This window comes from Kribbella monticola (assembly GCF_003261635.1).
In the GTDB taxonomy this organism is placed as follows: domain Bacteria; phylum Actinomycetota; class Actinomycetes; order Propionibacteriales; family Kribbellaceae; genus Kribbella; species Kribbella monticola.
The window spans coordinates 1-229870 of sequence record NZ_QFXK01000034.1 but is presented as its reverse complement, the minus strand read 5'-3'; the positions used below and the strand labels follow the sequence as shown (position 1 = coordinate 229870).

General features: G+C 68.1%; 205 protein-coding genes, 1 tRNA gene and 1 pseudogene (1 of these 207 cut by a window edge). 128 read left to right on the top strand and 79 right to left on the bottom strand.

Annotated elements, in window-relative coordinates:
- Window positions 1-908: the 3' portion of an ATP-dependent Clp protease ATP-binding subunit ClpX gene (clpX, locus tag DIZ26_RS25655; RefSeq protein WP_112245890.1), read on the top strand. It extends 388 nt beyond the left edge of the window; the window shows 908 of its 1296 coding nt (coding positions 389-1296); the start codon falls outside the window, past its left edge; it ends in the stop codon at window positions 906-908.
- A gap of 351 nt (window positions 909-1259) precedes the next feature.
- Here the strand turns inward: clpX and DIZ26_RS25650 are convergent, their stop codons facing one another.
- Window positions 1260-1760, bottom strand: coding sequence for a hypothetical protein (locus DIZ26_RS25650; protein WP_112245887.1), 501 nt, complete (start codon window positions 1758-1760; stop codon window positions 1260-1262).
- A gap of 1817 nt (window positions 1761-3577) precedes the next feature.
- Entirely contained in the window at window positions 3578-6118 is a 2541-nt protein-coding gene (gene valS / locus DIZ26_RS25640) for a valine--tRNA ligase (protein ID WP_112245885.1), read from the bottom strand.
- An 82-nt stretch (window positions 6119-6200) separates the two neighbouring features.
- Here valS and DIZ26_RS25635 point away from each other — a divergent pair, with 82 nt between their 5' ends.
- The 3 genes from DIZ26_RS25635 (at window position 6201) to ndk (ending at window position 8393) form a co-directional block, all read left to right on the top strand.
- Complete coding sequence (locus DIZ26_RS25635; protein WP_112245883.1) at window positions 6201-7577, top strand: bifunctional folylpolyglutamate synthase/dihydrofolate synthase; 1377 nt, start codon at window positions 6201-6203, stop codon at window positions 7575-7577.
- Window positions 7574-7909, top strand: a complete 336-nt coding sequence (locus tag DIZ26_RS25630) for a DUF4233 domain-containing protein (RefSeq protein WP_112245880.1) — start codon at window positions 7574-7576, stop codon at window positions 7907-7909. Before DIZ26_RS25635 ends, DIZ26_RS25630 begins: the two co-directional genes overlap by 4 nt.
- 73 nt (window positions 7910-7982) lie before the next feature.
- Complete coding sequence (gene ndk, locus DIZ26_RS25625) at window positions 7983-8393, top strand: nucleoside-diphosphate kinase (RefSeq protein WP_112245878.1); 411 nt, start codon at window positions 7983-7985, stop codon at window positions 8391-8393.
- A 27-nt stretch (window positions 8394-8420) separates the two neighbouring features.
- Here the strand turns inward: ndk and DIZ26_RS25620 are convergent, their stop codons facing one another.
- The gene (locus DIZ26_RS25620) at window positions 8421-11186 is read right to left on the bottom strand and encodes an AfsR/SARP family transcriptional regulator (protein WP_112245875.1); all 2766 of its coding nucleotides are present in this window, start codon (window positions 11184-11186) and stop codon (window positions 8421-8423) included.
- 440 nt (window positions 11187-11626) lie between these two features.
- Here DIZ26_RS25620 and DIZ26_RS25615 point away from each other — a divergent pair, with 440 nt between their 5' ends.
- The 8 genes from DIZ26_RS25615 to sigJ all read left to right on the top strand — a co-directional run bounded on the left by DIZ26_RS25615 (window position 11627) and on the right by sigJ (window position 20032).
- On the top strand, window positions 11627-12652 hold the full coding sequence (locus DIZ26_RS25615; RefSeq protein WP_112245873.1) for a rod shape-determining protein: 1026 nt from the start codon (window positions 11627-11629) through the stop codon (window positions 12650-12652).
- Window positions 12653-12665: 13 nt separating this feature from the next.
- On the top strand, window positions 12666-13589 hold the full coding sequence (gene mreC, locus DIZ26_RS25610) for a rod shape-determining protein MreC (protein ID WP_112245871.1): 924 nt from the start codon (window positions 12666-12668) through the stop codon (window positions 13587-13589).
- Window position 13590: 1 nt separating this feature from the next.
- Window positions 13591-14124: a rod shape-determining protein MreD gene (gene mreD / locus DIZ26_RS25605; RefSeq protein ID WP_112245868.1), complete on the top strand. Its 534-nt coding sequence runs from the start codon at window positions 13591-13593 to the stop codon at window positions 14122-14124.
- On the top strand, window positions 14121-16178 hold the full coding sequence (gene mrdA, locus DIZ26_RS25600; RefSeq protein ID WP_112245866.1) for a penicillin-binding protein 2: 2058 nt from the start codon (window positions 14121-14123) through the stop codon (window positions 16176-16178). The genes mreD and mrdA overlap by 4 nt, the downstream gene beginning before the upstream one ends.
- Complete coding sequence (gene rodA / locus DIZ26_RS25595; RefSeq protein ID WP_112245864.1) at window positions 16175-17344, top strand: rod shape-determining protein RodA; 1170 nt, start codon at window positions 16175-16177, stop codon at window positions 17342-17344. Before mrdA ends, rodA begins: the two co-directional genes overlap by 4 nt.
- 287 nt (window positions 17345-17631) lie before the next feature.
- Window positions 17632-18393: a hypothetical protein gene (locus DIZ26_RS25590; RefSeq protein WP_112245861.1), complete on the top strand. Its 762-nt coding sequence runs from the start codon at window positions 17632-17634 to the stop codon at window positions 18391-18393.
- A 377-nt stretch (window positions 18394-18770) separates the two neighbouring features.
- A complete protein-coding gene (locus DIZ26_RS25585; protein WP_112245859.1) occupies window positions 18771-19202 on the top strand; it encodes a carboxymuconolactone decarboxylase family protein in 432 nt (143 codons plus the stop codon).
- Window positions 19163-20032, top strand: coding sequence for an RNA polymerase sigma factor SigJ (gene sigJ / locus DIZ26_RS25580; RefSeq protein ID WP_198676285.1), 870 nt, complete (start codon window positions 19163-19165; stop codon window positions 20030-20032). Before DIZ26_RS25585 ends, sigJ begins: the two co-directional genes overlap by 40 nt.
- Before the next feature lie 772 nt (window positions 20033-20804).
- Here sigJ and DIZ26_RS25575 read toward each other — a convergent pair.
- A complete protein-coding gene (locus tag DIZ26_RS25575; protein WP_112245855.1) occupies window positions 20805-21263 on the bottom strand; it encodes an Lrp/AsnC family transcriptional regulator in 459 nt (152 codons plus the stop codon).
- Window positions 21264-21368: 105 nt separating this feature from the next.
- On the opposite strand from DIZ26_RS25575, the gene DIZ26_RS25570 reads away from it, so the two are divergent.
- Window positions 21369-21779 carry a DUF2000 domain-containing protein gene (locus tag DIZ26_RS25570; RefSeq protein WP_112245852.1) on the top strand — a complete coding sequence of 137 codons (411 nt, stop codon included), beginning with the start codon at window positions 21369-21371 and terminating at the stop codon, window positions 21777-21779.
- A 432-nt stretch (window positions 21780-22211) separates the two neighbouring features.
- Here DIZ26_RS25570 and DIZ26_RS25565 read toward each other — a convergent pair whose 3' ends face one another.
- The gene (locus tag DIZ26_RS25565) at window positions 22212-23177 is read right to left on the bottom strand and encodes an asparaginase (RefSeq protein WP_112245849.1); all 966 of its coding nucleotides are present in this window, start codon (window positions 23175-23177) and stop codon (window positions 22212-22214) included.
- Window positions 23178-23213: 36 nt separating this feature from the next.
- Between DIZ26_RS25565 and pcaD the strand changes: the two genes are divergently transcribed.
- A complete protein-coding gene (gene pcaD / locus DIZ26_RS25560; protein WP_112245846.1) occupies window positions 23214-23972 on the top strand; it encodes a 3-oxoadipate enol-lactonase in 759 nt (252 codons plus the stop codon).
- 96 nt (window positions 23973-24068) lie between these two features.
- Window positions 24069-26000: a TIGR03960 family B12-binding radical SAM protein gene (locus DIZ26_RS25555; protein WP_112245844.1), complete on the top strand. Its 1932-nt coding sequence runs from the start codon at window positions 24069-24071 to the stop codon at window positions 25998-26000.
- On the opposite strand, the gene DIZ26_RS25550 is transcribed toward DIZ26_RS25555, so the two are convergent.
- Both DIZ26_RS25550 and DIZ26_RS37980 read right to left on the bottom strand, forming a co-directional pair.
- Complete coding sequence (locus DIZ26_RS25550; protein WP_112245841.1) at window positions 25997-28459, bottom strand: glycoside hydrolase family 3 C-terminal domain-containing protein; 2463 nt, start codon at window positions 28457-28459, stop codon at window positions 25997-25999. The two genes, DIZ26_RS25555 and DIZ26_RS25550, sit on opposite strands and share 4 nt — an antisense overlap.
- Before the next feature lie 79 nt (window positions 28460-28538).
- Entirely contained in the window at window positions 28539-29873 is a 1335-nt protein-coding gene (locus DIZ26_RS37980; protein WP_198676284.1) for an HAD-IA family hydrolase, read from the bottom strand.
- Window positions 29874-30003: 130 nt separating this feature from the next.
- Here DIZ26_RS37980 and DIZ26_RS25535 point away from each other — a divergent pair, with 130 nt between their 5' ends.
- A complete protein-coding gene (locus tag DIZ26_RS25535; protein WP_112245833.1) occupies window positions 30004-30555 on the top strand; it encodes a hypothetical protein in 552 nt (183 codons plus the stop codon).
- On the opposite strand, the gene DIZ26_RS25530 is transcribed toward DIZ26_RS25535, so the two are convergent.
- The 5 genes from DIZ26_RS25530 to DIZ26_RS25510 form a co-directional block, all read right to left on the bottom strand.
- Window positions 30552-30836: a GNAT family N-acetyltransferase gene (locus tag DIZ26_RS25530; protein ID WP_232828593.1), complete on the bottom strand. Its 285-nt coding sequence runs from the start codon at window positions 30834-30836 to the stop codon at window positions 30552-30554. The genes DIZ26_RS25535 and DIZ26_RS25530 overlap by 4 nt on opposite strands.
- 78 nt (window positions 30837-30914) lie before the next feature.
- Window positions 30915-31898, bottom strand: coding sequence for a GNAT family N-acetyltransferase (locus tag DIZ26_RS25525; RefSeq protein WP_112245830.1), 984 nt, complete (start codon window positions 31896-31898; stop codon window positions 30915-30917).
- A gap of 37 nt (window positions 31899-31935) precedes the next feature.
- Window positions 31936-32814: a prephenate dehydratase gene (locus tag DIZ26_RS25520; RefSeq protein ID WP_112246091.1), complete on the bottom strand. Its 879-nt coding sequence runs from the start codon at window positions 32812-32814 to the stop codon at window positions 31936-31938.
- A gap of 39 nt (window positions 32815-32853) precedes the next feature.
- Window positions 32854-33657: a lysophospholipid acyltransferase family protein gene (locus tag DIZ26_RS25515; protein WP_112245827.1), complete on the bottom strand. Its 804-nt coding sequence runs from the start codon at window positions 33655-33657 to the stop codon at window positions 32854-32856.
- A gap of 113 nt (window positions 33658-33770) precedes the next feature.
- Complete coding sequence (locus DIZ26_RS25510; RefSeq protein ID WP_112245824.1) at window positions 33771-34751, bottom strand: quinone oxidoreductase family protein; 981 nt, start codon at window positions 34749-34751, stop codon at window positions 33771-33773.
- 43 nt (window positions 34752-34794) lie between these two features.
- Between DIZ26_RS25510 and DIZ26_RS25505 the strand changes: the two genes are divergently transcribed.
- The 7 genes from DIZ26_RS25505 (at window position 34795) to DIZ26_RS25475 (ending at window position 44730) form a co-directional block, all read left to right on the top strand.
- Complete coding sequence (locus DIZ26_RS25505) at window positions 34795-35622, top strand: TIGR03936 family radical SAM-associated protein (RefSeq protein ID WP_112245821.1); 828 nt, start codon at window positions 34795-34797, stop codon at window positions 35620-35622.
- 147 nt (window positions 35623-35769) lie between these two features.
- The gene (locus tag DIZ26_RS25500) at window positions 35770-39450 is read left to right on the top strand and encodes an Rne/Rng family ribonuclease (protein ID WP_198676283.1); all 3681 of its coding nucleotides are present in this window, start codon (window positions 35770-35772) and stop codon (window positions 39448-39450) included.
- Window positions 39451-39578: 128 nt separating this feature from the next.
- The gene (gene rplU / locus DIZ26_RS25495; protein WP_112245818.1) at window positions 39579-39896 is read left to right on the top strand and encodes a 50S ribosomal protein L21; all 318 of its coding nucleotides are present in this window, start codon (window positions 39579-39581) and stop codon (window positions 39894-39896) included.
- A gap of 12 nt (window positions 39897-39908) precedes the next feature.
- The gene (rpmA, locus tag DIZ26_RS25490; protein WP_112245816.1) at window positions 39909-40169 is read left to right on the top strand and encodes a 50S ribosomal protein L27; all 261 of its coding nucleotides are present in this window, start codon (window positions 39909-39911) and stop codon (window positions 40167-40169) included.
- 453 nt (window positions 40170-40622) lie between these two features.
- Window positions 40623-42263 (top strand): GTPase ObgE, encoded by a 1641-nt coding sequence (gene obgE / locus DIZ26_RS25485; RefSeq protein WP_112245814.1) that lies wholly within the window; start codon window positions 40623-40625, stop codon window positions 42261-42263.
- Between the two features lie 57 nt (window positions 42264-42320).
- Window positions 42321-43442 carry a glutamate 5-kinase gene (proB, locus tag DIZ26_RS25480; RefSeq protein WP_112245811.1) on the top strand — a complete coding sequence of 374 codons (1122 nt, stop codon included), beginning with the start codon at window positions 42321-42323 and terminating at the stop codon, window positions 43440-43442.
- Between the two features lie 43 nt (window positions 43443-43485).
- Window positions 43486-44730, top strand: coding sequence for a glutamate-5-semialdehyde dehydrogenase (locus DIZ26_RS25475; protein WP_112246089.1), 1245 nt, complete (start codon window positions 43486-43488; stop codon window positions 44728-44730).
- On the opposite strand, the gene DIZ26_RS25470 is transcribed toward DIZ26_RS25475, so the two are convergent.
- Entirely contained in the window at window positions 44727-45422 is a 696-nt protein-coding gene (locus DIZ26_RS25470; RefSeq protein ID WP_112245808.1) for a 4'-phosphopantetheinyl transferase family protein, read from the bottom strand. The two genes, DIZ26_RS25475 and DIZ26_RS25470, sit on opposite strands and share 4 nt — an antisense overlap.
- Entirely contained in the window at window positions 45419-46303 is an 885-nt protein-coding gene (locus tag DIZ26_RS25465) for a winged helix-turn-helix transcriptional regulator (RefSeq protein WP_112245806.1), read from the bottom strand. Before DIZ26_RS25465 ends, DIZ26_RS25470 begins: the two co-directional genes overlap by 4 nt.
- A gap of 82 nt (window positions 46304-46385) precedes the next feature.
- On the opposite strand from DIZ26_RS25465, the gene DIZ26_RS25460 reads away from it, so the two are divergent.
- The gene (locus tag DIZ26_RS25460; protein WP_232828592.1) at window positions 46386-47570 is read left to right on the top strand and encodes an MFS transporter; all 1185 of its coding nucleotides are present in this window, start codon (window positions 46386-46388) and stop codon (window positions 47568-47570) included.
- Window positions 47571-47579: 9 nt separating this feature from the next.
- On the opposite strand, the gene DIZ26_RS25455 is transcribed toward DIZ26_RS25460, so the two are convergent.
- A complete protein-coding gene (locus DIZ26_RS25455; protein ID WP_112245803.1) occupies window positions 47580-48029 on the bottom strand; it encodes an Lrp/AsnC family transcriptional regulator in 450 nt (149 codons plus the stop codon).
- Between the two features lie 148 nt (window positions 48030-48177).
- Between DIZ26_RS25455 and DIZ26_RS38640 the strand changes: the two genes are divergently transcribed.
- The 8 genes and pseudogenes from DIZ26_RS38640 (at window position 48178) to DIZ26_RS25425 (ending at window position 52055) form a co-directional block, all read left to right on the top strand.
- Window positions 48178-48306, top strand: coding sequence for a hypothetical protein (locus DIZ26_RS38640; RefSeq protein WP_255513651.1), 129 nt, complete (start codon window positions 48178-48180; stop codon window positions 48304-48306).
- Between the two features lie 99 nt (window positions 48307-48405).
- Entirely contained in the window at window positions 48406-48564 is a 159-nt protein-coding gene (locus tag DIZ26_RS37975) for a hypothetical protein (protein WP_166678498.1), read from the top strand.
- A 13-nt stretch (window positions 48565-48577) separates the two neighbouring features.
- Entirely contained in the window at window positions 48578-49198 is a 621-nt protein-coding gene (gene nadD, locus DIZ26_RS25450) for a nicotinate-nucleotide adenylyltransferase (protein ID WP_112245800.1), read from the top strand.
- 7 nt (window positions 49199-49205) lie between these two features.
- Window positions 49206-49565: pseudogene (rsfS, locus tag DIZ26_RS39235) on the top strand (ribosome silencing factor); the annotation flags it as partial.
- A gap of 236 nt (window positions 49566-49801) precedes the next feature.
- On the top strand, window positions 49802-50446 hold the full coding sequence (locus DIZ26_RS25440) for a histidine phosphatase family protein (protein ID WP_112245798.1): 645 nt from the start codon (window positions 49802-49804) through the stop codon (window positions 50444-50446).
- 175 nt (window positions 50447-50621) lie between these two features.
- Window positions 50622-50694: transfer RNA gene (locus DIZ26_RS25435), tRNA-Ala, on the top strand.
- Between the two features lie 440 nt (window positions 50695-51134).
- Entirely contained in the window at window positions 51135-51494 is a 360-nt protein-coding gene (locus DIZ26_RS37550; RefSeq protein ID WP_157979809.1) for a YciI family protein, read from the top strand.
- Between the two features lie 207 nt (window positions 51495-51701).
- The gene (locus DIZ26_RS25425) at window positions 51702-52055 is read left to right on the top strand and encodes a DUF7660 family protein (RefSeq protein WP_112245793.1); all 354 of its coding nucleotides are present in this window, start codon (window positions 51702-51704) and stop codon (window positions 52053-52055) included.
- A gap of 19 nt (window positions 52056-52074) precedes the next feature.
- Here the strand turns inward: DIZ26_RS25425 and DIZ26_RS25420 are convergent, their stop codons facing one another.
- The gene (locus DIZ26_RS25420; protein ID WP_112246085.1) at window positions 52075-52566 is read right to left on the bottom strand and encodes an AAA family ATPase; all 492 of its coding nucleotides are present in this window, start codon (window positions 52564-52566) and stop codon (window positions 52075-52077) included.
- An 18-nt stretch (window positions 52567-52584) separates the two neighbouring features.
- On the opposite strand from DIZ26_RS25420, the gene DIZ26_RS25415 reads away from it, so the two are divergent.
- The 6 genes from DIZ26_RS25415 to DIZ26_RS25390 all read left to right on the top strand — a co-directional run bounded on the left by DIZ26_RS25415 (window position 52585) and on the right by DIZ26_RS25390 (window position 57223).
- The gene (locus tag DIZ26_RS25415) at window positions 52585-53589 is read left to right on the top strand and encodes an alpha/beta hydrolase family protein (RefSeq protein WP_198676281.1); all 1005 of its coding nucleotides are present in this window, start codon (window positions 52585-52587) and stop codon (window positions 53587-53589) included.
- 20 nt (window positions 53590-53609) lie between these two features.
- Entirely contained in the window at window positions 53610-53939 is a 330-nt protein-coding gene (locus DIZ26_RS25410) for a DUF402 domain-containing protein (protein WP_157979808.1), read from the top strand.
- Window positions 53940-53998: 59 nt separating this feature from the next.
- The gene (locus tag DIZ26_RS25405; protein WP_112245787.1) at window positions 53999-54748 is read left to right on the top strand and encodes a class I SAM-dependent methyltransferase; all 750 of its coding nucleotides are present in this window, start codon (window positions 53999-54001) and stop codon (window positions 54746-54748) included.
- Window positions 54749-54841: 93 nt separating this feature from the next.
- The gene (locus tag DIZ26_RS25400) at window positions 54842-55636 is read left to right on the top strand and encodes an ABC transporter ATP-binding protein (RefSeq protein ID WP_112245785.1); all 795 of its coding nucleotides are present in this window, start codon (window positions 54842-54844) and stop codon (window positions 55634-55636) included.
- Window positions 55633-56394 (top strand): ABC transporter permease, encoded by a 762-nt coding sequence (locus DIZ26_RS25395; RefSeq protein ID WP_112245783.1) that lies wholly within the window; start codon window positions 55633-55635, stop codon window positions 56392-56394. Before DIZ26_RS25400 ends, DIZ26_RS25395 begins: the two co-directional genes overlap by 4 nt.
- Before the next feature lies 1 nt (window position 56395).
- Complete coding sequence (locus DIZ26_RS25390) at window positions 56396-57223, top strand: DUF4097 family beta strand repeat-containing protein (protein WP_112245781.1); 828 nt, start codon at window positions 56396-56398, stop codon at window positions 57221-57223.
- 2 nt (window positions 57224-57225) lie between these two features.
- On the opposite strand, the gene DIZ26_RS25385 is transcribed toward DIZ26_RS25390, so the two are convergent.
- From DIZ26_RS25385 to DIZ26_RS25375, 3 genes are all read right to left on the bottom strand, one after another.
- A complete protein-coding gene (locus DIZ26_RS25385; RefSeq protein ID WP_112245779.1) occupies window positions 57226-60375 on the bottom strand; it encodes a BTAD domain-containing putative transcriptional regulator in 3150 nt (1049 codons plus the stop codon).
- Window positions 60376-60486: 111 nt separating this feature from the next.
- Window positions 60487-60924: a VOC family protein gene (locus DIZ26_RS25380; protein WP_112245777.1), complete on the bottom strand. Its 438-nt coding sequence runs from the start codon at window positions 60922-60924 to the stop codon at window positions 60487-60489.
- A 66-nt stretch (window positions 60925-60990) separates the two neighbouring features.
- The gene (locus DIZ26_RS25375) at window positions 60991-61854 is read right to left on the bottom strand and encodes a LysR family transcriptional regulator (RefSeq protein ID WP_112245775.1); all 864 of its coding nucleotides are present in this window, start codon (window positions 61852-61854) and stop codon (window positions 60991-60993) included.
- Between the two features lie 74 nt (window positions 61855-61928).
- On the opposite strand from DIZ26_RS25375, the gene DIZ26_RS25370 reads away from it, so the two are divergent.
- Together DIZ26_RS25370 and DIZ26_RS25365 are read left to right on the top strand one after the other, a co-directional pair.
- On the top strand, window positions 61929-62441 hold the full coding sequence (locus DIZ26_RS25370; protein ID WP_112245773.1) for a cysteine dioxygenase family protein: 513 nt from the start codon (window positions 61929-61931) through the stop codon (window positions 62439-62441).
- A 63-nt stretch (window positions 62442-62504) separates the two neighbouring features.
- Window positions 62505-62849 carry a VOC family protein gene (locus DIZ26_RS25365; protein WP_112245771.1) on the top strand — a complete coding sequence of 115 codons (345 nt, stop codon included), beginning with the start codon at window positions 62505-62507 and terminating at the stop codon, window positions 62847-62849.
- 41 nt (window positions 62850-62890) lie between these two features.
- Here the strand turns inward: DIZ26_RS25365 and DIZ26_RS25360 are convergent, their stop codons facing one another.
- Window positions 62891-63223, bottom strand: a complete 333-nt coding sequence (locus DIZ26_RS25360; RefSeq protein WP_232828591.1) for a GNAT family N-acetyltransferase — start codon at window positions 63221-63223, stop codon at window positions 62891-62893.
- 251 nt (window positions 63224-63474) lie between these two features.
- Between DIZ26_RS25360 and DIZ26_RS25355 the strand changes: the two genes are divergently transcribed.
- The 3 genes from DIZ26_RS25355 to DIZ26_RS25345 all read left to right on the top strand — a co-directional run bounded on the left by DIZ26_RS25355 (window position 63475) and on the right by DIZ26_RS25345 (window position 67484).
- Window positions 63475-65115 carry a phospholipase D-like domain-containing protein gene (locus DIZ26_RS25355; RefSeq protein ID WP_232828590.1) on the top strand — a complete coding sequence of 547 codons (1641 nt, stop codon included), beginning with the start codon at window positions 63475-63477 and terminating at the stop codon, window positions 65113-65115.
- Between the two features lie 92 nt (window positions 65116-65207).
- Complete coding sequence (locus DIZ26_RS25350) at window positions 65208-66644, top strand: GuaB1 family IMP dehydrogenase-related protein (RefSeq protein WP_112245767.1); 1437 nt, start codon at window positions 65208-65210, stop codon at window positions 66642-66644.
- Between the two features lie 87 nt (window positions 66645-66731).
- A complete protein-coding gene (locus DIZ26_RS25345) occupies window positions 66732-67484 on the top strand; it encodes an SDR family oxidoreductase (protein WP_112245765.1) in 753 nt (250 codons plus the stop codon).
- Here the strand turns inward: DIZ26_RS25345 and DIZ26_RS25340 are convergent.
- The 4 genes from DIZ26_RS25340 to DIZ26_RS25325 all read right to left on the bottom strand — a co-directional run bounded on the left by DIZ26_RS25340 (window position 67481) and on the right by DIZ26_RS25325 (window position 71854).
- Window positions 67481-68242: a class I SAM-dependent methyltransferase gene (locus DIZ26_RS25340; RefSeq protein WP_198676279.1), complete on the bottom strand. Its 762-nt coding sequence runs from the start codon at window positions 68240-68242 to the stop codon at window positions 67481-67483. The two genes, DIZ26_RS25345 and DIZ26_RS25340, sit on opposite strands and share 4 nt — an antisense overlap.
- A complete protein-coding gene (locus tag DIZ26_RS25335; protein ID WP_112245763.1) occupies window positions 68239-70389 on the bottom strand; it encodes a PQQ-dependent sugar dehydrogenase in 2151 nt (716 codons plus the stop codon). Before DIZ26_RS25335 ends, DIZ26_RS25340 begins: the two co-directional genes overlap by 4 nt.
- Window positions 70390-70525: 136 nt before the next feature.
- Window positions 70526-71554, bottom strand: a complete 1029-nt coding sequence (locus DIZ26_RS25330; protein ID WP_112245762.1) for an NADPH:quinone reductase — start codon at window positions 71552-71554, stop codon at window positions 70526-70528.
- A gap of 75 nt (window positions 71555-71629) precedes the next feature.
- On the bottom strand, window positions 71630-71854 hold the full coding sequence (locus DIZ26_RS25325) for a DUF6458 family protein (protein ID WP_112245760.1): 225 nt from the start codon (window positions 71852-71854) through the stop codon (window positions 71630-71632).
- 338 nt (window positions 71855-72192) lie between these two features.
- Between DIZ26_RS25325 and DIZ26_RS25320 the strand changes: the two genes are divergently transcribed.
- Window positions 72193-73170: a TerC/Alx family metal homeostasis membrane protein gene (locus tag DIZ26_RS25320; RefSeq protein WP_112245758.1), complete on the top strand. Its 978-nt coding sequence runs from the start codon at window positions 72193-72195 to the stop codon at window positions 73168-73170.
- A gap of 42 nt (window positions 73171-73212) precedes the next feature.
- On the opposite strand, the gene DIZ26_RS25315 is transcribed toward DIZ26_RS25320, so the two are convergent.
- The gene (locus DIZ26_RS25315; protein WP_112245756.1) at window positions 73213-74478 is read right to left on the bottom strand and encodes an MFS transporter; all 1266 of its coding nucleotides are present in this window, start codon (window positions 74476-74478) and stop codon (window positions 73213-73215) included.
- Window positions 74479-74870: 392 nt separating this feature from the next.
- On the opposite strand from DIZ26_RS25315, the gene DIZ26_RS25310 reads away from it, so the two are divergent.
- The 5 genes from DIZ26_RS25310 (at window position 74871) to DIZ26_RS25290 (ending at window position 82555) form a co-directional block, all read left to right on the top strand.
- Window positions 74871-75866, top strand: a complete 996-nt coding sequence (locus DIZ26_RS25310; protein ID WP_112245754.1) for a collagen-like triple helix repeat-containing protein — start codon at window positions 74871-74873, stop codon at window positions 75864-75866.
- Between the two features lie 625 nt (window positions 75867-76491).
- Window positions 76492-77490, top strand: coding sequence for an ABC transporter permease (locus DIZ26_RS25305; RefSeq protein ID WP_112245752.1), 999 nt, complete (start codon window positions 76492-76494; stop codon window positions 77488-77490).
- Window positions 77487-78398: a carbohydrate ABC transporter permease gene (locus DIZ26_RS25300; RefSeq protein ID WP_112245750.1), complete on the top strand. Its 912-nt coding sequence runs from the start codon at window positions 77487-77489 to the stop codon at window positions 78396-78398. Before DIZ26_RS25305 ends, DIZ26_RS25300 begins: the two co-directional genes overlap by 4 nt.
- Window positions 78399-78455: 57 nt before the next feature.
- Window positions 78456-80123 (top strand): type 2 periplasmic-binding domain-containing protein, encoded by a 1668-nt coding sequence (locus tag DIZ26_RS25295; protein WP_112245748.1) that lies wholly within the window; start codon window positions 78456-78458, stop codon window positions 80121-80123.
- 146 nt (window positions 80124-80269) lie between these two features.
- Entirely contained in the window at window positions 80270-82555 is a 2286-nt protein-coding gene (locus DIZ26_RS25290) for a glycoside hydrolase family 95 protein (protein WP_112245746.1), read from the top strand.
- Here the strand turns inward: DIZ26_RS25290 and DIZ26_RS25285 are convergent.
- The gene (locus tag DIZ26_RS25285; protein WP_112245744.1) at window positions 82539-82991 is read right to left on the bottom strand and encodes a carboxymuconolactone decarboxylase family protein; all 453 of its coding nucleotides are present in this window, start codon (window positions 82989-82991) and stop codon (window positions 82539-82541) included. The two genes, DIZ26_RS25290 and DIZ26_RS25285, sit on opposite strands and share 17 nt — an antisense overlap.
- A gap of 31 nt (window positions 82992-83022) precedes the next feature.
- Window positions 83023-83511: a PaaI family thioesterase gene (locus DIZ26_RS25280; RefSeq protein WP_112245742.1), complete on the bottom strand. Its 489-nt coding sequence runs from the start codon at window positions 83509-83511 to the stop codon at window positions 83023-83025.
- 137 nt (window positions 83512-83648) lie between these two features.
- Between DIZ26_RS25280 and DIZ26_RS25275 the strand changes: the two genes are divergently transcribed.
- Window positions 83649-84656 carry an endonuclease/exonuclease/phosphatase family protein gene (locus DIZ26_RS25275; RefSeq protein WP_112246081.1) on the top strand — a complete coding sequence of 336 codons (1008 nt, stop codon included), beginning with the start codon at window positions 83649-83651 and terminating at the stop codon, window positions 84654-84656.
- 3 nt (window positions 84657-84659) lie between these two features.
- On the opposite strand, the gene DIZ26_RS25270 is transcribed toward DIZ26_RS25275, so the two are convergent.
- Genes DIZ26_RS25270 through DIZ26_RS25260 form a run of 3 tightly spaced genes read right to left on the bottom strand, consistent with a single transcriptional unit; the run spans window position 84660 to window position 86885 of the window.
- Window positions 84660-85301 (bottom strand): response regulator, encoded by a 642-nt coding sequence (locus DIZ26_RS25270; RefSeq protein ID WP_112245740.1) that lies wholly within the window; start codon window positions 85299-85301, stop codon window positions 84660-84662.
- A complete protein-coding gene (locus DIZ26_RS25265; protein ID WP_198676277.1) occupies window positions 85294-86403 on the bottom strand; it encodes a sensor histidine kinase in 1110 nt (369 codons plus the stop codon). The genes DIZ26_RS25270 and DIZ26_RS25265 overlap by 8 nt, the downstream gene beginning before the upstream one ends.
- A complete protein-coding gene (locus DIZ26_RS25260) occupies window positions 86400-86885 on the bottom strand; it encodes a hypothetical protein (protein WP_112245738.1) in 486 nt (161 codons plus the stop codon). The genes DIZ26_RS25265 and DIZ26_RS25260 overlap by 4 nt, the downstream gene beginning before the upstream one ends.
- A gap of 233 nt (window positions 86886-87118) precedes the next feature.
- On the opposite strand from DIZ26_RS25260, the gene DIZ26_RS25255 reads away from it, so the two are divergent.
- The 8 genes from DIZ26_RS25255 to DIZ26_RS25220 all read left to right on the top strand — a co-directional run bounded on the left by DIZ26_RS25255 (window position 87119) and on the right by DIZ26_RS25220 (window position 97054).
- The gene (locus tag DIZ26_RS25255) at window positions 87119-88801 is read left to right on the top strand and encodes a sodium:solute symporter family protein (protein ID WP_112245736.1); all 1683 of its coding nucleotides are present in this window, start codon (window positions 87119-87121) and stop codon (window positions 88799-88801) included.
- Window positions 88802-88823: 22 nt separating this feature from the next.
- Entirely contained in the window at window positions 88824-89096 is a 273-nt protein-coding gene (locus DIZ26_RS25250) for a hypothetical protein (RefSeq protein ID WP_112245734.1), read from the top strand.
- A 101-nt stretch (window positions 89097-89197) separates the two neighbouring features.
- Complete coding sequence (locus DIZ26_RS25245; protein WP_112245732.1) at window positions 89198-89965, top strand: phytanoyl-CoA dioxygenase family protein; 768 nt, start codon at window positions 89198-89200, stop codon at window positions 89963-89965.
- Complete coding sequence (locus tag DIZ26_RS25240) at window positions 89962-90858, top strand: helix-turn-helix domain-containing protein (protein ID WP_112245731.1); 897 nt, start codon at window positions 89962-89964, stop codon at window positions 90856-90858. Before DIZ26_RS25245 ends, DIZ26_RS25240 begins: the two co-directional genes overlap by 4 nt.
- A gap of 171 nt (window positions 90859-91029) precedes the next feature.
- The gene (gene leuS, locus DIZ26_RS25235; RefSeq protein ID WP_112245729.1) at window positions 91030-93519 is read left to right on the top strand and encodes a leucine--tRNA ligase; all 2490 of its coding nucleotides are present in this window, start codon (window positions 91030-91032) and stop codon (window positions 93517-93519) included.
- An 11-nt stretch (window positions 93520-93530) separates the two neighbouring features.
- Entirely contained in the window at window positions 93531-93950 is a 420-nt protein-coding gene (locus tag DIZ26_RS25230) for a secondary thiamine-phosphate synthase enzyme YjbQ (RefSeq protein ID WP_112245727.1), read from the top strand.
- Between the two features lie 147 nt (window positions 93951-94097).
- Window positions 94098-94307, top strand: a complete 210-nt coding sequence (locus DIZ26_RS25225) for a hypothetical protein (RefSeq protein WP_198676293.1) — start codon at window positions 94098-94100, stop codon at window positions 94305-94307.
- Between the two features lie 185 nt (window positions 94308-94492).
- Window positions 94493-97054, top strand: a complete 2562-nt coding sequence (locus DIZ26_RS25220; RefSeq protein ID WP_112245723.1) for an ATP-binding protein — start codon at window positions 94493-94495, stop codon at window positions 97052-97054.
- A gap of 588 nt (window positions 97055-97642) precedes the next feature.
- On the opposite strand, the gene DIZ26_RS25215 is transcribed toward DIZ26_RS25220, so the two are convergent.
- Window positions 97643-98164, bottom strand: coding sequence for a pyridoxamine 5'-phosphate oxidase family protein (locus DIZ26_RS25215; protein ID WP_112245721.1), 522 nt, complete (start codon window positions 98162-98164; stop codon window positions 97643-97645).
- Window positions 98165-98217: 53 nt separating this feature from the next.
- Between DIZ26_RS25215 and DIZ26_RS25210 the strand changes: the two genes are divergently transcribed.
- The 4 genes from DIZ26_RS25210 (at window position 98218) to holA (ending at window position 103942) form a co-directional block, all read left to right on the top strand.
- Window positions 98218-99060 carry a DegV family protein gene (locus DIZ26_RS25210; RefSeq protein ID WP_112245719.1) on the top strand — a complete coding sequence of 281 codons (843 nt, stop codon included), beginning with the start codon at window positions 98218-98220 and terminating at the stop codon, window positions 99058-99060.
- A gap of 197 nt (window positions 99061-99257) precedes the next feature.
- A complete protein-coding gene (locus DIZ26_RS25205; RefSeq protein WP_232828589.1) occupies window positions 99258-100103 on the top strand; it encodes a helix-hairpin-helix domain-containing protein in 846 nt (281 codons plus the stop codon).
- 541 nt (window positions 100104-100644) lie between these two features.
- Window positions 100645-102825 (top strand): ComEC/Rec2 family competence protein, encoded by a 2181-nt coding sequence (locus DIZ26_RS25200; protein WP_232828588.1) that lies wholly within the window; start codon window positions 100645-100647, stop codon window positions 102823-102825.
- A gap of 181 nt (window positions 102826-103006) precedes the next feature.
- Complete coding sequence (gene holA / locus DIZ26_RS25195) at window positions 103007-103942, top strand: DNA polymerase III subunit delta (RefSeq protein ID WP_232828587.1); 936 nt, start codon at window positions 103007-103009, stop codon at window positions 103940-103942.
- A 709-nt stretch (window positions 103943-104651) separates the two neighbouring features.
- Here the strand turns inward: holA and rpsT are convergent.
- The 5 genes from rpsT to DIZ26_RS25170 form a co-directional block, all read right to left on the bottom strand.
- Complete coding sequence (rpsT, locus tag DIZ26_RS25190) at window positions 104652-104912, bottom strand: 30S ribosomal protein S20 (protein ID WP_112245713.1); 261 nt, start codon at window positions 104910-104912, stop codon at window positions 104652-104654.
- Window positions 104913-105003: 91 nt separating this feature from the next.
- Complete coding sequence (locus tag DIZ26_RS25185) at window positions 105004-105642, bottom strand: SRPBCC family protein (protein WP_157979807.1); 639 nt, start codon at window positions 105640-105642, stop codon at window positions 105004-105006.
- 246 nt (window positions 105643-105888) lie between these two features.
- A complete protein-coding gene (locus tag DIZ26_RS25180) occupies window positions 105889-107097 on the bottom strand; it encodes a hypothetical protein (RefSeq protein WP_112245709.1) in 1209 nt (402 codons plus the stop codon).
- On the bottom strand, window positions 107094-107615 hold the full coding sequence (locus tag DIZ26_RS25175; protein WP_232828586.1) for an RNA polymerase sigma factor: 522 nt from the start codon (window positions 107613-107615) through the stop codon (window positions 107094-107096). The genes DIZ26_RS25180 and DIZ26_RS25175 overlap by 4 nt, the downstream gene beginning before the upstream one ends.
- 38 nt (window positions 107616-107653) lie before the next feature.
- Window positions 107654-108559: an aminoglycoside phosphotransferase family protein gene (locus DIZ26_RS25170; protein ID WP_112245706.1), complete on the bottom strand. Its 906-nt coding sequence runs from the start codon at window positions 108557-108559 to the stop codon at window positions 107654-107656.
- 161 nt (window positions 108560-108720) lie between these two features.
- Here DIZ26_RS25170 and lepA point away from each other — a divergent pair, with 161 nt between their 5' ends.
- The 4 genes from lepA to DIZ26_RS25150 all read left to right on the top strand — a co-directional run bounded on the left by lepA (window position 108721) and on the right by DIZ26_RS25150 (window position 113542).
- Window positions 108721-110607, top strand: coding sequence for a translation elongation factor 4 (gene lepA / locus DIZ26_RS25165; RefSeq protein ID WP_198676276.1), 1887 nt, complete (start codon window positions 108721-108723; stop codon window positions 110605-110607).
- Entirely contained in the window at window positions 110607-111536 is a 930-nt protein-coding gene (locus tag DIZ26_RS25160) for an aminoglycoside phosphotransferase family protein (protein WP_112245702.1), read from the top strand. The genes lepA and DIZ26_RS25160 overlap by 1 nt, the downstream gene beginning before the upstream one ends.
- 43 nt (window positions 111537-111579) lie before the next feature.
- Window positions 111580-112206, top strand: coding sequence for an MOSC domain-containing protein (locus DIZ26_RS25155; RefSeq protein ID WP_112245700.1), 627 nt, complete (start codon window positions 111580-111582; stop codon window positions 112204-112206).
- 88 nt (window positions 112207-112294) lie between these two features.
- On the top strand, window positions 112295-113542 hold the full coding sequence (locus tag DIZ26_RS25150) for an MFS transporter (protein WP_112245698.1): 1248 nt from the start codon (window positions 112295-112297) through the stop codon (window positions 113540-113542).
- Here the strand turns inward: DIZ26_RS25150 and DIZ26_RS25145 are convergent.
- The 4 genes from DIZ26_RS25145 to kduI all read right to left on the bottom strand — a co-directional run bounded on the left by DIZ26_RS25145 (window position 113529) and on the right by kduI (window position 119064).
- A complete protein-coding gene (locus DIZ26_RS25145; protein WP_112245696.1) occupies window positions 113529-116594 on the bottom strand; it encodes a glycosyl hydrolase 2 galactose-binding domain-containing protein in 3066 nt (1021 codons plus the stop codon). The two genes, DIZ26_RS25150 and DIZ26_RS25145, sit on opposite strands and share 14 nt — an antisense overlap.
- A 102-nt stretch (window positions 116595-116696) precedes the next feature.
- Window positions 116697-117449 carry an IclR family transcriptional regulator gene (locus tag DIZ26_RS25140; RefSeq protein ID WP_112245694.1) on the bottom strand — a complete coding sequence of 251 codons (753 nt, stop codon included), beginning with the start codon at window positions 117447-117449 and terminating at the stop codon, window positions 116697-116699.
- 20 nt (window positions 117450-117469) lie between these two features.
- Entirely contained in the window at window positions 117470-118228 is a 759-nt protein-coding gene (locus DIZ26_RS25135) for an SDR family oxidoreductase (RefSeq protein ID WP_112245692.1), read from the bottom strand.
- Complete coding sequence (gene kduI / locus DIZ26_RS25130) at window positions 118225-119064, bottom strand: 5-dehydro-4-deoxy-D-glucuronate isomerase (protein WP_112245690.1); 840 nt, start codon at window positions 119062-119064, stop codon at window positions 118225-118227. Before kduI ends, DIZ26_RS25135 begins: the two co-directional genes overlap by 4 nt.
- A 157-nt stretch (window positions 119065-119221) precedes the next feature.
- On the opposite strand from kduI, the gene DIZ26_RS25125 reads away from it, so the two are divergent.
- The 3 genes from DIZ26_RS25125 (at window position 119222) to DIZ26_RS25115 (ending at window position 122139) form a co-directional block, all read left to right on the top strand.
- A complete protein-coding gene (locus DIZ26_RS25125) occupies window positions 119222-120730 on the top strand; it encodes a sodium:solute symporter family protein (RefSeq protein WP_112245688.1) in 1509 nt (502 codons plus the stop codon).
- Window positions 120731-120789: 59 nt separating this feature from the next.
- Entirely contained in the window at window positions 120790-120975 is a 186-nt protein-coding gene (locus DIZ26_RS25120) for a tautomerase family protein (RefSeq protein ID WP_112245686.1), read from the top strand.
- Between the two features lie 138 nt (window positions 120976-121113).
- On the top strand, window positions 121114-122139 hold the full coding sequence (locus tag DIZ26_RS25115) for an aspartate-semialdehyde dehydrogenase (RefSeq protein ID WP_112245684.1): 1026 nt from the start codon (window positions 121114-121116) through the stop codon (window positions 122137-122139).
- Window positions 122140-122171: 32 nt separating this feature from the next.
- On the opposite strand, the gene DIZ26_RS25110 is transcribed toward DIZ26_RS25115, so the two are convergent.
- Window positions 122172-123827, bottom strand: a complete 1656-nt coding sequence (locus tag DIZ26_RS25110; protein WP_112245681.1) for a peptide-N4-asparagine amidase — start codon at window positions 123825-123827, stop codon at window positions 122172-122174.
- A gap of 108 nt (window positions 123828-123935) precedes the next feature.
- Between DIZ26_RS25110 and DIZ26_RS25105 the strand changes: the two genes are divergently transcribed.
- The 5 genes from DIZ26_RS25105 (at window position 123936) to DIZ26_RS25085 (ending at window position 130665) form a co-directional block, all read left to right on the top strand.
- Window positions 123936-125771, top strand: a complete 1836-nt coding sequence (locus DIZ26_RS25105; protein ID WP_112245679.1) for an AMP-dependent synthetase/ligase — start codon at window positions 123936-123938, stop codon at window positions 125769-125771.
- Between the two features lie 82 nt (window positions 125772-125853).
- The gene (locus DIZ26_RS25100) at window positions 125854-126774 is read left to right on the top strand and encodes a hypothetical protein (protein WP_112245677.1); all 921 of its coding nucleotides are present in this window, start codon (window positions 125854-125856) and stop codon (window positions 126772-126774) included.
- A gap of 42 nt (window positions 126775-126816) precedes the next feature.
- A complete protein-coding gene (gene hemW / locus DIZ26_RS25095; protein ID WP_112245675.1) occupies window positions 126817-128028 on the top strand; it encodes a radical SAM family heme chaperone HemW in 1212 nt (403 codons plus the stop codon).
- Window positions 128029-128253: 225 nt separating this feature from the next.
- Window positions 128254-129579 (top strand): ABC transporter substrate-binding protein, encoded by a 1326-nt coding sequence (locus DIZ26_RS25090; RefSeq protein WP_112245673.1) that lies wholly within the window; start codon window positions 128254-128256, stop codon window positions 129577-129579.
- A gap of 54 nt (window positions 129580-129633) precedes the next feature.
- Window positions 129634-130665: a LacI family DNA-binding transcriptional regulator gene (locus tag DIZ26_RS25085; protein WP_112245671.1), complete on the top strand. Its 1032-nt coding sequence runs from the start codon at window positions 129634-129636 to the stop codon at window positions 130663-130665.
- A gap of 4 nt (window positions 130666-130669) precedes the next feature.
- Here DIZ26_RS25085 and DIZ26_RS25080 read toward each other — a convergent pair whose 3' ends face one another.
- Window positions 130670-131512 (bottom strand): hypothetical protein, encoded by an 843-nt coding sequence (locus DIZ26_RS25080; protein ID WP_112245669.1) that lies wholly within the window; start codon window positions 131510-131512, stop codon window positions 130670-130672.
- The gene (locus DIZ26_RS25075; RefSeq protein WP_157979806.1) at window positions 131512-132093 is read right to left on the bottom strand and encodes a hypothetical protein; all 582 of its coding nucleotides are present in this window, start codon (window positions 132091-132093) and stop codon (window positions 131512-131514) included. The genes DIZ26_RS25080 and DIZ26_RS25075 overlap by 1 nt, the downstream gene beginning before the upstream one ends.
- A 149-nt stretch (window positions 132094-132242) precedes the next feature.
- Here DIZ26_RS25075 and DIZ26_RS25070 point away from each other — a divergent pair, with 149 nt between their 5' ends.
- On the top strand, window positions 132243-134825 hold the full coding sequence (locus DIZ26_RS25070) for a DUF3376 domain-containing protein (RefSeq protein ID WP_112245665.1): 2583 nt from the start codon (window positions 132243-132245) through the stop codon (window positions 134823-134825).
- Here the strand turns inward: DIZ26_RS25070 and DIZ26_RS25065 are convergent.
- The 3 genes from DIZ26_RS25065 to DIZ26_RS25055 all read right to left on the bottom strand — a co-directional run bounded on the left by DIZ26_RS25065 (window position 134800) and on the right by DIZ26_RS25055 (window position 138137).
- Complete coding sequence (locus tag DIZ26_RS25065; protein ID WP_112245663.1) at window positions 134800-135624, bottom strand: DUF3097 domain-containing protein; 825 nt, start codon at window positions 135622-135624, stop codon at window positions 134800-134802. The two genes, DIZ26_RS25070 and DIZ26_RS25065, sit on opposite strands and share 26 nt — an antisense overlap.
- 72 nt (window positions 135625-135696) lie before the next feature.
- Window positions 135697-137226, bottom strand: coding sequence for an NCS1 family nucleobase:cation symporter-1 (locus DIZ26_RS25060; protein WP_112245660.1), 1530 nt, complete (start codon window positions 137224-137226; stop codon window positions 135697-135699).
- Between the two features lie 107 nt (window positions 137227-137333).
- A complete protein-coding gene (locus DIZ26_RS25055; RefSeq protein WP_112245658.1) occupies window positions 137334-138137 on the bottom strand; it encodes an MBL fold metallo-hydrolase in 804 nt (267 codons plus the stop codon).
- Window positions 138138-138319: 182 nt separating this feature from the next.
- On the opposite strand from DIZ26_RS25055, the gene DIZ26_RS25050 reads away from it, so the two are divergent.
- The 5 genes from DIZ26_RS25050 to DIZ26_RS25030 all read left to right on the top strand — a co-directional run bounded on the left by DIZ26_RS25050 (window position 138320) and on the right by DIZ26_RS25030 (window position 143030).
- A complete protein-coding gene (locus DIZ26_RS25050) occupies window positions 138320-138961 on the top strand; it encodes a ThuA domain-containing protein (protein ID WP_232828585.1) in 642 nt (213 codons plus the stop codon).
- Complete coding sequence (locus DIZ26_RS25045; protein WP_112245654.1) at window positions 138946-140049, top strand: Gfo/Idh/MocA family protein; 1104 nt, start codon at window positions 138946-138948, stop codon at window positions 140047-140049. The genes DIZ26_RS25050 and DIZ26_RS25045 overlap by 16 nt, the downstream gene beginning before the upstream one ends.
- A gap of 63 nt (window positions 140050-140112) precedes the next feature.
- On the top strand, window positions 140113-141132 hold the full coding sequence (hrcA, locus tag DIZ26_RS25040) for a heat-inducible transcriptional repressor HrcA (RefSeq protein ID WP_112245652.1): 1020 nt from the start codon (window positions 140113-140115) through the stop codon (window positions 141130-141132).
- Window positions 141133-141169: 37 nt separating this feature from the next.
- Window positions 141170-142309, top strand: coding sequence for a molecular chaperone DnaJ (dnaJ, locus tag DIZ26_RS25035; protein ID WP_112245650.1), 1140 nt, complete (start codon window positions 141170-141172; stop codon window positions 142307-142309).
- A 4-nt stretch (window positions 142310-142313) separates the two neighbouring features.
- Complete coding sequence (locus DIZ26_RS25030) at window positions 142314-143030, top strand: 16S rRNA (uracil(1498)-N(3))-methyltransferase (protein WP_112245648.1); 717 nt, start codon at window positions 142314-142316, stop codon at window positions 143028-143030.
- Here DIZ26_RS25030 and DIZ26_RS25025 read toward each other — a convergent pair.
- Both DIZ26_RS25025 and DIZ26_RS25020 read right to left on the bottom strand, forming a co-directional pair.
- Window positions 143027-144121, bottom strand: a complete 1095-nt coding sequence (locus tag DIZ26_RS25025; protein ID WP_112245646.1) for a Gmad2 immunoglobulin-like domain-containing protein — start codon at window positions 144119-144121, stop codon at window positions 143027-143029. The genes DIZ26_RS25030 and DIZ26_RS25025 overlap by 4 nt on opposite strands.
- Window positions 144118-144627 carry a SigE family RNA polymerase sigma factor gene (locus DIZ26_RS25020; RefSeq protein ID WP_232828584.1) on the bottom strand — a complete coding sequence of 170 codons (510 nt, stop codon included), beginning with the start codon at window positions 144625-144627 and terminating at the stop codon, window positions 144118-144120. Before DIZ26_RS25020 ends, DIZ26_RS25025 begins: the two co-directional genes overlap by 4 nt.
- Before the next feature lie 114 nt (window positions 144628-144741).
- On the opposite strand from DIZ26_RS25020, the gene DIZ26_RS25015 reads away from it, so the two are divergent.
- Window positions 144742-145728 (top strand): hypothetical protein, encoded by a 987-nt coding sequence (locus tag DIZ26_RS25015; protein WP_112245642.1) that lies wholly within the window; start codon window positions 144742-144744, stop codon window positions 145726-145728.
- Window positions 145729-145799: 71 nt separating this feature from the next.
- On the opposite strand, the gene DIZ26_RS38395 is transcribed toward DIZ26_RS25015, so the two are convergent.
- Window positions 145800-145946 carry a hypothetical protein gene (locus tag DIZ26_RS38395; protein ID WP_232828583.1) on the bottom strand — a complete coding sequence of 49 codons (147 nt, stop codon included), beginning with the start codon at window positions 145944-145946 and terminating at the stop codon, window positions 145800-145802.
- On the opposite strand from DIZ26_RS38395, the gene DIZ26_RS25010 reads away from it, so the two are divergent.
- From DIZ26_RS25010 to DIZ26_RS24985, 6 genes are all read left to right on the top strand, one after another.
- Entirely contained in the window at window positions 145945-146871 is a 927-nt protein-coding gene (locus DIZ26_RS25010) for a PhoH family protein (protein ID WP_232828602.1), read from the top strand. The genes DIZ26_RS38395 and DIZ26_RS25010 overlap by 2 nt on opposite strands.
- On the top strand, window positions 146868-147347 hold the full coding sequence (gene ybeY, locus DIZ26_RS25005) for an rRNA maturation RNase YbeY (RefSeq protein WP_112245640.1): 480 nt from the start codon (window positions 146868-146870) through the stop codon (window positions 147345-147347). Before DIZ26_RS25010 ends, ybeY begins: the two co-directional genes overlap by 4 nt.
- Window positions 147348-147354: 7 nt before the next feature.
- The gene (locus DIZ26_RS25000; protein WP_112245638.1) at window positions 147355-148665 is read left to right on the top strand and encodes a hemolysin family protein; all 1311 of its coding nucleotides are present in this window, start codon (window positions 147355-147357) and stop codon (window positions 148663-148665) included.
- Between the two features lie 258 nt (window positions 148666-148923).
- A complete protein-coding gene (locus DIZ26_RS24995; protein ID WP_112245636.1) occupies window positions 148924-149262 on the top strand; it encodes a cytidine deaminase in 339 nt (112 codons plus the stop codon).
- Window positions 149246-150184, top strand: a complete 939-nt coding sequence (gene era / locus DIZ26_RS24990) for a GTPase Era (protein ID WP_112245634.1) — start codon at window positions 149246-149248, stop codon at window positions 150182-150184. Before DIZ26_RS24995 ends, era begins: the two co-directional genes overlap by 17 nt.
- A 1-nt stretch (window position 150185) precedes the next feature.
- Entirely contained in the window at window positions 150186-150857 is a 672-nt protein-coding gene (locus tag DIZ26_RS24985) for a GNAT family N-acetyltransferase (protein WP_232828582.1), read from the top strand.
- Here the strand turns inward: DIZ26_RS24985 and DIZ26_RS24980 are convergent, their stop codons facing one another.
- On the bottom strand, window positions 150858-151847 hold the full coding sequence (locus tag DIZ26_RS24980; RefSeq protein ID WP_232828581.1) for a GNAT family N-acetyltransferase: 990 nt from the start codon (window positions 151845-151847) through the stop codon (window positions 150858-150860). It lies immediately after the preceding gene.
- A 113-nt stretch (window positions 151848-151960) separates the two neighbouring features.
- Between DIZ26_RS24980 and DIZ26_RS24975 the strand changes: the two genes are divergently transcribed.
- Both DIZ26_RS24975 and katG read left to right on the top strand, forming a co-directional pair.
- Window positions 151961-152416, top strand: coding sequence for a Fur family transcriptional regulator (locus tag DIZ26_RS24975; RefSeq protein ID WP_112245632.1), 456 nt, complete (start codon window positions 151961-151963; stop codon window positions 152414-152416).
- Entirely contained in the window at window positions 152413-154620 is a 2208-nt protein-coding gene (katG, locus tag DIZ26_RS24970; RefSeq protein ID WP_112245630.1) for a catalase/peroxidase HPI, read from the top strand. The genes DIZ26_RS24975 and katG overlap by 4 nt, the downstream gene beginning before the upstream one ends.
- Window positions 154621-155069: 449 nt before the next feature.
- Here katG and DIZ26_RS24965 read toward each other — a convergent pair whose 3' ends face one another.
- Complete coding sequence (locus DIZ26_RS24965) at window positions 155070-155480, bottom strand: PPOX class F420-dependent oxidoreductase (RefSeq protein WP_112245628.1); 411 nt, start codon at window positions 155478-155480, stop codon at window positions 155070-155072.
- Between the two features lie 602 nt (window positions 155481-156082).
- On the opposite strand from DIZ26_RS24965, the gene leuA reads away from it, so the two are divergent.
- Both leuA and DIZ26_RS24955 read left to right on the top strand, forming a co-directional pair.
- Window positions 156083-157801, top strand: a complete 1719-nt coding sequence (leuA, locus tag DIZ26_RS24960; protein ID WP_112245626.1) for a 2-isopropylmalate synthase — start codon at window positions 156083-156085, stop codon at window positions 157799-157801.
- Window positions 157802-157884: 83 nt separating this feature from the next.
- Window positions 157885-158880, top strand: coding sequence for a GNAT family N-acetyltransferase (locus DIZ26_RS24955; RefSeq protein WP_112245624.1), 996 nt, complete (start codon window positions 157885-157887; stop codon window positions 158878-158880).
- Here the strand turns inward: DIZ26_RS24955 and DIZ26_RS24950 are convergent.
- Genes DIZ26_RS24950 through DIZ26_RS24940 form a run of 3 tightly spaced genes read right to left on the bottom strand, consistent with a single transcriptional unit; the run spans window position 158877 to window position 163530 of the window.
- The gene (locus DIZ26_RS24950) at window positions 158877-159578 is read right to left on the bottom strand and encodes an ABC transporter ATP-binding protein (RefSeq protein ID WP_112245622.1); all 702 of its coding nucleotides are present in this window, start codon (window positions 159576-159578) and stop codon (window positions 158877-158879) included. The genes DIZ26_RS24955 and DIZ26_RS24950 overlap by 4 nt on opposite strands.
- On the bottom strand, window positions 159575-160420 hold the full coding sequence (locus tag DIZ26_RS24945; RefSeq protein ID WP_112245620.1) for an ABC transporter ATP-binding protein: 846 nt from the start codon (window positions 160418-160420) through the stop codon (window positions 159575-159577). Before DIZ26_RS24945 ends, DIZ26_RS24950 begins: the two co-directional genes overlap by 4 nt.
- Entirely contained in the window at window positions 160417-163530 is a 3114-nt protein-coding gene (locus DIZ26_RS24940; RefSeq protein WP_112245618.1) for an FtsX-like permease family protein, read from the bottom strand. The genes DIZ26_RS24945 and DIZ26_RS24940 overlap by 4 nt, the downstream gene beginning before the upstream one ends.
- 221 nt (window positions 163531-163751) lie before the next feature.
- Between DIZ26_RS24940 and DIZ26_RS24935 the strand changes: the two genes are divergently transcribed.
- From DIZ26_RS24935 to DIZ26_RS37545, 4 genes are read left to right on the top strand one after another with little or no spacing between them, the layout of a single operon-like run.
- Window positions 163752-164741 carry an aldo/keto reductase gene (locus DIZ26_RS24935; protein ID WP_112245616.1) on the top strand — a complete coding sequence of 330 codons (990 nt, stop codon included), beginning with the start codon at window positions 163752-163754 and terminating at the stop codon, window positions 164739-164741.
- The gene (locus tag DIZ26_RS24930) at window positions 164738-165784 is read left to right on the top strand and encodes an SDR family oxidoreductase (RefSeq protein ID WP_232828580.1); all 1047 of its coding nucleotides are present in this window, start codon (window positions 164738-164740) and stop codon (window positions 165782-165784) included. The genes DIZ26_RS24935 and DIZ26_RS24930 overlap by 4 nt, the downstream gene beginning before the upstream one ends.
- 12 nt (window positions 165785-165796) lie before the next feature.
- Complete coding sequence (recO, locus tag DIZ26_RS24925) at window positions 165797-166537, top strand: DNA repair protein RecO (protein ID WP_112245614.1); 741 nt, start codon at window positions 165797-165799, stop codon at window positions 166535-166537.
- A gap of 49 nt (window positions 166538-166586) precedes the next feature.
- Window positions 166587-167138 carry a hypothetical protein gene (locus DIZ26_RS37545; protein ID WP_157979805.1) on the top strand — a complete coding sequence of 184 codons (552 nt, stop codon included), beginning with the start codon at window positions 166587-166589 and terminating at the stop codon, window positions 167136-167138.
- Window positions 167139-167201: 63 nt separating this feature from the next.
- On the opposite strand, the gene DIZ26_RS24915 is transcribed toward DIZ26_RS37545, so the two are convergent.
- Entirely contained in the window at window positions 167202-167738 is a 537-nt protein-coding gene (locus DIZ26_RS24915) for an ATP/GTP-binding protein (RefSeq protein WP_157979804.1), read from the bottom strand.
- Between the two features lie 449 nt (window positions 167739-168187).
- Entirely contained in the window at window positions 168188-168793 is a 606-nt protein-coding gene (locus DIZ26_RS37540; RefSeq protein WP_157979803.1) for a hypothetical protein, read from the bottom strand.
- A gap of 124 nt (window positions 168794-168917) precedes the next feature.
- Here DIZ26_RS37540 and DIZ26_RS24910 point away from each other — a divergent pair, with 124 nt between their 5' ends.
- Both DIZ26_RS24910 and DIZ26_RS24905 read left to right on the top strand, forming a co-directional pair.
- Window positions 168918-169751, top strand: coding sequence for an isoprenyl transferase (locus DIZ26_RS24910; RefSeq protein ID WP_198676274.1), 834 nt, complete (start codon window positions 168918-168920; stop codon window positions 169749-169751).
- Window positions 169752-170013: 262 nt separating this feature from the next.
- Window positions 170014-170886 (top strand): LLM class flavin-dependent oxidoreductase, encoded by an 873-nt coding sequence (locus tag DIZ26_RS24905; RefSeq protein WP_112245607.1) that lies wholly within the window; start codon window positions 170014-170016, stop codon window positions 170884-170886.
- On the opposite strand, the gene DIZ26_RS24900 is transcribed toward DIZ26_RS24905, so the two are convergent.
- From DIZ26_RS24900 to DIZ26_RS24885, 4 genes are read right to left on the bottom strand one after another with little or no spacing between them, the layout of a single operon-like run.
- A complete protein-coding gene (locus DIZ26_RS24900) occupies window positions 170883-171527 on the bottom strand; it encodes a response regulator (protein WP_112245605.1) in 645 nt (214 codons plus the stop codon). The two genes, DIZ26_RS24905 and DIZ26_RS24900, sit on opposite strands and share 4 nt — an antisense overlap.
- Window positions 171524-172951 (bottom strand): sensor histidine kinase, encoded by a 1428-nt coding sequence (locus DIZ26_RS24895; RefSeq protein ID WP_232828579.1) that lies wholly within the window; start codon window positions 172949-172951, stop codon window positions 171524-171526. Before DIZ26_RS24895 ends, DIZ26_RS24900 begins: the two co-directional genes overlap by 4 nt.
- A gap of 2 nt (window positions 172952-172953) precedes the next feature.
- Window positions 172954-173778, bottom strand: a complete 825-nt coding sequence (locus DIZ26_RS24890) for an ABC transporter permease (RefSeq protein ID WP_112245601.1) — start codon at window positions 173776-173778, stop codon at window positions 172954-172956.
- Entirely contained in the window at window positions 173778-174668 is an 891-nt protein-coding gene (locus tag DIZ26_RS24885) for an ABC transporter ATP-binding protein (RefSeq protein WP_112245599.1), read from the bottom strand. Before DIZ26_RS24885 ends, DIZ26_RS24890 begins: the two co-directional genes overlap by 1 nt.
- A 307-nt stretch (window positions 174669-174975) precedes the next feature.
- On the opposite strand from DIZ26_RS24885, the gene DIZ26_RS24880 reads away from it, so the two are divergent.
- Entirely contained in the window at window positions 174976-176070 is a 1095-nt protein-coding gene (locus DIZ26_RS24880; RefSeq protein ID WP_112245597.1) for an S-(hydroxymethyl)mycothiol dehydrogenase, read from the top strand.
- Window positions 176070-176675 carry an MBL fold metallo-hydrolase gene (locus DIZ26_RS24875; RefSeq protein ID WP_112245595.1) on the top strand — a complete coding sequence of 202 codons (606 nt, stop codon included), beginning with the start codon at window positions 176070-176072 and terminating at the stop codon, window positions 176673-176675. Before DIZ26_RS24880 ends, DIZ26_RS24875 begins: the two co-directional genes overlap by 1 nt.
- A 106-nt stretch (window positions 176676-176781) precedes the next feature.
- Here the strand turns inward: DIZ26_RS24875 and DIZ26_RS24870 are convergent, their stop codons facing one another.
- The 6 genes from DIZ26_RS24870 to DIZ26_RS24845 form a co-directional block, all read right to left on the bottom strand.
- Complete coding sequence (locus DIZ26_RS24870; RefSeq protein WP_112245593.1) at window positions 176782-177762, bottom strand: aldo/keto reductase; 981 nt, start codon at window positions 177760-177762, stop codon at window positions 176782-176784.
- Between the two features lie 77 nt (window positions 177763-177839).
- Complete coding sequence (locus tag DIZ26_RS24865; RefSeq protein WP_112245591.1) at window positions 177840-178328, bottom strand: MerR family transcriptional regulator; 489 nt, start codon at window positions 178326-178328, stop codon at window positions 177840-177842.
- Window positions 178329-178412: 84 nt separating this feature from the next.
- Window positions 178413-178820, bottom strand: coding sequence for a Fur family transcriptional regulator (locus DIZ26_RS24860; protein ID WP_198676273.1), 408 nt, complete (start codon window positions 178818-178820; stop codon window positions 178413-178415).
- A gap of 32 nt (window positions 178821-178852) precedes the next feature.
- A complete protein-coding gene (locus DIZ26_RS24855) occupies window positions 178853-179857 on the bottom strand; it encodes a metal ABC transporter permease (protein ID WP_232828578.1) in 1005 nt (334 codons plus the stop codon).
- On the bottom strand, window positions 179854-180612 hold the full coding sequence (locus DIZ26_RS24850) for a metal ABC transporter ATP-binding protein (protein ID WP_198676272.1): 759 nt from the start codon (window positions 180610-180612) through the stop codon (window positions 179854-179856). Before DIZ26_RS24850 ends, DIZ26_RS24855 begins: the two co-directional genes overlap by 4 nt.
- Entirely contained in the window at window positions 180609-181577 is a 969-nt protein-coding gene (locus tag DIZ26_RS24845) for a metal ABC transporter substrate-binding protein (protein ID WP_112245585.1), read from the bottom strand. The genes DIZ26_RS24850 and DIZ26_RS24845 overlap by 4 nt, the downstream gene beginning before the upstream one ends.
- A 54-nt stretch (window positions 181578-181631) precedes the next feature.
- On the opposite strand from DIZ26_RS24845, the gene DIZ26_RS24840 reads away from it, so the two are divergent.
- Window positions 181632-183089, top strand: a complete 1458-nt coding sequence (locus tag DIZ26_RS24840) for a YibE/F family protein (RefSeq protein WP_112245583.1) — start codon at window positions 181632-181634, stop codon at window positions 183087-183089.
- 141 nt (window positions 183090-183230) lie between these two features.
- On the top strand, window positions 183231-184385 hold the full coding sequence (eboE, locus tag DIZ26_RS24835; protein WP_112245581.1) for a metabolite traffic protein EboE: 1155 nt from the start codon (window positions 183231-183233) through the stop codon (window positions 184383-184385).
- Window positions 184386-184446: 61 nt separating this feature from the next.
- Here the strand turns inward: eboE and DIZ26_RS24830 are convergent, their stop codons facing one another.
- Complete coding sequence (locus DIZ26_RS24830; RefSeq protein ID WP_232828577.1) at window positions 184447-185442, bottom strand: LacI family DNA-binding transcriptional regulator; 996 nt, start codon at window positions 185440-185442, stop codon at window positions 184447-184449.
- Between the two features lie 208 nt (window positions 185443-185650).
- On the opposite strand from DIZ26_RS24830, the gene DIZ26_RS24825 reads away from it, so the two are divergent.
- The 3 genes from DIZ26_RS24825 (at window position 185651) to DIZ26_RS24815 (ending at window position 189274) form a co-directional block, all read left to right on the top strand.
- Window positions 185651-187390, top strand: a complete 1740-nt coding sequence (locus tag DIZ26_RS24825; protein WP_112245577.1) for a discoidin domain-containing protein — start codon at window positions 185651-185653, stop codon at window positions 187388-187390.
- Window positions 187387-188640 (top strand): DUF1996 domain-containing protein, encoded by a 1254-nt coding sequence (locus DIZ26_RS24820; RefSeq protein ID WP_112245575.1) that lies wholly within the window; start codon window positions 187387-187389, stop codon window positions 188638-188640. Before DIZ26_RS24825 ends, DIZ26_RS24820 begins: the two co-directional genes overlap by 4 nt.
- 76 nt (window positions 188641-188716) lie before the next feature.
- Window positions 188717-189274 (top strand): DUF305 domain-containing protein, encoded by a 558-nt coding sequence (locus tag DIZ26_RS24815; RefSeq protein ID WP_112245574.1) that lies wholly within the window; start codon window positions 188717-188719, stop codon window positions 189272-189274.
- Window positions 189275-189334: 60 nt separating this feature from the next.
- Here DIZ26_RS24815 and DIZ26_RS24810 read toward each other — a convergent pair whose 3' ends face one another.
- Window positions 189335-189643 carry a DUF6703 family protein gene (locus tag DIZ26_RS24810; RefSeq protein WP_112245572.1) on the bottom strand — a complete coding sequence of 103 codons (309 nt, stop codon included), beginning with the start codon at window positions 189641-189643 and terminating at the stop codon, window positions 189335-189337.
- A gap of 112 nt (window positions 189644-189755) precedes the next feature.
- On the opposite strand from DIZ26_RS24810, the gene DIZ26_RS24805 reads away from it, so the two are divergent.
- Genes DIZ26_RS24805 through dusB form a run of 4 tightly spaced genes read left to right on the top strand, consistent with a single transcriptional unit; the run spans window position 189756 to window position 193362 of the window.
- The gene (locus DIZ26_RS24805; protein WP_112246062.1) at window positions 189756-190052 is read left to right on the top strand and encodes an antibiotic biosynthesis monooxygenase family protein; all 297 of its coding nucleotides are present in this window, start codon (window positions 189756-189758) and stop codon (window positions 190050-190052) included.
- 46 nt (window positions 190053-190098) lie between these two features.
- Window positions 190099-191484 (top strand): glycine--tRNA ligase, encoded by a 1386-nt coding sequence (locus DIZ26_RS24800; RefSeq protein WP_112245570.1) that lies wholly within the window; start codon window positions 190099-190101, stop codon window positions 191482-191484.
- A 2-nt stretch (window positions 191485-191486) separates the two neighbouring features.
- Window positions 191487-192236 carry a hypothetical protein gene (locus DIZ26_RS24795; protein WP_232828576.1) on the top strand — a complete coding sequence of 250 codons (750 nt, stop codon included), beginning with the start codon at window positions 191487-191489 and terminating at the stop codon, window positions 192234-192236.
- Window position 192237: 1 nt separating this feature from the next.
- Window positions 192238-193362: a tRNA dihydrouridine synthase DusB gene (gene dusB / locus DIZ26_RS24790; RefSeq protein WP_112245568.1), complete on the top strand. Its 1125-nt coding sequence runs from the start codon at window positions 192238-192240 to the stop codon at window positions 193360-193362.
- A gap of 10 nt (window positions 193363-193372) precedes the next feature.
- Here dusB and DIZ26_RS24785 read toward each other — a convergent pair whose 3' ends face one another.
- A complete protein-coding gene (locus DIZ26_RS24785; RefSeq protein ID WP_112245566.1) occupies window positions 193373-196711 on the bottom strand; it encodes a hypothetical protein in 3339 nt (1112 codons plus the stop codon).
- 46 nt (window positions 196712-196757) lie between these two features.
- Between DIZ26_RS24785 and ligD the strand changes: the two genes are divergently transcribed.
- Window positions 196758-197729, top strand: coding sequence for a non-homologous end-joining DNA ligase (gene ligD / locus DIZ26_RS24780; RefSeq protein WP_112245564.1), 972 nt, complete (start codon window positions 196758-196760; stop codon window positions 197727-197729).
- A 57-nt stretch (window positions 197730-197786) separates the two neighbouring features.
- On the opposite strand, the gene DIZ26_RS24775 is transcribed toward ligD, so the two are convergent.
- A complete protein-coding gene (locus DIZ26_RS24775; RefSeq protein WP_112245562.1) occupies window positions 197787-198359 on the bottom strand; it encodes a TetR/AcrR family transcriptional regulator in 573 nt (190 codons plus the stop codon).
- Between the two features lie 114 nt (window positions 198360-198473).
- Between DIZ26_RS24775 and DIZ26_RS24770 the strand changes: the two genes are divergently transcribed.
- Complete coding sequence (locus tag DIZ26_RS24770; protein ID WP_112245560.1) at window positions 198474-199403, top strand: alpha/beta hydrolase; 930 nt, start codon at window positions 198474-198476, stop codon at window positions 199401-199403.
- On the opposite strand, the gene mug is transcribed toward DIZ26_RS24770, so the two are convergent.
- The 4 genes from mug to DIZ26_RS24750 form a co-directional block, all read right to left on the bottom strand.
- Window positions 199397-199900, bottom strand: a complete 504-nt coding sequence (gene mug, locus DIZ26_RS24765) for a G/U mismatch-specific DNA glycosylase (RefSeq protein ID WP_112245559.1) — start codon at window positions 199898-199900, stop codon at window positions 199397-199399. The genes DIZ26_RS24770 and mug overlap by 7 nt on opposite strands.
- Before the next feature lie 357 nt (window positions 199901-200257).
- A complete protein-coding gene (locus DIZ26_RS24760; protein WP_112245557.1) occupies window positions 200258-200953 on the bottom strand; it encodes a hypothetical protein in 696 nt (231 codons plus the stop codon).
- Window position 200954: 1 nt separating this feature from the next.
- On the bottom strand, window positions 200955-201239 hold the full coding sequence (locus DIZ26_RS24755) for a hypothetical protein (protein WP_198676271.1): 285 nt from the start codon (window positions 201237-201239) through the stop codon (window positions 200955-200957).
- 77 nt (window positions 201240-201316) lie between these two features.
- Window positions 201317-201643, bottom strand: a complete 327-nt coding sequence (locus DIZ26_RS24750) for a hypothetical protein (RefSeq protein WP_112245555.1) — start codon at window positions 201641-201643, stop codon at window positions 201317-201319.
- Between the two features lie 89 nt (window positions 201644-201732).
- Here DIZ26_RS24750 and DIZ26_RS24745 point away from each other — a divergent pair, with 89 nt between their 5' ends.
- The 9 genes from DIZ26_RS24745 to DIZ26_RS24705 all read left to right on the top strand — a co-directional run bounded on the left by DIZ26_RS24745 (window position 201733) and on the right by DIZ26_RS24705 (window position 213808).
- Complete coding sequence (locus DIZ26_RS24745) at window positions 201733-202332, top strand: hypothetical protein (protein ID WP_112245553.1); 600 nt, start codon at window positions 201733-201735, stop codon at window positions 202330-202332.
- A 48-nt stretch (window positions 202333-202380) separates the two neighbouring features.
- Complete coding sequence (locus tag DIZ26_RS24740) at window positions 202381-203529, top strand: serine/threonine protein kinase (RefSeq protein WP_269815405.1); 1149 nt, start codon at window positions 202381-202383, stop codon at window positions 203527-203529.
- Window positions 203530-203583: 54 nt separating this feature from the next.
- Window positions 203584-204306 (top strand): Clp protease N-terminal domain-containing protein, encoded by a 723-nt coding sequence (locus tag DIZ26_RS24735; protein WP_112245549.1) that lies wholly within the window; start codon window positions 203584-203586, stop codon window positions 204304-204306.
- 61 nt (window positions 204307-204367) lie between these two features.
- The gene (locus DIZ26_RS24730; RefSeq protein ID WP_112245547.1) at window positions 204368-205642 is read left to right on the top strand and encodes a serine hydrolase domain-containing protein; all 1275 of its coding nucleotides are present in this window, start codon (window positions 204368-204370) and stop codon (window positions 205640-205642) included.
- Between the two features lie 527 nt (window positions 205643-206169).
- Window positions 206170-207567 (top strand): ATP-binding protein, encoded by a 1398-nt coding sequence (locus tag DIZ26_RS24725; RefSeq protein WP_112245545.1) that lies wholly within the window; start codon window positions 206170-206172, stop codon window positions 207565-207567.
- 2 nt (window positions 207568-207569) lie between these two features.
- Window positions 207570-209537: a VWA domain-containing protein gene (locus DIZ26_RS24720; RefSeq protein ID WP_112245543.1), complete on the top strand. Its 1968-nt coding sequence runs from the start codon at window positions 207570-207572 to the stop codon at window positions 209535-209537.
- 325 nt (window positions 209538-209862) lie between these two features.
- Window positions 209863-212529 carry a pyruvate, phosphate dikinase gene (gene ppdK, locus DIZ26_RS24715; protein WP_112245541.1) on the top strand — a complete coding sequence of 889 codons (2667 nt, stop codon included), beginning with the start codon at window positions 209863-209865 and terminating at the stop codon, window positions 212527-212529.
- Window positions 212530-212593: 64 nt separating this feature from the next.
- Window positions 212594-213379 (top strand): class I SAM-dependent methyltransferase, encoded by a 786-nt coding sequence (locus DIZ26_RS24710; RefSeq protein ID WP_112245539.1) that lies wholly within the window; start codon window positions 212594-212596, stop codon window positions 213377-213379.
- Window positions 213380-213532: 153 nt separating this feature from the next.
- On the top strand, window positions 213533-213808 hold the full coding sequence (locus DIZ26_RS24705) for a YciI family protein (protein WP_112245537.1): 276 nt from the start codon (window positions 213533-213535) through the stop codon (window positions 213806-213808).
- Here the strand turns inward: DIZ26_RS24705 and DIZ26_RS24700 are convergent.
- Both DIZ26_RS24700 and DIZ26_RS24695 read right to left on the bottom strand, forming a co-directional pair.
- Window positions 213805-214299, bottom strand: coding sequence for a maleylpyruvate isomerase N-terminal domain-containing protein (locus tag DIZ26_RS24700; RefSeq protein WP_112245535.1), 495 nt, complete (start codon window positions 214297-214299; stop codon window positions 213805-213807). The two genes, DIZ26_RS24705 and DIZ26_RS24700, sit on opposite strands and share 4 nt — an antisense overlap.
- A gap of 17 nt (window positions 214300-214316) precedes the next feature.
- Window positions 214317-215543 carry a hypothetical protein gene (locus DIZ26_RS24695; protein WP_112245533.1) on the bottom strand — a complete coding sequence of 409 codons (1227 nt, stop codon included), beginning with the start codon at window positions 215541-215543 and terminating at the stop codon, window positions 214317-214319.
- Window positions 215544-215698: 155 nt separating this feature from the next.
- On the opposite strand from DIZ26_RS24695, the gene DIZ26_RS24690 reads away from it, so the two are divergent.
- Window positions 215699-217225: a helix-turn-helix domain-containing protein gene (locus DIZ26_RS24690; protein ID WP_112245531.1), complete on the top strand. Its 1527-nt coding sequence runs from the start codon at window positions 215699-215701 to the stop codon at window positions 217223-217225.
- Here DIZ26_RS24690 and DIZ26_RS24685 read toward each other — a convergent pair.
- Window positions 217190-218065 carry an alpha/beta fold hydrolase gene (locus tag DIZ26_RS24685; protein ID WP_112245529.1) on the bottom strand — a complete coding sequence of 292 codons (876 nt, stop codon included), beginning with the start codon at window positions 218063-218065 and terminating at the stop codon, window positions 217190-217192. The two genes, DIZ26_RS24690 and DIZ26_RS24685, sit on opposite strands and share 36 nt — an antisense overlap.
- A gap of 111 nt (window positions 218066-218176) precedes the next feature.
- On the opposite strand from DIZ26_RS24685, the gene DIZ26_RS24680 reads away from it, so the two are divergent.
- The 7 genes from DIZ26_RS24680 to DIZ26_RS24650 all read left to right on the top strand — a co-directional run bounded on the left by DIZ26_RS24680 (window position 218177) and on the right by DIZ26_RS24650 (window position 226447).
- Window positions 218177-218812, top strand: a complete 636-nt coding sequence (locus DIZ26_RS24680; protein ID WP_112246054.1) for a TetR/AcrR family transcriptional regulator — start codon at window positions 218177-218179, stop codon at window positions 218810-218812.
- Between the two features lie 118 nt (window positions 218813-218930).
- On the top strand, window positions 218931-220109 hold the full coding sequence (locus tag DIZ26_RS24675; RefSeq protein ID WP_112245527.1) for a GH12 family glycosyl hydrolase domain-containing protein: 1179 nt from the start codon (window positions 218931-218933) through the stop codon (window positions 220107-220109).
- A gap of 95 nt (window positions 220110-220204) precedes the next feature.
- On the top strand, window positions 220205-220822 hold the full coding sequence (locus tag DIZ26_RS24670; protein WP_332872746.1) for a dihydrofolate reductase family protein: 618 nt from the start codon (window positions 220205-220207) through the stop codon (window positions 220820-220822).
- A 53-nt stretch (window positions 220823-220875) separates the two neighbouring features.
- Window positions 220876-222108 carry a deoxyguanosinetriphosphate triphosphohydrolase gene (locus DIZ26_RS24665; RefSeq protein WP_112245525.1) on the top strand — a complete coding sequence of 411 codons (1233 nt, stop codon included), beginning with the start codon at window positions 220876-220878 and terminating at the stop codon, window positions 222106-222108.
- Between the two features lie 130 nt (window positions 222109-222238).
- The gene (locus DIZ26_RS24660) at window positions 222239-223480 is read left to right on the top strand and encodes an NAD(P)/FAD-dependent oxidoreductase (RefSeq protein ID WP_112245523.1); all 1242 of its coding nucleotides are present in this window, start codon (window positions 222239-222241) and stop codon (window positions 223478-223480) included.
- 58 nt (window positions 223481-223538) lie between these two features.
- On the top strand, window positions 223539-225446 hold the full coding sequence (dnaG, locus tag DIZ26_RS24655; protein ID WP_112245521.1) for a DNA primase: 1908 nt from the start codon (window positions 223539-223541) through the stop codon (window positions 225444-225446).
- Between the two features lie 119 nt (window positions 225447-225565).
- The gene (locus DIZ26_RS24650) at window positions 225566-226447 is read left to right on the top strand and encodes a sigma-70 family RNA polymerase sigma factor (protein ID WP_112245519.1); all 882 of its coding nucleotides are present in this window, start codon (window positions 225566-225568) and stop codon (window positions 226445-226447) included.
- Here the strand turns inward: DIZ26_RS24650 and DIZ26_RS24645 are convergent, their stop codons facing one another.
- Complete coding sequence (locus DIZ26_RS24645; RefSeq protein ID WP_112245517.1) at window positions 226448-227098, bottom strand: LuxR C-terminal-related transcriptional regulator; 651 nt, start codon at window positions 227096-227098, stop codon at window positions 226448-226450. It abuts the gene before it with no gap.
- Window positions 227089-229035 carry a sensor histidine kinase gene (locus tag DIZ26_RS24640; protein WP_112245515.1) on the bottom strand — a complete coding sequence of 649 codons (1947 nt, stop codon included), beginning with the start codon at window positions 229033-229035 and terminating at the stop codon, window positions 227089-227091. The genes DIZ26_RS24645 and DIZ26_RS24640 overlap by 10 nt, the downstream gene beginning before the upstream one ends.
- Window positions 229036-229175: 140 nt before the next feature.
- Here DIZ26_RS24640 and DIZ26_RS24635 point away from each other — a divergent pair, with 140 nt between their 5' ends.
- The gene (locus tag DIZ26_RS24635; protein WP_112245513.1) at window positions 229176-229847 is read left to right on the top strand and encodes a hypothetical protein; all 672 of its coding nucleotides are present in this window, start codon (window positions 229176-229178) and stop codon (window positions 229845-229847) included.
- The last annotated feature ends 23 nt before the right edge of the window (window positions 229848-229870 follow it).

Here is a 229870-nt window from a genome sequence, read left to right as displayed (position 1 = left end):
GCAAGACCTACCTGGCGCAGACCCTGGCCCGGATGCTCAACGTGCCGTTCGCGATCGCCGACGCCACCGCCCTCACCGAGGCGGGTTACGTCGGTGAGGACGTCGAAAACATCCTGCTGAAGCTGATCCAGGCCGCTGACTACGACGTCAAGAAGGCCGAGACCGGCATCATCTACATCGACGAGGTCGACAAGATCGCCCGCAAGAGCGAGAACCCGTCGATCACCCGCGATGTCTCCGGCGAAGGCGTCCAGCAGGCGCTGCTGAAGATCCTGGAAGGTACGACGGCCAGCGTCCCGCCCCAAGGCGGTCGCAAGCACCCGCACCAGGAGTTCATCCAGATCGACACCACCAACGTGCTGTTCATCGTCGGCGGCGCGTTCGCCGGACTGGACCACATGGTGGAGCAGCGGGTCGGCAAGAAGACGCTCGGGTTCAGCATGTCGCGCGAGACCGAGAAGCCGCGCGAAGCCGGAACGTACGCCGACGTGATGCCGGAGGATCTGCTCAAGTTCGGGCTGATCCCCGAGTTCATCGGCCGTCTCCCGGTCATCACCACCGTGTCCCCGCTCGACCGGGACGCGTTGATCAAGATCCTGTCCGAGCCGAAGAACGCGCTGGTCAAGCAGTACCGGCGGCTCTTCGAAATCGACAACGTCGAGCTGGAGTTCAGCGACGACGCGGTCGAGGCGATCGCCGACCAGGCACTCCTTCGCGGCACCGGCGCTCGCGGTTTGCGCGCCATCATGGAGGAGGTGCTCCTCAACGTGATGTACGAGGTGCCCAGCCGTGAGGATGTCGCGAAGGTCGTCGTCACCGGCGAGGTCGTGCTGGAGAACGTCAACCCGACCCTGATTCCCCGCGACCAGATCGAGCGCAAACGCGAACGCCGCGAGAAGACCGCCTGACGCTCTCTCGAGGGAGCTTCACACAATCGCGTGAGGAGGCCGGATCCGCCGCAAGGTGGGCCCGGCCTCCTTTCACAGGCAGATGTTGTTCACGGCGAGCTGGTGCCGGCTGTCCGCGGCCGCGATTTCCTTGCTGACCTAGTTGTCGAGCGTGATGAACCTGCCTAGCTCGCGCAGGAAGGCGTACTCCGGTGTGCTCCGCGACCCGCTCGGAGCCGCTTGAGACATGACCTCGTAGCTTCGCCGGGGTCGGCCGACCGAGAAGGTTGCCTTTGGCATCGTCCTCGGTCGAGCCGCGCAAACCCTGCCTGCTAGTTCCACTCTGCCTGTTAGTCATCCAAACCGTGCCTGCTACTTCATTGCGTCGAAGGCTTCGTTGGAGACTGCTCCAACGTCGTCGACGGTTGCTCCGTCGTTCGCCGCCTGGGCGATGACTGTCAGGCGTTGGGATCCCCGGTAGCACTGCGCAGGCAGGTTGCCGATCGACTCGACGCAGGTGGACTTGCCGACCGTCTTCACCTTGTCCGGTGTCGCCCCCGAGTCCTTGATCGTCTTGTCGATGTCGACCTTGCCGCGCAACGCGATCAGTACGAACAGCCGCTTGCCGTCAAGATTCCCGTACGCCTCGACCGTCACCTGCTTGCCGTCGTTGATCCTGCTCAGCGCCTGCCGCGTCTGGTCCAACTGCAACTGCCCGCGAATGTCCGGATCCGTGATCCGCTCCAACCCCGCCAACTTCGCCGGCGGCGTGATCCCCCGCGCCGTATTCAACCGACTCAACGGCCCGAACCCACCGAAGTACCCGAACCCAGCAAGCAACAGCAAAACCAGCACCACACCCCCCACAGTCACCCACGGATTCCTCCGCAACTGCACCTTCTTCTTGCCCTTCCCCTCACCCTCCCCAGCCTTACTCTTCGCCCCTCCAGCCCCAGCCCCAGCACCGGCTGTCGTCGCCCCGCCAACCCCACCAGCCTTACCCTGCGACCCTCCGGCTTTAGCTCCCGCTGTCGTCGCCCCGCCAACCCCACCAGCCTTGCCCGGCGCCCCTCCGGCTTTAGCAGGCGCTGTCGTCGCACCGCCAACCCCGCCAGCCTTACCCTGCGACGCTCCAGCTGCAGCACCGGCGATAGCGCCACCTCCAACCCCAGCAGGCGAGCCCGGCTTGGTGGTTTCGCCGGTCGAGCCTGGCGTTGTTGTGCTGGTGGTGTTTGGGATGGCGGTTGTGCTGGTCGGTGTGCCGGCGGGTGAGTCGGGCTTGGTGGTTTCGCTGGCCGTGCCAGGTGTTGTTGTGCTGGTGGTGTTTGGGGTGGCGGTTGTGCTGGTCGGTGTGCCGGCGGGTGAGCTGGGCTTGGTGGTTTCGCCGGTCGAGCCAGGTGTTGTTGTGCTGGTGGTGTTTGGGGTGGCGGTTGCGCTGGTCGGAGTACCGGTGGGGGAGCCAGTCGGGGGCGTCGACGGGGGTGAGGTAGGTGCGGTGGTTGCTGGTGGTGCGCTGGGTGTGGTTCCGGAGTTTGTCGAGTTGGCGGGGGCTTTGGCCGAAGGCGCGGTTGGTGAGCCGGGCTTGGACGGGTCGCTGGGGGAATCGGGCGCAGTGGGTGCAGGAGGTGTGCTTGGTGCGGTGGTTGCGGGCGGGGTGGGGGTTGCTGAGGTGGCCGCGGGTGGTCAGCGGGTGAGCTTGGCGTGGGGCTGGGGGTTGCCGGGCTCGGGGTGGTTGTGGTGTTGGCGGGTGTGGGTTGTGGAGTGGGGGCGTTGGCGGACGGAGGAGCGGTGTCGTTGGAGGTGGGGGCGGGGCGGAGGGGGGTTTGTTTGGGGAAAGGGGTTTGGGCGGGGAGAGGCGTTTGCTTCGGGAGGGGCGTTTGAGCGGGCATGGGGGTTTGTTGGGAGGGTGACTTCGCGGCTCGACCTGTGGGTCCGCTTGGTGCGGACGGCTGGGAACGGGTGGAAGGAGTCGTGGACGCGGCGTCGGCTGGCGGAGCTGAGGCGGTGGCGGGTGCGTCGGCTGGCGGAGCTGAGGCGGCGGTGGCGGGTGCGTCGGCTGGCGGAGCTGAGGCGGCGGGGGTTGCCTCGGTGGGTGGAGCTGAGGTGCCGGGGGTTGCGTCGGTGGGCGGCGTTGAGGCGGTGGTGGGTGTGTCCGCGGGTGTTGCCGGTGTGGGGGTGGACGTGCTCGCACTGGATGGGGGAGTGCTGGGGGCGGTTGCCTTTGAGGTGGGGTGTTCCGCAGCGAAGGGGAGTTCTTCGGCAGGCTGGGGCTGGGCGGGCTTTTTGGGGGTGCTTTTGCGGGTGTCCGCAGCAGTGGTGGCCGACTTCGCCGTGGTGGTTTTTCGGGGGGTGCGTTTGCGGGGTGTGGCTGACTTCTTGGCGGGAGTCTTCTTGGCTGGAGCGACCTCGGGCGGGGTGTCGGACGCGGGGGTGCGGTCCGAATCGGCCGGGGTGTTCGGGTCGCTCATCAGGCATGCTCCTCGGGACAAGTCACGGTCTAGCCAGTGCCGTCCTGATGGTTTCACATCGGGACAACCGGCTCCGCAGCGTAGCCGTTCGGTTCACGCAAGTAGCCCCCGCCTCACGCAAGTAGCGCCCGCCTCCGAAGAAGCGGGCGCTACGAGGGTCACAGGTGGTAGAACTCACCGGTCGGTCGCCGGGGTGTCCCACACCGGTAGATCAGCAGGCTGTCAGAGGGCCGCGATGACTGAGATGGTGTCGGACTCGTCGGGGCTCCAGACGATCTCGCCGATGATGCGGCCGGCTGCGCGGAGGTCGACCTCGGCCTGTTCGGCCAGGGCGAGCCGGTCGGCGGGGCCGCTGACCTCGACCTTGGAGACCTCGGTCTTCATCGAGACCTGCGCGGTCGACTTGGCGCCGCGGATCCCGGCGAGAACCTCGGCCACCGCGTCCAGCACCGCCGGGTCGTGCGCAGTGGAAGCGACGTCGACGTCAGCGACAGGCCACGAGGTTAGGTGGATCGACCCGTCCTGCCACCACGACCAGACCTCTTCGGTCGCGAACGGCAAATACGGCGCGAGCAGCCGCAACTGGACCGACAGTGCAACCGCGAGCGCGGCCTTCGCCGAGGCAGCCCCGGCCTCACCGTGACCGCCGTACGCGCGCTCCTTGACGAGCTCGACGTAGTCGTCGCAGAAGGTCCAGAAGAACCGCTCCGTGACCTCCAGCGCACCCGTGTAGTCGTACCGGTCGAAGGCTGCCGTCGCGTCCTCGACGACTGTGCGCAGCTGCGCCAGCATCGCCAGGTCGACGGGCTCGGTGACAGCGGAGGCGTCGGCCGAGGTGGCTCCGAAGCTCAGGACGAACTTCGACGCGTTCAGGACCTTGATCGCCAGCCGCCGGCCGACCTTCATCTGCGACTCGTCGAACGGCGAGTCCAGCCCCGGCCGGGCCATCGCGGCCCGCCAGCGAACCGCGTCCGAGCCGAACTTGTGCAGGATGTCGTCCGGCAGCGCCGCATTGCCCTTGGACTTGCTGAACTTCTTCCGGTCCGGGTCGACGACGAAGCCGGAGATCATCGAGCGCTTCCACGGCAGCGTGCCGTTCTCGAACTGCGCGCGGACGATGCGGGAGAACAGCCAGGTGCGGATGATGTCGTGCGCGTGCGTGTTCAGGTCCATCGGGAAGGTCCGGGCGAACAGATCCGGATCGCGCTCCCAGCCGGTGACGATCTGCGGCGACAGGGACGACGTCGCCCAGGTGTCCATCACATCCGGGTCGGCCTGGAAGCCGCCCGGCTTGCCGCGCTGGGACTCGTCGTACCCGCTCGGGACGTCCGAGGTCGGGTCGATCGGGAGATCCTCCTCGCGGGGCAGCAGCGGGTGATCGTAGTCCGGCTCGCCGTCGGCGTCGATCGGATACCAGACCGGGAAGGGGACGCCGAAGAAGCGCTGGCGGGAGATCAGCCAGTCGCCGTTAAGGCCGTTGACCCAGTTCAGGTACCGGTGCCGCATGTGCTCCGGGACGAACTCCTCCCGCTCACCGAGCTCGATGAACTCGTTGCGGAGGTCCTCGCTGCGGCCGCCGTTGGTGATGTACCACTGCCGGGTGGAGACGATCTCGAGCGGCTTGTCGCCCTTCTCGAAGAAGTTCGCCTTCCGCTCGGTCTTCTTCGGCTCACCGTCCAGGTCGCCACTCTCGCGGAGTTTCTCGACGATCAGCTCACGGGCGCTGAAGATGGTCTTACCGGCCAGCTCCTCGTACAGAGCAGAGCCCGAGAGCCATTCCGGGGTGTCGCGCAGCAGACGGCCGTCGCGGCCGATGACCGTCCGGGTCGGCAGCTGCAGCTCGCGCCACCAGATGACGTCGGTGGGGTCACCGAAGGTGCAGACCATCGCGATGCCGGCGCCCTTGTCCGGCTCGGCCAGCCGGTGCGCGAGGACCGGAACCTCGACGTCGAACAGCGGCGTGCGGACCATCGTGCCGAACAGGGCCTGGTACCGCTCGTCGTCCGGGTGGGCGATCAGCGCGACGCAGGCCGGCAGCAGCTCCGGCCGGGTGGTCTCGATGTAGATCGGGTTGCCGGTGCCGTGGAAGGCGATCCGGTGGAACGCGCCCGGGTAGTCGCGGGGCTCCATCTCGGCCTGGGCGACCGCCGTCTGGAAGGTGACGTCCCACATCGTGGGGGCCTCGGCCAGGTACGCCTCGCCGCGGGCGTAGTTGCGCAGGAAGGCACGCTGCGACGTACGGCGGGAGTCGGCGGAGATGGTCGTGTAGAGGTACGACCAGTCGACGCTCAGGCCGACCTGGCGCCACATCCGCTCGAACGCCTGCTCGTCGATGTGCGTCAGCTCGCCGCACAGCTCGACGAAGTTCTGCCGCGAGACCGGGATCTGCTTCTTCGGGTCCGGCTTCTCCGGCGGCTCGAAGGACGCGTCGTACGGCAGGGTCGGGTCGCAGCGGACGCCGTAGTAGTTCTGGACGCGGCGCTCGGTCGGCAGGCCGTTGTCGTCCCAGCCGATCGGGTAGAAGACCTTCTTGCCCCGCATCCGCTGGAACCGCGCGATCAGGTCGGTGTGCGTGTAGCTGAAGATGTGCCCGACGTGCAGCTTCCCCGAGACCGTCGGCGGCGGGGTGTCGATCGAGTAGACCTCTTCGCGCGAAGCGGTCCGGTCGAAGGCGTAGGTCTGCTGCTCCTTCCATACCGCAGCCCACTTCTCCTCGAGGCCTTCGAGGGTGGGCTTGTCAGGAACACGGGACGCTTCGCTCATACGGCAATCCTAGTGGTTGTCAAGGGGTGCTAACGACCGGTTATCCACAGGCCGGGGCGGCCACCCTAGACTGGGCAGCCTGATGAGTGATCTCTCGTACGCCGAAGTGTCGGCCAAGCTCCAGGCCCGCTGGCCGGAGTCCAAGATCGACCCCACCCTGGACCGGGTCCGGCGGCTGGTCGAGCTGCTCGGCGACCCGCAGAAGACCTATCCGGTGGTGCACCTGACCGGCACCAACGGCAAGACGTCGACCGCGCGGATGGTGGACGCGCTGCTGCGCGAGGCCGGTCTGCGCACGGGCCGGTTCACCAGCCCGCACCTGGAGTCCGTCCGGGAGCGGATCACGCTGAACGGTGAACCGATCGAGGAGCAGCGCTTCGTCGAGGTGTACGCCGAGATCGAGCCGTACGTCGATGTCGTCGACTCCGAGAACGAGCACCCGCTGTCGTTCTTCGAGGTGATGACCGCGATGGCGTTCGCCGCGTTCGCGGACGCACCGGTCGACGTGGCGATCGTCGAGGTCGGCCTCGGCGGCACCTGGGACTCCACGAACGTTGCCGACGGCATCGTTTCGGTGATCACCCCGGTGGCGGTCGACCACGCGCACATCCTCGGCCCCGATCCGGTCACCATCGCCAAGGACAAGGCCGGCATCATCAAGCCCGGCGGTACGGCGGTGATCTCGCAGCAGAGCCTCGAGGTGCTCGAGGTGCTGCAGCGCCGGGCCGCCGAGGTGGGCGCGCAGGTCGCCCGCGAGGGACTCGAGTTCGGCGTCACCAGCAGGACGGTCGCGGTCGGCGGCCAGCTGATCTCGATCCAGGGGCTCGGCGGCACGTACGAGGAGATCTTCCTGCCATTGCACGGCGAGTACCAGGCGCACAACGCGGCCACTGCGCTCGCGGCGGTCGAGGCGCTGCTCGGTGCGACCGCGCAGACCGAGGGCCGGATCGACACCGAGCTGGTCCAGGCCGGCTTCGCCGAGGCGACCAGTCCGGGGCGGCTCGAGGTCGTGCGCACCAGCCCGACCGTCATCGTCGACGCCGCGCACAACCCGCACGGCGCCGAGGCGACCGCGGCCGCGGTGACCGAGGCGTTCGCGTTCAACCCGCTGATCGGCGTACTGGGCTGTATGAAGGACAAGGACGTCTACGCGATCCTCGAGGCGTACGAGCCGATCATGGAGACCGTCGTCTGTACCCGGAACTCGTTCGAGCGGTCGATGCCGGCCGAGGAACTGGGCGAGATCGCGGCCGAGGTGTTCGGCGAGGACCGGGTGCTGGTCCGGCCGAAGCTGATCGACGCGATCGACGACGCGATCCGGCTGGCCGAGGAGAACGCGATCGCGATGGGCACCGGTGGCGTACTGATCACCGGCAGCGTGATCACCGCAGGCGAGGCCCGGACGCTGCTGGTCCGCAAGCAGAAGGGCGCGCCGAACCCGTACGAGGTCGAGCGATGAGGTCGCTCGCCTCGATCGTGCTCGGCTTCGAGGCGCTCGTGCTGGCCCTCGTCACGCCGGTGATGATCTCGGTCGCCGATGTGAAACCCAGTACTGCGCTCCCGGTGTGCCTCGGTCTCGCAGTGCTGGCCGTGGTCGCGGCCGGGCTGTTGCGCAACCAGGTCGGCTACATCCTCGGCTGGGTGATCCAGGTCGCCGCGGTCGGCCTCGGCTTCGTCGTACCGGTGATGTTCCTGCTGGGCCTCGCGTTCGCCGCGTTCTGGGTGATGGCGTACGTGCTCGGCAAGCGCATCGACGAAGCGAAGAAGGCACAGCAGGCCCAGGCCGGTTAGGCTCGGCCGCCGCAATATCGGCAAAGAACTGCCGCCCAAGTCGCAGTACCCCGAAGATGGAAAGAGTGGAGACATGTCGCAGCGCACCCTGGTCCTGCTGAAGCCCGACACGGTACGCCGTGGCCTGGTCGGCGAGATCCTCGGCCGGTTCGAGGCGAAGGGCCTGAGCATCGTCGCGATGGACCTGCGCACGATCGACGGCGAGCTGGCCGACCAGCACTACGCCGAGCACGTCGAGCGCGACTTCTACCCGCCGCTGCGCGAGTTCGTCACCAGTGGCCCGCTGGTGGCGCTGGTACTCGAGGGCGACGAGGCGGTCGAGGTGGTCCGTGGCCTGAACGGCGCGACCGACGGCCGGAAGGCAGCCCCCGGCACGATTCGCGGCGACCTGTCGCTGTCCAACCGCGAGAACCTCGTGCACGGCTCGGACTCGCCCGAGTCGGCCTCCCGCGAGATCAAGATCTGGTTCCCCGACCTGCCGTAGTACAGGGGAGGTACTGCGCTCGGTCGGTCAGGAATCGATCGAGCGCAGTTTGCTGTCCACTACCTCGGCAGTGGGGTGGTTGAGCTCGGTCAGCAGGTCCAGCGCCTGCTCCCACCAGCCGCCGGCCGATTCGAGGTCGCCCAGCTCGTGCTCGATGTCCCCGAGGTTCTGGAGCATCAGAGCTTGGTAGTAGAGGTCATTGAGCTCCTGGTAGAGCTCCAGTGCCTTTCGATAGCACTGTGCGGCCACTGGGAGGTTCCCAAGTCCACGGTGGGCGTAGCCCAGGTGGTCCCAGGTGGCTGCTTCACCGAGCTTGTGGTCGACCTCCTGGTAGAGCCGCTGTGCCTGCGTGCAGTACTCGACCGCCTGGTCGTACTCAGCGAACGTTGAAGCGTGCAGCCACCCGAGTGAGTTCAGCGCGAGTGCCTGTCCGGTCCGATGCCCGCTGGCCTTGAACAGCTCGGACGCGATCACGTCGTGGTCGTACGACTCCTTCAGCCGCTCCTGCTGCGCCAGCACGAACGCCACCACCCGCTGGCACCACGCCTCGGCCACTCGATCGCCAGACCGTACTGCGAGGTCCAACGCGGCCTCCGATTCGGCCAGGGCTTCGTCCAGACGCCCCTGCCTCGCCAGAGCGTGCGCCCGGTAGCGGTGTGCCATCACCTGGCCTGGGAGGTCCCCGGACCGTCGGGACGCCTCGATGGCCGTGCGCATGACGTCGACCCAGGTGTTCCACAGCCCACGCCGTTCCAGGAAGCCTGTGATCGTCCGGGCGAGGTGGGTCGCGTGGCCGTCGAACCCCTGCCGTGCAGCGTGCTCGATCAGCACGACCAGGTTGGGGTGCTCGGCTTCGAACCAGTCGAAAGCCTCCTGATAGCCGCCGAAGCTCAGCACGTACGGCGAACCGGACGCGGCAGGCAGTACGTCGGGGTCGCGGTGCGGGCGTAGCCACTGGTCGCCGGCGTCCGCAGTACGCAGGTAGTGGTCGAGTAGTCGCCACAAGGCCTGCCGGCACTCCTGCTCCTTGTCGACGGAGCCGGCCAGCTCAGCGGCGTACACGCGGAGGAGGTCGTGGGAGGTGTACTGCTCCGGAGCCACCTGGCTCATCAGGTGAGCTCGCTCCAGCTCGTCAAGCGCGACACGGACCCGCTCCGGCGTAGTACCGGCGAGGGCTGCTGCTGCGGCGACGGAGAGGTAGGGGCCGGGGTGCAGGCCGGACAGCCTGAAGACGCGGGCGGCGCTGCCGGTGGCCAACTGGTACGACCACGAGAACACCGCACGCAGGTCTGTCATCTGATCCTCACCGGTGAAGGCGTCCAGGCCTTGTTTGGTACGTCGTAGGTCCAACGCAACAGTTTCGAGCGGCCAGGCCGGGTGAGCCGCAGCGTGCGCCGCGACCAGCGACAGAGCGAGCGGCAGCCGTGCGGAGAGCGCTATGAGCGACTCGGCGGCCGCGGGCTCGGCTGCGACGCGTGCAGCACCGAGCGCACCCACCAGGAGCGAGTGCGCTTGCTCCCAGTCCATCAGGTCCAGGGACACCGGCCGCGCACCTTCGCTGGCCAGCAAGCCGGGCAGGCGGTTCCTGCTGGTCACCAGTACGCGACAGCCTCGCCCGCCAGGCAACAACGGCCGCACCTGCTCTGCCGAACGGGCGTTGTCGAGAACGATCAACAGCCGTCGGTCCGCTAGGAGCGTTCGGTAGAGCGCTGCCTGAGCTGCCGCCCCGAACGGAATGCGACTGGGCGCAGTCTGCAGAGCATCAAGAAACCCCCGTACTGCGTCCTCCGGCGACACCAGGTCGCCTGACGGGTCGAAGCCACGCAGGTTCACATACAGCTGCCCATCGGGGAACTCCGCGGCCACCCGCTCACCCCACGCGACCGCCAACGCGGTCTTGCCGACTCCTGCGGTCCCGGAGATCACAGCGATCGAGGCAGTCGGCCCGATCGAGCCCAGCAGCGCCTGATCCAGCTCTGCAAGCTCCCTGGTCCGTCCCACAAAGCTGCGCCCGACAGAAGGCAGCTGATGGGGCACAACGTCGCGAGAGGTCCGTACTGCGGCCGCTCGCGCATCTGTAGCGAGTACGGCCTGGTGGAGTCGTCGCAGGGCCGGTCCGGGATCCAGACCGAGTTCGTCCGCGAGTCTGCGGGAAGCGTCGCTGTAGGTGGCCAGCGCGTCGGCGGGGCGCTCGGCTCGGATCTGTGCCTCCATCAGGAGCGCCCAGAGCGGCTCGCGCAGAGGGTGACGCTTGGTGAGACCGCTCAGCTCGGACATCACCTGAGCGTGTTCGCCCAGCTCTAGCCGCGCTCCCAGCAGCAGTTCTATGGCGTGCAGGCGTTCCTCTGCCAGCACAGGCACGGCTTCCCGGATCAGGGCGCCGGCAGCGAGCCCAGTGAGGGGCTCTCCGCGCCAGAGGTTCAGCGCGTCCGACAGCAGGCGGGTCCGCTCGTGTGGGTCGCTCGTCGCCGCGGACGCCGAGACCAAGGCGCGGAACCGGGTCAGGTCGATCTGCTCGGGTTCCACGCTGATCAGGTAGCCGGCCGACTCGGTGCTGATGATCGGCGTACCGAGCGTCGTCCGTAGCCGGGAGATGTAGGTCTGGAGGGCTGACCGCGGACGGGCGGGCAGGTCGTCCTCCCACAGGGTGTCGACCAGCGCCTGGGCCCCCACCACGCGGTTTGGCTGCAGCAGGAGAGCGGCCAGCAGCACTCGCAGCCTGTTCGCGGCCAGCTCGATCCGACGGCCGGAGTCGTCGAGGACCTCCACCGGACCCAGCAGCCGAAACTCCATGGGCCATTGTCACCGGGAAAGGGCAACCGCGCCTCGGATCCGCGCGAAAGGCCCGTGGACCGCCCCTGGACCGCCCCTGGACCGGCCCAGGAAGTCCTCGGGGCGCCTCCGGTCGCCGTGAAAGCGGCGCGAAAGCGTGGTGAAGGGACGCCGGGTCAAGCTTGCCGACGCGGGGCGAGTGACCAGGTCGGCGTACCGGACCGGCCTCCGCCACACAGTGGGAGGAACAGTGCTCGCCCGTCAGGGGAGGGGCGAGCTCTGGGGGCGAGTGGTGCCGCTGCACGGGCAGCAGCGGTACCACTCGATACTTCTCACCCGGGCGTCGCCTGCAGTGAGACGCCCGATACGATCAGTGCCGGGCGGACGGGGACGTGTCGGTCCCTCGGTGGCGCCGGCTGCGCGCTTAGCCTGAGATCTACGAGCAGCAGGAGGCGCCTGCGATGGCGAACAGCATGCTCGGCCGCGACATGGCGGTCGACCTCGGCACGGCAAACACCCTCGTCTACGTCCGGGGGCGCGGCGTCGTACTCAACGAGCCCTCGGTGGTCGCCACCCGGACCGACGAACCGCGCGAGGCGGTCGCGTTCGGGCACGAGGCGAAGAAGATGATCGGCCGTACGCCGGGCAACATCACCGCGATCCGGCCGCTCAAGGACGGCGTGATCGCCGACTTCGACGCCGCCGAGCAGATGCTGCGCTACTTCATCCAGCGGGTGCACCGGCGCCGGTACTTCGCCAAGCCGCGGATCGTGGTCTGCGTTCCGTCCGGGATCACGGCCGTCGAGCAGCGCGCGGTCCGCGACGCCGGCTACATGGCCGGGGCCCGCAAGGTCTACATCATCGAGGAGCCGATGGCCGCGGCGCTCGGGTCCAACCTCGAGGTCCGCGACGCCACCGGCAACATGGTGGTCGACATCGGCGGTGGTACGACGGAGGTCGCGGTGATCTCGTTCGGCGGGATCGTCACGTCGCAGTCCATCCGGGTGGCCGGTGACGCGATCGACAAGGCCGTCGTGAACTACTGCAAGAAGGAGTACTCGCTGATGCTCGGCGAGGCCACCTCCGAGCAGATCAAGATGACCATCGGCTCGGCGTACCCGTCGTCGGACGGTCCGGACTCCGAGATCCGCGGCCGCGACATGGTCTCCGGGCTGCCTCGGACCGTGAAGGTGTCGTCGGCAGCGATCCGGCAGGCGATCGAGGAGCCGATCACCGCGATCGTCGACGCGGTCAAGGCGACGCTGGACAAGACTCCGCCGGAGCTGGCCGGCGACATCGTCGACCGGGGCATCGTGCTGACCGGTGGCGGCGCGCTGCTGAAGGGGATGGACGAGCGGCTCCGGCACGAGACCGGTATCCCGATCCACGTCGCCGACAACCCGCTGGACGCCGTCGTACTGGGTGCCGGCAAGTGCGTCGACAACATCGAGACGCTGAACCGCATCCTCGTCACCGACCGCCGCTGAACCGGTACTGCGCATGCTCAAAGACCTCGGTACTCCCGCCAAGGGCCTGGTCAGGTCGGCCGGCCTGCCGCGGGAGATCCGCCGCCGCCGGGCGATCCTGACGCTGGTCATCCTGGCCTCGTTCACGCTGATCGTGCTCGACGCACGCCGCTCGGCCGGTTCGCCGGTCGAGCCGCTGCGGCATGCGGCGGCCGCCGTCTTCGGTCCGCTGGAGTCGGCCGGTACGTCGGCCCGGCAGCCTGTGGACAACCTGCGGGACCGGTTCGCCGAAGTGGATAGATTGAAAGCTGAGAACGAAAAACTCCAAGCGGACAACGAGAAACTGACCACCGAGCTGCGATCCACCGACTACGCCCGGAACCGGGCCGCGGAGCTGGACCGGCTGCTCAAGGTTGCGCCGACCTACACGATCACGCCGGCCCGGGTGATCGGGATCGGGGGAGCGCAGAGCTTCAACCACACAGTGACCATCGACGCCGGAACAGCGGACGGGGTGAGACCGGACATGACAGTACTGAACGGGGACGGCCTCGTCGGCCGCGTGGTCCGTACGACGCAGGGCACGGCGACCGTGCTGCTGATCGGCGATCGCGAGTCGACCGTCGGCGGTCGGCTGAACTCCACGATGGCGCTCGGGTTCGTCTCCGGCCGGGGCGACGTCGCCGGTTCGCTCGACTACAAGCTGGTCGACCTGCGGGCCCGGCCCAAGGTCGGCGACCGGATCGTCACCTGGGGTTCGAGCGGCAACGCGCCGTACGTGCCCGGCGTCCCGATCGGCGAGATCACCACCGTCACGCCGAACCAGGGCACCCTCGGCTCGACCGCAGTAGTGAAGCCCTTCGTCGACCCGACTCGTATCGACCTGGTCGGGGTGGTGACCGGCCCGCCGGCCCGGCCGCCGCGTGGCATTGTGCCGCCCGAGAAGGGCGGCGGCTGACATGACGTCGCTCCGGATTGCGGTCGCGGCGGTCTTCCTGCTGATCGCCGTCACCGTGCAGACCTCGGTGCTGCCGCAGTTGGCAGTCGCCGGCGTCACCTGTGACCTGGTGATGATCGTGGTCGTCGCGCTCGGCCTGGCGCGCGGTTCTGAGTGGGGCGCGATCGCCGGGTTCGCGGGCGGTCTGCTGCTTGATATCGCACCACCTGCTGACCACACCGCCGGTCGCTGGGCGCTTGCGCTGGCTCTGGCGGGCTATATCGCGGGCATGATCCGGCGCGAGGCCTCGGCCGGACCGGTGGGCCCCCTGGGCGTCGCGCTGACCGTCGTCCTGGCTGCAGCTGTGTCTCTCGTCGTGTACTGCGCGACCGGCTCGCTGCTGCACGATCCTTCGGTCGACTGGGGCGAGTTCGGCGTCCGGCTCGGCATCTCCGCCGGGTACGACGTGGTCGGCGCGATCGTGGTGATTCCGCTGGTGCTGTGGGTGATGCGCCGGTTCGTCCCGGTCCGCGAGCGGCGTCGGGTGCTGCCGTGAGTTTCGACAGCTTCAACCCGGCTCCGCTGAAGCCACGACTGCGCCTCTTCGTGATCGGCGTGCTGGTCTTCTCGCTGCTCAGCACGCTGCTGGCCAGGCTCGTGTACATGCAGGTGCTCTCGTCGGACGACTACTCCCAGGCCGCCACTGAGAACCACACCCGTGAGGTGCTCATCCCGGCGCCGCGCGGAACGATCGTCGACGCGGCCGGCCGGACGCTGGTCGGCAACAGGGTGTCCCTGGTGATCACGGTCGACCGCTCGGTGCTGGCCAAGCTGCCCGACGACCAGCAGCAGGCGATGCTGATCCGGCTCGCCAAGGTGCTCGGCCAGAAACCGGCCGATCTCAAGGCCCGCACGATGCTCTGCGGGGAGCCCGGCGCCTCGAAGCCGCCGGCCTGCTGGAACGGTACGCCGTACCAGCCGATCCCGGTCGCGAAGGACGTCAGCGAGCAGGTCGCGATCGAGGTGATGGAGCGCCGCGAGGACTTCCCCGGCGTGGCCGCCGACTCGACCGCACTGCGCGCCTACCCGGCGCCGTACGGCGTGAATGCCGCGCACATGCTCGGGTATCTCTCGCCCATCACCACGACCGAGCTGGACGCGCTCGACAAGGCAGGTCAGGACTCGGTCGGGCACCGATCGGACCTGGTCGGCCGGGCCGGGCTCGAGCGCACGTACGACGCGATGCTGCGCGGATCTCCCGGTGTCAAGAACGTCATCGTCGACGCCGTCGGCTACACCACCGGCGTGCAGAGTCAGACCGCACCGGTGCCGGGATCGACGCTGGTGACGAGCATCGACGCCCGGGTCCAGGCATCGGTCGAGAAGGAGCTCCGTGGCGCGATCATGACCGCGCGGAAGCAGTTCGATCCGGTGACCAAGCGGAAGTACGTGGCCGATTCGGGCGCGGCCGTGGTGATGGACACCAAGACCGGCCAGATCGTCGCGATGGCCAGCTACCCGACGTACGACCCGGGTGTCTGGGTCGGCGGCATCTCCCAACGCGAGCTGGACGCCCTCTACTCACCAGGCTCCGGTACGCCGCTGCTGTCGCGGGCGCTGCAGGGACAGCTCGCGCCCGGTTCGACCTTCAAGCCGATCACCACCGCGGCCGCCATGGCCAACGGCTACAGCACCAAGACCAAACTGGACTGCTCGTCGAACTTCGTCGTCGGCAACCGCAAGTTCAAGAACTACGAATCCGCCTCCTACGGGATGATCGGCTTCGACCAGGCGCTGGCGATCTCCTGCGACACGTTCTTCTACCGGATCGCCTACGACCTGTGGCTCAAGGAGGGCGGCCAGTCCGGCAACATCGACGCCCGCGATCCGATCGTCGAGATGGCGAAGAAGTTCGGCCTCGGCCGGCCGACCGGGATCGACCTGCCCGGCGAGGTCTCCGGCCGGATCGCGGACCGGACGTGGAAGAAGGAGTACTACGACGCGCAGAAGGACTACTACTGCAAGCTGGCCGACAACCCGCCGGCCGGGACGTCGAGCTTCCTGAAGCAGTTCTCCCGGGAGTTCTGTGTGGACGGATACCGCTACCGGGCCGGCGACGCGGTCAACTTCGCGATCGGCCAGGGCGACACCACACTCACACCGTTGCAGTTGGCAACGGCCTATTCGGCCCTGTCGAACGGCGGCATCCTGTGGGAGCCACGGGTGGCGAAGAAGGTCATCGGCCCGAACGGCAAGGCGAAGGTCATCCCGTCCAAGATCGCCGCCCGGCTCCCGGTGCCGGCCGCCACGCTCCACTACATCGACAAGGCGTTGAAGGAGACTGCGCGGACCGGAACGGCGGCCTGGAAGTTCGTCGGCTTCCCACTGGACCAGGTGCCCGTTCGTGCCAAGACCGGAACGGCCGAGGTCTACGGCAAGCAGACGACATCCTGGCTGGCCAGCTACACCGACCGCTATGCCGTCGTCATGATGCTCAGCCAGGCCGGCACCGGCTCAGGCGCCGGCGGAACCGCAGTACGCCACATCTACGAAACTCTCTACAACATCAAGCCCGCCGCGCCACCGGCGAAGAAGGCCGGGCAGCGATGAGTTTGTTGACGATGTCGCGGGGTGTGCGGCCGCGGGTGGATCGGCGGTCGGCGTTGTGGCAGGCCGACTGGGTGCTGGTCATCGGCGTGCTCGCGCTGGCGGCGATCGGCAGCCTGCTGATCTGGTCCGCGACCTACCATCGCAACTCGCTCAACGGCGGCAACCACCACGAGTTCCTGGTCCGGCACGCGCTCAACTTCGCCATCGGCCTGGTGCTCGCCGTCGGCGCCGCGCTGACAGACCACCGCCGGGTCCGCATCCTGGCACCGGTCCTGTACGCCGGGTCCGTGGTCGGCCTGATTCTCGTGCTGGTGCCTGGCGTCGGCGCGGTGATCAACGGATCCCGGTCGTGGATCCAGTTGCCGTGGATGTCGGTGCAGCCGAGCGAGTTCGCGAAGCTTGCCGTGATCGTCGGGATGGCTCTGCTGATCGCCGAGAAGGGCGAGACCAACCATCGCGAGAACGCTCGCACGATCGACATCCTCCAGGCGATCGCGGTGGCGGCGGTGCCGGTCATGCTGGTGATGCTGCAACCCGACCTCGGCACGGTGATGGTGCTCGGCTCGATCGTGTTCGGGATCATCGCCGTCTCCGGTGTTCCGAAGCGATGGATGCTCGGCATCGTCACCGCGGCGACGGTGGTTGCTGTGCTCGCGATCCAGTTCAACGTGCTGAAGAAATACCAGCTGGCGCGGTTCGCCGCGTTCGCCGATCCGTCGCAGGATCCGCAAGGCATCGGCTACAACGTCGCGCAGGCACGGATCGCGATCGGCAACGGCGGTGTCTTCGGTCAGGGCCTGTTCCACGGCTCGCAGACACAGAACGCGTTCGTGCCCGAGCAACACACCGACTTCGTCTTCACCGTCGCCGGAGAAGAGCTCGGACTGATCGGCGCCGGCGCGATCATCATTTTGTTCGCGTTAATCCTCTGGCGCGGCCTGCGGATCGCCGTCAACGCCCGCGACGCCTTCGGCCGGCTGATCGCCACCGGCATCGTCTGCTGGTTCGCCTTCCAGGCCTTCGAGAACATCGGCATGACCCTCGGCATCATGCCCGTCACCGGCCTCCCGCTCCCGTTCGTCTCCTACGGCGGCTCCTCAATGTTCGCCGGCCTCCTGGCCGTCGGCCTCCTCCAAAACATCCACCTCCGGACCCACGAGGTCTAACCCCCAGCCACGCGCGGTGTTTCTACTCAACAGCTAGCTGGGCAGCAAGGACTGGTCGGTGGCGCAGGTCACGCCCCCACTCCGCCTTGTCGCTCGCCCAGGCCCATATCGGAGACGCCCCACGCGGCGATGGCACGCGGGGCTGCGCTGGGTGCCTCCGTGGTCGGGTTCTGTGTGAGGTGACGTTTGGGGATCGATGGATCGACCAGCGGTGCGGCTGACAGGGGGCCGTCGGGGGTGGTTGTAGGCTGCAGCGGTTGTGTTGGGGGATCGGGCCTGGAGGGACCATGTCGAAAATCGTTTCGTTGTCGCTTGCTGCGGTGATGACTCTCTCGCTCGTCTCCTGTGGGGGCGACAAGAAGAGTGGTACGCCGGCGCCTTCGGTAACCCCCTCGGTGTCGACTTCCAGTACGCCGGTTGTCTCGAGTACGCCGACCGTCGCTCCCTCGACCAGCGACCAGCCGGTGCAGCGGACCAAAGCTCAGTTGACGAGGGCGCTGCTGGTGCTCGCGGATCTGCCCAGCGGCTTGTCGGTCGTGCCGGAAGATCCGTCGGATGCTGGGGTCAAGCCGTTCTCGTCCAAGGACGCCAAGTGCAAGACGCTTGTGCAGTACCTGAACGCTGACTCCGCGCCTGGTTCGACGGTGAGTGTCTCCCGCTCGTTCTCGGCCGGGCAGGAAGGGCCGGACATCGACTACGGTCTGGACGCGATGGGTGAGGCGAAGAAGGTGGCCGCGCTGCAGTCGGCGTACAGGGCTGCGGTGAATTCCTGCCGGAAGGTCACGCTCAAGGTTCCCGGTCAGGGCACGTCGTCGATGGGGGTGGAGGAGATCTCCGCGCCTAAGCTCGGCGAGCGCCCGTTCGCGTTCCGGATGACAGGTCTCAGCGGACCGCAGGAGGGGAGTGAGGCCACGGCGGCCCTCGCCGGGGTGAATGACGTGATCCTCTCCGTCTTCATCTATGCGGGTCAGCCCGGTGAGCTCGACGGCGCCATGAAACTCGCCGTCGACAAGGCCAAGAAGGTCCTCGGCACCAAGAGCGGCACCTGACCGACCCCAGGACACTGGCAGAGAACCGCGGAAGCACCGGCAGCCCGGACCGCGGAAGCGGTGGCAGCGCGGACTCGCGGAAACGCGGGCTCGCGGAAGCGCGGCCTCGCGTTAGCGGCGGCAGCGCGGAAACGCGGCAGCGCGGGCTCGCGGGAACGGTGGAAGCGCGGACTCGCGGGAACGGCGGCAGCGCGGACTCGCGGGAACGGCGACAGCGCGGACTCGCGGAAGCGGTGGCAGCGGGGACGGATCGGCGGCGCCGACGGGCGTACCAGTGGCGAGCAGCCCCGCAGAATGGTGCCGATGGGCATGCCGAACGTGAGCGGGGTCACATCTCCGGGTGTCACGCCGGCGAGTGCGTGGGCCGTCGTGTTGGCATGACTAAGAGGATTTCGTGGGCCGAGTTGGTGCCGGATGGGTATCAGGCCGTGCTGGGGCTGGAGAAGTACACGTCGGCGAAGGTCGATCCGACCGTACTGAAATTGGTGAAGATCCGGGCGTCCATGACGAACGGCTGCGCCTACTGCATCGACATGCACACCGAGCAGGCGCTCAAGCGGGGTGAGACCGCGCGCCGGCTCACAGGCCTCGCTGCCTGGTACGAGTCGACGTTCTACGACGAGCGGGAGCGGGCCGCACTCGCGCTGACCGATGCGGTGACCACCCTGGGCGAGCACGGCGTACCGGATGATGTCTGGGACGACGCGGTGAAGCACTGGGGCGAGGAGGGGACGGCCGACTTGCTCCTCGCGATTGCGACCATCAACGTGTGGAACAGGATGATGGTCGCGTGCCGGGTACCGGCCTGAGCGTCGACGAGTTCGTTCAGCACCGGCAGTTCCTGGCGGGACTGGCGTACCGGATGCTGGGGAGCTGGCACGACGCGGAGGACGTGCTGCAGGAGGCATATGTCCGTTGGTCCGGCGTCGACCACGACAGCGTGGCCGAGCCGCGTCGCTACCTCACCAGGGTGGTGACGCGGCTCGCTGTCGACTCACTGCGCGCTCGACAGGCTCGCCGCGAGAGCTACGCCGGTGACTGGCTCCCCGAGCCGGCGCTGTCGGATCCACACAGTGCAGTCGAGTCAGACCTCTCCATGGCGATGCTTCACCTGATGGAACAGCTCACCCCGCCGCAGCGCGCTGTCTACGTACTACGAACGGCCTTCGTCCTCCCGTACGACGAGATCGCCGGCATCCTGGGCAGAACCGCAGAGGACTGCAGGCAGCTCCACAAACGGGCTGCGGCTGCCCTGGAGAAGGGCCGGTCGCGCTTTGAGCCGACCAGAGCCGAGCAGCAGCGATTGCTCGAAGACTTCGTTGCTGCTGCCCGCGAAGGTGATTTGCCCAGACTGCAAGCGATGCTGCGCGACGACGTCACCGCCTGGAGCGACGGTGGCGGCAAGGCACCGACGGCTCGCAAGCCGATCCACGGCAGCGAAAAGGTGGCGCACTACTTCACCCACGTGTACTCCCGGCGCACCCGGTTCATCCAAAAGCCGGTCGACCTGATCACCGGCCCGGCCATCTACCTGCAACTCGACCGCACGCGCCACCTCCTGACCCTGCAGATCGAGGCCGGCCAGGTGACCGGCGTACGAGTCGTGGCAAACCCAGACAAGCTGTCAGCGCTCGGCTAGTCGCAAAGCTGTCGGCGCTGGGGTCGTGGCGAGTCTGGCGAAGCTGTTGGTGCTGGGGGTAGTGCGAGCTCGGAGAAGCGGTCGGCGTGCGGGTTGTGGCGAGTTCGGAGAAGCGCTCGGTGTGCGGGTTGTGGCGAACCCGGTGAAGCTCTGGGCGCTGGGTAGTCACGAAGCTGTCAGCGCTGGGGTCGTGGCGATCCTGGCGAAGCTCTCGGCGCTGGCGGCAGTGCGAGCACGGTGAAGCTCTGGGCGCTGGGTAGTCGCGAAGCTGTCGGCGCTGGGGTGGTGGCGAGTCTGGCGAAGCTGTCGGCGCTAGGGGCAGTGCGAGCTCGAGAAGCGCTCGGTGTGCGGGTTGTGGAACCCGGTGAAGCTCTCTGCGCTGGGTGGTCGCGGAGCTGTCGGCGCTGGGGTCGTGGCGAGTCTGGCGAAGCTCTTGGTGCTGGGGGCAGTGCGAGCTCGGAGAAGCGCTCGGCGCACGGGTAGTGGCGAATTGGGGGAAGCGCTCGGCGTGCGGGTTGTGGCGAACTCGGAGAAGCGCTCGGCGTATGGGGCCGGCGAATCCGGAGAAAGTTGTCGCGCTGTGGGGCGAACCGGAGGAAGCTGTCGGCGTACGGGTAGTGGCGAGTTGGGGGAAGCGCTCGGCGTGCGGGTTGTGGCGAACTCGGAGAAGCGCTCGGCGTACGGGGCCGGCGAATCCGGAGAAGTTGTCGGCGCCGTGGGCGACCCGGCGGAAGCTGTCGGCGTGCGGGTGGTGGCGAGGTTGGAGGAGCTGTCAGCGGTCGGGGAGGGGCATGACCGTGGTGCGGCGGTGGTGTTCGAAGACGACTGAGCTGCGGATGTCGCCGATCTCTTGGCGCTTCGCCAGGTCGAGGACGAAATCGCGGAGGGCGGCCGTGTCCTTGACGGCGACGTGCGCGAGGAAGTCGGAGGCGCCCGAGACCATGAACATCGCGAGTGTCTGCGGCAGGCTCTGCACGTAGTCCTGGAAGGTCGTGGCGACTGCCATCGCCTGCGGGCGGAGCTTGATCGAAATGATCGCCTGGGTCGACCGGTCGATCGCCTGCAGGTCGACCTCGGCGTGATACCCGCTGATCACGCCCCGGTCGCGCAGCCCTCGGATCCGTTCCAGGCAGGTCGACGGCGCGATGCCGAGCTCGGCCGCCATCTCGCGGTTGGTGCGGCGCGCGTCGTTCTGCAGGAGCCGCAGCAGCGCCGTATCAAGTTCGTCCATATCCGCCAGTTTGGCACAGCGGCCGAATTTCGTTCGGCGCCCAAGAATTTCAGCCGCGCATTTGCCTACTCTTCACCACGTCAAACCGTGCACTCAAGGAGAGAAATGCTGGCGAACAAAATGGTCGTCGTGATCGCCGACGAGGCGCCGATCGGCGTCGCACTCAACACCGCCGCGCTGCTCGGCGTCGCACTCGGCCACCATCACGATGAGGTTGTCGGAGCGGATACCGTCGACGGCTCCGGCGCCGTCCACACCGGCATGTGCGCCCACCCGATCCCCGTACTGCGAGCAGCCGCCGAGCGACTCCATGAGCTCCGGATCCAGGCGGCGGCCCGCGACAGCGTGACGGTTCACGACATGAACCAGGTCGCGCAGAAATCCCGCACGTACGACCAGATGTCGGCCACCATCAGCGGAACGAAGGCGGAGGACATCGAATACCTAGGCCTCGCCCTCTACGGCCCACGCGCCACGATCGACTCGCTGACCGGCGCCCTCGCCCTCTACCGCTAGCTCACCCGGCGAACCCCAAGGCCGAAGCCGCAGCCGAACCCCGCAGCCGAGTCGCGCGGCCGAAGCCTGCCGCTGGAGCCGAAGCCGAGTCCTGCGGTCGAAGCCGATTCGCGCGGCCGAAGCCTGCCGCTGGAGCCGAAGCCGAGTCCTGCGGTCGAAGCCGATTCGCGCAGCCGAAGCCTGCCGCTGGAGCCGAAGCCGAGTCCTGCGGGCGAAGCCGATTCGCGCAGCCGAAGCCTGCCGCTGGAGCCGAAGCCGAGCCCCGTGGGCGAAGCCGAGTCGCGCAGCCGAAGCCTGCCGCTGGAGCCGAAGCCGAGCCCCGTGGGCGAAGCCGAGTCGCGCGGCCGAAGCCCGCCGCTGGAGCCGACGCCGAGCCCCGTGGCCGAAGCCGAGGCGCGCGGCCGAAGCCCGCCGCTTGAAGCCGAGGCTGAGCTAGATCGTTAGTTCGAGTTGGCCTACTGGGCGGCCGCCGCCGAGGACTGGCACTCTCAGTAGGGAGTCGGCTGCCGAGATGTCGACTCCGCACTTGGCGAGGAGGGTCAGGCCGAGTGCGGTGGTGGCGCGCGGGTTCCCGTCGATCACCTTCACCGCGACCGCGTGCCCATCTGGCGCGGCCATACCGATCACACCCTCGGCGCCACCCTTCGCGATGACGCCGGGGAGCAGGCGCATCACCTCGCTGTTCAGATGGCCTTGCCCGCCGACGAGGTACGGGTGCTGCCGCATCGCGGTCGCCACGCGGTTGTCCGGCGTACCGGCTGGTGCTGTCGCCAGGCGGCCGAAGGCTCGGGCCAGGCCGTCGAGTGGCATGCCGAGCAGGGGAGCGCCGCAACCGTCGACGGTGACGATGCCCGTTGACGCGCCGGTGAGGCGTTCGATCTCACCCGCGATCACCCGCTGCACGGGAGAATCGGCATCCAGGTAGGACGAAACATCATTGCCCATAGCAACGGTCGCCATCAGCATCGCAGCGTGTTTGCCCGAACAGTTCATCCGGACCCTTTCCGGTTCGATGCCCTCGGCAATCAAACGGAATCGGGTCGGCTCGTCCTCCGGTCGGTCCGGCGGGCAGCCCAGCGCATCGCGACCCAGCCCGACCGACGCCAGCATCCGGTCCACCAGCGCGACGTGCAGATCCTCACCCGTATGGCTGCCGGCCGCGATCGCCGCCTCCTCGTCCTCCAGCTCGGCCCCGGCCGCGATGCTCCCGACCGCCTGCAGCGGCTTGGCTGTTGACCGAGGCAACACCACCGCGTCGACCTGTCCCGCGGCGTACACCTGCGTCCCGTCCGGATCCAGCGCCACCGCCAGCCCGAAGTGCCGGCTCTCGACGAACCCGTTCCGCACCACCTCGGCCAGCTCGACGACTTGATCCAGGCCGGGGACACCGTTGCTCATGTGGCGCAGGCTAACAACGTCCGTAGGGTAGGAATCATGCGACTCGACTATCAGGTGAGTGGACCGGAGAAGGCGCCCGTCGTCCTGCTCGGTACGTCGCTCGGGGCGACGCGGGCGATGTGGGCGCCACAACTCGAGACCCTGTCGGAGCGGTTCCGGGTGATCGCCTTCGACCATCGCGGCCACGGCGGCTCCGAAGCGCCGCCTGGGCCTTACTCGATTGAGGACCTCGGCGGTGACGTGGTCGAGCTCCTGAACGAGCTGCTGGTGGAACAGGCGGCGTACGTCGGGATCTCACTCGGCGGCGCGGTCGGGCTCTGGCTGGCCGAGAACGCGCCCGACCGGTTCAGCCGGTTCGCGCTGTTCTGCCCACCGGCGTACCCGGCGACGGGCGCGCAGATGTGGACCGACCGAGCGGCCCAGGTTCGCGCCGAAGGCACCAAGGCGATCACCGAGGCGACCCTGAAGCGCTGGTTCCTGCCGGAGTACGCCGATGCGCATGCCGACGAGGTCGAACAGATCCGCCAGCAACTTCTCAACACCTCCGACGAGGGCTACGCCGCCTGCTGCGAGGCACTCGGCGCGATGGACCTGCGCGACAAGCTCGGCGACATCACCGCTCCCGTCCTCCTGGTCACCGCCGAGGGCGACACCTCGATCCCACCGGAAACCGTCGTCCCGCTGGCCTCACAGATCCCCGGCGCCCACCTCGAGATCATCCCGGACGCCGCCCATCTGGTCACCTACAGCCACCCGGACCTCATCAACCCCCTTCTCCTCGCCCACCTGACCTGACCGAGAGAGCAGATTGAGCCGTCCCCGCAATGATGGGCGCAGGGGAGGGCGGAGTTAGGCTGGTAGGCGCTTTGACCTCGAGCTGGAAGTTCTGTGATGACTGTTGAGTCCTTGTTCCCCCGCCTGGAGTCGCTGCTGCCCACTGTGCAGAAGCCCATCCAGTACGTCGGGGGTGAGCTCAACTCGGTCAGCAAGGACTGGGACTCGGTCAGTGTCCGCTGGGCGCTCATGTACCCGGACGCGTACGAGGTCGGCCTGCCGAACCAGGGCGTCCAGATCCTGTACGAGGTGCTGAACGAGCGCGAGCACACGCTCGCCGAGCGCACGTACGCCGTCTGGCCGGACATGGAAGCGGTCATGCGGGAGCACAAGATCCCGCAGTTCACGCTGGACAGCCACCGGCCGGTCCGGGCGTTCGACGTGTTCGGGATGTCGTTGTCGACCGAGCTCGGCTACACCAACATGCTCAACGCGATCGATCTCGCCGGGATCCCGCTGTACGCCGTGGACCGGACCGACGAGGACCCGATCGTGCTCGTCGGCGGCCACAGCGCCTTCAACCCCGAGCCGATCGCGGACTTCATCGACGCGGCCGTACTCGGTGACGGCGAGGAGATCGTGCTCGCGGTCTCCGAGGTGATCCGGGAATGGAAGGAAGAGGGCGAGCCGGGCGGCCGGGACGAGGTGCTGCTGCGGCTGGCGAAGTCGGGCGGCGTCTACATCCCGAAGTTCTTCACCGTCGACTACCTCGAGGACGGCCGGATCAAGCGGGTCGCGCCGAACAAGCCCGGCGTACCGTGGCGGACCGCCAAGCACACGGTGATGGACCTGGACGCCTGGCCGTACCCGAAGAAGCCGCTGGTGCCGCTGGCCGAGACCGTGCACGAGCGGTACTCCGTGGAGATCTTCCGCGGCTGCACCCGGGGCTGCCGGTTCTGCCAGGCCGGGATGATCACCCGGCCGGTCCGCGAGCGCAGCATCACCACCATCGGCGACATGGTCGAGAACGGTCTCAAGCAGTCCGGTTTCGAGGAGGTCGGCCTGCTCAGCCTGAGCTCGGCCGACCACAGTGAGATCGCCGAGGTGGCCAAGGGCCTGGGCGACCGGTACGAGGGCAGCAACGTGTCGCTGTCGTTGCCTTCGACAAGGGTCGACGCGTTCAACATCACGCTGGCCAACGAGTTCTCCCGCAACGGCCGGCGCAGCGGTCTGACGTTCGCCCCCGAGGGAGGCTCGGACCGGATGCGCAAGGTGATCAACAAGATGGTCAGCGAGGAGGACCTGATCCGCACGGTCGCGGCGGCGTACAGCCACGGCTGGCGGCAGGTGAAGCTGTACTTCATGTGCGGGCTGCCGACCGAGACCGACGAGGACGTGCTCGCGATCGCCGATCTGGCCAAGCGGGTGATCGCGACCGGCCGCGAGGTGACCGGGCGCAACGACATTCGTTGCACGGTGTCGATCGGCGGGTTTGTGCCGAAGCCGCACACGCCGTTCCAGTGGGCCTCGCAGCTCGGCGTCGAGGAGACCGACGCGCGGCTGGCGAAGCTGAACTCGGCGATCCGCTCGGACAAGAAGTACGCCAAGGCGATCGGCTTCCGGTACCACGACGGCAAGCCGGGCATCATCGAGGGACTGCTGTCGCGCGGTGACCGCCGGGTCGGCCGGATCATCGAGCGGGTCTGGCGCGACGGCGGCCGGTTCGACGGCTGGAGCGAGCACTTCTCGTACGAGCGCTGGATCGCCGCCGCCGACACCGCACTCGCCGACGAGCCGGTGGACCTCGCCTGGTACACCACCCGCGAACGCGAGTACGCCGAGGTACTGCCCTGGGACCACCTGGACTCCGGCCTCGACCGCGAGTGGCTCTGGGAGGACTGGCAGGACGCCCTCGAGGAGGACGGCGCGATCGAGGTCGAGGACTGCCGCTGGACCCCGTGCTTCGACTGCGGCGTCTGCCCGCAGATGGGCACCGAGATCCAGATCGGCCCCACCGGCAAGAAGCTGCTACCGCTGTCCGTGGTCTAGCGAACCGTCAGCCGCAGCGTCGCGGCAAACGACGTGGACGACGTTCCGACGTGCAGCTCGAAGTGGCCCGGCTCGACAACCAGCGAACCGGCAGCGTTCACCAGGGCAAGGTCTTCAGCCCGTACTACGAGGCGCACGGTGGCCTTGGCTCCTGGCTTCAGCGTGACCTTCTGCGCGCCCTTCAGCTGGATCTCTGGCAACGCCACGGATGCCGTCACATCGGTCACGTACAACTGCACGACCTCAGTACCTGAACGCTTTCCGACGTTGGTGACCTCGACCTGTACTTCGGTCTGCCCCGACCGGCCGATGCGTGCGGCGGTCAACCGCGGCTTGCCCCAGGAGAAGGTCGTGTAGCTGAGCCCGAATCCGAAGGGATACAGCGGTGACCCGGGCAGATCCAGATAGCCGTCCGAGTGGAACCGCGAGCCTTTCTGGTTGTAGTACATCGGCAACTGGCCGACGCTGCGCGGGAACGTCACCGGCAACCGGCCACCCGGCTCGGCTACCCCGAACAGGACGTCGGCGACGGCCCGACCGCCTTGCTCACCAGGAAGCCAGGCCTCGAGGATCGCCGGGACGTGTTCGGCCGCCCAGCGCACCGACAGCGCCCGCCCGTTCACCAGGACAAGCACGACGGGGGTTCCACTCGCAGACACTGCTTCGAGCAGTTCCTGCTGCACCCCGGACAGGTCGAGACTGGAGACGTCGGCGAGTTCGCCGTTGGTGCGTGGACCGAGATAGCCGCCTTTGGTCTGCTCGCCCAGCACGACGATGGCCAGCTCGGACTGCTTCGCCGCTTTGACAGCCGCGGCGAACCCGGACCGATCGTCCCCAGTCACCTCGCAGCCCTTCGCGTAGCTGATCGAGCGCGAGCCCGCGACGGCCCTGACTCCGGCCAGGATCGACGGTACGTCGTGCAACTGCGGAGCAGCCGCGTAGTCCCCGAGCAGGTTTTGGGCATCGTCCGCGTTCGGGCCGATCACGGCGATCCGCCGTACGCCGGGCTTGATCGGCAGCAGGCCGCCCTCGTTCCGGAGCAGGACCATCGACTCGCGCGCCACCCGGGCGGCGATTGCCCGATGCGACGGCTGGTTGACGATTCGCTGCGCCCGCTCGGCGTCGACATACGGATTGTCGAAGAGCCCGAGGGCCTGTTTGAGGGCGAGCACCCGCGTCACCGCTCGGTCGAGGAAGCGCTCGGACACCAGGCCGCGTTCGATCGCGATCTTCAGCGAGTGCAGATAGGCGTCGCGCCAGCCGACGTTGATGTCCAGCCCGGCCTTTAGGGCCAGCGCGCCAGCCTCGACGTCGTCGGCGGCCACGCGGTCGCGGGTCAGCCCGTCGAACCCGATCCCGATCACCGCGCCGGCGAACCCGAGTTCCTCGCGGAGAAGCCCGGTCAGGTACTCCGGGGAGCCGTGCACCGCGATCCCGTCGATCACCTGCTCGCTCGCCTCTGTCATCAGCGCACCGGCTGCGAAACCGGCGCGCCACGGCGGCAGATGGACGGAGCGGAGTTCCCGCTCGCCGAGTTCGATGGCTGACCCTTCCAGCCCGCCGACGTTCGGCGACTCGAGCGGGAACGTGCACAGGGAGGCGATCACTGCGTCGTCCGCGCGCAGGTCGTCGCCCTGCAACGCGGGAACCAGCGACGCGACGTACTGGCTGGTGAGCCAGGGATCCTCGCTGAACGACCAGATCGCCCGGCCGTAGCGGGGATCGCGGGTGAGTTCGGCCATCACCGTGCTGACGGCGTGGATGCCTACCGCGCGGGCCTCGGTGGCGACCACGGCGAAGACCTGCCCGATCAGCGCAGGGTTCCAGGTCGCGCCGAGGCCGAGTCCTTCGGGGAAGACGGTCGAGCCGGGGCCGACCGAGCCGTGCGTACCCTCGCTGAGCTGCAGCAAGGGGATGCCGAGTTCGGTGCCGAGGGCAATCTTCTGCAGCGCGTTGTGCCGGAGTGCCTGTTCGCGTGGGGTCTTCGCATCGGGCAGCGGGAAGGATCCGAACAGCGATTCGTTCACTAGGCCGAAGAAGCCGCCGCCCGGACCGAGTTTGAGGTCACCGACCTCCACGCCGCCCCGGACGTACTTCTCCTGGTTCTCCGGTGTCCCGGTCGGGTCGGTCGAGTCGTCACCGTGCAGGAACTGCGGCAGTACCACCGGGATGTTCAGCTGGGCGATCTTGTCGGCCGGCGACATCCGGCTCAGCAGCTGCCTGATCCGCCCGAGGTCGACGCCGCGGGGGAGCGGTCCGGACGACTGCGCAGCCTGGGCGACCTCGACCTCGACCTCGGCCTCGGTCTCGGCCCCGGCGCCGGCCTTGGCGCCGCCGGCCGACGCGACAGAGCCGGCCGTCGGGATGACAGAGCCGGCCGTCGGGACGACAGCGCGGGCCGACGCGACGATGGCGAGGGAGGACGCGACGAAGCCACGGCGACTGAGTGATGGAGGCATGCCAGGGAGTCTGCCGAGCGATCTTCACCATCGCGTCCGACCGACGGCTCACCTCGCCGACCATCGGTGGATTCTGTTATCAGCCCTTGGTCGACGAGACCGTCAGGACGACCTCGCTGAGGGGCAGGTCCGCTGCGCTGCCCAGCACCAGGTCGGCATGCCTCACAGCCTCGGCAGCGACGAACGGGTTGGGAATGGCGACCGTCCACATCCCCGCGGCTGCGGCTGCGGCCGTGCCGTGGGCGGTGTCCTCGACGGCGACCGCCTGCTCGCCCTTCAGCCCGAGCCGCTTCAGCGCCAGTTGGTAGATCTCCGGATCCGGCTTGTGCCGCGACACCTCGTCGCCGGTCACGACGAGGTCGAACAGGTCGAGGGCGCCGACCCGGGTGAGATGGCCGGCCACCCAGTCGCGGTCCGAGCTGCTGGCGATCGCGACCTTCAAGCCGCCTGAGCGCGCCTCGGCGATCCAGTCGCGGATCCCCGGCAGGAAGTCCAGCTCGCGATGCAGATCCTCGCGGTACGCCGTACGCCGCGCCACGCTCTCGTCCCGATCGAACGACGGCCCGACCGCCTCGGCCAGCTGACTGAGGTGTGACTCGAAGGTGTCACCGCCATGACCCGGCCAGAACCCGTCGTCCAGATCCAGTTCGAGCCCGTGATGCCGCCACTCCGCCTGCCAGCTCGCCACCAGCGTCGTCTCGGTGTCCATCAGCAACCCGTCGAAGTCGAACACCACCGCCTCGATCAGCACGTGCACGAGCCGGGCCACCAGCCGATGAATCTCGCCCGCCGTCAGCCCCAGCCAACCGAGGTACGCGCGAATCCCGCCGTACTGCGAATCCACGTGCGCCAGCGAGTCCAGGATCGTCTCGGGCATCGTCCGCCGGAACGGGTCGCCGTCCTGCAGACCGAGCCGGATCTCGCTCACCGCATAGTCGGCCGCGATCACGTCGCGCGGCACCCCGGCCAGCTCGAGCAGCAACGCGATCAGCAGGCCGGTCCGGTCCTTGCCGGCCTGGCAGTGCACCACGACCGGCAGGCCGACCGGCGCCTCGGCGACGGCACGCAGTACCTGCACGATCTGTGCGCGGTTCCGCCCGAGGCTGCCGCGATACACCTCGGCGAGGTCGGGCGTCGGCACGAACTCCTGGTCGCGGACCGGATCGATCCAGGGGATGTGCCGGTACGCCGGATCGCCCGCGAGCGGGTGAGGCTCGGAGAGCTCCCAATCCGACCGGAGATCGAGCACGAGCCCGGGTCCGAGGTCGGCGACGGCGGCCCGTCCCGCATCGTCGAGCAGGTGCAGCGAGTCGGTCCGGATCACCGCCCCGGCCCGCGTCCGCCCGCCGTACCGCGTCGGCAGCCCCCCGACATCCCGGGCATTCGAACAACCACTCCAGTCCAGGTGAGTCACCCCCGCTAGCCTATTACTCCTCGGGGGCCTTCGTCGGCCGACCAGGTGCGCCGCTCCGGATTCGGGGCCTCAGGCAACTAGTTGGGCCGGGCGAGGAGAATTGCTGCGAAGTGCGAGGGGAGGGCGACCGATGCGACGTGAGGTCTCAGTGCCGTTCGAGGTCAGGGGCGAGCGCGGGCTGATCAACGTCCGGGTGCAGCCCAACGACGACCCGTGGGCGTCCGGGCACCGGCTCGTCGTACCGGGGCTCGACGCGGAAGCGTTCCGTGGGTTCCCGATCTGCCTGGCGACGCTGCGGTACTACGGGCAGGGACTCAACGCGATCATGGGCTGGGTGCAGGTGATCACCAGGAGCTTCGACGGCGACGTGTCCGTCGACGTACTCCCGTTCCTCGCCGAAGCCGGACCGCTCTACGCCTACGGCTACCTGCCCACGTTCTTCGACGCCCCGGCCAACCCAGGGCACCCCGACGGCGAGTGGCACGCCGACACCTTCCTGGTGATCGCCCCCGACGTCATCCACACCCGCGCCCTCGAACCGATCGCCGCCTTCAGCTGGGGCTACCGCATCGTCGGCGGCCACCCGGACACCCTCGACCCCGTACGCCGAGACCCCACCGACTGGTCCGGCCATCACGACGTACTGAGCGCGGCCTACCCGTCTTGGAAGTTCCTCCGCTAGCAGGCCCGTTCCCAGCTGCTGCGCCGATCGACGGCACGAAAGCCGAGCTGTTCGTTCACGCGGATCATTGGGCCGTTCTCCGGCGCGTTCCAGGTGTGCAGCACGGCGGGACGGTCGAGGCCGGCCTGCAACGAACGCAGGTTCGGAACCTTCACCGCCATGCCGAGCCCCTTACCGCGATGCTCCGGCCAGACGAAGGTGTCCCATTGGTAGAGCCGGCCGGGCTCGTCGCCCGCGCCACCCATCTGCGTGTACGCCGCCAGCCGGCCGTTTCCGTCCACCGCCACCGTGGTGTGACAGAACCGCCCTCTTGCTCCAGTTCGCCATGCGGCGTATCACGAGAAGCCCCTACCTTCGGGTCAGTCGAGAGTGGCGACCCAGACTTGCTGGTGTTCGACCGGGCGGAAGCCCAGTTGGGTGTTGACCGCGATCATCGGGGTGTTGGCGATCGCGTTCGTGGTGTGGATCGTGGCGGGTCCGGCGATGCGCGCCTGCAAAGCCTGCAGGTTGGCGATCTTGAGTGCCAGACCGAGACGTTGCCCGCGATGTTCGGGGCGGACCAGGGTGTCGTGCTGATCGAGGCGGTCGGGCTGCTGGGGCTTGCCGGTCAGTTCGGTGTAGCCGGCGAGAGTTCCGTCCGGCGCGATGGCGACCGTCGTACTGGTGAGGTGACCGGCCGTACGCCGACGCGCTTCGACCGAGCGGAGGCGTTCGGGCGTCCAGCGCTTCGCCTCGATCTCCAGGTCGTCGAGGGGGACCTCGTCGTCGATGAGGCTGAGCAATCCGCAGTACTGCTCGACGTACTCGTCCGGGCATCCGTTCGGCCAGGTGGCGAGGGAGTAGTCGCGGTGGTGTTGAGCGACCTCGGCGGCCATCTCGGCCAGGCCGGCCACTGGAAAGTCGAGCACCTGGTGCAATGCGGCGTACTGCTGAGTGAATCCGCGCGCTTCGGCGAAGGCGGGGCCGGCGCCCGGGCCCTCGCCGTACGGGCTGAATATCTCGCACAGCAAGGCGTTTCGGCCATCGGCGAGACCCGCGGCCTTCGCTGCGTCCAGCAGCGCCGACCCAGTGCCCTGCCTACGATGTCCGGCCTCGACGCCGAGTTCGGCGACGAGCAGTTGCCGGTTCTCGGCCAGCGACCACGTCAGCCACGCGCCGCCGACAACCTCGGCGTCTTCGACAGCCGCAAGACAACTGAACCTGTACTCCGCGGGCGGCGACTCCACCAGCTTCCACGCCTCGTCCGCCGGGATCGCCGAGGGGAACTCCCGCCGGGACGCGGCCTGGATCACCGCGTACGTGGCCCGGAACAACCCCTGCTCACCGACGCTGACGATCTCCATCCCACGACCGTACGCAAGCGGCTCTGGCAACCGAGTGTCAGTGGTGGGGGCGGAGGGCTCGGTTGGCGGCCGGTTCGGCGATCTGTTCGCGGAAGGGGTGGGCCGGGTAGACGCCGAGGAGGCGGACCTCGACCGAGAAGAAAGCGAGCTCCTCCAGGGCGAGCGCGACGTTCGGGTCCTCGGGGTGGCCTTCGACGTCGGCGTAGAACTGGGTGGCGAAGAACGAGCCGCCGAGCTGGTAGCTCTCCAGTTTCGTCATGTTGACGCCGTTGGTCGCGAAGCCGCCCATCGCCTTGTACAGCGCGGCCGGCACGTTGCGGACCCGGTAGACGAAGCTCGTGATCGTCGGCCCCGAACCCACCGGCGGCACGTGCGGTTCGCGGGACAGCACCAGGAACCGGGTCGTGTTGTGGTGCTCGTCCTCGACATCGCGAGCCAGGATGTCCAGTCCGTAGAGCTCGGCGGCGGCGAGCGGCGACAGGGCGGCGATCGTCGGGTCCTGCAGCTCGGAGACTTCGCGCGCCGAGCCGGCCGTGTCATCGGCGACGACCGTCGACCAGCCGTGCTCGCGGATGATCTTGCGGCACTGCCCGAGCGCGTGCACGTGACTGCGAACGGTCCGGATCGACTCGATCGACGTCCCCGGCGTCGCCATCAGCTGGAAGTGGATCGGCAGGAAGAACTCGCCGATGATGTGCAGCCCGGAGTCCGGCAGCAGGTGATGGATGTCGGCGACCCGGCCGGCGATCGAGTTGTCGACCGGGATCATCGCCAGCCCGGCCCGCCCGGTGCTGACCGCCTCCAGCGCGTCCTCGAACGTTGTGCAGGGCAACTGTTCCCGCTCGGGGAACATCTCGGTGCACGCCATCGCCGAATTGGCCCCTGGCTCACCCTGGTACGCGATCGGTCCGTCCACGGTTTCCCAGCCTAGCGCCATGCTGTCTCACCCTCTGGATCAGGTGTCCGACTTGCGGACCTTCTTCGGGGCGCCGGTGGTCGCCCGGCCCTCCAGCGCCTTGGCCTTGGTGGCGTACATGTCGACGTACTCCTGGCCGGACAGTTCCATGATCCGGTACATGATCTCGTCGGTGACGGCCCGCAGGATCAGCCGGTCGCCTTCCATCCCGTCGTACCGCGAGAAGTCCAGCGGCTCGCCGAACTTGACCGTCGGGGAGGCGAGCGAGGCGACGATCTTGCCGGGCGGGGCGACCACGTCGGTCCCGATCACGCCGCACGGGATCACCGGCACCTTGGCCTCCAGCGCCAGCCGGGCGACGCCGGTCCGGCCCTTGTACAGCTTCCCGTCGTGCGAGCGGGTGCCCTCGGGGTAGATGCCGAACAGGTCGCCGCGCTCGAGCACCTTCATCCCGGCCCGGATCGCGCCCTCGGACGCCGAACCGCCGGACCGGTCGATCGGCACCTGGCCGGTGCCCTTGAAGAACCCGCGCTGGAAGGTGCCCTTGATCCCGGCACCGGTGAAGTAGTCGGACTTGGCGACGAAGGTGACGCGGCGGCGCAGTACCAGCGGCATGAAGATCCAGTCGGCGTACGACAGGTGGTTGCTGGCGATGATCGCGGGGCCGGTGACGGGGATGTTCTCCGCGCCCTCGACCTTCGGGCGGAACAACCGCTTCACCGGCGGGCCGACGATCACGTGCTTCAGCACCCAGTAGATGCCCTTGCCGTCGCCTTCACCAGGGTCGTCGACTCCGGTGGTGCGGTCCGGTTCGGGCCGCGGCGACTGCGCCGGTTCCGTCATCGATGTCCTCTCCTCACGTTCCCCGAGCCCTCATGATGCCGTACGACGCCCGGTAGGCGCGTGGCCAGCGCGGCGATCGCTCGCGGAACTTGTGCGGGGACACGCGTCTCCGGTCAGATCCGTACGACGTACTTCCCCTCGCCGCGTCCTTCGGCCAGCGCCTGCTGGGCGTCAGCGGCCCTGTCGAGACCGTCGACGGCCGTGAGTTCGATCGACAGGTCGCCCGCGCTCACCTTCGCCAGCACGTCCGCCAGGGCCTCGGCGATCAGGTGCGGCGCGTTCGCGGCGTACCCGCGGACGCTGAAGCCACCGATCGAGACGTTGCCGCCGAACAACCGGCCGGCCGGCGGCAACGTCAGCGCCGTACCGCCCGCGTTGCCGAACAGCACGATCCGGCCGCCCGCGGCGACGAGTTCGAGATCGGTCTCGAGCCATTCCGTGCCTTGCGGATCGAGGATGAGGTCCACCCGGCGGCCGCCGGTCTTCTCGCGGACAGCATCCGCGAGACCGTCGCCACGGACCAGCGCGGCGTCGTACCCGCTCGCTTCGGCGGCGGCCACCCGGCTCGCGCCGCCTACGGTTCCGAGAAGCAGGCCGGCTCCGTTGAGGCGAGCCAGCGAGGCGAGCGCCTGACCGACGCCGCCTGCTGCCGAGTGGACGAGCACGATGTCGCCCTTGCGCAGCCGGCCGGCGGGTCCGAGCAGGAGAGCGGCAGTGGTGAGCGTCCCCGGAGCCACAGCGGCCTGCTCGTACGACAGCCCTTCCGGTATCGCGACGACCCGCTCCGCCCGCACGACGGCGACTTCGGCGAGGCCACCTGATCCGGTGAACGCGGCCACCGGCGTACCGACGGCCGGGCCGCTGACGTCGGGGCCGAGCGCGCGGACCGTTCCGGCGACCTCCAGACCGGGGACGAACGGCCAGCTGGTCGCGTACCCGGGATCGCCCCGCCGGGCCATCACGTCGATGAAGTTCACCCCGGCCGCGCGGACGTCGATCGACAGCTCTCCCGGCCCCGGTTCCGGCGTGGGGACCTCCGCGACCCGGGTGGTCGCGGTGTCGGCAGCGGGTTCGTCGAAGAGCAGCGCGCGCATCGGTGATTCCTCTCGGGGTGGGTGGTGCTGCCAGAATGATCGCGTGGCACCAGTTCAGGCTCCGCCGTCCCAGCAGCTTCCCGCCGTCCAGAAGCTGCGGATCCGCTTCGCCAAGCGCGGCCGGCTGCGGTTCACCTCGCACCGCGACTTCCAGCGGGCGTTCGAGCGCGCCGTCCGGCGGGCGGACCTGCCGGTCGCGTTCTCGCACGGCTTCAGCCCGCACCCGAAGATCTCGTACGCCGGTGCCGCGCCGACCGGGGCCGCCTCGGAGGCGGAGTACTTGGAGATCTCGCTCACACAGCAGCGAGATCCCGAGCAGGTCAAGGCCGACCTGGACGCGGCGCTGCCGCCCGGACTGGACATCCTCGAGGTGGTGGTCGCGGGCGCCGGCTCGCTGGCCGACCGGCTGGAGGCGAGCGAGTGGCTGATCTCGTTGCCAGGCGTGGATCCGGCCGACGCCCAGCGAGCGGTCGAGGCGTTCCTGGCCCGGGAGGAAATTCTGGTCGAGCGCATGACCAAGCGGGGACTTCGCTCGTTCGACTGTCGGGACGCCGTACTCCGACTCGCGGTCGGCAGTGAACCGGTGCCGGTTGCGACGTGTGCGATACTGCAAGTGGTGTTACGGCACGGAACCCCGGCCGTGAGACCCGACGACGTTCTCGCCGGCGTGCTCGACGTAGCGACGCTTCCGGTGACGGGCCCGGCTCTTCTGACCAGGCTCGCCCAGGGCCCGCTTCTGGCGGCAACCGGCACTGTGGACGATCCGCTCGCTCGTGACCGCGACGCCACCCAGGCGACCGCGACCGGCCAGGCGGTCGACCACCAGACGCATGTAGCGGAGGGCGACGCCGCCGCTCCATCTGTGCCCTGACGAGCGCGGGGGAGCGGGACCAGGAGGCTTCCGCCGGACCGGGCATCGACTGCCGGGAGCGGCGAGACCGAGACCGCTTTCTGGCTGCGCCGGACCCGTGACAGGGGTCGCAGGATGCGCCGGAGGGCCAGAGGAGACCCGCACCACATGCTCGAAAACGAGCCGAACGACACCCAGACAGCCGACACGGCTGCCACCGCCCCCGAGCAGCCCGCCAAGGCGTCTGCCAAGAAGACGGCCCGCAAGCGCCCAGCCAAGAAGGCCGCTGGCGCGAAGGCCGCCCCGACCGACGCCGGTGCGCAGCTTGCCGACAGCACGGCCGGCGTCCAGAACGCGGAGCCGGTCGAGACCGCGATCAGCACGCAGTCCGATGCCGAGTCCGCCGATCCGGCGCCCGCCCCGGCGAAGCGGGCCGCGAAGAAGACGGCCGCCAAGCGGACCGTGAAGAAAGCTGCTGCCAAGCGCCCGGCCAAGAAGGCCGCCGCGTCGCAGGACGCCTTCCCCGAACTGACTGACGAATCAGCCACTTCGCCGGCCGAGCCTGCGCCTGAGACTGCTGCTGAGGCCGGCGCTGACGTCGTTGCTGAGGGCGCCCCGCCGGCGAAGACCACGCGTAAGCGCAGCACCCGCAAGAGCGCCGCCGCCCGCAAGGCCGACCTGCAGGCCCAGGACACCCCCGTCACCGACGGCCCGGTCGCCGACGCGGAGACCAGCCCGGTCAGTGACGGTTCCGGCTCTGGCGCTGACGGCTCTGGAGTCGAAGCCGAGGTCGACGAGGAGGCGTTGGCCGAGGCCGAGGCCGCCGCGGCTGCCGAAGCCGCCGCCGCTGAGGCGCTGGCCGCTGAGGCCGCAGCCCTCGCAGCACCCGCCGAGACCTCTACCCGTCGCCGCCGCCGGGCGCCTGCCGCTGCCGCCGTGCTCTTCCAGGCACCGACCGAAGTACCGGCGCAGGCCGCTGCGACCAGCCCGGTCGAGGCAGTCCCGGCCGGCGCGGACACCGACGACGCCGTCGCGCCGAGCGGACGTCGTACCAGGCGTCGCTCGACCGCCGCCGAGCGTGCGGCCGAAGCAACCCAGACCACCGAGACCGAGGCCGTAGCGGCCGAGCCGGTCGAGGTCGAGGACGAGCAGCCGACCACCAGGAACCGTCGCCGCAGCCGTCGCACGCGCGACGCCGAAGAGGTCGCCGCCGACCGCGCCGAGCCGGTCCTCGAAGAGGCCCGCCGGATCGACCCCGAAGACGTCACCGACCACGAGGGCACCGAGTCCGACGCCGAGGCGGATGACGCTGACGGCGAGGACGGTGCTGAGGGCACCCGTCGCCGCCGCCGTCGCCGCGGTGGCCGTCGCCGCCGCAAGGCCGGGGACGCGGACGGTTCCGAGGACAGCGCCGACGAGAACGACGACGACTCCGAGGACGACGCCGAGAACCAGTCCGACGCGGACGACGCCGACGACCACAACGACGCCGAGGACGACGCGGAAGGCGCGGGCAGCTCGTCGCGCCGTCGTCGCCGTCGCCGTCGCCGCAAGGGCGAGGAAGCCGCGTCCGCACCGGACGACCCGGACGAGATCGTCGTTCGGGTCCGCGAGCCGCGCAGCAAGAACACCTCGAACGAGATCACCGCAGTCGAGGGCTCGACCCGGCTGGAGGCGAAGAAGCAGCGCCGCCGTGAGGGTCGCGCCGCCGGCCGCCGCCGCGCGCCGATCGTCACCGAGGCCGAGTTCCTGGCCCGGCGCGAGTCGGTCGAGCGGACGATGGTGATCCGGGCCCGCGACGACCTGACCCAGATCGCGGTGTCCGAGGACAACGTGCTGGTCGAGCACTACGTGACCACGGCCGAGCAGAGTTCGCTGATCGGCAACGTGTACCTCGGCCGCGTGCAGAACGTGCTGCCGAGCATGGAGGCCGCGTTCATCGACATCGGCAAGGGCCGCAACGCCGTCCTGTACGCCGGTGAGGTCGACTGGGCCACCCTCGGTGCCGGCAACGGCCCGCGCAAGATCGAGTCGGTGCTCAAGTCCGGCCAGGCCGTCCTGGTCCAGGTGACCAAGGACCCGATCGGCCACAAGGGCGCCCGGCTCACCAACCAGATCAGCCTGCCCGGCCGGTACGTCGTGTACGTACCGCGCGGCGGCAACGGCGGGATCAGCCGCAAGCTGCCCGACACCGAGCGGAACCGGCTGAAGACCATCCTCAAGGACATCGTCCCGGACGAGGCGGGCGTGATCGTCCGCACCGCGGCCGAGGGCGCCACCGAGGAGGAGCTGACCGCCGACGTCAGCCGCCTGCAGGCGTACTGGGAGGACATCGACAAGAAGTCGAAGTCCGGCCAGGCGCCGCAGTTGCTGCACGGCGAGCCGGACCTGCTGATCCGGGTCGTCCGCGACCTGTTCACCGAGGACTTCACCAAGCTGGTCATCTCCGGCGACGACGCCTTCGACCAGGTCAAGGAGTACGTCGCGTCCGTCGCGCCGCACCTGGCCGAGCGGGTCGAGAAGTGGGCCGGTGACGGGGACGTGTTCTCCAACTACCGGATCGACGAGCAGATCAAGAAGGCGCTCGACCGCAAGGTCTGGCTACCGTCGGGTGGTTCGCTGATCATCGACCGGACCGAGGCGATGACCGTCGTCGACGTCAACACCGGCAAGTTCACCGGCTCCGGGGGCAACCTCGAGGAGACGGTCACCAAGAACAACCTGGAAGCGGCCGAGGAGATCGTCCGCCAGCTGCGGCTGCGCGACATCGGCGGCATCATCGTGATCGACTTCATCGACATGGTGCTGGAACTCAACCGCGACCTCGTACTGCGCCGGCTGGTCGAGTGCCTGGGCCGCGACCGGACCAAGCACCAGGTCGCCGAGGTGACGTCGCTCGGGTTGGTCCAGATGACGCGGAAGCGGATCGGGACCGGCCTGCTGGAGGCGTTCAGCGAGAACTGCGACCACTGCGGTGGCCGCGGGCTGATCCTGCACGACGAGCCGAAGGAATCGCGCCGCCGCGCGGACGACGGCCGCAGCCGCCAGAACTCGGGCGGTCAGAACTCTGGTAGCCAGAACTCTGGCGGTCAGAACTCGGGCGGTCAGAACTCTGGCGGTCAGAACTCTGGCGGTCAGAGCCAAGGCGGTCAGCAGGGCCAGAACGGTCATGGTGGCGACCAGGGCGGTGACGGTGAGGGCGCGAAGAAGAGCTCCCGCAGCCGGGGCCGTGGCCGCGGTCGTGGCCGGGGCGAGAACGTCGCCGAGCACGCCGAACCGGCCGAGACCCCGTCGAACGGCGACGCCGCCCAGAAGCTGGCCCAGATCGCCGCCGCCACCCTCGCAGGAGGCGAGAAGCACACCGGCGACCACGCCAACGGTGAGAAGCACACCGCCGGCCACGCGGACAGCGAGAAGGCGCACGGCGACGACAGCAACCTCAGCGCTGCCCGAGGCGGAACTGAGCAGGGCGATCAGGCCACCCCGGCTGCGGACCAGCCATCCGAGGAGCACCGCGAAGCCGGCCGGGGCAGCGGGCGCCGTCGTCGCAACCAGCGGTCCGGTGCCGAAGGTGAGAGCGCGGTGCTCGACAGCGAGCCTTCGACGGTCGCTCCGACCGCCGCAGCGGACGGCCAGAACGCCTCAGCCGACGCTCAGAGTGCCTCAGCGGACGATCAGAGCGGCTCGGAGGAGAAGTCCGAGCAGAACAGCTCGGGGCGGAACGGTAGTTCCCGGAGGCGGCGGAGCAGCCGTAGCCGGAGCAATGCGAGCAGTACTGAAGGTGACGCAGGCAACAATGGGACAGACCAGCAGGTCGGTGCCGCGGAGCTGGCGTCCACCCCGGTTTGACCCACTCGTGACGCGCGCCGTATTCTTGTCATTCGGCGCGCGTCTCGCGTGCCTCCTTTGTGTGGGCGGTGCGTAAGTGTGGCACCAGCCCCGTAAGACTTCCGAACAAACAGAGAGTGAGATCCACGGTGTACGCGATCGTGCGCAGTGGCGGCACCCAGCAGAAGGTCGCCGTCGGCGATGTCATCGAGATCGACAGCCTGACTGATCAGGTCGGCGACACGGTGTCGTTGCCCGCAGTCCTCGTCGTCGATGGCGACACCGTGACGGCCGATGCCGCCGCTTTGTCCAAGGTGGCCGTATCGGCCGAGGTCCTCGGCCGCACCAAGGGCCCGAAGATCAACATCCTCAAGTACAAGAACAAGACCGGTTACCGCAAGCGCCAGGGGCACCGTCAGCACTACACCCAGGTCAAGGTCACCGCGATCGACGCCAAGAAGAAGTGAGCTGAGACAGACATGGCACACAAAAAGGGAGCAGCGTCGACCCGTAACGGTCGCGACTCCAACGCACAGCGGCTCGGCGTGAAGCGCTTCGGTGGCCAGCTGGTCAACGCCGGCGAGATCATCGTTCGCCAGCGCGGTACCCACTTCCACCCGGGCAACCTGGTCGGCCGTGGCGGCGACGACACCCTGTTCGCGCTGGCCGAGGGGCACGTCGAGTTCGGCACCCGTCGCGGGCGTCGCGTCGTCAACATCGTCCCGGCCCCGGCGGAGTAACACCGCCACCCGGACGAGTTACAAGAGCCTTCTCGAAGGGCGGGTCGCGGAATAGCGCGACCCGCCCTTCGGCTATGTAGGAAGTACCCCGCTCACCCAGAGCGGACCACGACGGTAAGCACCAAAGCGCGCCGCCTCGGCGAAGCGCAGTACGAAGGTAAGCACGAAAGCGCGCCGCCCCGGCGAAGCGCAGTACGAAGGTAAGCAGGAAAGCGCGCCGCCCTGGCGAAGCGCAGCACGAGGTAAGCACGAAAGCGCGTCGCCCCGGCGGAGCGCAGTACGAAGGCGCGCCGCCCCGGCGGAGCGCAGTACGAAGGCGCGCCGCCCCGGCGGAGCGCAGTACGAAGGTAAGCACGAAAGCGCGCCGCTCCAGCGAAGCGCAGTACGAAGGTTCGAAGGGCGCTCGCCTGGCGGGCGTGGTACAGCATTCACCCAGCAGGAAGTTGAACACCGATGGCGATTCCCAGCTTTGTCGACCGGGTCACGGTGCACGTCACCGGTGGCAACGGCGGAAACGGCTGCGCCTCGGTGCACAGCGAGAAGTTCAAACCCCTCGGCGGCCCGGACGGCGGCAACGGCGGTGACGGCGGCAGCGTCATCCTGCGCGTCGATCTCGACCAGACCACGCTGGTGGACTACCACCGCTCTTCCCACCGTTCCGCTACGAACGGCACGCAGGGCAAGGGCGATCACCAGGCCGGCAGCAAGGGCGCCGACATCATCCTGCCCGTCCCCGACGGCACCGTGGTCAGTACGCCGGAAGGCGAGGTGCTCGCCGACCTGGTCGGCCACGGCGCGGAGTACGTCGCGGCCGCGGGCGGCAAGGGCGGCCTGGGAAACGCGGCGCTGGCGAGTTCGAGCCGCAAGGCCCCCGGTTTCGCCCTGCTCGGTGAGGACGGCGAAGAGCGGACGATCGTCCTCGAGCTCAAGGTCGTCGCCGATATCGGTCTGGTCGGCTTCCCGAGCGCGGGCAAGTCGTCGCTGATCGCCTCGATCAGCCGGGCCCGCCCGAAGATCGCCGACTACCCCTTCACCACCCTGATCCCGAACCTGGGCGTCGTCGTCGCCGGTGAGCACACGTTCACGGTCGCCGACGTACCAGGCCTGATCGAGGGTGCGAGCGAGGGACGCGGGCTCGGCCACGACTTCCTGCGGCACGTGGAGCGGTGCGCCGCGCTGGTGCACGTGATCGACTGCGCGACCTACGAGCCTGGCCGGGACCCGCTGAGCGACCTCGACGTGATCGAGGCCGAGCTCGCGGCGCACGGTGGCCTGGAGGACCGGCCGCGGCTGGTCGCGCTGAACAAGGTGGACGTGCCGGACGCCAAGGAGATCGCCGAGATGGTGACGACCGAGCTCGAGGAGCGCGGTCTGAAGGTGTTCTCGATCTCGACCGCGAGCCACGAGGGCCTGGACGCGCTGAAGTTCGCGATGGCCGAGATCGTCGCGAAGCGCCGCGCTGAGGAGGAGAAGCCGGACAACACCCGGATCATCCTTCGTCCGCGGGCGACCGGCGGCCAGGAGTTCAAGGTCAAGAAGACGCCCGACGGCTGGCTCATTCAGGGTGAGAAGCCCGAGCGCTGGGTCCGGCAGACCGACTTCAACAACGCGGAAGCGACCGGATACCTTGCGGACCGGCTGAACCGGCTCGGGGTCGAGCGCCAACTGCTCGAGCTGGGCGCGGTGGCGGGCGACGCGGTGTCGATCGGTGACGGCCCGAACGCGGTCGTCTTCGACTTCGCCCCCGAGGTCCAGGCAGGCGCGGAGCTGCTGGCGCGCCGCGGCGAGGACCAGCGGCTGGACGAGGACCGTCCCGCGGCACAGCGCCGTAAGGAGAAGGACTACCAGTACCACCTGCGGCGGGAGGGCGAGATCGAGCGCCCGGCCGACCTGTCGGAGTACGGGAAGGGCTGGGTCGAGGACGAGGTCGACCTTACCCCGGCGGAGGCGAAGGCGGCTCAGAAGGCCGCCGAGCGGCTCGCGCGCAAACAGGCTCGCGAGCTGGCCGCTGCCGAAGAGCTGGAGGCCGAGCGCAGGTTCGCCGCCGGTGAGATCATCGATATCGATGCCGAGAGCAACAACCAGAACGCATGACCGGAGGCCGTCGACGACGCCGGCCCCGCTGATGCGCCCACTGAGTCAGGACAACTGATGCAGGACGTGTTGCACCGCCCAGAGGTCGTGAAGGCCGGGCGGATCGTGGTGAAGGTCGGCTCGTCGTCCTTGACCCAGCGCGGCCGGATCGACCTGGAGCGGTTGCGTCTGCTGGTGGACGCGATCGCCGCCCGGCGCGTCGAGGGCACGGAGGTCGTGCTCGTCTCGTCCGGTGCGATCGCAGCCGGGCTGGCCCCGATGGGGTTGCGCTCGCGACCGAAGGATCTCGCCACTCAGCAGGCGGCGGCCTCGGTCGGCCAAGGACTGCTGATGGCTCGCTACAGCGACGCCTTCGCAGCGCACGGCCTCAAGGTCGGCCAGGTCTTGCTGACCGTCGACGATGTCACCCGACGCAGCCACTATCGCAATGCCTACCGGACTTTCGCGCGCCTGCTGGAGCTCGGCGTCGTCCCGATCGTGAACGAGAACGACACGGTCGCGACCACCGAGATCCGCTTCGGCGACAACGATCGCCTGGCTGCGTTGACCAGCCACTTGGTGCACACCGACCTGCTGGTCCTGCTCTCGGACGTGGACGGCTTGTACGACGGGGATCCGCGCAAACCCGGTACGACGATGATCACCGATGTCCGCGGTCCGGCTGACCTGGTACCGCTCAAGATCGGTCGCACCGGCTCGTCCGGCGTCGGCACCGGCGGAATGCAGACCAAGGTCGAAGCGGCCGCAATCGCTACCGAGGCAGGGATTCCGGTCGTTCTCACCTCGGCGGCCCGGGTCGGCGAGGCGTTGCGCGGCGAGCCGGTCGGCACGCTCTTCCACCCGACCGGGCGCCGTCGCAAGACCCGGCTGCTCTGGTTGGCCCACGCCACTTCGGGACAAGGCCGTCTCCAGCTCGACGACGGCGCGGTCCGTGCTGTCACGGAACGCAGGTCGTCGCTGCTCCCGGCCGGCATCAGCGCGGTCGAGGGCACCTTCTCCGCGGGCGATCCGGTCGATCTCGTGTCGCCGGCGGGGGTGGTGATCGCGCGCGGCCTGGTCAACTACGACGCCGCCGAGCTCCCTGACCTTCTCGGCCGCTCCACCCGCGACCTGGCTCGCGAGCTCGGCGCGGCGTACGAACGTGAGGTGGTCCACCGTGACGACCTCGTCCTGCTCTGAGACGACTTCGCAGCCGGGCGGTACCGCGTCCTACGATGGGTTCGTGAGCGAGATCATCGAGCTGTGCCGGCAGGCCCGCGAGGCGTCGTACGCGTTGTCCGCGGCGTCACGTGCGACCAAGGACGCCGCCCTGCACGCCATGGCGGCCGCGTTGCGGGAGAACACGGACACGATCGTCGCGGCGAACGCGAAGGATGTCGCCGCCGCACGCGAAGCCGGTACGCCGGAGTCGACGGTGGACCGCCTGGCGCTCGACGCGGCCCGGGTTCACGCGATGGCCGCCGGGCTCGAGCAGCTCGCCGGTCTGGTCGACCCGGTCGGCGAAGTGGTCCGCGGGTACACCCTGCCGAACGGGCTGGAGCTTCGCCAGGTCCGCGTGCCCTTCGGCGTGGTCGGCATCATCTACGAGGCGCGGCCGAACGTGACGGCCGATGCCGCCGGGATCTGCCTCAAGTCAGGCAATGCCGTGCTGCTGCGCGGTTCGTCCTCGGCAGCCTCGTCGAACGCAGCGATCATCGACGTACTGCGGTCCGCTGCCGCGTCAGCTGGGCTTCCTGCCGACGTGATCCAGGGCGTGCCGGGCGATCGCGCGGCGATCAAGGAACTCATGCAGGCACGCGGCTTCGTCGACGTATTGATCCCGCGCGGTGGCGCCGGGCTGATCCAGACCGTGGTCTCGGAATCGACCGTGCCGGTGATCGAGACCGGAGTCGGCAACTGCCACGTGTACGTCGATGCCGAGGCCGATCTGGAGCTCGCGCTGAGCATCCTGCTGAACGCCAAGACCCAGCGGCCGAGCGTCTGCAACGCCGCCGAATCCCTGCTGGTGCACGCGGATGTCGCCGATGAGTTCCTGGCCGCCGCGCTGCCCGCACTGGCCGACGCGGGTGTGACCGTCCACGGCGATCCGGCAGTTGTTGCTGCAGGCAATGACATTGTCGCCGCGACCGAGGAGGACTTCGGCGCGGAGTACAACTCGCTGGATCTGTCCGCGGCCGTGGTGCCGTCGCTGGAGGCCGCGGTCGAGCACATCCGCAAGTACAGCTCGAGTCACACCGAGGCGATCATCACGAAGTCGCAGGCGGCGGCGCGACGCTTCGTCCAGGCGGTCGACTCGGCCGCGGTGGTGGTCAACGCGAGCACCCGGTTCACCGACGGTGGCGAGTTCGGGTTCGGCGCCGAGATCGGGATCTCGACCCAGAAGCTGCACGCACGCGGGCCGATGGGGCTGCCGGAGATGACGTCGACGAAGTACGTCGTGATCGGCGAGGGCCAGATCCGTAGCTAGCCGGTCTGCTTGAGCAGGGGAGCGGCGTCGATCGAGTGGACGGTGACCGGGTCGCCGGTGAGAATCGCGAGCGCGGCCGAGTACTCCGAACCGGCCTCGAGGTCGACGAGTTGCACGCGCCCGTCGTACTCGGGCCAGTTCACCAGCGCGGCCGGTTGATCGGGTGAGCTGACGACGACGCGGCGCAGGTCGGCCCGCATCCCGTCGCCGGTCGCCTTCACGACGGCCTCCTTGCGAGTCCAGTACGTCGTGAAAGCGCGCGCTCTGGCCGCAGGCTCGTACTTCGCGAGTTCCTTCGCCTCCACCTCGGCGAGGCTCACTGTGGCCAGCGAATCCGCGTCGATCCCGGGATCGACCTTCTCCACATCGAGGCCGACCGGCGAACCGGGGTGGAAGGCGACGGCGATCAGGTCGCCCGAGTGCGAAACGGACAGCTCCATCTCCTGTGCGCGGACCTTGCCGTGGGGGCGGCCGCAGTCGTCGCAGGTCCGGTCGAGCCGCACGTCGGCCGGCGGAATCATCAGGTGCATCCCGAGCACCCGACGGGTCACCGCGCAGCCGAGCAGGAAGCGGTCCTTGTCCTCTTGCCGGGCGTACGCCGCGAGTCGCCCGCGCTCGGCCGCGTCGAGCTCCGCGACGAGTTCCCAGCGGACGTCACTGATCTTCGCCCACCAGACTTCGACCGCCGTCATCCGGTCGCCAGCCGACGGGCCGTGTTGAAGGCCCAGTCGACTGCCTCGGGGATATCGGTCACCGGGTAGCGGACCGCCGCGATGGTGCGGTCCGGAGCCGCCACCAGAACGATGCGCTTCAGCCGCTCGTATCCGCCGGCGCGGAAGGTCGGTAGCCGGAGCGCCGCGGTCAAGGTCAGGTCGGTGTCGGAGAGCAGCGTATGGGTGATGTTCTCCGCCTCGGCGAAGGCCCTCTGTTCATCGGGGCGCTGCGTGCTGACGCCGTGGACTGCGATGCCGGCGTTGGCGAACTCCATGGCGCGATCGGAGAACAATTTGTTTTCCAGGGTGCATCCTGCGGTGCCGGCGATGTCGGCCCAGTTCGCGGGAAGCGGTGACGGGCGGCCCGTCGCCGGGTAGCCGAAGATCACCGTCGCGTTGGCGTACCGGGCAACTACATCCGATCGGTCCGAGTTGGTTGCCGGGAGCAAGAGATCGGGAGGGATCCGGCGGCCTGTCAGCTCGTGGACGCGGTGGGCCGGCGCATCGTCGGCGGTGTTGGTGCCAGTGAGTTCGCCGTCGCCGAGGAGCCAGCGATCGCCCCAGTCCTGCAGGGCGACGAGCACGGGCAGGAGGGCCTTGCCGCGTGAGGTCAGGTGGTAGGCGTACCGCGTCGGGTGCTCCTGGTACGCCGTACGGTCCACGATGCCGCTGTCGAGCAGGCCGTTGAGGCGTTCGGTGAGCACCTTCCGGGAGATCTGCAACGATTCCGCCAGCAGGTCGAACCGATCGACGCCGCGGGCGACATCGCGGACGATCAGGAGTTCCCAGCCGTCCCCGATCACCGCGAGAGACTGCGCGATCGCACAATCGGGCTCCGGTGAGTAGCTGCTGCGCCGCACAGGACCCTCCCATCAGGTTGCCACCACGCTATCCGGCCGACTAAGTTCCTAACAGGAACTCATCACGGGCCGGGGGTTGTCAATGCGCGGTTACTGGCGGCGGATAGGGGAGTTGCCCGGGTGGCTGAAGGCGGTGATGGCCGGACAGTTGATCAGTTCGGCGGGGTCACTGGCGTGGATCTACCTGACGCTCTATCTGGTGCAGGACCGCGGTATGTCGGCGCAACAGGCCGGCCTGGCAGCTTCGGCGTACGGCGTGGGGCTGTTGTTCGGCAACCTCAGTGGCGGCTGGTTCGGCGACCGCTTCGGGCTGCGCACTGCTGCTGTGGGCAGTCAGCTCGCCTGGGCCGCAGCGTGTCTCGCGATGCCTGTAGTGCCGACTGTGGCGCTCCCTGCTCTAGCAGCGGTTGCTGGGCTGTGCGGCGGCGCCAGTAGGCCCAACCTGAGCGGTCTGGTCGCGACAGCGCTCCCTGCTGAGCGGCGTCGAGAGGGGATCGCATTGTCGCGTTCTGCGAGCAATGCCGGCTTCACGATCGGTCCTCCGCTCGGCGGGCTGCTGGCGGCGTACGACTTCTCCCTGGTCTTCGTGATCGACGCAGTGAGCAGTCTGGTGCTGGCGGCCGTGGTGTGGCGGTATGTGCCAGCTGGCGTGCGTACGGCGGCTGCTGCGGCCTCTGGAGTGTGGAGAGCGCTTCTGCGCGACAGATCCGTGCTGGTGCTGCTTGGGGCGATCGTGGTCGTCGACACGGTGTACCGGCAGCTCTACGCCACTGTGCCGCTGCTGCTGCACGACGCTGGGTCACCTGCGGTGGCGTACGGCGTACTGATCGGTCTGAGCTCGGTGATCATCGTCGTACTCGAGGCGCCGCTCGCTGTTCACCTCCGCGGCCATCACGCGCTCCGGGTCATCGCTGTCGGGGTCATGCTGGTCGGACTCGGCTACGCGGCGCTGGGCGTCTGGCCGGTGCTCGGCGGCGCTGTCGTCGCTGCTGCGTTCATCACTGCGGGGGAGATGCTCTACAAGCCGACAGCGACCGCTCACGTGGCCGACGCTGCGCCAGAGGGGATGGTCGGCCGCTTCTCCAGCCTGTACGCCGCTGCGTCCATCAGCGGCATGTTCCTGGCCCCCGCCATCGGCGGCACCGTCTACGAACACGCCCCGCACGCCCTCTACCCAGCAGCCGCCCTACTCGCCCTGACTGCCGGCGCGCTCCTCTACGCCCGCCGAGACCGAGCAGTGCTGGCCCAGGTGTCGGACAGTACGTAGTACCGCCTGTTAGTCGGGGAGGGGAGCAGGCCGGGCTTCCCAGCGGGTGGAGAGGACGACTGTGGTGCGGGTGCGGACCACGCCGTTGACGCGGCGCAGGCTGCCGACCACCGCCTCCAGCTGCGTCACGTCCGGCACGCGCACCTTCACCACCAGCTCCTGATCGCCCGCCACGAACCAGCAGTCCTCGACCGCCTCGATCTGCCGAACACCTTCGACGATGTCGTCGGTCTCCACGTCGTCGCGCTGGAACAGCCCGATCAGCGCGCTCGTCCCCAACCCGACCTGATCCGGCGCCACGACGGCCCGGTAGCCGAGCAGTACGCCGCGGTCCTCGAGACGTTTCACCCGCTCCTGGACGCTCGGCCCGGACAGGCCGACGACCCGCCCGAGCTCGGCCCAACTCGACCGCCCGTTCGCCCGCAGTGCCTCGACCAGCTGCCGATCGATCGCATCCATCCTGGGTTACTCCTTCGTTCACCGCAGATTCGTAGGGAGATCAGGCGATCTGCCTTTAATTCGTTTGTGTAGCGGCCTTGCATATCGTACAATTTGAGGTGTCGGAGTGAGCCGCTCCGACACCGTCCACACACCTTGCGAAGGAATCATGATCACCCCTGAAGTTGCCCGTGCCCACATCGACGAGATGCACCGTGTCGCCGCCATGCACCAGCGTGCGGCCGCCGCGCCGTCCGCATGGCGCAGGCTGCTGACCCGCTACATCCGGCACAGCTGACCCACCACCCGCGCGACCGGCAGGCCCGGCGCCCCTTCGAGGGCCGCCACTGGCCACCGGTCGCGTTCCTGTCGGTGGGCAGGAGATAGGCTTCGCCTCATGCTTACGTTGCTCCTGCCGCAGTTGGCGGCTGTCGAAGAGGCCGCCGGCGAGGCGTCGCACATCTCGCCCTGGTGGTACGGCGGGTTCGCCCTGTTCGTGCTGGTCGCGCTGCTGGCCGTCACGGTGATCATGGGCAAGGGCCGGCCGCACAGCTGAGCGGCTGAACACGATGGCGGACTCCGTGGTACGGCCTGGCCGGAGAATCGGCGTGATGGGCGGTACCTTCGACCCCATCCACCACGGCCACCTGGTGGCAGCCAGCGAAGTACAGGCGTACTTCGACCTGGACGAGGTGATCTTCGTCCCGACCGGTCAACCGTGGCAGAAGTCGGACCGCGAGGTCTCGCCCGCCGAGGACCGGTACCTGATGACGGTGATCGCCACCGCCTCCAACCCGCGCTTCTCGGTCAGCCGGGTCGACATCGACCGGCCCGGCCCGACGTTCACGATCGACACCCTGCGGGACCTGTCCGGGCTGTTCCCCGACGCCGAGCTGTTCTTCATCACCGGTGCCGACGCGCTCGCCCAGATCCTCACCTGGCGAGACGTCGACGAGATGTTCAAACTCGCCCGCTTCGTCGGCTGTACCCGGCCGGGGACGGAATCGCTGGAGCTCCCACTCGACCAGCTCCCGCCCGACCGGGTCACCCTGCTCGAAGTACCGGCCCTGGCCATCTCGTCCACCGAGTGCCGCCGGCGCGTCGCCAAAGGCAACCCCACCTGGTACCTCGTACCGGACGGGATCGTCCAGTACATCGCCAAGCGCGACCTCTACATCAACCATCAGTAAGGAACAAATGCCTGCCACCGAACGCGTCGTCGAGCTGCTCACCGCAGCAGCCGAGGCGGCCCACGACAAGAAGGCCGAGAACGTTCTCGCGTTCGACGTCTCCGAGCAGCTCGCCATCACCGACGCGTTCCTGGTCGCCTCGGCGTCCAACGACCGCCAGGTCCGCGCGATCGTCGACGCGATCGAGGAGAAGCTCCGGGTCGACTTCGACGCCAAACCGGTACGCCGCGAAGGCGCGCGCGAGGGCCGCTGGGTGCTCCTGGACTACCTTGAGGTCGTGATCCACGTCCAGCACGACGAGGAGCGCAACTTCTACTCCCTCGAGCGGCTGTGGCGCGACTGCCCGCTGATCCCGATCCCCGGCCCGGACGGCAAGATCCCCGAGCCCGCGCCGGTCCTGCCGCGCTCCGGCGAGGAAGACACCCCCGTCCTGGACGCCTCCGCCGATGGCTCAGCTTCGGGCGCTTCTGCTTTGGACGCTTCTGCGTCGGATGTTGACGCTTCGGATGTTGATGCTTCGGATGTTGACGCTTCGGACGTTGATGCTTCGGACGGGGACGCCGCTGACGACGCTCACCTCGCTGCGCCCTCGGCTCCGGCCGAATGACCGCGGGCCGGCTGATCGTCTGGCGGCACGGCCGGACCGAATGGAACCTGCAGGACAAGATCCAGGGCCAGGCCGACATCCCACTGGACGATGTCGGCCTCGCCCAGGCCCGCGCCGCCGCCCTGCGCCTCGCCTCGCTCGCGCCCACGCGCCTGTTCTCCAGCGACCTCCAGCGCGCAGCCGCCACCGCCGGTGAACTCGCCGCCCTCACCGGCTTGAAGGTCGAGTACGACGAGGCTCTCCGCGAGATCAACGTCGACGACTGGGCCGGCATGACGATGGAAGAGCTGGCCGCCCTTCACCCCGAAGCAGCCGCCCGCATCCGCTCCGGCGAACCCCAACGCCGAGGCACCGCCGGCGAAACCGTCGAAGAGGTAGCCGCCCGCTTCGCCCCGGCCCTCCAACGCGCCGTAGAACACGCAGAACCCTCCGACACCGTCGTAGTAGCCACCCATGGCCTAGCGGCCCGCGTAGGCATCTGCCTGTTCCTAGGCATCCCCCAAGCCAACTGGCCCGCGTTCGGCGGCCTCTCCAACTGCAACTGGGTCTCCCTCCTCCCCGGCCGAGCCGGCTGGCGCATCGAGGAATGGAACGCCGGCTCCCTCCCCGAACCAGTAATGTCCGACGACCCCCAACGCTGACCCACACCACCCCAGAACCCATCTCGCCGACCGCTTCCAACCCCTGGAAGCCGTCGCCGCCGCGCCTGTCTACACCCCATCTGCACCCTCAACCACGAGCAGTCACCCACCCGCCCACCCCGATTTTTCTTTCACACCAAGTGTCAGTTAGACTTTCGCAGTCGCAAGAACGCAAGGGGCTTTGGCGCAGTTGGTAGCGCGCTTCCATGGCATGGAAGAGGTCAGGGGTTCGAATCCCCTAAGCTCCACCGCACAGCAAACAGGCCGGTCACCCACCTCGGGAGACCGGCCTGCTGCTTGTACTACGTGTAGCCCACGCGCCTGCGTGCTCGCTCCTGCGTCGCTCACACTCCGGACGCTCCCACCCACCCGGTCCGCCGCTCCTCCGTCGCGGCTCGTGCCCAGGCGGCGGCTTACTTGCTGCCGGACGACCCCCGGACCGTCATCGTCAGACGTTCGACAATGCCTGCCATTCGAGCGAGGTCGGCCGCTCGTTCAGGCATTCGGTCGAGGGGCGGCCGCTCACCTCAGGGGAGGGTGCTCGTGGGTCGGGTGTGGAGGGCGGCGGCGTGGGGTGTGGAGCGGCGGGCGTGAGAATTTTGTCGGGAGCCTGTCGGATTTGGTGTGGGGTGTTCGTAGCAATGGTGAGAGTGGCCGGAGGAAGGCTGCTGGGATGAGGAGTGGTGAGATGCCGAAGTACCTGATCTCGTTCGAGAAGGGCGCGATGGACCACATCCCGGGGGAGGACTGGGGTGAGGTGGGTAAGGCTGCGCACGCGGTGTGTCAGGAGGCCAAGGATGCTGGGGTGTTCGTCTTTGCCGGTGGGCTGAGTTATGACGACGGTGACGTGGAGGCTGCCGTGGTGGCCGTTGACGGGACGGTCATCGACGGGCCGTACCCGGAGAGCAAGGAGGTCATCGGCGGTGTGTTGATCGTCGACGTACCGACTCGGGAGGCTGCGCTGGAGTGGGCGGGCAAGATCGCGGTTGCCTGCCGGTGTGCGCAAGACGTCCGCAAGTTCATGTTCGACCCGGAGTTGGTCGACTGAGATCACGTTGGTGCCGCAGTGCCCGTCCGTGGACGGCTGGCCTTGTGCGGCGAGGCACTGGCCCATCTGTACCGAACGAGCCAGGTGCTGAGGCCGGTCATCCCACTCGGGGAGACCGGCCGCCGGTGTGCCGCGTGGTCTGGTTTGGGGTTTTGGGTGGGAAGGTGGCGGCGTGGCGGATTTGGTATGTCGGCGATGTGAACGCCGGTGCGGATCAGTAGGCAGCAGTTCGAGGTTTTCGAGCGAATGCACTACGTGTGTTTTCACTACGAGTTCGAGCACGGGGACGCTGATGTTGACGAGGAGTGCGGGGCGGGAGGCTGTCCGTCGGCGTCGTTGGCTGACGGACGGGATCGCGTCATTGCCACTGCAAGGGAGCTTGCGACCGAAGCGGCGTCGGGGGTGCCGTGGGCCAACTCGGAGACACACGAGTACCTCGAAGCCTTTGCTGCTTGGCTCTCTGATGTGGGTGGCTACTCCTCCGGCCGCGGACTAGTTGCTCCCGGCAATGGGTGGGATGTGGTGAACGATGCGCTGAAGGGCGCGACCATGTATGAGTGATCGGCCGGAGAGGCCGGGGCTAAGGGTCGAGGGACTGGAGGATGGCGTCTACGACTTCGGGGAGGGGGCGGTTGGTGTTGATGACCTGGCCCTCGGGGATGTCTTCTTTGGTGGTGTGGAGGTGGAGGATCTTTGCTTTTTCCTCGGCGGTGCCGCCCCAGTCTGCGGGGGCGCGGCTCGTCAGTCGGTGTTTGAGGGTTTCGGTGTCGACGTCGAGTACGAACACTTTGTCGAAGACGTCCAGGAATTTGGGGAAGTTTCGGGAACCGCCGCAGAAGAAGGCGAGATCTTCTGTTTGGTCTGCTGCTATTTCGCGGACCTTCGCGACGTTCCAGATGTGCAGTTCGTGGCGGCCGGGAGCGTTGGTCGGCAGGCCGGTTTCGGGGTCGCCTCGGTAGGCGAGTTCGTTGTCGCCGTCGATGGCTTTGTAGCCGCGCCGTCGGAGTTCGCGGCAGACGGAACTCTTGCCGGTGCCTGAGCCGCCTTCGACCAGGTAATTTCGCCTCGCCACGGCGCCCAGCATAGCTATGTGTTCGAATGGCGTATGGCGTCTTCTGTTGAGGTGAGCTGGGAGCTGGACGGGATTGCGATGTACGGCAGTCTCGTTCGGCCCGAAGGGGATGGACCGTTTCCGGCGGTGGTGATGGTGGCTGGGAGTGGGCCTACTGATCGGGACTGGTGTTCGCCGTTGTTGGCTGGGAGTAATGGATCGGGGCGGTTGTTCGCGGAGGCGTTTGCTGAGGCGGGGATTGCTTCGTTGCGGTACGACAAGCGGGCGTCCGGGCCGCATGCGATGGAGAACGTGCCGAAGCTGGTCGGGCGGTTGAGTATGGGGTCGCATCTCGACGAGCTGGTGGCGGCTGTCGGCGTACTGGCTGCTGATGAGGGTGTCGATGCGTCGAGCATTGTTGGCCTCGGCAATAGTGAGGGGACGTTGCACGTGCTGCACTACGCGACCAGCGTGCAGGATGTGCCGTTTGCTGGGATCGTGCTTGCCGCGCCGCCGGGGAGACCGGTCGGGGAGCTGCTGTTGACGCAGCTTGCGATGCAGGCGTCGCAGATTCCTGGTGGCGAGGAGCTCATGCCCGCGGTACGGGAGGCGACCGAGCGCTATGAGGCGGGGCTGCCGATGGATCCTGATCCGCGGCTCCCCGAGAGTGTGCGGATGGTGCTCGCCAGTTTCGAGACGCCTGCGAACCTTCCGCTTGCCCGGGAGCTGTGGGCTGAGTCTGCTGTCGATCGTTTGCCGGAGGTGGAGATTCCGACTCTCGTGCTGATCGGCGGCAACGATCTGCAGGTCGACGCTCATGCCGATGGGGATCCGCTGCAGGCGGCGGCCGCGGGGATGGCGAATGTGACGTTTGCCTTCCCGCCCACCGCGAACCATGTCTTCAAGGAGGACACCCGCACTCCCGAAGAGGTGGTGGCGTCTCCGGGGAACGGCTACAACGCGGAGGGCACCAGGCTCGATCCGGAGGCGCTGGAGACGATCTTGAGTTGGCTCCAAGGAGTCTTCGCAACCGAACCCAGCTAGTACTGCGTGGGGCCCGGCCCTTGATCGGTGCCCTCGAGGGTGGCTGGTACGTCGATCTGGTCGAGGTGGAGGAGCCGGAGCCGAACCAGGTGGTGGTTCGTGATCTCAAGGTGGACATCGTGGTGCCGCCGGGGAGTTTTCGGTACGAGATGCTTGATCTGGACGAGTTCGCCGACGCGATCGAGGACGGGTCGATCGATGCCGCCACGGCGATCCGGGTGTTGCGCAGTACTCAGCGCTTTGTCGACAAGCATCTGCGCAACCTGGACCAAGCGGTGCTCGACTTCTGGCCGGACTTTCCGCCGGCAAGCGTGTTGCGGCTGGCTGAGTTGCCGCCATTTGTTGCCTGAGGCATGCAGATGAGAAGTCGGTTGTCCGTTGGTTCGGGGGAGCTTTAGGCTGCGGGGCAATGGATGCTGCTGAGTTCTACACGGGGATAGTCGTCGATGCGTATTCCAAGCTGAAGTCGACCAGCTTCGAGCCCGGGCCGTACGCCGATTTTGTGGTTGCCGTTGGTGAACCAGGGCTTGAGATCGGCTGTGGAGACGGCGAGCCGCTGTTGTCGTTGCGGCAGGCAGGGCTTGACGTCGAAGGGGTGGATTCGTCTGCCGACATGCTGGAGCGGTGTCGCGTGAATGCCGCTGCATTGGGCGTCGAGGTGACGCTGTATCACCAGCGGATGGAGGAGTTGAGCCTGCCGCGGCGGTATCGCTCGATCTACCTGGCCGGGCCGACCTTCAACCTGTTGCCCGATGACGAGACCGCCCGACGGGCGCTCCGGGCCATTCGAGAGCATTTGACCCCCGACGGTCACGCGATGATCCCGCTGTGGATCCCCGGACCAACTCCCGAAGACGAGCTCGGCGGCGCACGCGAGACGGTTGACGAGGACGGCGCGACGCTGGTCTACACGCCGCTGTCCGAGACCTACGATCAAGTCGCCAGGACTCGAACCACCACCGTCCGTTATGAGCGACGGAGCCCCGACGGTGCCGTCGAATACGCGGACCGCGACTGGGTCCTCCATTGGCACACCCAGACGTTAGCCCGGGAGATGTGCGAGGAAGCCGGCCTCGGCATCGTTCGGATCGAAGGCGACGCCGGCGCCCTCGCCACGGCCGACGACTTCACTCTCATCGTTCAGCCGACAATCACCTGACCGCCTGGAGCAGCACAGCCCGCTGTCGTCGGGGAGGGCGCCGTGTCAGGGGCGTGGCGGGGGTGTGTCAGGGGCGGCGGTGAGGCTGGTCGCATGACAAGTACAGCTGATGCGGAACTGCACCGCGAACCTGCGATTCGGTTGCAGGGGATAGAGAAGTCCTACAAGGAGTTGCACGTCCTCAAGGGCGTCGACTTCGAGGTGGCGCCCGGCAGCATCTTCGCCCTGCTCGGGTCGAACGGGGCCGGGAAGACCACGATCGTGCGGATCCTGTCGACGCTGCTGAGGCCGGACGCCGGTACCGCGACCGTCGAGGGGTTCGACGTCACGGCGGAGCCGGTCCGGGTGCGGGAGTCGGTCAGCCTGACCGGCCAGTTCGCCGCGGTCGACGAGATCCTCACCGGCCGGGAGAACCTGGTACTGGTGGCCAAGCTGCGGCATCTGAAGGCTCCCGGCCAGGTGGCCGACGAACTGCTCGCCCGCTTCAATCTCACCGACGCGGGGTCGCGGAAGGTCTCGACGTACTCCGGCGGCATGCGCCGGCGGCTGGACATCGCGATGAGCCTGATCGGGCAGCCGAAGGTGATCTTCCTCGACGAGCCGACGACGGGGCTCGACCCCGAGGCCCGGATCGACGTCTGGAAGGTGGTCAAGGAGCTCGCCGAGCAGGGCACCACCGTTCTGCTGACCACCCAGTACCTCGACGAGGCCGAGCAGCTCGCCGACCGGATCGCGGTCCTGCACCAGGGCCGGATCATCGCGAACGGCACCCTGGCCGAGCTGAAGAAGCTGCTGCCGCCGGCGAAGGTCGAGTACGTCGAGAAGCAGCCGACCCTGGAAGACATCTTCCTCACCCTGGTGGGGAACAACGGCAAGGACGAGTCATGAGCAGCCACTTCTTCACCGACACCTCGGTCCTGCTGGGCCGTTCGATGCGGCACATCCTGCGCAGCGCCGACACGATCATCACCACCGCGATCACCCCGATCGCGATGATGCTGCTGTTCGTCTACGTGCTCGGCGGCGCCATCCAGACCGGGACCGACAAGTACGTCAACTACCTCCTCCCCGGCATCATGCTGATCGCGATCGCGTCCGGGATCGCCTACACCGCGGTCCGGTTGTTCACCGACCTGAAGGGTGGCATCTTCGAGCGGTTCCACTCGATGCCGATCGCCCGCTCGTCCGTGCTGTGGGCCCATGTGCTGACCTCACTGGTCGCCAACGCGCTCACGGTGGTGATCATCGTCGCGGTCGGCCTGCTGATGGGATTCCGTACTTCGGCAGGTGTGCTGGCCTGGCTCGCCGTCGCGGGCATCCTGGCCTTGTTCACCCTGGCCCTCACCTGGGTCGCGGTCCTCGCGGGCCTGTCGGCCAAGTCCGTGGACGGCGCGGCCGGCTTCTCGTACCCGTTGATCTTCCTGCCCTTCATCAGTTCGGCCTTCGTCCCCACCAACACGATGCCGAGTGCCGTCCGGTACTTCGCCGAACACCAGCCCGTCACGTCGATCGTCAACACGATCCAGGATCTCTTCGCCCAGCGGCCGGTCGGCAACGACATCTGGATCGCGCTCGCCTGGTGCCTCGGCATCCTCGTTCTCGGGTACGTGTTCGCGATGAGCAGCTACCGCCGCAAGATCAGCTGACATGCCGACCTTCGCGACGCCAGAACCGATCGTCGCCGTCGTCCAGGTCGCCGGTGCTCACGTGCGGGTGAGCGCCGGCGACCGGACCGACACGGTGGTGCTGGTCGAACCGATCGACAAGTTCGACCCCGCCCACATCAAGGTGGCCGACCGGACCAAGGTCGACTTCGAAGCCGGCCGGCTCAAGGTCAAGACGACCGCGTCCGGCCACCAGGACGGTTCGATCGCCATCACGATCGAACTGCCGGCCGGCTCCAGCCTGATCGCGTACACGGCCCACTCGAGCGTTCGTGCCGACGGCTCCTTGGGCGACTTCGAACTCCACACGGCCAAGGGCCAGGTTCAGCTCGATCGCATCACCGGATTGCAAGCGAATGTCGCGGTCGGTGAGCTCACGATCGGGCACATCGCGGGGGACGCCGGCATCGAGGGCAGCGTGGTCGCCGTACGGATCGGCGAGGTCGAGGGCGCGGTCAAACTCTCGAACTCGGGTGGACAGACCTGGATCGGCCACGCCTCGGCCGATCTCGATCTCAGCAGCGCCAACGGCGGTTTCGACATCGACCGCGCCGACGCGAACGTCATCGCCCGGACGGCCAACGGTGCCATCCGGATCGGCCGGCTGGCCGGTGGGGAGGCAACGCTGTCGAACAGCTCGGGGAACATCGAGGTCGGCATCCGCGAGGGCAGCAATGCCGTAGTGGATGCCGACAGCAAACGAGGCCGGGTGCGCAACTGTTTGCCGGCCACGAACGCTTCAGACGACGTGGTCACCATCCACGCCCGCACGCGGCACGGCGACATCGTCGTACGACGTGCCGCTGGGTGACCTCAGGAACCGGTCCCCAGCGTGGTCTCGACCAGCTCGGACCAGCCCGCCGCTGCCCCTTCCTCGGTCAGCTCGGCGAATCGCTCGTCGCCGAGCCGGCCGCGGGCGTCACGCTCGATCCGGGCCGCGTCCGGATGGGAGCGATCCGGAAGCCCGCGGACCGCGACACTGGCCGCCAGCAGGCGCGCCGCCTGCTCGAACTCCTCGAGGCGGATGGCCAGGTCCGCCACCCCGACGACCATCCGGGCGATCACCAGCGCGGCTCCCACCTCAGAGGCGGACTGCCAGGCGGCGACTCGGTGGTTCCTGGACTCCTCGATGTCGTCGGCCAGGTAGCCGAGCAGATTGTGGAGTTCCGCGCTGAGGTTCGGCTGCTCCGCGGAATCACCCAGCAGTGAGGTCGCGAGGCCGAGCTGACGTCGGGCCTCCCCGGCGTCTCCACCCAGGCGGGCAAGCTCAGCTTTGGCAAGCGCCAGGCTGACCAACGCGTACGGCCAGGTGACGCCGTCGGCGATCCGCTCGGCCGCGGCGATGGTGGCACCGGCGGCGTCGCGATCGCCGTCGAGCCAGTACAGCAAGGCTTGCTGGGTCCGCATCTCGATGACGTCTTCGGTGGCGCCGACCTCGGTCAGGACAGCGGCCGCCTGGTCGTAGTACTGGCAGGCTCCGGCGAGGTCGCCTCGCAGGGCGAGCCAGCCGGCGAGTTCGCCCAGCACCAAGGACATGCCGAACCGTTCGCCGAGCGCGCGGAACTCGGCGAGTGCCTGCTTCAGCTCGACCTCCACCTCCCGCTCGCCCCGGCCGAAGATGAGCTGCATCTTGACGACCTGCCAGCGCCCGATCGCCCGGACCCAGGGATCGGCGCTGTCCAGCAGCGACTCGAAGGCGGTCACTGCTTCCGTCGGCTCCTCCAACAGGCGTTCCAGCGGGCCCGCGAAGTCCAGCAGCGGGTTCCCGCTCCGGCTGAGTTGGCTGAACCGGTACGCCTTGTGAATCCACTCCGCACCCAGGTGCTCGTCACCGCGCCCGGACGTCACGTAGAGCACGATCAGTCCGTACGCCATCGCGCGAACCTCGTCGGTTACCTCGCCCGGGAGGTCGGCGGCCGCGATGAGCAGCTCGAGACCCTCCGTACGTCGCCCGCCGAGGAACCAGTACCAACCGGCGGCAGCCGCCAGCCGCATGGCGGACTGCGCGTCGCCGGCCGCTATCGCACCGCGCAGCGCAGCACTGAGGTTGTCGTGATCCGCTTCGAGCGTCGCGCCCCACTCCAGTTGCTCTGCGCGGCGGAGATGTGGTTCGGCCGTCTCTGTCAGCTCGATGAAGTAGTCCAGATGCGCCCGGCGGGTGTCGTCTGCTTCGCCGGCCTCGGCGAGGCGGTCCGCGGCGTACTCCCTGATCGTGGTGAGCATCCGGTACCGCGGGGCGCCGTCGCCCGCAGGCACCAGGAGGGACTTCTCGGCCAGGGAGCTGAGCAACTCCAGCACCTGATCCGGCTCAACCGTGCCGCCCGTTGCGTCGGCGCAGACCTTCTCCGCCGCCTCCAGGCTCGCGCCGCCCGAGAACACCGACAACCGGCGCAGGACCGTGCGCTCGGCATCGGTGAGCAGTTCCCAGCTCCAGTCGACGACCGCGCGCAGCGTCCGGTGTCGTGGCAACGCAGTACGGCTACCGCTGGTCAGCAGCCGGAAGCGGTCATCGAGCCGATTGGCGAGCTGTTCGAGGGTCATCGTGCGCAATCGGGCGGCGGCGAGCTCGATCGCCAGCGGCATCCCGTCGAGCGCGCGACAGATCCGGACCATCGTCGAGAGGGTGAGTTCGTCGGTCCCGAGATCCTTGCGTACTGCGCCGGCCCGGTCGCGCAGCAGCTTCACCGCAGGCGAGTTCGCCAGTTCGTCGAAACGCGCTTCGGTCGGCACACTCAGCGGCTCGACCAGCCAGAGGGCTTCACCGGTGATGCCGAGTGGCTCCCTGCTGGTCGCCAGGATCCGCAGCCGCCGGCAGGCGCCGAGTACCCGATCAGCGAACCTGGCCGCCGCCTCGATCACGTGCTCGCAGTTGTCGAGGATCAGCAGCGCTTCCCGATCGCGGAGGGCGGCGATCAGGCTCTCCACCGGATCGGCGTTGTCCGTCGTACCGAGAAGCGCATCGCGGAGCCCGACTGCACTGAGCGCTGTCTGCGCCACATCGTCACCGACGCTGCTGGCGGCGAGTTCCACCAACCAGATGCCGTCCGGCCAGTCGTCGAGCAGCGTGCGCGCGGTCTCCGTGGCCAGCCTGGTCTTGCCCGAACCGCCCGGGCCGATCACGGTGGTCAGCCGATGTTCTGCGATGAGCTCCCGAACGACCGCCACGTCGGCGTCGCGGCCGACGAAGCTGGTCAGCTCTGCACGGATGTTGCTCTTCCCGCTGTCCTCCCGCTGCGCCAACTCCCCTCGCAGCAATGCGAGATGGAGCGCCGACAGCTCCGCTGACGGGTCGACGCCCAGTGCGTCCGCCAGGGCTTCTCTTATTCGTTCGAAGACGAGCAGCGCTTCGCTGTCGCGACCTGCTGACGCCAGAGCACGCATCAGGGCAGCGGCAAGTCGTTCCCGCAGGGGATGAGCGGTCACCGCGTCGGTGAGCTCCGGGATCAGTTCAGCGCCCTGGCCAAGGCTGACCTCTGCCTCGAACCGGTCCTCCATCGCCGCCAACCGCAAGGCTTCGAGCCGGGTCGCCGCCGCGTCGAACGCCGCACTGTCCTCCAGCCCGACGTCCTGCAGGGCCGAACCACGCCACAAAGTGAGGGCCTCGCGCAACAACCGAACCTGCCGCCGGCCCTCCTCGTCGCGGGCCTGCGTCACCAGGCGTTCGAACCGCAGCGCGTCGACCGCGTCGGGTTCGACGGTCAGGCGATAACCGCCCGGCTGTCCTTCGAGCGCACCACCGGGCAGCACCTTCCGCAGCCGGGATGCCAACCGCTGCAGGGCGTTCGACGCGTCGGCCGGCGGGTGCTCACCCCAGATCCAGTCGACGAGCGTCGCCTTCCCGACGACACGCCCCGGCTCGAGCGCGAGCGCGACGAGAAGCGCCCGCAACCGCGCACCCGGTACGTCGGCCAGGACGCCGTCGCCGGTGCGAACCTCGAACGGCCCAAGCATCCCGATCTGCACCCGGCAGATCTTGCCATGCGAACCGGGCCGCGCCGTACGCCGTACTCCGTCGGGCCGGGGAGATCTCGGGCACGCGTCCCGGAGTACGACGTCGTCGGTCCGGGGTGGCCTTCAGCTCAGCTCTTCGGCCAACGCGACGATCATGCCGCCCGGGCCGCGGAGATAGCAGAGCAGATAGCTGTCCTCCAACCGCGCGATCTCACCGAGCAGTTCGCCACCGTGAGCCTTCAGCCGCTCGACGGTGTCCGCGATGTCGTCGACGGCGAACATGATCCGGCGGATCCCCAGCGTATTGGCCGGCGCGTTCTGCTCTGCGTCGATCACGGCCGGTCGATGGAACTTGGTCAACTCCAGCCGGCTGTGACCATCCGGCGTACGCACCATCGCGAAGTCGACCCGCACGTCGTCGAGGCCGACAGTCCGGTCCACCCAGTCGCCCTCGACCGGTCCCTGCCCGTCCAGCTCCAGCCCGAGTTCGACGAAGAACGCGATCGCCGCCTGGAGATCGTCGACAACAACCCCGACATTGTCCATCCGCTTGACCGTCATACCCCAGCACCCTAGGCCCGGCCGGGACCACTCCCGCCGATCTCTCGACGATCGCCACCGTCGCGATCAGCCGGCGGCTTGGGTCAGGGCGGTGAGGAGGGCGGTGGTGGCCGGTGGGTCGGGCGGTTCGCCGTATGTGGCGGCGTAGACGTGCCGGTTGGAGCCGGGGAGTCGGGTGGCGACGATCCTCTCGGCGCGGTGGGCCTGGAGGGCGAGACCTGGGATGGTGGTGACGCCGAGGCCGGCTGCGACGAGTTCCTGCATGACGACCATGTCGTCGGTCGTGTAGCGGACGTCGGGTTCGAAGCCCTCGGCGGCGCAGACCGAAAGCAGATGACTACGGCAACGTTCACAACCGGCGATCCAGGTGGCGTCGTGCAGAGCGGCCAGGTTCTTCACGCGCTTCGGAGTGAGCAGGTAGATGGGATCGTCGACCAGGTGATGCAGGCGTACGCCGGGCGGCTCGGGTTCGCTCTCGTCGTACCGGAAGATGATCGCGACCTCGATCCGGCCGGCGCGCAGCAGGTCGAGCGCTTCGATCGGGTGGGTGTCGGTGAGGCTGATCTGCAGGCCCGGGTAGCCGGCGGCGAGGGCGGCCACTGCCCGGGACACGAAGGATCCGATCGCGGACGAGAAGCCGGCCAACCGGACCCGCCCGGCGGTGAGCCCGACGTGAGCCGCGAGTTCCGCGTCGGCGGCGTCGACCCGGCCGATGATCTCGGCGGCGCGGTCGGCGAGGAGTTGCCCGGCCTGTGTGAGCCGCACGCCGCGACCGACCTTCTGCAGCAGCTGCGCGCCGGTCTCCGCCTCCAGCCGGGCGAGGTGGTGACTGACCGTCGGCTGCGAATAGTGCAGCTCGCTGGCCGCCGCGGTGACCGAGCCGTGCCGAGCCACCGCGTCGATGACACGAAGCCGGGTGATATCCAACATGGATCGACTCTATCTATGAATCAGCGCGAAGACTGGCATTAGACGTATGGATCAGTACGTCGCACGCTGTTCTCATGACTACTCAAGAGCTTCTCCCCGTCAGCGAACTGACCGAACTCATCGATGGCGTCCGTACGGCGGTCGCCGCCCGCGCCGACTGGTCGGGTACCGCCCAGCTCGTCGCCGACCAGCTTCGCCGGCACTTGCCGACTCCCGCAGTACTGACACCGAAGCAGCGACTCGGCTCACCCGATCGATACACCAGCCACACTTTGTACGTCGAACCGGACAGCTCGTTCTCGATCATCGCGCTCGTCTGGCGGCCGGGGCAGTTCACGCGGATCCATGACCACGTGACCTGGTGCGTCTTCGGCGTCATCCAGGGCACCGAACACGAGGAGCTGTACGACGCCGACCTCAACCTGGTCGGCCGCAGCGACAACCACACCGGCGACGTCAGCGGCTTCGCGCCCCCCGGCGACATCCACCGCGTCCACAACACCGGCGACACCACCGCCATCTCCATCCACATCTACGGCACCGACGTCACCCGAATCGGCACCAGCGCCCGCCGCTTCTACAACTGACCGGCCGCCGGCCCGATGGGTGACGCGCTGCGGGGAGCGCCGGTGGTGGGGTGTACTGGGGGGATGACGGTTGACTTGTTTGCTGGGATTGCGGTGCGGGAGATCGGGGTGGCGAAGGCGTGGTACGAGCGGTTTCTGGGTGGGCCGCCGGCGTTCCTGCCCAATGACGAGGAGGCGGTGTGGGAGATCGCCGAGCATCGGTACGTCTACATCATCGAGGCGCCCGAGCGGGCGGGGCATGCGGTGAACACCGTGTTCCTCGAGCAGCTCGATCCGGTGATCGACGCGATCAGCGCGCGCGGGATCGAGCCCGTCGAGCGGGAGACGTACGACAACGGCGTCCGCAAGATCATCTACAACGACCCGGACGGCAACGAGTTCGGCTACGGCGGCGGCCCCGCGACCTAGCTCGCCGCGACTCAGCTCGCCGCGACTCAGCTCGCCGCGACTCAGCTCGTACTGCGAGGCAGGCGCACCATGAAGACGTCGATCGCGTCCTCGGACTCCACCACGAAGTCGTGCCGCTCGTAGAGCCGCCGGGCAGCGCTGCCCTGCAACACGTTCAACCGAACAGGAACACCCTCGGCGTCGGTGCGCTCCAGCAAGTCGCGCAACACCGACGATCCGAGCCCGCGCCCCTGGAACGCCGGAGCGAGATAGAAGTGCTCCAGCAACAATCCGTCGTCGACCGGTCGCACGGTGACGCTCCCGGCGAACGCCCCGCCGACCTCGATGATCGACGAGTACTGCGGCGAGAACGTGTCCCGCAGCCGTTGCCTCACCCGCTGCTCGTCGTAGCCCCGAGCCGTTCCAGATCTGGCCGCATCACCACGGCTCGGAGCTCCGCGACCATCTCGACATCGCCGGGCACAGCGGAACGCAGTACTGAATCCACCGAGCCAAGTATTCCCATCAGCTGAGCGGCGTGATCGGTCGAGGTCTCGCTATGCCCGACTTCGCGCAGTACCGTCAGACCAGGGTGGTGACTGGCGGTGACGACCGGTTGCCTCGGGGAATCGGTCTTGGGGGAGTCATGCGGAGTCGCGCGGGTGCTGCGGGAGGGTTGAAGGTGCACGCGATCGCGGGCACCTATGTGGTGCTGCTCGGGCTGGATCTGCCGAAGGCGCGGACGAAAGGCCTGCTGGGGTTCGCGATCGAGCGGTTCGACCCGGTCGAGAACGAGCGGTACTGGTTGCGCGGGATGAAGGTGTTCAAGGAGCTGTCGGGCGGGATTCCGCCGGGGACCTCGGTGAGTCTGCGGGAGCATCCGCTGCAGAGCTTCCTCTGGGGCGACTACACGGCCAAGCCCGGGCGGCCCTACGAGTACCGCGTGGTCGGGCTCTACGGGAAGCCGAAGAACCTCGAAGTACGCCAGGACGTCACCGTGAAGGTGACGACGGAGTCCGTCGACACCGGTCAGCACGCGGTGCACTTCAACCGTGGCGTGGCCGGGAGCCAGGCCTATGCGCAGAAGTTCGGCCGGCCGCCGCGACCAGATGATCGCAGCGATCCGGCGTACGACTGGTTGTCCAGAGGCTTGGAAGAGGCGCTGCTCGCGTACATCGACAAGGCGACCGGGCCAGGTTTCGCGTTGCGGGGCGCGGTTTACGAGTTCACCTACCCGCCCGTGCTGGCGGCGCTGGCCGCCGCCGTCGCGCGCGGAGTCGACGTCCAGATCGTCTACGACCGGCGTGGCAAGCCGAGTGACGATCCGAAGCGGAAGAAGGTCTGGCAGCAGAGCGAGCCGGCGATCCAGGCGGCCGGTCTGGAAGCGGCGATGATCCCGCGCAAGACCAACAGCGCGATCGCGCACAACAAGTTCCTGGTGCTGCTCCACGACGGCGTACCGGAGGAGGTCTGGACCGGCTCGACCAACATCACCTGGGGCGGCATCTTCGGCCAGTCGAACGTCGGCCACCTGGTCCGGGACGCCCAGATCGCGCAGCAGTACTTCGACTACTGGCAACGGATCGCGGTCGACCCGCAGTACGACCGCTTGCGTCCCGCCGATACCGATGCCACCCCGACGCCGAGCATCCCGCCGCCCGCCGGGGTCGCGCCGATCTTCAGTCCACGCACGACGCTGGACATGATCGACTGGTACGCCGGGGAGGCGGCCAAGGCGAAGAAGTCCTTCTTCATGACGGCGGCTTTCGGGGTGCACGACAAGATCGCCGCGGCGGTCGCCCCCGAGTCGGACGTGATGCGCTACCTCGTGCTGGAGAAGGAGCAGGGGCCCGGTGGGGTGCGCTTCGAGACCGACCACGACGTCAAGGTCGCCGTCGGCTCGTTCCTGCACACGGCGATCCTGGACCGCTGGACCAAGGAACAGCTCACCGGTCTCAATCCGATGGTGCAGTACACCCACACCAAGTTCATGCTGGTCGACCCGCTCGGCGACAAGCCGCTGGTGATCTCGGGCTCCGGCAACTTCAGCGACCCGTCGGTGCACGAGAACGACGAGAACATGCTGATCATCCAGGGCGACAGCCGGGTGGCCGACATCTATCTCGGCGAGTTCATGCGGGTCTTCAACCACTTCTATTTCCGCTACCTGGTGCAGAAGTTCCACGAGGCCGACGCCACGGCGTACCTGAGTCCTGACGACAGCTGGGTGGGCCGGTACTACGACAAGTCGACGCCCAGCTACCGCCAGCGACTCCTGTTCCACTGATCGTCACAACGGTCTCGCAGAAAGCTGCAATCGCTGCTCTCCGCGCCGGGGACTGGGTACCGTGAGAGCTCCCAACGGGTGAGGAGTTCGGCGTGCGGTTTCTTGGTGAGCGGGTTCCGGAACAGGATCTGACCTTCAACGACGTGTTCCTGGTGCCGAACAGGTCAGCGGTCTCGTCGCGGCTGGACGTCGACCTCTCGACCGGCGACGGGACCGGCGCCTCCATCCCTGTCGTCGCGGCGAACATGACCGCGGTGTCGGGCCGGCGGATGGCCGAGACGATCGCGCGCTGCGGCGGGCTGGCGGTGATCCCGCAGGACATCCCGGTCGAGGTGGTGACCGAGGTGGTCTCCTGGATCAAGCAGCGGCACACGATCTACGACACCCCGCTGGTGCTGACGCCGACCGGGACCGTCGGCGAGGCGCTCAACCTGCTGCCCAAGCGCGGCCACGGCGCTGTCATCGTGGTCGACAACGGCCGCGCGGTCGGCGTGGTCACCGACGCCGACTGTGAAGGCGTCGACCGCTACACCCAGCTCGACGGGATCATGTCCCGCGAGCTGCTGACGCTGCCGGCCGGGATCGCGGCCGAGGACGCGTTCAACCAGCTGCACGACGGCCGGCACCGGCTGGCGCCGGTGGTCGACGCCGACGGCAGCATCGTCGGCATCCTGACCCGCCAGCGTGCTCTCCGCGCGACCCTCTACGACCCAGCGGTCGATGCCTCCGGCAACCTTCGCGTCGCGGCCGCGATCGGCATCAACGGCGACGCCGAGCAGAAGGCGAAAGCCCTGCTGGACGCGGGCATCGACGTACTGGTGATCGACACCGCGCACGGCCACCAGGAGCGGATGATCGACGTACTGCGGACTGTCCGTGCCCTTGATCCGCAGGTGCCGGTCGTCGCGGGCAATGTCGTCACCGCGGACGGGGTCAGCGATCTCGTCGAGGCCGGCGCCGACATCGTGAAGGTCGGCGTGGGACCGGGCGCGATGTGCACGACCCGGATGCAGACGGCCGTCGGCAGGCCGCAGTTTTCGGCCGTTCTCGAGTGTGCGACCAGGGCCCGCGAGCTCGGCAAGCACGTCTGGGCCGACGGGGGAGTCCGGCATCCGCGTGACGTCGCGCTCGCGCTGGCGGCCGGCGCGTCCAGCGTGATGATCGGCTCGTGGTTCGCCGGTACGTACGAGTCGCCCGGCGATCCGCATCGCGACAGCGACGGCCGGATCTACAAGGAGAGTTTCGGAATGGCGTCCGCCCGTGCGGTCAAGCTCCGGACCGCTGAGGACACGCCCTTCCAGCGGGCCCGCAAGGGGTTCTTCGGCGAGGGTATCTCGACCGCCCGGATGTACCTCGACCCCGAGCGGCCGAGCGTCGAGGACCTGCTCGACAACATCGTCTCCGGCGTCCGCAGTTCCTGCACGTACGTCGGCGCCACGACCCTGGAGGAGTTCCACGAGCGCGCGGTCGTGGGCATGCAGTCCGCGGCCGGCTATTCGGAGGGCAAGCCGCTCAATACGAGTTGGTGAGTCAGCTCACAAAGCTCCCAGTCACAGTCCCCGAAGTCGATCCGTCGAAGGAGCAGAAGACGGAAACACTGAGAACTGGGAGCTGACATGACCGAGACGATTCTGGTGACCGGCGGGACCGGCACGCTGGGCAAGCTGGTGCTGCCGCAGTTGAAGGCTGCCGGGTACGACGTACGCGTGCTGAGCCGCCGCGGTGGAGTGAACAGCGACGGCATCGAGCACCTCCAGGGCGACCTGGTGAAGGGCGAGGGCCTCGTGCTCGACGGCGTCGACATCGTGATGCACCTGGCCGGCGGGGCCAAGGGCGATGCGGTCGCCGCGGGCAACCTGGCTCGCGCCGCTTCGGCAGCCGGCGTACGGCATCTCGTGCACATTTCCGTGATCGGCGCGGACAAGATGCCGATCGGGTACTTCCGGGAGAAGCTGGGCGCCGAGCAGGCTGTCCGTCAGTCCGGGGTGCCGTGGACGATTCTGCGCGCGGCCCAGTTCAACAGCCTGACCTACACGGTCGTGAAGAAGATGGCCGGGCTGCCGATCGTTCCGCTGCCGGGCGGCCTGCGGTTCCAGCCGGTCGACGAGCGGGACGTGGCGGACCGGATGGTCGAACTGGCGCTGGGCGACCCGGCCGGCGTCGTACCGGATCTCGCCGGGCCGACCGTCTACGGGTTGCGCGAGCTGGTCGACAGCTACCTGCACGCCCAGGGCAAGCGGCGGCCGAAGCTGCCGATCCGGATGCCAGGCAAGGTCGGCCGCGCCTACCGCAGCGCCGAGAACCTCACCCTCACCGGCGCCACCATCGGCAAGCGCACCTGGGAGCAGTACGTCGCCGAGCAGTCCTAGCGGGTGGCGGTGATCAGCACGGTGTGTTTGCGGATGGGGAAGTTGCCTTGGGCATCGATGACGGGCTGGACGGCGGCACGGGCGGCGGCTTCCTGAGCCGGCGTGAGCGGGCCGCCGACCAGGCTGGCCAGGTAGGCGATGATCGGGTCCGCGCTCGGCACGGCGAGGTCGCAGGGGTAGCGCTCGACCTCCACGTCGGAGAAGTAGCGGGCGATGTAGCCGGGGCCGGCCTCGGCGGTGAAGTCGTTCATGATCAGGCCGCGGGCGAGTTCGGGATGGCCGATGACCGGGGTGAGCGCGAACAGCTCGGCCAGATGGGCGCCGCCGTTGACCGCGACGGCCAGCTTGCCGCCAGGGCGTAGTACGCGGGCGAACTCGCGCAGGGCGAGGGCCGGATCGTCCACGTGGTACAGCATGTGGTTCGCGATCAGCGTGTCGAAGGTCGCGTCCTCGAACGGCAGGTCGAGCGCGTTCGCCTCGCGCACCTCGGCGCCGGGGATCTTGCGCAGTTCGGCGCACATCGCGGGGGAGAAGTCGACCAGCGTGAGCCGCACACCGCGACCGGCGTGGTCGATCTGCGACCAGAGCTTGCCGGTGCCGGCGCCGACCTCGAGCACGTCGCCTTGCAGCGGCAGCCGCTGCTCCAACCACGCGAACCAGTCCTGCGGATTGGTGCTGTACGCGTGCAGCGCCATCCGCGCGACGAGATTCTCCGTCGTCTCCGCGTACTGGCTGACAGCGTGCGCCGAGGGCTTCATCCACCAACCCTAACCAGCGCACGCCGCAGCCGGTACCTCGGATCAAGTCGCCACGGGGTCGGGAACTTCAGGCGGACGATGTAGTTGTCGAGGGTGCTCGGGGTGCCGCCGTTCATGTCGTTGTTGGTGGAGGTGAGCCAGAGAGCGCCGTCGGGCGTCTTGGTGACACTGCGCAGGCGGCCCCAGCGGCCGGAGAAGACGGCTTGCGGCGTGCTGACCCCGGTGCCCGCGGAGTTGATCTGAGTGACCCACAGTTGCTGTCCGGTGACGCCGGCAATGTAGATCCAGTCGTTGACGATCTCGACGCCACTCGGTCCCGCCTGGGAGGTCGACCAGGTGCGCTTCGGGGCGATGTAGCCGCCGCAGTCGCCGATGGTGCCCTCGCATGCGGGCCAGCCGTAGTTGCCGCCCTTCTGGATCAGGTTGAGCTCGTCCTGGCTGTTCTCGCCGAACTCCGCCGCCCACAGCTGGCCCCGGGAGTCCCAGGCCAGGCCTTGCGGGTTGCGGTGACCGTAGCTGTAGACGTAGCGCGCGTTGCCGCCGGTGCTGAAGAACGGGTTGTCGCTCGGCGGCGTACCGTCCGGGTTGATCCGCAGGATCTTGCCGTTCAGCGAGCCCTTGTTCTGCGCGTTGGCGCTGTTCTTGGCGTCGCCGACGGTCGCGTAGAGCTTGCCGTCCGGACCGAACCGCAGCCGGCCGCCGTTGTGGTAACGGTTCTTCGCCAATCCGGTCAGGATCGGCTCCGAGGTCGACGCCAGTACGCCGTTCTCGTACTTCATCCGCACGATCCGGTTGTCGTTCGCGGCCGTGTGGTAGAGGTACACCCAGTGGTCGGTCGGGAAGTTCGGCGACAGCGCCAGCCCGAGCAAGCCGCCTTCACCGGTGGTCGTGACCACGCCGGGAACCTTGCCCAGCGTGGTTTTCTGACCGGCCGCCGTCACCAGCAGCAGCTCGAACCGGTCCCGCTCGGTGACGAGTGCCGACCCCGAGTTGTCCGGCAGGAACGCGACGCTCCAGCCGAGGTCGACCCGCGCGATGTCCTTCTCGTACTGCGGAATGCCACCGGTTCCCGCGCCGGCAGTCCGCACCGTCAACGCGTTGCTCGGGCTGGAGGCGTTGCCGTCAGGGTCGCGAGCCTTGACCGTGAACGTGTAGGCGGTGTTCGGCGACAGGTTGGTGATCGTGGACGTCAGGGAGCTCGTGGTCGAGACCTTGGTGGCGCCTTGATACACGTCGTACCCGGCGATGCTGCCGCTGTTGTCCGTGGAGGCGTTCCAGGCAAGGGAAACGCTGTTCGAACTGACACTCGTACTGCGAAGGCTGCCGGGTGCGGTCGGCGGTTGGGTGTCGCCGCTGGTCGGGGTGGTGAACGTGACGACGTTGCTCTGCTGCGAAGCGTTGCCTGCGGCATCGAATGCGCCGACCGACACGTCGTAGGAGGTGTTCGAGGTGAGCGTGTCGACGGTGGCGGTCAGGGTGTTGGCGTTGACCACCTTCAGCACGTTGCCGCCGCGGTTGATCTCGTACCGGACGACGCCGACGTTGTCGGTCGCCGCGGTCCAGGTGAAGGTGGCCGCGTTCGACTTGATGTTGCTGACGGCAAGGTTTCCGGGGGCGGCCGGCGGCTGGGTGTCGTCGCTGGTCGGGGTGACGGTCAGCTTGTCCGCGTTCGGGCCGCCGTCGGCGGTGGTCGCGCGGGCACGGATCTTGTTGGTGCCGGCGGCAAGCGTCAGCCGGACCGTCTTCGTCTGCCAGGTGTTCCAGTCGCCGGTGCCGGGGAAGGTGATGCCGACGGCGCCGGCCACTCCGTTGACGGTGAAGTCGAGGGGCCGGGCCGCGGTCGTCCCGTTGGCGTAGCGAAGCGTCACGTCGGCCGGGCCGGCCGGTGCGGTGATCGTCCACTCGACATAGCTGCCGACGAGGTTGTCGTAGTTGACGAACCCGCTGCCGGTGTAGCCGGTGTGGTTCGACTCGACGGCGCCTTGCGAGATCGCGGCGTCCTCTGCCTGATAGTCGGTCGAGGCCGCGGGTGCTTGCGTGGTGGTCAAGGCAGTTGCTGATGGCAGCGCCGAGGGCGCGAGCGCCGCAACAACGGCGACGGCGGCTGCGCCGGTTGCAAGGGCGCGCCAAACGGATCGAGGTGTCACGAGAGCCTCCTGGGGCGGACGGAGGGGCAAAATTCGTTAGGAAAGTTTCCTAACTACCGTGCTCTGCATCACACCACCCGGTAATTCCGCTGTCAACCCGTTGCGGCGGCCCGCCCGCAGGCGAGCCGCCGGCAGGTCAGGCCTCGCTGACGGTGATGAGGACCTTCCCGGTCGTACCCGACTCGACGGCCTGGTGGGCGTCGGCCGTCTGGTCGAGGGAGAAGTGGTGCAGGGGCAGTCCGGCGGCCTCGCCGACCGGCAGAGCGCCGGCCGCGATGGCGGCGTTGATGTCCTCGGCCGCAGCCTCGATGAGGTGCCAGCCCATCGAATAGAGCAGCACGAACTGGTAGCGCGAGTTGAGGCCCATGTTGGCGCGGATGTCCACCTCGAACGGCTGGTCACCGTTGTTCGCGTAGATCGCGATGGTCCCGCGGGTTCGCAGTACAGCCAGGTCGAGCGCGTTGTTGGCGCCGGCCGCGACCTCCACGATGATGTCGACCCCGTCGGGCGCCTGCGAGCGGATCTGCTCGGCGGCATCGGCGTCGCGGTAGTTCACGACGTACTGCGCGCCTGCGGCGGTCGGATACGCCGCCTTGGCCTCGCTGCTCACTGTTGCGATCACCGTGGCGCCGGCCCATCGCGCGAGCTGGATCGCCGCATGGCCGACCGCCCCGGCTCCGCCCGCGACCAGAACGACCTTGCCCTCCAGGGCTCCAGGAGCCAGCCGATCAGGACCGTCCTCGGCCACCGTCAGCGCTCGATATGCCGTGATCGCCGGGATCCCGATGCTCGCACCGAGATCGAAATCGGCATCCTCGGGCAGCGGAAAGACCCGATTGACCGGTACGACGGTGTACTCCTGCGCCGTACCGCTGCCGGGCCGTTCGTACGCCGCCAGCGAGAGCCAGACCCGATCTCCGACGGTCACGCCTTCGACCTCGGGGCCGATCGCGTCGACCACGCCGGCGCCGTCCTGGTTGGGCACGGACTCGTCGGTGGGCCCACCGCCGTACATGCCGGTGCGGGCCTTCCAGTCGGTCGGGTTCACGCCCGAAACAACGACCCGGACCCGGACCTCGCCCGCGGCCGGCTCGGTGATCTCGCGGTCGACGAGCCGCAGTACGGACTCGGCCGGGCCGTGCTGATCATGAACGACTGCCTTCATCACAAAGCTCCCAGGGATCAGCGATCGCGTACTCCGGCTACAGCCGTCGTCGCGCCGCTGTTATTCCAGGGACGCTCAGTACCGCGGGTCGCGGGGGTCGCGGCGCTCCTCGACGACGGTGGTGTGCGAGCTGCGCGTGCGCTGGCCGTTGAGCAGCATGACCAGCACCAGACCGAGCGCACCGGCGCCCATCAAGATGTAACCGACCACGGTCAGGTCGACGCCGCTGAGCCGGTCCGATACGCCGAACGCGAGGATGCCGCCGACCGCGAGCAGAAAGATTCCCGCACCGATTCCCATCACAGACCTCCACAGGTTGGTGCGCCGCGGGACAGCCGTCCGGCGACACTTGCTGCGGGTACCCGACCGCACACGTTCACAAACTGGTCGGCGGGTTGCGGGGCCTGGTGTAGTGCGATCTGCGCGGAACGGGTCCGCTGTGACCCCGGGCACGGCGCTCGACGCCGTCGCGCGGGTAGAGTGGGAACGTTTGTGGAGGGGAGTATTCCTTCGCGGCAGCGTCGTCATCACGGAAGGCCCCAGGCCGACCCGGTGCTGTCGGTCCGAGCTTGTCGGGCGGAAGAGACCTCCGGACCAGCCGAGTGAGCCCGTCCGGAGGTATTCCCGTGGTGTCCGATATGTCCCCGATCGTGTGGATCCTGACCATCGCCGGTCTGCTGGCGATCGTCGCCTTCGACCTGGTCGTGATCGCCCGGCGTAAGCGCAGCGTCACGATCAAGGACGCCACCCGGTGGGTGCTGTTCTACGTCGGGCTGGCGGGCCTGTTCGCCGTCGGCCTGTTCGTCTTCAGTCCCGGCGCGTCGGGCGGCGAGTTCGTCGCCGGGTACATCACGGAGTACAGCCTCAGCGTCGACAACCTGTTCGTGTTCGTCATCATCATGGCGAGGTTCGCGGTGCCGTCGCTGGCGCAGGACAAGGTGCTCTACATCGGCATCGTGGTCTCGATGCTGCTCCGCGCGGTCTTCATTCTGGCGGGCGCCGCGGCCATCTCGGCAGCCAGTTGGGTGTTCTACATCTTCGGCGCGTTTCTGGTCTACACCGCCGTTCGGCTCGCGCTCGAGGGCGAGAACGACGAGACCGACTTCCAGGAGAACGTCGTCATTCGCGGGATGCGCCGGGTGCTGCCGTTGCAGCACGACTACGACGGCGCGAATCTGGTCACCAAGACCAGCGGCCGGCGGATGCTCACCCCGTTGGTGATCGTGATCGCCGCGATCGGGATGGCGAACGTGATCTTCGCGCTCGACTCGATTCCGGCCATCTTCGGCCTCACCCAGGACGCGTACATCGTGCTGACCGCGAACGCCTTCGCCCTGATGGGGCTGCGTCAGCTGTACTTCCTGATCGGCGGGCTGCTGGAGCGGGTCATCTACCTCAACGTCGGCCTGTCGGTGATCCTCGCCTTCATCGGCGTCAAGCTGATCATCGAGGCCCTGCACGGGTCGCACATCGACGACATCGGCGCGATCCACCTGCCGCACATCGGCATCGCGACCTCGCTCGGCTTCATCGCCGGCACCCTGATCGTCACCACGGTCGCCAGCCTGATCAAGTCCGGCCGCGACCGCCGCCGGGTCGAGGTCGAGGCCGACTGACCTGTGTACTACGGGTCGCCGCGGACCCGTAGTACTGGGCGGCTAGGCCTTCAATTCGGTCGGCTGCTCCACCGGCTCCTTGGCGGGTCGGAGGCGGAGGTACAGCGCCGGGATCGGCGTCAGGATCAGGCCGGAGACGACCAGCGCCGTACGGATCGAGGTGCGGCCGGCCAGCGCGCCCAGCGGTGGTCCGCCGATGACCTGGCCGATCGCGTTGGACTGCGACACCATCGAGATCACCGTCGCCCGCGACCGCGACTCGACGTTGCGGTTCAGCCAGGCGGATTCGACCGGGTAGGCGATGGTCGCGGCGACACCGCCCACCCACATGGCCACGAGCCCGAGCCAGAGGTGATCGGCCAGCGCGAATCCGATCACGCCGGCTACCTGGAACAGGCTGAGCAACGCGAGCAGCCCGTTGGGATGCAGCGCGGTCATGCGTTCCGGCGAGACCTTGTTGACCACCAGCGAGGTGGCCAGCGACAACAGGGTTCCGATCAGCGCGAAGACGGTGAACCAGACCGCCGGATCCGACGTACCGAACACTTCGGGGAAGCTGAAGTCGTCGAGGATCTTCACCGACCACAACCGGTCGAACGCCTCACTGGACAGGCCCGAGATCAGGCTGACCAGCGCGAGGTTCCGGATCACCGGGCGACTCCGCGCGACGGCCAGACCGTGCTTGAAGGTGTTCGTCAGGTTCTTGAAGGTCTCCCGCTCGCCCCGCGGCGTCGGGTGGAAGTTGTCCTCCCGCATGAACACCGCCAGCGCGAGCGCCAGCAGGATCGTGCCGGCGCCGCCGACCTTCATCGGCAGCGACAACGCGGTCAGCCCGAGCAGCCCCGCGGCGACCGTACCGGCGATGGTCGCGGCCAGCTCGACCTGCTGGGCCCGGACGAACACCCGGCCGGCGCGGTCCTCACCGACCTCGTCGGTGATCCAGGCCTGATCGGCGCCCGAGGTGAAGGTGTACCCCATTCCCCACAGCACCTGAGCGGCGAGCACCGCCACGAAGGCCGGGACGAGACCTTGCAGGAGCAGGCCGGCGCCGATCAGCGTGAAGCCGATGACGACCGACAACCGGCGGCTGTACAGATCGGCCACGATGCCGGTCGGGATCTCGAACGCGAAACAGGCGACTTCGAGGGTCGTTCCGACCAGCACCATTTGCAGCGGGCTCAGGCCGACGTCCTTGACGAAGTAGACCATGTTGAGCGTGAACGCCAGCGCGGAGAGGAAGGACCAGCCGCCCTGGAAGGCGTAGTACGTGCGGGCCGGATCGGCGGCCCGGAAGGCAGGCAAAGACATCGTCGGTGACTCCTGGAAGCAGCACGTGCGCGGGCATGACGAAGCCCGACCGGGTCGCTGCCGGACGATTCGCGGGCAGTCGACGGGTCGACGCTGAACGTGACGCACGACAGCGCTTCAGCAGATGAAGACAACGCCTCAGCAAGTTGGCGCGGTGGTGCGCTTTCAGGAGCGGGTTTGCATACCGGTCAGCGTAGGGCAGCGATGCCCTGCGACGCCTTCGAATTGTTTCGGTTCGGGTCTTTCGGCCCTAGTGGTGGCTGACTACTCACCGTAGGTTGGCGATTGCGCCTAGGAAGCGTGCAGGAGCAGCGGCCCCACTTGGGGGGTGGCCGGGTTCGACTCCCGCCCGTTGCACGCTCCGGCCGAATGGCCGGACTGGAAAGGTGTACATGAGTCTCACAACGGGTCGTATCGGTGTCGCAGGTCTGGCCGTCGGTGCGGTCCTGCTGGGTACGACGGGATCGGCCACGGCGTCGGTGACCACTGATCAGCAAGCGGCCGCAACGGCGCCGGCACCCGCGCCGAACAGCATCACGGGGGCGATGGTGAAGGACGGCACGCTGTACGCCGCTGATCTGGCGCCGGCCGTGGTTACGTGGTTCACCACGATCTACGACGGCACGGTGACGACCGGCAGCGTCAAGGACGGGACGCTGACGCTGAACGACTTCTCGTCCGGAGTGAAGCTCGCCCTCAAGGGCGACACCGGCGCTACCGGCGCCACCGGGGCCAAGGGGGAAACCGGGGCGAAGGGTGAGGTCGGTCCGCAGGGGCCTGCCGCGGTCTGGTCGGGAGCTCACTGGGGCACTGTCCTGCGGAACACCATCGGAGCGGGGAGCGCCGAGTTGAAGGCGACTTCGACGATCGCACCGGCCGGTGCGGGCGCGCTGGAACTGAACACCGCATCGCCCACGGACAAGGCGGCCTTCGGCAACGAGGTCGACTTCGTGGGGAACCAGGTGAGTGCCATCACGGCGCTCGGGTTGACGGTCTACACGACCGGCGAGAACAACGCGCGGGCGGCGAACAACATGCCGTCGATCACCTTCGAGATCAATCCGAACCTGTCGACCTCGACCAGGACCTACGCCTCGATGGTCTTCGCGCCGAACAACAGCGCGGCCAACGCCTGGACCGCGCTCGACGCGCGAGACGACAGCCTCGGCAAGGTCTGGGGTCTCACCGGCGCCGACATGCCGTGCAACATCAACGGCGCCCGCTGCACCTGGACCGAGCTCCAGGCCGCCTTGAACGACGGCGGAGCCGGCGCGAGCGTGTACAGCCTGTCGATCACCAAGGGACGCGATTTCGAGTTCCACGGCGCGGCCGACAAGCTCGTGTACAACGGCAGCGTGTTCGACTTCGAGCCGACCGGCGTGAAGTAGCCCCCGTCCCGCTGAGCCGACCGCCGGGCCGCACCAGAAAATAGCGGCCCGGCGCCCCGGTTCACAGCACTACGCACGGGTACTATCGCAGTAGCCCGGCCCGGCCGTTCCCCCGTGATGGTCGGGTCGGGTCTTGAACGTCAAACACCTTTCTGGGTAGCGGGGTCGCCCCCGGTGACGCGATACCCGGCCTGCTCCTACAGCGCCACGCACCCGGTCCGCTCGTACAGCGCCACGCTCCCGGTCCGCTCGTACAGCGCCACGCTCCCGGTCCGGTTCTCGGCAACGGTCCACAACCCCGGTACGCCGTGTCGCCATGTCTTGACACGGTCGCGGGCTGACTGTTGACTGGGAGATAGTTCACGCGGGAAAATAAATCCGGCCGACCGGGAAGTGGTTGCTCAGGACTCCTTCCCCGGCTGATTCGTGCTGCCCTCGATCCCCCTGGTTCGCCGGTGGGATCTGTTGGCGTTCCCAGCACGTTCGTTGCTACAGGCAACTTCTGATTTCCCTTCTGTACAAGGGACTTCCGCTCGCCGGAGTTCTGTGTCATTCTCCGTGATGCGAGCAGAAATCCTATCGGATATCGGCTTGACGGCAGGGTTGGCGGAGAAAGGGAAGCAGTGTGAGTGGAACGATCGAGGTGAGTCCGGCGCCGCCCGCGCCGGTACGGGAACCGGCGCGACCGCCGGCCCGGATCCCGCGGCCCGGTCGCTGGACCGAGGCCCGGCGCAGCTTCCGGCGGCACTGGCAGCTCTACCTGCTCGTCGTCGTCCCGCTCGCGTACTTCGTGATCTTCAAGTACATCCCGATCTCGAACGCGGTGATCGCGTTCAAGGACTACAGCCCGGTCAAGGGGCCGTGGGGCAGCGACTGGGTCGGCTTCAAGAACTTCGACCTGTTCTTCCACAACCCGGTCTTCTGGACGCTGCTGAAGAACACCTTCATCCTGGCCGTCTACCTGGTGCTGGCCAGCTTCCCGATCCCGATCGTGCTCGCGATCGCGCTGAACGAGATCCGCCAGGGTGTCTTCAAGAAGACGGTCCAGCTGGTGACCTACGCGCCGTACTTCATCTCCACCGTCGTCGTGGTCTCGATGACACTGCTGGTGCTGTCGCCGCGGCTGGGCTTCGTCAACGACGCGATCGGCCTGTTCGGCATCCCGGAGGTCGACTTCCTGGGCGACCCGAACTACTTCCGGCACATCTACGTCTGGTCCGACGTCTGGCAGACCACCGGGTACTCCGCGGTGATCTACCTGGCCGCGCTGTCCGGGATCGACCCGGCGCTGCACGAGTCCGCCAAGATCGACGGTGCGAGCCGGCTGCAGCGGATCCGCAACGTCGACATCCCCGGCATCATGCCGACCGCGGTGATCATCTTGGTGCTCGGCGTCGGCAACATCATGTCGATCGGCTTCGAGAAGGCCTTCCTCTTGCAGAACCCGCTGAACCAGTCGCAGTCGGAGATCATCGCCACCTACGTCTACAAGACCGGTCTGCTGAACGCGGACTTCAGCATGGCGACCGCCGTCGGCCTGTTCAACTCGGTGCTCAACCTCTTCCTGCTGGTCGCGGTGAACTTCGTCGCGAAGCGGATCACCGGGAACGGGCTGTGGTCATGACCCGGCGCTCAGGCGACACGACCATCGCGGAGACGCGAGGCGACCAGATCTTCCTGGTGGGAATCAAGGTCATGCTGTGGATCGCGCTGATCGTGGTCGCGGTCCCGCTGATCTACATCGTGGCGAACTCGTTCAGCAGCGCGAGCGCGGTCAGTGCCGGCCGAGTGCTGCTGTGGCCGGTCGAGCCGAGCATCCGCGCGTACAAGGAAGCCTTCAGCGACCCACTGATCATGAAGGGCTACCTGAACTCGTTCATCTACGCGATCGGCGGCACGTTGATCAGCGTCACGCTGACCATCGCGATCGCCTATCCGTTGTCGCGGAAGACGTTCTTCGGCCGCAACCTGATCATGAGCGCGCTGGTCTTCACCATGTTGTTCTCCGGCGGCCTCATCCCCACCTACCTGGTGGTGCAGAACCTCGGCATGCTGAACACCCGCTGGGCGATGGTGATCCCGAGTGCGATCGGGGTCTGGCAGGTGATCATCGCCCGGACCTTCTTCCGGTCCACCATCCCCGACGAGCTGTACGAGGCGGCCACCATCGACGGCGCGAGTGACCTGCGCTTCCTCTGGTCGATCGTGCTCCCGCTGTCCAAGCCGGTGATCGCCGTGATCGCGCTGATGTACGCGATCTACCAGTGGAACAGTTACTTCGACGCCTTGGTCTATCTCAAGGACCCCAGCCTGTACCCGTTGCAGATCGTGCTCCGCAACGTCCTGATCCTCAATTCCGGCACCGGCTCGACCACCACCACGAGCCTGGCCCAGCAACTCGAACAGCAACAGCTGGCCAACGTGCTCAAGTACGCGCTGATCGTCATCTCGAGCCTGCCCGTACTGGTCATCTACCCGTTCGTCGCCCGCCACTTCACCAAGGGTGTGATGGTCGGCGCGGTCAAGGGTTGAGCGAAGCGAAAACCCAACGAAACAAGGCTTGTGAACGTCTAGGAAGGAACAACGGAAATGCGCTCAACTCTGAGCAAGGTGACCGCGCTGGCGGCGGTCCTCGCGCTCGCCGCCGCGGCGTGCAGTTCGAACAAATCGGCTGATGGGGCGGCGAACGAGACGACCGCGGACGGCAAGACCGTGATCACCGTCTTCTCGCCGTCCGACCCGACCATGAATCTGGACACCAACCGGGTGACCAAGCTCATGAGCGACAAGTTCAAGATCCAGTTCAAGTGGCAGACCACCACCTTCGACTCCGGTCCGGCCAAGGAGAAGCGGCAGATCTCGCTGGCCAGCGGTGACTACCCGGCGCTGTTCTTCCTGATCCCGTGGGTCGACGCCTTCACCCAGGCCGAAGTACTCAAGCTCGGTACGCAAGGCGTGGCGCTGCCGCTGGAGCAGTTGATCAAGGACAACGCGCCGAACATCCAGAAGGCGCTGGACTCGAACAAGACGTACAAGGAGATGTCGACCGCGCCCGACGGTCACATCTACGCGCTGCCGCAGTGGGCCGACTGCTACCACTGCAACTACCCGGACAAGCTCTGGATGAACAGCGCCTGGCTGAAGAAGCTCGGTCTGAAGCAGCCGAGGACGACCGAGGAGCTCCGCACGGTGCTGGAGGCCTTCAAGACGAAGGACCCGAACGGCAACGGCAAGGCCGACGAGATCCCGATGACCAGCGACCCGCAGGACAGCAGCCTGATCGCCTACCTGATGGGCGCGTTCGCCTACGACCCGGTCGGCGCCAACAACGGCCAGCGCTCGCTGCTCACGCTGAACGGCGACAAGGTCACCACGCCGGTCAACACCGACGCCTGGCGGCAGGGCCTGAAGTACATCAACTCCCTCTACAAGGAGGGCCTGATCGACCAGGCCGCGTTCACCCAGAACGCGCAGGCGTTGCAGGCCCAGGGCAACAACCCGAAGGCCGTCGTCCTCGGTTCCGTGCCGGTGCTGTGGCCGGGCATCTTCGTCCAGCTCGGTTCCAAGGACGGCCGGGACAAGCAGTACGACGCCGTGCCGCCGTTGACCGGGCCCGACGGGAAGACCTACACCGGGCTGAACTACCCGACCTCCACCGGCTACACCTTCATGCTGACCAACAAGGCCAGCAAGGAGGCGCAGGTCGCGGCGATCAAGATGCTCGACTACATCTACACCGACGAGGGCCAGGAGATCGCCAACATGGGTCCGGAGGGTGTCGGCTGGACGAAGCCCGGCCCGGGTGACATCGCGCTCGACGCCAAGACCAAGCCGCTGTACAAGCCGATCCAGGGCGACAAGGTGCCGAAGAACATCAGCTGGGGCGCGATGGGGCAGTACAACAACACGCTGGCCTACCGCAACGCCCAGGTCGTGCCGACCGACATCTACTCCGAGGCGGGCCTCGAGCGCCGGCTGTTCCAGGCCACCAAGCTGTACCAGGGCCACGAGGACAAGGCCCAGTGGTTCCCGCAGACCTCGGTCTGGCCGGACCCCAGCCTGAGCGGCGAACTGGCCACCCTGCAGACGAACCTGAGCAGCTACGTGAACCAGAACCAACTCGCGTTCATCACCGGGTCGAAGAACATCGACACCGGCTGGGACGCCTACGTGAAGGGTCTCGACAGCACCGGCATGACCCGGTACCTGCAGATCCAGCAGCAGGCCTACGACAAGTACAAGGCCGGCAGCAAGTAACAGCCACCCCTCGGCCGGCCCTACCGGCCACCCCTCGAGTCGCGCCGCGGAGCCACCGTCCTGGCTCCGCGGCGCGACCGCACCTTCCTCGCCCGCGGCGTACCCCGATCGCCCGCGGCCCCGCCGCGTAGTCAAGGATTTCTTGTATGTCGAACGAACTGTGGTTCCGGACCCCCGCCGCCGACTGGTTCGAGGCACTCCCGATCGGCAACGGTCATCTCGGCGCCAAGGTGTTCGGCCGGGTCGGCACCGAGCGGATCGCGCTCAACCTCGACGACGTCTGGTCCGGTGCCGGACCGCGCAAGCTCGAGGTCACCGACGGACCCGAAGTACTGGCCGACGTACGGCGGCTGTTGCTCGACGAAGGTGATCGCCTGGCCGCCACCGAGCGGACCCGGGCGTTGCAAGGACCGCTGGTCGAGTCCTACCAGCCACTCGGCGACCTCGTGATCACCGAACCTGAAGGAGCCGAAGATTACCGCCGCAGTCTCGACCTGCGCACCGGCGTCGTCGCCGTCGACTACACCCGTGGGGGAGTGCAGTTCCATCGCGAGGCGTACGTCTCCACGCCGGATCAGGTCTTCGTCTGGACGGTGCTGGCCGACACCTCAGGTGCTGTGGACCTCGACATCGCGCTGTCCAGTCAGCATCCGGTGCGGCCTTCGGTACTCGACGACGCCACAGTCGCCATCACCGGCCACGCGCCGTCGGAGCTCACGATCGAGTACCGCAGAAGCCCCGACCCGATCCGCTACCACGACGGGCAGGGTATCGGTTTCGGCGTCGTACTGCGGGCGCACGCCGCCGGCGGTTCGGTGCAGGCGACCGAGGCCGGGATCGCGGTACGTGGATCGGACAGCGTGACCGTGGTGTTGTCGGCGGCAAGTACTTTCGCCGGCTGGCAGGTGAAGCCCGGCCGCGATCCGCTGTCGGCGTTGCGCGAGGCAACGAGCTTGCTGGACGCAGTCGACCTGGCGAAGGTGCGGCAGCGGCACCTCGACGATCACGTCGCGCTCTACGAACGCGCGGCACTGAGCCTCGGCGTACCGGTCGAGCTGCCGACCGACGAGCGGTTGCGAGCGTTCGCTGCCGGGGGCAACGATCCTGATCTGGCCGCGCTGATGTTCGCGTTCGGCCGCTACCTGTTGATGGCCTCGTCGCGGCCGGGGACCCAGGCGGCCAACCTGCAGGGCATCTGGAATCAGGATCGCCGGCCGATGTGGGCCAGCGACTGGACGAACAACATCAACACCCAGATGAATTACTGGCTCGCCGACGTCACCGGTTTGAGCGAATGTTTCGACCCGTTGACCGACCTGCTCGAAGGCCTTGCGGAGTCCGGCCGGGAGACCGCGCGGATCCTGTACGACGCGCCTGGCTGGGTGTCGCACCACAACGCCGACATCTGGCGGGCGACCTGGCCGGTCGGCGAGGGGGACGACGACCCGGTCTGGGCGATGGCCGCGACCTGTGGTGTCTGGCTCTCTGCCCACCTGATGGAGCACTACCGCTTCGGCCAGGACCGGGAGTTTCTGCGCGACCGGGCCTACCCGTTGCTCGCGGGAGCGACCGAGTTCGTGCTCAGCATGCTGGTGGAGGACCGCGACGGGCGGCTGCAGTTCGTTCCGTCGACGGCACCTGAGCACCACTTCGTTCTCCCGTCGGGGGAGAAGGCGTCGGTCGACCTGACCACGACGTACGACCTCTGGCTCATCCGCGAACTGGTCGGCAACCTGACCGAGGCGGAGCAGGCGCTCGGGCTCGACACCGAGCTGGCCTCGCGAGCCCGGGCGGCCGTCGTACGGCTGCCGGACATCCCCGTCGCTCCCGACGGACGGTTGATGGAGTGGCCGACCGACTGGCAGCCGTCCGAGCCGGATCACCGCCACCAGTCCCATCTCTACGGGTTGTTTCCCGGCGCGGAGATCGACCCACGCAGTACGCCGGAATGGGCTTCGGCCGCGCGCACAAGCCTCGCCGTACGGACTGCCACCGGTACGCCGGGTGGGTGGACCAGCGCGTGGTTGGTCGCCTTGTGGGGAAGGCTTTTCGAACCCGAGAAGGCCGCGGCGGTGATCCGGTACTACCTGAGCAACCTGGTCTCGGACAACCTGCTCCACCGCGATGGCGACATCTTCCAGCTCGACGCGAACTTCGGGATGACCGCCGGGGTCGCCGAGCTGCTGATCCAGAGCCATACCGACGTCATCCGGTTGCTGCCGGCGCTGCCCGCCGAGTGGCCGGACGGCTCTTTCCGTGGGCTCCGCGCGCGGGGCGGGTTGTCGTTCGACGTCGTCTGGCAGGACGGCCGCCTCGTCGAGGCGACCGTGCACGCGGAGGTGGACGGCACCTTCCGGATCGCGCTCGGCGACGAGGAACGCTCCGTGACCGTGGCGCGCGGCAGCCTGACCAGGCTCACTCCTGAGGGGTGAGGTCGTCCTGGACGGGGAGCAGACCGCGCTCGGCGAAGACCTTCTTGGCAACGAAGATCGCGTTCAGAGCCTTCGGGAAACCGCAGTAGCCGGAGGCGTGGATGAGTGCCTCGACGATCTCGGTGGTGGTCAGGCCGACGTTGAGCGAGGTCTTCACGTGCACCTCGAGTTGCGGTTCGCAACCGCCGAGTGCGGTCAGCATCCCCAGCGTCACCAGTTGCCGCTGCTTCGGGTCGAGGCCTGGCCGGGCATAGATGTCGCCGAAGCCGTAGGCGACCACGTGGTGGGCGAGTGCCGGTGCGATGTCCTGGAGCGCGTCCATCACCGCCGGAGCAGAGCCGCCGTCGATGGCCTGCAGGACAGCCAGGCCGCGCTCGTACCGGGCCCTGTCCTCGTCGCTGTCGATGGTCGGGACATGGTCGAAGTGTTCGCTCATACTCCAGAAGCTAGGTGACGGCTGGGTCAGCTCAAGCGGGCTTGGGGCGGACCAGCAGGGTGCTGCTCGCTGTCGCCACCAGGTCACCGGCGCTCGTCACGACGTTGCCTTCGGCAAATATCACCCGGTTGCCGCCCTTGATCACCTGGCCGGTGGCGGTGAGCGGGCCGGTGTCGGCGAGGACCGGTCGCAGGTAGTTCACCTTGATCTCGATCGACGTGTAGCCGACGCCCGCGGCCAGGGTGCTGTGCGCGGCGCAGCCGGTGACGGTGTCGAGCAGGGTGCAGACGAGTCCGCCGTGCACCATCCCGATCGGGTTGTAGTGCGCGTGGGACGGCAGGCAGCCGAACACCACCTTGCCGACGGCGACCTCGACGACCGACATCTGCATCAGTACCGCGATCGGCGGCGGTGGTACCGAGCCGTCCTGGAGCCCTTGCATGTACTCCAGCCCAGTCAGCTTCACGGTGTCCGCCAGCACCTGCGCCGGGTCCACCCACCGGAACGTCTGCTCATCCATCCGATGACCCTAGATCACCACCTGTGATCGTCCGTTCGGCCGGGCTGGTCGTCCGGACGGATGAAATCGCGGTAAGACCGGGACGAGGAATCGCTCCTGGGCTTTGGCGTGCGGGCGGTGTCGTGAACAATCGGGGCATGTCCAACCGCCAGACCGCTGTCGCCAGCCCGAAGCCGCCGTCGCGATCCACCTCGCGTTCGACCTCGCGGCGGCAACGCCACGCCGGCAAGTGGCGCCGCGGCTGGTTCATCGCCGTCCTCGCGATCCTGTCCGCGCTGCCGATGGCCTTGCACCGGCACCTGCCGAACTCGGTCGGCAACCTCGGCAGCCTGCTCGACACCTTCCTGCCGTGGGTCGGCGTGGCGATCCCGGTTCTGGGCATCGCGGCACTGGTACGCCGGTCCGCCACGGCCGGCGTCGCGCTGCTGGTCCCGCTCGCGGTCTGGGGAATGATGTTCGGGAACGCGCTGATCCCCGGCAAGGGTGGCGGCCCGCACGACCTGCGGGTGCTCTCGCACAACGTCGACGCGGCCAACCCCGATCCGGCCAGGACCGCGACCGACCTGCTCGCGGCAGATGCGGACGTGATCGCGCTGGAGGAGATCACCTCGGCGGACCTGAAGATCTACAAGAAGGAGTTCGCGGAGAAGTATCCGCATGTCGTCTCGCGCGGCACGGTCGCGCTGTGGTCGAAGTACCCGGTCGAGGAGAGCGAGTCGGTCGACGTCGGCTTCGCGTGGACCCGCGCGCTGCGGGCCGAGATCAGCACGCCGCAGGGCAAGGTCGCCTTCTACGTCGCGCACCTCGCGTCGGTCCGGGTCGGTACCAGCGGCTTCACCTCGAACCAGCGCAACGACACCATCAAGCAACTCGGTCAGCAGATCGCCCAGGAGAAGCTCGCCGGGGTCGTCGTGATGGGCGACTTCAACGGGACCGCGAACGATCGCAGTCTGGCCCCGATCACCGCCGGGCTGCGTTCGGCGCAGGGCGCGGCCGGGTTCGGTTTCGGGTTCACCTGGCCGGCGAAGTTCCCGATGGCCCGGATCGACCACATCATGGTCCGGGGCGTCGTTCCGACCAAGGCGTGGGTGATGGGTTCGACCGGGAGTGACCATCGGCCCGTGGTCGCCGAGATCCGGATCTGAGCCTCAGCCGTCCACCAGCCCGTTGCGGTAGGCGTAGCGGACCGCCTCCGCGCGATGGCGAGCGCCGATCTTGGCGAAAGTGTTGTTGATGTGCGTCTTCACGGTCGTCTCGCCGATGAACAGCTGCTCGGCGATCTCGGAGTTGCTCAGCCCGCGCGCGATCAGCTTCAGTACTTCGGTCTCCCGGCCGGTCAGCCCGTCGGCGGCCGCCGGGGGAGCCGGAGTCATCGCTGCCACCAGCCGGCGCGAGACCTCGGGGTCGAAGGTCGCCTGCCCGACGGCGGTCGACCTCAGCGCCGCGCCGATCTCGACCCGGCCGGCGTCCTTGGTGAGGTAGCCGCGCGCGCCGGCCCTGAGCGCCATAGTGATCGACTCGTCGTCGGCGTACGTGGTCAGCACGAGCACGGCGACCGCCGGGTACTCCGCGGTGATCCGCGCGGTTGCCTGGACGCCGTCGAGGACCGGCATCCGCAGATCCATCAGCACCACATCGACGTTGCCCTGCGCAACTAGTTCGAGAGCCTCGGCGCCGTTGCCGGCCGCGCCGACGACCTCGACCCCGTCGATCAGCCCGAGCAAGGCGACCAGGCCCTCGCGGACCACCTGCTGATCGTCGGCGACCACGACCCGCACTTGTTCATTCATCAGGCACCTCCGCGACCACCAGCCAGTCGTCCCCGTCCGGACCGGCCGACAGCTTGCCATTCACCAGTGCCAGCCGCTCGCGCATGCCGGCCAGCCCGAACCCGTTCTCGCCGACCGTCGCGCCCGCGTTCCTGACCGTCAGCCGGGCACCTTGCCGCCCATCGAGCCGTACGTCGACAGGCCTCCCCGGTGCATGCTTTGCCGCGTTCGTCAGAGCTTCCCGGGCAGCGCCGAGGAGAGCCACCACCACATCGGGCGCCGGCGACGGGGGAGCGTCCACCCTGAGAACCACCTCCGTCCCATGGTCGCGGCGGTGCTGCTCGACCAGGGCCGCGAGCGCTTCCGGCAACGCCGGTACTTCGTCCGCCCGCAGCGCCGCGACCGCATTCCTTGCCTCGACGAGCCCTTGTACCGCGAGTCGCCGCGAACGCTTCACCCGCTCAAGGGCCGCTGGTACGTCGTTGCCTTCGTCAAGCAGCGCCTCTGCCAGCTCCAACTGCACGCTGAGAGCGCCGAGCGAATGAGCCAGTACGTCGTGCAACTCGCGCGCGAGCCGTCCTCGTTCGTCCAGGGCGGCTGCTCTCGCATGTTCGCGCTGGGCGAGCCTGGTCTGTTCCAGCAACTGCTGGGTCTGCAGGGCCTGTACTTCGGCCTGACGGCGATTCAGCCCGAAGGCGATCAGGACACTGGTCCACACCAACTGGCTGAGATACCAGCTGTCGGACTCGTCCCACCACCAGGCGGAGATGCCGAAGGCAACTGCACAACCGATGCCGACGGCAATGATCGGCCGATAGCCCTGCGGCAGCACCATCACGGCGATGTCCGCCACCGCCATCAACACGAGCACGAGCGAATTGGAGCCCGGCAGCCCCGCGATCAAGGCCGCACTCAACACGGCGTACGTGAGCAGGGCGAGCGCCGCCATCGGCCGGCGCTTCATCAGGAAGGTGCCGGAGAGGAAGCTGATCAAGCCGGCGCCGAGCACCAGCCACGCCCAGTGCTGATCGGGGCGGGCCGTGCTGAGTACGCCGACCGCCACGACCGCGCCCAGGGCCCGCCCGATCCAGCCGGTCTCCCCGTGTCTGCCCTGCTTGGTCACCTGGTCGCGTACTCCTCGGCATCACGATGGGCTTTCGCCTGGACCACCAAGGATTGCACCAGGAGGTTGGCGCCGACGGTCAGCAGGATCGACCCGCCGCCCGAGGTGATCGTCGCACCGAGCAGCTGACCGAGTCCGGCGAGGCCCAGCCGGACGACGAGGTAGCCGACCATGATCCCGAGTCCGGGCAGGCCGAGGCGGTAGAAGATCTGGCCGTCACGGAGTTGGACCTGGGCGACCCGGCCGGCGGCCAGTCCGGCGATCAGCGCGAGACCGACTCCCGCAACGAGCAGGACGATGTCGAGCACGCCGAGCGGCGTGTTGGGGAGCTTGTCGTGCAGTTGGTAGACGCCGAGACCGATCATCACCACCGGGCCGCGCCAGACGTCCGTGTCGGAGTTCGCGAGCGGCGACCAGGACAGCCGGCGGGCCACGACGGCGATCACGATCGCGATCACGACGGCAGCGTTCAACAGTGTCATGTCCCCGAAGTTAGGCTCGCGCGCCGTCGCGCTGAACCTCCCTCGGGTGGAGACCCGGGTGGAGAATCGGAGCGTGCCCGGGGCGTGGGCGGGCCCGGCCGGGTCGCTGGCGGTGACGCGGTCGGCGGTGACGAAACTGCCCGCGCGGCCCGGCGCGAATGTGGGTGGGCACAGGAGTAACGTTCCTCACCGGTAACACCACCTTGCGTCATTGACGACGATGCGGAGGGCCGATGCTCGCGCTTGATTCGATCCTGCGGCTGGATGCCAAGGCCATCGACTACATCATCATTGCTCTGTACTTCACCTTCGTGCTCGGGATCGGCTATCTGGCCAAACGCGCGGTGTCGAACAGCCTCGACTTCTTCCTCTCCGGCCGGTCGCTGCCGGCCTGGGTGACCGGCCTGGCCTTCATCTCGGCCAACCTGGGCGCGATCGAGATCATGGGGATGTCGGCCAACGGCGCGCAGTACGGGATGCCGACCGTGCACTACTTCTGGATCGGCGCCATCCCGGCGATGCTGTTCCTCGGCGTCGTGATGATGCCGTTCTACTACGGCTCCAAGGTCCGCAGCGTGCCGGAGTTCATGCTCAGACGCTTCGGGAAGCCGGCCCACCTGGTGAACGCGATCAGCTTCGCGCTAGCCCAGGTGCTGATCGCCGGTGTGAACCTGTTCCTGCTGGCGACGATCGTGAACGTGCTGCTGGGCTGGCCGATCTGGCTGTCGGTGATCATCGCCGCGGTGATCGTGCTCAGCTACATCACCCTGGGCGGGTTGTCGGCGGCGATCTACAACGAGGTGCTGCAGTTCTTCGTGATCGTCGCGGCCTTGTTGCCGCTGACCATCGTCGGCCTGCACAAGGTCGGCGGCTGGCAGGGCCTGGTGGACAAGATCACCGCGGACCCGAAGGGCGGATCGACGCAGCTGCATGCCTGGCCCGGCACCGAGCTGAGCGGATTCCACAACAGCTTCCTGTCGGTGATCGGCCTCATCTTCGGGCTCGGCTTCGTGCTGTCGTTCGGCTACTGGACCACCAACTTCGTCGAGGTCCAGCGCGCGCTGGCGAGCAAGAACATGTCGGCCGCCCGGCGGACCCCGATCATCGGCTCGTTCCCGAAGATGTTCGTACCGTTCATCGTCATCATCCCCGGCATGATCGCCGCGGTCGCCGTACCGGACCTGCAGAAGTACAAGCAGACCGGCGGCGGATCGGTCGACTACAACGACGCGTTGCTGCTGCTGATGCGTGACCTGCTGCCGAACGGCATGCTCGGCCTCGCGATCACCGGCCTGCTCGCCTCCTTCATGGCCGGTATGGCGGCGAACCTCAGTTCGTTCAACACCGTCGTCACCTACGACTTGATCGAGCGGTACCTCATCAAGGACCGCGACGACGCGTTCTACCTGCGGACCGGCCGCTGGCTGACCGTCGGCGGCACGATCGTGGCGATCGGTACGGCGGCGATCGCCTCCGGCTACAGCAACCTGATGGACTACCTGCAGCAACTGTTCTCGTTCTTCAACGCCCCACTGTTCGCCACGTTCATCCTCGGTATGTTCTGGAAGCGGATGACCGCCGCGGCCGGCTGGATCGGCCTGGTCAGCGGTACGGCGACCGCGATCGTCGTCTTCGTCCTCTCGGAGAACGGCGTGATCGACCTGCCGGGCCAGGGCGCGAGCTTCGTAGGTGCCGGCGCGGCGTTCGTGGTGGACATCCTGCTCAGCGTCGTGGTCAGTTTGGTGACGAAGCCGAAGACGGACGAGGAACTGAAGGGGCTGGTGTACTCGCTGACCCCGAAGGAGGACCGGTCCGAGGCCGCCCAGGAAGGCGACCACGGCTGGTACCGCAAGCCGACCCTGCTGGCGGGTATCTCGCTGGCACTGGTCGTCGTCCTGAACGTCGTCTTCGGCTGAACGCCCGGAAAGGAGACTCGACATGGCTGCGCAAGAGAAGAAGAAGGCCGGAGCGTTCGACATCCGGGTGGTGATCGCCGCGCTGATCGCGATCTACGGCGTGGTGCTGACGATCCTCGGCATCATCGCCGACCCCGAAGAGGTGGACAAGGCGGCCGGTATCAACATCAACCTCTGGGGTGGCATCGCGATGCTGGTCTTCGCCGCGCTGTTCGTCCTCTGGGCTCGGCTGCGACCGATCGTCGTACCGGTCGAGAAGGCCGCCGAGCGGGCGGTGAGGCAGGACGACGAGTAGTCCGCGCCTGTCCGTTTGGCGAACATCGGTGTCCGGCACGATCCTGCCGTTCCGCGCGAGTGGTTCCTAGGCTCGGAGTACCCGAACAGGAGGATTCCGAGATGACGATCACGCAAGGTACGACGGATCTGCCGGCGCTGGCGTCGCAGTACGCCGAGCAGGGCTTCGTGCTGGTGAAAGGCCTGCTCAGCAAGGAAGAAGCGGCCGCCTATCGCGCGACCAGCCATGCGCTGCTCGAACGGCTGAACCGCGACGACGACCCGACCTGGCAGTCCGCGATGGGGATGTCGGGCGGCAAGACGCGGCTACAGCATCTGCACGATGCGCAGTTCTACGACGCGGCGTTCTCGCGGCTGCTGGTCGACCCGCGGTTCACCGACGTGGCCGCTGCGGTGATGGGCGTGGAGGACGTCCAGCTGCATCACACCAAGCTGTTCGTGAAGCCGCCGGAGAACGGGTCGCCGTTCCCGCTGCACCAGGACTACCCGTTCTTCCCGCACACGTACCACCGGGTCGGCGCCGCGATCTTCCACTTCGACGACGCGCCGGAAGAGAAGGGCTGCGTCCGGGTGATCCCGGGCAGCCACCTGGCGGGTCCGCGCGAGCACGACCCGGAGGGCTCGTTCCACCTGCCCGACGTACCGTTCGACGACGCCGTACCGCAGCCCGCCGAGGCCGGCGACGTGCTGTTCTTCACCTATCTGACCGTGCACGGCTCGGGGGTGAACGTCAGTAACGAGCCGCGGACCACCTGGCTGGTGCAGTACCGCGACCCGTCCGACCCGCCCACGGTGAAGACCCACGACCACTCGCTGGGGCAGGGCATGATGCTGAGGGGAGTGGACCCGACCGGTAGGAGTGGCGCTTGAGTCTGGCGGCTGTCGCGACAGCGGACCAGTTCGTGGACCTCGCGGGACTGCTGGAGTCCTGCGAGGTCGGCGGCTTTCGGGCCGACTTCGTGAGCTGGGGGCACTACCGGCCGGAGTACTGGCGCAACTACTGGCACAGCCACTCGTTCCACGAGGTCTGCCTGGCGTACGCCGGCGAGGGTCGCTTCAACTCCGGTCCGACGGAGTACGACGTCGCTGCGGGCGATGTGTTCCTGGCGCGGCCGGGTGACGTCCACGAGATCGAGTCGAGCCGGTCCTCGCCGCTGGGCATCGCCTTCTGGGGCTTCACGTTTCGTGCGGTGTCCGCTGGTGGCGGCACAGGCTGGTGGTCGGGGCTGACTCGCCCGGACGGTCCGGTGGTTTCCACAGCAGTTGGAGGGCTGCCTGCGGTTGTCGCTGCTCTCGCGCGTGAGGCTGCGACGCCACAGTCGGGCTACAGCGAATCGCTGGCGGCCTTCGGGACTGCCTTGGTGCTGGACACAGCCAGAGCCTTCGCGCTCGACGAGGACCTGTCAGTAGAGCCGATAGTGCGCGACCGCGGTCCAGTGGTGGTCGAGGCGATGCAGCGGCATCTGCTCGACAACCTGGCCCGCCCGGTGACCGTACGAGAGGTCGCGGCCGCTGTGCACCTGTCTGAGCGACACGCCGAGCGGCTCTTCCAGACGGTCACGGGGGCTTCCCTGATGTCCACGCTGCGCCGGATGCGCCTGGAGCTTGCAGCACAGCTGTTGCTGGACCACACCCTCACGGTCACCTACGTGGCGCGGGCCTGCGGGTACTCCGACGTACGGCCGTTCTCCACCGCTTTCAAACGCCACTACGGCCGCACCCCAGGCGAGTTCCGGCGTACCGGGGGGACCTCCTTCGTGTGATGCGCTAATCTGGGTGTATGCGAGTGACCCTGCTCCTTAGCTAGCCGTACTGGCAATCAGGCGCCTTCTGCGCCGGTCAGTGCGGCGTCCCCTCCTGTGTGAGGGGCTTTTTCATTTCTCGGCACTTTCTGGCAGGGTTCCCATGACATCTCAAGACGCAGGAGTACGACGGTGAGCGAGCAGGTGGAGCACGAGGCGGACGGCGCGATCGACCGCGGCGGCTACGACTTCAATGCCATGCAGGCCAAGTGGCGGCCGGTCTGGGAGAAGCTCGACCCGTTCAAGGCGCGCGACGACGGCTCGGCCGAGCGCCGGTACGCGCTGACGATGTTCTCCTACCCGTCCGGTGACCTGCACATGGGCCACGGCGAGGTGTTCGCGCTGCACGACGTGCTGTCGCGGTTCTGGTTCCAGCAGGGCTACGACGTGCTGAACCCGATCGGCTGGGACTCCTTCGGGCTGCCCGCCGAGAACGCGGCCATCAAGCGCAACGAGCACCCGGCGACCTACACGTACGCCAACATCGAGACCCAGGCGGAGTCGATCCGGCGGTATGCGCTGAGCTTCGACTGGTCCCGCCGGCTGCACACGTCCGACCCCGAGTACTACCGGTGGACGCAGTGGCTGTTCCTGCGCTTCTACGAGCGCGGGCTGGCCTACCGCAAGGCGTCGTACGTGAACTGGTGCCCGAACGACCAGACCGTGCTGGCCAACGAGCAGGTCGTGCAGGGCCGGTGTGAGCGCTGCGGGTTCGAGGTCACCAAGCGCGAGCTGACCCAGTGGTACTTCAAGACCACCGAGTACGCGCAGCGCCTGCTGGACGACATGGACCTGCTGCAGTGGCCCGAAGAGATCCTGCTGATGCAGCGGAACTGGATCGGCCGCTCCGAGGGCGCCTTCACCGACTTCAAGGTGGAGGGCCGCGACGAGCCGATCAAGGTGTTCACCACTCGTCCGGACACGCTGTTCGGCGCCACCTTCATGGTGGTCGCCCCGGACGCGAAGCTGGCCGAGGAGCTGGTCACGCCGGAGCAGCGGGAGGCGTTCGACGCGTACCTGACCGCGGTCAAGTCCTCGACTGAGATCGAGCGGCTGAGCACGGACCGGGAGAAGACCGGTGTCTTCCTGGGCTCGTACGCGACCAACCCGGTGACCGGCGAGCGGATCCCGATCTGGGCCGCCGACTATGTGCTGTCCGACTACGGCACCGGCGCGATCATGGCCGTGCCGGCGCAGGACTCGCGGGACTGGGAGTTCGCGGAGAAGTTCGGGCTGCCGATCGTGCGGACCGTGCAGCCGGAGGACGGCTTCGACGGCAAGGCGTACACCGGCGACGGCCCCGCCATCAACAGCGCCAACGACGAGATCAGCCTGAACGGCCTGGACGTGGCCGAGGCCAAGGCGAAGATCATCGACTGGCTGCAGGACAAAGGCCTGGGCGAGCGCACCATCAACTACCGGCTGCGCGACTGGCTGCTGAGCCGCCAGCGCTACTGGGGTGCGCCGATTCCGATCATCCACTGCCCGGTCGACGGCGAGGTACCGGTGCCGGACGACCAGCTGCCGGTCGAGCTGCCGGACCTGCGGGGTGCGGCTCTCGCTCCCCGGGGTGTCTCGCCCCTGGCGTCGGCCCGTGACTGGGTCGAGGTCAGCTGTCCGAAGTGTGGTGGACCCGCCGAGCGGGACACCGACACGATGGACACCTTCGTCGACTCGTCCTGGTACTTCCTGCGCTACTGCTCCCCGGAGTACACCGAGGGCGCCTTCGACCCGGCGGCGGTGAACCGCTGGATGCCGGCGTACCAGTACGTCGGTGGCAAGGAGCACGCAGTACTGCACCTGCTGTACGCGCGCTTCTTCACCAAGGCACTGCACGACATGGGCATGCTGGACGCCGTCGAGCCCTTCACTCGGCTGCTGAACCAGGGCCAGGTGATCAACGAGGGCAAGGCGATGAGCAAGTCGCTGGGCAACGGGGTCAACCTGGGCGACCAGCTGGACGAGTTCGGCGTCGACGCGATCCGGTTGACGATGGTGTTCGCCGGTCCGCCGGACGACGACATCGACTGGGCCGACCTGTCTCCCGGTGGTTCGCTGCGCTTCCTGCAGCGGGCCTGGCGGCTGAGCGGTTCGGTCGAGGCTCCGGTCGGGGCCGACCCGTCCACGGGTGACCTGGCGCTGCGCAAGCTGACCCACCGTACGGTGGCCGACGCGACCGAGCTGATCGAGTCGTACCGGTTCAACGTGATGGTCGCCCGGGTGATGGAGCTGGTGAACGCGACCCGCAAGGCGATCGACTCCGGACCGGGTGCCGCCGACCCCGCAGTACGGGAAGCCGTCGAGACGGTGGCGATCCTGCTGAGCCTGGTCGCGCCGTACACGGCCGAGGACATGTGGGAGAACCTGGGCCACCAGCCGACCGTCGCGAAGGCGGGCTGGCCTGTTGTCGACCCGGCCCTGCTGGTCCAGGACTCGGTCACGGCCGTGGTCCAGATCGCCGGCAAGGTCAAGGCCCGGCTGGAGGTGTCCCCGGACATCACCGACGCCGAGCTGGAGAAGCTGGCGCTGGCCGACGACGCGGTGCAGGCCGCGCTGGACGGCCGGGGCATCCGCAAGGTGATCGCCCGCGCGCCCAAGTTGGTGAACATCGTCCCGGCCTGAGACGCTGCCGTATGCGTTCCGAGCTGATCGACATCGGTACCGGTAGTCAGCAGGTCGTCTTCGATCTGACCAGCAGGTGTGAGCAGTTCGTCGCCGCTGAGGCCCACCAGGCCCAGGGCGACGGACTGCTGCACGTGTTCGTGCCGCACGCCACCGCCGGGCTCGCGATCCTGGAGACGGGAGCCGGTAGCGACACGGACCTGCTGGCGGTGCTGGAGCAGTTGCTGCCGAAGGACTTCGAGTGGCAGCACCGGCACGGCTCGGCGGGGCACGGGCGCGATCACGTGCTGCCCGCACTGATCCCGCCGTACGCGACCGTGCCGGTGATCGGCGGCCGGATGATGCTCGGGACGTGGCAGTCGATCTGTCTGGTCGACACCAACGTGGACAATCCGCGCCGGCAGGTCCGGTTGTCCTGGTTACCAAGCTGAGAGTTCAAGCTGTTGCTGGACTACCGGGTAATACCGCAATTGCGGTATTTGGTGACTTATCGCGATGTTGCCTGTCACGTTACGTTCGCGAAACACAGCTTCGCTTGAATACTGCCTATGGCAACCCTTCGCGAACAGTGGCTCTCGGTGAGCACTGAACTGCTGGTCCGTGCGACCCGTGGCATCTGCGCGGGGAGCGTCCTGAACGCCGAGCTCGGCCGCGCCGTCACCCGGGCGCGGATCGAGGAGTGGGCCGGAGTGCTTTCTCTCTACGAGCCCCAGCTTTCTCTGGTTTCTTTGGGCGAGCCGCAGACCGCGCCGGACAATGAGCCGGTGGCGGTCGGCGCGACGGCCTGACAAGGGCATTCTTGTCGCGTCAGTAATGCCGTTGTTTTCACCCGGCCCGGCCGAATTCGGCCATTTTGTCCGCCCTTCGGCGGGACGCCGTCCCGGACTCCGGTCGCCAGGTGCGTCCGTTATCTGAGAAGCTGTCACGCTATGTTGTGCGAGGGACGTGTGAGGCTCTGAAGGGGTGACGGGCTTTGTCGGACGCTGATGGCCGGGTCGAGGGACGGCGGGGTTTTGCCGACCTCTTGCTCGACTTGAGGGTCCAGGCAGGGTTCTCCCAGGAGGAGCTCGCCGATCGCGCCGGGCTCAGCGTGCGCACGATCCGCGAGCTCGAGGCGGGCCGGGTCGCGCGGCCGCGGAAGGACTCCGTCCGGCTGCTCGCCGAAGGACTCGGTCTGCGCGACGGCGATGCCGGCCGGTTCCTCGCCGCGGCTGGGCACGCCACCGTCCGGCCGGTGATCGCAGTGGCCGCTCCGGCTCCCACCGGGTTGCGCTGGCGTGGCACCAGGCCGATCCCGGACGGTCTCGTCGGGCGCGAGGACGAGCTGGTCGAGCTCGAGGCGCTACTGCGGCAGAACCGCCTGGTGACCCTGGTCGGTCCGGGTGGCGTCGGCAAGACCGAGCTGGCGCTGGCCGCGGCCGACCGCTTCTCGGGGGCCGACACGACGGTGGTGGTCGTCGACCTGACCACGGTTCAGCGCGACGCCGCAGTACCGTCTGCGATTCTTGACGCCTTCGGCACTGCTCCTGGGACGTCTGATCTCGACGATGTGCTGGCGGGCCGCAAGCCCGGTGATCTGGTGATCGTGGAGGACAACGCCGAGCACGTGCTCGACGGTGTCGCGACCGTGGCCAACCGGATGGTGCGCAGCTTCCCCGGCATCGGCGTACTGGTGACGTCGCGGATCCCGCTCGGCCTGCCCGACGAGGTGGTCCGCCGCGTGCAGGTCCTCGGCGTACCGGCGAACGACACCGACTACGCCGAGATCGCCGCGAGCCCCGCCGTAGAGATGTTCGTACGACGTGCCGCTCGGGTGCGCCCGGACTTCCAGCTGACCTCGGAGAACGCCACCACCGTCGCTCGCCTCTGCCAGCGGCTGGACGGGTTGCCACTTGCTCTGGAGCTTGCGGCCGCTCGGGCGGGTTCCCTGTCGGTCGAGACGATCCTGACTGCGCTGGACGACCGGTTCCGGCTGCTGTCGGGGCCGCGGCGATTCGGGGCGCCCCACCAGCGCACGCTTGCCGACACGATCGCCTGGAGCGTCGACGCGCTCTCCGACCCCGCGCGCCAGTTGCTGTATCGGGCGTCGATGCTGGGCTCGCCTTTCACGCTCGACGCGGTCGTCGGTGTCTGCACTGGGCCGCCGATCGACGCCGCCGACGTACCGATGCTGCTCGCCGAGCTGGTGGACAAGTCGCTGCTGCAGCCGGTGCTCGAGTTCGAGGCGCTGTACGGCGCGCGGTACAAGATGCTGGAGACGATCCGCGAGCACGCGTACGCCGGGTTGTCCTCGCAGGACTCCGATCTGACCGAGTTCCGCGATCGCACGGTCGCCTGGTGCTCGACGTACGTGGAAGGCCTGGACGGGGCCTGGTCCTCGCCGGATCGCGATCGTCGGTACCGCGCGGCCAATGCGAACTCGGCCACCTTCGAGGTCGCGCTGGAACGCGCGGCCGAGCTGGGGGACTGGGACACGGCCGCGCGGATCGTGCTCGGCTTCCGGATCGCCTGGCAGTACCAAGCGAGCGTGGCGCAGAGCGGCATCCAGTGGGCCAGCGCTGCGGCGGACAATGTGGCGGACAAGGAGACCAGCGGCCGGCTGCTGGCGATCGCCGGTCGGCTGTCGAGTCTCACTGGCGATGTCCGGGCCGCCCGGCGGCACTACGGCGAGGCGCGTACGTTGATGCCGCCGGAGTCGGAGATGGGTCTGGTCGCCAGGGGTGGCTGGGTGTCGTCGGGCTCGCTGCTGCTCGACACGGTGAGCCTGGCCGAGATACCTGCGCTGGTGGACGACGCCCGTGCGCATGGCGACGCACAGCGGTCTGCCACCGTCCAGGCGATCTGTGGGCTCGCTCTGGCTCGCTGGGGACGGCTGCCCGAGGCCAAGGAGCTGTTGCTCGCCTGGGCTGCCGCTCTGTCGAACCCTGGCGTCTATCCGGACGAGATCGCCTACATGGCCTTGAGCCGGGTGGAGCTGGAGCTCGGCAACCTGGAGGAGGCGCGTCGCTGGGCAGAGCTGGCCAGGGACAGTCAGGCCTCGGACGACCCCGACCGGACCAAGGTGGCGGGCTGCCTGGCGATGGTGGAGTTCCAGGCCGGCAAGTACGACCAAGCTCGGGCGTTGCTGGATGAGGCCGACGCCGACATCCGCGGCCACCGGGGCTACTTCGACTACCTGGTGATGCTGTACCGCAGCAGGCTGGCCCGGCAGGCCAAGGACTTCGAGCAGGCTCGGCTGTCCATCCGGGACGCTGTGAGCCGGCTGCTGGCGGAGGGGCGGGTCGTGTACCTGCTGGACGTGCTGCCCGAGGCTGTAGCCGTGCTGCACGCGCTGGGGCAGCATGAGCAGGCTGACCGGCTCTGCGGGCAGCTGTTGGCCTGGCAGCGCACGATGGACCCGCCCATGCTCCCGACTGCCTGGGAAGTGCTGCAGGAGTCGTGCGCCCGTGCCACAGAGGCTTCCGGCTGGCCCGAGCCGAACCCTGCCGAGTCCGTCCAGCGCTTGGCGGACGACGTACTGACTGCGCTTTCCTGACGCGGATCCGGCCAAGCTGCCGGAGAACTGCCGGTACTTCTGCCTCGTCCTGACATGCGGCCCGACACAAGAATTACAGCCGTAGGACAGGGTCCACGAGACAGAGATCCGAGACCGGGTTCGGGCTGACGGCGGAGAAACGGGGTGGTGGCTGTGACGAGGCAAGCACAGTCCACCGGACTGCCGGTACGGCTCGAGCACCTGGAGCAGGCGACGCGGAGTACAGCCGACTGCCGGACGGTGGGGGCGCCGACCGGTTGCCGAGCACTCCGGAGTGCTGCAGCGTGCGGGCCTGTCCTACGACAAACCGGGTGCCGTGCGCCGTCAGGGCACCGGACCCGGGGTGAGATCCCAGCAGTGGTCAGGCACACGACACAGGGGACGAGTGCCGACCCGGCCGATACGGGAAAGCCGGTGGGTTTGGTCACCCACCGGTGGGTCGGCCGCTGGGGTCTCCCGGGGCGATCGCGGTGAACCGCACAGGGGACGGTTCGCCGCACAGCCGGTACCAGGCGTTGCAGAGCTGACACCGAGGGGGAGCCAGCTCTATCGGTGAGGTGGAGGCCAGCGGAGGGGTTGGCCTCCGCCTCACCGCGCCGTCTTCTCGTCGAGCAGCGCGGCCTTGTCGAAGGCGTAACCGACCATCCAGGTGGGTTGCAGTCGGCAGTAGACGATCTCGGGACCCCAGCTGCTCGGTGAGCTCCCGTAGTGCTTGGTCAGATGCGCCTCGATCTCGCCGAAGTCGGGGTCCTCGGTGGTGAGGAACTCCACCTGGCCGTGGCTGAACACGCCGATCCGCTCACCATCGACGTACGAGATGCTGGCGGCCGGTCTGGCTCGCAGGTGGCGCGCCTTCGCCGCAGTACCGGAGGTCGTGAAGACCCATCGGGTATGCAGGAAGTGCCCGTCGACGGCACTGATCCGGGGCTCGTTGTGGGCCGTCACGGTGGCGAGGTTGAGCGTGCACATGCCGGTCAGTACGTCGACCAGATTCTGTGCGTCGAGATGGCGCGGGTCGGTGATGATGTTGCGGAGATGCTCGGTCGAGCCCTCGTAAGCCGCATCCAGTAGCCGCTGCAGCGCGGCGATTTCCTCGGGGCTGTCCAACATGCTTCGGAGTCTGACACGAGGCGCCGACGAAAACTCTCCGGTAACCTCGCTGCATGTCCGCCCGCGTGCACGTCGTCACCGACTCCACCGCGGGTCTGTCGGCGCACGAGGTGCTCCGGCTCCCGCTGACCGTCGTACCGCTGCAGGTGGTGATCGGCGGCACGTCGTACGACGACGGCGCCACCAGCGCGGACGCCGTCGCGGAGGCGCTGAAGACGTTCACGCCCGTCTCGACCAGCCGGCCGGCTCCGCAGTCGTTCGCTGACACCTATGCGTCGTGTGCCGCGGCGGGTGCGGAGTCGATCGTCTCGATCCATCTGTCCGGCGATATGTCCGGCACGTTCGAGGCGGCGATGATCGGAGCGAAGGAGTCGCCGATCCCGGTCCGGGTCGTCGACTCGCGCTCCCTCGGGATGGGACTCGGATTCCCGGTGCTCGCGGCTGCCGCGGCCGCTGCCGCAGGCGCCGATCAAGCCGGCGTCGAAGCGGCCGCCCGGGCTCGAATGTCGGCCGTATCGTCGTACTTCTACGTCGACACCCTCGAGTACTTGCGCCGGGGCGGCCGGATCGGCGCCGCCCAGGCCCTGCTCGGTACGGCGCTCGCCGTCAAGCCGCTCCTCACGATCAGCGGCGGTCGGATCGTCCCCCTCGAAAAGGTCCGTACGTCGAGTCGCGCGATCGCCCGCCTCGCCGACATCGCCGTCCAGCGCGCCGGCGACGGCCCGGTCCAGCTCGCGGTCCACCACCTCGCCAACCTCGACAAGGCCCAAACCCTCGCCGACGGCCTCGCCGAGCGCCTCCCCCAAGCCGACGAGATCGTCCTCCGCGAAGTAGGCGCCGTAATAGGCGCCCACGTAGGCCCCGGCATGCTCGCCGTAGTAGTAGCCCCGCACTAGCCCCACCTCGACCAACCGCAGCCAACCCTCCGCAACGCCCCTCACCCAACCCGCGCGCCCGCTGCGCCCCGCACCCGGCCTCGCGCCCCGCTGCACCCCGCGCCGATGCCCTGCCAGCCCGCTGCTCTTCATCGGCGGTTTCCACAGGCTTGGAAGTTCTTCTGACCGGCGGCTCCAACGCTCGTACCTTCTCTGGCGTGAAGGTCAGACGCCGAACCCCAGCGCCCGATCCGGACGGGCGCCTCCGCGCGCTCGCCCGGCTGCACGCGGCTGCGGCAGGAGCGGTGCGACGCGACGAACAACTGGGGAGTGATGAGGAGGTGCGAGGTGGATGGATACCCGAAACAGCGGTTCCCGAACGACTCCGCGCAAGCAACTGGACACTGGCCCCGCGACACATCGCGGTGCTCACCGTCATCCTGGTGCTCGGCCTGGCGTGGGCTGCCTGGTCGGTCTTCCACAGCCGACCCGAGGTCATCCCCGATGCCCACCCCTCACCGCCGTCGGCCATCGGCGGATCACCCGTCGCCCAACCGTCGACCTCGACCTCAGCCATCCCACAACCCTCGACCTCCGGCTCACCCGGCACCTCACCGGCATCACAGGAAGTCGTCGTCGACGTAGCTGGAAAGGTCCGCCGCCCGGGCTTGGTCCGCGCCGCTCCAGGCTCGCGAGTAGCCGACGTACTCCTGCTCGCCGGCGGAGCCCTGCCCGGCGTAGACCTGACCAGCCTCAACCTCGCCCGCCAGGTCTCCGACGGCGAACAAATCCTCGTCGGCATCCCCGGCGCCCCACCACCCCCTGCCGCCACTCCTGGCCCCGGAGGCACATCGCCCGCCAACCCCACGTCGACGCCGGTGGATCTCAATAAGGCCACCCTCGCCGACCTGGAATCCCTCCCGGGCGTCGGCCCAGTCCTAGCCCAGCGAATCCTCGACTGGCGAACCGAACACGGCCACTTCACCACCATCGACGAACTCCAAGAGGTAACCGGCGTAGGCGAAAAAAAGTTCGAATCCCTAAAACCCCATGTCCACGTCTAGCAACCCCACATCCTCGCCCGAGCCCACCCCCGCCGACTCGAAGTCCCGCGACTCGAACCCCATCGGGCCGACTTCCGTCGGGTCAGCTTCCGGCGATCCGACCTCCGCCAGGGCGACTAGCGGCGAACTTGAATCCGCCGGACCGACCGGCGCCGGACCGACCGTCGGCCGACCGACCTCCGGCAGGTCGAGGCCTGGCCTACCGAGTTCCGGCGGGTCGACCTTCGGCGATTCCACCTCGGAGCAGGGTTTCCTTTCCGGGTCACCCGAGGACGCGCTCGGCGGGCTCCCATCGGACGACGTTGCCCCCGGCACCATTTTCTCTCCTCCGACCGATGCAGCAAGCGAGTCCGCCCTCTCACCGTCTGACTCTTTAGGGGAGGGATTGCTGGATGTGCGGTTGCTGGGTCCGGCGGCAGGTGGGTGGCTGACGGCTGTGATTCTGGTCGGTCAGCGGCCGGCTGCTGGGGTTGTGACCGGTGTAATCGCGCTCCTGCTTGGCTTCGGGTTGTTCCTTCGATTCCGTCGCAACCCGAAGGTCGTGACAACAGCTGGCGTGATCGTCGTCGTCGCGGGCATGGCATTCGCGTCCGCTCTGCAAGTGCAGAGCCTCCGCGCCGGCCCGGTGCGTGAACTTGCATCCACCGAAGCCGCGGTGAAGGTGCGCTTGAAGATCGACGGCGACCCCGCCGTACGAACCAGCACCAGCAAACGGCGACCGCCGTACGTCGTCGTCAGAGCAACGATCGAGGAGGTGACCGGCAGAGGACAGACCACCCGAGTGCGTACGCCGGTGCTGGTCGTCGGCCCGGTTCGATGGAAGGAGGTCCGCTTCGGCCAACACCTCGAAGCCGGTGGCAGGTTGGCGCCGGTCGAGTCCGGTTCCGATGTCGCCGCAATGCTGTCGGCGCGCGCTGCCCCGAAGATTCTCGACGAACCAGCCTGGTGGCTGAGAGCCGCTGAACGAGTGCGAGGCGGACTGCGCCAAGCGGTCTCCGATCAACCGGAGGCCGTCCGCGGCCTGATCCCCGCCCTGGTGATGGGCGACGAATCGGGCCTCCCCGCCGACCTGTCCGACGACTTCAAAGTCACCGGCTTGACCCACTTGTCAGCCGTCTCAGGAACGAACCTGACCTTGCTCCTCGCGTTCGTCCTACCGTTGGCCAGGCTGCTCGGCATCCGCGCCCGCGGCTTGAACGTCGTCGGCCTCGCGATGGTCGTCGTGTTCGTCATCCTCGCTCGCCCGCAACCAAGCGTCCTGCGCGCGGCCATGATGGGACTCGTCGCCCTGGCAGCGATGACGGGCAACGGAGGCAGCCGACGAGCGGTGCGAACCTTGTCGGTCGCCATCCTCACCTTGCTGCTGCTCGACACCTCGCTGGCAAGATCTGCCGGATTCGCGCTCTCGGCACTAGCGACCGCCGGCATCGTTCTGCTCGGCCCGGATTGGCGTGACGCGCTCGCCAAGTGGATGCCGCTGCGCCTGGCCGAAGCAGTCGCCTGCCCTCTCGCCGCACAAATCGCCTGCACTCCAGTGGTCGCCTGGTTGTCAGGCCAGGTCTCACTGATCGCGGTAGCGGCGAACCTCCTCGCCGGCCCAGCAGTCGGCCCAGCCACGATCATCGGATTCGGTACGGCCGGTATCGCCTTGCTCAGCGCGGATCTGGCTCGCCTGACCGGCTGGCTCGCGAGCTGGCCGGCTCGCTGGATCATCGTCGTCGCCCAGCAAGGCGCGAGTCTCCCCGGCGCTGCAAGCGCTTGGCCCGCCACAGTCATCGGCGTCGGCGTACTCACTCTGCTCTGCCTCGCCCTGATCGTCGGCCTCCACCGCATCCTGGCAAAGCCGATCGCTGTCGTGCTCGCCGTAGTACTGGTCGCCGTACTCGTACTACGTCCCGTCGGTTCGCTGACGTGGCCGCCAAACGGCTGGCTGCTCGTGGCTTGCGATGTGGGTCAAGGCGACGGACTAGTACTGCGAGTTGGTGGCGGCGTCGCAGTTGTGGTGGATACGGGCCCGGACCCTGCGGCGATGGACCGCTGCCTGCGAGAGCTCCAAGTGACTCGCGTGCCGGTGCTCGTCTTCACCCACTTCCATGCAGACCACGTCGGCGGCCTGGCTGGCGTACTGCGCGACAGGCAGGTCGATGAGATCGAGGTGACGCCCTACTTCTCGCCAGCGGCCGAGTACAGGCGCGTCGTCGAGTTGGCTGAGTTGCACCGGATACCGCTGCGGACGGTGGCGTTTCATGAACGACGCACGATCGGGCCAGTCAGCTGGACCACGCTCTGGCCAGCCCGAGTCCCCGCCTTGCCGCAACCAGGCCGATCCTCTGCGACTCCTACCGACGAAGGTTCACCGGAGAACAACGCGAGTATCGCCATGATGGTCGAGGCGTCCGGCCTGCGACTCTTCCTCACCGGCGATCTGGAACCAGAATCCCAACGAGCAGTCGTCGCAACGGGAGTCGACCTCCGAGCCGACGTCCTCAAGGTCCCGCACCACGGTTCGGCCCAACAGGACCCAACCTTCATCCAGTCAACCGGCGCCAAACTCGCCCTGATCTCCGCCGGCATCGACAACGACTACGGTCACCCCGCCCCGCGCACTCTCGACCTCCTCACCCACGCCGGCATGACCACCGCCCGCACCGACACCCAAGGCTCCCTAGCAGTCCTCACCACTTCCCACGGCCTGTCCCTTTCAACCAGCTCCACCCACTGACCGAACCCCGGTCCTCAATCTCCCAGAAGGCGACCGCTTCAACATCCGCGGCGTCGCGGGCATCGGCATCGGAATCGGCATCGGCGGCGGGGGTTCGTGGGTTGTCGGTGGGGCGTGGGATGCTGGCGGGGTTATGGCAGCTCGAAAGAATTCTGCGCCCAAGCTTGGGGATGTCCTGCTGGTGACGGGGGCCGAGACGTTCTTGGCCGACCGCGCGGTGCGGTCTGCGATCGCGGCGGTCTCGAAAGGGGGTGCCGAGGTCGAGGTGACCGAGGTCGTGGCGGCGGATCTCGATGTCGGGGTGTTTGCCGAGCTGACTGGTCCTTCGCTGTTCGCGACCGAGCGAGTGCTGGTGCTGCGAGCGCTGGAGAATCTGCCGGCCGAGATGGTGCCGCACCTACTGGAGTACGCCGGTGCCCCGGCGGACGACGTACTGGTGGTGCTGGTGCACTCCGGTGGGCAGAAGGGCAAGGCCGTTCTCGACAAGTTGCGGAAGGCTTCGGTCAACGAGGTGGTCGCGACGGCGCCGAAGACTTGGGAGTTGCCGCAGTTCGTGCTCGGTGAGGTTCGCCTGCTGGGCGGAAGTATCGACGAGCGGGCGGCGACTGCGCTGGTCGATGCTGTCGGGCATGATCTGCGGGCGCTCGCCGGTGCTTGCTCGCAGCTGGTGTCGGACTCGGATGGTCAGCCCGTCAACCAGGAGCTCATCGGTCAGTACTTCGGTGGGCGCGCCGAGGTGACCAGCTTCGCCGTGGCCGACGCCGCGATCGCCGGGCGGACGGAGCCGGCGCTCGAGCAGTTGCGCTGGGCATTGGACTGCGGAGTCGCGGCTGTCCTCGTGACGAGTGCGATGGCGGGCGGGCTGCGAGGGCTGGCGAAGTACACGAGTGCGCCGAGCGGTCTGCGCGAAGCGGATCTGGCGCGCGAGGTCGGCGTACCGCCGTGGAAGTTGAAGACCCTCAAGCAACAGGCACGTGGCTGGACCGCCGGCGGTCTGGCGACGGCGATCAAGGCCGTCGCCCAAGCAGACGCCGACGTCAAAGGCGCCTCCGGCGACGCAGGCTACGCACTCGAGCGCATGGTCATCACCGTAAGCCGCGCCCACGGCCGCCGCTAAGGCTCCACACGCTCAAGAGCCCCACAGGGAAACACCGAGCGACCTCGTACTACGTATGCCGCTGCGCCCCCCGGCGCACGCCCAGCTACTGCTCCACTCGACGTAGCCGCTGCCGCGATCATTCCGATGTCCTCGCGAGGCCGCCGCCAAGTCACGCAGATCTCGCGGCGATGCATCGAACAACTGGCGTAGAACTCGCGCACGTGAGGCGTGGAGCTGAGGGCGCACGTTCTTGCGGTGGTGCTCCCGCCAAGCCGCGGCGCTGACGGCGAACGGTTGCGGTGGCGCACCGACAAACTGCGTGGAGCTCGCCCTGTGAGGTGCCGAGCTGATGGCGCACGGTCTCGCGGTGTGCGACGACGAATTGCGTGGAGCTCGGCCTGCGAGGGTGCGGGGCTGAGGTCGCACGGTCTCGCGGTGGTGCACCGACGAACTGCGTAGAGCCTGGGCACGTGAGGCGTCGAGCTGAGGGCGATCGGACTCGCCGTGGTGCACCGGCCAGGCGGCGGAGCTGAGGGCGCACGGTCTTGCGGTGGTGCTCCGGCAAACAGCGCAGAGGTCGGGCACGCGAGTGGGGTGCCTGGGCGCTTGAACTCGGGTGCCTGAGGGGAGCGCGGTGGGGCGGCTCAGGGGAGGGGAGCGGTGGGTTTTGGGAACGCAAAAACGATCGGCCCGGTCCGGTGGGGATGGGCCGATCGTCAGGGCGCGATCAGAGTGAAGCGGCCTTCTTGAAGATGGACGACTTCCGGTTGGCAGCCTGGTTGGCGTGGATGACGCCCTTGCTGGCGGCCTTGTCGAGCAGGCGGGCAGCCACGCGGGCGTTCTCCTGCGCCTTCGCGGCGTCGCCGGCGTCGGCGGCCTCACGGAAGCGGCGAACTGCCGTCTTGAGGGTCGACTTCACAGACTTGTTGCGAAGCCGCGCAGCCTCGTTCTGGCGGTTGCGCTTGATCTGGGACTTGATGTTCGCCACGGAGCAGAGCCTCGATCAGGAGTTTGCGGTCAATACAGGAAAGGTGGTGCGTGCACGGGCGAGTACCAACGCACACGCGCGAAGAGACAGACTAGCAAGAAGCCCTGGTCAGCACCAAACCGAGCAACGGTACCGACGCCTGCCTACGCCCCCACTCTACAGCCCCGCCGACGACCAACCTGACAGAACCCTGCAACCCCGGAACCGCCACCTCGGTCTCCGCAGCATCTGCGGTGAGGATGCCGGGGCGGGTGCTGACAACGGCTGGGCTAGTGGGCGGTGGGGATTCGGCGGCTGTCTTGAGGGACTTGAGGGTGTGGTGGATGCCGGCGGTGTTCCGGTCGCGGCGGTTGCCGAAGATGAGGGCGAGGGGGCGGTGCAGGGCGGCTGGACGGTGGTCGGTCCAGGATTCGGTGACCTGGCAGCCGGTGGGGGTGGCGGTGAGGTCGTAGCTCCAGGAGGCGACCTGGATCGGCCCGAAATGGATCCGGAACGAGAAGCGCCGGCCGGGGTCCGCATCGACCACCACGCCCTGTGGGAACCAGCGGATCGCCCCTGCTCGGTTGTGCCCGATGAAACGTGCTCCTGGTACGGCGTACGTCGTACTGCGGAGCCAGGTGACGCGGGTGCATTCGGTGCTCCATTCGCCCATGCGCGGAAGGTCGCTGATCAGGGCGTAGAGGTCAGCCGGGGTTGCGTCGACGGTGATGGACGCCTCGAAGTCGGGCATGTGGCTCCTCCGTGATGACGTGATTCCCGGTGACGGGTGCTGGACCGGGCGTGCCATCCGTGGTCGAGAACGGAACAAACGCCAGGGTCATCCGCGCCCACTCCACCTAAAGAGAACCGAGCCGGCTGCAACCCCCAGGGCGCAGCTGGCTCGGTCGTCAAGCGGCTCGGTCGTCCGATAGCTCGGTCGTCGAGCGGCTCGTTGGGTCAGCCGGGCTGGGTCTGGGTGTTCTCCTTCGCGGTGGGCTCAGGGGAGGGCCAGCTCGATGAGGGTTCGGGGGGTGGTGGTGAAGATGTGGGTGCAGGTGCCGGTGGTTGTGTCGCAGCGGTAGACCGGGGCGCCGATCAGGGGGGCTCCGTGCTCGTCGGTTGGTGTGCCTGGCGGGATGATGCCCCTCCCGTTCGGGCCGGCGGCGAGTGGCGCCGGGAGGGTGATCAGGTGGGTCGCGTCCTCGAAGACCGGCTCCGGGAACCCCTGCAAGCTGTGCTCGAGCCGGAGGGCGGTGACTTTGCCGGTCGCGACATCGACGGCGACCTTCTGCTCGCTGCTGACGATCGTCCGGCCGTCCGGCGAGAGCACCGGGTAGGCAGACGCCCCGGCCTTCGGGCAGTACCGGCGGATGACAGCGAATCTGGTGCCGGCCAAGACGCCGACTTCCAAACACCGCTTACCGCCGACGGTGGTGCTCACCAGAACTCTGTCGGTCTGTGGCGGCGCCGTCGCGGTGACGGTGAAGTTCGGGATCGACAGCTGGAGAGGGTCGGAGCCAGGCTGCCAGATCATCGGCTGCGCCTTGACGTCGTAGTCGGCACCGAACCAGATGCCGTTCTTGTTCCAGCCATAGATCCTGACCATCTGGCGCGGCACGGTGATCGACGCGGTCTCTTTGCCGGTCGCCACATCGACGACGATCACCTTCGTTCGGTGATTGGCGAGCCGGAGCGACGTGACGATCTGCCGGCGGTCGGGCGACGGCACCGCGAGCTTGCTGTTGACGGGTCCGAGCGGCCGGAAGCTCCCGTCCGGCATCAACAGGCCGGCTTGGGTCGGTCTGCCGTCGTGGGGCTTGTCGGTCAGCCAGCCGCCGCCCACGCGGCCGTAGTACGTGGCATGGTCGCTGATCGAAGGGACGGTCTGTTCTCCGTCGTGCAGGATTGCGTCGCCCGTCTTGGGTGCGTTCGAGCCCAGGTAGCTGTGGTCGGCGGAGGTGACATAGGGGATCCGGAGTTCGTTGCTGGGCCCACCGACCGGGGGTGGCGTCTTGTCCTTACCGACCACGTGGAGCGCCACTGGGATGCCGCCGATGAGCACTGCGGCTGTCGCGGCCGCAGCGACGATGATGGGCCAGCTGCGATGGCGGTGGGCGGGCTGCAGATCGGGGGCTTCCTGGTCGTCAGCGATGGTGCCGGCCTTGGCGGTCAGGTAGTCACGCAGGCGGGATTCGGTGTCGTTCATCGGGCTTCCTTCAGCTTCTTCGTGAGGGCGGCCAGTGCCCGGGACGAGGTGGCCCGGGCGGTGGACTCGCTGATCCCCAGCGTCTGGGCGATCTCGGCGTACGGGAGATCGAGGTAGTACCGCAGGACGAGCACCTCGCGGGACCGGATGGGCAGCGCCTGCAGGGCCCGCTGCACTTCCCGTCTGCTTTCACCGAGTTCGGCCGCGCTCTCCGCCGAGTCACCCGACCGGGCGGAGGGTGGGATGTAGAGCCGGGCCACTCTGCGTCTGCGCAGTACAGAGCGGCTTCGGTTCAGCACTGCCGTCCGCAGGTAGCCGAGGACCTTTGCGGGGTCGTCGAGCGGCCACTTGCGGTAGAGCTCGGTGAAGACCTCCTGTACGACGTCCTCCGCCGACTCCGGGTCGTCGACGACCAGCACTGCCAGTCGGACCAGCCCGACCCAGTGCTGCCGGTACAACTCGGAGATGGCGACTGGCACGTCGTCGGAGTGCACCAGGGCCACGATGTGGTTCGTCACACCCCCTAAGACGCCTCGTGGGGTGAAACGCTGCATCGTCAGCTCATGCGTTCGTGCAGCCAGTCCAGATGAACCAGGGCCGTCTCCCGTTGCCAGGTGCGGATCGTGGGGAGTCCTGGCGGTGCCGGTTGGTTGCTGCCCCACCACAGGCCGCCCGCGATGCCGGCGAGGAAGCCGGTGATGCCGTCGTCGGCAGGGAGATCGGGCAGCTCGACCGACCCGCGCATGTCCGCGTGCAGGATCACCGTGTCGGCCCAAGGGGCCGCAAGTGCGGCGTGCGCCCAGTCGATGAACACGACCCGCGTCTCGGTGAGCAGGATGTTGTCGGCCCGCAGGTCCCAATGCGCCAGCCCGTCGCCCTTCGCGAGCGCATCCAGCCCGGTCCGGGCGAGCGCAGCGAGCTCCTGCTCACGCCCTGACACCCACTCCGGTACTTCGAGTCCGTCGGCGATCACCAAGTCCCACCGACTCAGGAACGCTTCACTCCGTACTGCGGCGACCGGTGCCTCCGGCCAGGGAGACGGCTGCAGCGCCTCGGTCAGCTCGGCCAGCCCGTCCAGTACGCGGGCCGCGTCGTGCGGATGCCACGGATGCGGCGGCAGGTATCCCTCGATGTCCTCGAGCAGCAGCGCGACCCAGTCGCCGTCGTCGTACACGTCGTACAGGAAAGGGGTGTACGGCAACGAGTGGGCTGCAAGTCCTTGCATAGCGGCGATCTCGTTGCGGAACAGTGTCGGCGTATCGGGATTCAGCGACAACCCGACAGCCTTGACGAAAGCCCGCCGCCCCGACGCGGTCACCAGCCGGGCCGCCACACCAGGCGAGAACCCACCGTGCTGCGTACTCGCCGACACCACCGACGACCCGAGCGAGCGCTCCACCCACCCCCGCACCGCACCCGGCACCTGCTCGAACGGCATCCGAACCCCGACCGCGTGCGCCATACCTCCAGAGGGTAGACGCCGTCAGTCGGTCACGCAGAGCAATTCCACGCGCCGGGACATTGGTCCAGACCACCTCAGGCGGCTGGATGCGGAAAGGACTGGGCTGCCGTGGGATGATTGAGTCTTGTCCGTACTGCTCCTGAGATGAACTGGATCCCTCCGTGCCCGTTGGCCCCACGACCGTGCCGCAGCCGGGTCGTACCGACCCGTCGCTGATCCGGAACTTCTGCATCATCGCCCACATCGACCACGGCAAGTCGACGCTGGCCGACCGGATGCTGCAGATCACCGGTGTGGTGGACGGACGCCAGATGCGCGCGCAGTACCTGGACCGGATGGACATCGAGCGCGAGCGCGGCATCACGATCAAGTCGCAGGCGGTCCGGCTGCCGTTCGCGCCGAAGCCGGACACCCCGGGCGGCCTGCTGGCGCCGGACGGTACGACGTACATCCTGAACATGATCGACACCCCCGGCCACGTGGACTTCACCTACGAGGTGTCCCGGTCGCTGGAGGCGTGTGAGGGCGCGGTGCTGCTGGTCGACGCGGCGCAGGGGATCGAGGCGCAGACGCTGGCCAACCTGTACCTCGCGCTGAACGCGGACCTGCACATCATCCCGGTGCTGAACAAGATCGACCTGCCGGGCGCGATGCCGGAGAAGTACGCCGCCGAGCTGTCGCACATCATCGGCTGCCGGCCCGAGGACGTACTGCGCGTCTCGGCGAAGACCGGTGAGGGCGTCGAGGAGCTGCTGAGCGAGATCGTCGCCCAGGTCGAGCCGCCGAAGGGTGTCAAGGACGCTCCGGCGCGGGCGCTGATCTTCGACTCGGTGTACGACACGTACCGCGGCGTGGTCACCTACGTCCGGGTGGTCGACGGCGAGTTGAACCATCGCGACAAGATCAAGATGATGTCGACCGGCGCCGTGCACGAGATGCTCGAGGTCGGCGTGATCTCCCCGGAGCCGATGAAGTCGCCGAGCATCGGCGTCGGCGAGGTCGGTTACCTGATCACCGGCGTGAAGGACGTCCGCCAGTCCCGGGTCGGTGACACCGTCACCTCCTCGATCCACGGCGCGACCGAGCCGCTCGGTGGCTACAAGCACCCGCAGCCGATGGTGTACTCCGGGCTGTTCCCGATCGACGGCGACGACTACCCGACCCTGCGCGACGCCCTGGAGCGGCTGCAGCTCAACGACGCTGCCCTGCAGTACGAGCCGGAGAGCTCGGGCGCGCTCGGCTTCGGGTTCCGCTGCGGCTTCCTCGGCCTGCTGCACATGGAGATCGTCCGCGAGCGGCTGGAGCGCGAGTTCGACCTCGACCTGATCTCGACCGCGCCGAACGTGGTCTACCGGGTGGAGATGGAGGACGGCAAGGAACACGTCGTCACCAACCCGAGCGAGTTCCCCGAGGGCAAGATCGCCGACATCTACGAGCCGGTGGTGCGGGCGACGATCCTGAGCCCGAAGGACTACATCGGCGTGATCATGGATCTGTGCCAGACCAAGCGCGGCAACCTGAACGGCATGGAGTACCTGTCCGAGGACCGGGTCGAGCTGCGCTACACGCTGCCGCTGGCCGAGATCGTGTTCGACTTCTTCGACCAGCTGAAGTCGAAGACGAAGGGCTACGCCTCGCTCGACTATGAGCCGACCGGCGAGCAGGCGGCGGCCCTGGTCAAGGTGGACATCCTGCTGCAGGGCGAGACGGTCGACGCGTTCTCCGCGATCGTGCACCGCGACAACGCCTACTCGTACGGCGTGGCGCTGGCCGGCAAGCTGAAGGAACTGATCCCGAGGCAGCAGTTCGAGGTGCCGATCCAGGCCGCGATCGGGTCCCGGATCATCGCCCGCGAATCGATCCGCGCGATCCGCAAGGACGTGCTGGCGAAGTGCTACGGCGGTGACATCACCCGGAAGCGCAAACTGCTGGAGAAGCAGAAAGAGGGCAAGAAGCGGATGAAGATGGTGGGCCGGGTCGAGGTGCCGCAGGAAGCCTTCATCGCCGCGCTGAAGACGAACGAGCCGTCGGAGAAGGCCAAGAAGTAGTGCCGGTCGAGATTCCCGCGGACTTTCTCACGATCGCGACCCGCGGTCCCGAGTGGGCCGATTGGCTCGACCGGCTGCCGCGACTGACGCGCGACCTGCTGACCGAGTGGGACCTGCGGGCCGACGGCGAACCGGCGTACGGAAACTGTGCGCTGGTCGTACGGGTCCGTACGCCGGACGGCGCGGCGGCCGTGCTCAAGGTGCAGTTCCCGCACTGGGAGGCCGGGACCGAACACCTCGCGCTGCGGGTGTGGGACGGCAACGGCGCGATCCGGCTGCTCCGGGCGGACCCGCGCCGGTTCGCCATGCTGCTCGAGCGGGCCCAGCCTGCGGGACAGACCCAGACGCAGGACCTGACGAGTGTCGAGGAGATCGAGGCGAGCGAGATCATCGCCTCGGCGTACAAGCGCCTGCATGTCCCGGCCGGACCGCAGTTCAAGCTGCTGTCGGAGCAGGCCGCACGCTGGTCGCGCGAACTGCTCGCCCTCCCCGCCTCGGCGCCCGTGCCCCGCCGGTACGTCGAACAAGCGGCCGCGCTGGCCCGTGACTTCGCCACCGACCCGGCCTGCGACGGCACCCTCATCCACACGGATCTGCACTACTTCAACGTCCTCGCGGCCGAACGTGAACCTTGGCTGGTGATCGACCCGAAGCCGCTCTCCGGCGATCCCCACTACGAGGTCGCGCCGCTGCTCTGGAACCGCTGGGAGGAGCTCGCCGCTGCCCGCGACCTCCGCTTCGCCCTTCGCCGCCGGTTCTACGCGATCATCGACACCGCCGGCCTCGACGAGGACCGCGCCCGCGACTGGATCATCGTCCGCCAACTGGTCAACATCCTCGGCTCTGTCCGCGACGCCGCCCCCGACGAGACCCTGCCGGACGACTGGCTCACCCGCAACATCGCCGTCACCAAGGCGATCCAGGACTGAAAACGCGGTGACACCTGACCGGCCGCCGGGAGAGGATGCGGGTATGCGGCTGCTGACGGTGAATGTGGTGGAGGAGCTGATTCCGGGGCCCAAGGACACCGGATTGACGGCGATCGACAAGCGACCGCAGGCCGGGCGGGTGCGGGTGGGGGAACTCGGGCTGGCGGGGGACTCGGTTTGTGACACCCGGCACCACGGCGGACCGGATCAGGCCCTTTACGCGTACGCCGCTGAGGATGCCGCCTGGTGGGCCGGGGAACTCGGGCGGGAGATCCCGCCGGGGTTGTTCGGGGAGAACCTGGTGACCGAGGGGCTCGACATCACCAATGCGCTGATCGGCGAGGTGTGGCGGCTCGGGGACGAGGTCGAGGTGATGGTCCGGTCGCCGCGGATCCCGTGCATCACCTTCCAGCACCGGATGGAGATTCCGGGCTGGATCAAGCAGTTCCACACCGAGGGCCGGCCGGGGGCGTATCTCAAGGTGCTGAAGACCGGCACGATCGCCGCGGGTGACGAGATCGAGGTACTGGATCGGCCCGCGCACGAGATGACCGTCGGTGGGCTGTTCGGTGGGCAGGACCCGGCGAAGATGCAGGGCATGCTCGACTCCGGTGTCGACCTCGCCGACGACCTCCGGGACCTGGCACATCGCGTCGCCGCCCGCGGGTGAACCGCGACAGAGCCGGTAGCGCAGGAAAGACAAGACGAGGGCAGGCGGAGCGCTGTCGGCGGGCCGCCCGGAAAGAGGCGGGGGATACATGAGGATGCCGCAGGTCAAAGGGCTGATGCCGGCGAAGGGACCGTTGCGGCCGTTGGCCTTGGCGACGTTGCTGAGCCGGATCGGCAACGGCTTGCTGATGACGGTCAGCGTGCTCTACTTCTCCCGGATCGTCGGGCTGTCGATCGCGCAGGTCGGGCTCGGGCTCACCGTCGCAGGCTTGTTCGGTCTGCTCTCGGCGGTGCCGCTCGGTCACCTGGCTGATCGCCGCGGGCCGCGCACGTTGTTCGTGATCCTCAGTCTGACGGTCTGCTGCGTGTCGCTCCTCTACCTACTGGTCGACACGTTCTGGCAGTTCCTCGCAGTCGCCGTCGTGCTGACGATCTTCGACCGCGGCGCCGGCGCGGTCCGGTCGGCTCTGATCGCCGCCGTCACTCAGGGCGCCGCGGGCCGGGTTGCTGCTCGGGCCTATCTGCGGGCGATCACCAACATCGGGATCATGGGCGGCGCCGGCATCGGTGCGCTCGCGCTGCACTTCGACACGGCCACGGCGTACCGGTCGATGTTCGTTCTCGATGCGGCGCTCAGCATCGTGGCCGCCTTCGTCGTCCTGGCGGTGCCGAAGGTCGCGCCGCAGCCGAAGAACGAGGACGGCCCGGTCTGGATCGCGCTCAGAGATCGTGGTTATCTCGCCGTCGCGGCGCTCAACGCGGGCATGTCGATCCACTACGCGGTCCTGGACGTGGCGATCCCGTTGTGGGTGGTCGATCACACCGACGCGCCGCGCTGGACGGTCGCGCTGCTGCTGATCATCAACACCGTGGTGATTTCGCTGTTCCAGGTCAGATCGAGCCGGGGGATCGCCGATCCGGCCAGCGCGGCCAGGGCAACTCGTACGGCGGGGTTGTTGCTGCTGGCATCGATGGTGCTGTTCGCGGGAGCTTCTGGTGGTGGCGTCGTGGTCGCCGTCGGGTTGCTCGCGGCCGGCGCGCTGGTGCAGGTGATCGGGGAATTGCTGCAGTCGTCCGGCTCGTTCCTGCTCGGCTTCGACCTCGCGGCCGACGAGGCGCAAGGCCAGTACCAAGGCGTCTGGAACACCAGTATGTCGATCAGCACGATGGTCGCGCCGACCGTGCTCGCCCTGCTACCACTCGGCCTCGGCGTACCCGGCTGGATCATCCTCGGCGTCTGGTTCGCCCTGATCGGCGTCCTGTTCGTACCGGTCGTGCGCTGGGCTGCCGCCCGCAAAGCGCAGCAGGCGGCAACCCAGCTCGTCAGCTCACGGTGAGTCTGTCGACGTTCGGACCACCGTCGGCGCTGGTCGCGGTCGCCTTGATCTTGTTGCTACCAGCAACGAGATTGACCCGGATCGTCCTGGTCTGCCAGGTGTCCCAGTTGCCCGTGCCGGGGAAGGTCAGGCCCGACGACACCACGGACCCGTTGACCGCGATGTTCATCGGCCGCGAAGTGGTGGTGCCGTTGGCATACCGCAGTACGACGTCCGCCGGGCCGGCCGCTGCCGCATTGACCGTCCACTCGACGGCGGAGCCGACCGCGTTGTCGTAGTTCACGAAACCACGCCCGGTGAAGCCTGCGTGGTTCGACTCCACCACGCCCGCGGTGATCGCCGCGTCCTCGGCCTCGTAGACCGTCGGGCCGGGACCGGGTCCACCGGTGTCCGGCACGGTGTTCCAGCCCGACACGCGCACGGACGGCGTCGCGCCTTGCAGATCGGCGGTCCGGTACGTCGCCCGCAGTACGACGCTCTCGCCCGGCCACAGGCTGACTGCGTTATCGTTCCACTGCACCGGAAGCACCGGTTTGCCGCCGGCGCCGATGATGTGCGCGTCGACGAAGAACGCCGGGATCTTGCTGGTCGTGGTGTTCTTCAACGTGACCGTCGTGACCGTATCGGAGCCGGCCACCGCTGAGCTGACAACAGACGAAACAGGCACCTGGGCCAGCGACGACAACCCCTTGAGGTCGGCGTAGCTGGTGGTCGGCGTGTAGTACCAGTCGGTGTTGTTCCAGTCGAGGGTGTCCGCCTTCGTGGACAGCCAATAGACGTTGCGGCTGACCTCGACGCCGGATGAGTTGGTCAGTACCAGCTTCGCCAGGTACGTCGTCGACAGGCCACTCACCGCGGGAATCGTGAGCGCGGTGGTCTTCCCGCCGTCACCTGGCACCGACACCGCAGCGGACTGGGAGAACTTCTCCGTACCGTCGAGGTTGTAGAGCTTGACCGACGCGGTCAGCCCGGACGCCGTACCGTGGGATTGGTTGACTACGGCAACGGAATTGTTGTCGTAGGAATACTGGATGTGCAGCGGCTCGTTCGCCTTCTTGGCGCCGTAGTACGCGCCGTTCTGATCCAGGTAGGTGTCGAACAGCTGCCAGTGCAGCGAGGTCCAGCCACTGTTGAGCATCCAGTAGATCAAGCCGGTCGACGGGTTCGACGAGTCGGTGAAGTTCCGGTTGTGCGACTCGAACTCGGCGCGCACGTTCTCGTACTGCGCCAGCTGGGCCTTCTTCACGTAGTCGGTCAGGCCCGTCGGCGCGCCGTACCGGCCGGACAGGGCGTTCCCGAACAGCTTCAGGTTGCCGAAGGTGGACGAGGACGAGCGGTGGTACTGCGTGGCGCTCGGGTTCTGCCAGAGCACGTCGAGCTCGGCCGGCGTCAGCATCCTTTGCAGGGTGTCCATCGTGGGGATATCCGGGCCCGCACTGGTCTCGGAGTTGAAGCCCCACGCGCCGCCGGAGTCGCCGTGCGCCTTGTCGTACCAGTAGTTCGGCGGGATCCAGTCGTACGGTCCGTTCATCTTCATCCCGGAGCTACCGAGCTGCGGCGACGAGTTCGCCGACGCGGCCGGGATCACCGGGGTCTGCCAGTCGGCGGCGTTCAGCGCGTCGAGGTAGTTCTTCTCGATCGTGGCATCCGGCGCGAAGTCGCTGCCGATCAGGAAGGTCAACACGCTCGGGTGGTTGCGGAGCCGCTCGGCCTCGGCGGTCATCGACGCCTTGGCGGTGACGTAGTCCTCGGCCTTCCAGGTGTTGCCGTTCTCGCTGCCGTTGACCTGACCCTCCCACTTGTCGCAGCATTCCCAGCCGGGCATGGTCAGGATGCCGAGCCGGTCGGCCAGGTCGAAGAACTCGTCTGGTTCGATATGACCTTCGAGCCGGACGGTGTTGAGGCCGAGATCCTTGACGTATTTGAGTTTGTCGGCCGCGTACGTCGTGTTCCAGCGCAGGAACAAGTCCGGTGACCAGCCACCTCCGCGTACCAACAGAGGTCGCCCGTTGATCGAATACGCGCGGCCGCCGCTGCTGTTGAGCGGCGCCTTCACCTCCCGTACGCCGAAGTCGGCGTGCGCCGTGTCGGACGTCGTACCGGCGGTGCTCGCGGTCAGGTCGAGCGCGTACAGCGGTTGCCCGCCCATCCCGGCCGGCCACCAGACGTTCGGGTTGTCCAACCCGATCGTCGGGAACGTGACCGTCTTCTTCTCCTTGGCGGCCAGCGAGACCGACTGGCTGATCGGTACGCCGGCGACGCTGCCCGCGACGGTGGTGGTGACGGCGGTCGACGAGTCGTTGCGTACGTCGACCTTCGCGGTCAGGTCCGCGTGCGTCAGCGAGGGGAGCTTGGTGACGACGTGGGCGCCGCGAAGGGCGACCGGACCGCTGCGCCGGACGAGCACGTCGCGGACGATGCCCATGTTCTGGTCCGGTGGCGTCTGGGCCCAGTCGATCCAGCCCATCGTGAGGTCGTTGTTCGGGTCGTTCGGGTAGACCTTGAAGGCGATCGCGTTGCTACCGGTGTGCACCTGCGCGGTGATGTCGAGGTCGTGCCGGGTGTAGGCGCCGGCGGTCTGCGTCTTGTCGGCGACCTTGGTGCCGTTGACCCAGACATCGGTGCGGGACAGCACGCCGCTGAAGTCGAGGTAGGTGCGCTGGGTGGTGTCGGCGATCTCGAGGTCGGAGCGATACCACCACGGCACTTTGAACTGATTCTTGTCGACGTCCTTCATGTTCGTGGAGAAGAACGGGTCGGGGTACTTGTTGTTCTGCAACAGTCCCGCGAAGACGGTCGACCGGGCCGAGACCGGTAACCAGCCGGTGGTCGGGAAGCCGGGCTGGGTGACGGCCGCGTCGTTCGACACCTGCGCGGAGGTCTGCAGCAAGAACCCGGGGACAGGGCTGACCGCAGCGGTCGCGAACAGGGTCGCGGTGGGCGGCGGGGCTGGGTCCCGGTACGGCGTACCGGCGGCGGGGACCGCGGTACATGCTGCGGTTGCCAGCGCGGCAACCGTCAGGAATCGGATGCTTCTCGGCCACGATCGCATGAGTGGGCCTCCTCGGGGCGGTGATCGGCCACAGATCGTTAAGAAACTTTCCTGTCAAACTGTGGACGATGCTAGCGCTGGAGAAGGCGGGCTGACAACGGCTCAGGTGGGTTCGCGGTAGCCGAGCGCGGCGGAGATTTTGCGGGCGGCTTCGATGGCGGCGGGGGCCATCAGGGCGACCTGCGCGATGGACTGCTCCAGGGAGAGGGTGGAGATGCTGACGGCGGCGATCGCGCTGGCGGTGTGGTCGTGGATGACTGCCGCGACGCAGCGGATGCCGGGCTCGTTCTCCTCGTCGTCCAGGGCGTAGCCGCGGGCGCGGACCTGGACGAGATCGGCCTTCAAAGCGGTAGCGGTCGTATGGGTGAGCGGCGTTCGCGCCGGCAGGCCGGTCCGGGTGACGAGGGCGTCGAGCGCTTCGTCGTCCAGCTCGGCGAGAAGTGCCTTGCCGATGCCGGTGCAGTGCAGCCAGAACGCCTTGCCGACGCGCGACGGCATCCGGTACGGCTTGGGTCCGTCGAGACGCGCGACGTAGATCGCCTCGTCGCCGTTCAGCAGACCGACGTGCACCGTGCAGCGGGTCTGCGCGACCAGATCGGCCAGCACCGGCCGGGCGACAGTCGCGAGATCCACGTTCGTCAGGGCATGCCCGGCAAGCCGCAGCGCCTTCGGGCCGGGGTGGTACGAACCGTCCTCCGATTGCGCGACGAACTCGTGCTCGACCAGCGACGCCATGATCCGGTGCACCGTCGATTTGGCCAGACCGGTAGCGGTGACCACATCGGTGAACCGGGAGTGCTCGAGGACCGCGTCGAGCACCATCAGCGTCTTGTCGATGGCCGAGGGCGAACTCATGTCGCTCATCCTGTCACCTCCTATCTCGCCAGCCAGCCACCGTCGACGGCCAGCACATGCCCGTTGACGTAGTCGGACGCCGCCGAGCCCAGGAAGACCGCGGCGCCGACCAGATCATCGGGCCGTCCCCACCGGCCGGCCGGGATGCGCTCCCGGATGGCCGCCTCCCGTTCACCATCGGCCCGCAGGTCGGTCGTGTTGTCGGTACTGATGTAGCCGGGAGCGATCGCATTCACCTGTACGCCGGACGCTCCCCATTCGTTCGCCAGCGCCTTCGTGAGCCCGGCGACCGCGTGCTTGCTGGCCGTGTAGGCGGGCACGGTGATGCCGCCCTGGAAGCTCAGCAGGGAAGCGATCGTGATGATCTTGCCGTTGCCCCGGGCGACCATCGCCACCCCGATCGGCCGCGTCACCGCCCAGGTCGAATTCAGGTTCACGTCGATCACGTGCTGCCAGTCGTCCGGCGTTGTTTCGGCAGCCGGCGCGCGGCGGATCGTGCCGGCGTTGTTGACCAGGATGTCGACCTGACGATCCCGGATGAGCGCCGTCGCGACCGCCCCCACCTCGGCCGGGTCGGCGAAGTCCGCGGTGATCAGGGTCGCCTCGCCGCCGCCGTTCAGCTTGATCGCCTCGAGCGTGTCCTCCAGCGCCGCGTCCCGCGCGAGCAGGATCAGGTCGGCCCCAGCCGCGGCGTACCCGGCTGCGATCGCCGCGCCGATGCCCCGTCGCGCGCCGGTGACCAGCGCGGTCCGGCCTCGCAGGGAAAAGCCTGGCGTCACCGAAGGTCCTTCACGTCGACACCGTCCATATCGGCGAAGGCCTGGTTCTCGCCGGCCATCGCCCACACGAAGCTGTACGCCGAGGTGCCTACGCCCGAGTGGATCGACCAGCTGGGGGAGATCACCGCCTGCCGATCGGCAATCAGTAGGTGCCGGGTCTCGTCGGGCTCGCCGAGCAGATGGACGACCCGGTCGGCCTCCGGCAGGCCGAAGTACAGGTAGCACTCGGTTCGCCGGTCGTGGGTGTGCGCGGGCATCGTGTTCCAGGTGCTGCCGGGGTGCAGGGTGGTCACGCCGAGCACGATCTGGCAACTCTGTACGCCGTCCGCGTGGATGTACTGGTCGATGGTGCGCCGGTTCGCGGTCTGCTGGTCGCCCAGTTCGAGCCGGTTGCCCTGGCCGGGCTGGACCAAGGTGGTCGGGAAGTCGGTGTGCGCGGCGGCGGAGAAGAGGTAGAAGGCCGCCTCGGATCCCTCGAAGACGACGTCGCGCGCGCCGCGTCCGGCGTACAGGCAGGCTCCGGTCGTCAGCTCGAACTTGGTGCCGTCGACGGTGATCGTGCCCCGTCCGCCGACGTTGACGATGCCGGCTTCGCGGCGCTCGAGGAAGAACTCGCTGCGCAGCTCCGGCCAGGTTCCGAGTGTGAGCGGGCCACTCGCCGGGCGGGCGCCGGCGAGCACGATCCGGTCGTGGTGGGTGAGCACCGCGGTGATCGTGCTGGGCGTGAAGAGGTCGTCGACCAGGTACGTCGCGCGCAGGGCCGCGGTGTCGAAACCGCGGATCTGGTCGGGGTGGGTGGCGTGCCGGACCTCGAGGGGTTGCTGAGCTGCATTCACAGAACAAGGTTCTATTCCACGGAACATCCTGTCAAACGCTGACCGTGTCATGGGCCTCACGGAGCCAATTGGCGATGCGAGGTGTTCCGCCTCTTGACACATAGTTCTGTTGAGTGGAACCTTCCAGGCACATCCCGCCCGCCTCTGGAGGATTCACATGACAGCCCTCGACTGGACGGTCCTGGCCGGCTACTTCGTGCTGATGGTGGCGATCGGAGTCTGGTCCCGCAGCAAGATCAAGACCGTCGTCGACTACTTCACGACCGGCGGCCGGATCCCGTGGTGGTTGTCCGGGATCTCGCACCACATGTCCGGCTACAGCGCCGTCATGTTCGTCGCCTTCGCGGCGGTCGCCTACACCTACGGCATCACGGTCTACGTGTGGTGGGCGATGTCGATCGGCATCGGCGTCGGCATCGGCGCGTTCGTCTTCGCCGCCCGCTGGAACCGGCTGCGAGCCAAACACGGTGTCGTCTCGCCGCTGGAGTACCTCGCCAAGCGGTACAACCTGCCGACCCAGCAGGTGCTCGCGTACTCCGGTGCGCTGCTCAAGGTGGTCGACATCGCCGCCAAGTGGGTCGCGATCGCCGTTCTGCTGAACGGATTCACCGGCGTACCGATGCGCTGGGGCATCCTGCTCACCGGGGTCGTCACGATGCTCTACGCGACGCTGGGTGGGCTGTGGGCCGACGTACTCACCGACTTCGGGCAGTTCATCATCCAGGCCGCGGCCGGGATCGCGATGTTCGTCGGCGTGCTCTCGCATCTGGACGGCATTCCGACGCTGTGGAAGATGTGGGACCAGTTGCCGGCGGGGCACGGGTCCGCGCTGAACGGGCCGTACACGCCGATCTTCCTGATCGCGTTCCTGTTCATCAAGACCTTCGAATACAACGGCGGGATGTGGAACCTGGCCCAGCGCTACATGGCCGCGCCGTCCGGCTCCGAGGCGAAACGGTCCGCCCTGCTGTCGTCGGCGCTGTGGCTGATCTGGCCGCTCGTCCTGTTCATCCCGATGTGTGCCGCGCCGCTGCTGGTTCCCGGCCTGGCCAAGCCCGAGCAGTCGTACGTCGAAATGTCCCAACTGCTGCTGCCGAGCGGCCTGATCGGGCTCGTCCTGGCCGGGTTCTTCTCGCACACGATGGCGATGGTCGCCTCGGACGCGAACGCGATCTCCTCGGTCATCACCCGCGACCTGGGCCCGGTGCTCGTGCCTAAGCTGCGTCAGTTGAGCGATGCGGGGATCCTCAAGTTCGCCCGGATCGTCACGTTCAGCTTCGTCACCGCGAGCATGTTGATCGCGATCATCACCAACGGTCAGGGGGTCGTGCTGAAGATCGTCGTGGACCTGGTGGCCGCGACGATGGGACCGATCGCGATCCCGCTGATGCTCGGGCTGCTGCCGTGGTTCCGGCGGAGTGGGTCACGGGCCGCGATCGCGTCGTGGGCGATCGGCCTGATCGTTTGGGCGATCGTGAAGTGGGGCATCGGCTCCACCGACACCACCCTGGTCGTAGCGTTGCCGTTGGCAACATCCTTGGTCGTGTACGTCGGCCTGGGCTGGCTGCTGCCGGAACGCCGGCCCGAGGTCGACGAACTGCTCGACTCGTTGAACACCGATCCGGCGGTGGAAGTGACCGCCAGGCGGACTGCCGCCGTCAGTTGACCAGCATTCTGGAACAATGTTCCGCTAGACAGAACCCTTTGCTGAGGAGAACCGCCGATATGCCCAACATCACCGTCGAACTGCTCTCCGGCCGCACCCTCGACCAGCGCCGCGAGTTCGTTGCCGCCGTCACCGACTCCGCCATCGCCATCCTCGGCGCCAAGCGCGAATCGGTCCGCATCGTCTTCCAAGAGATCGAGAAGTCCGACGTAGCCAACGGCGGAGTCCTCGTCTCCGACAGCTAACCCCCGCGCCGGCTCCGCGCGCCCCGCCGGGGTAGAGCCGGCGCACCCGCACCTCCTCATCTCCCGCCTCCGCGCGCGTCTCCACCGGATGGTGGACTTCGGGTGTTGGGAGTGGCGGGCTCGCTTAGGCTCTGGGGTATGCGAGTAGGAGTGTTTGGAGCGACGGGTCAGGTCGGCGGCGTGATGCGGGAGTTGCTGGTCGAGCGGAAGTTTCCGGTCGACGAGATCCGGTACTTCGCGTCCGCGCGATCCGCCGGCAGTCAGCTTCCGTTCGGTGACGCCAAGGTCACCGTCGAGGACTCGGCCACGGCCGACTTCTCCGGGCTCGACCTGGCGCTGTTCTCCAACGGCAAGACGGCATCGAAGGAGTTCGCCCCGAAGGTCGCGGCTGCCGGGGCGGTCGTGGTGGACAACTCGTCCGGCTGGCGGATGGACCCCGAGGTGCCGCTGGTCGTCGCCGAGGTCAACCCCGGCGATCTCGATCACCTCCCCAAGGGCATCGTCGCGAACCCGAACTGCACCACGATGGCCGCGATGCCGGTGCTCGCCCCGCTGCACCGGGAGGCGCGGCTGACCCGGCTGATCGTCTCCACCTACCAGGCCGTCTCCGGCTCGGGTGGCGTCGGTGTCCACGAACTCGAGGACCAGACCAACGCGCTCGCTGCCGGTTCCGGCCGGCTCGCCCGTGGTGCCGACGGCATCGAGTTGCCGCAGCCGAAGGTGTACGCCGGTCCGATCGCGTTCAACGTGCTGCCGCTCGCCGGGTCGATCGTTGCCGACGGCACCGGTGAGACCGACGAGGAGCAGAAGCTCCGCAACGAGAGCCGCAAGATCCTGCACATCCCGGATCTCCCGGTGGCGGGCACCTGCGTCCGCGTCCCGGTCTTCACCGGCCACTCACTGAGCATCCACGCCGAGTTCGCCGAACCGATCAGCCCGGAGCGCGCGACCGAGCTCCTGGCAGCGGCCCCAGGTGTCGAGCTGGCAGACCTCCCCACGCCGCTACTTGCCGCCGGCAAGGACCCGTCGTACGTCGGCCGCATCCGTCAGGACCAGTCGGTTCCCGACGGACGCGGCCTCGTGCTCTTCGTCTCCAACGACAACCTCCGCAAGGGCGCCGCCCTCAACGCAGTCCAGATCGCCGAGCTACTTCAGCAGCGGTAACGGCGGTCCGCAACCGTGAGCAGCCGCAACCCTCAGCAGCCGTAGACGTCCTTGACATAAACGCCGTTGATCGCGCTCAGCGTGTGGTCGTAGCAGCCGTCGGTGCCGGAAGCGCGGTAGCGGACGGTCTGATCGCTGGTGGCGTGGCGCTGATCGCGCGGGACGTTGTAGATCCAGGACGCACGCCCGTCGTAGGTCTCTTCGGTCCGACGATCCGCCGCGACGTGCCGGCCGACCGTGGTGGTCAGGTGGCTGCGGTCGTAGATGGCGAGGTCGGTGACGATGTCGTAGCCGTTGGGAATCGTTGCGTTGGGCAAGAAGCTGAGGTAGCCCGACTTGCCGTAGCTGAGCTCGGTCCGCTCGACCTTGGGCCCGGTGGTCACCACCGAGTTGTCCTGCCAGGAGGCATCGAGCGTGTCGCGGGACTCGCCGGCTTCCCAGACGTGGTCCGACTTGTTGGACAGCGTCCGCTGCACGGTCGTGCGGACCCGGCCCGCCGACGTGTCGACGTACCCGCTGATGTTGAGCGATCGCGACGCGGTGGTCTTCACCGAGCCGGCTTCGCCACTCGATCCGGTGACGTCGTCCGACTTGCTCAGCGGCGATACGGAGTACGAGGTCAGTCCGCCGCGGGTCTGCTGCAGGATCGGGTCGGTCCAGACGTGCAGGTTGGGGACGGTGAACCAGCCGCTCTGCCCGGCCGCCACACCGTCGACGTGGACGCGGAACTCGTGCGGCTTCCCATCGCTGACCAGACCGGCGAACGGCGTGAGGTCGTAGTACACGGGCTTGATGTCGAAGGCACGTGGTGCGGGGGAGGGGCGCCAAGAGTACGGGTTGGACCAGCCGCCCGTGTAGATGTACGGATACGGCAGGGCGATCCCGGCGAGCTTGCCGTCAACGAGTACGTCGACCTCGCGGTACGGCGATCCGTCGGGGCAGGAGTAGCCGGTCGACTCCGGCGCGGAGGTGTCCCAGAACTCCTCGCAGCCGCCGCCCGAACCGGTCACGTAGACCTCACCGAGCAAGCGGGTGGTGTTGCGCGGCAGCGTCGCCGTACCGACGAGGTCCGAGTCCTCCCGACGCTGATCCTGCAGCGGCAGTACGGCGTTCGCCGTACGGGCTGGTGGGGCGCCGTGCCCGGCTACGTAGAAGTCGAGGGTGACGACGATGTCGAGGACGCCGGTGTACGTGTCATTGACCACATTGCCGAGTTCCATCACGACGGGCTGTGGGGTGCGCAGCAGCGGGATGTAGGAGGTGACGTCCTTCCCGACCTGCCAACTGATGCCGTCCGTGCTGGGCTCCGGGGTCGAGGTGCGGAAGACGCCGACCCCGCCGATCGTGATGTGCCCGAGCCGGTCGTACTGGACGCCCTTGACCGAGCCCTGCATCTTCAGCACGACCTTGGACCACGGCCCGCGGCAGGCGGCCGGTGGGGTATAGGTGGAGGTGTAGGGATCGAAGTTCTTGAAGCCGTTGCGGACGATCTCGACCGAGCAGTGCCGGGTGTTCGGCACGGCGACCGGCGGTGCAGGGGTCCGGGGATCGTCGTAGTCGGTCCCGAATTCGGACGGCGGGACGACCTGGGTCGCCGCCTGGGCCGGCGGCGGCGCGGCGTTTGCCGGGGACAACCAGCCCAGGAGTAGGACGGATAGTGAGACGAGTGCCACAGACCGTGCGCGCATGTTGCGGAAACGTAATCGAGATGGTGCGGACGGGCAAGCGATGACCATGGCCAGGGTTGGCTGCGTCTATTACCGTTCGGTTCACTTGACCCCCGATGGAGGCCAGCCATGAAGCCCGTTGCCGACGGTCCTCAGCTCGCGTTGCTCAGCTCCCGCAAGGAGCACCTCGCCCAGATGTTCCTCGACCGCGTCGCCGCGCAACCCCACCGGGAGGCGTTCCGCTACCCGGCAGGCGAGGAGTGGACCTCCGTCACCTGGCAGCAGACCGATGAGCTCGTACGCCGTCGCGCCGCCGGCCTGATCTCGCTGGGGGTCGAGCCAGAGCAGCGCGTCGCCGTTGCCGCGAGCACCCGGCTCGAGTGGGTCCAGTGCTACCTCGCTGCCGTTCTCGCGGCGGCCGCGACCACCACGATCTACCCGACCACGATGGCCGCCGACGTCGCCTACATCGTGGCCGACGCGGAGGTCCGGGTCGTGTTCGCCGAGGACGCGGGCCAGGTCGACAAGCTGCGCGAGCACAAGTCGGAGCTGCCGTCGCTGCGCAAGGTCGTGCTGATCGACGGTTCACCGGAAGAGCGGGACGGCGACTGGGTGATCAGCCTGGCCGCGCTCGACGAGCTCGGCGCGGAGTTGCTGGGCGAGAACGCCGCGGCCGTCGACGAGCGGATCGGGCAGATCCGGCCGGAGCACCTGTGCACGCTGGTCTACACGTCCGGTACGACGGGGCGGCCGAAGGGTGTGCGCCTGCCGCACTCGGTCTGGACGTACGAGGGCGCCGCGGTGGAAGGCATCCGGGTGCTCAGCCCGGACGATCTGCAGCTGCTGTGGTTGCCGTTGTCCCACGTCTTCGGCCAGGTGCTGCTCGCCGTACAGTTCCAGATCGGTTTCGCGACCGCGATCGACGGCCGGGTCGACAAGATCGTGGCCAACGCCGCCGCCGTCCAGCCGACCTTCATGGCCGCCGCGCCGCGTGTCTTCGAGAAGGCGCACGGGCGGATCGTGACGATGATGGAGGCCGAGGGCGGCGTCAAGGCGAAGCTGTTCCACTGGGCCTTCGGCATCGGTGCCCAGGTGTCGAAGCTTCGCCAGCAGGGCAAGGAGCCGAGCGGCGTGCTGGCCGCGCAGTACGCCGTGGCGGACAAGCTGGTGCTGTCGAAGATCCGCGACCGCTTCGGTGGAAAGATCCGGTTCTTCGTGTCCGGTTCGGCCGCGCTGGACAAGAAGCTCGCCGAGTGGTTCCACGCGGCCGGGCTGCTGATCCTGGAGGGCTACGGGCTGTCCGAGACCGCGGCGGGCTCGACGCTGAACCGGCCGGACCGGTACCGCCTCGGGTCCGTGGGCCCGGTCTTCCCGGCCGCCGAGTTCAAGATCGCCGAGGACGGCGAGATCCTGATCAAGGGCCCGGGCGTGATGAGCGGCTACCACAACCTGCCCGAGCAGACGGCCGAGGTGATCGACGCCGAGGGCTGGTTCCACACTGGCGACATCGGGCATTTCGAGGACGAGTTCCTCTTCATCACCGACCGGAAGAAGGACCTCTTCAAGACCTCCGGCGGCAAGTACGTCGCGCCGCAGGTGATCGAGGGCCGGTTCAAGATGATCTGCCCGTACGCGAGCCAGTTCCTCGTCCACGGCAACCAGCGCAACTTCGTCTCCGCCCTGGTCACGCTGGATCCCGAGGCGATCCAGGGCTGGGCCGAGCAGAACGGGCTCGGCGGCAAACCGTACGCCGAGATCGTCACCTCGGACGCGGCGCACGCGATGGTCCAGGGCTACGTCGACGAACTGAACGCCGGCCTGAACCGCTGGGAGACGGTGAAGAAGTTCACCATCCTCGAACGAGACCTCACCGTCGAGGACGGCACCTTGACGCCCAGCCTGAAGCTCAAGCGCAAACACGTCGAAGTCACGTACGGCGACGTCCTGGACAAGATGTACGAGTAGTCCCCGCCGTTCGGTTCGAGGGCGGGACAGCGTCGGCCCGGAGGGCTAATCTCGCGGTAAGGGTTGCCGGGGGAGGTGGCGGGTGCACAGTCACAAGAGCCGCCAATTGCGGGCAGCGAAGGTCGAGCGCGGCCTGCGGGCCGACGACGGACCGCTTACGCAGTTGCAGCGAACAGCCGGTAATGCTGCGGTCTGCAAGCTGATGTCGAGCCTGCACGACCGTGCACCAGCGGAGTCGCCAGAGGTTCTCGTCGTACGGGCAGGAACGACCGCCGCGCAGGCTCCGCCCGGTGGGATGAACGCGATCCAGACCAACGAGGCCGGCTCGGCGCTGGGCGCGGCGGCCGGGTGGACCGGGATCAAGATGGCGGGCGCCTTCGTCTCGCCGAACTTCACCACCACCTGGATCCACCCGACGAAGCCGGGCGGCGACCACTTCGTCACCGTCGACCCACCGGTCGCGTCGCCGGACGCGGTCCACGACTCGTTCTATCCGGCGGCCGGCGACCACAAATGGGGGACCGGTACGGTGCCCGGTCCCGGCAAGAAGACATATGAGGCCTGGCACCGCGTCAGCGACTCCATGTCGGCGATCATCCGCGAGGGCGAGCAGGAGCATCTCGACGACGCCAAGCGCGCCTACGACCTGACCTACGGCTTGATCACCACCACGATCGCCGGCATGGCCGGCCAGAAGTTCGGCCCCGCCAAGTCCCCGACCGAAGCCGAACAGCTGGCGACCGACGCCTTCGACGCCAAACTTCCCGCCGCCCTCTCGGTGAAGAAACCCGCGTACCGCGCAGCCTGGCTGCAACTGCTCGAGACCCTCCTCAAACAATCCAAACTCCGCGACCTCCGAGGCTGGCACGACCTCCAACACGCCAAGCCCCTCACCAAAGGCGACCGTTACATCTACCCCCTCGAACCCACCAACACCACCAACATCCGCAAACCAGGCGACAAGAGCATCGAGGTAGTCAACTACCCGGACCCAACCCCGTAGCTACCCGGAGTTGGCGTGCGGAAGGGTCCGTAGGATGGGTGGGTGCCGTCGACATTGCCTGAAGGGGAGGTTGCGCCCGCGGATGGGGCGTTGCCGGAGGAAGCAGTCCGTGAGGCGGCCCACAGACCGTTCGGGTTCTATCTGCATGTGCCGTTCTGTGCGGCTCGGTGTGGGTATTGCGACTTCAACACCTATACCGCCAAGGAGCTGGGTGGCGGTGGGTCTCAGGCGTCGTACGCGCAGACGGCCGTCGAGGAGGTCCGGCTGGCCAGGCGGGTGCTGGGTGAGCTGGACCGGCCGGTCGAGACGGTGTTCTTCGGTGGGGGTACGCCGACGCTGTTGCCGGCCGACGATCTCGGGTTGATGCTGGCCGCGGTACGGGACGAGTTCGGGCTGGCGCCGGGTGCCGAGGTGACCACGGAGGCGAACCCGGAGTCCGTGGATCCGCAGTATCTGGAGGAGCTGCTCGAAGCCGGGTTCACCCGCGTCTCGTTCGGGATGCAGAGCGCGAGCCCGCACGTGCTGCAGATCCTCGATCGCAAACACACCCCCGGGCGCGCCCTCCAGGCGGTGAAGGAAGCGACGGCCGCGGGCTTCGAGCACGTGAACCTCGACCTCATCTACGGCACCCCCGGGGAGTCGCTGGAGGATTGGCGGACTTCGCTGGAGTCCGCGCTGTCGGCCGATCCCGACCATGTGAGCGCCTACGCGCTGATCGTCGAGGACGGCACGCAGCTGGCCCGCCGGGTACGCCGTGGCGAGCTGCCGATGCCGGACGACGACGACCTGGCTGACAAGTACATGCTCGCCGACGACCTGCTGACCAGCGCGGGCCTCGGCTGGTACGAGGTGTCCAACTGGGCCCGTACGACGGAGGCTCGGTGCCGCCACAACGAGCTGTACTGGCGAGGCGACACCTGGTGGGGCATCGGGCCGGGCGCGCACAGCCACGTCGGCGGAGTGCGCTGGTGGAACGTGAAGCACCCCACGGCGTACGCCGACCGCATCGGCTCGGGGGTGAGCCCGGCGTATGCGCGGGAAGTGCTCGACGACGAGACGCGCCGCGTGGAGCGGGTGCTGCTGGAGATCCGGTTGCGCGCCGGCCTGCCCCTCGACGTACTGGATGAGGGTGGTCGCGCGGCCGCCACGGTCGCGGTCGGTGACGGGCTCCTGATCGAGGCCGATGGACGCGTCGTGCTCACTCCTCGTGGTCGGTTGCTGGCCGACGCGGTGGTCCGCGATCTGCTGCCGTGACCAAATAGTTGCCTGCCCCGACCCAGCTGTTTGCCAGGAATTAACGCTGTCAGTCACCGGCGTGGTTCACACAGTGACGATTCGGTCTGCTATGTACTGACCAAGGCGCCGTGGTGTCTCAGAGTAACGATGTGGTGCTTGACACACTCAGTTGAAACGCTCGAAACTCAGGTCGGTTTACCAACCGAGAGCGCTCTCAACCCGTCCAGTAACAGGGAGCATTCAATGCGGCCCAGTGCCGGCTATCGCACCGCAGTTGCCCTCCTAGCCTGCAGCCTCACCTTGCTGGCTTCGGCCTGCGGTGGCAACGACCCGTCCTCCGCCTCGTCGGACTCCAAAGGCGACGACGGTCAGAAGCTGGAACTGACCATCGCGACCTTCAACGAGTTCGGCTACAGCGACCTGTACCGCGAGTACGAGGCGGCGCACCCGAACATCAAGATCACCGAACGGCGCGCCCCGACCGTCGACGTGCACATCAAGCACCTCGACGACAACCTCGCGGCCGGGTCCGGGATGGCCGACATCGAGGCGATGGAAGTCAGCTGGATCTACAAGTACCTGGCCAAGGCCGACAAGTTCGTCGACCTGCGCCAGTACGGCGCCGACGACCTGAAGTCGCGCTGGCTGGACTGGAAGATGGCCGGCGCGACCACCAGTGACGGCCGGATCATCGGGTACGGCACGGACATCGGGCCGATGGCGATGTGCTACCGCAAGGACCTGTTCGCCAAGGCCGGCCTGCCGACGGACCGCACCGAGGTCGCCAAGCTGTTCCCGGACTGGGCGTCGTACTTCTCCTACGGCCGCAAGTTCAAGGCGAAAGTGCCGAACTCCGCCTGGTACGACTCGGCAACGGTGACCTGGGACGCGATGCGCAACCAGTTGATCCAGGCCTACTACTCCAACCAGGACCGCTACCTGGGTGCTGAGAACGACCTGCTGAAGAGGACCTGGAACCAGGTCGTGGCCGGCACCCAGCAGGGCCTGTCTGCGAAGCTGCCGGCCTGGACCGACGCGTGGAACAAGAGCTTCCGCACCGACGCCTTCGCGACCATCGCCTGCCCGGGCTGGCTGCTCGGCGTGATCCAGGACAACGCGGGCAGCTTCGGTAAGGGCAAGTGGGACGTCGCCGACGTGTTCCCCGGCGGCGGCGGCAACTGGGGCGGGTCGTACCTGACCGTGCCGACCCAATCGGCCAATCCCGAAGAGGCCGCCAAACTGGCCGCCTGGCTGACCGCGCCGGAGCAGCAGATCAAGGTGTTCAAGAAGGTCGGCTCGTTCCCGTCGACCACCGACGCCTACGACTCCCCGCAGGTGAAGTCGCAGATCAACCCGTACTTCAACAACGCACCGGTCGGCAAGATCTTCATCGACCGGGCCCAGAACGTGATCCTCAAACAACACAAGGGACCGCGCGACGGCGAGATCAACCAGGTCTTCTCCGAAGCGCTGAACCGGATCGAGACCGGCAAGCAGTCGCCGGCCGCGGCCTGGAAACAAGCCCTCCGCGACAGCGACAAGGCGGCGAACGTCCGCAAAACCGGCTAGGAACCGACCGGACGTACTACGGTGTGAACGTTCAGCACCAGTCGGGGAGGTCCGTTGTCGAAGCCGTCGTCCAGGCAGAGCTACGACTCGCAGTCCCCGACCCTGGAACAGGTGGCCGCGCTGGCCGGAGTTTCACGGGCGACGGTGTCGCGGGTGGTGAACGGATCGCCGAAGGTGCTGCCGGACACGGTGGCCGCGGTCGAGCGCGCGATCGGCGAACTCGGCTACGTCCCGAACCGGGCCGCCCGAGCGCTGGTGACCCGTCGTACGGACTCGGTGGCGTTGGTGGTGCCGGAGCCGGACAGCCGGGTGTTCTCTGACCCCTTCTTCGCCGGGATCCTGCGGGGCGTCAGTTCGGCGCTGGCGCCCACGTCGTCGCAGTTGGTGCTGCTGATCGAGCCGTCGGCGGGCGACGACCAGCGGCTGTTGCGGTACTTGCGCGGCGGCCACGTGGACGGCGCGATCATCGTCAGCCACCACGGCCGCGACAACGTGCTGCAGGAGCTGGCCCAGTTGCCGTTGCCGATCGTGTTCAGCGCGCGCCCGCTCGGGGTGGAGAAGCCGGTCGCGAGCGTCGACGTGGACAACGTGGCCGGCGCGCGGACCGCAGTGGAGTACCTGCTGTCCAAGGGACGCCGCAAGCTCGGCACGGTCGCCGGGCCGCTCGACATGACCGCGGGGCTGGACCGGCTGACCGGGTACCAGGAAGTGATGGCCGAGCAGGGCATCCCCGAAGCCGTTGCGTACGGCGATTTCACGGCCGACGGTGGTGAGCAGGCGGCGGTGAAACTCTTCGAGGAGCATCCCGATCTCGACGGGCTGTTCGTGGCGAACGACCTGATGGCCACGGCGGCCCTGCGGGTGATCTCACAACTCGGCCGGCGGGTGCCGGAGGACGTGGCCGTGGTCGGGTTCGACGACTCGGTGGTCGCCACCACGACGACGCCGAAACTGACCACGGTGCGGCAACCCGTCGTCCAGCTCGGCACCCGGCTCGCGGAGATCCTGCTGGCCAAGATCGGCGGTGCCGACCTGACCGGCCCGGAGATCTTCAGCACCGAACTGATCATCCGCGGCTCGGCCTAAGGAACTACGGCGGATCGTTCTGGAACTGGAACTGCACCCGGATCGAGCTGTCCAGCGGTACGACGAACGTGGTGTTCGCTGCACTCCACTTCTGCGGCACGAGGAAGAGCCGGTTCTCGCCGACCACGAGCAGCCGGAGCCCGCGGTAGCGGAAGTTGAAGGTCTGGCCCGCGCCGGGTCGCAGTACGGTCTCCTCGATCCCCGGGGAACGCAGCTGCAGGCGTTCCTTGGTGTCGAGGATGACCACCGGGAACTGGCCGAGGTGCTTCGCGTCCGACTTGGCCAGCCCACGTCCGGAGTACTGCGCTGTCGTAGCGGTCGCCCAGAACGCGCAGGTGATGGTGACCACTGCGAGCAGCCCGAGCAGGATGTGCTGGGTGCCGAGCTCTGGTTGGGCTCTGGTCGCCAGGTACGTCAGATAGCCGAGAGCTGCCGCGGCCAGCCCGATCACCAGCGGCACCAGCAGCGCGTAGTACGGGATCTCGCCGATGAATGGGTAAGCAAGGAGACCGAGGACGCCCAGAACCAGTACTGCGGTCGCCGCGATCCGCGCGCGGCGGATGAGGCCGACGGCGAGGTGGGTGCGGATGACGTTGTGCAGAAGGAGCGCCGCAACCGCCAGCAACGTGATTACGAGCAGCGGGACCAGCAACGGCTGTGGGCTTCGCATCACGTAGTCCTGCGTGCTCAGGCCGACGGTGTCGACGTCGATGCCGAAGTACTCGTACTGCGCTCGTGCGGACACGTAGCCGAAGTAGAACAACAGGCCGCTGATCAGCGTCACCGGTGCGACGATGCCGGCCGCGAAGCTGACCCAGCGCTCGGCCTGGGACCGTTCGCCGGCCATCAGCCGCTCGGGGAAGCGGACGGGACGTCCCCGGGGGTGAACCCGATCTGGCTGCCGCGCTGATCGCCGGCGAGGCTCCGGCAGTCCGCCTCGGTGTTGCAGGTCGCATGGATCGGCATGATCAGTGCGATGTCCTCGGTGCCGGCCGCGACCTGGCGGGCGCCGACGAAGCAGGGCTGGAAGTTGCTGCGGACCCATTGCACGTCGGGACACGGCCGCGCGTCGGCCGGGCAGCCGCGCTGGTCCAGTTCGAAGACACCGCCGGGCTCGACGTGCGGCGGACCGGTGACGATGGTCGTGCCGGCCGGGATCGGGCTCCGGCCGAGCCAGTTCACCTCGGCACAGCGGAAGATCCCGTTCGCCTCGACGTTGCCCCCGATCGGCGCCGAGGCGAGGTCGAGGGACGGCTTGGGCTGGGCCGGCTGGGTGGACTCCGGTTCGGTCGGTTCGATCGACGGCTCGGCGATCGTGTCGGGCAGCGTCGACTCGCCCGGCGACTCGGCCGGCGGTTGCGAGCCGCCGCCGCAACCGGCCAGCAGCACCAGCAGTCCGGTGGCCAGCGCCTTCCGCCCTGAAAACATGTCGCCCACCCCCGGTTTCAGGATGACTCTGAGTGCAGTCGGCCACAACAGTTCGGGCGTTCTTTGCTCACTCTCCGCTGCGAAAGCTGTCTCCACCGGTCACCTCCGTGATATCTGTTGGGCAGGGTTGCGAGGGGGGAACCGAGCCAATGTCCGACCATGAGATCCGGATCGCGCTGGTGCTGAACGGCGGGGTCAGTCTGGCCGTCTGGATGGGCGGCGTCACGCACGAGCTGGACCTGATCAGACGGGCCTCCGGTGCCGCCGGGATGCCTGCCGCGCAGCCGTACGACGAAGTGCTCGCGGCCCGCTGGAAAGAGCTGTGCCACCGGGGTGGGGAGCAACGCCGGATCGTCGTCGACGTGATCGCGGGGACCAGCGCGGGCGGCCTGAACGGGTCACTCCTCGCAACCGCGATCTCGCACGGGTCCACGCTCGACCCCGACGGTGATGACGGACCGTGGCTGCGGCAGCGCTGGGTCGGGCTCGGCTCGCTCGAGGTCGGCAAGCTGGTGCCGGCGGCCGGCAAGCCGTCGACGTCGGTGCTGGACGGCGACTACTTCCTGAAGGAGCTGAACCGGCTGCTCGAAGGTGTCGCCGACGCGGGCAAGGCCTCGGCCGCCGAGCCGGTGACCTTGTTCGTGACGGCTTCAGGGCTGGGGATCCAGCAGTTCGAGGCGAAGGACGCGGCCGGCCAGCGGTTCGTCGTACCGGACCATCGGTACCTGTATCGCTTCACCAGCGAGCGGACCGCGACGTACGACGGGACGAATCGCAAGTTCTCGGTGAAGGAGAACAACGGGCTCAAGGACACCAAGTTGCTGGCCCGGGCCGCGCGTGCGTCGGCGTCCTTCCCGGCGGCCTTCGGGCCGGTGCTGGAGACGCCGAAGATGGGCGCCGCGCCGCCGCGGCTGCAGCCCGGTCCGTACCAGGAGTCCGGCGCGTGGCTGGTCGATGGTGGCGTTCTCGACAACGCGCCGTTCGCCCCCGTGCTGGATGTGGTGGCCCGTCGACCGGTGTCCGGGCGCGCGACGCGGTACGTGCTGTACGTCGTACCGTCGGCGGGCGTCGGTTCTGCCGAGACGCGGGTCGTGGATGCGAACCAGCCCAAGTGGTCGGTGGCGGCGCTGTCGGCGGTGCAGTTCCCGCGGGAGGTGGACTTCCGGTCGGACGTGGAAGAGCTCGAACGGCTGTTGCTGGAGGCGGACGCGTCCTGGTCCGATTCGCAGCGCCTCTTCGATCGTTGCGTCGGGCAACCAATTGAGCGGGCCCGGTTGCAGGAGGCGGCGCGACTGTTGTTGCCGGCGTACTCGCGCGGTCGTGCGGCCGGTGGCGTCTGGGAGGCGGTGACGATCGCGACCCATGACCAGTCGACCGTGCTCGACGCGGCGACCGCGTTGTCGGAGGCGCAGATCGACGACATCCTCGCCACCAAGCACCCGTGGGTGCCGGGGCCGGACGGGTCGACGGCGCCGTTGCGCCTGGAGGACGGAAACCCCTGCTGGGATTGGGGAACGGGCGCCGCGGAGCGCGTAGTACGACTGGCACTGCGGTCGCTGCGGCTCCAGATCGACTCCGCGCCCAAGGTGGAGCGGCCGGATCTCGAGCGCCGGTTGAGGGCGACCAGTGACAGCTTGCAGCGGGTGCTGGCCGTGCGGGACAAGTTGTCGGCCGAGTTGGCGAAGGCGGATCTGGATCTGCAACCCGCCGGGGGAGCGGAGGCGGTCGCTGTCGGGCTGACGGACATCTTCGATCTGCTGCAGGTGCAGCGCGCGCTCGGTGACGAGTTCGCCTCGCTGATCCAGGTGGTCGGGACGGAGGTCGTGGAGACGGCGCTCGAGGTGGAGATCGTGTCGCGCTGTACTTCGGCGCGCACTCCGCAGCAACGCAGTGCGCCGTTCCAGTTCCTCCGGCTCGGACCGGACATCCCGCTGACGTTGTTGGACGAGTTGCCGGAGGGATCGATCGCGAACGATCTCAAGGACAGGATCCTGTACGGCACGCAGGTCGGACACTTCGGTGCCTTCGGCGCGGCCGACTGGCGGCGCTGGGACTGGCTGATGGGGCGGCTGCACTGCGTCGCGCATCTCGGTGCGATGCTCGGCGCCGACCCGGACTGGATCCGCGAGACGCAGCGCCAGGTGCTCGAGGCCGAGGAGTGGAAACTCGACAAGGTATCCGAGCGGATCCAGCGCCTGGCCAAGGACTTCCCGGTCAACGCCGGGCTCGGTGCGCTCACGACGATGCGGAACGAGCTCAACACGACCCGGGAAGGGATCGCCACCACCAAAGGGCTTGCCGACCGGATGGTCGCGGTGTCGGGCGGCCTCAACCCGCAGTTCGGCAACTGGGTGAAGGCTGTTGCCGGACGCAAGCATCAGCCAGGGTCCTGGCTACTGCTGTGTGCGCGCTGGTTCGCCGAGCCGGCTCGGCAGAGCGCCTGGCAGCGGTTGGTGAAGAGCGCGGACCTGACACCCGCGCGGCGGCCGCTGATCTTCCAGCAGTGGTTGCCGGCCGTGTTGCTGGGAGCTGTCGTGCTGCTGCTTGTGGTCGCAGGTGTGGTCGATGTGGCTGCGGTCCGGATCATCGCAGCGCTATTGGCCGGTGTGGTGCTGGCCGCGGGCGCGTTGGTGGCCGCGGGCTCGTGGTACGTCCGGCGGCACCGGAAACGAATCCAGGTGTGGATCGAGAAGCGGCTGCCGCCGATCAGCCCTGAGTCACGAAGTCGATGAGTTCCTCGACCCGGCCGAGCAGGTCGGGCTCGAGGTCGGCATAGCTCTTCACCTTCGACAAGATGTGCTTCCAGGCCGCCGCCACGTCGGCCTGGTCGGTCGACGGCCAGCCGAACGTCTCCAGTACGCCGTGCTTCCAGTCGGTGCCGTGCGGGATCTTCGGCCAGGCGGCGATGCCGAGCGAGGACGGCTTGACCGCCTCCCAGATGTCGATGAACGGGTGGCCGACGACCAGCACGTGCCGGTTCGTCACCTGCGCGGCGAGCTTCGACTCCTTCGACCCGTCGACCAGGTGATCGACCAGTACGCCGAGGCGCCGGCCCGGGCCGGGCTGGAACCGGTTCACGATCGCCGGGAGGTCGTCGATCCCCTCCATGTACTCGATGACGACGCCTTCGATCCGCAGGTCGTCGCCCCAGACCCGCTCCACCAATTCGGCGTCGTGACGACCTTCGACGTAGATCCGGCTGGCCCTGGCAACCTTCGCCCTGACATTGCTGACGGCCACCGAGCCGGACGCCGTATGGGTCTTCTTCGCCGGTCCCGGGCGCTTGGGTGGTTGCAGGCTGACCGGTTTGCCGTCGACCCAGAAGCCAGGTCCCATCGGGTAGGTCTTGATCCGCCCGTGCCGGTCCTCGAGATCGACGACCCCGTGCTCCCAGCGCACCACGGCCCCGACGAACCCCGACGACGGCTCCTCGACCACCATCCCCTTGGCGACCTCGACCTCCACCGTCCGCCCGTTCTTCGGCTTCCGCCAGTCCCCGGCCAGCACATCATTCCCATACCGATCAGCCACCCCCCAACCGTATGCCGAACCAGTCTCCTTCCCCCTCAACCACACGCCAGCCGCGGGCGGGCGGCGTACGGATCAGGTGGCGGCGTGGGCTGCTGTGGGGGCTCGGTGGGGGGAGGTGATGGTGAGGGCCAGGTAGGCGATGAAGCCGGCGACGAGGCCGACGACCCAGGAGTAGTCGTAGAGGGGTTTGAGGAAGGGGATCAGGCCGTCGGCCGGGAAGGGGCCGGCGCCGGGGTTGGAGTAGGCGCCACCTACTGCGAGGACGGAGCCGATCAGGGTGGCGACGACGGCTCGCCAGTTCCAGCCGGCGGCGTACCAGTAGCGGCCGCGGGGGAGGTAGAGGTCGGCCAGGTACAGGTTGGTGCGGTCGATGAACCAGTAGCCGGCGATCAGGACGCCGGCGACCGAGGCGAGCAGGCCGCCGTAGAAGGAGAGCCAGACGAAGATGTAGATCGACGGGTCGGAGATCAGCCGCCACGGCTGGATCAGGATCCCGATCACGCCGGTGGTGAGACCCGCGGTCCGGAAGTTCAGCAGCTTCGGTACGGCATTGGCGAAGTCGTACGACGGGCTGACGACGTTCGCCGCCACGTTGCAGGACATGGTGGCCAGGATCGCCATGATCAGTCCGATCGTCACCACGACCGGGTTCTCGAAGCGGCGGGTCAGTTCGACCGGGTCCCAGATCGCCGAGCCGTAGACGATCACCGTGCCGGAGGTGGTGATGATCGAGACCAGCGCGATGAACGACATCGTCGTCGGCAGCCCGATGATCTGCCCGACCACCTGGGCACGCTGGCCTTTGCCGAACCGGGTGAAGTCCGGCATGTTCAGCGACAGCGTCGCCCAGAACGCGATCATCCCCATCAGCGACGGCGCGAAGATCTTCCAGAAGTCCGCGTCCCAGCCGAGTTTCGACGGCTGCGACAGGATCGGGCCGAAGCCGCCGGCCTTGACCAGGATCGCGATCATCAACGCCAGGAACGCCACCGTCACCAGCGGCGCCGCCCAGTTCTCGAACCGGCGCAGCCCCTCGATCCCGCGCCAGATCAGCACCATCTGCAGCGCCCAGAAGAACGCGAAGCTCAGCCACATCGTCCACGGATGACCACCGATCGCGCCGGCGCCGGTCCATGACGAGCCGGCCAGTTCGCCGACGATCACGAAGATCGCCTGGCCGCCGATCCAGGTCTGGATGCCGAACCAGCCGCAGGCGATGAACGCGCGCAGCAGGGCCGGGAAGTTCGCCCCGCGCACTCCGTAGAAGGCCCGCGCGAAGACCGGGAACGGGATCCCGTACTTCGTCCCCGCGTGACTGTTCAGCAGCAGCGGGATCAGCACGATCAGGTTCCCCAGCGTGATCGTCAGGAACGCCTGCAACCAGTTCATCCCGAGCGAGACCAGTCCGGCCGCGAGCAGATAGCTGGGGATGTTGTGTGCCATCCCCATCCACAGCGCCGCATAGTTGTACGTCGTCCAGCGGCGCTCCGGCAGCCGCGTCGGGGCCAGCTCGGCGTTGCCGTACGGGCTGGCGGCGATGGCCTCCGGATCGGTCAGCTCGACCCGTCCGTCCGGGTGATAGGTCTGCTCGGTGCTGGCCATTTGTCCCACCTCATCCGGTCGGTGCGGCAACCGCTTCCGCAACAACGTGCGGGATCAGGCAGCACCGTGTCAACGGATAACCGCACAGAGCCAGCAGACAGGTGGACTCAGCTGTTGCCGAGGATGGGGAGTGTCGGGCGGCGCGGCGTCCCCAGCGCCGCGTACCCACGGCGTACGGCGTGTTCGAGGTGCTCTGCCGGCCACGGCCAGTCGTCGGTGTGGGCCAGCGCGGCTTCGAGCGACGTGCCGGCGTGATGCAGCCCGGAGATCGTGTTCGCGACCGTACCGAGATCGCCGGCCTGGTCGCGGACGAACTCGGCATCCACCACGGCGCCGTGCCCCGGGACGACCTTGGCCGTCGCCGACAGCAGCCCGATCACCCGGTCGACGGTGTCGGCCCATTCGAGCGGATACGAGTCGTCCCCGTACGACGGGGGAGCGGACTCCTCGATCAGATCGCCGGCGAAGAACACGTCCACATCCGGTACGACGACCACCACGTCGCCGTCGGTATGGCCGTTGCCGAGATGCAGCAGCTCGACCCGGCGGTCGCCCAGGTCGATCACCTTGGCCACCGCGAAACTGTTGTCCACGGCAACCATTTCGGTGTTCTTGCCGTCCGCGGCCAGCGCCGCCGCCGCGTTCTCCTGGGCATAGCTGACAGCACCGGCCCCGGCGAAGACGCCGTTGCCGAAGGTGTGGTCGAAGTGCGCGTGGGTGTTGACGACCCACCGAACCGGTACGTCGGTCAGTTCGCGAATCTCCGCGAGCAACTCGCGGGCCTCGTCGGCGTTCGCCCGGGTGTCGATCACCACGGCACCTTCACTGCCGACCACGAGGCCGACGTTGAGGTCCCACTCGCGATACCGGCGGACCCAGCATCGATCACCCAGCTCGGTCCATGCACTCATACGCCCGACCTTAGCCGGGCGAGTTCGCGCAGCGGTCGGACGGCCCGGGTGGGAAGCCTTATCCAAGCCGCGAGATACGGAGTTGAAGGCCCGCGATGCGCCGCTTAAGGTCGCAGAGCGGTAACGAACTCATCCGATCTCTGACTCGGCCGATCAACGGGGCATTCTGAAGGGCGGACGGCGTGACGACACGACGGGCACTGGTGACCAGGGGCGGCTGGGAAGGCCATCTCCCGGTCGAGGCGACCGAGCTTTTCATCCCGTTCCTGCGGGACAACGACTTCGAGGTGGAGGTGTCGGACAACCTCGACAGCTATCTCGACCTGGACGGCACCGACCTGGTGCTGCAGTGCATCACCATGAGCGAGATCACCGCCGAGCAGGTCAAAGGCCTGGAGGCGGCCGTGCGGGCCGGCACCGGGCTGGCCGGCTGGCACGGCGGCATCGTCGACTCGTTCCGCAACAACGCCGACTACAGCTTCATGACCGGCGGCCAGTTCGTCTCGCACCCGGACGGCTTCGTCGACCACCGGATCGAGGTGGTCTCCGACGACCCGATCGTCGCGGGCATCACGCACTTCGATCTGCACACCGAGCAGTACTACGTGCACGCCGACCCGACCAACAACGTGCTCGCGACCACCACCTTCGGCGCCCACCCGGACTATCCGTGGATCGAGGGCGCGACGATGCCGGCCGTCTGGACCCGCACCTGGGGCGAGGGTCGCGTCTTCGTCTGTACGCCGGGGCACAGCCTCGCCGATCTGAGCGTCCCCGAGGTACGCACGATCATCGAGCGGGGGCTGCTGTGGGCGAGCAAGTGACCGGCGTCGGCATCGTCGGAACCGGTGTCATCAGCGGCACCTACCTCGACCACCTGGCCAAGCTGCCCGGCGTCGACGTGGTCGCCGTCGCGGACCTGGACCTGTCCCGCGCCCAGGCGATCGCCGACCAGAACCCAGGCATCCGGGCGATGTCATCCGAGGACTTGATGGCCGATCCGGCCGTCGACATCGTCCTCAACCTGACCATCCCGGCCGCCCATGCAGCGGTTCACCAGGCCGCCCTGCAAGCCGGGAAGCACACGTACGGCGAGAAGCCGCTCGCGGTCGACCGGGCTGAGGCCGAGCCGCTCCTGAAGCTTGCGGCCGCGAGCAACCTGCGCATCGGCTGCGCGCCCGACACCGTCCTCGGGACCGGCACGCAGACCGCTCGAGCGGTCCTGGATCGCGGCGACATCGGCGTACCGACTGCTGCTTCGGCGTACTTCGTCACACCTGGGCACGAGCTGTGGCACCCGGCACCGGAGTTCTACTACCAGCCCGGTGGCGGTCCGCTGCTCGACATGGGTCCGTACTACGTGACGAGCCTCGTGACTCTGCTCGGTCCCGTACGGCGGGTCACCGGGCGAGCCGGGCGCTCTCAGGCCGAGCGCAAGGTCCACACGGGCCCGCGCGCGGGCCAGACGTTCTCTGTCGACGTGCCGACCCACGTGACCGGCGTGCTGGAGCACGAGTCCGGTGCGCTCACCACTGTGCTGATGAGCTTCGACGTGTGGGCCGCACGGCTGCCACGCATCGAGGTGTACGGCACGGAGGGCAGTCTGTCCGTGCCGGACCCGAACAACTTCGACGGCAAGGTAGAGATCGCCACTGCGTCCGAGCGGGACTGGACGGAGGTCCCCGTAGCCGGTGGGTACGCCGGGACAGGACGCGGCGTCGGCCTGGCCGACATGGCGCGCGCCATCCGGACCGGTGAGCCGCACCGCGCCAACGGCACGCTCGCGTACCACGTGCTCGACGTGCTCGAGTCGCTGCTCGAGGCGGCGGATCAGGATCAGCCAGTGGACGTGGCCAGCACGGTCGAGCGACCGGCCGCCGTACCGTTGGGAGCGTCGCCAGAGAGCAGCTAGGACGGCGCCCACGTAGACTGGCACTCGAAACTCGGGAGTGCCAAGCCAGAGAGGGTGGTGTGCGTGCTGGACGAACGCAAACTGGACGTGCTCCGGGCCATCGTCGAGGACTACGTGGCGACTCATGAGCCGGTCGGCTCGAAGACGCTGGTCGACCGGCACAACCTCGGCGTCTCCCCGGCGACGGTCCGCAACGACATGGCCGCGCTGGAGGAGGAGGGGTACATCACCCAGCCGCACACCAGCGCGGGCCGGATCCCGACCGACGCCGGCTACCGGTTGTTCGTGGACAAGCTGAGCACGGTGAAGGCGCTGTCGCCGGCCGAGAAGCGGGCGATCTCGTCCTTCCTGGTCGGCGCGGTCGACCTGGACGACGTCGTACGCCGTACGGTGCGCCTGCTTGCGCAGATCACCCGGCAGGTCGCGATCGTGCAGTACCCGACGCTCAGCCGGTCCAGCGTGCGCCACATCGAGGTCGTCACGATGACGCCGCGACGGCTGCTGCTGGTGCTGATCACCAGCACCGGCCGGGTCGAGCAGCGGATCGTCGAGGCGCCGGACGACGTCGACGAGCAACTGATCGTCGACCTGCGGACCAGGCTGAACTCGGCACTGACCGGCCAGCGGCTGGCCGACGCGGCGACGTCGCTGGAGAGCGTGACCGAGACCTTCGCACCGGCCGACCGGCCGTTGGTGACCGCGATCGTGACGAGCCTGCTGGAGACCTTCACGGTCGAGGGCGAGCAGCGGATCGCGGTCGGCGGCGCGGCCAACCTCACGCGGTACGGCGACGACTTCGAGCGCAACGTGAAACCGGTGCTGGAGGCGCTCGAGGAGCACGTGATCCTGCTCAAGTTGCTCGGCGAGGCGACCAACCCGCAGACGCTGACCGTCCGGATCGGCCACGAGAACCCGTACGAGGGGCTCGCGACCACGTCGGTCGTGGCGACCGGCTACGGCTCCAAGTCGGAGGCGCTGGCCACCCTCGGCATCGTCGGACCGACCCACATGGACTACCCGAGCACGATGGGCGCCGTCCGCGCCGTCGCGCGCTACGTCAGCCAGATCCTGGCCGACTCATGACTGAATCCCGAACCACCACCTACCGTTGGTCTGGAGTATGAGCACCGATTACTACGCCGTCCTGGGCGTCAGCCGAGACGCCTCACCGGACGAGATCAAGAAGGCCTACCGCAAGCTGGCCCGGCAGTACCACCCGGACGTCAACGACTCCGAGGACGCGCACCACAAGTTCCAGGAGATCGGCCGCGCGTTCCAGGTCCTGAGCGACCCGCAGAAGAAGCAGGTGCACGACCTCGGCGGTGACCCGTTCGCCAGCGGAGCAGGAGCCGGCGGTGCCGGTTTCGGCCAGGCCTTCACCTTCACCGACATCATGGACGCGTTCTTCGGCCAGACCGGGGGCGCCACCCGTGGTCCGCGGCCGCGGACCAGACGCGGCCAGGACGCACTGATCCCGCTCCGGATCGATCTCGCCGAGGCGGCCTTCGGGACCACCCGCGAGCTCAAGGTCGACACCGCCGTGGTCTGCCCGACCTGTTCGGGATCCGGCGCCGCGGCCGGCTCCGAACCGGTCACCTGTGAGATCTGCCACGGCCGCGGCGAGGTGACGCACACCCAGCGCTCGTTCCTCGGCGAGGTCCGGACGATGCGGCCGTGCCCGAACTGCCGCGGCTTCGGCACCACCATCCCGAACCCGTGCATCGAGTGCTCCGGCGACGGCCGGGTCCGCTCCCGGCGTACGGTCACGGTCAAGATCCCCGGTGGCGTCGACAGCGGGACCCGGGTACAGCTGTCCGGCCAGGGCGAGGTCGGCCCCGGCGGCGGCCCGGCCGGCGACCTGTACGTCGAGATCGAGGTCGAGCAGCACGAGATCTTCAGCCGCAACGGCGACGACCTGCACTGCACGGTCACCCTGCCGATGACGGCAGCCGCCCTCGGTACGACGATCGACCTGCCGACCCTGGAAGGTGAGACGACACCGCTGGAGATCCGCCCGGGCACGCAGTCCGGTACGGCGATGACGCTGACCGCACGCGGGGTGCCCCGGCTGCGGCACGCGGGTCGTGGTGACCTGATCGTCCAGGTGATCGTCGAAACCCCGACCAGGCTCGACGACACCCAGTCGGCGTTGCTGCGGCAGCTCGCGGAGGCCCGGGGCGAGGAGCGGCCGCAAGGTCAGGTCCAGGCCACCCACAAGGGTGTCTTCGGGCGGCTGCGCGACGCCTTCGGCAACCACTGAATCGATGGGTCTCCCGGTCTTCTACCTGGCTGACCTCGACGGGTCGGAGTTGGTCCTCGACGGCGCCGAGGGTCGTCACGCGGCCGTCGTACGGCGGATCGGGCCGGGCGAGCGGGTCCGGCTGACCGACGGACGCGGGTCCTTCGCCGAAGGGCCCGTGACGGCTGCCTCGAAGACCGGGGTGACCGTGTCCGTGGATTCTCGGGGCACGGTCGCGGCGGCGACTCCGCGGCTCGTCGTCGTCCAGGCGTTGCCGAAGGGCGAGCGGGCCGAGCTGGCCGTGGAGATGCTCACCGAGGTGGGCGCCGACCTCGTCGTACCGTGGAACGCGGAGCGATCCCAGTTCCGGTCGAACCCGGAGCGGGTCGCGAAGACGCTGGCGAAGTGGCAGGCCTGGGCGTTCGAGGCGAGCAAGCAGTCGCGTCGCTCGTGGTTCTGCGAGGTCGCCCCGATCGCCTCCACTTCCGAGGTGGCTCAGCTCCTCCGCGACGCCGCGCTGCCCGTATTACTGCACGAAGAAGCGAAGACACCCCTGTCCTCACTGGAGTTGCCGGCCGCGGGCGACATCGTCCTTGTCGTAGGCCCCGAGGGCGGCATCTCGCCGGCCGAACTGACCGCCTTCGCCGTCGATCCAGTCCTGCTCGGCGACACGGTCCTCCGTACGTCGACCGCAGGCGTCGCCGCCGCGGCAGTCCTGCTGTCCCGCTCCCGCTGGACCTAGCGGACGATGACCGTCTTGGAGTCCACGTCCGTGATACGGCCGTCCTGGGGGGAGATCAGGTAGGCGTCGAGTTGCCAGGCGCCGGCGGTGAGCTTGGTGGTGAAGGAGAAGGGCGAGAAGCCCTGGCCCTGCCGGGTCGACGTCTGGCCCTGGACCAGTTGCTTGGTCTTCTGGTTGGTGGCTCGCCAGTTCACGACCGCCTCGAAGGTCGCGGCGATGCCCTCGACGGTCACCGGGCCCCGAACGACTGCGCCCTCGGTGGGTGAGTTGATCCAGACCAGCGCCTGAACGTCGGCGGCCTGCGCGCGGCTGAAGGGCTGCCGGGTGTCGACCAGACCGAACAGCGGCACTCCGGAACGCCCTTGCTGGGTCACCCGGACCTGTGCTGTCTGGTCGCCGAGGGCGCCCTGGACGGTGTAGACGAGCTGCTGGACGGCCACCTGCGCCATCCCCGTTTCCAGCTTCAGCCGCGGGTAGGTCTTGAAGTCCACCGTCACCACGCCGTCGTACTGCGTCACCGACAGCGGCATCGCGTCCTGCCAGAGCGAGTAGTAGTCCGGGTCGTCGGACTTCCCGCTGGCCATCACGCGGACCGCTTCCAGCGCGGGGCGGCCGCTGACCGGGACGAAGGTCCGGTAGAGCCGTACGCCGGCGCCGCTCTCGTTGCCCGTCGACTTGCCGAGCCAGTAGACGGAGACGGCCTTGTGCTTGACCGACGGCTCGGGCGTGGTTCTGCTCTTGGCGGTCGATGGCTGGTCGGACGGCGCCGGAGACGGCGGCTGGGTCGCCTGCGAAGCGCTGGTCGTAGCCGCGCTGCTCGTCGAACTGGTCGTTGCGGGCGGACCGGCGACCTCGGGCTCACCGGTGTTCCGGGCGTCGTCGCCCAGCATCGTGAAGGCGGCGATCGCCGCAGCGGTACCGACCACGGCCGCGCCGGCGGCGATCATCCACGGGCGCCGGGTGGTGACCTTGCGCTGGGAGCGGACGCGCGACTGGATCTCGTGCAGGCGGTCGGCCGGCTCGATCCGGTCGGCCTCGTCGGCCAGGGCGCGACGCATCAACTCGTCGAACCGGTCGTCGGGGTCGTTCATCTGCTCTGCTCCAGGACCTGGCGCAGCGACTTGCTCGCCCGCGCGGCGTGGCTCTTCACGGATCCGCGGCTGATCCCCATCGTGTCGGCGATCTCCGCCTCCGAGAGATCACCGTAGTACCGCAGCACCATCACGGTGCGCTGCTTTTCCGGCAAGGTGCGCATCGCTTCGATCACCCGGTCGGTCTCGGCCGTCCGCAGCACAGCCTGCTCCGCACTGGGCTCCTCGGGCAAGGACCGCGGCATGTGTTTGTCGACCACGACGAGATGCCGCTGCCGCGAACGGCAACGGTTCACCACGGCGGTGCGTAGGTATGCCAGAGCCTTGTGCGGATCGCGTAACCGGTGCCAGCGCGCGTGCATCGCCACGAAGGCGTCCTGCACGATCTCCTCCGCCGCACCGGTATCACGCAGCAGCAGGGCGCCGAGGCGGACCAACGACGTGTAATGCGCCGTGTAGACAGCCGTCAGCGCCTCGTCTGCATCCCACGAGGACTCATGTGCCACGCACTCATCGAACACCACAACGGGTTGTGCCACGCAACGGAGACGCGAAGGTCCTGTCACAGGTTGACACCCGCGCGATGAGAACCTTTGACCTGTTGGGGTTTGGAGGACTCTTTGAAGCAGCACGGTGACGCGCGGTGGTCAGGACATCGGGAGATCAGCTATGCGGCGGCCGATCGGCTGTTCGACGAGCTGGCCGGTGCGGACGGCTTGATCCGGGGCATCAGCCGGTCGGAGTACGCCGAGGCCCTCGACAAGGCGCAAGCGCATCAGGACCGTCCGCTCGGAGCGGGGCTGATCAAGAACTTCGCCAACTCCGGACTCTCCTTCCCGTACGTCGGACCGGGGCCGACCATGCACTCGGCGTACGCGAATCCCGAGGTGCAGCGCCAGCACTTCATGGCGGACCCTTATCGGCGCGGTGGCGACAACCTGCGAACCAATGTCGACTACATCCATGCGGAGGTGGTGGCCGCGCAGGTCGCGAGTGGCGACGACCGGTTCGCTCATCTCGGCGCGGCGGCGCATGCGCTCCAGGACAGTTACAGCGGCGCCCATGCCTGGCGCGAGGACTCCGTGTACGACGGGGATCCGGGCGCTCGGGTGCAGTCGTTGCACGTGTTCACGCCGGCTCACGCGGTCGGCATCGACGACGGTCGGAACACGCACTCGGACGCCTTCGACGAGCCGCCGGTGCAGTCGGGCTCCACCCGGGCCGCCGTCGAGGCGACGTACCGGCTGTTGTCGGCCTTCGAACGCGGGCTGGACCGCCCTGACCAGGCAGAACAGCTGATGCACGCCACCCTCGACCCGATGCTGCAGCCCGCACCGACCGGCGTCACCGTCAACGTCACCCCCGGCCCCGAATGGGCAGCCGAGCGCGACCGCCGTCTCGGGCTCGAACACGGCACCGCCGCGCCGACGATCCCCGGCGACGAGCTGAGCCGCCTGAAAGCGGTCCTGGCCGACCACGGCCCGGTCGGGCGCCCGGCCGACGGGGCAGGGCTGTCCGGCGCCCTGGAAAGCGCTGCCCGCGCGGACTCTGCCGTACGTCGTGGGCAGGCTCCTGGCGGCCGCGACAGCACCGCCGAGCGCGCCTGAGCTCCACCGCCCCGCCCGCTTCGGCCGGAATTGCAGTGAGGCTGTCGGGTGGGGCGGCTAGCATGGGTGGGTCACACCATCTGCATCAGGAGGAAGAGGCTGTCCAGGCCACGCAGTATCGAGCCGTCGCACCCGGGTGCGGCGCGCGCCGACAGCGGCGCAGCAGGTGCCGGCCACAAGGCGTCCCACAAGATCGTGGTGCCGAACAGCATCGACATGGTGGCGCTGCTCGGAGCCCGCGACGAGTTCCTCCGGATCGTCGAGAAGGAGTTCGCCGCCGACATCCTGGTCCGTGGCAACGAGATCAGCATGTCCGGTGAGCCGGCCGAGCTGGCCCTGGTCGAGCGGCTGTTCGACGAGCTGATCGCGGTCGTGCGGACCGGTCACGGGCTGATCGCCGACTCCGTCGAGCGCAGCATCGCGATGATCAAGGCGGAGACCGTCGAGAGCCCGGCCGACGTACTGACCCAGAACATCCTGTCCAGCCGCGGCCGGACGATCCGGCCGAAGACGCTGAACCAGAAGCGCTACGTCGACGCGATCGACAAGAACACGATCGTGTTCGGCATCGGCCCGGCCGGTACCGGTAAGACGTACCTCGCGGTCGCCAAGGCGGTCCAGGCGCTGCAGGCCAAGGAGGTCACCCGGATCATCCTGACCCGGCCGGCCGTCGAGGCCGGTGAGCGGCTCGGGTTCCTGCCCGGCACGCTGTCGGAGAAGATCGACCCGTACCTGCGCCCCCTGTACGACGCGCTGCACGACATGCTCGACCCCGAGTCGATCCCGCGGCTGATGACGGCCGGGACGATCGAGATCGCCCCGCTGGCCTACATGCGCGGCCGGACCCTGAACGACGCCTACATCATCCTGGACGAGGCGCAGAACACCTCGCCCGAGCAGATGAAGATGTTCCTCACCCGGCTCGGCTTCGGCTCGAAGATGGTCGTCACCGGTGACGTCACCCAGGTGGACCTGCCGACCGGGACGCGGTCCGGCCTGCGGGTCGTCCAGGACATCCTGGAAGGCGTGCAGGACCTGGCGTTCTGCCGGCTCACCTCGCACGACGTGGTCCGGCACAAACTGGTCGGCCGGATCGTGTCGGCGTACGAGAACTACGAAAGCGACGCTGAGCCCCGAGCATGAACGTAGAGGTCAACAACGAGTCCGGTGTGGAGATCGACGCCCACGGACTGATGCGGCTGAGCCGCTTCGTGATGTCGTCGCTGCGCCTGCACCCCGAGTGCGAGCTGTCGATCAAGCTGGTCGACGAGGACACGATGGCGCGGTACCACGTCGAGTTCCTCGACCTGCCGGGCCCGACGGACGTGATGTCGTGGCCGATGGACGAGCTGCGGCCGGGGACGAGTGACTCCGACGAGGGCGACCTGCCGCTGGGACACCTCGGCGACATCGCGCTCTGCCCGACCGTCGCGGCCGCGCAGGGCGCGAAGGCCGGTCACGGCACCTGGGCCGAGCTGGAGCTGCTGACGGTGCACGGGATCCTGCACCTGCTCGGCTACGACCACGCCGAACCCGCCGAGAAGGCGGAGATGTGGGACGTCCAGGGCCGCCTGCTGGAAGCCTGGCGCGCACCAGGAAACACGCTCGGGCAGGAGTGACGTTCCGGTGACTTTCCACGACGGCGTTCTGCTGGTTGTGGCTGCGGTGCTCGTTCTGCTGGCCGGCCTGTTCGCCGGTGCGGAGGCGGCGCTCTCGGCGTACTCGAAGGTGCGCGCGAACGAGCAGGTGGAGCAGGGCAACCTGCGCGCCGTTCGGCTGCGCGACCTGCTGTCCGACGCCCCGCGGTACCTGAACACGTTGCTGCTGGTCCGGCTGAGCTGCGAGATCAGCGCGATCGTGCTGGTCACCCAGGCGCTGTCCAATGTCTTCGCAGTGACCTGGGAGCACATCCTGATCACCGCGGTGGTGATGGTGGTCGTCTCGTACGTGATCATCGGCGTCGCGCCGCGGACCCTGGGTCGCCAGCACTCCGACCGGTTCGCGATGATCTCGGCCGGCCCGATCATGGCGCTGACCAGCGTGCTCGGCCCGCTGCCGAAGGTGCTGATCCTGCTCGGCAACGCGCTCACGCCCGGCAAGGGGTTCGCGGCCGGCCCGTTCGCGACCGAGGCGGAGTTGCGCGCGCTGGTCGATCTGGCCGAGAAGTCGTCGGTGATCGAGTCGGGCGAGCGGCAGATGATCCATTCGGTGTTCGAGCTCGGTGACACGATCGTCCGCGAGGTGATGGTGCCGCGGACCGACATGGTCTACATCGAACGGCACAAGAAGCTGCGCCAGCTGACCTCGCTGGCGTTGCGCAGTGGCTACTCGCGGATCCCGGTGGTCGGCGAGTCGCTGGACGACATCGTCGGCGTGGCCTACCTCAAGGACGTGATGCGGCGCGTGTACGACAACGCCGCTGCCGAGTCGACCGAGCGGGTCGAGTCGGTGATGCGCCCGTGCATGTACATCCCCGACTCCAAGCCGGTGGACCAGTTGCTGCGCGAGATGCAGGCGGCCCGGATGCACGTCGCGATCGTCGTCGACGAGTACGGCGGAACGGCCGGCCTGGTCACCATCGAGGACATCCTCGAGGAGATCGTCGGCGAGATCACCGACGAGTACGACGAGGCGCCGGAAGCGGTGCAGGCGTTGTCGGACGGGGCCTACCGGGTGTCCAGCCGGTTCCCGATCGACGAGCTCGGTGAGCTGTTCGGCGTACCGCTGGACGACGACGACGTGGACACCGTCGGCGGTCTGATGGCGAAACTGCTCGGCAAGGTGCCGATTCCCGGTGCGGAGGTCGAGATCGAAGGCCTCGGGCTGTCGCTCACCGCGGAACGCCCGTCCGGCCGCCGCAACCAGGTCGGCACCGTCCTGGTCCGCCGCCCCGAACCAGCCGGCCACCCCCAAGACACCACCCACCAAACCGCCTGACCTCATGCCCCACCACCCCCACCACCACTTCCTGCACCACCGCTTTCCCTCGCACCACCGCCTTCCCGCACCACCCGCTTTCCCTCGCACCACCGCCTTCCCGCACCACCCGCTTTCCCTCGCACCACCGCCTTCCCGCACCACCCGCTTTCCCTCGCACCACCGCCTTCCCGCACCACCCGCTTTCCCTCGCACCACCGCCTTCTGAGCCCACCGCTTTCCTTCCCTCTTTTGCTTTTCAGTCTTTGGGAGTTTGTTTTGACTGCTGCTGACCTGTCTGCTGAGGACGCCAAGCTCGTCACGCTGGCCCGGGCTGCCCGGGCCCGGACGCGCGCCGCGGAAGGTGCCGCGGTCCGCGACACCGACGGGCGGACTTATGCTGCTTGCACGGTTCAGCTGGACACCGTCGGTCTCAGCGCGCTGCAGTTGGCGATCGCGATGGCGGTGTCTTCCGGCGTCAAGGGAATCGAGGCGGCCGCGGTGGTGACCGAATCACCGGACGTCGATGTGGAGGTGGTGCGCTACTTCGGTGGCGCGGCCCTCCCGGTAGTCGTTGCCAACGGCAACGGAGAGGTTCGTGATGTCGTCCACACCTGAGCACACCCCGGAGTTCCGCTCCGGCTTCGCCTGTTTCGTCGGCCGCCCGAACGCGGGCAAGTCGACGCTGACCAACGCGCTGGTCGGCCAGAAGATCGTGATCACCTCGTCGAAACCGCAGACCACGCGGCACGCCGTACGAGGCATCGTGCACCGCCCGGACGCCCAGCTGATCCTGGTCGACACCCCCGGTCTGCACAAGCCGCGGACGCTGCTCGGCGAGCGGCTGAACGACGTGGTGAAGACGACCTGGGCCGAGGTCGACGTGATCGCGATCTGTCTGCCGTCGAACGAGAAGATCGGCCCGGGCGACCGGTTCCTGGTCACCGAGGCGGCCAAGGTCGCCAAGACGCCGAAGATCGCGCTGGCCACCAAGTCCGACCTGGTCGGGCCGGACCGGATGGCCGAGCACCTGTCCGAGATCGCCGCCCTGGGCGAGTCGGTCGGGATCGAGTGGGCCGCGGTGATCCCGGTCTCGGCGGTGGACAACTTCCAGACCGAACTGGTCGCCGACGAACTGGTGAAGCAGCTGCCCGAGGGACGGCCGCTGTACCCCGACGGCGACATCACCGACGAACCCGAGGAGATCCTGGTCGGCGAACTGATCCGGGAGGCCGCGCTGGAGGGCGTCCGCGACGAACTGCCGCACTCGATCGCCGTCACCATCGACGAGATGGGCCTGCGCGAGGACCGGCCGGCCGACAAGCCGCTGATCGACATCTACGCCAACCTCTACCTCGAGCGGGAGAGTCAGAAGGGCATCATCATCGGCCACAAGGGCGCCCGGCTCCGCGAGGTCGGCGCGAACGCCCGCCGCCAGATCGAGGCCCTGCTCGGTACGCCGGTCTACCTCGACCTGCACGTCAAGATCGCGAAGAACTGGCAGACGGACGCGAAGCACCTTCGCAAGCTCGGGTTCTGACTTGGACGTCCTGAAGAACCCGATGTACTACGCCCTGACGGGCACGCACTCGGGTCTTGCTGAAACCCGGGGCCGGGCTTGTCGCTACGCGGCCCAGGTCGCGCCCTTCCTCGGGTTGCCGGACGAGCCCACCGAGCAGGACTGGGCGGATGCGGCCTCGTTGCTCGGGGTCGGCCACACTGCCGCCCTGATGCGGCCGGACCTGCCGCTGCCGGAGGATTTCAAGCTCGTCCAGCAGTTCGACCTCGTCCAGTTGGTGGCGCCTGAGTCGTTCGGCGTCGAGGACCCGGAGGCCGTGGTACTGAATGCCGATGATGTGCCGGAGATGCTCGCGCTGACCGAGCTCACCGAGCCGGGGCCGTTTCGCACCCGCACGATCGAGTTCGGCGGGTATCTCGGGTTGCGTGCGCAGGGTGCGTTGATCGCGATGGCCGGCGAACGATGCCGCCCACCCGGATACGTCGAGATCAGCGCGGTCTGCACCGACCCGGCGTACCGGGGCAAAGGGCTCGCCACCCGGTTGATCCGGGCAGTTGCCGCCGGCATCGAAGGGGAAGGTGCGCGGCCGTTCCTGCACACGGGCGGCACCAACCTGCGGGCCATCCGGCTCTACGAGTCGCTGGGCTTCACGGTCTCCAACCGCATGAAGGTACTGGTCGTCCAACCCGTTTGATTACAGGGATTTCTGGAAGTCCAGTGCCCTGGCAACGATGTGGTAGTTCAACTGCTCGTTGATCGCGATCATGTGGGCATTGGACTCGGCGTTCCAGGTGTCGAGCTGGGTGACGGCCGGCTCGGCCTCGCGAAGCCACAGCAGCATGCCCGTCTTCACCAGCGCGCCGAGTCGGTGACCGCGATGATCGCGCGAAACAGCCGTGTCGGCCTGCTCGGCGATGTGCGGTCGCTCCCGCTCGACGGTGACGGTCGAGTGCCCGGCCAGTACGCCGGTGGCGCGCTCGCGGGCGATCACGCGGTACAGGGTCCGGTCGTGTGCGAGCTGGGCGTCTTCGTATGCGCGCAGCCGTTCCGGGCTGTACTCGTCGTCCTCGATCTCCAGCTCGTCCCTCGGCGCATCGTTGATCGACGCGGTCACCGCGACCATCTCTTCGAGCAGGTCTTCGGGCAGCCGGCCGGTGATCCGGATCAGTTCGTACGCCGACGAGGCGCGCACCGCTTCGGCGTACAGGTCCTCCACGACCGACCAGTCGAGGCCGGCGATGTCCTGGCGCCGGTTCACCTCGATCGACTTCTGCTCGTATCCGTGCCGCTCGGCGAACGCGGCCGCTTTCGGCAGGTCCCAGGTGGTCGTCCCGATCGAGTTCCGCCCGACCCGGCGCGCCAGCTGCTCGGCGTACCGGACGAGTTCGCTGCCGATCCCGCGGCCGCGGTAGTCCGGGTGCACCTCGACCTCGAACCAGGCGAGGTTGGTGTTGTCGTACGTCGGCAGCTCGAGGCTCAGCAGTCCGGCCACGAACCCGTCGGCGTCCCGGGCGAGATAGCTCTGGCCGGGATCGCCGTCCCAGCCGTACTTCAGGTGCGCCGCATAACTGCGTGGTGTCGGCAGTAGCTGTTCCGGGCAGTCGAGTTTCGCGGTGGCGGTCAGCAGCGCTACCGCCTCGGCACAGCCGACCTCGTCGTCGGGAGAGAGCCTGGTGATGTCCACGGCCCCAGCGTGCGCCGCGGCCGGTCGTCACCGCGAGTCATTTACCGCCGGTGAAGAATTTCCCGGCGCAGGTATTCTTGACTCGTTCCAGAATACGGGAGAGACTTCCGGTGATGGCCACCTCCGACTTCCAGCAGCTGCTGCGCGAGTCCGCGCTGCGGGTCACCCGGCCGCGGCTCGCCGTACTGGGCGCGGTGCATTCGCATCCGCACGCCGACACCGACGCGATCATCCGGGCCACCCGCGAGGAGCTCCCGGACGTCTCGCACCAGGCGGTGTACGACGTACTGCGCGCGCTGACCGATGCCGGCCTCGTACGCCGGATCCAGCCGGCCGGGTCGGTCGCACGCTACGAGGCCCGGGTGGCGGACAACCACCACCACGTGGTCTGCCGGTCGTGCGGTGCCATCGAAGACGTGGACTGCGCCGTCGGCGCGGCTCCGTGCCTGCACCCGTCCGGCCGGCACGGCTTCGTCGTCGACGAGGCCGAGGTCGTGTACTGGGGGCTGTGCCCCGACTGTTCCGCGGCCGGTTCCGAACCAGCCACCACATCGAGAGGTAGAGCATGACCGAGACGCCTGACGTGGCCAACCACGGCAGTGAGAGCGAGAACCCCGCCATCGACTCCCCGACGCCCGCGGTGCCCACGCCCCGGTCGAACCGGGACTGGTGGCCGAACCAGCTGGACCTCTCGGTCCTGCGCCGGCACGCGCCGCAGGCCAGCCCGCTGGACCAGGACTTCGACTACGCCGAGGAGTTCAAGAAGCTCGACGTGGACGCGCTCAAGCGCGACATCGTCGAGGTGATGCGCAGCTCGCAGGAGTGGTGGCCGTCCGACTTCGGTCACTACGGACCGCTGTTCATCCGGATGAGCTGGCACAGCGCCGGCACCTACCGGATCGAGGACGGCCGCGGTGGCGCCGGCGACGGCGCGCAGCGGTTCGCCCCGCTGAACAGCTGGCCCGACAACGCCAACCTGGACAAGGCCCGCCGGCTGCTCTGGCCGGTCAAGCAGAAGTACGGCCGCAAGATCTCCTGGGCCGACCTGCTGGTGCTGGCCGGCAACGTCGCGCTGGAGGACATGGGCTTCCAGACCTTCGGGTTCGGGTTCGGCCGCGAGGACGTCTGGGAGCCGGAGGAGATCTTCTGGGGTCCGGAAGACAGCTGGCTCGGCGACCAGCGTTACAGCGGTGACCGGCAGCTGGCCAACCCGCTCGGCGCGGTCCAGATGGGCCTGATCTACGTCAACCCCGAAGGCCCCAACGGCAAGCCGGACCCGCTGGCCGCGGCCCGCGACATCCGCGACACGTTCGCCCGGATGGCGATGAACGACGAGGAGACCATCGCGCTGATCGCCGGCGGTCACTCGTTCGGCAAGACCCACGGCGCCGGTCCCGCCGACCACGTCGGCCCCGAGCCGGAAGGCGCCCCGATCGAGGCCCAAGGCCTGGGCTGGAAGAGCACCTACGGCTCCGGCAAGGGCTCGGACACCATCACCAGCGGTCTCGAGGTGACGTGGACCAGTACGCCGACGCGCTGGGGTCACGGCTTCTTCCAGAACCTGTTCGGCCACGAGTGGGAGCTCACCAAGAGCCCTGCTGGCGCGTACCAGTGGGTAGCGAAGGACGCCGACGAGACCATCCCGGACGCGCACGACCCGGCGAAGAAGCACCGCCCGACGATGCTCACGACGGACCTGGCGCTGCGCGTCGACCCGGCGTACGAGAAGATCTCGCGCCGCTTCCTGGAGCACCCTGAGGAGTTCCAGCTCGCGTTCGCCAAGGCGTGGTACAAGCTGCTGCACCGCGACATGGGCCCGGTCTCGCGCTACCTCGGCCCGTGGGTCCCGGAGCAGCAGCTCTGGCAGGACCCGGTCCCGGCAGTCGACCACGAGCTGATCGACGACGCGGACGCCGCGACGCTCAAGCAGCAACTGCTCGACTCCGGGCTGTCCGTCGGTCAGTTGGTCAAGACCGCGTGGGCCTCGGCGGCCTCGTTCCGCGGTACCGACAAGCGCGGTGGCGCCAACGGTGCCCGGATCCGGCTCGAGCCGCAGCGCAACTGGGAGGTCAACGAGCCTGCCGAGCTGACCGGCGTACTGGCGAAGCTCGAGCAGATCCAGCAGGAGTTCAACAGCGCGCAGACCGGTGGTAAGCGGATCTCGCTGGCCGACCTGATCGTGCTCGCCGGCAACGCCGGTGTGGAAGAGGCGGCCCGCAAGGCCGGCCACGACGTCACCGTGCCGTTCCACCCCGGCCGGACCGACGCCTCGCAGGACGAGACCGACACCGACACGTTCGCCGTACTCGAGCCGCGGGCCGACGGGTTCCGCAACTACGTGCGGGCGGGGGAGAAGGTCTCGCCGGAGACGTTGCTGCTCGACCGGGCGTACATGCTGACCCTGACCGCGCCGGAGCTGACCGTGCTGGTCGGCGGTCTGCGCGCGCTCGGTGCGAACGTCAACGGTGCCAAGCACGGCGTGTTCACCGACCGGCCGGAGACGCTGAGCACCGACTTCTTCGTGAACCTGCTCGCCGCGGGCACGGAGTGGAAGGCGTCGGCCGCGGAGGAGAACGTCTTCGAGATCCGCGAGCTCGGCAGCGACCAGGTGAAGTGGACGGCCACCGCCGTCGACCTCGTCTTCGGCGCCAACTCGCAACTGCGCGCGCTCGCCGAGGTGTACGCCGCCGACGACGCCCAGGAGAAGTTCGTCAAGGACTTCGTCGCCGCCTGGGTAAAGGTGATGGAGCTCGACCGCTTCGACCTGCGCTGAGCAGTCCGTACGGTAAGCAACCGGGCCGGTTCCCTCACGGGGGAGCCGGCCCGGTTCGTGTACGACGACCCGCTTCGCGCCTCCTACGTCGGCGCTCGACCCACCCGGCCCCGGGTCGCTGCTCCTTCGTCGCAGCTCACAACTACGAGCCGGCCGACCGGCTGCTGCATCATCTCCAGCTCGCGCAGATCGTGCGAGCCGCAGGCAGCCGCGCGACCCGGGTACGACGGCCCGCTTCGCGCCTCCTGCGTCGGCGCTCGACCCACCCACCCCAAGTCGCCGCTCCTGCGTCGCAGCTCAAACCACGAGCTGCCGACCGGGTGCCCCGTCATCGCCAGGTCGGGCAGCTTGCCGGCCCACCCCGCTCCAGTCGCCGCTTCTGCGTCGCGGTTCAACCTGCGAACTGCCGCCGGATTGTCCCGTCATCTCCAGCTCCGGCGTTGCCCTCGTCAGTTCGGTGACGGCATCCCGTACGCGTGGTCGACCGTCATTGTGAACAGCAGCCGGCCGTCCTCGACCATCGCGCGGCGGTAGTCGTCCCAATCGGGGTGCTCGCCCGACGCCTCCCGGTAATAGTCCACCAGCGCCTCGACAGTCTCATCGTGCTGGTCCCGCGCCACTGTGCTGAGCTCGGCCTTGCCCTCCAGAACGATGTACGAGCCTCCGCCGGGACCATTCACGTACAGGCTCGCCCGCGGATCGCGCCGAAGATTCTTCGTCTTCGCCCGATCGTCGGTCAGTGAGATCCGCACGCTCCGGCCGTCGTACAGGTAAGTGACGTTCGACAGCTGAGGCCGCCCGTCCCGCTTGATCGTCACCAGCACACCAAGCCCGGTTCTCCCGGGAAGCTCAGAAGTCATAGTCAAAGCTTAAGAATTCAAACAAACACCCCGCGCTTGACGACCCCGGGTTCGCCAGCGCGACATCGCGAGGTGGCGAACGGCTCGCACGATCTGCGCGACCTGTGGATCGCGATGACACCCGGTCGGCAGCTCGTGGTTGAGCTGCGACGTAGGAGCAGCGACTCGGGGTGGGTGGGGTCGAGCGCCGACGCAGGAGGCGCGAAGCGGGCCGTCGTACCCGGGTCGCACGGCCGCCGACCGCTCGCACGATCTGCTCGACCTGGAGATGATGCAGCAGCCGGTTGGCGGCTCGTAGTTTTGAGCTGCGACGTAGGAGCGGCGACCTGGGGTGGGTGGGTCGAGCGCCGACGCAGGAGGCGCGAAGCGGGCCTGGCTGCCGAGTCCCGTGATCACTCTCTGTCTCGACACGCGAGACCGCGGGTTCGACCTGTGGCAGAGATTGTGGGTAGAGTCGCAGGCACCATGCGGCACCTGGTTCTTCTCCTTCGCTGCCGCGGCGAGGCCTGACGTAGGCCGGTTCCCTCGCCGCGGAGTCTTGTCGTACGCCGGTCGCAGTCAGACCCCGCAGTACAGACTCTCGCGAGGAGAACCCGCACATCATGGCACCGAAGAACCAGCCCAAGCCTGTTCAGCAGAGTTCCGGGATGCCGATCGGCCGGTACACAGCGTTTCCGCCGATCGATCTGCCCGACCGCACCTGGCCGGCCAAGGCGGTCACCGCGACGCCGCGCTGGCTGTCGACCGATCTGCGCGACGGCAACCAGGCTCTGGTCGAGCCGATGTCGCCGGCCCGGAAGCGGCGGATGTTCGATCTGCTGGTGAAGATGGGCTACAAGGAGATCGAGATCGGTTTCCCCAGCGCCAGCCAGTACGATTTCGATTTCGTTCGTAGCCTGATCGAGGGCGACGCGATCCCCGAGGACGTGACGATCTCCGTTCTGACCCAGGCGCGGGAGGAGCTCATCGAGCGGACCGTGCAGTCGCTGCAGGGGTCGCCGAAGGCAACGATCCATCTGTACAACGCGACCGCGCCGCTGTTCCGCCGGGTCGTGTTCAACGTGGACAAGGCGGAGTGCCGCAACATCGCCGTCCGTGGTACCGAGACCGTGATGAAGTACGCCGACGAGATGCTCGGCGACTGCGAGTTCGGCTACCAGTACAGCCCGGAGATCTTCACCGGCACCGAGCTGGAGTTCGCGCTCGAGGTGTGCGAGGCGGTCAGTGATGTCTGGCAGCCCGATGCGGGCCGCGAGATCATCCTGAACCTGCCGGCGACCGTCGAGATGAGTACGCCGAACGTCTACGCCGACCAGATCGAGTGGTTCGGCCGCAACCTGAGCCGTCGCGAGCACAGCACGATCAGCCTGCACCCGCACAACGACCGTGGTACGGCGGTGGCCGCGACCGAACTGGCGTTGATGGCCGGTGCCGATCGCGTCGAGGGCTGCCTGTTCGGCCACGGTGAGCGGACCGGGAACGTCGACCTGGTGACGCTGGGGATGAACCTGTTCAGCCAGGGCATCGACCCGCAGATCGACTTCTCCGACATCGACGAGATTCGCCGCACCGTCGAGTACTGCACCCAGATGCGGGTGCCCGAGCGCCAGCCGTACGCCGGTGACCTGGTCTACACCGCCTTCTCCGGCTCGCACCAGGACGCGATCAAGAAGGGCCTGGAGGCGCTCGACAAGCAGGCCGCGGCCGAGGGCAAGCCGGTCGGCGAGATCCACTGGGAGGCGCCGTACCTGCCGATCGATCCGAAGGACGTCGGCCGGTCGTACGAGGCCGTGATCCGGGTCAACTCGCAGTCCGGCAAGGGCGGCGTCGCGTACATCATGAAGTCGGAGCACCGCCTCGACCTGCCGCGCCGGCTGCAGATCGAGTTCAGCCGCGTGATCCAGCAGTACACCGACACCGAGGGCGGCGAGGTCGGCCCGCAGCAGATGTGGGACATCTTCTCCACCGAGTACCTCCAGCCCGGCAAGCTGTCGCTGCTGACGGTCAACTCGACCTCGGGCGAGGGCCAGGGCGACCAGCTCCGCGTGCAGGTGTACGCGAACGGCGTACCGCACGAGTTGGTTGGCGAGGGCAACGGTCCCGTCTCGGCCTTCGTCGACGCGATCAAGCCGCTGAAGTACGACGTACGGGTGCTGGACTACCACGAGCACGCGCTCTCGGCCGGTGGTGACGCGCTGGCCGCGGCGTACGTCGAGTGCGAGGTCGGTGACGACGTCTACTGGGGTGTCGGCCGGGACGCCAACATTCTCACCGCGTCGCTGAAGGCAGTCGTCTCCGCGGTCAACCGCGCGAACCGCTGACCAGCTGGAAGTCGCCCGCGCCAAGAGAGCCGCCCGCTGCTAATTGAGTAGCGGGCGACTCGCTTGTTGGACAGACTCGCCCGATGATCACCGTGCGCGAGCTCGATCCGTCCGACGAACCGCTGTTCGACGAGTGGTACGCCGTACTGCGGGCCGGCGCGACCGCGGGTCGCGAAGCAGCCATCGTCGTGGGCCACCAGGCGCTGGCGTACTCGCTGCGCAATCCCGGCCCGGCCAGGACCAGGCTGCCGGTCGCCGCGTTCGACAGTGACCGGATCGTCGGCGCGATGCTGTTCGAATACCGTCTCGAGGAGGACCTGGACGCGATCGAGGTCGAGATCGACGTACCACCGGCCGAGCGCCGGCGCGGGATCGGCACCGCACTCTGGAACTGGGCGACGACGCGAGCAGCCGAACTCGGCCGGACGATCTTCCAGACCGAGATCGGCGCCCCCACCGAGTCCGCCCCCGGCCTCCTGTTCGCGACCGCCCTCGGCTTCAGCGTCGAGAACGTCGAGGACCACCTCGTCGTACCCCTTCCGTACGACGAAACGCGGCTGCGTGAGCTCCGGCAGACCGCGGGCGAACCCGACGGGTATCGACTGACGGCGTGGGCCGGCCCGTGCCCGCCGCAGTACCTGGCGGAGTACGCGGACCTCCGGACGGCGATGGACCAGGACGTCCCGACCGGCGGGATGACGCACGACCCCGCCCCCTGGACGGTCGAGCGCTTGCGGACGAGTGAAGAGCGACTGGCCAAGAACTACCTCGCCCTGGTCACCATGGCGCACACCACCGCCGGCGCCCCGGCCGGCTACACGCTGATGTGGTTGCCCAGGGACGACGCCGAGCACGCCCAGCAGGACGACACCCTCGTACTACGGGATCACCGCGGCCACAATCTCGGGACCCACCTGAAGCTGGCCAACCTCGACCAGCTCGCGAAGCACCGCAGTACGCAGAGATGGCTCCATACCTGGACCGCTCTCACCAACACCCCGATGCAGAAAGTCAACGCCCGCTTCGGATTCAAGCCAGTGGAACGCCTCTACGAGCTGGAGCTGGCCGAGCAGAGCTAAAGGCGCCGTTCCCAGGTGAGGCGGCCTTCGTCCATGGTGGCGTGGCCGTCGGCACCGGCGGCGACGTTGGGGTCGTGGGTGGCGATGATGACGGCGGCACCGCGGTCGGCCTCGCGGCGCAGCAGTTCGAGGACTCGTTCTCGGTTGGCGCTGTCGAGTTCGCTGGTCGACTCGTCGGCCAGGATCGCGCGGCCCTGCTGGGCGAGTCCGCGCGCGACCGCGACCCGCTGCTGCTCGCCACCGGACAGCTCCTCGACCAGGTGATCCCCGCTGTCTTCCAGGCCGACATCCTTCAACGCCTTCTCGATCGTCGCGTCGATGGTGTCGAGGGTGTGCTCGCGCTCCTCGTCGTCGTCCTCGTCACGCCGCGCCAGTACTGCGGTCAGCGCGCGATCTGCGAGCAGCGGCATCGACAAGTTCTCCCGCGCCGTGAGCACGCGGGCGAGCCCGTTGCCCTGCGGGATCAGGACGACGCCGTGTGCCGCGGCAGCGGGCCGGTCGGTGATCGTCAAGCCGTCCACCTCGACCGTGCCCGAACTCGCCCGGACCGCTCCGGCGATTGCCCAGAGCAACGAACTCTTGCCGGCCCCGGACGGCCCGCTGACGGCGAGCACGCATCCCGGCGGCACCCGCAGCGACACGTCGGCGACCGCGAGCAGTTCGCCGTACGCGACGCTGAGATTGGTGACGGTGATCATGCCTGACCTTCTTGCTCGACCGGGGTGAGGTGCACGCCGCCGGTGCCGTCCTCAGAGCTGGTGACGCGGACAAGAGTGCCGGGTGGCAGCAGTTCGGCGACGTGCGGTGGCAACGGCAACGACCCGTCGGTGGCGACGACCGCGAACTCCTCGCCGGAGCGTCCCTCAGAGGCGATCCGGCCGTCGCGGATCGTGATGGTGCGGGGGAGTACCGCGGCGACCTCGGGGTCGTGGGTGATCAGCAGCACGGTCATGCCGGTGCTCGCATTGATCGTGGAGATCGCGTTCAGGACCTCGTCGCGGGCCTGGTGGTCGAGCTGGCTGGTCGGTTCGTCGGCCAGTAGCAAGCCGGGGAAGGTGGCGATTCCCACCGCTACGGCGCACAGCTGGATCTGACCTGGTGTGAGGCGTTCGAGCGGCGTACGGGCGTGGTCCCGCAGGCCGACGAGTTCCAGTACTTCGACCGGGCTGGGCAAGGTGCGCCCGCGCGGTGCGGCGCGCTGGGCGTAGCGGATGTTGTCCTCGGGCGTCAGATAGGGGATCAGGTTGCGGCCGGCACCCTGCAGCACGATGCCGACGTCGCCGGAGCGCATCCGGTCGAGTTCGGCCTCGGTCATCGTCGCGATGTGGTGCTCGCCGATCTGCAGGCGGCCCGCGCTCGGGGTGAGCAGGCCGCCGCACAACTGCAGCAGCGTCGACTTGCCGGCCCCGGACGGACCGAGCAGGCCAACGAGTTCACCCGGGCGAACGGAGATGCCGATACCGGACAGCGCGGCGACGTCATGGCCTTGGCTGCGGTAGATGTGCACCAGTCCGCTGGTGTTGATCGCGAGCCCGCTCATGACAGCTCCTCCCTGATCCGGTGGTACCCGGCGCGGCGGTTGACACCGGTTCCGAGCAGCAGCGTCGTGGTCGTCAGCACCACCGTTCCGATCAGCCACAGCGCCACGGCGACGGTCCAGTTGGTATGCAGATCGAGCGGGATCGGCGAAGTCTCCAGCGTCTCGGCGAACAGCGGGATCATCGGCAGCGCGATCTGTGCGCCGAACACGCCGCACGCGGATCCGAGCAAGGCCGCCAGCGCCACCGGCCCGGTCTGCTCCCAGCGCGCGGCCCGCCCGGTAGTGGCGGCCGGTACGCCGGTGATCCGCAGGCTGGCGTAATCCTGCGCGCGCGACCGCCACGAGGTCACCACCATCAACAGCAACACGATGATCGCCAGCGACCAGCCTGCGATCCCGACGACCGGGGTGAGCTGGAGGGCCAAGGCGCTGGCCGACCGGCCGTAGGCCGCGATCCGGTCACTGCGCCGGTCGACCAGGGTCGCCACCATCCCGTCCTGGGCGAGTCCGTCGATCACCCGCTGGGAGTTCGCCAGTCCGTCGGCGTTCAGCCAGACCTGGAACTCGGTCGACTGCTGGTCCACCGAACCGCCCAGCCGCCGGATGTTCTCCAGGTCGAGTACGGCGACGTTCAGCGGATACCGGTTGATCGTTCCCTGTGGCCGATCGATCTTCTGGACCGGTACGGCGAGCCCGTCGGTACCCGGCACGGTGGTGGCGTCGCTGAGAGGGAACCGCGAACTGATGACGGCCGGTACCAGGGCCGGGACCGAGCCGTGCTGGATGAACTGCTCGTTGCCGGTGTTGGTCAGATCGAGGCTGAGGCCGCCGCCGGACCGGTCGTCGACCGCGATCGAACCGGGCGTGCCATCGATGGCCTTGACCGGATTCCAGTCCGCCGCCGCTCCGAGCGGGACCGCCTTCCCGCCCTCCATCGTGAGCTTGCCGATGTCGATCCGGCCCTTGAATCCGCCGGGATCGTTCAGACCGCGGGCGAGCCCGAGCCGGACCAGCTGGCAGCCCTGCAGGCAGCCGATCTGGGTTTTGAGCACGAACGTCCTGCCCGGCACCAACGGCATCGCCGGGAACCGCACCAGGAACCGCGCGCCCCCGGCCCGGCTGACCACGTTCGCCTCGAGGATCACCGATTTCGCCGGCGGGTTCTGGGTGCCTCCCTCACCGTTGAAGGTCGTCACGGCGACCGGCGTCAGCTTGCCGGGCGTCGCGGTGATGGTGAGCTCGTGGCCACTGATGTCGATCCGCTCCGGCTTGGCGGGTGCCGACAGGGCGGAGTACCCGGCGGTGTCGGTGAGCCGGTCGCCGCGGAAGGCGATCCGGCGAAAGCTGTCCGGCTCGATCATCATGGCGGTGAGCGCGTCCGGCGACGGCGGCCTGGACAGCACGACGGGTGTGAGCCAATGCCGATCCGGGTCGATCTTGTCGATGGCCTTGCTGAACGTGCTGAGGTCGGTGACGGACATCGACAGCACGCCCTCGGCGCCGGTCTCGTAGCCGGCGCGCAGGTCCCGGTTGTCACCGGCAACCGATGCGGCCTGCCCGGCGAACGAGGCCAACGCGGTCGCCACTGCCACCACCGCGACGATGCGCGTCACCGCTGGTCGCCGGGAGACCTGCAGAGCACCCAGTGCCAGCCCCAGCCGGCCACGACGCAGGGCCCGTCGGCTGACGAATCCCGCAGTGGGCAACAGGAGATGAGCGAAGGTGAGCCCGACCGCCAGCGCCAGCAGAGTAGGCGTCAGAACCGGCAGCGGACCGCGGCCGCCTCCGGTGAGTGCGGCAACCAGGCCGGCCGAGGCCAGCATGATGATGGAGAGGTCGACCATCCCCAGCGCCCGGCTGCGTCGCCGCGGGACCACCCGGCGCAACAGCGTGGAGATCGGTTGCTGTACTACGGTCCGCACGGACCAGACGACGACAGCGATCCCCACCACGACGGCCAGCGCCACCGCGGCCGGCACGGTCCAGGGCACCTCGATCGGGGCACCGCCGTTCAGCCACGTCGCTCGCACGACCAACAGCAGCAGGAACCCCGTCCCGATCCCCGCGAGCAGCCCCGCGAGCACAGCCACCCCGAGCTCCATCGCCAACGACTGCCCGGTACGCCGTGCGCTCGACCCGCGGAGCCGAGCTACCGCTATTTCCGGTCGACGCTGATCCACCACCGCGGACAGCGCAAGCGCCAGGACCACTACGCCGAACAGGGCGACCTGGACCATCACCAGCGGGATGATCGTGGTGGCCTGCTTCCGCTCCGCCTGGATCTGGTCGATCACTGCACCGAGCGCGGACGTGTTCCTGGTCTCCAACCCGAGTTGGGAAGCCTTGGCGTCGACCTGCGCGGTGGCGTCCTTGAGCCGCTGCAGATCGTTGGCCCGCACGACACCGGACAGCGGCCGGGTGTCCAGCGTGGAATGGTGCCCCCAGACGCTCTTGACGAACGTGCCGCGATCCGTCAGCAGGAAGTCTCCGCTGCCCGGGTCCGGGAACTCCGGCAGGTGTGACCGGCCCACCGGTGCACGCCCGAACCAGTAGTCGGCGTGTGGATCGACGGGTTTGTAGACGCCGACCACCTTGAGATTGGCGCCGCCTGTGTAATCGGTCGGCTTCGCGATCAGGACCGCGCCCGTCTTCGCGTTGAAGTTCGCTTTGTCGGCGCTGGAGACGACGACCTCGCCGGGACCCTTCGGACAGCGCCCTTCGGTCAAGACGAGCTGGCCGCAGTACCCGTCTCGCCAGACCAGCCGGCCGACGACCTTGACGTCCTGAGGATCGGTGCTGAGTCGCCACTGGGCGTCCACGGTCTGACCGTAGAGCGGTGGGGTGAACAGCGGCTTCAGATCGGCGGGGACGAGTTGAGCCAGGTCTTCGGGCTTCTTCGCGGTCGCCACGCCACTCGACGCCGGCGGGGACGCTTCCAGTTGCCAGGCGGCCGACTGGCGCTGGCTGTGCAGCGTCTCCGTGGTCACCGTTTGCTCGACAGCGCGAGCGAACCAGGGCGCGAACGCCGCGCAGGTGCCGATCAGCAGCGAGACGCCGGTGAGTACCAGTGCCTGGGCATACCGGTACCGCAGTGCGCGCCGCAGAAACATGACTGGACCCCCCAGGAACCCGCTGGACACCTGACCTGCTGACGATACGAAGTCGCTCGACGGTCCGGTCGGGTCGGCCTGAAATGACACAAAGTTGTTGCAGGAGCAACCGCTGTGCTGTTGAGAGGAAGGGATTCGGCTGCGCAGCGGAGGAATGCGGCTACTGTCGGTGATCTTGGACCCGTCGCGACGCGGTGCTGCGGCACAGGTAGGTTCGGAGTATGCGTGAATCCCAGCTCGGAGAACTGACCGTTTCCAGCCTCGGCCTCGGCTGCATGGGCATGTCCCAGTCGTACGGCGTGTCCAACGACGACGCCGAGTCGATCGCCACCGTGCACGCGGCCCTCGACGCCGGCTGCACCTTCATCGACACCGCCGATGTCTACGGCAATGGGGCGAACGAGGAACTCGTCGGCCGGGCGCTCGCGGGCCGGCGCGACGAGGCGATCCTGGCGACCAAGTTCGGCTTCCAGTGGTCGTCGGGGAACAGCACCCTGCCGACGGTGGTGAACGGCAAGCCGGAGTACGCGCGCGCTGCCCTCGACGCGTCGCTGCAGCGGCTCGGGGTGGACTACGTCGACCTTTGGTACCTGCATCGCCGCGACCCGGAGGTCCCGATCGAGGAGACCGTCGGGGCGATGGCCGAGGCGGTGAAGGCCGGCAAGGTCCGTTACCTCGGGCTGTCCGAGGTGTCGGGGGAGACGGTGCGCGCCGCGCACGCCGTCCATCCGATCAGTGCGGTGCAGAGCGAGTGGTCGCTGTGGACGCGCGACCCGGAGACCGTCGTCCTGCCGACGCTGCGCGAACTCGGGATCGGGTTCGTACCGTTCAGCCCGCTCGGCCGCGGGTTCCTGACCGGCCAGCTCAAGTCGCCGGACGACTTCGAACCGGACGACATGCGGCGCGGGCTGCCCCGGTTCAGCGGCGAGAACTTCCAGCGCAACCTGGACCTGGTCGAGGAGGTCCGGTCACTCGCCGCGGACAAGGGGGTGACGGCCGGGCAGCTGGCGCTGGCCTGGTTGCTTGCCCAGGGCAATGACGTTGCGCCGATCCCGGGGACGAAGCGGCGCAAGTACCTCGCCGAGAATCTCGGTGCGATCGACGTGACGCTGTCGGCCGAGGAGCTCGCGGCGCTGGACGAGGCGTTCCCGCCGGATGCTGTCGCGGGGGATCGGTACAGCGAGGCCGCCATGAAGGCAGTCGAGCGGTGAGCACCCTCGACCCCGAGGTGACTCCCGCCGACACGCCGGCTGAGCGGTTGACCGATGGGTCGGCCGGTGGGTCGGCCGGGGGTTTGGCTGGTGGGTTGGCTGGGGCGTCGGCCGGGGGGTTGACCGAGGCGTTGGTGGGGTCGGCGGACGGGCTCGATCCGGAGTTGAGTCCGGTGGAGGCCGAGGCTGGTGCCGAGTTGCCCTCGACCTCGGGGTTGATCGCGGTGACGGGCTCGACGGGGCAGCTCGGCTCGCGGATCGCACGGCGGCTCGCGGAAGCCGGGGCCGCCCAGCGCCTCGTAGTACGGGATCCTGCTCGCGCTCCCGAACTGGAGGGCGCGCAGGTCGCGCAGGCGTCGTACGGGGACATCGCCGCGCTGCTGAACGCGCTGGACGGCGTACAGACGTTGCTGATGGTGAGCGCGTCCGAATCGGCCGACCGGGTTTCCTTGCACAAGGCAACGATCGACGCGGCGGTCGCGGCCGGCGTACGGCGGATCGTGTACACCTCGTTCGTCGGGGCGGCGCCGAACGCGACGTTCACGTTCGCGCGCGACCACTGGCACACCGAGCAGCATCTTCGCGCGACGGGTGTCGACTTCACCTTCCTGCGGGACAACATGTACCTCGACTTCGTCCCCGGCTTCGCGGGCGAGGACGGGGTGATCCGCGGGCCGGCGGGGGACGGGCGCGTTGCCGCCGTACTGCGGGACGACGTCGCCGATGTGGCCGCTCAGGTGCTTTTGGACGCGACGCACTCGGGGCAGACGTACGACCTGACCGGTCCGGCGGCGTTCACGCTGGCCGAGGCAGCGGCGATGATGAGCGAGGCGTGGGGCCGGCCGATCCGGTACGAGGCGGAGACCCTGGACGAGGCGTACCGCTCGCGGGAGTCGTTCGGGGCACCGGCGTGGGAGGTGGCCGGCTGGGTCACGTCGTACGCCGCCATCGCGAGCGGCGAACTCAGCGAGGTCAGCAGCGCCGTCGAAGACATCACCGGGCACCCGCCGACCGGGCTGGCTGAGTACCTCGCACGCGGGTGAGAGACTGGACGGGTGCCGCTCTACCGTGACGAAGCGATCGTGCTCCGCACCCAGAAACTGGGTGAAGCCGATCGCATCGCCACGCTCCTGACCCGCACGCACGGCAAGATCCGGGCCGTCGCGAAGGGCGTACGCCGTACGTCGTCCCGCTTCGGCGCGCGCCTCGAACCGTTCAGCCACGTCGACCTGCAACTCGCGACCGGGCGAACCCTCGACGTCGTCACCCAGGCCGTCTCCATCTCGGCGTACGGCGAGGGCATCGTCGGCGACTACGCGCGCTACACGACCGGCACGGTCCTGCTCGAAACCGCGGACCGCCTCGTCGTCGAGGAGAAGGAACCAGCCACGCAGCAACACCTCCTGCTGGCCGGCGCCCTCCGCGCCCTCTCCACCGGCGAACGCGAACCGGCCCTGGTCCTCGACTCCTTTCTCCTACGCTCCTTGGCGATCTCGGGCTACGCCCCGTCTTTCGCCGACTGCGCGAAGTGCGGTGAGGAAGGCCCCCACCGAGCCTTCAACCCAGCCGCCGGCGGCGTCGTCTGCGCCACCTGCCGCCCCCCAGCCTCCGCGATGCCGGCCCCACCGACCCTCACCCTCCTCTCCGCCCTCCTCACCGGCGACTGGCCCATCGCCGAACGCTCCGACCCCCGCTCCCGCCGAGAAGCCAACACCCTCGTAGCTGCCTTCGTCGCCTACCACCTAGACCGCAACCTCCGCTCCCTCCCCCACCTAGACCTAACCCCTGACCGTTAACCGCCAACGGGAGACTGTGTCTGTGGGAGGAATGAGCAGGAGAGTTCCGGTGGCCGCAACAAGTGCTATAGCCATCGCCAGCCTCATCACGGGCTGCAACGGCGCTCCGTCGGGAGAGCCCCACGCACGACCCTCCACATCATCCGCGATCTCGATTGCAACCTCAGCATCTTCAACTGACTCCGGAGCGGCCGCCGACGCTGTCTCGGCGTACCGGCACTTCATCGAGGCAACGGATGTCATGGCCACCAGTGGCGGGCGCGACACATCGGAACTCCGGAAATATGCAAGCGGCGCAATGCTCGGTGCTGAGCTGAACCAGGCCGCGACGTTCAAGGCGCAAAAGTGGCACAGCGTGGGGAAGCAGAAGGTTGTGTGGACGAAGGTGCTCAAGATCGCACCGCAGAATTCCGGTCGAGCCGATGAGATTACGGTCCAAGCATGTGTGGATTCCTCACAGGCCATCGCCTTGACCACTGACGGCAAGAAGGTCAGGCCACCTGGGACGCCGACCCAGCTGCTCGACGAAATGAAAATGGTTCGCGCCCGTGACGAATGGAGGGCGAACTTCCCGCAGAGCCGCAGAGCCGGAAGGTGCTGATTCCAAAGCGCAGCGGCATGTCCAGGTGCTACGGCCGTTCAATGTTGGCTCGAACAGCGGCGTCTAACAGACCGCTGGTGTCTTTGGAGCAGCCGCCTGATCACCGTCGGGATCGACCAGCACTGGAACGGCCTCTCCGATGCGGAGTTGCGTGGCGCCGGTTCGCGTCATCGAGAGCTGACCGGTGTCACCGAGCGTGCTCCGCCAGGTGATGTCCCAGCGGGCAGTGGCACCGACCTTGTACTGGCAGCCGTTCTGATCTCGCGAGGTCTTCCGATACAAATACCCACAATCAGGCGACGGCTTGATCCCGAACGACTTCCGGTACGCCGTACCAGCACCCTCGCACCGTACGGTCTTCCCGTCGCCCATACTCCAGTCCACCGCCTTCACCTGCGCAGTCGCGGTAACGGTCAACCCCGGAACACTCGCATCCCGGCTGATCGGCCCCCAGGTGTTCTCCGACTTCTCCACCCACAACCACACCGGCATGTTCACCAGCCCGATCTGCCCCACCCCAGGCGCACTTTTCACCACCGGCGCGCGCAACTGCATAGCCGCCACCGCCCGATACGCCAACGTCAACGGATCAGTAACCACCGTGTCAGGCTCCCCAGGCAACCAAACCCACTTGGTCACCAAATGCCGCCCCTGATCAAACCCCTGCTCCCGAACACACGCCCAAACAGACCCCTCCGTATGCCCCTCCCACCGAGCATCCGAAAACGGCGGCTGCGGCTCCTCCCGCCGCAAGTAGCACTGCTGACTATTCGACCAATTGCCGAGAGTGGGGTCACTGCACGGCTGTACGACAGCGCCCAGTTGGCAAGTCCGCTTTGCCTTCTTGCTCCCCGCCTTTGCGGGGTGCCCTTGTTCCGGCCCGGCGGTGTGGATGAGTTCTTGGGCGATCCACGTGCACTTACCTATACGCGCGTTGCAGGCCCAGACATAGCCTGGCCCGGGAGGCGGCGGCTTGTCGTCCGCAGCGGCTGTGCTGACGGATGTCAGAAGCAGGGAAGTCGTTAACGCGGCGCTGATCCAAAGCGACCTCAGCATGGTCCGCCACCCTTTTCGGCGACCAAGAACCACATCTTCGGTCCGCCTGAGTTCGGCTGGGCATAGACAAGACGCGAGGAGAACTTGTGTCGATCTCCGTTGCCCGGCCCCATGGGTACTGGCTTCTTGGTCTTGGTGAAGCGGGTGACCACTGCTGAGCTGTCGATGCAGTTGGTCAACTGCACCTCGGGCTGCTCGATCCCCAGCTTCACCGATACGACCTGGGTGCCGGAGATCTTCACCTGGCCGGTCTGATACCAACCGTTTTGAGTTTGAAATCTCGCGTCATCAATGACGGTGATGATCCATTCCCCGCCGTTTCCGACCTTCTCCAACGCTGTCCGGTTGAGGTGGGCCGGATCTTCGAACGCTTTGTCGACCGCGGCGCGGGCTGTTGTGTAGCGGGACTTTGCGGCGGTTATGGCGGCTTGTTGTTCTGGGGTCCAGGTGGGGGTTGAGGGGGTGGGGGATGGGGTGATGGTGGGAGTGGTTGGGGGCGGGGTGGTGTTGGGTTGGCCTGCCTTGGGGGAGCCGGTGCAGGCGGCCAGCATCAGGAGGGCGCTGAGGGTGGCGGCTGCTTGCAGCGGGCGGCGGGTCATTGCAGGAGGCTCCCGGGGAGTGGAGTTACGGACGGTATAAGGCTGCCATACGAAGGGTTTCCGGTTCGGCAGTTTTCCACAGGCCGCTTGCTGGTGGGTGAGCGGTATGAGGGAGGATCGGGGTATGTCGCCGTTGGGTCGTCGTCGTGGTCGGGGTGTGGGGGAGCGGGTGGGGGCGGTGGTTGCGCCGGAGGCGCATCCGTCGGGGGCCAGGCCGCCCGCCGTACCGGCGGAGTTGGTGCCTCGACATGTGGCGGTGGTGATGGACGGGAACGGGCGCTGGGCGAAGGCGCGGAACCTGCCGCGGACCGAGGGGCACAAGGCTGGTGAGGCCTCGTTGCTGGATGTGATCAAGGGTGGCATCGAGATCGGGGTCAAGTACCTGTCGGTGTACGCGTTCTCGACCGAGAACTGGGCCCGGTCGCCCGAAGAGGTGCGGTTCCTGATGGGGTTCAACCGCGAGGTGATCCACCGGCGTCGCGACGAACTGGATGCGATGGGCGTCCGCGTGGTGTGGTCCGGGCGGCGGCCGCGGTTGTGGAAGAGCGTGATCTCCGAACTCGAGTACGCGCAGGAGCGCACCAAGAACAACGACACGATCACGCTGCAGTTCTGCGTGAACTACGGCGGGCAGGCGGAGATCGCCGACGCGATGCGCTCGATCGCCCAGGAAGTTGCCGCCGGCAAGCTCAGCCCGGATCGGATCACCGAGAAGACGATCGCCAAACACCTGTACGCGCCCGACATCCCCGAGGTCGACCTGTTCGTCCGTTCCTCCGGCGAGCAGCGCACCTCGAACTTCCTGGTCTGGCAGCTCGCGTACGCCGAGATGGTCTTCCTCGACACCCTCTGGCCGGACTTCGACCGCCGCCACCTCTGGCACGCGATCGAGCTCTACGCCCAACGCGACCGCCGCTACGGCGGCGCCATCCCCAACCCCGTCGCCCCCACCACCTAACCCCACGCCACCCCACGACGTACGGCGTGGTGCCCACGAGCGGATGACGAGCTCACGGCCGACGGGCGTCTGCTCACCTCGTACGGCGTGGGCGGATGGTGGGCTGGGGGTTGGCGGGTGCCTGGTCGCGCGGTACGGCGTGGTTGCTGCGAGTGGACGGTTGGCTCGGGGCGGAGCGGGCGCCTGCTCATGTCGTGCCGCGTGGTTTTCGCGAGGGAGTTGGCGTAGGGGAGCTGTCGGTGGGGGGTTTTAGCATCGGGGAATGGATGATCGGTTGAGAGTAGGGGTGTCGTTTCCGCCGGCGTGGGCGCCTGAGGCGTTTCGGGGGTTTGTGGCGGCCGTGGAGAGCAGTGGGCTGGATGATCTGTGGATCTCTGAGGACTGTTTCAACGAGTCTGCTATCGCCAGTGCGGTGACGGCGCTCGCGACGACTGAGCGCATTCGTGTCGGGGCAGCAATCCTTCCCGTGCCACTTCGTAATGTGACGCAAGCGGCGATGGAGATCGCGACCATCGACCGCCTGTACCCGGGCAGGTTCGTCGCAGGGATCGGACACGGCGTCCAACCCTGGATGGAGCAGGCCGGCGTCCGCGCCGACGCGCCACTCACCCTCCTGAGCGAATACGCAACGGCCCTCCGTCAACTCCTGAACGGCGAAACCGTCACCACCCAAGGACGCTACGTCCAGCTGACCGACGTCACCCTCGCGCATCCACCAACCCAGCCACCACCCCTGCTGATCGGCGTCGCCGGTCCGAAGTCCCTCGCCGCGGCCGGTGAACTAGGCACCGGGACCCTCCTCGCCCTCGGCCTGGACACCGACGCGATCAAGCAGGCGACCGAAGCCACGCTCCAGAAGGCCGCGAAGGACCACGAGGTCATCGCCAGCATCCCGGTCGCGACCGGTCCGAATGCGCGCGCTCGAGTCGACGCGGAGCTGGCGGAGTACGGGATGAAAGGCTCGCCCAAGATAGGTGCCGTAGGCAACGCCGAAGAGATCGCCGAGCGCCTCAAAGAGGTGCAAGCAGCAGGCGCGACGACGATCTCGGTCCAGCCCTGCCGCGACGAGCCGGACTTCGACGCCTTCGCCCACTTCCTCGGCCAGGAGGTGAAGCCGCTACTACAAATGAATTAGCGCCGAGGTGAAGGCAGCAGTCCGCGCTCGATGGCGACGGTCACCGCGCGGGTGCGATCGTCCACGTCCAGCTTCGTGAAAAGTCGCTGCAGATGCGTCTTCACCGTCGCTTCCCCGATGAACAACTCCCGCCCGATCTCCGCATTGCTCAGCCCGCGCGCGACCGCGGCCAGGACCTCCAGCTCGCGAGGCGACGGCTGGACCGCGGCGGGTGCGACCGGCGTACGGAGTCGGGACATCAGCCGGGCCGCGACCGGGGGAGCCAGCACGGTCTCGCCACGCGACGCCGCACGGATCCCGTCCAGCAACTCGGCATGCGGCGTGTCTTTCAGCAGATACCCGGCAGCGCCTGCCTCCACCGCGTGCAGGATGTCGGTGTCGGTGTCGTACGTCGTCAGCACGAGCACCTTGGTCGACGGAAACGACGACACGATCGCACCCGTCGCCGAGACCCCGTCCCGTCGCGGCATGCGCAGGTCCATCAGTACGACGTCCGGGCGCGTCGTCGCCACCAGCGCGACGGCTTCCTCGCCGTCGCCGGCCTCGCCGACCACCTCGATGTCGTCGGTCACGGCGAGCATGCCGATCAGCCCGGACCGCACTACCGGGTGATCGTCGACCACCAGGACCCGAATACTCACGCGTTCTCCCCAGCCGAAGGAATCAACACAGCCACCCGCGTACCACGACCCGGCGCACTCTCGACCGAAACCGTCCCACCGCTCTCCTCGACCCGCCCGCGCATCGCCGCCAGTCCGTACCCGGACCGCTCGGCGGTGTCCACAGCAAAACCGGACCCGTCATCGTGGATCTCGATCCGTACCCCGGCCGCCGACATCCCCAGCGAGATCACGACCGAAGTCGCGCCGGCATGCTTGCGGACGTTGGCCAACGACTCCTGAGCAGCCCGCAACAACACCACCTGCTGCGCCTGCGGCAACGCAGCCACCTCGTCGTCCGGCATATCGAGAGAAACCTGTACGTCGACGCCCGTCTCTGCCGCGAATCGCTCAGCCTGCCGACGCAGTACTTCGGCGAGCGTCGCTCCGGTCAACGCGACGGGCGTGAAGGCCGCCACCAGCGCCCGGGCTTCGGCCAGGTTCTCCCGGGCCGTGTCCTCGATCGCGGCCAGTCGGCCGGCCACCGGTTCGAGCGAACCGCGCTGCAGCTCGACGGCCGCGGTCTGCGCCAACATCACCACGCTCGTCATCCCCTGGGCCAGCGTGTCATGGATCTCGCGCGCCATCCGCTCCCGCTCGGCCATCACGCCGGCGGTGTGGTGCGCTTCGGCCAGTTCGTCGCGGGCCGATTCGAGTTCCTCGATCAGGTTGGCCCGCTGCTGGCTCTGCGCGATCACCTTGTCGATCCAGATCCCGAGCAGCATGCTCACCACGAGGCTGATCAGCATCCACGGCAAGATGTCCCAGAAGGCGTCGATCGTCCAGCCGGCCGACCAGAGCTGGGCCGCGCCGACGGTGAAGACGAGCAGCACGCTGAGCACGACCGAGTCGCGAGCTTTGTCGCTGAGCAGCCAGATCTGCGGTGACGCGATGAACATCAGGAACACGCTCGGCGGGTAGAGCGCCACGACGACCGCCACGCAGGCGATCTGCAGCACGAGGTAGATCCGCGCCGCCAGAGCGTTTCGCGAGATCATCGCCGGCCGGCCGACGAAGTGGTAGGCGAGGCCGAGGACGGCCAGGGCGCCGAGAACCGCGAGGTGGTGACGGCCGCTCAGGTCGCCGAGAAGCGACACCAGCGCGGTGACGCCGAGCAGTGTCCAGAAGACGATGTGCCAGGCGATCAGCGTGCGGGTCCAGACCGGTTGCCCGGCGCCGCTGGTGAGCTCCATGCCCACCATCTTCCTCCACTGCCGCCAGTGCGCCACCACCACGCCGCCGACCGACCGGCCTGTCAGGCCGCCGACCGACCGGTCCGCCCAGCCGACGACCGACCGGTCCGCCCAGCCGACGACCGACCGGTCCGTCGGGGCGCCGACCGACCCATCCGCCAAGCCGACGACCGACCGGCTCGTCGGTTCGGTCGGTTCGGCTGCCGACGTCATCGTCAGCCTGCGTCTCGCCGGGTCCACCGGAACACCCGCTGCGCGATCACCAGCCCGGCAATCAGCCAGACCGCCAGTACTACGGCGCCCGTGCCCAGCTGCCACGAGCCGCCGGGTTCGTGTACCTGGAAGCCGTCCGGCAGGAACACCGACCGCATGCCCTGGGCCAGCCACTTCAGCGGGAACACCGAGGCGACACCGCGCATCCAGGACGGCAGATCGCTGTAGACGAAGTACACGCCAGACATGAATTGCAGCAGCAGTACCACCGGCGTGACCACCGCGGAGGCGGCCTTGCCGGACTTGGGCACCACCGAGAACGCGATCCCGAGCACCGAGCCCGACGCAGTACCGAGCACGAAGATCCACAGGAAGTTGAGCCACTTCGACGGCTCGGAGGGAATGTCGACGCCGAGCAGGAGTCCGGCGATCGCGAGCAGCAGCGCGAACTGGGCGATCGAGGTGCACAGCACCAGCCCGATCTTGCCGATGAAGTAGGACTGCGGCGACATCGGCGTACCGCGCAGGCGCTTCAGCAGGTCCTCGTCGCGTTCCATCGCGATCGTGATGGCCAGCGACTGGAAGCTGGTCAGGAAGATGCCGGAGGCAATCATTCCGGGGGTGAAGTAGGTGGCGGCGTTGACGCCACCGGAGAAGTCCGTGCCGCTGAACACGGCGGAGAAAATGCCGAGGAAGATGATCGGGAAGAAGAAGGTGAAGATCAGCTGCTCCCGTTCGCGGAAGAACTGCTTGACCTCGAGCTTGGTCCGCGAGACGCCGACCTTGAGCGGGGAGGGCAACGACTTCAGGGCGGTCAGGGTGCTCATCAGGCAACTCCAGCTTCGGCAGTAGCGAGGTCGGCGGCGGCGTTGGTCTTGCCGATCAGTTCCAGGTAGATGTCTTCGAGCGACGGACGGCGTACTTCGAGCTCCGGTACCTCGCCGTCGAACCGGGTCATCAGCGCGGCGACCTCGGCGGTCGGCGAATCGGTCCGTACTTCGTGCGCCCCGTCGGCGTCCAGCCAGGAAACCCGCGCGGTCCGGGCGCCGCGACCGCCGAGCGTCTCCGGCGTGGCGACCTCGATCATCCGGCCGGCCGCGATCACGCCGACCCGGTCGGCCAGGTGCTCGGCCTCGTCCAGGTAGTGGGTCGTGAGCAGGATCGTGGTGCCCTCGGTGCGCAGGTTCTCGATCAGCGTCCAGAACTGCCGGCGCGCCTCCGGGTCGAACCCGGTGGTCGGCTCGTCCAGGAACAGCAGCTCCGGGTTGCCGATCACGCCTAGCGCGACGTCGAGCCGCCGACGCTGGCCGCCGGACAGCTTCCGGGTCCGCGTCTTGCGCTTGTCGTCCAGCCCGACCGAGGCGATCACCTCGTCGGGGTCGCGCGGGTTCGGGTAGTAGCCGGCGTAGTGGTTGACCAGTTCGGCGACCGACAACTCGGCTTCGTCGCGGGACGACTGGGCGACGATCCCGATCCGGGCCCGCCAGTTCCGGTCGGCCCGGGCCGGGTCCACGCCGAGCACGCTGATCTCACCCTCGTCGGCGTGGCGGTACCCCTCCAGTACCTCCACGCTCGTCGTCTTCCCGGCGCCGTTCGGGCCGAGCAGGGCGAACACCTCACCGCGGTGGATGTCGAGATCGACGCCGGCGACGGCGACCTTGTCCGGGTAGCGCTTGACGAGTCCGCGGACCCGTACGGCGATGTCTGTGTCGGTCATGGCTCAACCTTCCCGTTCCGCACCCGGTCCCAGGGAGCACCGACCGACGGACCGGCTGTCCCCCGACCGGTGGACAGCGAACCCACACTTCGAGGGGATGACCTCGGCAAAGGTGGGTTATCTGCCTGGATACCGAGGGACAACCCACACTTCCGGGGGTTGTCCCCTGAAAGTGTGGGTTCGCACAACGGGTGGGTTCCGGCGGTGCGTGGAGTTGTGGTGCTGGGGTGGTTCGGGCGGGGGTTATTTGGCGGGGCGACGCGCGTGGGGGCTGACGTGGGGTTGCGGGGACGGTTAGCGTCGGGGGATGAGTCAGACCGTGCGTGGTGTGGTGGCCCTGTCCAAGGGCGCTCCGGTGACGATCGAAGAGATCACGATTCCCGATCCCGGCCCGGGGGAGGCGGTCGTACAGGTGCAGGCCTGCGGGGTCTGCCATACCGACCTGCATTACCGGGAGGGTGGCATCAACGACGAGTTTCCCTTCCTCCTCGGGCACGAGGCGGCGGGCGTCGTCGAGTCGGTCGGGGAGGGTGTCACCGACGTCGCGCCCGGCGACTTCGTCGTACTGAACTGGCGTGCCGTCTGCGGCAACTGCCGGGCCTGCCTGCGTGGGCGCCCGTGGTACTGCTTCAACACGCACAACGCGAAGCAGAAGATGACCCTTGCTGACGGCACCGAGCTGTCGCCCGCGCTCGGCATCGGTGCGTTCGCCGAGAAGACCCTGGTCGCGGCCGGGCAGTGCACGAAGGTCGACCCGGCCGCCAAGCCCGAGGTCGCCGGACTGCTCGGCTGCGGCGTCATGGCCGGCCTCGGCGCCGCCATGAACACCGGCAACGTCGGCCGCGGTGACACAGTGGCCGTGATCGGCTGTGGCGGCGTCGGTACTGCGGCCGTCGTCGGCGCACGGCTGGCCGGAGCCGCGAAGGTGATCGCGATCGACCTGGACGAGCGCAAGCTGAAGGTCGCGGAGGAACTCGGCGCGACCCACACCGTGCACTCGAAGGGTCTCGATCACGACGGTGTCGTCAAAGCGGTGCAGGACCTCACCGGCGGCTTCGGTGCCGACGTGGTGGTGGATGCGGTCGGCCGTCCGGAGACGTGGAAGCAGGCGTTCTACGCCCGCGACCTGGCCGGCACCGTCGTCCTGGTCGGCGTACCGACACCCGACATGAGCCTCGAGATGCCGCTGCTCGACTTCTTCGGGCGGGGCGGATCGCTGAAGTCGAGCTGGTACGGCGATTGCCTGCCGAGTCGCGACTTCCCGATGCTGATCGACCTCCACCTGCAAGGCCGACTCCCGCTGGACCGGTTCGTGTCGGAGACGATCGCGCTCGACGAGGTGGAGGCCGCGTTCGACAAGATGCACCGCGGCGACGTACTGCGCTCTGTGGTGCTGTTCTGATGGCGGCCCGGATCGAACGCGTCATCACCTCCGGCATCTTCTCGCTGGACGGCGGCAGCTGGGACGTCGAGAACAACGTCTGGCTGATCGGCAACGACGAGGAGGTCCTGGTCGTCGACGCGGCCCACAACCCCGAGTCGATCATCAAGGCCGTCGGGGATCGCCGGCTCGCGGCGCTCATCTGCACACATGGTCACAACGACCACATCAACGCCGTCGGCGGGATCCGCGACTACCTCGACACCCAGGTCTGGCTCAACTCGGCCGACACGATGCTGTGGGAAGCCATGTACGACGACCGCCCGGACCACGACCTCGTCGACGGCACCACGTTCGAGATCGCCGGTACGACGATCCGCGCGATCCACACTCCAGGTCACAGCCCTGGCAGCACGTCGCTCTACGCGGAAGACCTGAACGCGGTCTTCACCGGAGACACCCTCTTCCAGGGCGGCCCCGGTGCGACCGGCCGCTCGTACTCCGACAAGCCGACCATCCTCGACTCGATCCGCACCAAGCTGCTGACGCTGCCGGCCGACACGGTCGTCCACACCGGCCACGGCGACACCACGACCATCGCCGCCGAAGCCGGCAACATCAGCTGACCCTGAACCGCCAACACTGACGAAGCACCGTCGCCCGGGCGTCCACGCTCAGACGCCGCTGATTTTGCCCCGAAACGGTCGCTGATCAGTGTTGGCGGTCCACACTTCAGCCCAAGTCGACCGTGTCGCGCTGGACCCAGGTCATGTCGGGGTAGCGGGTTCCCGCTGGGCGGAGGTCGGAGAGCGCTTCCAGATCTTCGGATGTCAGCTGCAGCGCGAGCGCGCCGTGGTTCTCCTCGAGATACTTCCGCCGCTTGGTGCCGGGGATCGGGGCGATGTCGTTGCCCTGGGCAAGAAGCCAGGCCAGCGCGACCTGCCCCGGCGTGGCGTCGTGGCGCGCGGCGACCCGGCGTACCTCGTCGACCAGCGCGAGGTTCGCCGCCAGGTTGGTGTCGTCGAAGCGAGGCAGCGTACGCCGGAAGTCGTCGGCCGCCAGGTCGTCCGTCCGGGCGATCGCGCCGGTCAGCATGCCCCGGCCGAGCGGGCTGTACGGGACGATCCCGATCCCCAGCTCGCGGCAGACCGGCACCACCTCGTCCTCGATGTCGCGGCTGAACAACGACCACTCGCTCTGTACCGCGGTGATCGGGTGCACCGCGTGCGCTCGCCGGATCGTGTCCGCCGACGCCTCGGACAGCCCGAGGTACCGCACCTTCCCGGCCTCGACCAGCTCGGCCATCGCGCCGACGGTCTCCTCGATCGGCACCGACGGATCGGGCCGGTGCTGGTAGTACAGGTCGAGGTGGTCCACTCCGAGCCGGGCCAGCGATCCGTCGATCGCGGACCGCACGTACGCCGGTGAGCCGTCGACACCGATGACCTTCAGCGTCGCCGGGTCGACCACGATGCCGAATTTGCTCGCCAGCACCACCTCGTCGCGGCGGCCCACGATGGCCTTGCCGACCAGTTCCTCGTTCGCGCCCGCGGCGTACATGTCGGCGGTGTCGAGGAACGTGATGCCGAGATCGAGTGCGCGGTGCAGGGTGGCGACCGATTCGGCGTCGTCGCCGGGGCCGTAGGCGAAACTCATTCCCATGCAGCCGAGTCCGAGCCGGCTGACCTCAGGTCCGTTGGTACCGAGAATCATCGAAATCTCCTAGTGGTGAAGGCATGGCTCCGCCCGCCGACGGAACAGCGACCGTCAGCGAGAGGGGGTGGGCGTTGTCAGGGGGTGCAGTGACCGCCGTACGTGGCGATCTTGTACTCGGTGAGCGCGAGGGCCGCGGACATCTCGCGAAGGCGGCGCCGGATCATCGCGCGGTGTTCCTGCATGACGAGCAGACGTTCGGGAGCGGTCTGCTCGCCCTGGTTCACCAGGTTGATGTAGTGCGTGATGGTGCTGATCGGCATGTCCGACAGGCGCAGCCGGGTGACGAAGACGATCCGCGCGAGCGCCTCTCGGTCGTACACGCGATAACCGGACTCGTCCCGGGCGACCTCGACCAGCCCGATCCGTTCGTAGTACCGCAGAGTGTGCGCGGTCAGTCCGGTGACCGCTGCGACTTCGGCGATCGACAACGTCTCCGGCAGGTTCGCGGGCAGGTCGAGCAGCCGCAGCAGTTCAGGAGCCGGCGGCGGTAGCTCGGGTGCCTGGTAGCTGTCGGCAAGAGCCTGCCGCCGGGCGGGGGAGCTGAGGACACCGGTCGTGTTCATGCTTCAAACCGTAAAGGTTAGAGCGCGCTCGAACGCAACTGTGACCCCGGCCACAAACTGGCACGGGGTCACGGGTGAGGAAACTCAGCTGGTACGGCAGTCCTGGCAGGTGCCGAAGATTTCCAGGGTGTGGCTGACGTCGGCGTAGCCGTGTTCGGCGGCGACCTTGTCGGCCCAGCGTTCGACGGCCGGGCCCTCCACCTCGACCGTGCGGCCGCAGTTGCGGCAGACCAGGTGGTGGTGGTGTCCCTTGGAGCAACGCCGGTATGCCGTTTCACCGTCCGCGGTGCGCAGAACGTCGACCTCGCGCGAGTCCGCCAGCGCCTGCAGGGTGCGGTAGACCGTGGTCAGCCCGACGGCCTCACCCGCGCCCCGGAGCTCCTGGTGGATCTCCTGCGCGGTCCGGAAGTCGTCGAGGTTGTCGAGCGCCGAAGCGACTGCCGCGCGCTGACGGGTCGAGCGTGTTCCGATGGCCACCGTGCCTCCTGTCATCTCGTCACCGTATTCTCTCATTCCCCGCCAAGTCAGTGCTCGTCCCAGTGATCCCCGTGTGCCGCGTGCAGATGCCCGTCGTGCACGTAGTCGACATGGTCGTCGTGTTCGACCTTGGGATGACCACATGCCGGGTTGTGCGCGTGGGCGTGCGCCGAGCTCACCACATGCGGTGCGGGCTCGGGGATGTCGACCTCGGGTTCCTCATCGGCAAGCGGCGCACTGACAGCATGCCGACGTCGCAGCAGCGTGCCGACGACCGCGGCGACCACGAACCCAGCCAGCGCCAGTACGACGATGGTCGCGCCGGGCGCCACGTTCGCGTTGTACGACGTGATGATGCCGGCCACGCAAGCCGTCACCCCGATCGCGCAAGCAGTGATGAACGTACTGCGGAACGACCGAGTTACCTGCTGCGCGGTAGCGACAGGCACCACCATCAGCGCGCTCACCAGCAGCAGACCAACCGTGCGCATCGCTACCGTCACAGTGACTGCGGCCATCACTGCGATCAGCAGGTTCAGCAGTTGCACGCGCAGCCCGGTGACTCGCGCGAACTCCTCGTCCTGGCACACCGCGAACAGTTGCGGACCGAGCCCGATCGCCACGACCAGGACTGTCACGGCGAGGCCGACCACGACGTACAGGTCGGACTGGGACACAGTGGTGAGTGAACCGAACAGATAGGTGTTCAGCGTCGCCGCGCCCTGGCCTGCCAGGCCGATCAGCAGCACGCCACCAGCGATACCGCCATAGAAGAGCAGTGCGAGCGCCACATCGCCGCTCGCCTTCCCGCGAGCCCGGACGAGCTCGATGGCCGTTGCACCGGCGATAGCGACCAGTACCGCGGTCAGCACGGGCGCGGTGCCAGTCAGCAGCCCGAGGGCGACACCGGTGATCGCGATGTGCCCGATCCCGTCGCCCATCAGCGACAACCGGCGCTGGACCAGGTACGTGCCGATGGCCGGCGCCGACAATCCGGTCAGCAGACCTGCGATCAACGCACGCTGCATGAACTCGAGCTGGAACATCGTCACGACAGCCACCCCGGCTCGTCATCCGCGCTGTGCGGGTGGACATGGGCATGCGTCTGCGAGGCGTGCGGCGGACCGTCGTACACGATCCGGCCGCGACGCAGTACGACGGAGCGATCGATCAGCGCGTCCATCGGACCGAGGTCGTGGCTGACCATCACCACCGTGGAGCCGCCGGCAACCCGCTCGCGGATCGCGTCGGCGAAGATCGCCTGACTGGCCAGGTCGACCCCGGCCGTCGGCTCGTCGAGGATGAGCAGGTCAGGATCCGACACCAGTGCCCGGGCGATCAGCACCCGCTGCTGCTGTCCACCGGACAACTCGGCGACGCCGTCCTTGCGGCGGTCGGCCATGTCCACGAGTTCGAGCGCGTGCTCGGCCGCCTGCCGGTCCGCCGCCTTGAGCGGACGGAACAACCGCCGCCGCGACAAGAGCCCGGACGACACGACCTCTTGCACAGTGGCCGGTACGCCGCCTGCCGCGGTGATCCGCTGCGGCACGTAACCGACGCGCTGCCACTGACGGAACCGTGGCACCGGCTGGCCGAACAGTCTGACCTCACCACGAGCAGCCGGCAGCAACCCGACGACGGTCCGGATCAAGGTGGACTTGCCGGAGCCGTTGGTGCCGAGGACGGCAACCACCTCGCCCTGGCGGATCTGGAGGTCGACACCCCGCAGTACGAGCCGGCCGCCCAGGTCGACCGAGAGATCGGTGACCTGGACGGCAGGGGTTGGGTGCTGGGCTGGATCGGTCACGCGCAGCTGTTCGCCTTCCGGAGTTCCTGCAGGTTCTCCCGCATCAGGGAGAGGTAGGACTCCTTGGAGTTCGCGTCCGAGAGGCCCTCGATGGGGCTCAGGACCGCGGTCTTGACGTGGACGTCGCGGGCGATCGACTCGGCCACCTTGGGGCTGACGAGTTCCTCGTAGAAGATCGTGGACACCCGCTGCTTGCGCACGATGTCCTGGACCTCCCTGATCCGCTGCGGGGTCGGCTCGGCGTCGGGGGTGAATCCGGCGATACCGACCATCTGCAGACCGTACCGCTTCGCGAGGTACGCGAACGCCTGGTGACTGGTCACGAACGTCTTGAGCTGACAGTTCGCCAGGCCGGTCCTGAAGTCGTTGTCGAGCTTGGACACCTCGGCCAGCATCGCCTCCGAACGCTGCCGGTAGCCGTCGGCATGCGCGCTGTCGGTCTCGATCAGCTTGTCGGTGACCGCCTTCACGACATCGGCGTACCGGACCGGGTCGAGCCAGAAGTGCGGGTCGAGGGCGTCCTCGGTGAAGGCGGCCGGCTTGACCGTGCCGGTGGGCGGTGCGGCGCCGTCCTCCTCTTCGAAGTTGGCGCCGGTCGCCTCGAGTTTCGCGGCGGGCGCGACGTCGAAGCCGGCCTGCTTGCCGTTCTGCTCGATGGCCTCGTCGACGGCCGGCTGCAGACCCTTCTCGAACACGACCAGCTTCGCCTTTGCGATCTGGCCGACCTGCTTCGGCGTGAGCTCCAGATCGTGTGGCTCGACGCCTGGTGCCGTCAGCGTCGTCACGTGGACGGCGTCGCCACCGACCGTCTTGGCGATGAACTCCAGCGGGTAGAACGATGCGACCACGTCGAGCTTGTCACCGCTGCCGGCCGGGTCGTCTGCAGCAGAGTTGCCACAGCCTGCGAGAGTGACGACCGCCAGTGCGGCGACGCCGGCGGCAACAGCGCGAGTAACAGGTCTCATGACAATCATTTTCATTTAATTGGACATGGTTGTCAAAACAGGGAGAGTGGACGGATGCCGAGGCGGAACGTGGGACGCAGGCGAGCCGACAGAAAGCCGAACCGTCGCGCCCGCATCGACATTCCCTCCGGACACGGCCACGGACACGGTCACGGTCACGGCCAGGCGCTCGGCCGCGGGCGTGGTGACGGGCTGCTCAGCCGAGGGCTGGGCGACGGGCAGTCGGTCGGCCGCGGGCGGGGCGACGGATCGGGCGCCGGGCACGGTTACAGCGATCACGTGGTCGACACGTCGGTGGTGGATGCGGATGCCGTCGTGGCGCGGCGGGTGCGGATCGTGGTTGCCGCCTTCCTGATCCCGCTGATCGCGGCGGCCGTGATCGCGATGATCATCCTCTGGCCGGGTGCCGACCTGAAGGTCCCCGCGGCCGAACAGCAGGGTGCGCGCGGAACGGTGATCGCAATGGCTCCCTGCCCGAAGGAGCTCGGCAACTGCGACCAGGCGACCGTTCATCTGACCGACACCCCGGGACTGAACGACAAGGGCCTCGATGCGCCGGTCCAGGTGCCGAAGGCCGCCCAGGTGGCGCTGCCGATCAAGGTCGGCGACCGCTTGCTGCTGAACGTGAAGCAGGACGCCAAGACCATCGATACGCGGTACGACTATGTGGATCACGATCGCAAGGTGCCGTTGCTGTGGCTGGCGGGCATCTTCGCGGTCGCGGTGATCGCCTTGTCGCGCTGGCGAGGGGTGTCCGCGCTGATCGCGCTCGGCGTGACGGCGGTGACGCTGACCCAGTTCATCCTGCCGGCGATCGTGAAGGGATCGAATCCGCTGCTGGTCGCGGTCGTCGGCGGCTCGGTGATCATGGTCATCGCACTGTTCCTGACGCACGGGATCAACGCCCAGTCGTCGGTCGCGCTGGCCGGAACGATCTCGGCGCTCGCGCTGACCGCGTTCCTCGGCTGGGCATTCGTCAAGCTCAGCCTCTTCACCGGGCTGGCCAGTGAGGGTGCTTCGGCGATCAAGGGACTGGTGCCGGGGATCGATCTGCCCGGGGTGCTGGTGGCCGGTATCGTCATCGGTGCGCTCGGCGTACTGGACGATGTCACTGTCACCCAGGCGAGCGCGGTCTGGGAGTTGTCCGCCGCCAATCCGTCGGCCAGCCGGTCCGCGCTGGTCGGAGCCGGGCTGCGCATCGGCCGCGCTCACGTCGCCTCGGTGGTCAACACCCTGGTTCTCGCGTACGCCGGTGCGGCGCTTCCGCTGCTCATGGTCTTCGCGATCGGTGGAGTCTCGACCGGCTATGTGGTCACCACGGAGACGGTTGCCGTCGAGGTGGTCCGCGGTCTGGTCGGCAGTCTCGGGATCATCGCGGCCGTCCCGTTGACGACGGCGCTGGCCGCGATGGCCGTCGCCGATCGGTCGCGGGATCTCGTGGCGGAGCCGCGGGATCTCGTGGCGGAGCCGGAACACCTTGCCGGAGCAGGAGAATCTCCCGCCCAGGCCTAGGTCTTCCCAAGAGTCCGGGGTCGATCTAGAGTTCCTGCAGTCACTCAAGGTACGCCCAAGATCACCTTCCGTGGCCGTTGATCGTGAGGAGCAACGGATGCGACGTCGCTGGGGCCACTCGATCCTGCGCGGAGCACGGCGATGAGGTTCCGGCACCCTGACGGTTCGATCGTCCATCTCGGCTACTGCACGAACGTGCATCCCGCGGAGGAACTCGAAGGCGTCATCGCCCAGCTCGACGGCTTCTCCTCGCTGGTCCGCAAACATCTCAAGGTGCCCGTCCTCGGCGTCGGGCTCTGGCTCGCGAACACCCTCGCCGAGCGGCTGGCCAACTCACCGATCGCCCTCAGCCGACTTGCCCGCGCACTCGACCGGAACGGCCTGGAAGTCGTTACCCTGAACGGCTTTTCGTACTCCGGGTTCCACGATCGCGTGATCGGCAAGAAGGTGTACCAGCCGGACTGGACCGAGCCGGCGCGCCTCGACTACACCCTCGATCTCGTCAAGGTGCTGAGCGAATTGCTGCCCGCCGATGCGGCGTACGGGTCGATCTCCACGCTGCCGCTGGCCTGGCGTACGCCGTGGAGCCGGAGCCGGAACGCTCAGGCGCGACAGGCGTTCGACAAACTCGACGAGCACCTCGCCCGGGTCCACACCAGAACCGGCCGCCGGATCCGGCTCGCCGTCGAGCCCGAACCAGGCTGCGTCCTCGAAATGATCGGCCAAGCCGCCAACTGGCTGAACCCGTACGCCGCGTCGACTGGTGGCTCGCGGGTGGGGATCTGTTTGGACACGTGTCATCTGGCGGTGCAGTTCGAGGAGCCGGGTAGGTCGTTCGCGCTCCTTGCCGAAGCGAACGTCGAGATCGTGAAGAGCGAGCTCTCGGCCGCCCTGCACCTCGCCTCGCCGTGGGACCCGGCGGCCCGCGAGGCGCTGGCGAAGTTCGCCGAGCCCAAGTTCCTGCACCAGATCCGCGAGTACGGCGGACCAGGTGTCGACGACCTCGATCTCGTCGGCGAGCTGTCCGGGCATGCGTCCTGGCGAGCGCACTTCCATATCCCCGTGCACGCCCCGCCGCGGACGCCCTTGACCAGCACCACCGACGTTGTCGAAGAAAGCCTGCGGCACCTCGTCGGAGGTCCCGAGCCGCTGACCCATCACCTGGAGTGCGAGACCTACACCTGGTCGGTCCTCCCGTCGCCACCCAAGAGCAAGGAGGAACTGGCCGAAGGAATCGCCGGCGAGCTTGCCTGGCTCCGCGACCGCCTGATCGCCCTCGGCCTCACCCAACTCTGATCCGCCTCGGCCCCAGCGACTCGCGCGGCAACCGCAGTACGGGACCTGCTGTAGAAGGCTTCTAGGCTGACTCGCGAATGACGAGCTCGGTCGGCAGGATGACCGAATCCGCATCGCCGTGGGCGAGCAGGTCGAGCAGCAACCGAGTTGTCCCGGCAGCTTGGTCGCCCATCGGGCTGCGGACGGTGGTCAGCGGGGGAGCGGTGTAGAGCGCGGCCTCGATGTCGTCGAAGCCGACCACCGCGACGTCGTCCGGCACCCGCCGTCCCGCTTCCCGGAGGGTCCGCAGGGCGCCGATCGCCATCAGGTCGTTGGCAGCGAACACCGCGTCGAGCTGCGGATCGTCGTCGAGCAGTTGCCGCATCGCCTCGGCACCGGAGATCCGGGTGAAGTCGCCGAGGGCAACGATCGACCGCCGCCCGGTGCCTCGCAGCGTGTCCCGGTACGCCGTCAGGCGGTCCTGTGCTGCCGTCATGTCCAACGGACCGGAGATGGTGGCGATCCGCTGCCGGCCCTGGTCGAGAAGATGCTGCACGGCTTTGGTGGCGCCACCGATGTTGTCGTTGTCGACGTACGGCATCAGGCCCGGTGTTGCCAGCCGGCCGTGCGACACGACCGGCAGCCCGGTCCGCGCGAGGGCGGCCGGGAGCGGGTCGGCGCCGTCCATCGAGACCAGCATGGCGCCGTCGACGTGACCCGCGGCCAGGTACTGCTCGACGCGCTGGCGGCTCTCGTCGGAGCCCGCCAGCACGAGTGACACCTGCTTGCCCGCGGCCTCGAGTTCGCGGGAGGCCGCGCGAACCACCATCGCGAACATCGGATCGTCCGAGACCAGGCCGGCCGGCGGGTCCGAGACGATGATCGCGATCGTGTTGGTCTTCTGGGTGACCAGGTTGCGGGCTGCGCCGTTCGGTACGTAGCCGAGCTCGGTCACGGCGGCCATCACGATCTGCCGGATCTCCGGGGCCACCGTGGGCTCGCCGTTGATCACCCGGGAAACGCTGGACTTCGACACTCCGGCCCGGGCCGCGACGGCATGCAGGGTCGGTCGTCGCACGCGTACCCCCTCGGCCTCGAACAGCGGGGAGCGTTCCCCAGGACTGAGCATCCCGGCGGTTCCGGAACCTTGTCAAGGCGTTCTCCGGACTGACACCCAGGTTGTGTTCCGATCGCTGCCGAAGTCTTGACACCGTTCCCGGAGCACGGAACTCTCAGGCTTAGGGAACGTTCCCCCGCCTCTCTTCCCGCCCGCCCTGGAGATGCCCATGCAGACGCTTTCCCCGCCCCCTGCCCGCCGCCGCGGCCGCCTCAGGACCGCGACACTCCTCGCCGTCGCGATGAGCTTCTTCATCGCTCTCGTCGTCAGCCCGTCGGCGAACGCCGCCGACTCGCTACTGTCCCAAGGCAAGCCCGTCACCGCATCCTCGACCGAAAGCGTCGCCTTCCCGGCCACCGCGGCGGTCGACGGCGACCCAGGCACGCGCTGGTCCAGCACCTTCAGCGACCCGCAGTCGCTCCAGATCGACCTCGGTCAGACCGCCACCGTCAGTCAGGTCCAGCTCAGCTGGGAAGCGGCGTACGCGAAGGCCTTCCAGCTCCAGACGTCTGCCGACGGCAACAACTGGACCTCCATCTACAGCACGACCACCGGCAGCGGTGGCAACCAGACCTTGAACGTCTCGGGCTCCGGCCGCTACGTCCGACTGCTCGGGACGCAGCGCGCAACCCAGTGGGGCTATTCGCTGTGGGAGTTCAAGGTCTTCGGCAGCACCAGCGGCACGGTTCCCGGCAGCAAACTCCTGTCGTACAACAAGCCTGGCGTCGCCTCGTCGCAGCAGAGCGACGGCAACTGCTGGGAATGCACGCCGGCCAGAGCTTTCGACCTCGATCCGGCCAGCCGCTGGGCGACCACGACCGACACCGGCTGGGTCGACCCGGGCTGGATCTACGTCGACCTCGGCGCGACCGCCCAGATCGACAAGGTCATCCTGCAATGGGACCCCGCGTCGGCGAAGTCGTACCAGATCCAGGTCTCCAACGACGCGACCAACTGGACGCCGATCTACACAACGACCAACGGGCCCGGATTCAAGGAGACGCTGAACATCACCGGCACCGGGCGCTACGTGCGGATGTACGGGACGCAGCGCAATACGCCGTACGGATACTCGCTCTGGGAGTTCCAGGTCTACGGCACCGGCGGTGCGCCCACCACGCCGCCGACCCCGCCGGCCGACCCGGCGAACCCGCCGCAGCTGATCTGGTCGGACGAGTTCAACAGCGCCGCCGGTGCCAAACCGGACGCGAGCAAGTGGCGTGCCGACCCGGGCAACGGCCAGAACGGCGAGTTGCAGGTCTACACCGACAACAACGTCCAGACCGACGGCCAGGGTCATCTCGTCCTGGAGGCCCGTCGTGAGGTGACGCCGGGCTCCGCCTGCCCGATCGACCCGGTCAGCGGCAGCGGGACCTGTCAGTACACGTCGGCCCGGATCAACACGGGGACGAAGTTCGATACGACGTACGGCAAGATCGAGGCGCGGATCAAGGTGCCCAAGGGCAACGGTTTCTGGCCGGCGTTCTGGATGATGGGCTCGGACTTCCTGACCGGCCGGCCGTGGCCGTACAACGGCGAGATCGACATCATGGAGATCCTCGGCCGCGAGACCACCAAGGCCTACTCGACGCTGCACGCTCCGGCGTACAACGGCGCCGGCGGGTACGGCGGATCGTACGGCCTGCCGGGTGGCGCCGACTTCGCGAACGACTTCCACACCTGGACGATGCTCTGGAACTCGACCGGCATCACGTACCAGGTCGACGGCATCACCGTCTTCACAGTCGACAAGGCGCAACTCGAGGCGACGCGTGGTCCGTGGATCTACGACCACCCGTTCTACCTGATCCTCAACCTGGCCGTCGGCGGCGACTTCCCCGGCCCGCCGAACTCGGCGACGCCGTTCCCGTCTCGGATGCTCGTCGACTACGTGCGGGTCTACCGATGAAAGGCCCGCGGTTCGGAATGCTGCTGGTCACTCTGCTCGCGCTGTTCGGCGCCTACCTGGTGAGCACCGGACAACCCGCGCAGGCAGCGGAAACCCTGCTGTCCCAGGGGCGTCCGACGCTCGCGTCGTCGGTGGAGAGCGCCGCCTTCCCCGCCGCCGCGGCCGTCGACGGCGACAACGGCACCCGCTGGGCCAGCAGTTTCGCCGACAACCAGTGGCTGCGGATCGACCTGGGTTCGGCCCAGGCGATCAGCCGGGTGCTGCTGCGCTGGGAGGCGGCGTACGCCCGCGGCTTCCAGCTCCAGACGTCCAACGACGGCAACGAATGGCTGTCCGTCTACTCGACCACGGCCGGTACCGGAGGAGAGCAGAATCTTGTTGTCAACGGCAACGGCCGGTACGTGCGGGTGCTGGTCACCGAGCGAGCGACCCAGTGGGGAGCCTCGCTGTTCGAGTTCCAGGTCTTCGGCGGTACGCCGGGAGGCGGCCCGATCGTCCGGGTGGCCGAGTTCCTCGCGGATTGTCCCTTCACCCACGGCCTGCCGGACGATCCGATCGTGTTCCCGAACCTGCCCGGCGCCTCGCACATGCACAGCTTCTTCGGTGCGACCGTGACGAACGCGAACACCACCGTGCAGGACCTGGTGAACTCGCCGACCAGCTGCAACCCGGCGGAGGACAAGTCGTCGTACTGGGTGCCGACGCTTTACGTGAACAACCAGCCGGTCGAACCGACCGGAACCACCTTCTACTACCTGGGCGAAGGGGTCCGCGACGACGTGATCGCCCGGACCCAGCCGCTGCCGTTCGGGTTGCGGATCGTGGCCGGCAACGCGAAGGCGACCGGTCCGAACGACAACACCATCTCCCGTTGGTCTTGCCTGCACGCCGGTGACGCCGGGGCCGGGCACGACTTCATCAACTGCCCGGCCGGCAGCATGCTCGAGTCCTACCTGGACTTCCCCCAGTGCTGGAACGGGCGCGACCTTGATTCGCCCGATCACAAGAGCCATATGGCGTATCCGGTCAACGGCGAGTGCCCGGCGAGCCACCCGGTGCCGGTGCCGAAGCTTCGCCAGGTGCTGCGCTATCCGGTGAACGGTCCGACGGCCGGCTTCCGGCTCGCGTCGGGTGGTGGCTACACGATGCACGGCGACTTCTTCAACGCCTGGCCGCCGGCCGAGATGGAACGCCGCGTCAACGACTGCATCCGCCCGATCATCAAGTGCGGCGCCAACGGCCATCCGTAGGTCCTCCGACTGCCGGGCGGGTTCTCGTCCCAGGACCCGCCCGGCTCTTGTTGCTGGTCATGAAGGAGCTTTGCCGATGAAACCCTTCGCCCCGGTCGCCTTGCTGCTCGCTGGTCTGCTCGCAGGGTGCGGCGCGTCCTCGGCTGCCAGTTCGGCACCACCACCGGCGGTCACCGTGGTCGACACCGACGCCGCCTTCAACCTGACCGACCTCGCCTGGATCGAACTGATGATCCCGATGGACCAGCAACTCCTCCGGGTCCTCGCCCTGGCCCAGAAACAGGCGACCACTCCCGCCCTGCGCTCCTTCGCCACCTCACTGGCCGCCGGTCACCGCACCGAACTCGCCGAGCTGATCGCCCTCCGGGCCCGCGCCAAGGCGCCGACCGCCAACCAGCACGAGGGCCACGACATGCCCGGCATGATGACCGAACCAGAAGTCGTTGCCCTCAGCAACACCACCGGCCCAACCTTCGACAGCCTCTTCGCGAAGAACCTGAAAGAACACCTCGAACAGTCGGTCATCGTCGCCCGCAGCATCCGTACGGCGGGCCAGGAACCGGCGGTCAAGAAGCTCGCCGCGTCGATCGAACTCACCCGGGCCGGCCAGCTGCGCCGGCTCGCCAAACTCTGACCGATCAGGGACTTGCTTCAGACGGACGGTTCACCTTCGGCGACAGCGGGTGATCGTTGGTCAGCTGTCGGCGATGCGTTTGACGGCGAAGAGGACGATGACGAGGACTGAGAAGATCCGGATCGCGCGCTGGCCGGTGGTGACCACTGGCCAGGACAGGAAGCCGAGCCAGCAGAGCAGGAGCGCCAGGAGCAGCAGCGCGGGGACTCCGGCGGGGAGCGGGGCGAAGACGCCGATCAGGGCGAGCACCAAGGTGATGGCCGGGAGGGTGAGTTTCGGCATGCCGTGCAGCCGGGCGACGACCGGGTAACTCGCCTTGGTGATCCGGGCCCGGAGCGGGCTGACCGGCTGGCTGCTGGAGGAACTCATGGCCCCATTGTTCCTTGCGTCCGAAGCGGTACGGGTCCTGACCCTCGGTTGTTCGGACGAAAAGGGGAGGTGAGGTCGGGGTTGCGGGGTGTGACGCCGTAGGGTGGCGCGGGTGTTCGTGGTGATCAGGTTCCGGGTCGAGGAGTCGGCGCAGGCGGAGTTCATCGGCCGGCTCGAGACCGCCGTCGAGGTGCTGTCGCGGCAGAAAGGCTTCGTGGCTGCCCGGACCGGCCGGAACGCCGACGATCCCGAACTGCTCGCGCTGAGCATGGAGTGGCTGAACATCGGCAGCTACCGGCGCGCGCTCTCGCCGTACGAGGTGAAGCTGGCCGCGGTACCGCTGCTCTCGCAGGCGATCGACGAGCCGACGGCGTACGACGATCTGGACGAGTTCGCTCCGCACCGCTGAACCGATAACCTTGACCTTTCTCGTATCACCCATCTGGAGTCGAAAAGTGCCCGTGGATACCGTCGATGCCGTCGTCAGCCTGAGTAAGCGCAGAGGCTTCGTTTACCCGTGCGGCGAGATCTACGGCGGCACCAAGTCGGCCTGGGACTACGGACCGCTCGGCGTCGAGCTGAAGAACAACGTCCGGACCCAGTGGTGGCGCTCGATGGTGACGAGCCGTGACGACATCGTCGGGCTGGACTCCTCGGTGATCCTGCCGACCAAGGTCTGGGAGGCCTCGGGCCACCTGGAGGAGTTCGTCGACCCGCTGACCGAGTGCCAGTCGTGCCACAAACGGTTCCGCGACGACCACCTGCGCGAGGAGTTCGCCCGGCGCAAGAACAAGGACGCCGACGAGGTCAAGCTCGCCGAGATCGCCTGCCCGAACTGCGGCAACAAGGGCACCTTCACCGAGCCGCGGATGTTCAACGGCCTGCTGAAGACCTACCTCGGCCCGGTCGAGAGCGAGGAAGGCCTGCACTACCTGCGGCCCGAGACCGCACAGGGCATCTTCATCAACTTCGCGAACGTGATGGGCACCGCCCGGAAGAAGCCGCCGTTCGGCATCGCCCAGGTCGGCAAGAGCTTCCGCAACGAGATCACCCCGGGCAACTTCATCTTCCGGACCCGGGAGTTCGAGCAGATGGAGATGGAGTTCTTCGTCGCGCCGGGTTCGGACGAGGAATGGCACGAGTACTGGCTGAAGACCCGCTGGGACTGGTACCTCGACCTCGGCCTGAACCCCGACAACATGCGTTTCTACGAGCACCCGAAGGAAAAGCTCAGCCACTACTCCAAGCGCACGGTCGACATCGAGTACAAGTTCCACTTCGGTGGCAAGGAGTTCGACGAGCTCGAGGGCATCGCGAACCGGACCGACTTCGACCTGTCGACCCACTCCAAGCACTCCGGCGTCGACCTGTCCTACTTCGACCAGGAGAAGGGCGAGCGCTGGACGCCGTACGTGATCGAGCCGGCGGCCGGGCTGACCCGCAACGTGCTCGCCTTCCTGCTCGACGCCTACACCGAGGACGAGGCCCCGAACGCCAAGGGCGGCGTGGACAAGCGGACCGTACTGCGTTTCGACCCGCGGCTCGCCCCGGTCAAGGCGGCCGTGCTGCCGCTGTCGCGGAACGCCGACCTGTCCCCGAAGGCGAAGGACCTCGCGGCCGAACTGCGGAAGAGCTGGAACGTCGACTTCGACGACGCCGGCGCGATCGGCCGCCGCTACCGCCGCCAGGACGAGATCGGTACGCCGTACTGCATCACCGTCGACTTCGACACCCTCGACGACCAGGCCGTGACCATTCGCGAGCGTGACTCGATGAAGCAGGAGCGCGTCGCGCTGACCGAGGTGACCGGTTACCTGGCCCAGCGGCTGGTGGGCTGCTGACGATGAACCCATCGGGGATCGAGCGGCCCGCAGTACCGCGCGGCGCTGTGCTGCGGGCCGCCGTGTCGCGTGGCGCTGTGCTGCATGGGGCTGTGCTGCGTGGCGCTGTGGTTCCGGTTGCGCTGCTGCTTGGCGGCCTGGCGCTTGCGGGCTGTTCGGACACGCCCTCGAAGGACGCGGGCGGTACGCCGTCGTCCAAGCCGAGCGGTGGTTCCTCGACAGCGCCGATTCCCACCGCGTCGACGCCGACGCTGACCCCGTTGCCGACGCCGTCCAAGCCGTGGCCGACGCCGAAGGTGACCGGTCAGCCGGCCTCGGACGCGCCGCTCGCGCAGCGCATCCGGTTCGCGATCTCCAAGCAGGCGCAGATCGCGGCCGGCAAGGCCGCCACCACGACGGTCACCTGCCCCGGTATCGAGGACGCGGAGAAGCCCGGCACGCACGACCTGACCTGCACGGTCACGTACGCCGGCAAGTCGTACCCGGGCAAGCTGACGATCGACGCCAAGCAGTACTCGGCAACCTACAAATTCACCTCCGACTCGGTGCCGATCGTGCGCGCCAAGGTGGTCGACGCGGTCCAGCGGACCGTCACCGACGCCGCGAAGGTGACCTGCACGATGGAGGATGTCGCGGTCGTCAAGCCCACCTCGCAAGGCATCTCCTGCGACGTCACCACGACCGGCAACGCGGTCCAGCCTTATCGCGCGCAGATCTCGGGCAATGGCCAAGTCTTGGTGACGAAGGCCTGACATGTCTCTACAACTAGGTGCTCTCACGATCGACACGCCGGTGGTGCTCGCCCCGATGGCGGGGATCACCAACGCGGCGTACCGGCAGTTGTGTGCCGAGCAGGGCGCTGGTCTGTACGTCTGCGAGATGATCACGTCGCGCGGCATCGTCGAGGGTGACCAGAAGTCGCTGGACATGCTCACCTTCGCCGACTCCGAGACCGTCCGCTCGGTGCAGCTGTACGGCGTGGACCCGGTCTATGTCGGGCGCGCGGTCGAGCTGCTGTGTTCGGAGTACGGCGTAGCGCACGTCGACCTGAACTTCGGGTGCCCGGTGCCGAAGGTGACCCGCAAGGGTGGCGGCGCGGCCCTGCCGTGGAAGCGGAATCTGCTCGGCGCGATCCTGCAGGCCGCGGTGAAGGCCGCCACGCCGTACGGGATCCCCGTGACGATGAAGACGCGGATCGGCATCGACAGCGCGCACCAGACGTACCTGGACGCGGGCAAGATCGCCGAGGAGTCCGGCGCGGCGGCGATCGGGCTGCACGGGCGTACTGCGGCCCAGGCGTACTCCGGCCAGGCGGACTGGACGAAGATCGCCGAACTGGTCGAGCACGTGAACATCCCGGTGCTCGGCAACGGTGACATCTGGGAAGCCTCGGACGCGCTGCGGATGGTCGCCGAGACCGGGTGTGCCGGGGTGATCGTCGGCCGCGGTTGCCTCGGCCGACCGTGGCTGTTCCGCGATCTCGCGGTGGCGTTCGCCGGCGGCGAGGCGCTGAATCTGCCGACGCTGGGTGAGGTCGCGACAGTGATGCGGCGGCACGGGCAGTTGCTGGCGGATCTGATGGGGGAGCAGCGCGGGCTGCGCGACTTCCGCAAGCACGTGCCGTGGTATCTCAAGGGTTTCCCGGCCGGTGGTGAGCTGCGCGCGGCGCTGGGCATGGTCGACTCGCTCGCCAAGCTGGACGAATTGCTGTCGCAGCTGGATCCGTCTGCTCCTTTCCCGGTGCAGGAACTGGGCGCCCCTCGCGGTCGCCAGGGCAGCCCGCGCGACCACGTCGTCCTCCCGCACGGCTGGCTCGACGACACCGACGGCCTCACCACAGACATGGCCGAAGCCGAAATCGGCGTCTCCGGCGGCTAGTAGAGCGGATCTACTCCTCGGCTGTTGCTTGGCGGATGGCGAGTTGCTGGACGTCTGGGTTCGGGTGGCGGCGGAGGGTGACCAGGCGGGTGCGCCACTCGGCCGGCCAACCGGCGTACGGGCCGGCGGCGCTGACCAAGGTGCACGCGAGCAGGCCGGAGGCGAGGTCACCGATGCGCGTCAGTTCATCGGCCGGTCCACTCAGCTCCGCAGGTCGCCAACTGGAGTTGGCCAACGCGTTCCGGACCAGCTCGCTCAGGAAGGTTGCCGCAACCGGCCGATCAGCGACGAGCGACACCTGCTGCCGCAGATCGTCGGCAGGCGATGCCCACGAGGTGGCAGTGACGAGAAGACGAAGCCGATGAGGCAGGAAGCTCGGTACGCCGGCCAGCTCGTCGGCGAGGATCCGAAGTCCTGCCCGACGCTCCAGCGGTTGCTGCCGTACGGCGGCCTCGACCGAATCCACCAGCACCGTCAGCCGACGCCATGCGGGCCGGTCGCGGTCCGCCTCGCCGTCGGGTGCGGCCGGATCGTCGTCATGCCGCAGCAGCAACCGGACCACCTCGAGCAGGTCGTCCAGCTCCCCGATGTGCTGCCGCCCGGCCATCACTGCCAGCGCGTCGGCCGCGGTGCGCCAGTTCGGGCTGCGTGACGAGAGATCGGTGACGAACTCACCGCAAACTTCTGCAGCAGCAGGGATCCAGCGACCCCAGCGAGCCAACGCTGCCAAGGCGGCTGCCACCACGTCCGGCTCAGCTCTGGCCGTGACCGCGATCAACAGGTCGCCGTAGCGCGCCCTGTACTTCTCCGCGATGTCCAAAGGCTGCCGAGCCGTGAGTGCCAGAGCAGTCGCATCAGAGTCGTGTACCGCCTGCTGCAGCAGAGCCCAGCTACCCGGCTCGTGCAGCAAGTACTGCGACGCCGTACTCGTGATCGCAGCACGCACATCCCGATGCGCCCCACCCCAGGCATCAGCCAGTACTTCGCTCGCCCCTGGTGCACGTAGCTCGCCCAGGAGCCGCGCAGCCTCCTTGCGAGAGGTCACCTTCACACCGTCGCCCACCAGCAACGGCTGGAAGGCAGCAGCCAGCAGGCTCGGCCGTACGAACCGCGCAGCTCGGGTAGCCGCGTAGATCGCGACACGTGCACGGTCGTCACCTGCATGGGTGAGCAGGGCAGGCAGGGCGAGCTCAGGCTGAGAGGTCCACGCCAGCGCTCCAAGAGCAGCCTCCTGCAGCAGCACCTGATCGCTGGTCAGAAACGGCTCGACTGCCGCGCTACCGATGTCCGGCAAATGCCCGAGCGCTGACACGGCCCCAGCGCGAGACCAGTCCGGCATGCGCTTGTCCCGCGCGGCCGTGGTGAGCAGGTCGGCGTACCGGACGTGCTGGCGGGGCAGCCAGCGGCGGAGCGCCGAGTCGGGGACCTGCCAGGACGGGTGGTTGCGATCGAAGCGGTGGATGCGCTCGGGTTTGGCGAGGACCGGATCGAGCAGGTCGGTGCGAACCTCGGTGACGGCCCGCCAGACCGCATCCCAGCGGGCCATCCCGACGTCCCGCTTGATGATCCGGCCGACCCGCTCGGCCCGGGTGGACGTCGGTTGCAGCCAGAGTTCAGCAGCGCGGCCGACGACGTACTCCTTGTTCGACCAGACGGCCTGCTCGAGAATGCGGTGCAGCTGCTCGTTGGTCCAGCCACGCCGACCGAAAGCCGACGCGATCGCGAAGGCGAGGTCGAACTCGCGACGGGCCGCGGCCGCCTCGACGTACGGGCGTAATGCCTCGTAGACCGCGACCTCGCGCCCGCGCGGGAGTCCGTCGATGAGGCCGTAGAGGTTGACCGTGCCCCGGTTCTCGGTGAGCCGGGCGTGCGACTCCAGACCCCAACCCAGCAAGGCGGATTGGTTGCGCAGGGCACCTTCCCGGACGGCGCACTCCGCCAGCTGGTTCAACGCCGAGCGCACCAGCCAGGAGCTGTCCCGTGCTTCGAGTGCATCGGTCAGCAAGGTTTGCAAGGGCGCCACGTGCTCGTCGGCCAGCACCGATGGCGGTAGCGCGGCCGCCGCGGCGAGGACGGCCCGGCGCACCGGCTCGCGATCGTTGCGAACCCTCGTCGACCACGACAGTGCGGCCTGCACCGCTGCGGCCTGCCGACTGTGACCGGCGGACGAGACGACGGCTCGATAGACCGCGGCACGGTCGTCGGCCTCGGGACGCCGGATCTCCGGTTCCAGCAGCGCGAACGCCTCGTCGTACGGCAGATAGGCGGTGACTTCCCAGCGGCGACGAAGGTTCTCCGCGACGATCGGAAGCTTGAGCATCCGGCGCGCCTGCTCGTGCCGAAGGTTCTGGGGGAGGACGTCGAGGAGCGCGTTGGGAAGGTCGGTCCGGGAGAGGTCGAGCGAACTGGTGAGCGCCGCGAAGACCGCAGCACGCCGCGACGGCGGCAGGTCGGCGAGCAGGTCGGCCGTGTTCGGCCAGAGCAGGCGGCCCAGCGCGCCGAGTTCGTCGTCGGAGAACCGGTGCAGGCGACGGCACACGGCCGGAGTCAGCGCGTGGCTGAGAAGTGGCGATCGATCGGGGGTGAGCAGGATTCGCAGGACCAGCTCGCGGTCCAGGTCGATGAGGCGGCCGAGGACCCCAGTGATTGCCCTTGGCAACTGATTGGCGGGGAGTGCGCGGTCGAGCAGGGCGAGGATCGGGGCGGGTTGCGTGTCATCGCGGTCGAGCAGAGCGACAACGCCGTACGCGATGCCCTGCCACCATTCCTGCCAGTCGGATCCGGTCGGGACAGTCTGCTCGGCATACGCGTGGACGGCGGCCGGGTGCTTGACGGCGAGCCGTTGCCATTCGCCGGCGGACAGGCAATAGGCCAGCTCGGGAAGGAGCCGTACGACGGTGGCGCTGTCCGTGCTGCTCAGGATGGCCGCGGCCGAGCGATCACCCCAGCGATCCCGGTGGTCCTCGATCAGCCGGGTGGCGAGCTCGTGCCGGCCGGTCCGGCGGATCACCCGGAGCAGCTTGCCCCGCAGCGCGGCCGGCGCATCGTCGTACAGGGTGTGGAGGGTCTCGTCAGAGACTGCGACACCGCGCGAGACGGCGACGAGGGCGCGGGCCTGGACGGTGGGATCGGGGTCGGCGAGGAGGTGTGCCACGTAGTCGGTCTGGCCGGCGATCTGGGCCAGTTGCAGGCCGAGCACGCGCTCGAAGGCGGCGCCCCGGCTGAGCTGTTCGAGCAGGGCGACGAGCTCCTGCGTGCCGCGCAGCCGCTGGGCCTCTTGGGCGATCAGCCGCGAGCGTTCGCCGTACGGAAGGCTGTCGAGGGAGCGCAGAAGCTCGGTCGCTTGCATCCCCACATCCTGCCCTGGACCCGTGTCAGACACTAAGGTCGTTGCCATGGCGAAGGAGCCGGACGAGACGCGTGACGGGGTACCGCTGACCAACCTCGACCAGCCGTTGTTCGACGGCGCGGAGGCGACCAAGCGCGACCTGGTCGACTATCTGGACGCGGTGCACGAGGTATTGCTGCCTGGATTGCAGGACCGGCCGCTGTCGGTGATCAGGGTCCGGCCGGGGCAGAAACCGTTCATGCAGAAGAACGTCCCGAAGTACACGCCCGAGTGGGTGCGGACCGTGCCGATGTGGGCCGAGGCGTCCAAGCGCGAGGTGATCTACGCGCTGTGCGACGACCGGCGGACGCTGCTGTGGTTCGCGAACCAGCGGGCGGTGGAGTATCACCCGACCCTCGTCCGGGCCGATCGGTGGGACCGGGTCACGCACCTGGTGCTCGACCTCGATCCGCCCGAGGGGGAGACGTTCTCGGCTGCGGTGCAGGCGGCGTTCCTGGTCCGCGAGGCGCTGACCGAGCTCGGGCTGTCCGGCGCGGTGAAGACCAGTGGAGCCAAGGGCGTTCACGTCTACGTGCCGATCGATGACCAGGCGTCGATCGAAGATGCCGCCGCCGCGACTCGGGCGATCGCTGCGCGGGCCGAGCGGATCGATCCGGAACTTGCGACGACGGCGTACGTGCGGGAGGAACGTGGCGGCAAGGTGTTCGTCGACTCGACCCGGGCGGGCGGCGCGACGGTCGTCGCGGCGTACAGCCCACGCGTTCGCCCAGGCGCCACGGTCTCCTTCCCCGTCGGCTGGGACAACCTCGACCAGGTCAGCCCGTCCGACTTCACTATCCGTACGACGCCTGGCCTGCTCGCTGCGACACCTGCGTGGGCGGAGCAACTCCCGGCGCCGCAGACGCTTCCCGCCGACCTGATCGCCGAAGGCCACGAGATCCCAGTCGCCCGGGTGGTCGCCATGCACGAAGGCAAACGCCGCGCCAAAGCCCGCCGAGAAGCAGAAGAGTCCAGCTGACCGGCAGGCCCACCAGCGGCGGCGCAGCCTGCCGGAAGGCGGGCAGTTGCGAGCGGGTCAGCTCGGAAGGAGTGCGTCGAGGAGGAGGCCGGCTGCTTCGCGGGCTCGTTCGGCGGGCTCGGCGGACCGAGAGATAGCAGATCGGGTGATCGCCCCTTCGCTGAGCAGGATCAGGTACTCCGCCAGGCGGGCCGGATCGGGCGCGCCGGCCGCCTCGGTGAGCTCGGTCAGGCGGCGCTGGAAGTCGGCCTTGTGCTCGTTCGCCAGCTCGGCCACCCGGGGTGACACCGTGCCGAGCTCACCGAACGAGTTGATGAACGCGCAGCCGCGGTAGTCCGGCTGCTGGAACCAGTCGTTCAGGAAGTCGAAGGCCGCCAGGATGCGCTCCCTCGGCTCGCCGGCGGCGTCGACATGCTCCGCGAGCATCGTGTTCCACAGCTCGTCGCGGTGCTTCAGATACGCCTCGATCAGCTCGTCCTTGGAGCTGAACAGCTGGTACAGCCGCTTCAGCGAGACGCCCGACGCGGTCCGGATCGCGTCCATCCCCACGGCCTGGACGCCGCGCTCGTAGAACAACGCGTCCGCCGCCTCCAGCACCTGCCGCTGCGCGGTGGCTGTGTCGACCGTCATAGACCCTCCTCCAAACCACGACTTGCGCCGAGAACCATCGTTCTCCTACAGTAGCGGACATCGAGGGAGAACGCTCGTTCTCCGCTCTGGACCTCACCCGCAGGGAGTACTTCGATGACCGTCCTCGAGCCCGCCGCCCAAGCCTTCGCCGACGCCACCGCCGAGCCGCCGTTCCTGTTCCAGCTGGACCCGGCCGACGGCCGCAAGGCGGTTGACGAGGTGCAGACCACCGACTACCCGAAGCTTCCCGTCGACGAGGAGTGGATCACCGCTCCCGACGGCACCAAGGCGCGCATCGTCCGGCCGGCCGGAGTCGCCGGAGTGCTGCCGGTGATCCTCTACATCCACGGCGCCGGCTGGGTCTTCGGCAACGCGCACACTCACGACCGGCTGGTCCGCGAATTGTCCGTCGGCTCGGGCGCAGCGGTCGTCTTCCCGGAGTACGACCTCTCTCCTGAGGTCAGCTACCCGCACGCGCTGGAGCAGAGCTACTCGGTCGCCCGCTGGATCGTTGCTTCAGGCAAGGAGCATGGCCTGGATGCGGAGCGGTTGGCCGTCGTCGGCGACTCGGTCGGCGGCAACATGACGGCCGCGCTGACGCTGCTCGCGAAGGAGCGCGGTGACGTGGCCATCCGTCAGCAGGTGCTCTTCTACCCGGTCACCGACGCGTCGTTCGACACCGCGTCCTACCACGAGTTTGCGGAGGGGTACTTCCTGCAGCGCGAGGGGATGCAGTGGTTCTGGGACCAGTACACGACCGACGAGGCCGAACGGAACCAGATCACCGCGTCGCCGTTGCGCGCGACGCTCGACCAGTTGGCCGGACTGCCCGACGCACTGGTGATCACCGCCGAGGCCGACGTACTGCGTGACGAGGGTGAGGCGTACGCCGCCAAGCTGCGTGCCGCCGGCGTCGAGGTCACCGCGGTGCGGATCGGCGGGGTGATCCACGACTTCGTGATGGTCGACGCGCTCCGCGGTACGCACGGCGCCGAGACCGCGATCAACCTCGCGATCAGCACGCTGAAGAAGGCGCTTCAGTAGGCAGCTGCGTGGAGCTCCGCGTAAGCGGCCGCCAGCTTCGGAAGCGTGTAGTGGGCGTTCAGTCCACTCGGATTCGGCAGGATCCAGAGCTGGGTCCTGCCGATCGTCCGGACCTGCCGGCCCATCGCGGCCTTCCGCTCCCCGAACGCATCTCGGTACGCCGTGATGCCGACCACCGCGAGCCACTGCGGCTCGTACTCGAGTACCTTCTCCACCAGCTTCTCGCCACCCGCCCTGAATTCGGCCTTGCTGAGCTCGTCCGCCTTCGCCGACGGCCGATCGACGACGTTGGTGATGCCGAGCCCGAGATCGAGCAGCTCGGCCTGCTCGTCCGGGCGGAAGATGCGAGGCGTGAAGCCCGCCAGCTGCAACGCCGGCCAGAACCGGTTCCCGGGCCGCGCGAAGTGATGCCCGGTCGCGGCCGACACGAGCCCGGGATTAATCCCGCAGAAGAGGACGCGCAGATTCGGGGCGATCAGGTCGGGCAGCTGCGGCATGAGGGAACTGTAGGTGGACCGCCAACACTGACCAACCGCGGCTGTCTGCTGCAGAGACGCAGCGCTTGAGCGTGAGTGGCCGGCCGCCGCCGGCCTTGATCAGTATTGGCGATCCGCCCCCACCCCCCGGGGCGGTGGGGGCGGGGACGAAGCCCCCACGCCTATCCCCCCGGGCGGGAAGGGCGGGGGTGAATCCGCCCACGCCTAGCCCGGGCGGGAAGGGCGGGGACGAAGCCCCCACGCCTATCCCCCCGGGCGGGAAGGGCGGGGGTGAATCCGCCCACGCCTAGCCCGGGCGGGAAGGGCGGGGGCGAATCGGCCCACGCCTACCCAGGGCGGGAAGGGCGGGGGACCGACCTAGTCGTTCTCGTTGTTCAAGGTGGCGGGGAGTTGGGACTGGATGCAGCTTCGGGCGACGAAGAGCCAGATGGTTTCGCCGAGGGCGTCGACGCGGATCATCGAGGCGCCGTTGTCGTTGGTCGAGTAGCGGTAGCCGCCGGTGCTGGGCAGGGCGAAACCGACCGGGTCGTGCAGGCGGCCGCTGGTGTAGTTGCTGTCGACGAAGTAGTTGTAGTACCCCGTGCAGGCCGACGGGTTGATCGCGACGATGATCGAGCCGTTGCCGGTGTGCGGAGCGGCGTCGAAGTCGTGCCCGAAACTGCGCCGGTGGGACAGGCGATCGCTGGTGGCGCTGCTACAGCTGTCCGCGACCGGCGTCGAGTGCGAGGTGTCGAGTGCGCCCGGAACCAGATAGGTGCAGAAGCTCGACCCGTCGCCCGCGCGCCATCGGCCGAAGTGGAAGTTGCTGGCAGTCGTCGTACTGACGTCGAAGAGCGTGCCGGCGATCGCGGTCCCCATCACGTAACCGCAGGACTTGTTCGCCAGCCAGCCGCCGGCCGGGATCGTGCCGTGGTTGTTGCAGGCGGCCGGCTTCGGCACGTTGCCGATCGTGCGGTACTGATTGATCGCACTGGCCGGCTGGCTGAGTCCGGCAGCTGCCAGCACTCCGGCAGCGACGGCGACGAAGACTCGTTTGAGGGCGGAGTGATTCATGTCAGCAGAACCAGCCGTCCTGGACCCAGCCGCGGTGGTTGATATCGCCGTACGCGAAGCCGTAGGCCCAGCCGGGGATGACACGCTCGACCAGGAATGTCTGGCCGTAGTGCAGCGTGCCGGAGCGAGCGCCGCCTGGGTCTGTGCGCAGTTGGAGGTCCTGGGCGCAGACAGTCTCGCGGACGCCGACCGTCCCGTTGGCGGCATCGGCCTGGGTCGGGGCGATGGCGAGGCCAGCGACGAGCAGAACGCTGGTGGCGGCGGCAGTACGTAGTACTCGTTTCATGGAATCTCCTCGGACGGGCGGTGGAGGGAAGTGAAAAGAGGAAGGAAGGCGAGGGGTACGGCGGTGGAGGGTGGCAGTCACCAGCTGTTGTAGCCGCCGATGCATTCCTCGCGGATGAAGCCCCAGTCGTTCGGGCCGAAGTCCTGGATCGAGGCCCAGCCGTTGTAGACCGGGTGCTTGCCGGGGGTGTGGCCGATCTTGTCGCCGTAGCCCAAGGTCCGCATGTACGTGACCGGGCCGGGGATCGAGAAGTTGTAGTTCTCGTACATCGTCGCGCTCTGGCAGATGTTGATCGCATGCGTCGGTACTTCGACCGCGGTGGCGGCCGGCGCGCCGGCCGCGAGAGTCGCGCCGCCGAGAGCGAGCGCAGCAACGGCGAGAGCGAGCGGGGTTTTGCGTGTCATCACAACCTCCAGGTCGATGTCATCTGTGATGACGGTAGATCGTGTCGTCAGAGATGGCAATAGCTGTACTCCGTGGTTACGCTGACCTGGTGAACCACAGGCGATCGGCGTACGACGAAGAGGCGGCGATCAGCGGTGACGGCACCGCCGAGGGGGCCGGGTCCGCCCGCAAGGCCTTCTACGGGATCGCCGAGATCGCCGAGGCCCTCGGGCTGAACCGGCAGCTGGTGACGGCCTGGCGGCGCCGGCGCAGTCACGGCATGCCCGAGCCGGATGCCGAGTTGTCGTCCGGCCCGATCTGGCGGGGCGAGACCGTCGAGCCGTGGATCGACCTGGTCCGCGACCGGCGCGAGGACGAGGGCGGCCGGCCGCTGAGCCCGGAGGTTGCCCTGCGGGCCGGACGAAGGATGCTGCGGATCGCGGCCCTGCTGCTCGATCAGCCGATCCGCACCCGACTGCTGAGCCAGGCGCTGGCTGAAGCGCGCGAATTACTGCCGCTGGTCGACTCCGCCGCCGACGATCCACTCACCAAGGCGGTCGGCCAACTCCTGTCGCCGGTGCGCGGAACTGACGACCAGCCCCGCGATCTGAAGGCCTTCCGGCAGAAAGTTCTGTCCGAAGTCGCTCAGCTGGAACCGATTGTCCGGCGGGCCGCAGAATCCCTTCCGGATCCGGAGAGTGCGGGTTAGTGTGCGAGCCGTGATCGTCGAAGTACCTGGCTACCGCCTGGCGGAGCCATTGGGTGCGGGCGCGACAGGGGTGTGTACGCGGCGAACCGGCTGTCCGACGGACGGTCCGTCGCGGTCAAAGTGGTGCATCCCGAGCTGGTCGACCCGCAGTACCGTGACCGGCTGCGCCGGGAGGCTCGGCTGGCCGCGGCCGTCGAGCACCCAGGGCTGGTCCGGGTACATGCGGTCGGCGGCGAAGGCGATCAGGCCTGGCTGGTGATGGACCGGTTGAGTGGACCTGACCTGCAGCGGCTGCTGGACGAAAGCGGCCCACTGTCGGTCGATCGAGCGGTCGCGATGCTCGCCGAGGTCGCTGCCGCGGTCGATGCGATGCACGAGGCCGGGGTGATCCATCGGGATCTGAAGCCGGCCAACATCATTCTCGACGGCGATCGCCCGACGGTCGCCGACTTCGGTGTCGCCCGGCAGTTGGCGAGCCTGGAGTCGAGTACCGGGATGGATCTCAGTGGGGGAGCGGACTGGCTTCGCAGCGGTACGCCGTCCGGCCCGTCGCTCGGCGCGGTGGCGGGCACGGTCGCGTACATGGCGCCCGAGCAGTGGCGTGGCGATCCGGTGTCGGCGGCAACTGATGTGTACGCGCTCGGCGGCACGTTGTTCAGTTTGCTGACCGGTCGGCGCCCCTTCGACCGGCGGACCCTGCCCGAACTCGCGTACGCCGTCGCGATGCTCCCACCGCCGGCGCCGAGCGAATACGGCGTACCGGCTGCTTTCGATGAAGTTGTCCGTACGGCGATGGCCAAGGAGCCGGCGGATCGCTATCCCACCGCCGGCGCTTTCGCTCAGGCGCTCCGGGCCGCGGCGGCCGGCGACGTCGCGCCTGCCGTGGTGAAGCAGGGCGGCTGGACGAGGCGCCGGATCGGGAAGTGGGTCGCGATCGCGGCGCCGGTGCTGGTGATCGGCGGGGTGACCGCGCCGATCCTTGCCCAAGGCAATCAACCGCCCACGCAACTGACGGTGTGTGCGCAGGATGCGACCGTGCGGGACGCGCCGCGCAGCCGGACGGTGATCGCGACGGTTCATCATGGCGACCGGCTGACTCCGATCTCGCCGCGCGACGGCGCCGCCTGGGTGCACGTCCGGCTCCCCGACGGCCGGAGTGGCTGGTCGCTCACCGATTACGTCCGGCACCAGTGCTGACCCCCGTCAACCCAGGGTTGACGGATATCGACTCGTCAACCTAAGGTTGACGACATGACTCCAGGACCCGATCTGCAGCAACTCATCGACACGATCCGCCAAGACGCCGGCACCGACGACGTCCTCGTCCAGCTCGCCACCGCGTCGAGCACGATCAACGACCTGACCAGTACCAGCGACGCCGCCCTCGGCTACTTCGTCGACCGCGCCCGAGGTGCCGGCAAGTCGTGGGTCGAGATCAGTACCGTGCTCGGCGTCAGCAAGCAGGCGGCCCACAAGCGCTTCGCCGACTCCTGGGCGGCCGCCCCGGACTTCAGCCGCTTCACCAATCGGTGCCGGGCTGTCCTCGAAGCGGCCGGCGTGGCGGCGCAGGCGCGCAACCACTCCTTCATCGGCACCGAACACGTCCTGCTCGGGATGTACTCCGAGCCGGCGTCGATCGCGACCAAAGTCCTGCTCGCGCACGACATCACCGAGGAGAAGGTCGCGGCCGCGATCGAACCGCTCAGCCCCGCACGCGGGCCTGAGGCGGCCGACCAGACCGACACCGCACTGAACGAAGGCCCGCCGTTCACCCGCCGCGCCGCCCACGTCCTCCAGGACGCGGTCAGCGAAGCCCTTGCCCTGGGCCACAACTACGTCGGTACCGAGCACCTGCTGCTGGCCTTCTACCGCGGCCAGGCAGCGATCGCGACCAAGGTGCTCGAACAACTCGGACTGGACGAGGCAACGGCCTGGTCGGACATCCGGGCGCAGCTCACCAAACTCACCAAGTAGGCGGCGGCATCGATCGGGCCTCGGCGCCGATGCCCGATCTCGGGCCGCATAGGTTGGACGCATGCCTGACTGGACCTCACGCCTGGCCCGACTCGCCGCAGACCACGCCGTTCCCGGGGCCGTCCTCGGCTTGTGGGTGGACGGCGAGGAGACGATCACGCCGTACGGCGTACTCAACCGCGCCACCGGCGTCGAGGTGACCGCCGACACGCTCTTCCAGATCGGCTCGATCAGCAAGGCATGGACCGCGACCATGATCGTCCAGCTGGCCGCGGAAGGCCGGCTCTCGCTCGACGATCACGTACTCCAGTTGTTGCCTGAGGCATCGATCGATGAGCGGATCACCGTTCGGCACCTGCTGACTCATACCAGTGGGCTCGATGGTGACGTGTTCACCGACACCGGTCGCGGCGACGACTGCGTCGCGAAGTACGTCGCACTGCTCGCCGACGCGGACCAGCTCTTCGAGCCGGGGACGGCGTACTCGTACTGCAACGCCGGCTTCGTCCTGCTCGGCCGCATCATCGAGGTACTGGACGGCCGCAGCTGGGACGAATCCCTGCACGCCCGCATCACCACGCCGCTTGACCTCCACTCGACGGTGACGCTGCCAGAGGAGGCGATCCTGCACCGTGCCGCCGTCGGGCACCTTGCCGACGGGACCCCGGTCAGCACCTGGCAACTCCCGCGCAGCCTCGGCCCGGCAGGCCTCATCACAGCCAGTGCGAGCGACGTACTGCGCTTCGCCCGGCTGCACCTCGAAGACGAGTCATATGCCGCGATGCGCGAGCCCCAGGTGGAGTACCCGGCCGGCTCGGACATCGGCCACGTCGGCCTCACCTGGCGACTCTACGATTGGTCGGGTCACCAGCTCTTCGGTCACGACGGCTCCACCATCTCGCAACTGGCCTATCTCCGGATCCACCCGGAAGCCCGCGTCGCGATGGTGCTGCTGACCAACTCCGCCAACGGGAACGCGCTGTTCGAAGCGGTCGCCACCGAGGTCTTCACGCAGTACGCCGAAGTCGCGCCCCCACCGGCTCCCGAACCGGTTGACGCTGTTGTGCCGACCGACGCCATCCTCGGCAGCTACGAACGGGCCGGCATCCGAATCGACGCCACCCGCGAAGGCGACCGTCTCCTCCTCACCGAAAACGCCACCGGCGCCCGCCTCGCCTTCGCCGAAAACCCGGTCGTCGAACACGAACTCCACCCGACAACACCCCTCGACGGCAACCACTACGTCTACCGCACCGCCCCCGACCAACCCTGGACCCCAGTCACCTTCACCCCCACCCACCTCCTCGCCTGGGGCCGAGTCACCCCGCGCGTCTAGTACTACGCCCCACTTCGCGCCTCCTACGTCGGCCGCTCGACCCGCCCACCCCGGTTCGCCGCTCCTTCGTCGCGGCTCGATGAAGGCAGTCCGCGTCGCGTGTGCTCCATACGGTCAGACCAACCGTGGACGCCCGTCACCCGATGACCTCCCCGCAGAGTTCCGTGCCCTCGTACTGCGTTCCCTCGCGCCTTCCTCCTTGGGCCAGACCCACCCGCCCAGATCGCCGACCCTAGGTGGCGAATCGACGAATGCGGTGTATGCGGAAACCGTCTGGCCATGCCCGCGACACCTGCTGATCGGGGCAGTCTGTGTGAACACCGTCGGTAGCTCCCGACTTCCGCCCGACCCGCGGCCCCATGCGCCAGCCGATTGCCCAGCGCCAGCACCCGAGCCGCGACGAAGGAGCGGCGACCCGGGGTGGGTCGGTCGAGCGGCCGAAGCAGGAGGTGCGAAGCGGGGCGTAGTACTAAGCCCTCAGGGGAATTCGGTGTCTGGTTTGGGGAGGGCGAGCTAACGTCGGGGGCGTGACTAGTGCACCTGTTGAGCTGCCCCGGAATGTTGGCGAGCTTCGGGCCGCCGGCTATCTTCCCCGTTCGATCAAGACCGAGATCCGCGACAATCTGCTGACCGAGTTGCGCGCCGGGCGCGACCCTTGGCCGGGGATCGTCGGGTTCTCCCGGACTGTCATCCCTCAGTTGGAACGTGCCCTGCTCGCCGGGCACGACGTAGTACTGCTCGGTGAGCGTGGTCAGGGCAAGACGCGTCTGCTCCGCACGCTGGTCGGGTTGCTGGACGAATGGACCCCGGTGATCGAGGGAGCGGAGCTGCCCGAGCACCCACTCGACCCGATCACCCCCGCCTCGCAACGGCGAGCAGCTGAGCTCGGTGATGAGCTGCCCGTCGCGTGGTTGCACCGCAGCCTCCGGTACGCCGAGAAGCTCGCCACTCCGGATACCTCGGTCGGCGACCTGATCGGCGACGTCGACCCCGTCAAGGTCGCCGAGGGCCGTAGCCTCGGCGATCCCGAGACCATCCACTTCGGCCTGGTACCGCGGGCGCACCGCGGGATCGTCGCCATCAACGAGTTGCCCGACCTGGCCGAGCGGATCCAGGTCGCGCTGCTGAACGTGATGGAGGAGCGCGACATCCAGGTCCGCGGGTACACCCTGCGCCTCCCGCTCGACGTCCTGCTGGTGGCGACCGCCAACCCCGAGGACTACACGAACCGCGGCCGCATCATCACCCCGCTGAAGGACCGCTTCGGCGCGGAGGTGCGGACGCACTACCCGCTCGACATCGACGCCGAGGTCGACGTAGTACGCCAGGAGAGCCACCTGACCGCCGAGGTCGGGGAGCCGTTGCTGGAGGTGCTTGCGCGCTTCGTCCGGCATCTGCGGGAGTCGAACGCGATCGACCAGCGCTCGGGTGTCTCGGCCCGGTTCGCGGTCGCGGCGGCCGAGACGGTGGCTGCAGCCGCGTTGAGAAGAAGCGCGATCACCGGCGAGGAGCCGGCGGTGGCGCGGCCGGTCGACCTCGAAGCGGTTCCCGCCGTACTGCGGGGCAAGCTCGAGTTCGAGCCTGGTGAGGAAGGGCGCGAGACCGAGTTGCTCGAGTATCTGCTCCGGAGGTCCGTCGCCGACACCGCCCGGGAGCGTTTCGCCGGGCTCGACCTCACCCCGCTGGCCAATGCCGTTGCCGACGGCAACCTTGTGACGACGGGCGAGCGGATCCCGGGACGCGACGTACTGGCTGCCCTGCCTGAGCTTCCGGTGCTGCACGACGTCGCCGCCCGGGCAGGAGTGGAGCCGGACGACTCGCCCGGACGGATCGCGGCCGCGGTCGAGCTCGCCCTCGAGGCGCTCTACCTGTCCAAGCGATTGGCCAAGGACGCGGACGACGACACGACCGTCTACGGGGTCTGACCATGACTTCCGCGCTACCGGAAGGCTGGTCGTACGGGCCGTGGCACGACGGTCCCGATCCACTGGCCGCGCCGGTGGATCTCCGTGACGCCCTCGACGAACTCGGCCGCGATGTGATGGCCGGGTCGTCGCCGAGGTCCGCGCTGGAGGAGTTGCTCCGGCGCGGTACCCGGAACACCCAGGGGCTCGACGATCTCACTCGCCGGCTGTGGGAACGCAGGCGCGAGATCGAGAGCCGGCACAACCTGGACGGCACGCTGCGCGATGTGCAGCGGCTGCTGGACGAAGCGCTCGCGGCTGAGCGGCACGACCTGTTCCCGAACCCGTCCGACGAGGCGCGGTTCAAGGAGATGCAGCTCGACGCGCTCCCCGCCGGTACGGCGGCCGCAGTACGGGAGCTGGCGAACTACGAATGGGAGTCGTCGGAGGCTCGGCAGAAGTACGAGCAGATCCGCGAGTTGCTCGGGCGCGAACTGCTCGGGTCGCGGTTCGAGGGCATGAAGGAGGCGCTGGAGAACACGACGCCGGAGGACGTCGAGCGGATCAACGAGATGCTCACCGACCTCAACGCGTTGCTCTCGGCGCATGCGCAGGGCCATCCGGAGATCGACGGGTTGTTCGCCGAGTTCATGGCCAAGCACGGCGAGTTCTTCCCGGAGAACCCGCGGAACGTCGATGAGCTGATCGACGTACTGGCTGCCCGGGCCGCGGCGGCGCAGCGGATGCTCAACTCGATGACGCCTGAGCAACGCGCTGAACTGGCTCAGCTTTCACAGCAGGCCTTCGGGAGCCCGCAACTTGCCCAGCAGCTCGCGAATCTCGATGCGCAGTTGCAGGCGTTGCGGCCCGGTGAGGACTGGACCGGCTCCGAGCGGATGAGCGGTGACGATCCGCTCGGGCTGGCCGATGGTGCCCGGGCGATGTCGGATCTGGCCGAGCTGGACGCGCTGGCCGAGCAGTTGGCTCAGTCGTATCCGGGTGCTCGGCTGGAAGACATCGACCTCGACGCGCTGACTCGCCAGTTGGGCGACGAGGCGACCGTCGACGCTCGGCGCCTGTCCGAGTTGGAGCGGCAACTCCGGGACCAAGGATTGTTGGAGCGCGCTCCGGACGGCTCACTGCAGTTGTCGCCGAAGGCCCTGCGGCAATTGGGTCAGACGGCGCTGTCCGACGTACTGCGTACTGCTCGCGGGCAATCGGGTGAGCGCGACGCCGCCACGGCCGGTGCGGCCGGGGAGCTGAGCGGGTCGACGAGACCGTGGCAGTTCGGCGATACCCAGTCGTGGGACGTGTCGCGCACGGTTCGCAACGCCGTACTCCGTACTGCGGGTGCTGGGCGGGGCGGTTCGGTCAAGCTCGACGTGGCCGACGTGGAGATCGCCGAGACGGAGCATCGCGCACGGGCCGCCGTCGCGCTGCTCGTGGACACCTCCTGGTCGATGGTCCAGGAGGGGCGCTGGCTGCCGATGAAGCGGACGGCACTGGCGTTGCACCAGTTGATCTCGACCCGCTATCGCAACGACGCGCTCCAACTCATCACCTTCGGCCGGTACGCCGGAGTCGTCGAACTGCCGCAGCTGATCGGACTGGAAGGGACCTGGGAGCAGGGCACCAACGCGCACCACGCGCTGCTCCTCGCCGGCCGACACCTCCGCCGCCATCCCGATGCTCAACCGGTCGTCTTGATGGTGACCGACGGCGAACCGACTGCCCACCTCGAACCGGATGGCACCGCCGAGTTCGACTACCCGCCTCGCCCGGCGACGCTGCGCAAGACGGTCGCCGAGGTGGACCGCCTGGCCAAGCTGGGCGCCTCGCTCACGGTCTTCCGCCTCGGCGACGACCCGCGCCTCAACGCCTTCGTTGATTTGCTGGCCCGCCGCTCCGGCGGCCGGGTCCTGGCACCCGACGCAGACGGTCTCGGCGCCGCGGTAGTAGGCGACTACCTCAGAACCCGCCGCAAGCTCTGAGCGCCGCAAGCTCCGAATGCCCAAAGCTCCTAGGGCCGCCGCGAGCTGAGTGGCCGAAAGGGAGGCGTGTACCCATCTCAAAGGTGGGTATGCGCCTCCTTTCGTGTTTCCTCGGGAAAACCCTCGTCTGTCCTGCGTTGTCAATGAGGTAAGGGTTTTCCGCCCCTCATCATGTGGGCAGAGTCACCTTCTCAATGTGAGACCAGTGTGCAACTGGACTGTTTTTCTGCCTTACTCTGAAAAGACGTCCACGCCATCGGAGCCGTCGGGCCAGCGAGCACCCATCTCGCGACCAGTCGCCGCCTCACACCGTCAGGGAGTCACCGTGCCGAAACTCGTCTACGACTTCGCCGAAGGCAACAAGGACATGAAGGAACTTCTCGGTGGCAAGGGAGCCAACCTCGCCGAGATGACCAACCTGGGCCTGCCCGTCCCGCCCGGTTTCACCATCTCGGCCGAAGCCTGCAAGGTCTTCCTCCGAACCGGTTCGGTGCCGCCCGAGCTGGCCGACGAGATCGACCACCACGTCGCGGAACTCGAGCAGAAGATGGGCAAGAAGCTCGGCCAGGCCGACGACCCGCTGCTGGTCTCGGTCCGCTCCGGTGCCGCCGTGTCGATGCCCGGCATGATGGAGACCGTCCTGAACGTCGGCCTCAACGACGACTCCGTGAACGGCCTCGCCCACCAGTCCGGCAACCCGCGGTTCGCCTGGGACGCCTACCGCCGGCTGATCCAGATGTTCGGCAAAACTGTGCTCGGCATGGAAGGCGACGTCTTCGAGGACGCGATCGAGGCGGCCAAGCAGGCCAAGGGAACCAAGAACGACCTGGACCTCGACGCCGACGACCTCAAGGCGCTGGTGGAGAACTTCAAGGCCGCCGTCCACGAGCACACCGGCCGGGAGTTCCCGCAGGACCCGCGCGCCCAGATGGACCTGGCGATCGAGGCCGTCTTCGGCTCCTGGAACTCCGAGCGCGCCATCCTCTACCGCCGCCAGGAGCGGATCGCCACCGACCTCGGCACGGCGGTGAACATCTGCTCGATGGTGTTCGGCAACCTGGGGATGGACTCCGGCACCGGCGTCGCGTTCACCCGCGACCCGGCCAGCGGTCAGCCCGGTGTGTACGGCGACTACCTGCAGAACGCCCAGGGCGAGGACGTGGTCGCGGGCATCCGCAACACGGTCCCGCTCGCCGACCTGGAGTCGATCGACAAGACGTCGTACGACGAACTGATGTCGATCATGGCGAAGTTGGAGGGGCACTACCGCGATCTGTGCGACATCGAGTTCACCGTCGAGCGCGGCAAGCTCTGGATGCTGCAGACCCGCGTCGGCAAGCGAACGGCGGGTGCCGCGTTCCGGATCGCGACCAGCCTGGTCGACGAGGGTGTGATCGACATCGACGAGGCGCTCCGCCGCGTCAAGGGCGCGCAACTCGCGCAGCTGATGTTCCCCCGGTTCGACAGCGAAGCGGGCAAAGACCTGCTCACCAAGGCGATCGGCGCATCTCCGGGTGCGGCCTCCGGCAAGGTGGTCTTCACTTCCGCCGCTGCCGTCGAGGCCGCCGAGAAGGGTGACAAGGTCATCCTGGTCCGGCGCGAGACGAACCCTGACGACCTGCACGGGATGATCGCCGCACAAGGCGTGCTGACCAGCCGCGGCGGCAAGACGTCACACGCGGCGGTCGTTGCCCGAGGCATGGGAAAGACCTGCGTCTGTGGCGCCGAGGACCTCGACGTGGATGTTGCCGCCGGCAAGATCAAGGTGAACGGCACGACGGTCGAGGCCGGCGACGTGATCTCGATCGACGGCACCACCGGCGAGGTGTTCCTCGGCGAGGTCCCGGTCGTCCCGTCCCCGGTCGTCCAGTACTTCGAAGGATCGCTGGCCGCCGACTCCGGTGACGAACTCGTCGGCGCCGTCCATCGGCTGATCAGCCACGCCGACGAGGTGCGCCGACTCGAAGTACGGACCAATGCCGATACGGCCGACGATGCCGCGCGGGCTCGCCGGTTCGGTGCCCAGGGCATCGGTCTGTGCCGGACCGAGCACATGTTCCTGGGCGAGCGGCGCGAGGCCGTCGAGCGGCTGATCCTGGCCGAGGACGAAGCCGAGTGCGAGGCGGCCCTCGCCGTACTGGAACCCTTGCAGCGCAAGGACTTCCTCGAGTTGCTGGGTGCGATGGACGGGTTGCCGGTGACGATCCGGTTGATCGACCCGCCGCTGCACGAGTTCCTGCCGTCGATGGAGGACCTGGCCGTCAAGGTCGCGCTGGCCAAGGAGCGCGGTGAGGACCCGGGCCACGACGCCACGTTGCTCGCGGCGGTCGAGCGGCTGCACGAGCAGAACCCGATGCTCGGGTTGCGCGGTGTCCGGCTCGGACTGGTCATCCCGGGCCTGTTCGCGATGCAGGTCAGGGCGATCACGTCCGCCGCGGCCGAGTTGAAGAAGCAGGGCAAGGATCCGCGGCCCGAGATCATGATCCCGCTCGTCGGCGCGGTGCAGGAGCTGCAGCTCGCCCGCGACGAGGTCGAAGGCGTGCTGAAGCAGGTCGCCGAGGACGAGGGCGTCGAGTGGTCGACGCCGATCGGCACGATGATCGAGTTGCCGCGCGCGGCGGTGACCGCGGGCCAGATCGCCGAGGAAGCCGAGTTCTTCTCCTTCGGGACGAACGACCTGACCCAGACGACGTGGGGCTTCAGCCGCGACGACGTCGAGGGCTCGTTCTTCTCGAAGTACCTGGAGAAGGGCATCTTCGCGGTGTCGCCGTTCGAGTCGATCGATCGCGACGGCGTCGGCGCGTTGGTCCGGATGGGCGCCGAACGCGGTCGCGCCAGCCGCCCCGACCTGAAGCTGGGGATCTGCGGCGAGCACGGCGGCGACCCGGACAGCATCCACTTCTTCCACGAGGTCGGCCTGGACTACGTGTCCTGCTCGCCGTTCCGCATCCCGGTGGCCCGCCTCGAAGCCGGCCGCGCCGCGCTGAGCTGAGTTCGTAGTACTCCGCGCCGTAAGTCCGTTGAGGGCCGGCGGCGCGGAGCACTAACCTGCCCGAATGGGCCGACTCGAGCTGCGCACAACCTTCGGAGAAGACGCCGAGCTGTACGACCGGGTCCGCCCGACCTACCCACCGGCCCTGTACGACGAGTTGGCAGCCCTGGTGGGGAATCGCCCCCGGGTGCTGGAGATCGGCTGCGGGACCGGCCAGGCGACCAGGCCGATGCTGGAGCGTGGCTGGTCGGTGAAAGCAGTCGAGCTGAGTCCCGAGCTGAGCCGCGTCGCGCGCGCGAAGTTGCCGGAGCTCGAGGTGATCACGGCCGACTTCGACACCTGGCCGCTGCCGGCCGAGCGGTTCGACATGGTGCTCTCGGCGACCGCGTTCCACTGGCTCGACCCGCAGACCCGGATGAGCAGGGCGGCGGACCTGTTGCGTCCCGGTGGTGTGCTCGCGGTGGTGTCGACGCATCACGTCGCCGGTGGCAGCGAACAGCTCTGGAGCGACGTACAGGATTGCTATCGCCGCTTCACCACCGACGCGGATGAGAGCGGTCTGCCCGACCCGGCTTCCGTTCCGGACGACCCGTCGGAGTTCGATGCGTCAGGCCGGTTCGGTCCGGTGACGTTCCGCCGCTTCACCTGGGAAGCGACGTACACGACGGCCCAGTACCTCGATCTGCTGTCGTCTTATTCGGGACATCGGGCCTTGACAACGAGAGCCCGTGACGGACTGTACGAGTGCATCGGCGCGCTCATCGAGGCGGCCGGCGGTTCGATCACGAAGAGTTACCTGACTCAACTGAGTGCAGCAAATTGCCTTAACCAACCTCTTGCATCCGGCTGATCTGCTGGTCCAAGATGTCGGAGCGGGAAGGGCGATCACTGTCGACTTTCGGGTCTGACCTGAACCAGCCGCTGTGGCGGCTCGTGACGCCCTTCCCGCACCAAATTCCCCTTGTTCCGTGGGGATTCCGGCCGGTCTTATAAGGTCTGGAGTATGGCTCTCTTCGCACTCCAGCTGAAGTTCACCGACACCGAACGCCGGATGGAGGTCCGCCCGGCCCACCGGGAGTACCTGCATTCCTTGAAGGACGCGGGCAAGCTCGTCACGGCCGGCCCGTTCGCGGACCAGACCGGCGCCCTGCTGATCTACGACGTCGCCGACGAGTCCGAACTCCGCGACATCCTCGCCAGGGACCCGTACACCGCAGCCGACGTCTACGAGATCGTCACGCTCACCGAGTGGCAGCCCCTGTTCCCGGTCAACGCCTAGCCGAGCACGAGCGGCAACCTCGCGCCGAAGCCTGCCAAGGCCGCCCGCTCGTCGGCAGTTGCCTGACGGCGTCCGGTGCCGATCAGCAACGCGTCCTGATCGGAGAACACAGCGGGGAACGCGCTCCCGGCGATCCGCTCCAACGCCACCCGCGCAGCCGCCCGCCCGGCTGCGGACCCCACGTCGTCCAGGTGGAACTTGAGCCACCGCGGTTCGCCGTACGCCGCAGCCAGCCGTGGGATCAAAGCGTCCAGCGGATCCTCCCCGGTCGGCGGCTCGACCAGCTTCCAATAGCCGGTCGCGTCAACCGTTGCGGGACCGTCGGCCGGCGTCACCAAGGTGATCAGCACGTCTTGCGCATCGATCACCAGATGACACACCAGGTCGCGCACGCTCCACCCGACACACCCGGACGGCTGCTCGAAGTCCTCATCGGCCGTCTGCGCCACCGCCGCCAGCAATGCTGCCCACGCCTGCCCGAACTGCTTCATCCCAGCAAGCCGGCGGTTCAGGCTTCGGTGGGTTCCAGGTTGAGGTGGTCTACGTAGGCCCACAGCCAGGCGAGGGGGGCGAGGACCAGTTCTGGTTCGCCGGCGTCGTCGGCGACGAAGAGCATGGAGCCTTCGCCGTGGCTGATGTCTTCGCAGACCGCGTCGCAGAGTTCGAGGGCGGCCTCGAAGGGGACCAGCTCCGGGCCGTCCTCCGAGCGCGGCCGGGGGAGTGGCAACACCGGCGCCTCGTCGGTGCCGTCGAGCTCCACCGACACCTGCTGCAGCGCCTCGTAGAGGTCGTACGAGATCAGGCCGGCCAACGGGTTCCCGTCGATGCCGATCAGATACGGGTCGTCGGCACCGGCCCGGTAGCTGTCCCGTACTTCGGGTAGCGCGGCGGCCAGGTCGCTCACTTCGACGTACGGCGCTTCCGAGGGCTCGACCTCGTCGGCCTCATCACCGACCCCGCCGCTGCGCATCTGGTCGAACGAGTGCAGCAGGTCGTTGAGTTCGTCGTACGCGCCACCGCCGGGAGCGGCCTGGGAGCGCTTCTCCAAGTCGCGCAGGTGCTCGACGAGATCGTCCTCGAAGTGCAGGTCGTACCGCGGCAGGCCCGGCTCGCGGCCGGCGTTGATCTGGGCGACGATCTGGGTCGAGACCGGACCGAGTCGCTCGGCCAGCACCTCCAGCGGCGTGGTCGGCTTCTCCTCCTCGTCGTGCACGCACGAGTCGTCGTCGCCCTTGCCCTCGCTCTCCATCGCGAGCAGCACGGAGAACGCCGGGAACGCGATCAGCGCCGCGGTCGCCATCGGACCGTCGCCGATCAGCATCAGCGGATTCCCGCCGGCCTCGGTGCGCCGCAGGTGATCGGGCAGCAGTACGGCGGCCTGCTCGACGTTGACCTGACTCGCCAGCGAGGACAGCCCGTGGTCGGTGTCGACGCCCAGTTGCTCCACGAGCGTCTCGGAACTCATGTCGAAGTTGGAGCGCAGGTAGTAGCGCAGCCAGCCGGCGTCGACGGGGTTGCCCAGCAGTTCCGCGATCCGGCCGCGGAAGTCGGCGAGGTCCGCGATCGCGAGTACCACCAGCACGGGCTGGTCGCCGTCGCCGATCACCAGCGGCCTGGTGTCGCCGTTCTGGAAGCCGTCGATGACCTGGTGCAGCCCTTCGGCGGCTGCTTCCAGCGGCCACGACTCCGCCTCGAACTCGGTCACACCTGCGGCGGTGTTGACGTCGTCGGGCATCTACTGGTCCTCTCCGATGGCGGCGGCGGGGTGGCGCTAACTGTAGGGGGCGGCAGTACCAGCGAGGGCACCGCGTCGGTGGGTCGTGACATTGGCTACGCTGTCAGCGGCGGGTCGGCACAGCGGTATCTCATATGTGAGATAAGGTCCGGCGCATGACTGACGACTACCTCGCCCGGATCGGTAATCTCATCCGGGACGCCCGCAAACACCGCGGCTGGACCCAGACCCAGCTGGCCGATGTGCTCGGCACCAGCCAGAGTGCGGTGAACCGGATCGAAAAGGGTCATCAGAACCTCACTCTCGAGATGCTCGCCCGGATCGGCGAAGCGCTCGATTCCGAAATTGTCTCTCTCGGTGGCGGTCCGGTCCACCTCCGTGTCATCGGTGGACGGGAATTGTCCGGATCCATCGACGTGAAGTCCTCCAAGAACGCCGGTGTCGCCCTGTTGTGCGCGAGCCTGCTCAACAAGGGCCGGACGACGTTGCGCAAGGTGGCCCGGATCGAAGAGGTCAACCGGCTGCTCGAAGTACTGAACTCGATCGGCGTCAAGACGACCTGGCTGAACGACGCCGGCGACCTGGAGATCGTCCCGCCGGAGCACCTCGACCTGACCGCGATGGATGCCGAGGCGGCCCGGCGTACGCGCAGCATCATCATGTTCCTCGGCCCGCTGCTGCACCGCGAGGACACCTTCCAGCTCCCGTACGCCGGCGGCTGCGACCTCGGCACTCGCACGGTCGAGCCGCACATGGCCGCGCTGCGCCCGTTCGGGCTGGACATCAAGGCGACCGGCGGCGAGTACCACGCGATGGTGAACCGGGCGATCACGCCGGCCAAGCCGATCGTGCTGACCGAGCGCGGCGACACCGTGACCGAGAACGCGATCATGGCCGCCGCCCGGTACGACGGGGTCACGGTGATCCGCAACGCCAGCTCGAACTACATGGTCCAGGACCTCTGCTTCTACCTCGACCTGCTCGGCGTGAAGATCGACGGCGTCGGCAGCACCACGCTGACTGTGCACGGCAAGGCGGAGATCGACGTCGACGTCGACTACGCGCCGTCGGAGGACCCGATCGAGGCGATGAGCCTGCTCACCGCCGCGATCGTGACCGGTTCGGAGATCACCATCCGGCGCGCGCCGGTGGAATTCCTCGAGATCGAACTGGCGCTGCTGGAGGAGATGGGCCTGGACTACAGCCGCTCCGAGGAGTACCTGGCCGAGAACGGCCGGACCCGGCTGGTCGACCTGACCACCCGGCCGTCCACGCTGCACGCGCCGATCGACAAGATCCACCCGATGCCGTTCCCGGGTCTGAACATCGACAACCTGCCGTTCTTCGCCGTGATCGCGGCGTCGGCGACCGGCCAGACCCTGATCCACGACTGGGTCTACGAGAACCGGGCGATCTACCTGACCGACCTGAACAAGCTCGGCGGCCGGGTGAAGCTGCTCGACCCGCACCGGGTGATGGTCGAGGGCCCGACGCACTGGTCCGGCGCCGAGATCATGTGCCCGCCGGCGCTCCGTCCCGCGGTGGTGACCTTGATCGCGATGATGGCGGCCAAGGGCACGTCGGTACTGCGCAGCGTCTACGTGATCAACCGGGGTTACGAGGATCTGGCCACCCGGCTCAACTCGCTAGGCGCCCAGATCGAGACGTTCCGCGACATCTGAGTTCTGTTCGCTCAGATCTGCAGCGGTAAGGAAGGCGAGGGCCTCGGTGATCACGTCCGGATCGATCATGATCCGGCGATGACCGAGGCCTTTCGTCTGCAGGAAGCGCGCTTTCGATCCGTACTGCGTGAGTAGGACCTCCGCCTGCCCGGGATCCACCACGTCGTCCTCGTCGTTGTGGATCACCAGCAGGTCGAGATCGCCCGCGCGCACCGAGAATCGCGTCCACACGTCGTCGAGGCCGGGGAAGTAGTGCCGCTCGATGGCTTTGCGGAGCGCCTGGTTCGCGGCCGGACCGAGTCCTAGTTCGTGGCAGAACGCATCGGTCAGGTAGCCGAAGTCGGCGACGCCGCTCACGGTCACGAGTCGCCTCGCGGCGACACCCTCGCGTACGGCGTACAGGGCAAAGGGGGCGCCTAGGGAGTGCGCGATCACGCCTTCGAACGTGCCGTACTTCGCGGCGAGCGCCTGGATGATGCGCTGGTGGTCGAGGATCGTGCTCGCGATTCGGCCGCCACCCGAGTCGCCGTGCGCCGGCGCGTCGTACGAGATCGGGCTGTAGCCGAGCTCGAGCAGGCGCTCGATGTATGCGGCGAATCTTGACGCGCGCGAGCGCCAGCCGTGCACGAGCAGGACCGGCCGCGTGCCGTCGCCCCATTGGTAGGTGACGACGCCCTCGACGATCTCTACCTTCGCGGCGGCGTGGACGGCTCGCTCGGCCTCTCGCACCTTGCCGCGCATCAACGGCCGCCGCCACAGCTCGAAGGCGAGCCGTCCGGCCAGCGTGGGCGAGATCTTGGCGACCAGTCGCAGTCCGGCCCGGATCGTCCTGAGAAGCATGCGGCACTCCCTGCTCGGCAAACTATACGAACGGTCGTATTATTAGTTTATGGAGGCCTGCCGGTCAAGGTGGGCCGTAGGCTTACCCGCAAGATGGTGAAGGAGGCGGCGATGCAGACGCGCACCGACGGCCGGCTGGTCCGGGGCGATCAGACCCGCCGCGCGGTACTGCGGCGCGCAGTCGACATCGCCTCGGTGGACGGGCTGGAAGGGTTGTCGATCGGCCGGCTGGCCGGTGAGCTGGAGATCAGCAAGAGTGGCCTGTTCGCTCACTTCGGCTCCAAGGAAGAGCTCCAACTGGCCACGATCCGCGCTGCCCGGCGGATCTATGTCGACGCGGTCGTCGAGCCCGCGCTCGCCGTGGAACCGGGATTCGGCCGGCTCTGGCGGTTGATCGAGAGCTGGCTGGACTACTCGCAACGCCGCGTCTTTCCGGGTGGCTGTTTCTTCGCCAAGGTCAGCCACGAGTTCGGCGCGCGCTCGGGTCCGGTCCATGACTTCCTCGTCTCGGTCGACCGCGAGTGGCTCGGCCTGATCGAGCAGTGCGCCGCCGAGGCGCGCGCCGCCGGCGAGCTGACTGCCGACCCGACCCAACTCGCGTTCGAGCTCAACGCCTTCTGCGAATCGGCGAACCTCGCCTCCCTGCTCCGCGACGAGATCGACACCGTCTTCTCGCGAGCTCGCCAGTCCGTCCGCACCCGCCTCGAAGCCGCGGCCACCCCCGGTGCCACGCTGCCCTGGGCGTGAAAGTCCAAAACGATTCAGTCTGTGCTTGACCCTTCTCACTCCGTGACCAGCGTGCTTTCATCGGTGCACATCCATTTTGGGAGCGCTCCCAAAATGCGCCCAACGAAAGAGGATCGCTATGAGGCAAACACGCTTGTGGTCCGCCGTCCTGACGACTGCCGCGGCGATACTGGCTGTCCCGATCGTCGGGGCCGGCCCAGCGCAGGCCGACACCCAGATCTGCGAGCAGTTCGGCTCCACCACGATCGGCGGCAAGTACGTCGTACAGAACAACCGGTGGGGGAGCAGCGCGCAGCAATGCATCAACGTGACCGGGTCGGGCTTCCAGATCACGTCACAGCAGGGATCCGCGCCCACCAACGGCGCTCCGCTGTCCTATCCGTCGATCTACGTCGGCTGCCACTACACGAATTGCTCGCCGGGAACGAACCTCCCACGGCAGCTCAGCCAGATCGGTAGCGCCAACTCCTCGATCAGCTACTCCTATGTGGGCGGCACCTACGACGCCTCGTACGACATCTGGCTCGACCCGACGCCCAAGACCACCGGCGTGAACCAGATGGAGATCATGATCTGGCTCAATCGCCAGGGCTCGATCAGTCCGGTCGGCAGCCCGGTCGGCACCACCAGTGTCGCGGGCAGCACCTGGGAGGTGTGGCAGGGCTGGAACGGTGGCAACGACGTCGTCTCGTACGTCGCGCCCTCGGCCATCTCCAGCATGTCGTTCAACGTGATGGACTTCGTCCGGGACGTCGACGCCCGGACCCAGGTCACCACCAGCTGGTACCTCACCAGCATCCAGGCCGGCTTCGAGCCCTGGAACGGCGGCGCCGGCCTGGCCGTGACCAGCTTCTCCGCAGATGTCACGGCCGGTACGGGCGGCGGGGGCGGAGGCGGCGGGACCGCCAAGGAGATCGTCGGCCTCGGTAGCGGCCGTTGTCTGGACGTCTCTGGTGGCGCCACAGCCGACGGCAGCCGGGTGCAACTATGGGACTGCAACGGCAACGGCGCCCAGCGCTGGGCCCCGACCGGAAGCACTCTCGTCAACCCGCAGTCGGGCAAGTGCCTCGACGTCGCCGGCGGATCCACTGCCAATGGTGCCCAGGTGCAGCTCTGGTCCTGCAATGGCACGGGCGCACAGAACTGGCAGCTCAACTCCAACGGCACCATCGTCAACCCCCAGTCCGGCAAGTGCCTGGACGCCAGCGGGCAGCAGACCGCTAACGGCACAGCCATCCAGATCTACGCCTGCAATGGCTCTGCCCCGCAGGCCAACCAGGTCTGGTCCCTGCGCTGAAGCCGGTGGTGCCCCGCGATCATTCCGCGGGGCACCACTCCCGTTTGATGCTGCCGGGTTCTGTCGGTGGGCCTGGCTAGCGTTCTGGGCATGAGGTGGTTGTGGCGGTGAGACCGCACGTGGTGGCACAGGTGGCTGTGTCGGTCGACGGGGTGACCAGCGGGTTCGCCGTCGATCAGGCGCGGTTCTACGCCCTGGCGACCTTGTGGCAGGAGGACGTGACGCTGATCGGCGCCGACACGATCCTGGCTCAGGAGCAGACTTTGCGGTCGACGCAGCGTCGCGCCGTACGGGCCGCTGGGCCGGTGCTCGCGGTGGTGGACAGCCGGGCGCGCGTTCGCGAGTGGGAGTCGTTGCGCGGACTCGGCCACTGGTCGGACGTCCTTGCCCTGTACGCCGACCAGACGCCCGCGCGACCGCTGGACAGCGTGATTCCTGAACTCATCACCGGCTACGATCGTGTCGACCTCGCAGAGGCGCTCGAACAACTCGGTTCGCGCCACCACGCACATGTTGTCCGAGTGGACAGCAGCGGCCGCCTCCTCGCAGTACTGCTGGAGTTGGGTCTCGTCGACGAGCTGGCTCTGTTGGTGCATCCGGTCGTTGTCGGAGCTGGACCGCGGTGGGCGCCGGCTGAACGCTACGACCTGCGCCTTGCCAACGCGGAGGAGTTCGAGGGTGGCGTCGTCTGGCTGCGCTACTGCATGTCGTGAAGGCGTTGCGGGGTTGGGGAAACTGTCGGTGGCGGGGGCTACTGTGAGTCCTGATGAGGAAGCAGTTCGAGGGATACGACGAGCACGACGCGGAGCGGTGGGTCGCGGAGCCGGTCAAGCGGCCCGGGCGGACGGCGTTCGCGCGCGACCGGGCTCGGGTGCTGCACAGTGCCGCGTTGCGCCGGCTCGCGGCGAAGACGCAGGTCGCGACGGCCGGTAGCGACGACTTCGTGCGGAACCGGTTGACGCACAGTCTCGAGGTCGCGCAGATCGGCCGCGAACTGGCGAGCACGCTCGGCTGCGATCCGGACATCGTCGACGCGGCTTGCCTGGCGCACGACCTCGGCCATCCGCCGTACGGGCACAACGGGGAGCGGGCGCTCGACCAGTTGGCCGAGGGGATCGGTGGGTTCGAGGGGAACGCGCAGACTCTGCGGTTGCTGACCCGCTTGGAGTCCAAGACGTTCGGGCCGGACGGTCGGAGCGTCGGGCTGAATCTGAGCCGGGCGACGCTGGACGCGGCGACGAAGTACCCGTGGTTGCGGCGGGAGGGCGAGCGGAAGTTCGGGGTGTACGACGACGACGCCGAGGTGTTCCGGTGGCTGCGGCAGGGCGTGGAGGCGGGGGACCGGCGCTGTCTGGAGGCGCAGGTGATGGACTTCGCCGACGACGTGGCGTATTCGGTGCACGACGTCGAGGACGGGATCGTTGCCCACCACATCGATCTGGAACAGGTGGCGGCCGAGCGTACGCCGTACTGGCGGACGGTGCGGCGGATCTACTTGCCTGAGGCAACAGATGCGGAACTGGACGAAGGGTGGCGCCGGCTGACGTCGTTGCCCTATTGGCCGAGCGCGTCCTTCGACGACAGCCGGCGGGCGCTGGGTGGGCTGAAGGACCTGACCAGTCAGCTGATCGGCCGGTTCTGTACTGCGGCGGAGCAGGCGACCCACGCGCGATTCGGGAGGTCCCGGCTGGTTCGGTACGACGCCGACCTGGTCGTCCCGGACGGTATCCGCACGGAGATCGCGTTGCTGAAGGGGATCGGGATGTTCCATGTGCTGGAGTCGCCGGAGCGGCAGCACCGCCGCGCCATCCAGCGCGAACTGCTGACCGAGCTGGTCGAGGCGCTGACCAAGACCGCACCGCAGCACCTCGACGCCGCCTTCGCCGCCGACTTCGCCGAGGCCCCCGACGACAACGCCCGCCTCCGCGTCATCATCGACCAGGTAGCCTCCCTCACCGACCCCTCCGCCGCGGCCTGGCACACCCGCCTCACCACCTGACCCCGCCGCCCGTCGCCGGGCACACCCGCCTGACTCCACCCACCGCCTTCCCTTCAGACACCGTCTTCCTTCCCTGGGCTGGAGCGGTGTCGGCCTGCCTGTGGAAGCTTGAAGGATTAATGTCTTGGGCATGAGTGATGAACAGCGGATGGTGATTGTCGGAGCGAGCCTGGCCGGAGCGTCGGCGGCCGAGACCTTGCGGGACGAGGGCTGGACGGGCGCGATCGTCCTGATCGGCAGTGAGACCGAGCTGCCCTATGAGCGACCGCCGTTGTCGAAGGACGTGCTGCTCGGCAAGAAGGAGACCGAGTCCGCGCAGCTGCACGACCAGCAGTGGTACGACGACAACAACATCGAGCTGCGCCTCGGCACCACCGTGACCGCGATCGACCCGGCCGCGAAGACCGTGACGCTGGACGACGACTCGCAGCTCTCGTACGACAAGCTGCTGATCGCCACCGGCAGCCGGGTCCGCCAACTCGACGTACCGGGTGCGGACCTGCCCGGTGTCCATTACCTCCGGACGGCCGCCGAGTCGCAGACGCTGACCGACGCGTACGCCGCGAAGCCGCGCGTGGTCGTCGTCGGCGCCGGCTGGATCGGCCTCGAAGCGGCGTCGGCCGCTCGCGAGCGCGGGTCCGAGGTGACCGTCGTCGAGCCGCAATCCACCGCGCTCGCCTCGGTAATGGGCGAGACGGTGGGCGGGATCTACGCGGACCTGCACCGCCAGCACGGTGTCGACCTGCGTTTCGGCACGGGTGTCGACGCTTTGGAGGGTTCCGACAAGGTGACCGGCGTCCGTACGTCGAACGGCGAGGTCATCCCGGCCGACCTGGTGATCGTCGGAGTCGGCGTCCAACCGAACACCGAACTCGCCGAAGCCGCCGGCATCGACGTCGCGTCACGCGAGGACGGCTCCGGCATCGTCACCGGTCCGGACCTGCAGACCTCGGCCCCCGATGTGTACGCCGCCGGCGACGTGGTGCGCTGGGACCACCCGCTGCTCGGCCGCTCGATCCGGGTCGAGCACTGGCAGAACGCGAAGGACACCGGCAAGGCGGCCGCGAAGGCGATGCTCGGCCAGGACGTCTCGCACGACCTGATCCCGTACTTCTTCACCGACCAGTACGACCTCGGCATGGAGTATGTCGGCGATGTCCCGCGCGGTCTGTCGCCGCACGTCGTACTGCGGGGCGACCCGCAGTCGGGCGCGTATCTGGCGTTCTGGCTGGACGACGACAACCACGTCCTCGCGGGCATGCACGTCAACACCTGGGGCGCGATCGACGGAGTACGGGACCTGATCCGGTCCGGCCGTTCGGTCGATCCCGAGCGGCTGGCCGACCCGTCGGTGGAGCTGGCCGAGGTCTGATCGGGTGCGCGGTCCGGCCGAGGTCTCAACCACTTCGGCTGGACCGTAGACTCACTGCGTGGCAGGTCGGATCAAGGAAGAGGACATCGCGCTGGTGCGCGAGCGTGCTCGGATCGACGAAGTGGTCGGCTCGTACGTCACCTTGAAGAACGCCGGCGGCGGTTCGCTGAAGGGGCTGTGCCCGTTCCACGACGAGAAGTCGCCCTCGTTCAACGTCACCCCGGCCCGCGGCTTCTTCTACTGCTTCGGCTGCCAAGAGGGCGGCGACGTGATCGACTTCATCCAGAAGATCGATCAGATCACCTTCCACGAGGCCGTCGAGACCCTGGCCGCGAAGGTCGGCATCCAGCTGCGGTACGACGAGTCGGGCGCGCCGATCCAGCGCTCGCAGTCCAACCAGCGGCCCCGGCTGGTCGAGGCGCACAAGGTCGCCGCGGAGTACTACGCGGAGCAGTTGTTCGGCGCCCCGGAAGCGATGCTCGGCCGGCAGTTCCTGGACAAGCGTGGTTTCGATCGCGACGCGGCGGCCCAGTTCGGCGTCGGATTCTCGCCGCGTGGTGGGGATTCGCTGGTCGCGCATCTGCGCGGTCGTGGTTTCACCAACGCGGAGTTGCTGGCGTCGGGGTTGTGCTCGGACGGCCAGCGCGGGTTGTACGACCGGTTCCGCGGCCGGCTGATGTGGCCGATCCGGGATGCCGGCGGCGACGTGATCGGGTTCGGCGCGCGGCGGATCTTCGACGACGACAAGATCGAGGCGAAGTACCTCAACACGGCCGAGACCCCGATCTACAAGAAGTCGCGCGTTCTGTACGGCGTGGATCTGGCCCGCCGCGAGATCGCCAAGGGCAAGCAGGCGGTGGTCGTCGAGGGGTACACGGACGTGATGGCCTGCCACCTGGCCGGAGTACAGACCGCGGTCGCGACCTGCGGGACGTCGTTCGGTGACGATCACGCGCGAGTACTACGGCAGTTGCTGCTGGATCACGACCAGTTCCGCGGCGAGGTGATCTTCACCTTCGACGGTGACGAGGCCGGGCAGCGGGCGGCGTTGAAGGCTTTCAGTGGAGACCAGGCTTTTGCTTCGCAGACGTATGTGGCGGTGGAGCCGGACGGGCTGGATCCGTGCGACCTGCGGCTACAGAAGGGCGACGCCGCGGTACGGGAGCTGATCGGGCGGCGGGTCCCGCTGTACCGGTTCGTGTTGTCGAATGTCCTGTCGAAGTACGACCTGGACCGGATGGACACCCGCGTGGATGCGCTGCGGGATGCGGCGCGGCTGGTGGTGAGTATCCGGGACCGGTCGAAGGTGGACGCTTTCACCCGCGAGCTCGCGGGGCACCTGGGCATGGAGGTCGACCAGGTGCGATCCGAGGTGCATCGCGCGGCTTCGCGCCCGGTCGCGGCACCTGCCGCGCCGGTGGATCGTGGGCCGGTGACGGTGACTTCCGAGGCACCTCCGCCGCCACCTCGGGTGGATCTGCCGTCGCCGCGTGACCAGCGGTTCGTGATCGAGTGGGACATGCTGAAGATCGCTATGCAGCACCCTGCGCTGGTCGGTGCCGCCTTCGACGAGCTGGACGATCAGGACTTCACGCATCCGTGGCTGGCTGCGGTGCGGACGGCAATGGCCAAGGTGGGCGGTCCGGTCGCGGCCGCGCCGGGGGAGGCGTGGGTGGTCGCGGTGCGGGAGGCGATGGGCAACGACCCGGCTGCTGCTGTCGTGAGTGCTCTCGCTGTCGATCCGATCCGTATCGACCGGGAGCCGGACGAGTCGTACGCGCGGGCGCATCTGGCGCGCCTGCAGGAGTTGACCTGCCTGCGCCGGATCGCGGATCTCAAGTCGAAGTTGCAGCGGACGAACCCGATCGACCGGGCCGACGACTACAACCGGATGTTCGGCGAACTGATCGCGCTGGAGCGGTATCGCACGGATCTGCGTGCGCAGGCGATCTCCGGAGCGCTGTAGTTATCCACAGCTGACGGTTACCTCACGGTCACTTACGGTGGTTTATCCACCGGTTGCGAATTCGTCCCGCCGGGCCGGTCGTTTCGCGGCACTATCCCTTCTGAGAGAGGGGATTGACGATGGCCGAACTCGACTGCGAACCCGCCGACGTCAGCGCGCTGGTCGCCTACCTGCGCGATATCGGGCGGCACGAACTACTCACCCTGGAGGAGGTCAGGGAGCTCTCGTACTGGATCGAGGCCGGGCTGCTCGCCGCCGACCGGCTCGAGGGCGCGGCACCGGCGGACCGGGCCGACCTGCTCGCCGTGGCCGAGCTGGGCAAACAAGCCAGACGCCGGATGATCGAGGGCAACCTCCGCCTGGTCGTCTCCCTCGCCAAACGGTACGCCGGCAAGGGCGTCTCGCTGCTGGATCTGATCCAGGAGGGCAACCTCGGCCTGATGCGCGCGATCGAGCGCTTCGACCACCGCCGCGGGCACCGCTTCTCGACGTACGCGATCTGGTGGATCCGGCAGGCGATCGGCCGTGCCGTCTCCGATCGATCACGGCTGATCCGGATGCCGGCGCAGGCCTATACCGACGCGACCAGGGTCGCGGCGGTGCACCGCGATCTGACCCAGCGGCTGGGCCGCGAGCCGACCGCAAAGGAGGTGGCGGCGGCCGCCTGCCTGACCCCGGCCCGGGTCGAGCGCGCAAATGCATGGAAGGTCCGCCCCGACTCCCTCGATGTGGAGGAGACGGATCTGGAGATCGACGACGAGTCGATCGTCCTGCAAGCTGCGCTGCGCCGTGATCTCAACCATCAGCTCGACTTTCTGGACGACGCTGGCCGGGCAATCTTGCGCCTCCGCTTCGGCCTGACCGGCCGCCCACCGACCACCCTGGAGGAGACCGCCGAGCAACTCGGCCTGACACCAGAGCAGACCTCCACCCTGGAACGTGAGGCGCTCCGAGCTTTGCGTCGTCGCTGCAGAACAACCCTTCGCGACTATGCCGCCTGACTACGGTGAGCCGCGAAGAGCAGCCAGTACTGCGAGCACGCGGCGGTGGTCGTCCTGCGCGCCGTGCAGGCCGAGTTTGCTGAAGATGTTCGCGATGTGGCTCTCGACGGTCTTGAGGCTGACGGTCAGCCGGTGGGCGATCGCGGAATTGGATCGGCCCTCGGCCATCAGGGCGAGCACGTCGCGTTCGCGCTCGGTCAACGCGGCGAGCGGATCGCCGGCGGAGTCCGCGCGCATCAGATGCCGCACGATCTCGGGGTCCAGCACCGTTCCGCCGGCCGAGATCGTGCGCAACGCACCCATCAGGGTCTCGACATCGACGACCCGGTCCTTGAGCAGGTAGCCGAAACGCTCGGCATGACGTTCCAACAACTGGGAGGCGAAATGGGTCTCGACGGCCTGGGACAACAGCAGGACACCGAGAGCGGGGATCCGCTCGCGGAGCTCGATCGCGGTCACCGCGCCCTCATAGGTGTAGGTGGGCGGCATCCGGATGTCGACGATCGCGACATCGGGTCGATGCCGGTCGACGGCAGCGACCAATTCGGTGCCATCGGCAACTTTCTCGCACACCTCGACACCGGATTCGGCCAGGAGGCGGGCAAGGCCTTCCCGCAGCAGTGCGGAGTCGTCGGCGATCACTACCCGCATGGCAGCACCGCCTCGACGCGGGTGCCGCCGCCAGGTTGGTCACCGGCGGACAATGCTCCACCGAGGGCCGCGATCCGGTCGGCCAGGCCTTGGAGGCCGCGACCCTGGGGATCGACACCGCCAACACCGTTGTCGAGAACGGCGACCCGCAACTCGGATCGGTCGGCCGAGACCTGGATCGCCACCTCCTCGACCTGGGCGTGCTTGACGACGTTCGAAACTGCCTCGGCGATCACGAACCAGGCCGCGCTCTCGACCGGCGCGGGGAACCGTCGGTCGACCACGTCGAGCTTCATCCGGACCGGGATCCGGCTGGCCAGCTCGTCGGTCGCGGCTCGGAGGCCACCGCCGGCGAGTGCGGCCGGCTGCAATCCGCTGGCGAGGTCGCGGAGGTCTTGGACCGTGAGTGCGAGATCCGTGATGGCCTGGTCGACTTCGGCCCGTAGTACGGCGTCGGCGCCGTTGACGCGGGCGGACCGGAGTTGCAGGGCGATGGCGAGGATGCGTTGCTGGGCGCCGTCGTGGAGGTCGCGCTCCATCCGGCGGCGTTCCTCCAAATACGCGCCGGCGAGCCGGGCCCTCGACTCGGTGATCTGCTCGACCTGCTTGGCGAGTTCGGCCCGCAGGCCGAGGTTGTCGATCTCGGCTGAGGCTTCGTGGACGACAGCTTCGATGACGGCGCGATCGCACTGCGCAGGGTCGAACTCGATGCGCGCGCCCACCTGGTCCCGGCGTAGCAAGTCGACCACGTGCGGACCTGGCGCGGCCGCGCGACCGTCGGAGGTGACCCAGCCGCCGTCGGCCGGGAAGAGCACGCGGGCCTGGGGATCTCCCGTCGCTTCAATCAACAGGGCATCGAGATCGGGCGACGGCTGGGCCAGCCCGGCTCGTACCAGTTGGACGGCGTCGAAACGGCGGCGGTTGAAACGACGATCGACCACCCGGCGTGCCCACACGTACGCCGGCCGGGCGACAGCGATCGCGGCCAAGGTGGCCAAGATCGTCAGCAGTTGTGAATCGCCTTGCACAGGAAGGCTTTTCGTGATGACCACGACCACCAGACCGAAGACGGCGATGACGCAGCCGGTCGAGATCGCGTACGCGGCGGAGTCGGTGACGATGCGCTCGACGTCGTACAAGCGGTACTTCGCCACGGAGAACGCGGCACCAAGCGCGAGAGTGATCACGCAGACGCTCAGCACCCAGCCGGCGGCAGCGTCGAATCCGGCGTACGACACGGCGAAGGACGCGATCACGCCTGGTGCGATCGGCGCTGCACCGGCGACCAGCCAGAGCAACTGCCTGCGGGCGTCGCCTCGCGCACGGCGGAAGGCCGTCACGAGCACGTATACCGAGGCCAGCAGGCACAGGCCAAGGACAATCACCGCGACGGCCGCCAGGACCGAGATCGGGCCGGCTAGTTCTTTGATCGCCCATGGGCTGACCAGGTCGGCGTACGGGCGTTCCAGGTGGGTGGAACGCAGTAGTGCTGCTAGTTGGAAGACGACGCCGGAGACGACGGTCAGTATCGGGAGGATCCGCGACGCGGGCCGGACGGCCGGCGTGAATTGGAGGCCGAGGGCAAGGAAAAGGAACCACCAGACGAAACTGCTGTCGCCCAAGGTCGCCATCAACGGACCGTGCGGTGCATGGTCGGGTCCGAGCGCGAGGCTGGCGTACAGGTCGGCGAACCCGCTCCAAGCGAGGGCGGTGCCGAGTCCCAGGAAGGCCCAGCCGGCGGGTTGCTCGACGACTCGCCAGGTGAGGACGACGCCCACCACCCAGCAGACCAGCATCGCGACGAGGTACAGGACGTCCGAGGGCGCGACCGGGACGGCGCCGTCGAGCCGGGCCTGGACCACACCCATGCCGACGAAGAGCGCAGGTCCGAGCGGCCAGGTCACCACTCGCGCCGCTGTCCCCGCGATCCCGCTCATCTCGTCATAGTGGCAGGAAAACCGTACGGCGTACTCAGGGACAGCCCTGATCCGAAGACCAGTGCCCACTCCGTCGCTCCCGCGGCGCGAAAGATCGACGCTGGACGCAATCAGCCGGCCCGATCCCAAGGAGTCTCGTCATGGCATCCACCACAGCACCTACTCACACCCGGTCAGGAAGGACGTCAGCGGCCAAGGTCGCGGCGGCCGCGGCGGTTCTGTTCGCGGTCGCGTTCTTCTGGACGGTCGCCAGCGTCGACGTACCGCATCGGGCGAGCGACGCGAAGTTGCTGTCGTGGTGGCAGGAGAGCAACAAGCAATTGGCCGGCATCGTCTCGCAGTACTGCGCCATCGCGGCCGCCTTGTTGTTCGTTGTCATGATCAACTATCTGGCGACGCTCATGGCGAGGAGCGGTGCCCGGCAATGGGTGATGTTCGCCCGCTCGATGGGCCTGATCTTCAGTACGACGCTGCTGGTCTCCGCGGCCCTGCGTGGCGTGATCGGCCGGATGGTGAAGGTCGACCGCGAACCGCTGCCGGGTCTCGAGGTGCTGCGCTACTCCACCGCGCTCAACTACGACCTGATCGGCAGCGTCGCCATGACAGCCCTCGGCCTGACAATCCTGGCCGTCTCCGTCGTAGTCCTCCGCACCCTGATCCTCCCGAAGTGGCTCGCGTACGTCGGCTTCCCCTGCTCCACCCTCATCCTGATCGCCAGCGCCGCCATGATCGGCCAGTTCACCATCATCCTGTCCCTGATCTGGTCCCTCTGCCTAGCCACCACCCTCTGGCGCCACCCCACCACCCCCTAACCGCGCCACCCGCCCCCGCCCTC

What these genes read in the sequence shown, in the direction of transcription:
- valS (WP_112245885.1), bottom strand. Translation starts at nt 6,118, where the DNA reads ATGAGCGAAGCGTCCCGTGTTCCTGACAAGCCCACCCTCGAAGGCCTC.
- DIZ26_RS25635 (WP_112245883.1), top strand. Translation starts at nt 6,201, where the DNA reads ATGAGTGATCTCTCGTACGCCGAAGTGTCGGCCAAGCTCCAGGCCCGC.
- DIZ26_RS25630 (WP_112245880.1), top strand. Translation starts at nt 7,574, where the DNA reads ATGAGGTCGCTCGCCTCGATCGTGCTCGGCTTCGAGGCGCTCGTGCTG.
- ndk (WP_112245878.1), top strand. Translation starts at nt 7,983, where the DNA reads ATGTCGCAGCGCACCCTGGTCCTGCTGAAGCCCGACACGGTACGCCGT.
- DIZ26_RS25620 (WP_112245875.1), bottom strand. Translation starts at nt 11,186, where the DNA reads ATGGAGTTTCGGCTGCTGGGTCCGGTGGAGGTCCTCGACGACTCCGGC.
- DIZ26_RS25615 (WP_112245873.1), top strand. Translation starts at nt 11,627, where the DNA reads ATGGCGAACAGCATGCTCGGCCGCGACATGGCGGTCGACCTCGGCACG.
- mreC (WP_112245871.1), top strand. Translation starts at nt 12,666, where the DNA reads ATGCTCAAAGACCTCGGTACTCCCGCCAAGGGCCTGGTCAGGTCGGCC.
- mreD (WP_112245868.1), top strand. Translation starts at nt 13,591, where the DNA reads ATGACGTCGCTCCGGATTGCGGTCGCGGCGGTCTTCCTGCTGATCGCC.
- rodA (WP_112245864.1), top strand. Translation starts at nt 16,175, where the DNA reads ATGAGTTTGTTGACGATGTCGCGGGGTGTGCGGCCGCGGGTGGATCGG.
- DIZ26_RS25590 (WP_112245861.1), top strand. Translation starts at nt 17,632, where the DNA reads ATGTCGAAAATCGTTTCGTTGTCGCTTGCTGCGGTGATGACTCTCTCG.
- DIZ26_RS25585 (WP_112245859.1), top strand. Translation starts at nt 18,771, where the DNA reads ATGACTAAGAGGATTTCGTGGGCCGAGTTGGTGCCGGATGGGTATCAG.
- DIZ26_RS25575 (WP_112245855.1), bottom strand. Translation starts at nt 21,263, where the DNA reads ATGGACGAACTTGATACGGCGCTGCTGCGGCTCCTGCAGAACGACGCG.
- DIZ26_RS25570 (WP_112245852.1), top strand. Translation starts at nt 21,369, where the DNA reads ATGCTGGCGAACAAAATGGTCGTCGTGATCGCCGACGAGGCGCCGATC.
- DIZ26_RS25565 (WP_112245849.1), bottom strand. Translation starts at nt 23,177, where the DNA reads ATGAGCAACGGTGTCCCCGGCCTGGATCAAGTCGTCGAGCTGGCCGAG.
- pcaD (WP_112245846.1), top strand. Translation starts at nt 23,214, where the DNA reads ATGCGACTCGACTATCAGGTGAGTGGACCGGAGAAGGCGCCCGTCGTC.
- DIZ26_RS25555 (WP_112245844.1), top strand. Translation starts at nt 24,069, where the DNA reads ATGACTGTTGAGTCCTTGTTCCCCCGCCTGGAGTCGCTGCTGCCCACT.
- DIZ26_RS25550 (WP_112245841.1), bottom strand. Translation starts at nt 28,459, where the DNA reads ATGCCTCCATCACTCAGTCGCCGTGGCTTCGTCGCGTCCTCCCTCGCC.
- DIZ26_RS25535 (WP_112245833.1), top strand. Translation starts at nt 30,004, where the DNA reads ATGCGACGTGAGGTCTCAGTGCCGTTCGAGGTCAGGGGCGAGCGCGGG.
- DIZ26_RS25525 (WP_112245830.1), bottom strand. Translation starts at nt 31,898, where the DNA reads ATGGAGATCGTCAGCGTCGGTGAGCAGGGGTTGTTCCGGGCCACGTAC.
- DIZ26_RS25515 (WP_112245827.1), bottom strand. Translation starts at nt 33,657, where the DNA reads ATGACGGAACCGGCGCAGTCGCCGCGGCCCGAACCGGACCGCACCACC.
- DIZ26_RS25510 (WP_112245824.1), bottom strand. Translation starts at nt 34,751, where the DNA reads ATGCGCGCGCTGCTCTTCGACGAACCCGCTGCCGACACCGCGACCACC.
- DIZ26_RS25500 (WP_198676283.1), top strand. Translation starts at nt 35,770, where the DNA reads ATGCTCGAAAACGAGCCGAACGACACCCAGACAGCCGACACGGCTGCC.
- rpmA (WP_112245816.1), top strand. Translation starts at nt 39,909, where the DNA reads ATGGCACACAAAAAGGGAGCAGCGTCGACCCGTAACGGTCGCGACTCC.
- obgE (WP_112245814.1), top strand. Translation starts at nt 40,623, where the DNA reads ATGGCGATTCCCAGCTTTGTCGACCGGGTCACGGTGCACGTCACCGGT.
- proB (WP_112245811.1), top strand. Translation starts at nt 42,321, where the DNA reads ATGCAGGACGTGTTGCACCGCCCAGAGGTCGTGAAGGCCGGGCGGATC.
- DIZ26_RS25470 (WP_112245808.1), bottom strand. Translation starts at nt 45,422, where the DNA reads ATGACGGCGGTCGAAGTCTGGTGGGCGAAGATCAGTGACGTCCGCTGG.
- DIZ26_RS25460 (WP_232828592.1), top strand. Translation starts at nt 46,386, where the DNA reads ATGCGCGGTTACTGGCGGCGGATAGGGGAGTTGCCCGGGTGGCTGAAG.
- DIZ26_RS25455 (WP_112245803.1), bottom strand. Translation starts at nt 48,029, where the DNA reads ATGGATGCGATCGATCGGCAGCTGGTCGAGGCACTGCGGGCGAACGGG.
- DIZ26_RS38640 (WP_255513651.1), top strand. Translation starts at nt 48,178, where the DNA reads ATGATCACCCCTGAAGTTGCCCGTGCCCACATCGACGAGATGCACCGT.
- DIZ26_RS37975 (WP_166678498.1), top strand. Translation starts at nt 48,406, where the DNA reads ATGCTTACGTTGCTCCTGCCGCAGTTGGCGGCTGTCGAAGAGGCCGCC.
- nadD (WP_112245800.1), top strand. Translation starts at nt 48,578, where the DNA reads ATGGCGGACTCCGTGGTACGGCCTGGCCGGAGAATCGGCGTGATGGGC.
- DIZ26_RS25440 (WP_112245798.1), top strand. Translation starts at nt 49,802, where the DNA reads ATGACCGCGGGCCGGCTGATCGTCTGGCGGCACGGCCGGACCGAATGG.
- DIZ26_RS37550 (WP_157979809.1), top strand. Translation starts at nt 51,135, where the DNA reads ATGCCGAAGTACCTGATCTCGTTCGAGAAGGGCGCGATGGACCACATC.
- DIZ26_RS25405 (WP_112245787.1), top strand. Translation starts at nt 53,999, where the DNA reads ATGGATGCTGCTGAGTTCTACACGGGGATAGTCGTCGATGCGTATTCC.
- DIZ26_RS25400 (WP_112245785.1), top strand. Translation starts at nt 54,842, where the DNA reads ATGACAAGTACAGCTGATGCGGAACTGCACCGCGAACCTGCGATTCGG.
- DIZ26_RS25395 (WP_112245783.1), top strand. Translation starts at nt 55,633, where the DNA reads ATGAGCAGCCACTTCTTCACCGACACCTCGGTCCTGCTGGGCCGTTCG.
- DIZ26_RS25390 (WP_112245781.1), top strand. Translation starts at nt 56,396, where the DNA reads ATGCCGACCTTCGCGACGCCAGAACCGATCGTCGCCGTCGTCCAGGTC.
- DIZ26_RS25380 (WP_112245777.1), bottom strand. Translation starts at nt 60,924, where the DNA reads ATGACGGTCAAGCGGATGGACAATGTCGGGGTTGTTGTCGACGATCTC.
- DIZ26_RS25375 (WP_112245775.1), bottom strand. Translation starts at nt 61,854, where the DNA reads ATGTTGGATATCACCCGGCTTCGTGTCATCGACGCGGTGGCTCGGCAC.
- DIZ26_RS25370 (WP_112245773.1), top strand. Translation starts at nt 61,929, where the DNA reads ATGACTACTCAAGAGCTTCTCCCCGTCAGCGAACTGACCGAACTCATC.
- DIZ26_RS25365 (WP_112245771.1), top strand. Translation starts at nt 62,505, where the DNA reads ATGACGGTTGACTTGTTTGCTGGGATTGCGGTGCGGGAGATCGGGGTG.
- DIZ26_RS25355 (WP_232828590.1), top strand. Translation starts at nt 63,475, where the DNA reads ATGCGGAGTCGCGCGGGTGCTGCGGGAGGGTTGAAGGTGCACGCGATC.
- DIZ26_RS25345 (WP_112245765.1), top strand. Translation starts at nt 66,732, where the DNA reads ATGACCGAGACGATTCTGGTGACCGGCGGGACCGGCACGCTGGGCAAG.
- DIZ26_RS25340 (WP_198676279.1), bottom strand. Translation starts at nt 68,242, where the DNA reads ATGAAGCCCTCGGCGCACGCTGTCAGCCAGTACGCGGAGACGACGGAG.
- DIZ26_RS25330 (WP_112245762.1), bottom strand. Translation starts at nt 71,554, where the DNA reads ATGAAGGCAGTCGTTCATGATCAGCACGGCCCGGCCGAGTCCGTACTG.
- DIZ26_RS25325 (WP_112245760.1), bottom strand. Translation starts at nt 71,854, where the DNA reads ATGGGAATCGGTGCGGGAATCTTTCTGCTCGCGGTCGGCGGCATCCTC.
- DIZ26_RS25320 (WP_112245758.1), top strand. Translation starts at nt 72,193, where the DNA reads ATGTCCCCGATCGTGTGGATCCTGACCATCGCCGGTCTGCTGGCGATC.
- DIZ26_RS25315 (WP_112245756.1), bottom strand. Translation starts at nt 74,478, where the DNA reads ATGTCTTTGCCTGCCTTCCGGGCCGCCGATCCGGCCCGCACGTACTAC.
- DIZ26_RS25310 (WP_112245754.1), top strand. Translation starts at nt 74,871, where the DNA reads ATGAGTCTCACAACGGGTCGTATCGGTGTCGCAGGTCTGGCCGTCGGT.
- DIZ26_RS25300 (WP_112245750.1), top strand. Translation starts at nt 77,487, where the DNA reads ATGACCCGGCGCTCAGGCGACACGACCATCGCGGAGACGCGAGGCGAC.
- DIZ26_RS25295 (WP_112245748.1), top strand. Translation starts at nt 78,456, where the DNA reads ATGCGCTCAACTCTGAGCAAGGTGACCGCGCTGGCGGCGGTCCTCGCG.
- DIZ26_RS25290 (WP_112245746.1), top strand. Translation starts at nt 80,270, where the DNA reads ATGTCGAACGAACTGTGGTTCCGGACCCCCGCCGCCGACTGGTTCGAG.
- DIZ26_RS25285 (WP_112245744.1), bottom strand. Translation starts at nt 82,991, where the DNA reads ATGAGCGAACACTTCGACCATGTCCCGACCATCGACAGCGACGAGGAC.
- DIZ26_RS25280 (WP_112245742.1), bottom strand. Translation starts at nt 83,511, where the DNA reads ATGGATGAGCAGACGTTCCGGTGGGTGGACCCGGCGCAGGTGCTGGCG.
- DIZ26_RS25275 (WP_112246081.1), top strand. Translation starts at nt 83,649, where the DNA reads ATGTCCAACCGCCAGACCGCTGTCGCCAGCCCGAAGCCGCCGTCGCGA.
- DIZ26_RS25270 (WP_112245740.1), bottom strand. Translation starts at nt 85,301, where the DNA reads ATGAATGAACAAGTGCGGGTCGTGGTCGCCGACGATCAGCAGGTGGTC.
- DIZ26_RS25260 (WP_112245738.1), bottom strand. Translation starts at nt 86,885, where the DNA reads ATGACACTGTTGAACGCTGCCGTCGTGATCGCGATCGTGATCGCCGTC.
- DIZ26_RS25255 (WP_112245736.1), top strand. Translation starts at nt 87,119, where the DNA reads ATGCTCGCGCTTGATTCGATCCTGCGGCTGGATGCCAAGGCCATCGAC.
- DIZ26_RS25250 (WP_112245734.1), top strand. Translation starts at nt 88,824, where the DNA reads ATGGCTGCGCAAGAGAAGAAGAAGGCCGGAGCGTTCGACATCCGGGTG.
- DIZ26_RS25245 (WP_112245732.1), top strand. Translation starts at nt 89,198, where the DNA reads ATGACGATCACGCAAGGTACGACGGATCTGCCGGCGCTGGCGTCGCAG.
- DIZ26_RS25230 (WP_112245727.1), top strand. Translation starts at nt 93,531, where the DNA reads ATGCGTTCCGAGCTGATCGACATCGGTACCGGTAGTCAGCAGGTCGTC.
- DIZ26_RS25215 (WP_112245721.1), bottom strand. Translation starts at nt 98,164, where the DNA reads ATGTTGGACAGCCCCGAGGAAATCGCCGCGCTGCAGCGGCTACTGGAT.
- DIZ26_RS25210 (WP_112245719.1), top strand. Translation starts at nt 98,218, where the DNA reads ATGTCCGCCCGCGTGCACGTCGTCACCGACTCCACCGCGGGTCTGTCG.
- DIZ26_RS25185 (WP_157979807.1), bottom strand. Translation starts at nt 105,642, where the DNA reads ATGCCCGACTTCGAGGCGTCCATCACCGTCGACGCAACCCCGGCTGAC.
- DIZ26_RS25180 (WP_112245709.1), bottom strand. Translation starts at nt 107,097, where the DNA reads ATGAACGACACCGAATCCCGCCTGCGTGACTACCTGACCGCCAAGGCC.
- DIZ26_RS25170 (WP_112245706.1), bottom strand. Translation starts at nt 108,559, where the DNA reads ATGGCGCACGCGGTCGGGGTTCGGATGCCGTTCGAGCAGGTGCCGGGT.
- DIZ26_RS25155 (WP_112245700.1), top strand. Translation starts at nt 111,580, where the DNA reads ATGCGGCTGCTGACGGTGAATGTGGTGGAGGAGCTGATTCCGGGGCCC.
- DIZ26_RS25150 (WP_112245698.1), top strand. Translation starts at nt 112,295, where the DNA reads ATGAGGATGCCGCAGGTCAAAGGGCTGATGCCGGCGAAGGGACCGTTG.
- DIZ26_RS25145 (WP_112245696.1), bottom strand. Translation starts at nt 116,594, where the DNA reads ATGCGATCGTGGCCGAGAAGCATCCGATTCCTGACGGTTGCCGCGCTG.
- DIZ26_RS25140 (WP_112245694.1), bottom strand. Translation starts at nt 117,449, where the DNA reads ATGAGTTCGCCCTCGGCCATCGACAAGACGCTGATGGTGCTCGACGCG.
- DIZ26_RS25125 (WP_112245688.1), top strand. Translation starts at nt 119,222, where the DNA reads ATGACAGCCCTCGACTGGACGGTCCTGGCCGGCTACTTCGTGCTGATG.
- DIZ26_RS25120 (WP_112245686.1), top strand. Translation starts at nt 120,790, where the DNA reads ATGCCCAACATCACCGTCGAACTGCTCTCCGGCCGCACCCTCGACCAG.
- DIZ26_RS25115 (WP_112245684.1), top strand. Translation starts at nt 121,114, where the DNA reads ATGCGAGTAGGAGTGTTTGGAGCGACGGGTCAGGTCGGCGGCGTGATG.
- DIZ26_RS25110 (WP_112245681.1), bottom strand. Translation starts at nt 123,827, where the DNA reads ATGCGCGCACGGTCTGTGGCACTCGTCTCACTATCCGTCCTACTCCTG.
- DIZ26_RS25105 (WP_112245679.1), top strand. Translation starts at nt 123,936, where the DNA reads ATGAAGCCCGTTGCCGACGGTCCTCAGCTCGCGTTGCTCAGCTCCCGC.
- DIZ26_RS25090 (WP_112245673.1), top strand. Translation starts at nt 128,254, where the DNA reads ATGCGGCCCAGTGCCGGCTATCGCACCGCAGTTGCCCTCCTAGCCTGC.
- DIZ26_RS25080 (WP_112245669.1), bottom strand. Translation starts at nt 131,512, where the DNA reads ATGGCCGGCGAACGGTCCCAGGCCGAGCGCTGGGTCAGCTTCGCGGCC.
- DIZ26_RS25075 (WP_157979806.1), bottom strand. Translation starts at nt 132,093, where the DNA reads ATGTTTTCAGGGCGGAAGGCGCTGGCCACCGGACTGCTGGTGCTGCTG.
- DIZ26_RS25070 (WP_112245665.1), top strand. Translation starts at nt 132,243, where the DNA reads ATGTCCGACCATGAGATCCGGATCGCGCTGGTGCTGAACGGCGGGGTC.
- DIZ26_RS25060 (WP_112245660.1), bottom strand. Translation starts at nt 137,226, where the DNA reads ATGGCCAGCACCGAGCAGACCTATCACCCGGACGGACGGGTCGAGCTG.
- DIZ26_RS25055 (WP_112245658.1), bottom strand. Translation starts at nt 138,137, where the DNA reads ATGAGTGCATGGACCGAGCTGGGTGATCGATGCTGGGTCCGCCGGTAT.
- dnaJ (WP_112245650.1), top strand. Translation starts at nt 141,170, where the DNA reads ATGAGCACCGATTACTACGCCGTCCTGGGCGTCAGCCGAGACGCCTCA.
- DIZ26_RS25030 (WP_112245648.1), top strand. Translation starts at nt 142,314, where the DNA reads ATGGGTCTCCCGGTCTTCTACCTGGCTGACCTCGACGGGTCGGAGTTG.
- DIZ26_RS25025 (WP_112245646.1), bottom strand. Translation starts at nt 144,121, where the DNA reads ATGAACGACCCCGACGACCGGTTCGACGAGTTGATGCGTCGCGCCCTG.
- DIZ26_RS25010 (WP_232828602.1), top strand. Translation starts at nt 145,945, where the DNA reads ATGGTGGCGCTGCTCGGAGCCCGCGACGAGTTCCTCCGGATCGTCGAG.
- DIZ26_RS38395 (WP_232828583.1), bottom strand. Translation starts at nt 145,946, where the DNA reads ATGTCGATGCTGTTCGGCACCACGATCTTGTGGGACGCCTTGTGGCCG.
- ybeY (WP_112245640.1), top strand. Translation starts at nt 146,868, where the DNA reads ATGAACGTAGAGGTCAACAACGAGTCCGGTGTGGAGATCGACGCCCAC.
- era (WP_112245634.1), top strand. Translation starts at nt 149,246, where the DNA reads ATGTCGTCCACACCTGAGCACACCCCGGAGTTCCGCTCCGGCTTCGCC.
- DIZ26_RS24975 (WP_112245632.1), top strand. Translation starts at nt 151,961, where the DNA reads ATGGCCACCTCCGACTTCCAGCAGCTGCTGCGCGAGTCCGCGCTGCGG.
- katG (WP_112245630.1), top strand. Translation starts at nt 152,413, where the DNA reads ATGACCGAGACGCCTGACGTGGCCAACCACGGCAGTGAGAGCGAGAAC.
- DIZ26_RS24965 (WP_112245628.1), bottom strand. Translation starts at nt 155,480, where the DNA reads ATGACTTCTGAGCTTCCCGGGAGAACCGGGCTTGGTGTGCTGGTGACG.
- leuA (WP_112245626.1), top strand. Translation starts at nt 156,083, where the DNA reads ATGGCACCGAAGAACCAGCCCAAGCCTGTTCAGCAGAGTTCCGGGATG.
- DIZ26_RS24955 (WP_112245624.1), top strand. Translation starts at nt 157,885, where the DNA reads ATGATCACCGTGCGCGAGCTCGATCCGTCCGACGAACCGCTGTTCGAC.
- DIZ26_RS24950 (WP_112245622.1), bottom strand. Translation starts at nt 159,578, where the DNA reads ATGATCACCGTCACCAATCTCAGCGTCGCGTACGGCGAACTGCTCGCG.
- DIZ26_RS24945 (WP_112245620.1), bottom strand. Translation starts at nt 160,420, where the DNA reads ATGAGCGGGCTCGCGATCAACACCAGCGGACTGGTGCACATCTACCGC.
- DIZ26_RS24940 (WP_112245618.1), bottom strand. Translation starts at nt 163,530, where the DNA reads ATGTTTCTGCGGCGCGCACTGCGGTACCGGTATGCCCAGGCACTGGTA.
- DIZ26_RS24935 (WP_112245616.1), top strand. Translation starts at nt 163,752, where the DNA reads ATGCGTGAATCCCAGCTCGGAGAACTGACCGTTTCCAGCCTCGGCCTC.
- DIZ26_RS37540 (WP_157979803.1), bottom strand. Translation starts at nt 168,793, where the DNA reads ATGACCCGCCGCCCGCTGCAAGCAGCCGCCACCCTCAGCGCCCTCCTG.
- DIZ26_RS24910 (WP_198676274.1), top strand. Translation starts at nt 168,918, where the DNA reads ATGTCGCCGTTGGGTCGTCGTCGTGGTCGGGGTGTGGGGGAGCGGGTG.
- DIZ26_RS24905 (WP_112245607.1), top strand. Translation starts at nt 170,014, where the DNA reads ATGGATGATCGGTTGAGAGTAGGGGTGTCGTTTCCGCCGGCGTGGGCG.
- DIZ26_RS24895 (WP_232828579.1), bottom strand. Translation starts at nt 172,951, where the DNA reads ATGACGTCGGCAGCCGAACCGACCGAACCGACGAGCCGGTCGGTCGTC.
- DIZ26_RS24890 (WP_112245601.1), bottom strand. Translation starts at nt 173,778, where the DNA reads ATGAGCACCCTGACCGCCCTGAAGTCGTTGCCCTCCCCGCTCAAGGTC.
- DIZ26_RS24885 (WP_112245599.1), bottom strand. Translation starts at nt 174,668, where the DNA reads ATGACCGACACAGACATCGCCGTACGGGTCCGCGGACTCGTCAAGCGC.
- DIZ26_RS24880 (WP_112245597.1), top strand. Translation starts at nt 174,976, where the DNA reads ATGAGTCAGACCGTGCGTGGTGTGGTGGCCCTGTCCAAGGGCGCTCCG.
- DIZ26_RS24875 (WP_112245595.1), top strand. Translation starts at nt 176,070, where the DNA reads ATGGCGGCCCGGATCGAACGCGTCATCACCTCCGGCATCTTCTCGCTG.
- DIZ26_RS24870 (WP_112245593.1), bottom strand. Translation starts at nt 177,762, where the DNA reads ATGATTCTCGGTACCAACGGACCTGAGGTCAGCCGGCTCGGACTCGGC.
- DIZ26_RS24865 (WP_112245591.1), bottom strand. Translation starts at nt 178,328, where the DNA reads ATGAACACGACCGGTGTCCTCAGCTCCCCCGCCCGGCGGCAGGCTCTT.
- DIZ26_RS24860 (WP_198676273.1), bottom strand. Translation starts at nt 178,820, where the DNA reads ATGACAGGAGGCACGGTGGCCATCGGAACACGCTCGACCCGTCAGCGC.
- DIZ26_RS24845 (WP_112245585.1), bottom strand. Translation starts at nt 181,577, where the DNA reads ATGAGACCTGTTACTCGCGCTGTTGCCGCCGGCGTCGCCGCACTGGCG.
- DIZ26_RS24840 (WP_112245583.1), top strand. Translation starts at nt 181,632, where the DNA reads ATGCCGAGGCGGAACGTGGGACGCAGGCGAGCCGACAGAAAGCCGAAC.
- eboE (WP_112245581.1), top strand. Translation starts at nt 183,231, where the DNA reads ATGAGGTTCCGGCACCCTGACGGTTCGATCGTCCATCTCGGCTACTGC.
- DIZ26_RS24825 (WP_112245577.1), top strand. Translation starts at nt 185,651, where the DNA reads ATGCAGACGCTTTCCCCGCCCCCTGCCCGCCGCCGCGGCCGCCTCAGG.
- DIZ26_RS24820 (WP_112245575.1), top strand. Translation starts at nt 187,387, where the DNA reads ATGAAAGGCCCGCGGTTCGGAATGCTGCTGGTCACTCTGCTCGCGCTG.
- DIZ26_RS24815 (WP_112245574.1), top strand. Translation starts at nt 188,717, where the DNA reads ATGAAACCCTTCGCCCCGGTCGCCTTGCTGCTCGCTGGTCTGCTCGCA.
- DIZ26_RS24810 (WP_112245572.1), bottom strand. Translation starts at nt 189,643, where the DNA reads ATGAGTTCCTCCAGCAGCCAGCCGGTCAGCCCGCTCCGGGCCCGGATC.
- DIZ26_RS24795 (WP_232828576.1), top strand. Translation starts at nt 191,487, where the DNA reads ATGAACCCATCGGGGATCGAGCGGCCCGCAGTACCGCGCGGCGCTGTG.
- dusB (WP_112245568.1), top strand. Translation starts at nt 192,238, where the DNA reads ATGTCTCTACAACTAGGTGCTCTCACGATCGACACGCCGGTGGTGCTC.
- DIZ26_RS24785 (WP_112245566.1), bottom strand. Translation starts at nt 196,711, where the DNA reads ATGCAAGCGACCGAGCTTCTGCGCTCCCTCGACAGCCTTCCGTACGGC.
- ligD (WP_112245564.1), top strand. Translation starts at nt 196,758, where the DNA reads ATGGCGAAGGAGCCGGACGAGACGCGTGACGGGGTACCGCTGACCAAC.
- DIZ26_RS24775 (WP_112245562.1), bottom strand. Translation starts at nt 198,359, where the DNA reads ATGACGGTCGACACAGCCACCGCGCAGCGGCAGGTGCTGGAGGCGGCG.
- DIZ26_RS24770 (WP_112245560.1), top strand. Translation starts at nt 198,474, where the DNA reads ATGACCGTCCTCGAGCCCGCCGCCCAAGCCTTCGCCGACGCCACCGCC.
- mug (WP_112245559.1), bottom strand. Translation starts at nt 199,900, where the DNA reads ATGCCGCAGCTGCCCGACCTGATCGCCCCGAATCTGCGCGTCCTCTTC.
- DIZ26_RS24760 (WP_112245557.1), bottom strand. Translation starts at nt 200,953, where the DNA reads ATGAATCACTCCGCCCTCAAACGAGTCTTCGTCGCCGTCGCTGCCGGA.
- DIZ26_RS24755 (WP_198676271.1), bottom strand. Translation starts at nt 201,239, where the DNA reads ATGAAACGAGTACTACGTACTGCCGCCGCCACCAGCGTTCTGCTCGTC.
- DIZ26_RS24750 (WP_112245555.1), bottom strand. Translation starts at nt 201,643, where the DNA reads ATGACACGCAAAACCCCGCTCGCTCTCGCCGTTGCTGCGCTCGCTCTC.
- DIZ26_RS24735 (WP_112245549.1), top strand. Translation starts at nt 203,584, where the DNA reads ATGACTCCAGGACCCGATCTGCAGCAACTCATCGACACGATCCGCCAA.
- DIZ26_RS24730 (WP_112245547.1), top strand. Translation starts at nt 204,368, where the DNA reads ATGCCTGACTGGACCTCACGCCTGGCCCGACTCGCCGCAGACCACGCC.
- DIZ26_RS24720 (WP_112245543.1), top strand. Translation starts at nt 207,570, where the DNA reads ATGACTTCCGCGCTACCGGAAGGCTGGTCGTACGGGCCGTGGCACGAC.
- DIZ26_RS24710 (WP_112245539.1), top strand. Translation starts at nt 212,594, where the DNA reads ATGGGCCGACTCGAGCTGCGCACAACCTTCGGAGAAGACGCCGAGCTG.
- DIZ26_RS24705 (WP_112245537.1), top strand. Translation starts at nt 213,533, where the DNA reads ATGGCTCTCTTCGCACTCCAGCTGAAGTTCACCGACACCGAACGCCGG.
- DIZ26_RS24700 (WP_112245535.1), bottom strand. Translation starts at nt 214,299, where the DNA reads ATGAAGCAGTTCGGGCAGGCGTGGGCAGCATTGCTGGCGGCGGTGGCG.
- DIZ26_RS24695 (WP_112245533.1), bottom strand. Translation starts at nt 215,543, where the DNA reads ATGCCCGACGACGTCAACACCGCCGCAGGTGTGACCGAGTTCGAGGCG.
- DIZ26_RS24690 (WP_112245531.1), top strand. Translation starts at nt 215,699, where the DNA reads ATGACTGACGACTACCTCGCCCGGATCGGTAATCTCATCCGGGACGCC.
- DIZ26_RS24685 (WP_112245529.1), bottom strand. Translation starts at nt 218,065, where the DNA reads ATGCTTCTCAGGACGATCCGGGCCGGACTGCGACTGGTCGCCAAGATC.
- DIZ26_RS24680 (WP_112246054.1), top strand. Translation starts at nt 218,177, where the DNA reads ATGCAGACGCGCACCGACGGCCGGCTGGTCCGGGGCGATCAGACCCGC.
- DIZ26_RS24675 (WP_112245527.1), top strand. Translation starts at nt 218,931, where the DNA reads ATGAGGCAAACACGCTTGTGGTCCGCCGTCCTGACGACTGCCGCGGCG.
- DIZ26_RS24665 (WP_112245525.1), top strand. Translation starts at nt 220,876, where the DNA reads ATGAGGAAGCAGTTCGAGGGATACGACGAGCACGACGCGGAGCGGTGG.
- DIZ26_RS24660 (WP_112245523.1), top strand. Translation starts at nt 222,239, where the DNA reads ATGAGTGATGAACAGCGGATGGTGATTGTCGGAGCGAGCCTGGCCGGA.
- DIZ26_RS24650 (WP_112245519.1), top strand. Translation starts at nt 225,566, where the DNA reads ATGGCCGAACTCGACTGCGAACCCGCCGACGTCAGCGCGCTGGTCGCC.
- DIZ26_RS24645 (WP_112245517.1), bottom strand. Translation starts at nt 227,098, where the DNA reads ATGCGGGTAGTGATCGCCGACGACTCCGCACTGCTGCGGGAAGGCCTT.
- DIZ26_RS24640 (WP_112245515.1), bottom strand. Translation starts at nt 229,035, where the DNA reads ATGAGCGGGATCGCGGGGACAGCGGCGCGAGTGGTGACCTGGCCGCTC.
- DIZ26_RS24635 (WP_112245513.1), top strand. Translation starts at nt 229,176, where the DNA reads ATGGCATCCACCACAGCACCTACTCACACCCGGTCAGGAAGGACGTCA.